The organism is Paenibacillus silagei, from assembly GCF_017874735.1.
Lineage (GTDB): Bacteria > Bacillota > Bacilli > Paenibacillales > Paenibacillaceae > Paenibacillus_AQ > Paenibacillus_AQ silagei.
The window spans coordinates 57,672-288,357 of the sequence record NZ_JAGGLV010000008.1; the positions used below are offsets into that span (position 1 = coordinate 57,672).

The 230,686-nt window shown below is 51.4% G+C and carries 205 protein-coding genes, 2 pseudogenes and 3 riboswitches (2 of these 210 only partly in view); of the genes and pseudogenes, 120 read left to right on the forward strand and 87 right to left on the reverse strand.

All coding sequences use genetic code 11. From position 1 onward, the window contains the following. The 4 genes from J2Z70_RS13650 to J2Z70_RS13665 form a co-directional block, all read left to right on the forward strand. Positions 1-85: the 3' end of a transporter substrate-binding domain-containing protein gene (locus J2Z70_RS13650; protein WP_209873716.1), read on the forward strand. The gene continues 740 nt to the left of window position 1, outside the view; only the last 85 of its 825 coding nucleotides appear in the window; the start codon falls outside the window, past its left edge; the stop codon is at positions 83-85. A 136-nt stretch (positions 86-221) separates the two neighbouring features. Then, entirely contained in the window at positions 222-881 is a 660-nt protein-coding gene (locus J2Z70_RS13655; RefSeq protein ID WP_036726482.1) for an amino acid ABC transporter permease, read from the forward strand. Further along, entirely contained in the window at positions 868-1,590 is a 723-nt protein-coding gene (locus J2Z70_RS13660; protein WP_209873719.1) for an amino acid ABC transporter ATP-binding protein, read from the forward strand. The genes J2Z70_RS13655 and J2Z70_RS13660 overlap by 14 nt, the downstream gene beginning before the upstream one ends. A 109-nt stretch (positions 1,591-1,699) precedes the next feature. Further along, positions 1,700-3,226 (forward strand): Ppx/GppA phosphatase family protein, encoded by a 1,527-nt coding sequence (locus J2Z70_RS13665; protein WP_209873721.1) that lies wholly within the window; start codon positions 1,700-1,702, stop codon positions 3,224-3,226. Here the strand turns inward: J2Z70_RS13665 and ppk1 are convergent. Then, a complete protein-coding gene (gene ppk1 / locus J2Z70_RS13670; RefSeq protein WP_209873724.1) occupies positions 3,174-5,294 on the reverse strand; it encodes a polyphosphate kinase 1 in 2,121 nt (706 codons plus the stop codon). The two genes, J2Z70_RS13665 and ppk1, sit on opposite strands and share 53 nt — an antisense overlap. A gap of 299 nt (positions 5,295-5,593) precedes the next feature. On the opposite strand from ppk1, the gene J2Z70_RS13675 reads away from it, so the two are divergent. Next, positions 5,594-6,277, forward strand: a complete 684-nt coding sequence (locus J2Z70_RS13675) for a 3D domain-containing protein (RefSeq protein ID WP_209873728.1) — start codon at positions 5,594-5,596, stop codon at positions 6,275-6,277. Positions 6,278-6,391: 114 nt separating this feature from the next. Here J2Z70_RS13675 and J2Z70_RS13680 read toward each other — a convergent pair whose 3' ends face one another. Continuing rightward, complete coding sequence (locus J2Z70_RS13680) at positions 6,392-7,294, reverse strand: polysaccharide deacetylase family protein (RefSeq protein WP_209873730.1); 903 nt, start codon at positions 7,292-7,294, stop codon at positions 6,392-6,394. A gap of 174 nt (positions 7,295-7,468) precedes the next feature. Between J2Z70_RS13680 and J2Z70_RS13685 the strand changes: the two genes are divergently transcribed. The 8 genes from J2Z70_RS13685 (at position 7,469) to J2Z70_RS13720 (ending at position 14,007) form a co-directional block, all read left to right on the forward strand. Next, on the forward strand, positions 7,469-8,509 hold the full coding sequence (locus tag J2Z70_RS13685) for an NADH:flavin oxidoreductase/NADH oxidase (RefSeq protein WP_209873733.1): 1,041 nt from the start codon (positions 7,469-7,471) through the stop codon (positions 8,507-8,509). Positions 8,510-8,595: 86 nt separating this feature from the next. Further along, positions 8,596-9,300, forward strand: a complete 705-nt coding sequence (locus tag J2Z70_RS13690; protein WP_209873736.1) for a dihydroorotate dehydrogenase electron transfer subunit — start codon at positions 8,596-8,598, stop codon at positions 9,298-9,300. Further along, entirely contained in the window at positions 9,293-10,237 is a 945-nt protein-coding gene (locus tag J2Z70_RS13695; RefSeq protein WP_036726497.1) for a dihydroorotate dehydrogenase, read from the forward strand. The genes J2Z70_RS13690 and J2Z70_RS13695 overlap by 8 nt, the downstream gene beginning before the upstream one ends. A gap of 87 nt (positions 10,238-10,324) precedes the next feature. Next, positions 10,325-10,675, forward strand: coding sequence for a prenylated flavin chaperone LpdD (gene lpdD, locus J2Z70_RS13700; RefSeq protein WP_245368216.1), 351 nt, complete (start codon positions 10,325-10,327; stop codon positions 10,673-10,675). Positions 10,676-10,743: 68 nt separating this feature from the next. After that, positions 10,744-11,412 carry a PspA/IM30 family protein gene (locus J2Z70_RS13705; RefSeq protein ID WP_036695416.1) on the forward strand — a complete coding sequence of 223 codons (669 nt, stop codon included), beginning with the start codon at positions 10,744-10,746 and terminating at the stop codon, positions 11,410-11,412. Positions 11,413-11,538: 126 nt separating this feature from the next. Further along, positions 11,539-11,949 carry a DUF350 domain-containing protein gene (locus J2Z70_RS13710; RefSeq protein ID WP_036726501.1) on the forward strand — a complete coding sequence of 137 codons (411 nt, stop codon included), beginning with the start codon at positions 11,539-11,541 and terminating at the stop codon, positions 11,947-11,949. A gap of 40 nt (positions 11,950-11,989) precedes the next feature. Next, positions 11,990-12,496: a DUF4178 domain-containing protein gene (locus J2Z70_RS13715; protein WP_209873742.1), complete on the forward strand. Its 507-nt coding sequence runs from the start codon at positions 11,990-11,992 to the stop codon at positions 12,494-12,496. A 182-nt stretch (positions 12,497-12,678) separates the two neighbouring features. Next, positions 12,679-14,007: a molybdopterin molybdotransferase MoeA gene (locus tag J2Z70_RS13720; RefSeq protein ID WP_245368217.1), complete on the forward strand. Its 1,329-nt coding sequence runs from the start codon at positions 12,679-12,681 to the stop codon at positions 14,005-14,007. A 987-nt stretch (positions 14,008-14,994) separates the two neighbouring features. Here J2Z70_RS13720 and map read toward each other — a convergent pair. From map to xerS, 4 genes are all read right to left on the reverse strand, one after another. Next, positions 14,995-15,744: a type I methionyl aminopeptidase gene (map, locus tag J2Z70_RS13725; protein WP_209873748.1), complete on the reverse strand. Its 750-nt coding sequence runs from the start codon at positions 15,742-15,744 to the stop codon at positions 14,995-14,997. A gap of 43 nt (positions 15,745-15,787) precedes the next feature. Then, positions 15,788-16,414, reverse strand: coding sequence for a TetR/AcrR family transcriptional regulator (locus J2Z70_RS13730; RefSeq protein WP_209873750.1), 627 nt, complete (start codon positions 16,412-16,414; stop codon positions 15,788-15,790). 240 nt (positions 16,415-16,654) lie between these two features. Further along, positions 16,655-17,524: a pentapeptide repeat-containing protein gene (locus tag J2Z70_RS13735; protein WP_209873753.1), complete on the reverse strand. Its 870-nt coding sequence runs from the start codon at positions 17,522-17,524 to the stop codon at positions 16,655-16,657. Between the two features lie 48 nt (positions 17,525-17,572). After that, entirely contained in the window at positions 17,573-18,667 is a 1,095-nt protein-coding gene (gene xerS / locus J2Z70_RS13740) for a tyrosine recombinase XerS (protein WP_036726635.1), read from the reverse strand. A 135-nt stretch (positions 18,668-18,802) separates the two neighbouring features. On the opposite strand from xerS, the gene J2Z70_RS13745 reads away from it, so the two are divergent. From J2Z70_RS13745 to J2Z70_RS13765, 5 genes are all read left to right on the forward strand, one after another. Further along, positions 18,803-19,312, forward strand: a complete 510-nt coding sequence (locus tag J2Z70_RS13745; protein WP_209873756.1) for a GNAT family N-acetyltransferase — start codon at positions 18,803-18,805, stop codon at positions 19,310-19,312. An 84-nt stretch (positions 19,313-19,396) separates the two neighbouring features. After that, positions 19,397-20,404, forward strand: a complete 1,008-nt coding sequence (locus tag J2Z70_RS13750; protein WP_209873759.1) for a hypothetical protein — start codon at positions 19,397-19,399, stop codon at positions 20,402-20,404. 190 nt (positions 20,405-20,594) lie between these two features. Further along, positions 20,595-21,218 (forward strand): TetR/AcrR family transcriptional regulator, encoded by a 624-nt coding sequence (locus tag J2Z70_RS13755; protein ID WP_209873762.1) that lies wholly within the window; start codon positions 20,595-20,597, stop codon positions 21,216-21,218. A 10-nt stretch (positions 21,219-21,228) separates the two neighbouring features. Further along, positions 21,229-22,128 (forward strand): hypothetical protein, encoded by a 900-nt coding sequence (locus J2Z70_RS13760; RefSeq protein ID WP_209873763.1) that lies wholly within the window; start codon positions 21,229-21,231, stop codon positions 22,126-22,128. A gap of 12 nt (positions 22,129-22,140) precedes the next feature. After that, positions 22,141-22,629, forward strand: a complete 489-nt coding sequence (locus J2Z70_RS13765) for a flavodoxin domain-containing protein (RefSeq protein ID WP_209873765.1) — start codon at positions 22,141-22,143, stop codon at positions 22,627-22,629. A gap of 602 nt (positions 22,630-23,231) precedes the next feature. Here the strand turns inward: J2Z70_RS13765 and J2Z70_RS13770 are convergent. Beyond that, the gene (locus J2Z70_RS13770; RefSeq protein WP_209873768.1) at positions 23,232-24,185 is read right to left on the reverse strand and encodes a Gfo/Idh/MocA family protein; all 954 of its coding nucleotides are present in this window, start codon (positions 24,183-24,185) and stop codon (positions 23,232-23,234) included. Positions 24,186-24,286: 101 nt separating this feature from the next. Here J2Z70_RS13770 and J2Z70_RS13775 point away from each other — a divergent pair, with 101 nt between their 5' ends. The 8 genes from J2Z70_RS13775 (at position 24,287) to J2Z70_RS13810 (ending at position 33,380) form a co-directional block, all read left to right on the forward strand. Then, positions 24,287-25,258: a helix-turn-helix transcriptional regulator gene (locus J2Z70_RS13775; RefSeq protein ID WP_209873770.1), complete on the forward strand. Its 972-nt coding sequence runs from the start codon at positions 24,287-24,289 to the stop codon at positions 25,256-25,258. A 243-nt stretch (positions 25,259-25,501) separates the two neighbouring features. Then, positions 25,502-27,292, forward strand: coding sequence for a cache domain-containing sensor histidine kinase (locus tag J2Z70_RS13780; RefSeq protein WP_209873772.1), 1,791 nt, complete (start codon positions 25,502-25,504; stop codon positions 27,290-27,292). Next, positions 27,285-28,052, forward strand: a complete 768-nt coding sequence (locus J2Z70_RS13785) for a response regulator transcription factor (protein ID WP_209873775.1) — start codon at positions 27,285-27,287, stop codon at positions 28,050-28,052. Before J2Z70_RS13780 ends, J2Z70_RS13785 begins: the two co-directional genes overlap by 8 nt. A gap of 130 nt (positions 28,053-28,182) precedes the next feature. Next, the gene (locus tag J2Z70_RS13790) at positions 28,183-29,472 is read left to right on the forward strand and encodes an ABC transporter substrate-binding protein (protein WP_209873778.1); all 1,290 of its coding nucleotides are present in this window, start codon (positions 28,183-28,185) and stop codon (positions 29,470-29,472) included. Positions 29,473-29,558: 86 nt separating this feature from the next. After that, on the forward strand, positions 29,559-30,251 hold the full coding sequence (locus tag J2Z70_RS13795) for a hypothetical protein (RefSeq protein ID WP_209873781.1): 693 nt from the start codon (positions 29,559-29,561) through the stop codon (positions 30,249-30,251). 19 nt (positions 30,252-30,270) lie between these two features. After that, positions 30,271-31,185: a carbohydrate ABC transporter permease gene (locus tag J2Z70_RS13800; RefSeq protein WP_036726527.1), complete on the forward strand. Its 915-nt coding sequence runs from the start codon at positions 30,271-30,273 to the stop codon at positions 31,183-31,185. Further along, the gene (locus tag J2Z70_RS13805) at positions 31,169-32,017 is read left to right on the forward strand and encodes a carbohydrate ABC transporter permease (protein ID WP_209873783.1); all 849 of its coding nucleotides are present in this window, start codon (positions 31,169-31,171) and stop codon (positions 32,015-32,017) included. The genes J2Z70_RS13800 and J2Z70_RS13805 overlap by 17 nt, the downstream gene beginning before the upstream one ends. Positions 32,018-32,039: 22 nt before the next feature. Continuing rightward, positions 32,040-33,380: an FAD-dependent oxidoreductase gene (locus J2Z70_RS13810; protein ID WP_209873786.1), complete on the forward strand. Its 1,341-nt coding sequence runs from the start codon at positions 32,040-32,042 to the stop codon at positions 33,378-33,380. 720 nt (positions 33,381-34,100) lie between these two features. Here J2Z70_RS13810 and J2Z70_RS13815 read toward each other — a convergent pair. After that, on the reverse strand, positions 34,101-35,342 hold the full coding sequence (locus J2Z70_RS13815; RefSeq protein WP_209873789.1) for an MDR family MFS transporter: 1,242 nt from the start codon (positions 35,340-35,342) through the stop codon (positions 34,101-34,103). Positions 35,343-35,486: 144 nt separating this feature from the next. Here J2Z70_RS13815 and J2Z70_RS13820 point away from each other — a divergent pair, with 144 nt between their 5' ends. Beyond that, the gene (locus J2Z70_RS13820; protein WP_209873791.1) at positions 35,487-37,271 is read left to right on the forward strand and encodes an ABC transporter substrate-binding protein; all 1,785 of its coding nucleotides are present in this window, start codon (positions 35,487-35,489) and stop codon (positions 37,269-37,271) included. Between the two features lie 81 nt (positions 37,272-37,352). On the opposite strand, the gene J2Z70_RS13825 is transcribed toward J2Z70_RS13820, so the two are convergent. Beyond that, entirely contained in the window at positions 37,353-37,526 is a 174-nt protein-coding gene (locus tag J2Z70_RS13825) for a hypothetical protein (protein WP_209873793.1), read from the reverse strand. A 122-nt stretch (positions 37,527-37,648) separates the two neighbouring features. Between J2Z70_RS13825 and J2Z70_RS13830 the strand changes: the two genes are divergently transcribed. From J2Z70_RS13830 to J2Z70_RS13845, 4 genes are all read left to right on the forward strand, one after another. After that, positions 37,649-38,002, forward strand: coding sequence for a hypothetical protein (locus tag J2Z70_RS13830; RefSeq protein ID WP_209873795.1), 354 nt, complete (start codon positions 37,649-37,651; stop codon positions 38,000-38,002). Between the two features lie 82 nt (positions 38,003-38,084). After that, the gene (locus J2Z70_RS13835; protein WP_209873797.1) at positions 38,085-38,582 is read left to right on the forward strand and encodes an AAA family ATPase; all 498 of its coding nucleotides are present in this window, start codon (positions 38,085-38,087) and stop codon (positions 38,580-38,582) included. A gap of 252 nt (positions 38,583-38,834) precedes the next feature. Continuing rightward, a complete protein-coding gene (locus J2Z70_RS13840; protein ID WP_245368218.1) occupies positions 38,835-40,055 on the forward strand; it encodes an aminotransferase class I/II-fold pyridoxal phosphate-dependent enzyme in 1,221 nt (406 codons plus the stop codon). Between the two features lie 112 nt (positions 40,056-40,167). After that, on the forward strand, positions 40,168-40,524 hold the full coding sequence (locus J2Z70_RS13845) for a hypothetical protein (protein ID WP_209873806.1): 357 nt from the start codon (positions 40,168-40,170) through the stop codon (positions 40,522-40,524). A gap of 82 nt (positions 40,525-40,606) precedes the next feature. Here the strand turns inward: J2Z70_RS13845 and J2Z70_RS13850 are convergent, their stop codons facing one another. After that, positions 40,607-41,557, reverse strand: coding sequence for an alpha/beta hydrolase (locus tag J2Z70_RS13850; protein WP_209873808.1), 951 nt, complete (start codon positions 41,555-41,557; stop codon positions 40,607-40,609). A gap of 136 nt (positions 41,558-41,693) precedes the next feature. Between J2Z70_RS13850 and J2Z70_RS13855 the strand changes: the two genes are divergently transcribed. Further along, on the forward strand, positions 41,694-42,230 hold the full coding sequence (locus tag J2Z70_RS13855) for an RNA polymerase sigma factor (RefSeq protein ID WP_209873810.1): 537 nt from the start codon (positions 41,694-41,696) through the stop codon (positions 42,228-42,230). Beyond that, positions 42,227-43,603 (forward strand): DUF4179 domain-containing protein, encoded by a 1,377-nt coding sequence (locus tag J2Z70_RS13860; protein WP_209873812.1) that lies wholly within the window; start codon positions 42,227-42,229, stop codon positions 43,601-43,603. The genes J2Z70_RS13855 and J2Z70_RS13860 overlap by 4 nt, the downstream gene beginning before the upstream one ends. A gap of 505 nt (positions 43,604-44,108) precedes the next feature. On the opposite strand, the gene J2Z70_RS13865 is transcribed toward J2Z70_RS13860, so the two are convergent. Continuing rightward, positions 44,109-45,383: an APC family permease gene (locus J2Z70_RS13865; RefSeq protein ID WP_209873815.1), complete on the reverse strand. Its 1,275-nt coding sequence runs from the start codon at positions 45,381-45,383 to the stop codon at positions 44,109-44,111. A 120-nt stretch (positions 45,384-45,503) separates the two neighbouring features. On the opposite strand from J2Z70_RS13865, the gene J2Z70_RS13870 reads away from it, so the two are divergent. Beyond that, complete coding sequence (locus J2Z70_RS13870) at positions 45,504-46,415, forward strand: LysR family transcriptional regulator (protein WP_036726540.1); 912 nt, start codon at positions 45,504-45,506, stop codon at positions 46,413-46,415. Positions 46,416-46,450: 35 nt separating this feature from the next. Then, positions 46,451-47,380, forward strand: coding sequence for a tyrosine-type recombinase/integrase (locus J2Z70_RS13875; RefSeq protein WP_209873818.1), 930 nt, complete (start codon positions 46,451-46,453; stop codon positions 47,378-47,380). A 267-nt stretch (positions 47,381-47,647) separates the two neighbouring features. Here J2Z70_RS13875 and J2Z70_RS13880 read toward each other — a convergent pair whose 3' ends face one another. After that, the gene (locus J2Z70_RS13880; RefSeq protein WP_036726543.1) at positions 47,648-48,571 is read right to left on the reverse strand and encodes an L-lactate dehydrogenase; all 924 of its coding nucleotides are present in this window, start codon (positions 48,569-48,571) and stop codon (positions 47,648-47,650) included. 199 nt (positions 48,572-48,770) lie between these two features. On the opposite strand from J2Z70_RS13880, the gene bcaP reads away from it, so the two are divergent. The 17 genes from bcaP (at position 48,771) to murB (ending at position 67,258) form a co-directional block, all read left to right on the forward strand. Then, positions 48,771-50,156 (forward strand): branched-chain amino acid transporter BcaP, encoded by a 1,386-nt coding sequence (bcaP, locus tag J2Z70_RS13885; protein WP_036726545.1) that lies wholly within the window; start codon positions 48,771-48,773, stop codon positions 50,154-50,156. Positions 50,157-50,241: 85 nt separating this feature from the next. Beyond that, positions 50,242-51,489 (forward strand): WD40/YVTN/BNR-like repeat-containing protein, encoded by a 1,248-nt coding sequence (locus tag J2Z70_RS13890; protein WP_036726547.1) that lies wholly within the window; start codon positions 50,242-50,244, stop codon positions 51,487-51,489. A gap of 227 nt (positions 51,490-51,716) precedes the next feature. Then, on the forward strand, positions 51,717-51,893 hold the full coding sequence (locus J2Z70_RS13895; RefSeq protein WP_179090460.1) for a hypothetical protein: 177 nt from the start codon (positions 51,717-51,719) through the stop codon (positions 51,891-51,893). 174 nt (positions 51,894-52,067) lie between these two features. After that, positions 52,068-52,466 (forward strand): DUF2500 domain-containing protein, encoded by a 399-nt coding sequence (locus tag J2Z70_RS13900; protein ID WP_076079279.1) that lies wholly within the window; start codon positions 52,068-52,070, stop codon positions 52,464-52,466. Positions 52,467-52,704: 238 nt separating this feature from the next. After that, a complete protein-coding gene (locus J2Z70_RS13905; protein ID WP_036726550.1) occupies positions 52,705-53,127 on the forward strand; it encodes a cell wall hydrolase in 423 nt (140 codons plus the stop codon). Between the two features lie 201 nt (positions 53,128-53,328). Further along, on the forward strand, positions 53,329-53,721 hold the full coding sequence (gene gerQ, locus J2Z70_RS13910; RefSeq protein WP_245368238.1) for a spore coat protein GerQ: 393 nt from the start codon (positions 53,329-53,331) through the stop codon (positions 53,719-53,721). Positions 53,722-54,037: 316 nt separating this feature from the next. Next, positions 54,038-55,354 carry a hemolysin family protein gene (locus J2Z70_RS13915; RefSeq protein WP_036726551.1) on the forward strand — a complete coding sequence of 439 codons (1,317 nt, stop codon included), beginning with the start codon at positions 54,038-54,040 and terminating at the stop codon, positions 55,352-55,354. A gap of 158 nt (positions 55,355-55,512) precedes the next feature. After that, positions 55,513-57,432, forward strand: coding sequence for a sensor histidine kinase (locus J2Z70_RS13920; protein ID WP_209873820.1), 1,920 nt, complete (start codon positions 55,513-55,515; stop codon positions 57,430-57,432). A 93-nt stretch (positions 57,433-57,525) separates the two neighbouring features. Further along, on the forward strand, positions 57,526-58,290 hold the full coding sequence (locus J2Z70_RS13925; RefSeq protein WP_209873822.1) for a DsbA family protein: 765 nt from the start codon (positions 57,526-57,528) through the stop codon (positions 58,288-58,290). Beyond that, positions 58,287-58,721, forward strand: coding sequence for a disulfide oxidoreductase (locus J2Z70_RS13930; protein ID WP_209873824.1), 435 nt, complete (start codon positions 58,287-58,289; stop codon positions 58,719-58,721). The genes J2Z70_RS13925 and J2Z70_RS13930 overlap by 4 nt, the downstream gene beginning before the upstream one ends. A 226-nt stretch (positions 58,722-58,947) precedes the next feature. Further along, a riboswitch (cyclic di-AMP (ydaO/yuaA leader) is annotated at positions 58,948-59,107 on the forward strand. Positions 59,108-59,235: 128 nt separating this feature from the next. Further along, on the forward strand, positions 59,236-61,053 hold the full coding sequence (locus J2Z70_RS13935) for an APC family permease (RefSeq protein WP_209873826.1): 1,818 nt from the start codon (positions 59,236-59,238) through the stop codon (positions 61,051-61,053). Positions 61,054-61,227: 174 nt separating this feature from the next. After that, positions 61,228-62,265, forward strand: coding sequence for an ABC transporter substrate-binding protein (locus J2Z70_RS13940; protein WP_209873828.1), 1,038 nt, complete (start codon positions 61,228-61,230; stop codon positions 62,263-62,265). 151 nt (positions 62,266-62,416) lie between these two features. Continuing rightward, on the forward strand, positions 62,417-63,478 hold the full coding sequence (locus J2Z70_RS13945; RefSeq protein ID WP_209873831.1) for a FecCD family ABC transporter permease: 1,062 nt from the start codon (positions 62,417-62,419) through the stop codon (positions 63,476-63,478). Continuing rightward, complete coding sequence (locus tag J2Z70_RS13950) at positions 63,475-64,509, forward strand: FecCD family ABC transporter permease (protein ID WP_209873834.1); 1,035 nt, start codon at positions 63,475-63,477, stop codon at positions 64,507-64,509. Before J2Z70_RS13945 ends, J2Z70_RS13950 begins: the two co-directional genes overlap by 4 nt. Positions 64,510-64,550: 41 nt before the next feature. After that, on the forward strand, positions 64,551-65,357 hold the full coding sequence (locus J2Z70_RS13955; RefSeq protein ID WP_036726562.1) for an ABC transporter ATP-binding protein: 807 nt from the start codon (positions 64,551-64,553) through the stop codon (positions 65,355-65,357). A 9-nt stretch (positions 65,358-65,366) separates the two neighbouring features. Next, positions 65,367-66,176 (forward strand): (2Fe-2S)-binding protein, encoded by an 810-nt coding sequence (locus tag J2Z70_RS13960; RefSeq protein ID WP_209873837.1) that lies wholly within the window; start codon positions 65,367-65,369, stop codon positions 66,174-66,176. A 167-nt stretch (positions 66,177-66,343) separates the two neighbouring features. Continuing rightward, entirely contained in the window at positions 66,344-67,258 is a 915-nt protein-coding gene (gene murB, locus J2Z70_RS13965) for a UDP-N-acetylmuramate dehydrogenase (RefSeq protein ID WP_209873839.1), read from the forward strand. A gap of 96 nt (positions 67,259-67,354) precedes the next feature. Here murB and ymzB read toward each other — a convergent pair whose 3' ends face one another. Then, positions 67,355-67,690 carry a protein YmzB gene (ymzB, locus tag J2Z70_RS13970; protein ID WP_209873842.1) on the reverse strand — a complete coding sequence of 112 codons (336 nt, stop codon included), beginning with the start codon at positions 67,688-67,690 and terminating at the stop codon, positions 67,355-67,357. Between the two features lie 175 nt (positions 67,691-67,865). Between ymzB and J2Z70_RS13975 the strand changes: the two genes are divergently transcribed. The 9 genes from J2Z70_RS13975 to J2Z70_RS14015 all read left to right on the forward strand — a co-directional run bounded on the left by J2Z70_RS13975 (position 67,866) and on the right by J2Z70_RS14015 (position 75,403). Beyond that, complete coding sequence (locus J2Z70_RS13975) at positions 67,866-68,606, forward strand: ZIP family metal transporter (protein ID WP_209873845.1); 741 nt, start codon at positions 67,866-67,868, stop codon at positions 68,604-68,606. Between the two features lie 72 nt (positions 68,607-68,678). After that, positions 68,679-68,722, forward strand: a riboswitch (PreQ1 riboswitch). 83 nt (positions 68,723-68,805) lie between these two features. Beyond that, positions 68,806-69,306 (forward strand): preQ(1) synthase, encoded by a 501-nt coding sequence (gene queF, locus J2Z70_RS13980; protein WP_209873850.1) that lies wholly within the window; start codon positions 68,806-68,808, stop codon positions 69,304-69,306. A 45-nt stretch (positions 69,307-69,351) separates the two neighbouring features. Then, positions 69,352-70,017 (forward strand): 7-cyano-7-deazaguanine synthase QueC, encoded by a 666-nt coding sequence (gene queC / locus J2Z70_RS13985; RefSeq protein WP_209873853.1) that lies wholly within the window; start codon positions 69,352-69,354, stop codon positions 70,015-70,017. Further along, complete coding sequence (locus J2Z70_RS13990) at positions 70,017-70,499, forward strand: 6-pyruvoyl trahydropterin synthase family protein (RefSeq protein WP_209873856.1); 483 nt, start codon at positions 70,017-70,019, stop codon at positions 70,497-70,499. Before queC ends, J2Z70_RS13990 begins: the two co-directional genes overlap by 1 nt. Further along, positions 70,492-71,214, forward strand: a complete 723-nt coding sequence (gene queE / locus J2Z70_RS13995) for a 7-carboxy-7-deazaguanine synthase QueE (protein ID WP_209874194.1) — start codon at positions 70,492-70,494, stop codon at positions 71,212-71,214. The genes J2Z70_RS13990 and queE overlap by 8 nt, the downstream gene beginning before the upstream one ends. Positions 71,215-71,383: 169 nt before the next feature. Next, the gene (locus J2Z70_RS14000) at positions 71,384-72,202 is read left to right on the forward strand and encodes a VanW family protein (RefSeq protein ID WP_209873860.1); all 819 of its coding nucleotides are present in this window, start codon (positions 71,384-71,386) and stop codon (positions 72,200-72,202) included. Positions 72,203-72,275: 73 nt separating this feature from the next. Then, the gene (locus J2Z70_RS14005) at positions 72,276-73,412 is read left to right on the forward strand and encodes a zinc-dependent alcohol dehydrogenase (RefSeq protein ID WP_036726578.1); all 1,137 of its coding nucleotides are present in this window, start codon (positions 72,276-72,278) and stop codon (positions 73,410-73,412) included. Between the two features lie 166 nt (positions 73,413-73,578). After that, entirely contained in the window at positions 73,579-74,493 is a 915-nt protein-coding gene (locus J2Z70_RS14010; protein ID WP_209873862.1) for a DMT family transporter, read from the forward strand. A 73-nt stretch (positions 74,494-74,566) separates the two neighbouring features. Then, a complete protein-coding gene (locus J2Z70_RS14015) occupies positions 74,567-75,403 on the forward strand; it encodes a class I SAM-dependent methyltransferase (RefSeq protein WP_209873865.1) in 837 nt (278 codons plus the stop codon). Positions 75,404-75,440: 37 nt separating this feature from the next. Here the strand turns inward: J2Z70_RS14015 and J2Z70_RS14020 are convergent, their stop codons facing one another. Then, positions 75,441-76,358, reverse strand: a complete 918-nt coding sequence (locus J2Z70_RS14020) for a LysR family transcriptional regulator (RefSeq protein WP_209873867.1) — start codon at positions 76,356-76,358, stop codon at positions 75,441-75,443. 259 nt (positions 76,359-76,617) lie between these two features. Between J2Z70_RS14020 and J2Z70_RS14025 the strand changes: the two genes are divergently transcribed. From J2Z70_RS14025 to J2Z70_RS14050, 6 genes are all read left to right on the forward strand, one after another. Then, the gene (locus J2Z70_RS14025) at positions 76,618-77,565 is read left to right on the forward strand and encodes a phosphate ABC transporter substrate-binding protein PstS family protein (protein WP_209873870.1); all 948 of its coding nucleotides are present in this window, start codon (positions 76,618-76,620) and stop codon (positions 77,563-77,565) included. A 97-nt stretch (positions 77,566-77,662) separates the two neighbouring features. Next, the gene (pstC, locus tag J2Z70_RS14030; protein WP_209873872.1) at positions 77,663-78,565 is read left to right on the forward strand and encodes a phosphate ABC transporter permease subunit PstC; all 903 of its coding nucleotides are present in this window, start codon (positions 77,663-77,665) and stop codon (positions 78,563-78,565) included. Continuing rightward, on the forward strand, positions 78,562-79,458 hold the full coding sequence (gene pstA, locus J2Z70_RS14035; protein ID WP_036726586.1) for a phosphate ABC transporter permease PstA: 897 nt from the start codon (positions 78,562-78,564) through the stop codon (positions 79,456-79,458). The genes pstC and pstA overlap by 4 nt, the downstream gene beginning before the upstream one ends. Before the next feature lie 97 nt (positions 79,459-79,555). Further along, positions 79,556-80,332 carry a phosphate ABC transporter ATP-binding protein PstB gene (gene pstB, locus J2Z70_RS14040; protein WP_036695365.1) on the forward strand — a complete coding sequence of 259 codons (777 nt, stop codon included), beginning with the start codon at positions 79,556-79,558 and terminating at the stop codon, positions 80,330-80,332. 318 nt (positions 80,333-80,650) lie between these two features. After that, a complete protein-coding gene (locus J2Z70_RS14045; protein ID WP_209873874.1) occupies positions 80,651-81,379 on the forward strand; it encodes an MBL fold metallo-hydrolase in 729 nt (242 codons plus the stop codon). Beyond that, positions 81,372-81,956 carry a TetR/AcrR family transcriptional regulator gene (locus J2Z70_RS14050; RefSeq protein ID WP_209873878.1) on the forward strand — a complete coding sequence of 195 codons (585 nt, stop codon included), beginning with the start codon at positions 81,372-81,374 and terminating at the stop codon, positions 81,954-81,956. The genes J2Z70_RS14045 and J2Z70_RS14050 overlap by 8 nt, the downstream gene beginning before the upstream one ends. Positions 81,957-81,994: 38 nt before the next feature. Here J2Z70_RS14050 and J2Z70_RS14055 read toward each other — a convergent pair whose 3' ends face one another. Continuing rightward, complete coding sequence (locus J2Z70_RS14055; protein WP_209873881.1) at positions 81,995-82,654, reverse strand: helix-turn-helix transcriptional regulator; 660 nt, start codon at positions 82,652-82,654, stop codon at positions 81,995-81,997. A gap of 168 nt (positions 82,655-82,822) precedes the next feature. On the opposite strand from J2Z70_RS14055, the gene J2Z70_RS14060 reads away from it, so the two are divergent. The 5 genes from J2Z70_RS14060 (at position 82,823) to J2Z70_RS14080 (ending at position 85,996) form a co-directional block, all read left to right on the forward strand. After that, positions 82,823-84,229, forward strand: coding sequence for an MFS transporter (locus tag J2Z70_RS14060; RefSeq protein WP_209873884.1), 1,407 nt, complete (start codon positions 82,823-82,825; stop codon positions 84,227-84,229). Then, the gene (locus tag J2Z70_RS33995) at positions 84,186-84,518 is read left to right on the forward strand and encodes a winged helix-turn-helix transcriptional regulator (RefSeq protein ID WP_081751207.1); all 333 of its coding nucleotides are present in this window, start codon (positions 84,186-84,188) and stop codon (positions 84,516-84,518) included. The genes J2Z70_RS14060 and J2Z70_RS33995 overlap by 44 nt, the downstream gene beginning before the upstream one ends. Before the next feature lie 26 nt (positions 84,519-84,544). Further along, positions 84,545-84,904, forward strand: a complete 360-nt coding sequence (locus tag J2Z70_RS14070) for a HesB/IscA family protein (RefSeq protein WP_209873887.1) — start codon at positions 84,545-84,547, stop codon at positions 84,902-84,904. Positions 84,905-84,930: 26 nt separating this feature from the next. After that, a complete protein-coding gene (locus tag J2Z70_RS14075; protein ID WP_143803904.1) occupies positions 84,931-85,215 on the forward strand; it encodes a hypothetical protein in 285 nt (94 codons plus the stop codon). An 88-nt stretch (positions 85,216-85,303) separates the two neighbouring features. Further along, the gene (locus tag J2Z70_RS14080; protein ID WP_235191919.1) at positions 85,304-85,996 is read left to right on the forward strand and encodes an AlkZ-related protein; all 693 of its coding nucleotides are present in this window, start codon (positions 85,304-85,306) and stop codon (positions 85,994-85,996) included. Between the two features lie 159 nt (positions 85,997-86,155). Here J2Z70_RS14080 and J2Z70_RS14085 read toward each other — a convergent pair whose 3' ends face one another. From J2Z70_RS14085 to J2Z70_RS14095, 3 genes are all read right to left on the reverse strand, one after another. Further along, positions 86,156-86,332 (reverse strand): hypothetical protein, encoded by a 177-nt coding sequence (locus J2Z70_RS14085; protein ID WP_155991496.1) that lies wholly within the window; start codon positions 86,330-86,332, stop codon positions 86,156-86,158. A gap of 240 nt (positions 86,333-86,572) precedes the next feature. Next, positions 86,573-87,802: an aminopeptidase gene (locus J2Z70_RS14090; RefSeq protein ID WP_209873890.1), complete on the reverse strand. Its 1,230-nt coding sequence runs from the start codon at positions 87,800-87,802 to the stop codon at positions 86,573-86,575. 52 nt (positions 87,803-87,854) lie between these two features. After that, positions 87,855-89,099 (reverse strand): aminopeptidase, encoded by a 1,245-nt coding sequence (locus J2Z70_RS14095; RefSeq protein WP_209873893.1) that lies wholly within the window; start codon positions 89,097-89,099, stop codon positions 87,855-87,857. Between the two features lie 162 nt (positions 89,100-89,261). Between J2Z70_RS14095 and J2Z70_RS14100 the strand changes: the two genes are divergently transcribed. Continuing rightward, entirely contained in the window at positions 89,262-89,543 is a 282-nt protein-coding gene (locus tag J2Z70_RS14100; protein WP_209873897.1) for a hypothetical protein, read from the forward strand. Between the two features lie 223 nt (positions 89,544-89,766). On the opposite strand, the gene J2Z70_RS14105 is transcribed toward J2Z70_RS14100, so the two are convergent. Then, positions 89,767-91,119 (reverse strand): TrkH family potassium uptake protein, encoded by a 1,353-nt coding sequence (locus J2Z70_RS14105; RefSeq protein WP_209873900.1) that lies wholly within the window; start codon positions 91,117-91,119, stop codon positions 89,767-89,769. A 148-nt stretch (positions 91,120-91,267) separates the two neighbouring features. Between J2Z70_RS14105 and J2Z70_RS14110 the strand changes: the two genes are divergently transcribed. Next, the gene (locus J2Z70_RS14110) at positions 91,268-91,627 is read left to right on the forward strand and encodes a VOC family protein (RefSeq protein ID WP_209873903.1); all 360 of its coding nucleotides are present in this window, start codon (positions 91,268-91,270) and stop codon (positions 91,625-91,627) included. Positions 91,628-91,705: 78 nt separating this feature from the next. Continuing rightward, entirely contained in the window at positions 91,706-92,212 is a 507-nt protein-coding gene (locus J2Z70_RS14115) for a GNAT family N-acetyltransferase (protein WP_209873906.1), read from the forward strand. 368 nt (positions 92,213-92,580) lie between these two features. Here J2Z70_RS14115 and J2Z70_RS14120 read toward each other — a convergent pair whose 3' ends face one another. After that, a complete protein-coding gene (locus J2Z70_RS14120; RefSeq protein WP_036726611.1) occupies positions 92,581-93,903 on the reverse strand; it encodes a hemolysin family protein in 1,323 nt (440 codons plus the stop codon). A 115-nt stretch (positions 93,904-94,018) separates the two neighbouring features. Here J2Z70_RS14120 and J2Z70_RS14125 point away from each other — a divergent pair, with 115 nt between their 5' ends. From J2Z70_RS14125 to J2Z70_RS14210, 18 genes are all read left to right on the forward strand, one after another. After that, complete coding sequence (locus J2Z70_RS14125; protein ID WP_209873909.1) at positions 94,019-94,786, forward strand: DUF1836 domain-containing protein; 768 nt, start codon at positions 94,019-94,021, stop codon at positions 94,784-94,786. 82 nt (positions 94,787-94,868) lie between these two features. Next, complete coding sequence (locus tag J2Z70_RS14130) at positions 94,869-96,086, forward strand: MFS transporter (RefSeq protein ID WP_036726620.1); 1,218 nt, start codon at positions 94,869-94,871, stop codon at positions 96,084-96,086. Positions 96,087-96,273: 187 nt separating this feature from the next. Beyond that, the gene (locus J2Z70_RS14135; RefSeq protein WP_209873912.1) at positions 96,274-97,617 is read left to right on the forward strand and encodes an ABC transporter substrate-binding protein; all 1,344 of its coding nucleotides are present in this window, start codon (positions 96,274-96,276) and stop codon (positions 97,615-97,617) included. Between the two features lie 61 nt (positions 97,618-97,678). Further along, a complete protein-coding gene (locus J2Z70_RS14140; RefSeq protein ID WP_245368239.1) occupies positions 97,679-98,587 on the forward strand; it encodes a carbohydrate ABC transporter permease in 909 nt (302 codons plus the stop codon). 4 nt (positions 98,588-98,591) lie between these two features. Further along, positions 98,592-99,440, forward strand: a complete 849-nt coding sequence (locus tag J2Z70_RS14145) for a carbohydrate ABC transporter permease (protein ID WP_209873914.1) — start codon at positions 98,592-98,594, stop codon at positions 99,438-99,440. A 30-nt stretch (positions 99,441-99,470) separates the two neighbouring features. Then, a complete protein-coding gene (locus J2Z70_RS14150; protein ID WP_209873917.1) occupies positions 99,471-101,285 on the forward strand; it encodes a sensor histidine kinase in 1,815 nt (604 codons plus the stop codon). Further along, the gene (locus J2Z70_RS14155) at positions 101,282-102,901 is read left to right on the forward strand and encodes a response regulator (protein ID WP_209873920.1); all 1,620 of its coding nucleotides are present in this window, start codon (positions 101,282-101,284) and stop codon (positions 102,899-102,901) included. Before J2Z70_RS14150 ends, J2Z70_RS14155 begins: the two co-directional genes overlap by 4 nt. Before the next feature lie 716 nt (positions 102,902-103,617). Beyond that, positions 103,618-105,420, forward strand: coding sequence for a TerB N-terminal domain-containing protein (locus tag J2Z70_RS14160; protein WP_209873923.1), 1,803 nt, complete (start codon positions 103,618-103,620; stop codon positions 105,418-105,420). 10 nt (positions 105,421-105,430) lie between these two features. Next, positions 105,431-106,750: an ATP-binding protein gene (locus J2Z70_RS14165; RefSeq protein WP_209873926.1), complete on the forward strand. Its 1,320-nt coding sequence runs from the start codon at positions 105,431-105,433 to the stop codon at positions 106,748-106,750. Continuing rightward, positions 106,747-108,948, forward strand: a complete 2,202-nt coding sequence (locus J2Z70_RS14170) for a DEAD/DEAH box helicase (RefSeq protein ID WP_209873928.1) — start codon at positions 106,747-106,749, stop codon at positions 108,946-108,948. Before J2Z70_RS14165 ends, J2Z70_RS14170 begins: the two co-directional genes overlap by 4 nt. Positions 108,949-108,984: 36 nt before the next feature. Next, entirely contained in the window at positions 108,985-109,311 is a 327-nt protein-coding gene (locus tag J2Z70_RS14175; protein ID WP_209873930.1) for an antibiotic biosynthesis monooxygenase family protein, read from the forward strand. A gap of 255 nt (positions 109,312-109,566) precedes the next feature. Further along, positions 109,567-110,208, forward strand: a complete 642-nt coding sequence (locus tag J2Z70_RS14180; RefSeq protein WP_245368220.1) for a hypothetical protein — start codon at positions 109,567-109,569, stop codon at positions 110,206-110,208. Between the two features lie 120 nt (positions 110,209-110,328). Then, the gene (locus J2Z70_RS14185; protein ID WP_036726670.1) at positions 110,329-110,790 is read left to right on the forward strand and encodes a GNAT family N-acetyltransferase; all 462 of its coding nucleotides are present in this window, start codon (positions 110,329-110,331) and stop codon (positions 110,788-110,790) included. Positions 110,791-110,883: 93 nt separating this feature from the next. Next, positions 110,884-112,260 carry an extracellular solute-binding protein gene (locus J2Z70_RS14190; RefSeq protein WP_209873932.1) on the forward strand — a complete coding sequence of 459 codons (1,377 nt, stop codon included), beginning with the start codon at positions 110,884-110,886 and terminating at the stop codon, positions 112,258-112,260. Between the two features lie 220 nt (positions 112,261-112,480). Then, a complete protein-coding gene (locus tag J2Z70_RS14195) occupies positions 112,481-113,371 on the forward strand; it encodes a carbohydrate ABC transporter permease (RefSeq protein WP_036726672.1) in 891 nt (296 codons plus the stop codon). Positions 113,372-113,389: 18 nt separating this feature from the next. Then, positions 113,390-114,214, forward strand: coding sequence for a carbohydrate ABC transporter permease (locus J2Z70_RS14200; RefSeq protein ID WP_209873933.1), 825 nt, complete (start codon positions 113,390-113,392; stop codon positions 114,212-114,214). Positions 114,215-114,304: 90 nt separating this feature from the next. Continuing rightward, complete coding sequence (locus J2Z70_RS14205) at positions 114,305-116,092, forward strand: cache domain-containing sensor histidine kinase (RefSeq protein WP_209873934.1); 1,788 nt, start codon at positions 114,305-114,307, stop codon at positions 116,090-116,092. Then, positions 116,089-117,291 (forward strand): response regulator, encoded by a 1,203-nt coding sequence (locus J2Z70_RS14210; protein WP_209873936.1) that lies wholly within the window; start codon positions 116,089-116,091, stop codon positions 117,289-117,291. Before J2Z70_RS14205 ends, J2Z70_RS14210 begins: the two co-directional genes overlap by 4 nt. Here the strand turns inward: J2Z70_RS14210 and J2Z70_RS14215 are convergent. The 4 genes from J2Z70_RS14215 to J2Z70_RS14230 form a co-directional block, all read right to left on the reverse strand. Further along, positions 117,269-117,865 carry a DUF2441 domain-containing protein gene (locus J2Z70_RS14215; protein WP_209873938.1) on the reverse strand — a complete coding sequence of 199 codons (597 nt, stop codon included), beginning with the start codon at positions 117,863-117,865 and terminating at the stop codon, positions 117,269-117,271. The genes J2Z70_RS14210 and J2Z70_RS14215 overlap by 23 nt on opposite strands. Positions 117,866-118,262: 397 nt before the next feature. Further along, the gene (locus J2Z70_RS14220) at positions 118,263-119,036 is read right to left on the reverse strand and encodes a GNAT family N-acetyltransferase (RefSeq protein ID WP_209873940.1); all 774 of its coding nucleotides are present in this window, start codon (positions 119,034-119,036) and stop codon (positions 118,263-118,265) included. 6 nt (positions 119,037-119,042) lie between these two features. Then, entirely contained in the window at positions 119,043-119,849 is an 807-nt protein-coding gene (gene murI, locus J2Z70_RS14225; protein ID WP_209873942.1) for a glutamate racemase, read from the reverse strand. Between the two features lie 147 nt (positions 119,850-119,996). Then, a complete protein-coding gene (locus J2Z70_RS14230; protein WP_200869561.1) occupies positions 119,997-120,167 on the reverse strand; it encodes a hypothetical protein in 171 nt (56 codons plus the stop codon). A 96-nt stretch (positions 120,168-120,263) separates the two neighbouring features. On the opposite strand from J2Z70_RS14230, the gene J2Z70_RS14235 reads away from it, so the two are divergent. Beyond that, positions 120,264-120,791, forward strand: coding sequence for a GrpB family protein (locus tag J2Z70_RS14235; protein ID WP_209873944.1), 528 nt, complete (start codon positions 120,264-120,266; stop codon positions 120,789-120,791). Positions 120,792-120,799: 8 nt separating this feature from the next. Here J2Z70_RS14235 and J2Z70_RS14240 read toward each other — a convergent pair whose 3' ends face one another. Both J2Z70_RS14240 and J2Z70_RS33660 read right to left on the reverse strand, forming a co-directional pair. Continuing rightward, positions 120,800-121,960 carry a C45 family autoproteolytic acyltransferase/hydrolase gene (locus tag J2Z70_RS14240; protein ID WP_209873947.1) on the reverse strand — a complete coding sequence of 387 codons (1,161 nt, stop codon included), beginning with the start codon at positions 121,958-121,960 and terminating at the stop codon, positions 120,800-120,802. A gap of 307 nt (positions 121,961-122,267) precedes the next feature. Then, positions 122,268-122,390, reverse strand: coding sequence for a hypothetical protein (locus tag J2Z70_RS33660; protein WP_268748454.1), 123 nt, complete (start codon positions 122,388-122,390; stop codon positions 122,268-122,270). Between the two features lie 211 nt (positions 122,391-122,601). Between J2Z70_RS33660 and J2Z70_RS14245 the strand changes: the two genes are divergently transcribed. The 5 genes from J2Z70_RS14245 (at position 122,602) to J2Z70_RS14265 (ending at position 128,076) form a co-directional block, all read left to right on the forward strand. After that, positions 122,602-125,148 (forward strand): diguanylate cyclase domain-containing protein, encoded by a 2,547-nt coding sequence (locus J2Z70_RS14245; RefSeq protein ID WP_209873950.1) that lies wholly within the window; start codon positions 122,602-122,604, stop codon positions 125,146-125,148. Positions 125,149-125,418: 270 nt separating this feature from the next. Then, on the forward strand, positions 125,419-126,099 hold the full coding sequence (locus J2Z70_RS14250) for a succinylglutamate desuccinylase/aspartoacylase family protein (RefSeq protein WP_209873953.1): 681 nt from the start codon (positions 125,419-125,421) through the stop codon (positions 126,097-126,099). A gap of 99 nt (positions 126,100-126,198) precedes the next feature. After that, a complete protein-coding gene (locus J2Z70_RS14255) occupies positions 126,199-126,579 on the forward strand; it encodes a GntR family transcriptional regulator (protein ID WP_209873956.1) in 381 nt (126 codons plus the stop codon). Further along, a complete protein-coding gene (locus tag J2Z70_RS14260; RefSeq protein ID WP_209873959.1) occupies positions 126,576-127,445 on the forward strand; it encodes an ABC transporter ATP-binding protein in 870 nt (289 codons plus the stop codon). Before J2Z70_RS14255 ends, J2Z70_RS14260 begins: the two co-directional genes overlap by 4 nt. Next, positions 127,438-128,076, forward strand: coding sequence for an ABC-2 transporter permease (locus J2Z70_RS14265; protein WP_209873962.1), 639 nt, complete (start codon positions 127,438-127,440; stop codon positions 128,074-128,076). Before J2Z70_RS14260 ends, J2Z70_RS14265 begins: the two co-directional genes overlap by 8 nt. Positions 128,077-128,173: 97 nt before the next feature. On the opposite strand, the gene J2Z70_RS14270 is transcribed toward J2Z70_RS14265, so the two are convergent. Then, positions 128,174-128,536 carry a ribosomal protein bL12 gene (locus tag J2Z70_RS14270; protein WP_245368221.1) on the reverse strand — a complete coding sequence of 121 codons (363 nt, stop codon included), beginning with the start codon at positions 128,534-128,536 and terminating at the stop codon, positions 128,174-128,176. Positions 128,537-128,709: 173 nt separating this feature from the next. On the opposite strand from J2Z70_RS14270, the gene J2Z70_RS14275 reads away from it, so the two are divergent. Beyond that, positions 128,710-129,663 (forward strand): NADP-dependent oxidoreductase, encoded by a 954-nt coding sequence (locus tag J2Z70_RS14275; protein ID WP_209873965.1) that lies wholly within the window; start codon positions 128,710-128,712, stop codon positions 129,661-129,663. Here J2Z70_RS14275 and J2Z70_RS33275 read toward each other — a convergent pair. Continuing rightward, positions 129,660-130,262 carry a TetR/AcrR family transcriptional regulator gene (locus tag J2Z70_RS33275; RefSeq protein WP_209873968.1) on the reverse strand — a complete coding sequence of 201 codons (603 nt, stop codon included), beginning with the start codon at positions 130,260-130,262 and terminating at the stop codon, positions 129,660-129,662. The two genes, J2Z70_RS14275 and J2Z70_RS33275, sit on opposite strands and share 4 nt — an antisense overlap. 159 nt (positions 130,263-130,421) lie before the next feature. Between J2Z70_RS33275 and J2Z70_RS14285 the strand changes: the two genes are divergently transcribed. Next, positions 130,422-130,613 (forward strand): hypothetical protein, encoded by a 192-nt coding sequence (locus J2Z70_RS14285; protein ID WP_209873970.1) that lies wholly within the window; start codon positions 130,422-130,424, stop codon positions 130,611-130,613. A gap of 291 nt (positions 130,614-130,904) precedes the next feature. Continuing rightward, a complete protein-coding gene (locus J2Z70_RS14290) occupies positions 130,905-131,462 on the forward strand; it encodes a GNAT family N-acetyltransferase (protein WP_209873973.1) in 558 nt (185 codons plus the stop codon). Between the two features lie 24 nt (positions 131,463-131,486). On the opposite strand, the gene J2Z70_RS14295 is transcribed toward J2Z70_RS14290, so the two are convergent. Continuing rightward, entirely contained in the window at positions 131,487-132,266 is a 780-nt protein-coding gene (locus J2Z70_RS14295) for a helix-turn-helix domain-containing protein (RefSeq protein WP_209873975.1), read from the reverse strand. Between the two features lie 135 nt (positions 132,267-132,401). Between J2Z70_RS14295 and J2Z70_RS14300 the strand changes: the two genes are divergently transcribed. Together J2Z70_RS14300 and J2Z70_RS14305 are read left to right on the forward strand one after the other, a co-directional pair. Beyond that, entirely contained in the window at positions 132,402-134,189 is a 1,788-nt protein-coding gene (locus J2Z70_RS14300; protein ID WP_209873977.1) for a glycoside hydrolase family 2 protein, read from the forward strand. A 125-nt stretch (positions 134,190-134,314) separates the two neighbouring features. Next, positions 134,315-134,788, forward strand: a complete 474-nt coding sequence (locus J2Z70_RS14305; protein ID WP_209873978.1) for a C40 family peptidase — start codon at positions 134,315-134,317, stop codon at positions 134,786-134,788. 102 nt (positions 134,789-134,890) lie between these two features. Here J2Z70_RS14305 and J2Z70_RS14310 read toward each other — a convergent pair whose 3' ends face one another. Continuing rightward, positions 134,891-135,721 carry a MerR family transcriptional regulator gene (locus tag J2Z70_RS14310; protein WP_209873981.1) on the reverse strand — a complete coding sequence of 277 codons (831 nt, stop codon included), beginning with the start codon at positions 135,719-135,721 and terminating at the stop codon, positions 134,891-134,893. 109 nt (positions 135,722-135,830) lie between these two features. Here J2Z70_RS14310 and J2Z70_RS14315 point away from each other — a divergent pair, with 109 nt between their 5' ends. The 11 genes from J2Z70_RS14315 (at position 135,831) to cntE (ending at position 148,782) form a co-directional block, all read left to right on the forward strand. Continuing rightward, a complete protein-coding gene (locus J2Z70_RS14315) occupies positions 135,831-137,573 on the forward strand; it encodes an ABC transporter ATP-binding protein (protein ID WP_209873985.1) in 1,743 nt (580 codons plus the stop codon). Then, positions 137,560-139,377 (forward strand): ABC transporter ATP-binding protein, encoded by a 1,818-nt coding sequence (locus J2Z70_RS14320; RefSeq protein WP_209873988.1) that lies wholly within the window; start codon positions 137,560-137,562, stop codon positions 139,375-139,377. Before J2Z70_RS14315 ends, J2Z70_RS14320 begins: the two co-directional genes overlap by 14 nt. Before the next feature lie 170 nt (positions 139,378-139,547). After that, on the forward strand, positions 139,548-140,381 hold the full coding sequence (locus J2Z70_RS14325; RefSeq protein WP_209873990.1) for a histidine racemase CntK family protein: 834 nt from the start codon (positions 139,548-139,550) through the stop codon (positions 140,379-140,381). Between the two features lie 30 nt (positions 140,382-140,411). Further along, positions 140,412-141,206, forward strand: coding sequence for an SAM-dependent methyltransferase (locus J2Z70_RS14330; RefSeq protein WP_209874205.1), 795 nt, complete (start codon positions 140,412-140,414; stop codon positions 141,204-141,206). A gap of 15 nt (positions 141,207-141,221) precedes the next feature. Beyond that, positions 141,222-142,520 (forward strand): opine metallophore biosynthesis dehydrogenase, encoded by a 1,299-nt coding sequence (locus J2Z70_RS14335; protein ID WP_209873993.1) that lies wholly within the window; start codon positions 141,222-141,224, stop codon positions 142,518-142,520. A gap of 28 nt (positions 142,521-142,548) precedes the next feature. Continuing rightward, a complete protein-coding gene (gene cntA / locus J2Z70_RS14340; protein WP_209873996.1) occupies positions 142,549-144,150 on the forward strand; it encodes a staphylopine-dependent metal ABC transporter substrate-binding lipoprotein in 1,602 nt (533 codons plus the stop codon). 25 nt (positions 144,151-144,175) lie between these two features. Further along, positions 144,176-145,108, forward strand: coding sequence for a nickel/cobalt ABC transporter permease (gene opp1B / locus J2Z70_RS14345; protein ID WP_209873999.1), 933 nt, complete (start codon positions 144,176-144,178; stop codon positions 145,106-145,108). Then, positions 145,109-146,002 (forward strand): staphylopine uptake ABC transporter permease subunit CntC, encoded by an 894-nt coding sequence (cntC, locus tag J2Z70_RS14350; protein ID WP_209874002.1) that lies wholly within the window; start codon positions 145,109-145,111, stop codon positions 146,000-146,002. Between the two features lie 2 nt (positions 146,003-146,004). Further along, positions 146,005-146,829: a staphylopine uptake ABC transporter ATP-binding protein CntF gene (cntF, locus tag J2Z70_RS14355; RefSeq protein WP_209874210.1), complete on the forward strand. Its 825-nt coding sequence runs from the start codon at positions 146,005-146,007 to the stop codon at positions 146,827-146,829. Beyond that, positions 146,816-147,616, forward strand: a complete 801-nt coding sequence (locus J2Z70_RS14360) for an ABC transporter ATP-binding protein (RefSeq protein WP_209874004.1) — start codon at positions 146,816-146,818, stop codon at positions 147,614-147,616. Before cntF ends, J2Z70_RS14360 begins: the two co-directional genes overlap by 14 nt. Continuing rightward, positions 147,613-148,782, forward strand: coding sequence for a staphylopine family metallophore export MFS transporter CntE (gene cntE, locus J2Z70_RS14365; protein ID WP_209874007.1), 1,170 nt, complete (start codon positions 147,613-147,615; stop codon positions 148,780-148,782). Before J2Z70_RS14360 ends, cntE begins: the two co-directional genes overlap by 4 nt. 3 nt (positions 148,783-148,785) lie before the next feature. Here cntE and J2Z70_RS14370 read toward each other — a convergent pair. The 25 genes and pseudogenes from J2Z70_RS14370 to arsC form a co-directional block, all read right to left on the reverse strand. Then, positions 148,786-149,263, reverse strand: a pseudogene (locus J2Z70_RS14370) (putative sulfate exporter family transporter); the annotation flags it as partial. A gap of 517 nt (positions 149,264-149,780) precedes the next feature. Continuing rightward, a complete protein-coding gene (locus tag J2Z70_RS14375; protein ID WP_209874011.1) occupies positions 149,781-150,293 on the reverse strand; it encodes a hypothetical protein in 513 nt (170 codons plus the stop codon). 309 nt (positions 150,294-150,602) lie between these two features. Continuing rightward, positions 150,603-152,081, reverse strand: coding sequence for a hypothetical protein (locus tag J2Z70_RS14380; RefSeq protein ID WP_209874014.1), 1,479 nt, complete (start codon positions 152,079-152,081; stop codon positions 150,603-150,605). Position 152,082: 1 nt separating this feature from the next. After that, positions 152,083-152,934, reverse strand: a complete 852-nt coding sequence (locus tag J2Z70_RS14385) for a hypothetical protein (RefSeq protein ID WP_209874017.1) — start codon at positions 152,932-152,934, stop codon at positions 152,083-152,085. Positions 152,935-153,091: 157 nt separating this feature from the next. Further along, on the reverse strand, positions 153,092-153,229 hold the full coding sequence (locus J2Z70_RS14390; RefSeq protein ID WP_209874020.1) for a histidine kinase dimerization/phospho-acceptor domain-containing protein: 138 nt from the start codon (positions 153,227-153,229) through the stop codon (positions 153,092-153,094). A 520-nt stretch (positions 153,230-153,749) separates the two neighbouring features. Continuing rightward, a pseudogene (locus J2Z70_RS14395) lies at positions 153,750-154,373 on the reverse strand (reverse transcriptase domain-containing protein); the annotation flags it as partial. Positions 154,374-154,816: 443 nt separating this feature from the next. Continuing rightward, positions 154,817-155,869 carry a hypothetical protein gene (locus tag J2Z70_RS14400; RefSeq protein ID WP_209874023.1) on the reverse strand — a complete coding sequence of 351 codons (1,053 nt, stop codon included), beginning with the start codon at positions 155,867-155,869 and terminating at the stop codon, positions 154,817-154,819. Positions 155,870-155,899: 30 nt separating this feature from the next. Further along, positions 155,900-157,165, reverse strand: a complete 1,266-nt coding sequence (locus tag J2Z70_RS14405; protein WP_209874026.1) for a type III PLP-dependent enzyme domain-containing protein — start codon at positions 157,163-157,165, stop codon at positions 155,900-155,902. Between the two features lie 2 nt (positions 157,166-157,167). Beyond that, a complete protein-coding gene (locus tag J2Z70_RS14410; protein WP_209874029.1) occupies positions 157,168-158,454 on the reverse strand; it encodes an ATP-grasp domain-containing protein in 1,287 nt (428 codons plus the stop codon). Beyond that, the gene (locus tag J2Z70_RS14415) at positions 158,451-159,320 is read right to left on the reverse strand and encodes a sugar phosphate isomerase/epimerase family protein (RefSeq protein WP_209874213.1); all 870 of its coding nucleotides are present in this window, start codon (positions 159,318-159,320) and stop codon (positions 158,451-158,453) included. The genes J2Z70_RS14410 and J2Z70_RS14415 overlap by 4 nt, the downstream gene beginning before the upstream one ends. Next, complete coding sequence (locus tag J2Z70_RS14420) at positions 159,310-160,302, reverse strand: EF-hand domain-containing protein (RefSeq protein WP_209874032.1); 993 nt, start codon at positions 160,300-160,302, stop codon at positions 159,310-159,312. The genes J2Z70_RS14415 and J2Z70_RS14420 overlap by 11 nt, the downstream gene beginning before the upstream one ends. Positions 160,303-160,306: 4 nt before the next feature. Continuing rightward, positions 160,307-161,449 (reverse strand): phenylacetate--CoA ligase family protein, encoded by a 1,143-nt coding sequence (locus J2Z70_RS14425; protein ID WP_209874035.1) that lies wholly within the window; start codon positions 161,447-161,449, stop codon positions 160,307-160,309. Further along, the gene (locus tag J2Z70_RS14430; RefSeq protein WP_209874037.1) at positions 161,446-161,703 is read right to left on the reverse strand and encodes an acyl carrier protein; all 258 of its coding nucleotides are present in this window, start codon (positions 161,701-161,703) and stop codon (positions 161,446-161,448) included. Before J2Z70_RS14430 ends, J2Z70_RS14425 begins: the two co-directional genes overlap by 4 nt. Further along, positions 161,687-163,231: a class I adenylate-forming enzyme family protein gene (locus J2Z70_RS14435; protein WP_209874040.1), complete on the reverse strand. Its 1,545-nt coding sequence runs from the start codon at positions 163,229-163,231 to the stop codon at positions 161,687-161,689. The genes J2Z70_RS14430 and J2Z70_RS14435 overlap by 17 nt, the downstream gene beginning before the upstream one ends. Continuing rightward, complete coding sequence (locus J2Z70_RS14440) at positions 163,228-165,024, reverse strand: ABC transporter ATP-binding protein (RefSeq protein ID WP_209874043.1); 1,797 nt, start codon at positions 165,022-165,024, stop codon at positions 163,228-163,230. The genes J2Z70_RS14435 and J2Z70_RS14440 overlap by 4 nt, the downstream gene beginning before the upstream one ends. Further along, positions 165,011-166,384 carry a glycosyltransferase family 4 protein gene (locus tag J2Z70_RS14445; RefSeq protein ID WP_209874046.1) on the reverse strand — a complete coding sequence of 458 codons (1,374 nt, stop codon included), beginning with the start codon at positions 166,382-166,384 and terminating at the stop codon, positions 165,011-165,013. The genes J2Z70_RS14440 and J2Z70_RS14445 overlap by 14 nt, the downstream gene beginning before the upstream one ends. Further along, positions 166,347-167,294 (reverse strand): DUF6005 family protein, encoded by a 948-nt coding sequence (locus tag J2Z70_RS14450; protein WP_209874049.1) that lies wholly within the window; start codon positions 167,292-167,294, stop codon positions 166,347-166,349. Before J2Z70_RS14450 ends, J2Z70_RS14445 begins: the two co-directional genes overlap by 38 nt. Position 167,295: 1 nt before the next feature. Beyond that, positions 167,296-167,568: an acyl carrier protein gene (locus J2Z70_RS14455; RefSeq protein WP_209874052.1), complete on the reverse strand. Its 273-nt coding sequence runs from the start codon at positions 167,566-167,568 to the stop codon at positions 167,296-167,298. A gap of 26 nt (positions 167,569-167,594) precedes the next feature. Next, positions 167,595-167,876, reverse strand: a complete 282-nt coding sequence (locus J2Z70_RS14460) for a phosphopantetheine-binding protein (RefSeq protein WP_209874055.1) — start codon at positions 167,874-167,876, stop codon at positions 167,595-167,597. After that, positions 167,869-169,017 (reverse strand): AMP-binding protein, encoded by a 1,149-nt coding sequence (locus tag J2Z70_RS14465; RefSeq protein ID WP_209874058.1) that lies wholly within the window; start codon positions 169,015-169,017, stop codon positions 167,869-167,871. The genes J2Z70_RS14460 and J2Z70_RS14465 overlap by 8 nt, the downstream gene beginning before the upstream one ends. A 2,052-nt stretch (positions 169,018-171,069) precedes the next feature. After that, a complete protein-coding gene (locus J2Z70_RS14470) occupies positions 171,070-172,557 on the reverse strand; it encodes a TOTE conflict system archaeo-eukaryotic primase domain-containing protein (RefSeq protein WP_209874062.1) in 1,488 nt (495 codons plus the stop codon). Positions 172,558-173,720: 1,163 nt separating this feature from the next. Further along, entirely contained in the window at positions 173,721-173,987 is a 267-nt protein-coding gene (locus J2Z70_RS14475) for a hypothetical protein (protein WP_209874065.1), read from the reverse strand. Positions 173,988-174,054: 67 nt separating this feature from the next. Further along, positions 174,055-179,355: a sugar-binding protein gene (locus J2Z70_RS33280; protein ID WP_245368225.1), complete on the reverse strand. Its 5,301-nt coding sequence runs from the start codon at positions 179,353-179,355 to the stop codon at positions 174,055-174,057. Positions 179,356-179,656: 301 nt separating this feature from the next. Continuing rightward, positions 179,657-181,633, reverse strand: coding sequence for a sigma-70 family RNA polymerase sigma factor (locus J2Z70_RS14485; protein WP_209874068.1), 1,977 nt, complete (start codon positions 181,631-181,633; stop codon positions 179,657-179,659). Positions 181,634-181,934: 301 nt separating this feature from the next. Further along, a complete protein-coding gene (arsC, locus tag J2Z70_RS14490; RefSeq protein ID WP_076075075.1) occupies positions 181,935-182,354 on the reverse strand; it encodes an arsenate reductase (thioredoxin) in 420 nt (139 codons plus the stop codon). A 638-nt stretch (positions 182,355-182,992) separates the two neighbouring features. Continuing rightward, a riboswitch (cyclic di-AMP (ydaO/yuaA leader) is annotated at positions 182,993-183,156 on the forward strand. A 205-nt stretch (positions 183,157-183,361) separates the two neighbouring features. Here arsC and J2Z70_RS14495 point away from each other — a divergent pair. Beyond that, positions 183,362-183,829, forward strand: a complete 468-nt coding sequence (locus J2Z70_RS14495) for a hypothetical protein (RefSeq protein WP_209874071.1) — start codon at positions 183,362-183,364, stop codon at positions 183,827-183,829. A gap of 16 nt (positions 183,830-183,845) precedes the next feature. Here the strand turns inward: J2Z70_RS14495 and J2Z70_RS14500 are convergent, their stop codons facing one another. From J2Z70_RS14500 to J2Z70_RS14505, 3 genes are read right to left on the reverse strand one after another with little or no spacing between them, the layout of a single operon-like run. Beyond that, the gene (locus tag J2Z70_RS14500) at positions 183,846-184,211 is read right to left on the reverse strand and encodes a 3'-5' exonuclease (protein ID WP_342593016.1); all 366 of its coding nucleotides are present in this window, start codon (positions 184,209-184,211) and stop codon (positions 183,846-183,848) included. A gap of 23 nt (positions 184,212-184,234) precedes the next feature. Continuing rightward, positions 184,235-184,384, reverse strand: coding sequence for an exonuclease domain-containing protein (locus J2Z70_RS33880; RefSeq protein ID WP_342593017.1), 150 nt, complete (start codon positions 184,382-184,384; stop codon positions 184,235-184,237). Continuing rightward, positions 184,381-184,929 carry a TetR/AcrR family transcriptional regulator C-terminal domain-containing protein gene (locus tag J2Z70_RS14505; protein WP_209874074.1) on the reverse strand — a complete coding sequence of 183 codons (549 nt, stop codon included), beginning with the start codon at positions 184,927-184,929 and terminating at the stop codon, positions 184,381-184,383. Before J2Z70_RS14505 ends, J2Z70_RS33880 begins: the two co-directional genes overlap by 4 nt. A gap of 159 nt (positions 184,930-185,088) precedes the next feature. Between J2Z70_RS14505 and J2Z70_RS14510 the strand changes: the two genes are divergently transcribed. Together J2Z70_RS14510 and J2Z70_RS14515 are read left to right on the forward strand one after the other, a co-directional pair. Further along, entirely contained in the window at positions 185,089-186,063 is a 975-nt protein-coding gene (locus J2Z70_RS14510; protein WP_245368226.1) for an NAD(P)H-dependent flavin oxidoreductase, read from the forward strand. Between the two features lie 135 nt (positions 186,064-186,198). After that, on the forward strand, positions 186,199-186,942 hold the full coding sequence (locus J2Z70_RS14515) for a suppressor of fused domain protein (RefSeq protein WP_209874076.1): 744 nt from the start codon (positions 186,199-186,201) through the stop codon (positions 186,940-186,942). Positions 186,943-187,070: 128 nt separating this feature from the next. Here J2Z70_RS14515 and J2Z70_RS14520 read toward each other — a convergent pair whose 3' ends face one another. The 20 genes from J2Z70_RS14520 to J2Z70_RS14615 all read right to left on the reverse strand — a co-directional run bounded on the left by J2Z70_RS14520 (position 187,071) and on the right by J2Z70_RS14615 (position 210,288). Further along, positions 187,071-188,420 carry an FAD-dependent oxidoreductase gene (locus J2Z70_RS14520; RefSeq protein WP_245368227.1) on the reverse strand — a complete coding sequence of 450 codons (1,350 nt, stop codon included), beginning with the start codon at positions 188,418-188,420 and terminating at the stop codon, positions 187,071-187,073. Positions 188,421-188,461: 41 nt separating this feature from the next. Then, entirely contained in the window at positions 188,462-190,090 is a 1,629-nt protein-coding gene (locus J2Z70_RS14525) for a response regulator (RefSeq protein ID WP_209874079.1), read from the reverse strand. Beyond that, complete coding sequence (locus tag J2Z70_RS14530; protein WP_209874082.1) at positions 190,071-191,924, reverse strand: sensor histidine kinase; 1,854 nt, start codon at positions 191,922-191,924, stop codon at positions 190,071-190,073. Before J2Z70_RS14530 ends, J2Z70_RS14525 begins: the two co-directional genes overlap by 20 nt. Before the next feature lie 60 nt (positions 191,925-191,984). Beyond that, on the reverse strand, positions 191,985-193,478 hold the full coding sequence (locus J2Z70_RS14535) for an extracellular solute-binding protein (protein ID WP_209874085.1): 1,494 nt from the start codon (positions 193,476-193,478) through the stop codon (positions 191,985-191,987). Between the two features lie 38 nt (positions 193,479-193,516). Beyond that, on the reverse strand, positions 193,517-194,398 hold the full coding sequence (locus J2Z70_RS14540; protein WP_209874088.1) for a carbohydrate ABC transporter permease: 882 nt from the start codon (positions 194,396-194,398) through the stop codon (positions 193,517-193,519). A 13-nt stretch (positions 194,399-194,411) separates the two neighbouring features. After that, complete coding sequence (locus J2Z70_RS14545) at positions 194,412-195,377, reverse strand: ABC transporter permease (RefSeq protein ID WP_209874091.1); 966 nt, start codon at positions 195,375-195,377, stop codon at positions 194,412-194,414. Between the two features lie 199 nt (positions 195,378-195,576). Beyond that, positions 195,577-197,421 carry a hypothetical protein gene (locus J2Z70_RS14550; protein ID WP_209874093.1) on the reverse strand — a complete coding sequence of 615 codons (1,845 nt, stop codon included), beginning with the start codon at positions 197,419-197,421 and terminating at the stop codon, positions 195,577-195,579. 38 nt (positions 197,422-197,459) lie between these two features. Next, positions 197,460-198,359 (reverse strand): carbohydrate ABC transporter permease, encoded by a 900-nt coding sequence (locus tag J2Z70_RS14555; protein ID WP_209874096.1) that lies wholly within the window; start codon positions 198,357-198,359, stop codon positions 197,460-197,462. A gap of 15 nt (positions 198,360-198,374) precedes the next feature. Further along, complete coding sequence (locus tag J2Z70_RS14560; RefSeq protein ID WP_209874099.1) at positions 198,375-199,304, reverse strand: ABC transporter permease; 930 nt, start codon at positions 199,302-199,304, stop codon at positions 198,375-198,377. A 2-nt stretch (positions 199,305-199,306) separates the two neighbouring features. Further along, positions 199,307-200,941 (reverse strand): type 2 periplasmic-binding domain-containing protein, encoded by a 1,635-nt coding sequence (locus J2Z70_RS14565; protein WP_209874102.1) that lies wholly within the window; start codon positions 200,939-200,941, stop codon positions 199,307-199,309. A 156-nt stretch (positions 200,942-201,097) separates the two neighbouring features. After that, positions 201,098-203,410, reverse strand: a complete 2,313-nt coding sequence (locus J2Z70_RS14570; protein WP_209874105.1) for a helix-turn-helix domain-containing protein — start codon at positions 203,408-203,410, stop codon at positions 201,098-201,100. A gap of 227 nt (positions 203,411-203,637) precedes the next feature. Continuing rightward, positions 203,638-204,075 (reverse strand): hypothetical protein, encoded by a 438-nt coding sequence (locus J2Z70_RS14575; RefSeq protein WP_209874108.1) that lies wholly within the window; start codon positions 204,073-204,075, stop codon positions 203,638-203,640. 57 nt (positions 204,076-204,132) lie between these two features. Further along, positions 204,133-204,720, reverse strand: coding sequence for a DUF3238 domain-containing protein (locus J2Z70_RS14580; RefSeq protein ID WP_209874111.1), 588 nt, complete (start codon positions 204,718-204,720; stop codon positions 204,133-204,135). Between the two features lie 314 nt (positions 204,721-205,034). Beyond that, positions 205,035-205,505 carry a DinB family protein gene (locus J2Z70_RS14585; RefSeq protein ID WP_209874114.1) on the reverse strand — a complete coding sequence of 157 codons (471 nt, stop codon included), beginning with the start codon at positions 205,503-205,505 and terminating at the stop codon, positions 205,035-205,037. Positions 205,506-205,633: 128 nt separating this feature from the next. Next, on the reverse strand, positions 205,634-206,587 hold the full coding sequence (locus tag J2Z70_RS14590) for a proline dehydrogenase family protein (RefSeq protein ID WP_209874117.1): 954 nt from the start codon (positions 206,585-206,587) through the stop codon (positions 205,634-205,636). 75 nt (positions 206,588-206,662) lie between these two features. After that, positions 206,663-206,794, reverse strand: a complete 132-nt coding sequence (locus J2Z70_RS14595; RefSeq protein ID WP_209874225.1) for a helix-turn-helix domain-containing protein — start codon at positions 206,792-206,794, stop codon at positions 206,663-206,665. 87 nt (positions 206,795-206,881) lie between these two features. Continuing rightward, a complete protein-coding gene (locus J2Z70_RS14600; RefSeq protein WP_209874120.1) occupies positions 206,882-207,337 on the reverse strand; it encodes a GNAT family N-acetyltransferase in 456 nt (151 codons plus the stop codon). Positions 207,338-207,484: 147 nt separating this feature from the next. After that, positions 207,485-208,633: a galactonate dehydratase gene (gene dgoD / locus J2Z70_RS14605; protein WP_209874123.1), complete on the reverse strand. Its 1,149-nt coding sequence runs from the start codon at positions 208,631-208,633 to the stop codon at positions 207,485-207,487. Continuing rightward, positions 208,630-209,301, reverse strand: coding sequence for a bifunctional 4-hydroxy-2-oxoglutarate aldolase/2-dehydro-3-deoxy-phosphogluconate aldolase (locus J2Z70_RS14610; RefSeq protein ID WP_209874126.1), 672 nt, complete (start codon positions 209,299-209,301; stop codon positions 208,630-208,632). Before J2Z70_RS14610 ends, dgoD begins: the two co-directional genes overlap by 4 nt. A 30-nt stretch (positions 209,302-209,331) precedes the next feature. Next, the gene (locus J2Z70_RS14615) at positions 209,332-210,288 is read right to left on the reverse strand and encodes a sugar kinase (protein ID WP_209874129.1); all 957 of its coding nucleotides are present in this window, start codon (positions 210,286-210,288) and stop codon (positions 209,332-209,334) included. 260 nt (positions 210,289-210,548) lie between these two features. Here J2Z70_RS14615 and J2Z70_RS14620 point away from each other — a divergent pair, with 260 nt between their 5' ends. Further along, the gene (locus tag J2Z70_RS14620; protein ID WP_209874132.1) at positions 210,549-211,178 is read left to right on the forward strand and encodes a FadR/GntR family transcriptional regulator; all 630 of its coding nucleotides are present in this window, start codon (positions 210,549-210,551) and stop codon (positions 211,176-211,178) included. A gap of 154 nt (positions 211,179-211,332) precedes the next feature. Here the strand turns inward: J2Z70_RS14620 and J2Z70_RS14625 are convergent, their stop codons facing one another. The 8 genes from J2Z70_RS14625 to J2Z70_RS14675 form a co-directional block, all read right to left on the reverse strand. Next, positions 211,333-212,754: a glycoside hydrolase family 32 protein gene (locus J2Z70_RS14625; RefSeq protein WP_209874135.1), complete on the reverse strand. Its 1,422-nt coding sequence runs from the start codon at positions 212,752-212,754 to the stop codon at positions 211,333-211,335. 111 nt (positions 212,755-212,865) lie between these two features. After that, positions 212,866-218,616, reverse strand: coding sequence for an S-layer homology domain-containing protein (locus tag J2Z70_RS33285; RefSeq protein ID WP_245368228.1), 5,751 nt, complete (start codon positions 218,614-218,616; stop codon positions 212,866-212,868). Positions 218,617-218,810: 194 nt separating this feature from the next. After that, positions 218,811-221,090 (reverse strand): GH32 C-terminal domain-containing protein, encoded by a 2,280-nt coding sequence (locus tag J2Z70_RS14650; protein ID WP_209874138.1) that lies wholly within the window; start codon positions 221,088-221,090, stop codon positions 218,811-218,813. Next, on the reverse strand, positions 221,087-223,558 hold the full coding sequence (locus J2Z70_RS14655) for a PfkB family carbohydrate kinase (RefSeq protein WP_209874141.1): 2,472 nt from the start codon (positions 223,556-223,558) through the stop codon (positions 221,087-221,089). The genes J2Z70_RS14650 and J2Z70_RS14655 overlap by 4 nt, the downstream gene beginning before the upstream one ends. 25 nt (positions 223,559-223,583) lie before the next feature. Next, positions 223,584-225,209 carry an ABC transporter substrate-binding protein gene (locus J2Z70_RS14660; RefSeq protein WP_209874144.1) on the reverse strand — a complete coding sequence of 542 codons (1,626 nt, stop codon included), beginning with the start codon at positions 225,207-225,209 and terminating at the stop codon, positions 223,584-223,586. Between the two features lie 111 nt (positions 225,210-225,320). Continuing rightward, positions 225,321-226,217 (reverse strand): carbohydrate ABC transporter permease, encoded by an 897-nt coding sequence (locus tag J2Z70_RS14665; RefSeq protein WP_209874147.1) that lies wholly within the window; start codon positions 226,215-226,217, stop codon positions 225,321-225,323. Positions 226,218-226,230: 13 nt separating this feature from the next. Beyond that, positions 226,231-227,148, reverse strand: coding sequence for an ABC transporter permease (locus J2Z70_RS14670; RefSeq protein WP_209874230.1), 918 nt, complete (start codon positions 227,146-227,148; stop codon positions 226,231-226,233). 224 nt (positions 227,149-227,372) lie between these two features. After that, the gene (locus J2Z70_RS14675; protein WP_209874150.1) at positions 227,373-228,341 is read right to left on the reverse strand and encodes a LacI family DNA-binding transcriptional regulator; all 969 of its coding nucleotides are present in this window, start codon (positions 228,339-228,341) and stop codon (positions 227,373-227,375) included. Positions 228,342-228,863: 522 nt separating this feature from the next. Between J2Z70_RS14675 and J2Z70_RS14680 the strand changes: the two genes are divergently transcribed. Further along, on the forward strand, positions 228,864-230,468 hold the full coding sequence (locus J2Z70_RS14680) for a M4 family metallopeptidase (RefSeq protein WP_209874153.1): 1,605 nt from the start codon (positions 228,864-228,866) through the stop codon (positions 230,466-230,468). A gap of 116 nt (positions 230,469-230,584) precedes the next feature. On the opposite strand, the gene J2Z70_RS14685 is transcribed toward J2Z70_RS14680, so the two are convergent. Then, positions 230,585-230,686, reverse strand: partial view of a hypothetical protein gene (locus tag J2Z70_RS14685; RefSeq protein WP_209874156.1) — the 3' portion only. Its footprint extends 48 nt past the window's final position; 102 of the gene's 150 nt are visible here — the last part of the coding sequence; its start codon lies beyond the right edge, outside the window; the stop codon is at positions 230,585-230,587.

A 230,686-nucleotide genomic window follows, 5' to 3' on the forward strand; every position in this document is an offset into this window, starting at 1 on the left:
GAATAAGACACTCGGACGGCTGAACTCCGAAGGCAAGATTGATGAATTTGTAGCGGCAGCAAGCGAGCTTGCTGAGAGCAAATAACACGCGAAAGCCGCATATACGGTTAGCGGAGATCAAGATAGGCCCGCAGCTGGCTGCGGGATTATGCTCTACCATGCAGAAAATGGCGGTGATCCGCCGTTTTCTATTTTTTTGAGAAGAGGAGGGTTTGAGGGCAATGAATGTATTCGATATGGCTTATGAGTACCGCAATTTATTCTTATCCGGTCTGCAGTACACACTGCTGCTTGCGGTGCTGGGGGTATTCTTCGGTTTCGTACTAGGCATCCTGGTTTCGCTCCTGCGGATGTCCAAATGGAGAATTCTGCGCTTTATCGCCACCGCATGGGTGGAATTCTTACGCGGGACGCCGATGCTGGTGCAATTGTTTCTGATTCACTACGGCCTGCCGGAGTTTGGGATTTCGCTGTCCCCGATTCAGTCGGGTGCGATCACACTTACGATTAACAGCTCGGCATATTTGGCTGAGATTTTCCGTGCCGGAATTCAAGGGGTGGACCGCGGCCAGATGGAGGCGGCTCGTTCACTCGGAATGAAGCAGGGCATGACCATGCGTTACATCATTTTGCCGCAGGCATTGAAGAACGTATTGCCTGCCATCGGCAACGAATTCATTACAATTATTAAGGAGTCCTCTATCGTATCGATGATTGGTGTAGCGGATCTGCTGTTCCAAGCCAGAACAATAACCACCATTACTTATGAAGGACTTAGTCCGCTGCTTGTGATTGCGGTCATGTATTTCGTACTAACATTCACACTATCCAAGCTGCTGGGTATATTGGAACGGAGGCTGAACACGGATGATCGAGGTTAAGAACCTGCGGAAGAGCTTTGGGAAGCTGGAGATCCTGAAGGGCATTGATCTGAATATTCACAAGGGGGAGGTCGTTGTTGTCATCGGTCCCAGCGGATCGGGTAAAAGCACCTTTCTGCGCTGCCTGAACCTGCTGGAGCAGCCCACAGGCGGGGAGATCAGCTTCGAGGGTCAATCCATTACCGCGAAGGGCCATGACATCAACGTGACCCGCGAGAAAATGGGGATGGTGTTCCAGCAATTCAACCTGTTCCCGCACAAATCCGTGCTGCAGAACATTATGCTCGCTCCGCTCAAGGTGAAGAAACAGCAGGCCGCTGAGGCCGAGAAGTACGCGATGGAGCTGCTGCGGACTGTAGGCCTTGAAGACAAGCGCGATGCTTATCCGGCGCAGCTCTCCGGCGGACAGAAGCAGCGGATCGCAATCGCCCGGGCGCTGGCTATGCAGCCGCATGTCATGCTGTTCGACGAGCCAACCTCGGCGCTGGACCCGGAGATGGTCGGTGAAGTGCTGGAGGTTATGAAGCAGCTGGCGGTGAACGGCATGACCATGGTGATTGTGACGCACGAGATGGGCTTCGCCCGTGAAGTAGGGGACCGAATCCTGTTCATGGACGGCGGAGTGATTGTGGAGCAGGGGACACCGGCAGAGGTGTTCGGTCATCCCAAGCATGCCCGCACGCGCGATTTTCTCAGCAAGGTATTATAGAAGGCTGGCTAAATAACCCCACCATATGGGGTTATTTTATTTTGGCGGAGTGCACAATGGGTGATATAGTATACAAATGATCAATCTACTTGAAAAGGAGTACATACAGATGAGAGATGATCTTTGCCGGATCGGCATTATTGATATTGGTTCCAACTCTATACGACTTGTAATTTATGACACGACGCAGGCAGGCGGCTACAAAATCATCAAGGAATGTAAGTACTCTGCCCGTTTGAGCGAGAAGATTACGAAGGAGGGCAGGCTGGAGAAGAAGGATATGGATACGATCATACCTGTTCTTCAGCAGTTCAAGGAGATCTGTGATGATTTTGAAGTAGAGAGAATCCGCGCAGGCGCCACCGCCGCCATTCGAAATGCAGCGAACTCAGCGGAGATCATCAGCTATCTGTCAGAGGCTTCGTCGATTCCGATTGAGGTGGTCAGCGGATATCAGGAGGCATATTTCGGCTTCCTTGGGGTGATTAATGCTTTTGACGTCCAGGATGGCTTCGTGATTGATATCGGCGGGGGCAGTACCGAGGTTACCTTATTCCGCGGACGGCGTTATCAGCAGAGTATCTCGTTCCCGTTCGGTGCGGTCAACACCAATCAGATGTTCAGCCAGGGCGGCAACTGGAATGCGGATCAGCTCCGCAAGCTGCAATTATACGTAACCGGCAGGCTGGTGGAGCATGACTGGCTATCGACGGGCACTGGACTTCCGCTATACGGACTGGGAGGAACGCTTCGCTCACTGGCTAAGCTCGATCAGAGGAACCGCGATTATTCGCTGCCTAATTCCCATGGTTACGTACTGGAGAACGAGACGATCGAACGGTTCATGGAGGTTCTGCCCGCTACCCCGTTTGAGAAGCGCAAGGATCTGGACGGGCTGTCCAAAAGCCGGGCGGATATCATCGTGTCCGGGCTGATTATTTTCCATACCGTCTATCATTACATTGGAGCCAGCCGGGCGCTGATCAGCGGCGAAGGCCTGCGTGAGGGCATGCTGCATGATCTGCTGGAGCCGGAGCAACCGGTGCGTGACAGCGCGCTGGAGTACAGTCTGGATACGATTATCCGCTTCGATATCCGTACCTCCAAGCGGCATCTCGACCATATCAACAAGCTGGCGCTGAGCCTGCTGGGGGCCTTTGATCGGGAAGGGGACCGGGAGGAGCAGGAGATGCTGGTCTATGTGGCGATTATGCTGCACCGGACAGGCTCCAACATTAACTATTATCAGTCCAAGCGGCACACTCACTACTGGCTGATGAATTCACCCATCCGGGGACTGACGCACCGCCAGCTGATTCTTAGCGCGTACATCGCTTCCTACAGCACAAAAAGCCGGAAGCAGAAACTGTCCCTGATGCATAAGGACATTTTGCTGCCTTCCGACGAGGAATGGATTCATAAGCTGGGTACATTAGTGCAGTTAAGCATTGCGCTGGACAGCACCGAGATCGGCATTGTCAGCGGGCTGAAGTCCCGTCTGCATAATCATACGCTGGATCTGGAGCTTCAGGGCGGACAGGTGCTTATCGGCCTGGAGGACATTGAGAATGCACTCAAAGCCTTCAGGAATGCTTGGTCGGTGAAGGTAAAGCTCGGCTTCCCTTCCAGCGGGTAACATCCATAGCGGCGAACTGGCTCCGGAGCGGGGCCTTTTTGTCGTCGATCCGTTCATAGTATCCGTTGGGCTGAAGGAAGCTGGATTTGACATTGTCCATCAGCGACAGCTCCAGAATCTTGACAATCTGACCGCGGATACTGCTATCCTTCACCGGACACATCAGCTCGATCCGCCGGGTCAGGTTGCGTGTCATCCAGTCGGCACTGGACAGGTAGACCTCGGGATCGCCGCCGTTCTCGAAGTAATAGATGCGTGAATGCTCCAGGAAGCGGTCCACAATGCTGCGTACCGTAATGCGCTCACTGAGGCCTTCAATTCCCGGACGCAGACAGCAGACTCCCCGGACGATCAGGTCGATAGACACTCCCGCCTGGGCCGCGCTGTACAGATAATCAATAACCTCCTGGTTCGACAGAGAGTTCATCTTGGCGATAATCCGTGCAGGCCGGCCTGCGGCGGCATGCTCGGCCTCACGCAGAATCAGCTTCTGGAGCGACAGACTCATATTGGTCGGTGCTACGATGAAGGAGTTCCAGTTGTAGTTGGCGGAGTAGCCTGTCATCTGATTGAACAGCTCTGACGCATCCAGGCCAATCTCATGATTGGCGGTGAACAGGCTAAGGTCGGTATAGGCCTTGGCCGTGCTGTCATTGTAGTTGCCTGTCCCCACGTGAACATAACGGCGCAGCTCTGAGCCTTCCTGGCGGACGATCAGCGTCACCTTGGCATGGGTCTTGAGGCCGACGAGACCGTAGACCACGTGGCAGCCGGACTGCTCCAGCTTACGCGCCCAGGCGATGTTGCGTTCCTCATCGAAGCGGGCCTTGAGCTCCACGACCACCGTAACCTGCTTGCCGGATTCGGCTGCGTTGGCGAGGGCAGTAATCAGCGGCGAATTGCCGCTGACCCGGTACAGCGTCATTTTGATCGCCATCACTTGCTCATCCTCGGAGGCTTGGATAATGAAATCCGTCATCGCATCGAAGGATTCGTACGGATGATAGACCAACACATCACGGGTGCTCAGCACCTCGAAGAAATCCTCATTCTCCTCGAATTCTGCCGGATACATCGGCTCGACAGGCGGGTTGAGCAGATAGCTGAAGCCCTTCAGACTGCTGGTGAAGCTGCGCAGGAAGCCGAGATCAAGCGGACCTTCAATTTCGAAGAGGAAGTCCTCCAGCTCGAATTCAGCCTGAAGCTGCTCCAGTGCATAGGGATGGATGCCTTTCTGGACCTCCAGACGGGCAGGCACACCACGGCGGCGTTTGCGGAGCTCCTTCTCAATCTCCTCCAGCAGATCCTCCGCACCTTCTTCATCTATCGTCAGGTCGGAGTTGCGGGTCAGGCGGAATTCGCTGACAGCTACCGGATCATAACCGCTGAATAAGGTCTGAATATGATGGCGGATCACATCTTCAATGAATACGAATTGCCGTTTTTTGCTGTTCGAGCGGTGAGGCAAGGGAATGCAGCGCGGCAGATTGGACGGAATCTGCAGAATGGCGAAGTAAGGCTCATCCTCCTGGCTGTCCTTGCGTGTCAGCACGACAGCCAGATAGATGAATTGGCTGTGAACCAGCGGGAACGGACGGCTCTGGTCCACGGCCATCGGAGTCAGCACAGGGAAAATAATATCACGGTAGTATTCCTCAACCGACAGCTCCTGTGCCGGTGTCAAGTCTTCATAATCAACGAACACAATGCCCTCTTTGTGCAGGCTGCGTGAAATATCCTTAAAGGTGCGGTACTGGTCGGCGACGATTTTGGTCACCCGTTTGCTGAGGCGTTTATAGAGGCCGGAGGGCGTGTAGCCGGTAAAATCTTTTTTGGTATATCCCGCCCGGATCTGATCCTGGATGCCCGCTACCCGGACACTGATGAACTCATCCAGGTTACTGGACACAATGGCCAGGAATTTGGCCCGCTCAATCAGCGGGTTCTCCGGGTCCTGTGCCTCGCCGAGCACCCGGCGGTTGAACTCGATCCAGCTGAGGTCACGGTTAAGATAGGCTGCTGCGGGACTGATATTGTTGATTTTTTTCTCATCTGTATTCACGTTCATGGACCCTCCAAGTTGCTTCAATGTCTAGTTAAGATATCGTATTCTTTCATTCTACTATTTGCTTAAGCGAGAAATGTTAAAACTGTGTAAAATTTTTGCGAATATTCAGGAAACATGGCATAATTCTGCAGAGTCTCTTCATAATGATTAAGAATATGTAATATTTGCATCCTTGATAACGCTTTATTAGGGCTAATTATTTCCAATATCCACAAAAACATAGCCAATGGTTACAAAGTTGTGATATATTCATTACTGTTAGTTTACAAACCGCGCGTCACCATTGAAGGAGGCAATTCATGAAACTCAAGATCAGAGCCATCACCGCCCTGGCGGCCGTACTGGGACTCGGCACCTTGCTTCACGCAGCTCCCGTTCAAGCCGACAGCGTACATATCGCTGGAGAGACTACAACCTATTATACTCTATCCAATCATTATGGCATAAGTGTAGAAGAGCTTATGAATGCGAACCCGCAGATTTCAGCGCTAAATATTTATCCCGGGCTGAAATTCACCATTCCGGGTGATGTTCAAGCCAAGACTGTGGCAGCAGCCAATACTGCAGCAGCTTCAGTAGAAGCTGTGGACGCTGCAGAAGTTCAAGCCTTTAGTGTGCAGCCGGCAACCAACACTGTTCAAGCCTGGGGCAAAGAATTTAATTATGCCAAAGTGCTGCAGGTCAAGGCTTCCGCCTATTCCTCAGCAGCCAGCGAGAATGGCAAGTGGGGCGCAGTCGATTATTTCGGCAATACGCTGAAGCTCGGAACCATCGCCGTTGACCCGAGCGTGATTCCGCTGGGAACGAAGGTGCTCGTAACCGGGTATACCCATCCGGGCCTTCCGAAGCAAGCTTTCGTAGCTACAGCCACGGATATGGGGAGCGCGATCAAGGGCAACCGGATCGATATCTTTATTCCGGGCAGCCAGAGCTTTGTAGCCGATTTCGGTTATCAGTATGTACATTTATATATTATTGAATGAACCGATAATGATAAGTTGCACCACTGCAAGCATAACAGGTATTAATGAAAAGGAAACAAAACCAGGCAGCTTCGCCGGTTTTGTTTCCTTTTTTGTTACCCTGCTATCAAGCGGTTATTTGCTTTTGCTGACCTGTAGCATCTGGGGAACGGTTACGAAGCTGTATCCGCGCTGGCGCAGATTGCTGATAATCTCGGGCAAGGCCTGCAATGTTCCCTGAAGATTACTGCCCCTGCCGCCGCCCCCGTGCTGAAGGATGATAGCCCCTCTGCCGGCCCGGGAGAGGATGTTATGCTTGACCTGATTTTTGGACAGTCCTCTCCAGTCGAGCGAGTCGACGTTCCAGTTCACCAGCTTATAGCCATGCGCTTTCGCCCATTTAAGCTGCGGCTCGTTGATGTCTCCATACGGCGGGCGGATCAGCTTTGGTTTGTATCCGGCCAGCAGCTGCAGAATATTCTCCGTCCGGATAATCTGGATGCGGAAGGCATTCAGACTCAGCTTGCTGAACTGGGGGTGATTATAGGAGTGATTGCCGATAGTATGGCCTTCGCGGATCATCCGGGCTACCAGGGCGGGATGCTTCTCCGCACGGCTGCCGACCACGAAAAATGTAGCTTTGACTTTATATTTGCGCAGCACATCCAGGAGCTGCGGGGTGAAGCGCGGATCAGGCACATCATCGAAGGTGAGAGCAATCATTTTGCGGCGGGGACCCTGGGTCTTGAGGGTCTCCGGGTATTTGCGCAGCAACTGGCTGAGGGAGAGGCCTTTGCTTTTTTTATGGCGCCTTACTGAAGATTGGGAAGCCGCTGATCCTGCCGGTACCGCCGTTTCCTCTTCAATAGAAGCTTGTGGCCGGGAAGATGGCAGGATCTCTTGTGCTAGCACTGGCGCAGGACTATCTGCCGCTGCAGCAGAGACAGACACAAGCTCCGCAGCCGGTGCAGGAGCAGACAGGGCCAGGGCAATGACGGTTATTAGCAGCACAATGCGGCGGAATATTACCAGTTTCATCGGAATGATGCCTCCTCCAACCACGGGTCCGGTTATTTTAGAATATAAGGGTTGTTATTTCCAAGCAGCCTTGAAATTATGCCGTACAGGCAGCAGAGCATTCAAAGATTTATCACATCCGCAAATCGTTGTATACTGAAATGGATCATAGATACGGGAAGGATGGAGACAAGAATGACCGATTTGTTCACACCTTATGAACTGAAGGCTCTGACCCTGAAGAACCGCGTGGTCATGCCTCCAATGTGCCAGTATGCGGTTGAGAAGCAGGACGGTATTCCGACGGATTGGCATCATGTGCATTATGTCAGCCGGGCTGTCGGCGGGAGCGGCTTCATTATTGTAGAGATGAGCGGAGTTCACCCCGATGGACGGATCACGAACCGGGACACCGGGATCTGGGAGGACGGACAGATTCCGGCGTTCAAGCGTCTGACGGATGCCGTTCATGCCCATGGAGCTAAGGTTGCCATCCAGCTCGGCCATGCCGGCCGCAAGGCGGTCGATGCCGCTCCGCCGGTTGCACCTTCGGCCATCCCGTTCGATGATACCTATGCTATGCCCAAGGCGCTTAGCCGTGAAGAGATTGCGGAGCTGATTATCGCCTTCCGGGAAGCGGCGCGGCGCGCGGTTGAAGCGGGATTCGATACCGTTGAGCTGCATGGAGCCCATGGATACCTCATTCACCAGTTCCATTCCCCGCTCTCCAATGTCCGGGATGATGAGTATGGCCAAGACCCCATCCTGTTCGGTGAACAGGTGGTAGAGGCGGTGCGTGAGGTACTGCCGGCTGAGATGCCGCTAATCATGCGGGTGTCCGCCAAGGAATACGTCGAGGGCGGTTATGATGAAGCTTATGCGCTGGAATTCTGCCGCCGCTACAAGGATGCAGGCGTAGACCTGTTCCATGTATCCTCGGGCGGGGAAGGGCCGATTGGCTCGAATGGAGGCCCTAATGCGGGACCGGCTTACCAGGTGGGGCTTGCCGAATACATACGCAGCGGATTACAGGTTCCTGTTATCGCTGTAGGGCGTCTGGAGTCATATGCAGAAGCGCAGGCAGTGATTACGGAGGCGAAGGCAGAGCTGGTGGCTGTAGGCAGAGGCATGCTCAGCGATCCGTATTGGGTACATCATGCTGCTGAGGCGCTGGGCGGAATTGATCCGTCCGAGCTGCCCGCACCTTATGTGCGCGGAATCTGGAACAAGAAATAGAGGGCATCATTTGTGAATAATGTCACAGATTTTAAGTTCCTTCTCAGGCATGGTTAATAAGATTAAATTTGAAGGAGCTTGATAACGTGGCGACGGTGATTAGTAATGAGCGGCTGGCTGAAGGAGTGTACCACCTGGTAGTTGAAGGAGGAAACAGCGGGGAGATGGGTCAGTTCTACATGCTGCGGGCATGGGGAGCCTATCCGCTGCTGTCCAGACCGCTTAGCATACATCAGGTGAATGATAACGGTGTTGAATTCTTATATCACGTAGTGGGTGAAGGAACAGAGATCCTTGCCGGACTGAATCCGGGCGATCCGCTGGAGCTGGAGGGACCGTTCGGCACAGGCTTCCCGCAGGTGGAAGGCAGGGTAGCTTTAGTGGGCGGGGGGATCGGAATTGCTCCGCTTTATTATTGTGCGCAGAAGCTTCCAGAGAGCGATATCTATCTCGGCTTCAGCCGCGAGCCGTTCCGTACAGAAGCCTTCCGTCCTCTGGCTGCTGAGCTGACCGTCGATGTAGGCGGACTGATTCTGGACAGCGTGGATTTCTCGGCGTATGACCATATCTTCGTCTGCGGCCCGCATCCGATGCTGAAGGCTGCACAGCTCAAGGGCAGCGCACTAGATCCTGCGGGTAAGCGCCCTGACGTCTATCTGTCACTGGAGAACCGGATGGCCTGCGGCATCGGCGCTTGTCTGGTCTGCAGCGTCTCCTGCAAGGACGGGCAACGCAAAGCCTGCGCAGACGGTCCTGTTTTCCTGGCTGAGGAGGTATTATTTCATGATTAATACAACTATTGATACAACTGCAACGATTGCCGGTGTGTCCTTTAAGAACCCGATTGTAATGGCTTCGGGTACCTTCGGCTTCGGCCGTGAGTATGGCCGGTTATATGATGTGTCCCTGCTGGGGGGAATCTCCGGCAAGGGGCTTACGCTTCATGCCAAAGCCGGTAATCCCGGAATCCGCGTCTATGAGACCCCTTCCGGGATGCTGAACAGCGTAGGGCTTGAGAATCCGGGAGTAGAGGCCTTTCTGGCCAAAGAGCTGCCATATTGGGAGACGCTGGATACCGCACGTATCGTGAATCTGGGCGGTAACACGCTGGCGGATTACGTGCTGGGTGCTGAGCTGATCCAGCGGGATGCGGATGCCCGTCTTCTGGCCGGGACGCAGGCCGTGGATATGATTGAGCTGAATATCTCCTGCCCGAACGTGAAGGAGGGCGGGATTGCTTTTGGCGTGAAGACTCCGGCAGCCCAGGAAGTGGTTCGTGCGGTACGGGCGGCTACAAGTCTGCCGCTGGCCGTGAAGCTGTCGCCCAATGCCGAGGATATTGCGGAGATGGCTGTGATGTGTGAAGCAGAGGGGGCGGACGCCGTCTCTCTGATTAACACGATCTCCGGGATGAAGATCGACGTCCGCCGCCGCCGCAGTGTGTTCAATAACCTCTATGCGGGACTATCCGGACCAGCGGTTAAGCCGGTGGCTCTGCGTATGGTGCATCAGGTAGCCCGCCGGGTAACCATTCCGGTAATCGGCATGGGCGGCATCACTTCAGCCACGGATATTATTGAATTTATTATGGCGGGAGCGACTGTAATACAGGTTGGAACCTACAATTTCATGAATTTGCGGGCGGGCAGCACACTTGTAGAAGAATTGCAGCAGTTTATGAAGGAAGAGAATATTTCCTCACTGGATGAGATCCGTGGTATTGTATAGGCAGCAAGCCGGTTTGCAATGATCTTTTTGCCGCAGAATGAGAGATCTCTACAGCCTATGGTTAATATAAAGGGAGGGGAGTTCTGCTTGACAACGTATCTGGTGCATCCTGACGATATTGTCCTGTCCGAGACCGAGGTGGGCCGTGATCTGCTGCTGCTGATTACCGGGGGAGTGCGCCATATCGGTGCAGCAAGCACGGCGTACATGGACGGAGAATTCGCACGGGTGATGACCTCTGCCGTTCCCCATCATAAGGAGCATACGATCAGTGAAGCCATTGCGCTGAAGGCTGCTGCCGCATTGAACCGGACAGTCACAGTTGTGATGGGCATCCACTATGACGATCTGAGCAAAGAGGGCATCCTTGCGGTCGTAAATATTGTGAATGATAAGGTGGAGCAATATTTAGTACAGAAGGCCGGAACAAATTTTTGAAACGATCCCCATCTCCCTGCGTAAAAGATACCATTGAACAACTAACTTTTATTTTGGAGGAATGAACGATGTCTATATTTAAAAGATTGCGTGATCTGACCATGTCCAATGTGAATGCGATTATCGATAAAGCTGAAGATCCGGTTAAAATGACCGACCAGTACATTCGTGACATGACGGAGGATCTGGAGGATGCTGAGAAAGCGGTAGCTGCCCAGATCGCTATTGAGAAGAAATTCAAACAGTTGTACGAAGAGCAGGAAGCGCTCGTGAACAAGCGTAATCAACAAGCTCATGCAGCCGCTCAAGCCGGTAACGCCGATCTGGCCCGCCGTGCTCTTGAAGAGAAGAAATCGGCAGAAGCCAAGCTTGTAGAGTACAAGGCCAGCTTCGACCAGAACAAGGCTTCCGCCGACAACCTGCGCGGCAAGCTTGATGAAATGCGCAAACAGCTTACCCAGATGAAGAACAAGCGGGAGACACTCGTTGCCCGTTACAACGCTGCGAAGGCACAGACCGAAATCAACAAAGCGATGAGCGGCTTCAGCTCAGACTCTGCTTCTGCCGGACTCAAACGGATGGAAGACAAGATGCTGCAGGCCGAAGCACAGGCAGAAGCCAGCAACGAGATGAGCTCGGGCAACAAGTCGCTCGATGATGAGTTCGAGAAGCTGGGCAAAGACCAGGCGGTTGAAGATGAGCTGGCTGCGCTGATGAAGCAATACGAGAAACAATAACATATTGGCATAAGCCGGACTTTAGGCTGATGGCCACAGGCGAAGGGGAGACAGAACCAGCGGTTTCTCCTTCGCTTTATGTTTGTCTTACCTGTTATGAAATATGAACAAGCGGGGGCTGGAGTAATGGATTTCGATACCCTGGTGTCCATGGTAGTATGGACGGTCAGCGGCGCAGTACTGCTGTGTGTGCTGATGCTCGTGGATTCGCTGTTTACCCGTTATAATGATATGGAAGAGCTGAAGGCAGGGAATATGGCCGTGACTACCCGGCTGGTGTTGAAGCTGCTGTCACAAGGCTACATTTTATCGGCATCCATTGCTGCGGCGAACCGGCTCGGGACCGCCCTTATCGTCTCGATTGTCTCTTTTATCCTGTTATTCGTGCTGGAGAAGACGGTAGAGCAGCTCCTCAGCCGGTGGGGGAACCTTGAACTGGATCATGGCACTCAGCTTGGCAAGGTCGGCTACGGCCTGATGGCAGGCTCGCTGCATGTGACGGGGGCATTGATTATAGCGGCCTTTATTCGCGGATAAGAAGAAGGATTAGCGTACCAATTGTAGGAGGATGATGGCTTTGGGTCTTTGGAAAAGAATCGGCAATCTGTTCTCGAAGCCGGAGGCGCCTAAAGCGCCCGCAAGCATGCTGACCCTGTCTCCCGGAGATATCTGTGAGGTCTCCCTGGTCACCTATGAAGTGACGGGCCGGACGAAGACGAGTGGCCGTAATGCAGTTGTACTGACGCTGCGTGACGGGAGCCGGATCGCCTATCTGTATATGGAAGAGCGGGAAGAGCTGCAATACAGATTGTATCACCCGATAGACGGGCGTCTGGACAGTCCTTCCGAGGTCCCGGCTACCCTGGAGCTGGATGACCGGACCTTCTATCTGGAGGAAGAATATGAAGGATATGCCGCTGTTACCGGGCAGACGCCTTATATGAACGGCGGGGAGCAGCATGTCTGGCAATACCAGGCGGATGATTCGCGGCTGCTGCGTGTGGAATGGCAGAATGGACGGTTCATGCTCTATGAGGGTGAAAGCGTCCTTTCGGCTGATGTCAGAGTGATTCGCGCGTCTTAAGCTTGAACTGGAGCTGGGGCGGCTGTGCTGCTGACTGCGTAATAGAATCGCAATGGACTAAGGGATGCATGCGCTTGTTACAGGCCTGTGCATCCCTTTTGCCATGCCTTCATGTTAGAATAGGGCGTAATTGGTTTAATGAGCAGCAATCTACCGGAGAAGCAGAAGGAGTGAATTCAACATTGACTAACCGAGAGCATCATAACAAGGAATATAACAACGAATACAGCAGGGATAATAACAAGGAATACAGCAGTGATAAATTTCAGCGGTCAGTGCTGCAGGTTGCAGAGGCGCAAGGCAGGCTGAAGCCTTATGCTGCGCTGCTTGCGCCGGAAGCTGTACCCCTGCATCTCAGCAGCGGGCGTTATCTGGCTGAGTCTGCACATGCACCACATCCCTTTCCGGCATTTGACCGCTCCAGTATGGACGGCTTCGCCGTGATTGCGGCAGATACTTTAGCGGCAGGAGACCCTGACACGGTGTGGCTTGAAGTCATCGATGTCATACCCTGCGGCGCAGTAGCCTCAAGGGAGATTACGGCTGGCACTGCTGCGCGCATTATGACGGGAGCGCAGATTCCTGGCGGCGCAGACACCGTAATTATGATGGAGGCTACGGAGAGCCGGATAGAGGGCGGAGTCACTTATGTCGGTATCTGCAAGCCGCAAGAGCGGGGTCAGCATATTACCCCTTGCGGGCTGGAGCTTAGAGCGGGTGATCCAGTGCTTCCTGAAGGGACTCTAATCGGCGCTGGCGAGATTGCTGTTCTGGCAGCGCTCGGGGTGCCGGAGGTTCCTGTACGCCGCAGACCCAAGGTGGCAGTCTTCGCTACCGGGACTGAGCTGCTGGAGGTGGACGAGCCGTTAGTGCCGGGCAAAATCCGCAACAGCAACTCACCCATGCTGGAGGCGCTAATCCGGGAAGCGGGCGGGGAGCCCGTGATGCTGGGTGCAATCATCGATGATCTGGAGCTTGCCCGCAGTAAGGTGCATATGGCACTGGAGAGCTACGATCTGGTGATTACTACCGGCGGCGTATCTGTCGGGGATTATGATATTATGGGTGATTTGGTCCGTGAGCAGAGCGGAGAGATGCTGTTCAATAAAATAGCCATGCGCCCTGGCAGCGTCACTACGGCAGCCGTTCGCGGCGGGAGCATCCTGCTCGCCTTATCCGGCAATCCGGGCGCCTGCTTCGTAGGATTCCAACTGTTTGCCCGTCCGGTCATCGGGCTGATGCAGGGTGCAGTACAGCCGTATCTGCCGGAGTGGACAGCGGTGCTGGGTGTAAATTATAAGCGGGCCAACAGCTTCACCCGCTATGTCCGCGCCCGTCTGGAGATCCGCGAAGCAGTTCTCTATGTTTATCCAGCCGCCGTGGACGAGTCATCCGTCACAGTTACGATCAAAGACAGCGACTGCCTGATCATCATCCCGCCGGACAGCGGACAATTATCTGCTGGTGACAAGGTAACCGTGCTGAAGCTGCCGGGTGAGATTAGAGGGTGAATTTTGACTAAATGAATTGGGGAGTATCAGAGCTTATGAAGTGAGTTCAGTTAGGAGGGAGATGAGGCTATGGATAAGCGGATGGACGAACGGATGGATGAATGAATGGATGAATGGATGGATGAATGGATGACTTGAGGACGTTCGCTTGAGGCGAGCTTTCAGGGATAGATGTATTCAGTACAATTAAAAACAGTAAAAATCAAGGATTTCCTCCTCTAATTGTAGTCTGTACAACTAAATTTGCCCGAATAGGCCAGAATCGAGGAATCAGGTTAGTTTAAATGCACGAAATACAACTAAACGGATTATCGGCGGGACATCAGGAAATTTAGTTGTACAAACTGCACTTAAGTATCGCCTTAACCTGAAGGAGCACGGCAAGTTCTCAGCATTTCTAGTAGCGACCGGCCAGCAAGCCGATAAGTCAAATGACTAACCAACTAAACCTTTATTATTAAGTTTCAACATATGAAAAATTCATAACAGAAACAAGCACAACCAAACAACAACCAAATAACAACCACCAAACAACAACCAAATAACAACCACCAAACAACACCAACAATAATTAATAAAAATGAATTGTTAGAAGAACAAGGTATATTGGGATATTGGACAGTAGGACCTCGGGATCACTCTATAACTCAACAGCTGGAATTAATGAAGTCAGAACTGGAGCTGGAATTGAAGAATGGAGCTCTGGCAACAGACAATTATCCAACAATATCATTTCATTTACAAAATATCATCATATGAAAAATTCACAATAGTAAGTTCAAAACACTAACCAGCAGCCAACAAGCAGTATCACCCAATCGCACGACAGCATCCATTGACGTAACCGCAAAATCCGGTCATAAAGGTAACAAATAAAACCCTCCAGTTCTTTAATAGGGGACAGTCCCTAACAGAAACGGGAGGGTTCTTAGGGTTCGAAAGGAAACAACAAAATCTAACCTATGTGTTAACGTTCTACTACAATTTTTACTGGGCTGTTAAAATCAGCGGTCCATCTGCAGTAATTGCAATGGTGTGCTCATACTGTGCGGACAGCTTGCCGTCAGCCGTTCTCGCGGTCCATTCATCATCGTCGATGGTGATTTGGTATGTGCCTTCGTTAATCATGGGCTCAATCGTAAATACCATGCCTTCTTTGAGACGAATGCCTTTGCCTGCGGTGCCGATGTGCACGTAGCTCGGTTCCTCATGCAGGCTTCGTCCGATGCCATGCGCCAGCAGATCGCGCACGACCGAATAACCGTGTGCTTCGGCATGCTGTTGTATGGCCGATGTGATGTCGCCCAGCCGTCCTCCCGGAACAGCCCGGGCGATGCCGAGATCGAGGCATTCCTTAGTCACCTGCATTAATCTTTGCGCCTCCGGCCCGATCTCACCGACAGCGTAGCTCATGCACGAATCTCCGAACCAACCCCCGTATTGCGCCACAATGTCCAGCTTCAATAAGTCGTCGTCCTTCACGACCCGCTTGCTGGATGGAATCCCGTGAGCTACCACATCGTTAATGGATATGCAAGTCTCGGCAGGGAATCCGTTGTAGCCTTTGGTAAACTGCTTGCCGCCGAGCTTGGTGATATGTTTGGCTACCAAATCATTAATTTCAAGCGTAGTGATCCCAGGTACAATGTGTTTGGAGACTTCACGGTAGCAGTCGGCCACAATTTGGCTGGCTTGCTTCATCTCTTCAATTTCTCTGGGGGATTTAAGAATAATCATGCTGTGTGTATCCGCTCCTTCATCCTTTAATAGTTTCAATCTTTTATAGTTTAAGAACCCTGACGATCTCCGGTGCCTCTTCATTCAGCTGTCCCCGCCGGAGGGACAATGCAGCACAGCCAACCAGGGCGGCTAACAGCATCTCTGTATGTTGTAATCCACACGGCGCATCGACTTCTGTCCCTCTAGGAGAAAGTGATTCCTCCGTAAGTCCAGTGCCAAGCACCATGGACAGCGGGGTAAGCACCTCCCGCCGGAACTCGGCAGTGAGCGGGGAAGAACGGGCTTCAGGCAGGGAAGGGAATCCCTCACCAGCCTGCTTACACAGCAGATAGATAGCGTGATCCTCCGCCCATAGCTGCAATAGCCGCACACCGGCGGCAGAACCCTCCAGCGGGATCTTTAGCGGTAGCCCGGGCTCTGCCATAGGCGGGAACTTCAGCCATTCCCCGGCCCGGTCGAGCGCATCCCATAACAAGTCGTGAAGCAAATCACCCTTATTGCTGTAATAATGATAGACCGTACCATAACCGAGACCGGCCTCCGCAGCCACATCCCGGATTTCTAATAAAGGCCCTTTATTCAAAAAAACATCCGCTGCTGCTTTTCGGATCTGCACCAGCCGCCGCAGCCGGATATCTTCGTTCTGTTCCTTCGTGCGGGGAGTCATCTTATCCGTTCACCTCATTTATTTTAGACCTGCTGTCATGTCAATATAAAACATCGGCAGGCGATTGGCAAGGGAAAATCGTTGAACCAACCATCTGGACGACACAAAAAAACCGGATAGAACATCATCCGGTTTCTTCTCCAAATATAAGAATGTATATGTTTCACGCTATAAATTATCCTTCTATTTCTCGCCGAAACGGTACCGTCCTTAAAAGGACGGCAAAGCCGTTTCCACTTATCAAGCCCAGTGCTCCGGATGCCTTAAGGATTCCGGCAGCTTAGTGGACGGGCTGCCTTGGGCGGCTTGCAGCTGCGCCTGAGTCAGGAAGAGGCTGCCCCGCAGATCGGCTCCGCGCAGATTCGTATCGCGGAAGTCCGCGCCAATCAGATCGGCGAACCGCAGGTCAGCGCCGCTGAGATCCGCAGCGATCAGATACGCGCCCCGTAAGCTGAGGCAGCGGAGGTCGGCCCCGCGCAGCTTGGCTCCAATCAGATCGGCCCCGCGCCCATAGTTCTTCTGGCGCTTCGGGGCCGGAGAGAGCTGCTTGCGGGCAGCGGTGCGCGCAAGCTCGCTGACACGCAGCAGCAGCTCGTTGACTTCAGCGCGGTGCAGGGGCACTTCGAGCTGAAGCAGCTTGTCCGGGCTGAGCAGGGTGAGGGCCTGCGTCTGCTCCAGCATTTTGATAAGCGAATCATGCAGGGTCTCGGCCCCGCGCAGTGTGAGTGCCTCGTGCAGATACCATAGAAGCTCATGCAACTGGCGCATTACGGGAAGAACCTCGAACATCTGTCCCGCAGTCTCTGGAGCCTGACGCCAGTCGCGTCCGCCATAGGTCAGATTGGAGATTTTCTGCCCGGCCCCGAAGCAGTCGTACACGGTGCAGCCCCGGAAGCCGCGTTCCCGTAGCTCAGTATGAATGCCGCAGAGGAAGTCTTCCCGCAGATTGGGACAGGGCTGTCCGGCAGGCTTGTCTATGGCGAAGTCTGAGGAAGCGGAGAAATGAAGCGCTGCGCAGCACAGCCCGAAGCAGTTCAGGCAATCCGATTGCAGCTCCGGCAGTCCGGGAATCGTAGTATGGGATTCAGGAAATGAATGATTGTCTAACAAACGTATTCCTCCAAAAAATAAATGAGATTAACATAGCGGTCATACAGCTTACTGCGGCGGTTCATTGTCCAGACGGCGTTCAATCGCCTCGGACATCGTTTTATCTGTGAGATGAGCATAGATCTCGGTAGTCTCCGTAGAAGCATGGCCCAATTGTTCCTTCGTCCGGTAGATATCATTCTGCAGGTAATAATCGGTGGCAAAAGAGTGCCGCAGCTTATGCACCGTCAGATAAGGCTTGCCGAACCGCTTGGCGTATTTGATGATCATCTCCTGGATCGCCCGTTTGGTCATCCGTTTGCCTTCTTTGCTGCCGTTGGGCAGGGCAATGAAGAGCGCTTTTTCCCGTTTCGGCGTCTTGTACCTGCTCTGGCGGAGGCTTAGATACAAGCTGAGATCATCCTTCGACTGTTCCCGGAAATAGACCGGGGTCTTGAAGGTCTCATCGTTATGACCCTTGCGGAAGACATAAATCAGCTTATTGTTGACATCCAGATCATCCACGTTCAGGTTAACCACCTCGGAGACGCGCAGGCCGGAATTCAGAATCAGACTGGCAATACAGGCATCCCGTTCACGGTTAAGCTGCCAAGAATAATAAGCCTGCTTATTGGCTTCCACAGCTGTGCCATATCCTTCATAGATGTAGCCAACGAACTCCAGCAGCTCCTCGTCCTCCAGAATTTTACCTTTGAGCTTGGCGGCGGTGTCCTTCGGTTTGTGAATGCGCTTGATCTCAACCTTGGCCATAATGTTACGCTTCAGCAGCGGGTAGAAGTTCTCATCCTCGGCAATCTGGCTTAAGTAATGGAACAGCGAGCGCAGCGCAGACAGCTTACGGGATACGGTCACCCGCGAATTGGCATTCTCAGCCCTGGTGGTCAAGTGCAGACGGTAGCCGACAATGCTGTCCATATGCAGGGTCTCCAGCTCAAGCAGTGTGATGTCAGCATTGCTGGCCGCTACAGAGAGACCTTCACCCCGCAGCCAGCCGAAAAAGGATTCATAGTCCCGGATATACTCCAGCAGCGTGGAGGGGGACAGATCCGGCCGTTTATAGTCGATAAACTGCTGGACAAACCAGGGCATTTGCGGCAGCCGCTGATCCAGGTTTGCCCGGTCGGTCGCTTTTTGAATACTGATGAGCTTCACCTTCTTTATAGTTTCCCCAAGGGGGAGGGCTGTCCTTCTATCTTACCATGTTTCTGGCAAACCTTGCTCCTGATGAGACAAAGTTATATGATGGGTAGTAAACAAAAACGGTTGAGGTGAACCTGAATGGAACTTGGAATCGAGCTGGTTCCTAAAGAGCAGAAGCAGATTATCAGCAGATTAATGCAGTTCTACTTGTATGACTTTACCCGCTATCTGGAGCTGCAGGTCGACCGTGAAGGATTGTTCCCGTCCTATCCGGGACTGGAGGCTTACTGGAACAGCGGTAAAAATAAATTCGCCTACCTGTTCACCGTAGATGGCAATGTCGCAGGCTTTGCCCTGATCGACCGTCTGCTGCGCGACCCGGAGGGCGAGTTCTATATGACGGAGTTTTTTGTAATGCAGCGCTACCGGCGCAGCGGCGTAGGAACCTGGGCCGCACACCGGCTGTTCGATATGTTCCCCGGCAACTGGAAGGTGTCACAGATTCGTGCCAACACTCCAGCGAGGGATTTTTGGCACCGGGTTATCGGAGCATACACCGGCGGTGATTTCCAGGAGCGGTTCAACTCCCGCCAAGGCAATCCGAGTCAATACTTCAGCACATTAAATACGAATAGGGTTAAGAAATAAATTTACCTATTCCTGGCAGGCTTCAGCGCAACTTTGGATCGTATCCAGCGTCTGGTAACTGAGGTGATTAGATTGTCCAAGCGAATGAGCTTATGGGGAGCGGGCTGTATAGCAGTTGCAATAGCAATCAGCACAGGCTGCAGCAATGCTGCGGATCAGGGGTCTTCGGGTGCAGAGCACACCGATCTGGCGTCAGCAACGCCCGCAGCTGCTACTGCAATAACTGCTCCTGCAACCGTGGTTCCGGCTCCGTCTGCAACAGCCGCGCCTGCTGTTAAATCCGTGTCGCTGATTCCCGAAGTACGGGAGTATACAGGAAGCGGCAGTGGCTACGAGCTGGATGGCGTCAATGTCCAAGCAGATTATTCCGCAGACCAGACCTTACCGCTCGGGGTATTTCTGCCGGAGACGATGATCCGTTTTGAACAGGATGGCAGAACGGCATGGGGGACAGCGGACAAGCATAATTATATTACGTTAATTAAGCTAAGCTCTGCGAAGGATGCAGCTGGAGGGAAGTTTGAGCCGGGCACGGACCGGAGGCTGCTGAAGTTCAAGGAATATGAAGGGAGCAGGATGGAGGAGGACCGGAGGGTTGAGGCATTTATTTTCACAGCCTATAACGATTCTTACCGGGCTGAGATCCATATTCAGGATGAGCAACGCGATAAGCTGCTTCCACTCTTCACATCCATGCTGAGTGGTATGGAATACCTGGAGAAGCAACCTCCGATTAAGCCGGGAGTGTTCTTCAAAGCCCCTGATGTAGGTACAAGTCCAGGCAACAAGCAAGCGCTCCAGGAGACACTGGACTGTATTGCAGCCTGGGCAGCTAAGGACAAAGAGAAATTTGCTGCAACGATGCAATCACCGCAGCTTAATGAAGCTCTGCAGTTCCTGCTGGATAAGAAGAATGTCTACCGCTTCAATAAACTGACCGTTGCCGGAATTCCTATCGAGGGAACCAAGCGGGCGGGCTTCTATGTGGAGTTTACCCAGATGACCTCTGAGGGCTATATTACTGAGGGCACTTACGAGATTTCATTGCTGCCGAATAAGCAGGGGGAGTGGAAGATCGCTAATATTGATTAGGCAGAGCATCTGCCGAAGCTCGAAAGCTTGAGACACCTGCGGTGTTTCAGGCTTTTTTTGCTGTAATGTATTAATAATCACAACCTTCCCAGGTCCCGGCGGCTATAATCTAAGTTGAACGATGTTCAAAAACATTACAGTGTTCAACGAAGCGGAACAGCAACACCCTGACAGAAGGAGTCTAACAATCATGGGCAAAGCAGAGAGACAAGAGCAGGAGCGCCAAGCGATGCGTAATCTGATTCTGACTACGGCTGGCGAGCTGCTGGCGGAGAAGGGGATCAGGCAGCTGTCGATTCGCAAAATCGCTGAACGGATGGAGTATTCGGCTGGCATTATTTATCACTATTTTCAGGGAAAAGAGGACATTGTGGAGCAGCTTCTTCAGCGGGGCTACCGGGAGCTAATGGGCGGACTAATTGCCGGATCAGAAGCTTCGCCGGATGAAACATCTCCAGAAGAGCGCTTGAGACGCACGCTGAGACAGTTCATTAAAATCACAACCGCAGAAGGCTCACAGTACCGGAGTATGATGCTGAATGATTCGCCGTCTGTGCTTAGCCACACCGGGGTGTTGCATCAGGGGGCTGCCCTGGAACGCAGCGGGATCGCGGGTCTCTGTGATACGCTCCGTCAATTCAGCGGGATGGCCTCCTGTGAGGAGAGGGAGCTTGAGCTCACCGCCCAGATCATCTGGAGCGCAGCATTCGGGCTGATTATGAGGCTGATGGTGGAGGGGAATCTGCCTGAGGGGCAGAAGGAGACTCTGATTAACCGGCACATAGAAGCCATGGTGCATATTGCACAAGGATAGGAGGATTAGAATGAGCCATAGACGAACCATTAGCTTTTTAACGTGGATGGTGATAGTGCTTGGTGTTGTTGCGTCAGGCATCGGGCTATTTTCAGGGGAAGGAGCTGAGAATGAAGGGAGCCATCCCATCTTCACCACCATCCGGGGAGAACAGATTGAATTGTACGGAAGCGGAATCTACAAGAATGATTCTTTGTCCGCAGCAGCACAGGCGATCGCTCAGGATGGCGTTACTTTAGTGTTGGGCATTCCTTTGCTGCTCGTATCCCTGCTGCTGAGTCTCAGAGGAACGATCCGGGGTCGGTTGCTGCTGGCCGGAGCGCTCGGATACTTCACCTATACCTATGCTTCATACAGTTTTCTGGCCATGTATAATGATCTGTTTCTGGTCTACGTCTTGCTGTTCTCGGGCAGCTTATTTGCATTTATTTTGGTCTTTCGCTCGGTGGAGCGGGAGGGGGTGTTGATGAAGACGAAGCTTCCGGGTAAAAGCATTGGCTTCATCCTGCTGCTGATCGCCTTCCTGATTATTATGCTATGGCTGGGCCGGATTGCCGGCGGCTGGCGGAATGGAACCGCACCTGCTCTGCTTGAGCATTACACCACGCTGGTGATTCAGGCACTGGATTTAGCTGTATTGCTTCCGCTCATGGTTCTGACAGGGGCATTGCTCGTCCGCAGGCAGTCTTATGGTTACCTTCTGGCTCCAGTCGTCCTGGTAAAAGCCGCCACCCTGCTGACCTCCATCTCCTCCATGATGATTGGGATGCTGAGGGCAGGAGTTCATGTCTCGATGGTAGAGTTGATCCTGTTCCCAATCTTCAATCTGGCAGTCATCTGGTGTCTCATTCTTTTACTGCGCAACGCGCAGGAACCCGCACCACCTGCAAGCCCATTACCTATAGAATAGAGGCGGACTTAAGTGAGCAACCGGATCTTGATCGTGTATGCAAGCAAATACGGATGTACGGAAAAAGCCGCTTTACTGCTGCAAGCCAGGCTGAACGCGGCCGAAGTGGTGAATCTGAGAACTGGCAAGTTGCCGGTTCTAACTGGCTATGACACAGTAATTCTAGGCGGCTCCATCTACTATGGCAGAATCCGGAAGGAGATGACTGCATTCACAGCCCAGCACAAGCAGGAGCTTTTAACCAAACGGCTGGGATTGTTCATCTGTGCAGGAATGACAGGGGAGAAGGGGGAGGAGGAACTGAAGCAGGCTTACCCTGAGATTATCTACAACAAGGCGCTTGCCAGGGAGATCATGGGCGATGAGATCTACCCGGACCGGATATCTGCGCTCGATAAGTGGATTATACGTATGGTAAAAGGCAAGGAGCACAAGACCGGAGGCGGGCTATCCATGGATAAGCTGGAGCGCTTCGCGCATACGATGTCGGCAGGCGAGTAGGGTAGGGGACGAGGGATAGTTGTAATGAGCAGGGACTTCAAAGCAACATAAAAATAATTATGTTAACTTTAACCATATCCGCTCACCCATTAACCGCCAAACGTCTAGCGCCAAATGTCGCATGATGATTTAACATAAATCTACCCCTATAATTATAATATTTCATTATATGAAAAATTCATAATAGTAAAACAAAATTACCTGCTCTCCTAATTACTACGCTCAAATCCGGCACATCACATTAACTTAGCAACTAACAAAAGGAAAAAGTGAGACCAACCCCCTGCCAAAACAGGTTCTCGCTGTCAACCCGGGCGAGGTTTCGCACCTGAATCCTGAAAATACATGGAAAAATGTATCTTGTATCAACGCTTTCCGATAGATTTCCTTAAGCAATTGGAAAAACAGCATCTACTGGAGGCAATTATGCTTATTTGCGGGCAAACAGCCTGAAGAAGTGCCATTTTTCCAATTGTTACCCCATCCTGGGCGATTCGATCTTCAGCAAGTGGAGAAAATCCAACTAAGTCCCTCTCCCAATACAACTTCCTGAGGGACTATTTGTTAAGCCTGTATAGGCCAGGCTTTGGCCGGCGGTATAATCACAAAGCTACTGTGCCTGCTGTAAGCTGATCCGTCAGCTTAGAGGCCATATCCACGGACTTCAGTGCAGATTGCAATGACAGTTGGGAGAGGGTCCCGTTCTGCAAAGAGAGCAGGGCATGCCGCAGGCTTTTCTCATAAGGATTGTTCGGGATTACCGGGATAGCTGTCTTGCCCTCAGAAGTATAGCTGGTCAGGCTGGCTTCAACCTCTCCGTTCGCAGCATTGGTCTCTTGGAATACCAGCTTGCCGCGCTCAAAATAAGCTTCGTAACCAACCGTGAACGGGTACGCTTCCGGCATCTGTGAAGAGACGGTTAATTGCGCACTAACACTGGCGTTAGCGAAAGAAGCATGAACCAGCGCCTGACCGTCCATACCTCCAGAGATCCCCCAGACGGAAGTGGGTACAGGGGTGTCCAGCAGCCACGCGATAGCATCCAGGTCATGAATCATCAGATTGGCAGCGATCGCGGACAGGCCCAGATCCCCCCACACCGGTGCGGTCTCCCTGCGGAAGCTGACATGCAGCAGTTGGCCGTAGGCGGATTCACGGGCGGATTGCTCCAGGTATTCATAGGCATAATCGAATTTGATGAATTGATTGACGAGGATTCTGCGGCCATACCGCTGTTCGGCATCCAGCAGTTCCCGTCCTTCTTCAGGCTCCAGAACAACCGGCGTCTCGCAAAAAACATGTTTTCCCCGTCGCAGCGCCTCAACCGCATAGGTCTTATGTAGCGCAGAAGGCAAACAGAGATCGATGACATCCACTCCGGGATCAGACAGTATGTCCTCGATGGACGTTGTAACCTCTACCCCCAGCTCTTCCTTCAGTTTCAGCAGCTTGTCCTCATTTCTCCCGAAGACCACGATCCGGTTCACGAACTCCATTTGCTTCAGAAGAGAGGCGTGATACGCCCCGAATCCAGTTCCCAATATACCAATATTCATTTGCAGCAGCTCCTTGATTTTGATACATTCATCTTAACGCAGTATTGTTGACAATAGAGTGGCAAGAATAGATGACGAATAATGAAGCTTGGAGGAGACGCATGCGGCTGCACCGTTTGATTGCTATACTTTTACTGCTTGAATCCCGGGGCCGGATGAAGGCGAACGAGCTGTCCATCGCCCTCGAAACGTCCGTCCGCTCCATTTACAGAGATATCGATGTGTTGGCGGAGTCTGGAATCCCGCTGGTCACCACCACCGGGCCGAACGGCGGGATTTCGCTCATGGAAGGCTATACGGTGAGTCTGCGGAGACTGCATGGGGAAGAGGTGGTCCAGCTATTTTTGACCGGGATGGGAATGCCGGCGGGCGGTTCAGGAGAGACCAGTCTGCTGCTCAAAAATGCGCTCCTGAAGCTGGAAGCAAGCTTGCCTGCTCCGTATCAAGAGGATATCCGTACCGCGCAGCGCCGGTTTCTGTTCGATGATACGCCGTGGTGGAGCGGTCAGGCAGCGGTGCCGTATCTTGAGACTCTGCGCACTGCAGTGTGGAGGGGGCGGAAGATTACGGCAGATTACCTTAAGGTGAATGGGGAGAGCTCGCTGCGGAAGCTGCAGCCTTATGGACTCATCGTGAAGCAGGGGGAATGGTATCTTGCCGCCTACTGCGAGAGCGCCGGGGATCTGCGGACATTCAAGTGCGAACGGTTCACAGCCGTTACTTTATTGGAGGAGACCTATGCCATCCCTGAGCAGTTCTCCCTCCAAGCATACTGGAGTCAAGCAGAGCAAGCCTTCGTTCAGACCAGCAGAGCGCGGGAGTTCTATCAGGTGGTCATCCGTACCCGTGTTAAGAATGAGCAGATGTTGCAGGGGCTGGAGGTCATGAATACCGGATCTGATGGAGATGCCTGGCTGTTTACTGTGAATATGTACGATTATAGCTCGGCCTGTGCGAGGGTGCTGCCGCTATTGGTTCATGCTGAAATTGTGGGGCCGCCAGAGCTGAGAGAGTATGTCAGCAATCAAGTGCGAATGTGGGATAAAATGTATAATTGCAGTAAGGAGACATAATAAATATTATGTTAACCTATCAAGCAATCGAAGAGTGAAAATAATAGACCCCAGACCTTGCTTTTCAGCAGGTTTGGGGTTTATTGACTTTGTTGAACCGTACCTTTTCCAAACATAAGAGGATAGAATTCAATTACGGAACATTATACGATAAACTGTATAGAGGTTTAGATGTCAGATAACTTGACAAAAGGAGGACATGAGATGCTGCGGAGGCTGATCCTACGGTTGAGAAGAAGTAAAATGCGTACCAGACTGCTGCTCTTGTTCACCATGCTGACACTGCTGCCGTTAAGTGTGCAGGGGATGGTGACGTACCGTCATTTCTCCTCCACCTTGAACGAGAAAACAAAGCAATATACGGTGGATGTCGCCGGACAGGCCAACGCCAATCTGGACAGGCTGCTTAAGGATCTGGAGCGGTTGTCGCTGATGCCTCTGTATGACGAGCAGGTGTTATCTATTCTGGCTAAATACGATGGTCCTATGGGCTCAGGCACATGGGCGCTGTCTGACGATTATCAGAAAATGAAGCTATATACCTCCGCACAGGCGTACGATCGTCCTGAAATCCGGGGGATCCATCTGCTGAGCAACAGCGGAACCCTGTTCTCCAACGTGGAGCCGCTGGCGGTCAACACCTCATGGGATGGCAGGCATGACGAATGGTTCAGCGCCCTCAAGCGGTCAGACGGCGAATGGATCCTTCTTCCTCCGCATCATCCCTCTTATTATGCCGGAACCGACCCCTCAGCCTATATTTCGGTAGCCAGGGTGATCAAGGAACCCAGAACGCTGAGGCGTCTGGGCTACATACTCATCGACGCTAAGCAGTCAGCCTTCGGCTCCGTCTTCTCGAAGCTGAAGATTGAAGAGTCTACGAACCTGATGATTATCGACGGAGAACAGAGGCTGCTGTATGAGCAAAAGCCGGATAACGGGCAGTCGGCCTACGGCGAGCTTATGGGCTCTGGGCGAATCAAGGACCTGCATGGCGGGGAGCGGGAGAGGCTGGGAGGCACGGATTATTTGTTTGTCAGCCATAAATCCCCGTATTCCGGCTTGACCGTCATCGGTCTGACCCCCATTGGAGTCATGCTGAAGGAATCACGTGCGATGATGATTTTTACTTTATGGCTTGCCCTCTTTTGCCTGGTGACAGTGCTGCTGCTCGCTTATGCGGTATCGTACCGGATCACCCTACCTCTGGTGGAGCTCAAGAGCAATATGTCCAGGGTGGAGCGGGGGGATTTCAACATGCGGGTCAGTCCGCTGGGGGGAGATGAATTCGGGCAGCTCGGGCGCGGATTTAATAAGATGATGGAGGAAATCAACCGCCTGTTTCATGAGGTACTCGTGATTGGACTCCGGGAAAAGGAGGCTGAGCTGTCTGCCCTGCAGAGCCAGATCAACCCGCATTTTATCTATAATACGCTGGAATCGATCAATATGATGGCCGTCCAGCGCAGGCATGATGAGGTATCCGATATGGTATCCGCACTGGGCAAGCTGCTTCGCTATACCATTGACAAGGCCGGCCGGCTCGTGTCGCTGGGAGAGGAAATCGCGTTCGTAGACTCTTACGTCCGTATCCAGCAAATTCGTTTCGGCGGGAAGCTGACGGTGCATAACGAGATTGAAGAGGATGTACAGTATTTACGCATTCCGAAGCTCACCATTCAGCCGCTGGTGGAGAATGCCATCGATCACGGGATCGCCGGGCGAGAAGAGGGGACGATCTGGGTGTCAGCGCTGCGTTTTGACAACGAGCTATTGATTACGGTCCGCGATGACGGGAACGGACTGGAGGAGGAGGAACTCACGGCGCTGAACCGGGAGATCGAACAAGATCCTTCCATGGATTCGCTCCGGCGCAGTGAGGAGGAGAGTCTGGGACTGCGCAATATTGGCCAGCGGATCAAGCTGCTGTACGGGGAAGGCGGGAGTCTCACGGTTGACGGAAGTCCGGGGCAAGGGCTGGCCGTGACCATTACGATAACGATACCGGAATCAGGGGGAGAAGAGGATGTATAAAGTGCTGCTCGTAGAGGACGAAATCGTGATTAGACAAGGGATGCGCGAGCTGATTAGCCGGTCGGCACCCTTTTTCGAGGTGACGGCTGAAATGCCGGGTGGACGGGAGGCGCTCCTGTACTTAAAGTCCGAGCTGCCGGATGTGATGATTACCGATATTCGTATGAAGGAAATGGACGGACTGGCGCTGGCCGAAAAGGTGAAGTCGATGTATCCCGGGCTGCTGGTCATTATTGTGAGCGGATACGGCGAATTTGAATATGCCCAAAAAGCCATTGAATACGGTGTCCTCCATTACCTGCTCAAGCCGGTCGAACGCCATGAGCTGGTTAGTGTGATGGAAAAAGCACGGCTGCTGCTCGATAACCGTCATGGCATATCTTCCCTGGAACAGACGACAGGCCCGCTGCGGGTGGAGAGCGGAGGAGATACACGCAAGATCATACGGGATGTTAAGGAATATATCAGACTGCATATTGACGGTGATCTGCGCCTGCAGACGGTAGCTTCCCATGTCAATCTGAACGCTACGTATCTGAGCCAGCTGTTCAAGGGGGAGGCGGGCTGCAATTATTCAGACTATGTAACCGATTCCCGGATGGAACGTGCGAAGTGGCTGCTCAGCCATACCCAGCTCAAAATTTATGATGTCGCCCGCCTATCCGGCCATCAAAGCCCGAAGCATTTCATGCTGGTATTCAAGCAGCAGACGGGGATGACGGGTGGAGAATACCGCAATCAATTTAATAGTCATGAATGAAATGTTAGTTATTCTAACGTAAAACATAAATATAACGAACCATTCCTGTATTTTGGATGATTTATACACCGAATACGTCTCCTTTATACTAAAAGAGTTATTAAAACTAACATATCAAAGGGGGATATTCATGAAAAAAGCAGGAGCAGTGCTTCTTTCAGCCATGCTGCTGGGCTTGACGGCAGGTTGTGCCAAGCCCGCAGCAAGCGGAAATGCCGAGAGTCCCGGGAAACAGGAAGATGTGGAGTTAAAGTTTCTAATGTGGGGCAATCAAGGGCATATGGATGTGTACAACAAGCTGATCAGCCAATTCGAAGCAGACAATCCAGGCATTAAGGTGACTATGGATTCGGTGCCATTCACGGATTATCAGCAGAAAATATCGGTGCTGGCCGCAGGGAAATCCCTTCCGGATATCGCCTGGGTATCGGAGCGGATGATCCCGCAGTTCAAGGCTAACGGGATTCTGGCGGATGTCTCCTCCTTCAAAGACGATGCTTCCTTTAACCTGGACGATTATATTCCGAGCACACTAGACTTGTTCCGGGACGGGGATCAATTGCTGGGCCTGCCGTTCTCAACACCGCCGGTGGTCATGTTCTACAACAAGACATTGTTCGACAAGGCGAACCTGACAGACCCGAATACGCTGGCCTCCGAAGGGAAATGGACCTGGAAGACCTTTGAGGAATCGGCCAAAGCAATTGCTGTCAAAGACGCTGGGGGCCGGGTATATGGCGCGAACTTCTTCCGTGACTGGAAGACCTGGGCGATTCTATCTTCGTACGCGTGGTCTTATGGAAGCGGCCCGTTCAATGAGGATCTGACCGCGTTCACCTGGAATGACCAGTACGGCGTGGAAACGATGGAGCTGCTGGAGCGGATGATGTATGAGGACGAATCCCACCCGAAAGCAGGCGAGCAGATCAGCTTCGACGCAGGGAATCTGGGCATGTTCTTCGACAACTACAGTTATGTCTCGAAAGCGCGTGACATTAAAGGGTTTGAATGGAGCATTGCTCCGATGCCGTCCGGCTCCGCTGGCAGTGTTCCGATGCTGGGCCAAGCAGGCTATACGCTGTTCAAGGACAGCAAGCATCCGGAGGAAGCCAAAAAGCTGCTCAAACTGTTCGCCAGCCAGTCAGGCATTGAGGCGACATCCACCTATTTCGTACCTCCGCGCACATCAGTGCTCAATTCTGATGCGTTCCTGAATCAGCCGAACAACCCGCCAGCTGAGCACATCGTGCAAGCGGTTATCGATGAAATGCCGAAGGCGCGCATCATTCCAGGCCACATCCGCTGGCAGGATATCGACAATGCGGTGCTGCAAGGCTTTGACCGCCTGTTCGGCAGGTCCGCGTCCGCCAAGGACAATATGGCGAAGATGCAGAGCGATGTCGAGGCTATTTTGAAATAAGACTCCGGGCAAGGGGCCGTCAACCGGCGTTCAGCAGAGTGCAGCGTCCGGCTTGACGGACCTCCCGAAATGGGGAGCGAAATACAATGGGTAAATTGCAGCAAAGATTGGAGCAAAGCGGCTTGTCCTTGATCATCAGCCTTCCTGCCAATGATGTAAGACTGGCAAAGGTAGCGCTTGAGGAAGGCGCTGATGCATTGAAGGTTCATTTTAATGTCGGCCACCGGGCCAGCGGTACGCATTTCGGTGCGCTTGACAGCTATGAAGACATTTTTAGCGAGATCCGCTCTACCTTTGACGGTCCCTTGGGGGTAGTTCCTTCAGGCAGCTTAGAAGGTGTGGCGGAAGAAGAGATTAGGCGGCTTGCTCCGCTCGGGTTCGATTTCTATTCGATCTATGCCCATCATCTGCCGTCCTTTATGCTGGAGGATCACGGCTTGGACCGGACCTTTGCCATTAATGACACCTATGATCTTAGTCAGGTTCAGGCAGGGGCGCAATTCGGGATCACGGCGCTTGAAGCTTCAATTGTGCCTGGCAGCGAATACGGTACGGCCCTCAGCTTCGCAGACCTGCTGAAATACCGGTATCTGGCCGACCATTCCGGTCTTCCCGTGCTGGTGCCTTCCCAGCGTAAGCTGGTTACAGGAGATGTACCGTCCTTGCAGCGCGCGGGAGTGAAGGCGATCATGTTAGGCGCGGTGGTGACGGGCAAGACAGAGGAGGAGCTGCGGCGTGCGGTTAGCTCGTTCCGTGGTGCAATAGACAAATTGAGCTAGGGGGGCGGTGAATTCCGGCATGAACAGAAAGGTCAAGAGACGAAACAAGGGTCCGCTTGCCCGCGAGGCACAGGTGACCGGATGGCTTTTTATATCGCCAATGCTGCTTGGTTTCACGTTATTATTGTTATTTCCAATGGGGAAAGCGCTCTATATGAGCTTAAATGACTGGCCGCTGCTTGGCGGGCACCGGTTTGTCGGTCTGGATAATTACAAGGATATTGCGGTGGACCCGCTGTTCTGGAAGGTCTTCGGCAACACGGCTTATTTCACGCTGGGTCTGGTGCCGTTTAACATTGTGCTGGCTCTGATGCTGGCGCTGCTGTTATCCCGAAGCTTGAAGGGCATCGGCATCTTCCGCACCGCGATCTTCGTTCCCGTGATGACTTCGCTGATTGTATGGTCCATCGTCTGGAAGTATATGTTCGCCACCGATTCCGGGCTGATCAATCAGCTGCTGATGTTGTTCAACATTAAAGGGGCCGCCTGGCTGTATGATGAGAGACTGGCGATGCCAGCCGTTATTGTGACAAGTGTACTGAAGAACGTGGGCCTAAATATGGTGTTATTTATCGCTGCGATCCAGCAGGTATCGCGTTCGTTATATGAGGCGGCTGAGCTGGACGGGGCAGGCAAGACCAAAACCTTTTTCAACGTGACCCTGCCTATGATTACGCCCACCGTATTTCTGACCGTGGTGATGACCGTAATCGGCTCGCTGAAGGTGTTCGGCCAGATCTATGTCATGACCCAGGGCGGACCGAGTAACAGCACCAAGGTGCTGGTCTATTACATCTGGGAAAAAGCGTTCAAGCTGTTTCAGATGGGCTACGCTTCGGCGCTGGCATTTGTGTTGTTCTTTGTCGTGTTGATCTTGACTCTGCTGCAGTGGCAGCTGCGAAAGAGGTGGGTATTCAATGAAGGCGACGCCTAACACCAGCAAAAGGCTGTCTGTAGCAGGAGTGTATGCTGCATTAACGGCGGTATCGCTGATTATGCTTGTTCCGTTTCTGTGGATGCTGTCCACCTCCTTCAAACGGCCGCAGGATATTTTCACCTACCCGCCGCAGCTGATTCCGCCGGTATTCCAGTTTCAGAATTATGTGGATGTCTTTACACTGATCCCGTTTCACCGCTTCTATTTTAATAGCGTCTATATCTCGTTTGTCGTCGTGGCGGGAACGGTGTTTTTCGCTTCGCTGGCCGGCTATGCTTTTGCCAAAATTCCCTTCACAGGCAGAAATGCTGTGTTTCTGGTGCTGCTCAGCGCCATGATGATCCCGCATGAAGTGACGGCGATCCCGATGTTCCTGTTCATGCGCGACCTGGGCTGGATCGACACGCATCTGCCGCTGATTCTGCTGCCGATCTTCGGCGCAAGCGGCGTGTTCGGGATCTTCGTGATGCGGCAATTCTTTATTACCGTACCCACTGAGCTTGAGGAGGCGGCGATGATCGACGGCTGCAGCCGGTTCCGCATTTACTGGACAATTATGCTGCCGATTGCCCGTCCCGGCATGGCGACACTGACGATCTTCACGTTCGTGTCCATCTGGAATGAGTTCTTCGACCCGCTTATTTTCATTAATACGCGTGAGCTGATGACCTTGCCGCTGGGATTATCGTTGTTTACAGATGAAGTGGGCACTTCCTGGCATTATCTGATGAGTGCCACCGTCATGGCTACCGTGCCGCTGCTGATCGTCTTTTTCCTGGCGCAGAAGCGGTTCATCGAGGGCGTAGCTATGACGGGGCTGAAGGAATAGCACACATAAAGGAGTGGATGATATGAATTCTGCAATAAAGGCAGATGTCGTTGTCGTGGGGGGAGGCCCTGCAGGAATCACGGCGGCCATTGCTGCCGGACGGCTGGGGGCGCAGACGGTGCTCGTTGAACGTTACGGATTCGTGGGCGGGATGTCTACCGCTGCTTTGGTCTATCCGTGGATGACCTTTCATACCGATAGCGGCGAGCAGGTGATCAAGGGCATCGCTCAGGAAATCGTAGACCGGCTGCAAGCAAACGGCGGTTCGCCGGGCCATCTCCGGGATACGGTAGGCTTCGTGCATACCTTGACGCCATACCATCCTGAGATTTATCAGGTGGTAGCTACGGATATGCTGCGCGAAGCTGGAGTGAAGCTGCTTCTGCACAGCTTTGTGGATGAGGTGATGGTCAGTGACGGCGTGATCGAACATGTGGTAGTGACTAATAAATCCGGGCGTACGCCTATCAAAGGGCGCATCTTCGTGGATTGCAGCGGAGATGCCGACGTAGCCAAGCTGTCCGGGGCCGAAACGCTGCAAGGCCGGGAGGGGGATAACCGTTCCCAGCCGATGACGATGAAGTTCAGAATGCGCGGCGTTGATCTGCACAAGGTCAAAGCGTATATGATCAGCCACCCCGAAGAGTTCTACAGCAAAACGCCGTTTGCCGAGCTGCCGGACCTGCCGCTCACCGGGGTAAGCGGATTCTACTCGCAATGGAAGCGAGCCGAGGTACCGATTAACCGTGACCAGGTGTTGTTCTTTGCCGGTCCGGCAGACGATGAGGTGCTGATCAACTGCACCCGTGTCCAGGGGCTGGATGCAACGAATGCAGAGGATCTGACCTTGGCGGAGCAGGAGGGCCGCAAGCAGGTGCTGCTCATGTCCGAGTTTCTGAAGCGCGACGTTCCAGGCTTCGAACGGGCCTCAATCTCAGCGGTTGCGCCGCAGATCGGCATCCGTGAATCGCGGCGGATAAAAGGCTATTACCAGCTGAGCAAGGAGGATGTCGTAGAAGGCCGCAAGTTCAGTGATGTCATTGCCCGCAGCGGCTACCCGATCGACATTCACGATCCGTCTGGCAAGGGGGTGACGGCTTCCTTCATCGCCGGAGACGGCGCGTACGATATTCCGTACGGCTGTCTGCTATCCGCCAATGTGCCCAATCTGCTGGCCGCAGGCCGATGCATCTCGACCTCGCACGAAGCGCTGGCCACCACCCGGCTGACGCCAAGCTGCATGGCCACGGGCCAGGCGGCCGGAACAGCTGCGGCGCTCGCGGCTGCCGCAGGGGTGAAGCCGCAGGCGCTCGATATCCTTCAGCTTCAGGAGCAGCTGAAGAAGGATGGGGTAGTTTTATAGAGCTGCGGAGCGGGAATGTAATCGGAAACCCGATTACATTAGGCACTGGGAGGGTCCCGTAGGCGGAATGTAATCGGAAACCCGATTACATTGGGCACTGGAAGGGCTCGTAGGCGGAATGTAGTCGAAAAACCGATTACATTGGGCACTGGGAGGGCTCGTAGGCGGAATGTAGTCGAAAAACCGATTACATTGGGCACTGGGAGGGTTCGTAGGCGGAATGTAATCGGAAAACCGATTACATTAGGCACTGGGAGGGTCCCGTAGGCGGAATGTAATCGGAAAACCGATTACATTGGGCACTGGGAGGGTCCCGTAGGCGGAATGTAATCGGAAAACCGATTACATTAGGCACTGGGAGGTAGCGTGGGCGCAATGTAGTCGAAAAACCGACTACATTGGGCACTGGGAGGGCTCGTAGGCGGAATGTAGTCGAAAAACCGATTACATTGGGCACTGGGATGGTTCGTAGGCGGAATGTAATCGGAAAACCGACCACATTGGGCACTGTAATGGTTCGTGGGCGGAATGTAGTCGGAAAACCGACCACATTGGGCTAGTGCAGCGGCGTTTAGTTGCAGTATAATTATTATTTACGACATAATAATTATTATGTTAACTTATTAACGATCACAAGAGTTAAAAACAATGATAAGTATATATTAATAAACCCCAAATCCGCTTTACGCAGGTCTGGGGTTTATTTTCGTCTCAAATAGCTCAAGCACCGAGCTTACGCTGCGCACTTACTTCAGCAAGCTCGCGGATGCGGAGTCTTTTATGCGCGGTAATCAGGAAAGGAAGGCCGAGCGCCGTGGTCAGCGCAAGCGGTACGAACACAGCGGGCCCGTTCAGAGCGCCGAACTGATCCAGCAGCAGTCCTCCGAGAATAGGTGCCATTACGCTGCCCAGATTATTGAAGCCGATCGTGCCGAAATAGGTGCCTTTCCACTCCGGCTTGGCAATCCGGTCGATCAGCATATCCATCATCGTGAAGAGCAGAACCTCCCCGACCGTGAACAGGACCACGCTGAACATCAGCAGGGGCACCCCCCCGGGCATCCCGAACAGCAGCAGACTAAGGGCTACGCAGACATTGCCCAGAATGAGCGGGATAATCGGCGCGAACTTGCTGGCTGTACGCACGATAGGATACTGTACGACCAGCACCGTGACTGCATTAAGCGACAGCATGTAAGAGAAGACTTGGCTGCCATTGCTGAAATGGGTGTTCATCGCCAGAAATTGCGCCAGTGTAGAGCTAAAGTGACCATACCCGAGGACGCAGAAGATGGTTCCCAGCAGAACAGGCAAAAATACCTTATCCCTTCCGGTGACCGCGAGCGCATCGAGCAGCTTCGGCGTCCGCACTTCTCCATGAACAGGCAGGCTGGCACGGTGCACCGAGAATTGCAGGAACAGAACAAGTCCATAGGCGATATAGACGATCCCTGCGATCACGAACGGGAAGGTGGACTTGGCGGAGCCGAGCTGGAGGCCGATAATCGGGCCGAAGACCACACCCAGATTCACCGCGGCATACCGCAGATTGAAGACCAGCAGCTTTTGCTCCGGCGGGGTGATATCTGACAATAATGCCCGTGAAGTTGGTTCAAATACGGCGCGGCACAGTCCGTTGAGCGTGTTCACCAAGAAAAACACCCATAAATGCTGCGCTGCGGCGAAGCCGAAGAATACGCAGGCCCAGCCGAACACGGAGACCAGCATGACGATCCGGCGCCCGATCACATCCGAGATATAACCGCCGTAGAAGCTGATCATTACCCCTGCCAGCGAGCTGACGGCCACCGTGAACCCGGTTTGGGTAGCGGAAGCTCCAAGCACCTGCGTGAGATAGATCGAGAGAAAAGGAATGCTCATTGAAGTAACCAGCCGGCCGAACATCGTGCCGATGATGATGGTCCAGGCCAGCGGGTGAATGTGGCGCAGATGTTGTTTCATTTGAATCCCTGTCTCCTAGTCAATGGTTTGAATTTGAAGCATGCTTCTTAGCGAATGATTATGTATAATTGTATAGAACAAAGGGGGAAATAAAAGTGTAAGAATTACATGTCACTTTTCACCTTTTAAAAGGAGCTTGAGAACATGGATACCAGCAGTACACATTATCTTTGTTTGACCGCAGCCCTGGCTCCGGCATATAACCTCCAGCAGCCGATTCCGGTGACGATTGAGCAGTTGACCGGTATCCTGTGCTGCACACCGCGCAATGTGAAGTTTATTCTGCGGAAGCTGGAGGAGCAGCAGCTGATTGCCTGGATACCCGGAAGAGGGAGAGGGATTCGCTCGCAGATGACTTTTTTGCGTCATATAGATGAGGTACTGGAGGAGAGATTTCAGGAGCTGGTCAGCAAAGGCCGGATTAAGCCTGCCATCGAATTGATTGGTCAATACCCGGTTAACGAGCCGCTCAAAGAACGCCTGCTGGCGGTTCTCGATAAGCAAATGGGCTTCTGGAGAGAACCCGGCTCCATATCCGGGCAGGAGGTGCTGCGAATCTCCCGTAACCGTGCGATGGAGAAGCTGGACCCGGCCACCGTATACACCGCTTTTGAGACCTATTTGCTGGGACACATTTGCAGTACCCTGATTACCTATGATGCACAGAACGGGATCTTCTTGCCGGGGCTGGCCCACACGTGGGAGGCTAACGAGAGCAATACAAGCTACCTGTTCTACCTGCGCAAGGGGGTGCGATTCCACCACGGCCGCATGATGACTTCAAGGGATGTAAAAGAAACCCTACAGCGTCTGATCGGACTTAGAAGTCCGGCGATCTGTCATTTTGAGGATATCATTCATGTGGAGCTGGAGGGGGACTACGTTATACGGTTCGATCTGGTGCAGCCTAATTTCTTCTTCCTGCATCTGTTCAGCTCGATCTATATGTCGATTGTTCCATACGATGTGGATTTCGCTGTGCATCCGGTCGGCACGGGGCCTTATCAGGTAGTGGATCTGAGTCAGGATGTGCTTGTACTCAGTGCCTACGATTTCTACTATGGAATACGCCCTTTGCTGGACCGGGTCGAGATCTGGTACCTGCCGCATTTGGCCTCGGGGGTACGGCAATATCAGCTGACGGGTGCCAGTACCAGTCTGAACAGCTTGCCGGCAGCGGAGGACGGGAGGAGTCACAATATCGATTATCCGGCTGTCGGGTGCAGATACATTCTGTTTAATTTTAGAAAAGAAGGCGTACACCATCATCCTGCAGTCCGGCAGGCCATGCGTATCATCTATAATCAGCTTGCCCTGATTCGTGAGCTGGGAGGCAACCGGATTATGCCGGCAGACAGCTTCCTTCCCTGGCAGAGCAGCAAGTATGAGTTCGCTGAGCCGCAATTGGAGGAAGCGCGGGCGCTGCTTGAGGAAGGCGGATACAGAGGAGAGGCAGTTAAGTTGGCCTACCGGGCCTGTAAAGAGGATCAGGATGAGGCGAATTGGCTTCAGGAGCGCAGCAGGAAAATTGGATTACAGCTTGAGCTGTATCCTTTAGGGGATTATGATCTGCCGGACTTGGTGAACCAAGCGGATCTTGTGATCTGCGAAGAAGTACTGGAGGATGACTGGCAGTGGGGGATGATTAATTATTTTCGTAATGAGTCGAATTATCTGCATCACCTGCTGCTGGACAGCCAGAAATCTGAGCTCACAGAGGTGCTGAAGCCTTTCGCCCGGCTGGCCGCCGGGGAGAGGGCAGAGATACTGGAGCTGGCCGAAGGCAAGCTGCGTGATAACGATTGGGTACTGTATGGCTGTCATATGAATAAAAAAGCGCAATTAAGTCAGAATCTGTTCGGACTGGAGCCCGGCTCCTTCGGATTTTTGGATATCTCCAAGCTGTGGGTGAAATCAGGGTTTGAGTAGGCACAAAGAAACGGTTGCTCTCCTGAAGGGGGGAGCAGGCCGTTTTTTTGTGCGTGATGCGGTTAGCGCTTAAGCCGTAGTTCAGACCGCTTGCTGCTGCTTGCCGTCACATTTCTTGCAGACCGTCAGCTTCTCACCCTCCGGGCCTTTGCCGAAATACAAAAGCTTAATCCGTGTGCTCCCGCAGATCGGACAGGTGCCCCTGGCCCGGGAGGGGGTACTGTAAAGTGCTTTACCGCGCTTATTCTTGGACATGTGAATTCCCACTTTCGTCTGTAATACTCTATCCTATGCCCGGGTGGCAGCGGCGATTCGACGGAGATGCATTTTTATTGCGGCATAAAGGAATCTAATGAATTGTTTGTTTACTCTATTGTATGAATCTGGTAAAGTGGTTTTATACTATAGAGCTTGGAGGAAACGTAGTGGTAAAAGCATTGAAATGGGTAGCCTACATAACTATTGCAGCAGCCTTCATTGGGGGGATCGTAGCAGGTAATATTTTTGCACCGGAGCCGGAATTTTCATTTGATGATAAGACATTTTCCTGGGGATTCATGGTAACATTCTGGGTTAGCGGCGCAGTCTCAAGCATCTTCATACTGGGATTCGCATCCTTGCTTCAGCATGTTGAGTACATGTCCGAAAGACTTTACAATTTGGAAGAGTTAACGCGGCGGCAGAAGGAACTAACCGAACGCGGATTAACCCAGTTCTCCCAATCTTCATAGACTAATAGGAAATGCCTTGCCTTGGACTAATCCATGCAGGGCATTTTTGCTATTTAGGAGCTGCTGGTCAAAGGAGGGCATTATGAAAAAGCTTGTAATCGTAAACGGAACCATGGGAGTCGGAAAAAGTACGATTGTCAGTAAGCTGTATAAAGAATTAGAACATTCCGTATGGCTTGATGGAGATTGGTGCTGGTTAATGAACCCCTGGGAGGTTACCGAAGAGAACAAAACGATGGTAATGAATAACATCCATTATATGCTCAATCAGTACCTTGAGAATTCCATGTTCAAGTATGTCTTCTTCTCTTGGGTGATTCATAAGGAAAGCATATTCGATGAAATTCTTGCAGGCTTAAAAGGAAATGAATATGAGCTAATAAAAGTTACGTTAATGTGCTCTGAGGAAGAATTGATAAAGCGTATGCGTCAGGATGAGAGGAGCGAGAGTGAAATTGAAAATAGCATTAACAGGTTAGAGAATTACAAAGAAATGAATACACAAAAGCTGAATACGAACGGCAAGGAGATTGATGTCATCATAAAAGAGTTCCTACATATGATTGCCGGCGGGAATTAAAAAAGATAGCGATGAAGGCGCATAATAACATCGAAAAAACAGCGTATAACATAAATTATACGCTGTTTCAGTTCAGATCCAATTTTATATCACTTCTCGCACTAGTTGTCACCTTAAATAGAGTGATTTTGGTAGAAAAATATAGAATTAATAAAAAAAATAACCATTCAGGAAGTCCGCCTGTTCTTTCTCCTCTTCAGACACTGGAGCCCGTGATATACTATTGAAAAAACATACGCTGGAGGGAGTCCATTGATTCATAGCAGCAAGCAGCATAAATGGAGATCAGACAAGCTGGCTCATCTGGGATCATCGATCTTCGCGGAGGTGGCTGCCTGGAAGTCCGAAGCCCGGCAATCGGGACTTAACATCATCGATCTTGGAATTGGCAGTCCGGACCGGGCTCCTCTTCCTGAGATTCGTCAGACGTTAAGTGATGCGGTGCTTCGGGAGAATAGCTATGCCTATCCGTCGTCCAAGGGAAGTGCGGCGTTCCGCAATCAGGCGGCGAGATGGATGCAGTGGCGTTTCGGCGCGGAGGTAGATCCGGAGGAGGAAATCGTGTCCCTGATGGGCTCGCAGGATGGGCTGGCGCATCTGGCCCTGGCCATCTGCAATCCCGGCGATCTGGCGATTGTACCTGACCCTGGTTATCCCATCTATTCAGGGGCGCTCGCAATAGCGGGTGTTAGAGCTTGGCCGTTGCCGCTATTGGAGGAGAATGCGTTCCGGCCTGATCTGGAGAGCATTCCCGATGAGGTATGGCGCGAAGCATCTTTTATCCTGCTTAGTTTTCCCGGCAACCCGATTTCGGTTACAGTCGATCTGGCTTACATGGAACGGCTCGTGGAGCTTGCCCGTAAGTGGGAGGTGCTGGTCGTGCATGATCTGGCGTATTCAGAGATGGGCTTCGATGGTTACCGGCCGTTCAGCATCCTCCAGGTACCGGGAGCGCGGGACACCGCCGTTGAATTTCATTCCTTCTCCAAAAGCTTCAACATGGCCGGATGCCGCATCGGCTTCATGACGGGTAATGCGCAGGCCGTCGGGGCGCTGCGGGAGCTGAAAAGCAATGTGGATTACGGCGTCTTCGAGCCGATTCAGGAAGCGGCGGTTGTCGCGCTGGAGCAGGCGATGGTCTCCGGGCCGGACCAAGGAGTGGCTGCGCTGTATGAGCGGCGGCGGAATCTTGTGGTAGAGGCGCTGCATCTTGAAGGGTGGGCGGTCCCCTCGCCGGAAGCTACTATGTTTATTTGGGCAAGGCTGCCGGATGCCTATGGGAGTAGGGGTGAAGCCGGAAGTTCGCGCCGCTTCGCGCATGACCTGCTGCTGAGAACCGGAGTAGCGGTCATTCCGGGAGATGCTTTTGGCAGCCAGGGGGAAGGGTATGTGCGAATTGCACTGGTAGAGGAGGAAGAACGTCTGCTGGAAGCCGCCAGGAGGATCGGGGAGTTTCTGCGTTCGGGCAGGTGAGGTTGAGAAGTGCTGTTGATTAACATAATCAATGTTATGTTAACCTATATAATTCGCTGATCTGAATTCGGGGTAATAAGGATCAACTACAGATTTTCAGGAGGTTGACCTTATGGGATTTAACATTGGAGGATTAGGCGATAAAATACAAGGAGTAGTCGGTTCCCTCAAAGAAGGCCGGGTAGGAGAGCTGCTTCAGAAATTGCCGCTGGACAAGCTGCCAGTGGAGCAACTGCTGCAGAAACTGCCGCTGGATCAACTCCTATCGAGTTCTTTTCTGCAAAAGTTCACTCCCTTCGAGTCCGTGAAGGATCTGCTGCAAAAAGGAGGATTCTCTGCCGGCTCGGCAGGGGAGATAAAGTCGCTCCCGCAGGATCAGCTCGATGAGCATGTATCGAAGACCACTTCCTTCGGTTCACTGAAGGATATGCTGATCAAAGCAGCGGAGTTCTATTCCCAGCGGAAATAGACGATACCGGCAAGCAAATATACACGAAAAGAAGCCCGCAGCGGAGTGATGTTCCGTTACGGGCTTTCATATGCCGCGGGAGTTAGTGCTTCAACCAAGCTGTTGCCAGCAGCAAAGCTCCTTGATTAGCCTTAGTGTCTGCCAGCGCGTTCAGCATCACGAAATCGTGGATAATGCCCTGGAAGCGCACAGCCGTAACGGGAACGCCTGCTTCGCGAAGCTTATTCGCATAAGCCTCCCCTTCATCACGAAGCACATCGGCTTCACCTGTGATAATCAAGGCTTCCGGCAGACCGCTCAGCTGGTCCAGACTAGCCCGCAGCGGAGAAGCTGTAATCTGTGCCCGCTTCTCAGAATCGGTGGTATATTGATCCCAGAACCATTTCATGCCTTCGCGCTGGAGGAAATAACCTTCCGCGAACTGATGATACGATTCGGTATCGAAGGAAGCATCTGTAACCGGATAGAAAAGCAATTGCTTAGAGATGGCCGGACCGCTGCGTTCTTTGGCCATCAGGGTGATGGCAGCAGTCATATTGCCGCCGACACTGTCTCCAGCGACACTCAGCCTGGATGCATCCAGCCCGTACGTGGAGCCTTCACTAGCTATCCATTCCAGGACTGCATAGATTTCTTCAATGGCCGTAGGATATTTGGCTTCCGGGGACAGGCTGTATTCCGGGAATACCACGGCAGCGCCCGTACCCACTGTCAGCTCGCGGATGAGCCGGTCATGCGTGTGGCTATTGCCGAATACCCAGCCTGCTCCATGAATGTAGAGAATGACCGGCAGGGAAGTGCCGGAGGTTCCTACCGGACGGACAATGCGGACCTTCACTTCACCGCCGGGGCCGCCGGTTACGGTCAGATCCTGAAGATCTGCCTCGGGTTTTTCGATATCGCCAGCCTGAACGGTGTTGACCGTTTCGCGGCCTTTTTCCGGACCCAGATCGGGCAGGAAGGGAGGCTTGGCATTATCATCGGCAAATTTCTGAGCTGCTGGTTCAAGAATCACTCTTTTATGATCAGACATAGGTTACAGTCTCCTTCTTCTAGCAGATTAGGTCAAGCTCTTCTCATCCATAACCGCCTGACAACTTTCTGAAACGTAAAGCGAACGGATCGCCCGGGTCAAAGCGTATATCAAGTAGAGAAAGGGGGAAGCGAGCGTGAAGGATTATCCCATCACAGAACAACAGGCCAAGGACATGTTTGAAGCACACTCCGCTTATATTTATGGCATAGCCCTTATGATGACCAAGCAGCGGGTGCTGGCCGATGATATTACCCAGGAGACTTTTTTGCGTGCTTTTGCAAAATATCATTTGTACGATCCCTCCAGACCGCTTCGGCCTTGGCTCTACCGGATTGCTGTCAATACATCCCGTAATCTGTTACGCAGGAAGACCTGGATACAACTACTGGCGGGCGTTCCTATAGAGGGAAAAGAGCACTCCGCCGAGAGCTTCGCTCTGCATAGTGAGAATCAGCTGGAATTATGGCAGGCGGTCAGCCATCTGTCCGCGAAGCTGCGCGAAGTGATCTCCCTGCACTATTATGCCGGATTATCGCTTCCCGAAACCGCAGAGGTATTAAGTATTCCGCTGGGAACCTGCAAATCCAGGCTTCATGCGGCACTGCGCAAGCTGAGAGAATGCGGCGAACTTGACCCCGGTGTGCTGATGATGAAGGAGGGGCTTAAATGACGACAGCGAAGGACAGGCTGGATGTTGAATCCGAAGCAGTAACCGCACAATTACAAAAGGAAGCTGAACACATGATACACATTATGCCTTCTTCCGTTCATTTTGATGAATTGTGGCAGCTACATACTGGAGGAGTAGGGAAAGCCCCAAGAGACAGACACCGGTTATCATCATACAAGAAGTGGATCATCAGCGTCACAGCTGCGCTGGCGGTTACAGCCGGATCAATTATTGGGATCGGATTCATCTCACCCCCGGTTGCTGAAGCGCTGCGTGTCATTCCGTTCTTTGATTATTTGTATGCTAAAGGTGGGGATCGAGAGGGATTGAAGCCCATTGAAGAGAAGCATCTCAGTAATCCGGCAGGTGCACTGATTACCGATAAAGGCATTACCTTCAATCTGGTAGAGGAATACTATGATGGTATTTCATTGGTGATTAATTATGAGGTGACCTACCCATCATCCTCAGCGCCTATTACCGGCAAGGAAGCGGCCGTCTTCTATAAGCTTAATTTCGAAGGGCATGATCCGCAAAGAATCTCGACCCATGATTTCACGATTACAGGAGATCATACCTTCGTAGGTACAACCCGTCTAAGCTTTGGGGACAAGGATCTGCCGGACCAGCTTAGACTGAATATGAGTATCGACTGCATAGGGACGACGAGGGGCAACTGGGATGTATCTGTCCTGCTGGATAGAGGGAAGAGTGCCGCACTAAGCACAACGGTCTATCCCAAGAATTTGGATTTCAGGTATGATAACTCACTATATACTGTAGACAAGCTAACATTGGGGCCTTTAACTTCGCAAGTTATTCTGATGAAAAGTTATCCTCATGATTGGCTTAATGTAATGCTTGAAGATGATATTGGAACCTTGTATACGAATAAAGGAGGAGATGGAGCTACTGATGAGTATTATTATTTCAACTTCTCACCGCTTACAGCGTTTAATCCCAAACCGGAATATATGACACTGATCGTCTATGAGACACTAGAAAATGCGCAGATTAAATCACATGAAGATCGTCAACGCTTAAGTGGTTCGCTCCCGCTAACTCTAAAGGGGAATGAGGGAGGAACGGTTACGGTTACGGCAGTTGATTTTGAGGAAAAGCAGACGGTTGTATTTTACGAGGTCAGTCAGGTGATGAGCCAGTTAACTGAGCTAACCTTACTGCAAGGACAAGGTGAGCCGATCACACAAACAGGACAGCGGGTTCGGATTAGCCGGGACAAACTGGCATTTAAACTGATTTTTCCGCCCGTGCAGCCTTCAGATCAGCTTGAGATTAGGGCCCGGTACTTCTCCTATCCAGAGGATATACAGCAATTCCGTCTGCGGATTCCGGTTCAGTGGACCAAATAGTTGCTTAACTACAACGCTTATAAAAGAAAGGCCGCGCCTGTCCTGTTATGGATGGCGTGGCCTGTTTGCGGTTGGGAGGAGTGACTTTGAATGATTCGTATGGTCATTTTGGTGCTTCATAAGTCTTGAAAAGGTAAAATATCTGTTCTGCTCGATAGCCTGGACCCAATGTATGCTAAAAACCGAATACAATGTACAGGCATGCAGGTACAAGGGCTGGATGCGCAGCCACAGGTGACCTTCTTTAAGGCACTTAAGAAATTAACGAAAAGAAAAGCAAAAAGAAGCGGAGGGGAAATTTGGAACTGGAGGAGCGATAGCGTCCGCCTTTGTATTTGGATTTCTACCGCGAAGAGCGGTTATAATCAGGAAATCCAAATACAACAGCGGCCGGAGGGCCAAATGTTCACCGCAGCGACGACCAAGCTTCGAGTCCAACTCTTAAGTATGTAGCCTCAATAGCACCTTCGAGTCCAACTCCAGGTGTGTAACAGTAAATCCCCCCTCACCGCTCACCCACACGCCTAGCCCCGGATCTCCAATAGTCCACCCCGGCAAACGCCGCCGTAATCAGCAGCGGGTAGAGAATCGCCCAGCCTGTGAACGGGAACACGGCAAGTGTGGCGGCGAAGGAAATGACGCTGATCGTTACGCCTGCACGGCTGCCGCGCAGAAGGCGGATTCCGGCGGCACAACCCCCAATATAGGTAAGAATGAAGGTAGCGTTGGGGAAGGTGATCAGTGTGGTTATCGAGAGCGCCCCGCTGCCGTAGAGCGATAATATCAAGGTGAAGCAGAGCGCCAGGAAGCCGATGGCCCCCGCAGGCGTCTGATAACGATTGGATAAAAGGCCCATCCAGCCCGGAGCATAACCTTGCCGGGACAAGGCATACGCCACGCGTGAAGCCGCGCCTGCATAGGCAATGATCGTCGCCGTGCAGATGAACAGCCCGGTGAGTCCGGCGATGAAGCCTCCCCATGCCCCCAGCGGCTGGCTGATGATCCATAGCAGGGAGCTATCTGCCCCGCCGTGCAGATAGCTCTGCGTACCTACGGTAGCAAGTGCCGAGAGGAAATACAGGACACCGACAATGATGGCCGCGATGGTCACACCCTTAACCGCAGCCCGCTCAGGTTCCTTGAACTCTTCCGACAGATGCGAGACTGCTTCCCAGCCGATGAAGCACCAGAAGAGGATCGCCGCCGCCTGCCCGACACTCATCCAGCCATGCGGCGCAAACGGAGTGAAGTGAGCACGCTCCATCCTTGGAAGCGCAGCGGCAAAAGAGAAGACCAGTACGGCAACAATAGCGATCACCACAGCAATTTGCACTTTACCGGCGACCTGCATGCCGATCCAGTTCGTAAGGAGTCCAATGACCAGCATCCCGGCGGCAAGGGCGATTCGGGCCGGATCGCCCCAGCCCATCGCTGCGGTCATGTATCCTGCACCGGTCAATGCGGCGACTGGCGCGCCGATCGGAACGGACAGCAGGAAGAACCAGCCGACAAGGGCCCCGGCCTTCGGCCCGAAGGCTAGAGTCACGAAGTGGGAGACGCCCCCGGCGTTAGGGAACTTGGCAGAGAGCAGGCCCATGGATAAGGCAAGCGGAAGAATGAGCAGGGTCATGAAGCCCCAGGCCAGCAGCGAAGCCGGGCCAGCCATCTCGGCTGCCAGTCCGGGGACAATTAATACCCCCGAACCGAGGACAGCCCCGATGTATAAGGCAACGGCCTGAGGCATGCCGATGGTACGTTGTAACGAGGTGTGTTTCTTCATATGTATAATCCCGCTTTCCTTGTATTTAGTTATAGAGTATCAGATAATAGATCCATTGGAAAAACGGAATTATCAAATAACATCCATTCAAAAAACCGATGGATCAAAGGAAGGTTCGCTATGGAATCGAAGCATCTGTTCACCTTTCTCGTTGTGGTAGAGACCGGCAGCTTCACCCGCGCTGCACAGAAGCTGGATTATGCCCAGTCCAGCATTACGGCACAGATTCAGGCTCTGGAAGCAGAGCTGGGGCAACCCCTGTTCGACCGGATCAGCAAAAAGATTATGCTTACCGATGCAGGCCGCCGCCTGCTGCCATATGCCCAGGAAATCTCCAAGATGCACACGATGGCTGAGAATGCCCTCCGGTCTGAGACCGAAATCGCCGGTTCGCTGCGGATCGGCGCACCGGAATCCCTGGCGGCCTTCCGGCTTCCCGGAATTATTAAGGATTTCCGCAGCCGTTATCCGCAGGTGCAGATTACCCTGAAGCCGGGGGCCTGCTGGGAGCTGACCGAATTCATCCGCTCCGGGGAGCTGGATCTGGCCTTCCTGCTGCAGCCGGAAACAGAGTATAAGGATATATACTGTGAGACGCTGATTCATGAAGCTATGGCTCTGGTGGCTCCGCTGGATCATCCGCTGCTGGAGCTTGCTGAAGTGGAGCCGCATCAGCTGAAGAACGTAACGATTCTGCATACCGAAGCGGGCTGCACCTACCGCACCTTGTTTGAACGTCATCTGAACAGCCACGGTGTCTTTCCTGATCCGAATCTGGAGTTCTGGAGCATTGAAGCGATCAAGCAGTGCGTGATGGCCGGACTCGGCCTCTCTTTTCTGCCGCAGATTACGGTGAAGCGCGAGCTGGCGGAAGGCAAGCTGGGCCGGCTGAACTGGAATGACCAGTCGCAGCGGGTGGCCACCCAGATCGCTTACCATAACAAGAAATGGAAGTCTCCTGCGCTCAGCGAATTCCTCAGAATGGTAGAGAAACATGCTGCCGGATGGAGGGAAGCTACTGCGGAGGAATGATATAATAGTTGTACTTAAGAGGGAGGGGACAGATCATGAATGAGCTGGAACGAACATACGAAGAAGAGCTGGAGGCCTTCCTGATCTGGATGAAGGATGCCGGTTATACAGCACATACCCAGAAATCCTACCTTGCGGATGTGCGGGAATTCCTGGACCATCTGAACGGCAAGGAGCTGGGAACGGTTAAGAAGCTGCATGTGGTGTCCTATCTGACCTCGGTCCGTGAGCGGGGAGTCAGCGATGCCACCCGTAACCGCAAGCATGCCTCGGTTAACTGTCTGTTCAAGGCACTGTCCGAGCTGGAGCTGTTATCTATTAACCCGGCGGCAGGGATCAAGAAATCCAAGACCGACAAAAACCGTGAGCCGGTCTATCTGGAGGAGAAAGAGCTGGAGCGGTTCCTCTCAGCGGTGGACGGCAAGTACAGAAGCCGCAATCTGGCGGTCTTCCTGCTTATGTCCTATATGGGGCTGCGGGTAGGGGAAGTACATACGCTGAATCTGAGTGATTATAATGTAGACCGACGCACTCTGCGGGTCTTCGGCAAAGGGCGCAAATGGCGGGGCATACCGGTTCCGGAGGGTGTAGCCCCGTATCTCGATCAGGCGATTGCGGACCGGCTGGTCCCTTGGCGCAGCAAAGAAGAGGCCATGTTCATCTCGCAGAAGGGCCGCAGATTGTCGATTCGGGGAATTCAGGGCATTGCTGCGGATACCTTCAGCCGCTTCCAGAGTGAGCGGCCCTCTTCCCAGCAGCGTGCCTATTCGAGCCATAAGCTGCGGCATTCGTTCGCTACTATGCTGCTGCGCAAGGGCGCGGATCTGCGGACGGTGCAGGAGCTGCTGGGTCACTCTTCCATTCAGACAACTACAGTCTATACCCATATCACGAGCCGGGAGAAGGAAGAGGCGATGTCCCGACTGCAAATCAGCAGCGCTGATAAGCTGAGCGGCAGCCTGTAATCGAACTGTCTAGCATTATTATCACTTGAACTATGAATTTTTGTTCATATCCTAACGCATAAATTACATGCAATGTGCATTTTAATGATGACAACTTGTCTATGAATTGCTACCATGAGAAAGGGAAAAACGGAGATGAGAAATCAACCGCATCATTCGCTTTAGTCGCTTAACGCGTCTTCGCGTCTTGTGAATGCTTGGATGCTTAGATTTCAAAAAAAGGCCGCCAATCCCTGCGGATTGGCGGCCGGCTCGTTCCGGCTGGAATTATAGCTCCAGCTTGGTAATTTCACTCTTGAGCTTGTCAGCGGACTGCTGGAATAAGCTCTGTTCTTCTTCGCTGAGCGGAAGATCAAGCACCTCACGCACACCGGAGCGGTCCACAACACACGGAGCGCCGAGGAACACATCGGAGACGCCGTTGTAGTTGTTCAGTAGTGTAGATACATTCAGAACGGAGCCTTCATTATTCAGGATGGACGCTACAATGCGGTCCAGTGCAAGCGCGATGGCGTAGGAGGTCGATCCCTTGGCATCGATAATCTCGTAAGCGGCATTCTTCGTATCCTCGAAGATTTCTTTGCGTTCGGCTTCATCGAAGCCCAGATCAATCCCGGCGACATTGGCGAGACTCCAGACCGGCAGCTCGGAATCGCCATGCTCCCCGATGATCTGTCCATGGATGCTGCGCGGGTCAATCTCCTTGTGCTTCCCGATCAGGTAACGGAAGCGGGCGCTGTCCAGTACCGTTCCTGAGCCGATAACCCGTCTGCGGTCGAAGCCGCTGATCTTCAGGGTGGCGTACGCCAGGATATCGACCGGATTGGTCGCAATCAGCAGGATCGCGTGCTGGTTGTATTTCGTGATTTTCTGGATGATATCTTTGAAGATCGAGATGTTCTTGCGGAGCAGGTCGATCCGGGTTTCACCAGGCTTCTGGGAGGCTCCGGCAGTGACGATAATAATGTCGGCTTCGCGGCAATCCTCATAGGTACCGGCCCAAAGCTTCACGCCTCCTACAAAAGGCATACCATGGTTCATATCCAGCGCTTCACCAAGCGCCTTCTGGTGGTTCACATCGATCAGTACAAGCTCGGGCATGCGCTTACGCAGCAGCAGCGTATAGGCTGTAGTGGTTCCGACTGCACCGGTACCGATGACTACAACACGATTGGGCTTAAATGGGGCCATGTTAAATCTCCTCCAGCATTTTTATTTTGGTAGTATAAGGAAGGCAGAGCCATTCCACTTGCTGTCCAATCTTATCCATCATAATCGCTAGGGATAGTGTTTTCAAGCTATCCGTTTTTCATCCATTACCCGTAATAGGGTAAGCTAACAACGATTTTTCTGTTATCCACTCAACCACTTGACAGGAGCGAACTGAAGTATGGATTTATTCCGCAAAAAACCGCTGGCCATTCCCCAGAATGCCGGAGCGGAGAAACTTAGCAAGACACTGGGCGCCTTAGATTTGACGATGCTTGGGGTAGGAGCCATTATCGGCACCGGGATCTTTGTTATGACGGGGGTGGCTGCTGCGGAGCATGCCGGCCCGGGACTGGTGCTGTCCTTCATCATCGCGGGGATTGCCTGTGTGCTATCCGCCTTGTGCTATTCCGAATTTGCTTCGACCCTGCCGGTATCCGGCAGCGCCTACGCCTATAGCTATGTCGCCTTCGGCGAATTGCTGGCCTGGGTGCTCGGCTGGGATCTTGTACTGGAATACGGGGTTGCTGCCGCAGCGGTAAGCAGCGGATGGTCCGGTTATTTCCAGGGTCTGCTGGAGGGCTTCGGGATACATTTGCCCACAGCTTTGTCTGGAGCGTATAATGCGGATAAGGGAACATTCATCAATCTGCCTGCCGTCATCATTATCCTGCTGATCTCCTATCTGCTGACACGGGGGGTCAAGGAGACCGCCCGCTTCAACGCAGTGATGGTCGCAATTAAGATCTCCGTGGTGCTGCTGTTCATCATCACCGGTATTTTCTATGTGAAGCCGGAGAACTGGACGCCCTTCCTGCCGTTCGGGATTCATGGCGTGATGAACGGCGCGGCCACTGTATTTTTTGCCTATATCGGCTTTGATGCCATTTCAACCGCGGCAGAAGAAGTGAAGCGTCCGCAGCGCGATCTTCCAATCGGGATTATCTCATCCCTTGCCATCTGTACAGTCTTATATATCGCCGTATCCTTGGTCCTGACGGGCATTGTGCCTTATCAGAGCCTGAATGTCAGCGATCCGGTATCCTTTGCGCTGCGGTTCGTGGGCCAGAATATGATTGCCGGACTGATCTCCATCGGGGCGATTGCCGGAATGACAACCGTTCTGCTGGTTATGCTGTTCGGCCAGACCCGCTTGCTGTTCGCTATCTCGCGTGACGGGCTGCTGCCGAAGAGCTTGTCCAAGGTTAGCGCCAAGACGCATACCCCGGTGCGCAGCACCTGGATGGTGGGCAGTCTGATCGCTGTGCTTACCGGCTTTGTACCTCTGGACAGGCTGGCGAATCTGACGAGTATCGGCACTTTATTTGCCTTCCTGGTTGTGTCTCTCGGGGTCATTATGCTCCGCCGGACGAAGACAGATCTCCGCAGAGGCTTCCGGGTTCCTTGGGTTCCGCTGGTTCCTCTCCTTAGTGCGGCAGCCTGCGGCTATTTAATGTATAATCTCGGCAGAGAGACCTGGATTGGCTTCATCATCTGGGTTGCGTTCGGACTGGTGATTTACTCATTGTACGGCTACAAACGCAGTAATCTGAATACGAAGAAATAGTCTTTTAAATACTCATTAATGTAGAAAAGGAGAGAGAGCATTGTCAGCCAAAGCTTCATGTTCCAAGGTTCTAAGAGTGGCGTTGATGCTTCTTATGACTCTGCTGATTCTCTCAGCTTGCTCGTCCGCCCCTCCGCCGGAGGCAACCCGGCCTCCTCAGCCGACTGAAGCGCCGGAAGAAGGGCAGATGATTACAGTCATTACCCCGGATAACAAGAATGTCGAACCCGAAAATGCAAAGAAATACCAGATTCAGACGCGGCTGACCGATTTCCGGCTGCTCAACCCCTCTGCAGGACTAGCCTGGGGGGTAACGCGCAATGAGCTTCGAATGTACATGACGCTGAATAACGGCAAGACCTGGGCGAATATCTCTCCAGCTACGAATGTACAATTTCTAAGCAATCCGGTCTACGGCAAAGAGATTTTCTTCACCGACCCCGAGCATGGCTGGATCATCCGCAGCTCGTTCGGCTCCACCGAGACCGTGGTGCTGCGTACCACAGACGGTGGACACAGCTGGCAGATCTCAGCGTTCCCCGATTCCAACAAGCTGTCCTCCATCTATTTCAGCTCCAGCCGCAGCGGCTGGCTGATGACCAAGTGGGATGCAAGTGCGACCAAAGAGAGCAAAGCCTTGTATGCTACTAAGGATGGCGGAGCCACCTGGAATCTGGTGATGCAGAATGAGCAGTATAATCCGAATCTGCCGACTAGTTCCATTCCGCATGCGGGGGTAACGACCGGGATGATCTTTGGGGACGAGAGCCGGGGGTTTGTTATGCTGCAGACCGGCGCTCTGCCCAAGATTTATATGACCAGGGACGGAGGAGCGACCTGGGTGTCGGGTTCGGAATTCCTGGTCAATGACAGCTTTGCCGGATGTGACCGGGTGGTTACCGGTGTTCCTGAATTCTTCGGGGAGAATGCGTCGGGGGGCTGGATGCCGGTCGGCTGTCAGAGGGAAAAGGAAGGCAGCATGACCTATAACGGCTATTTTACCGCCAATGGGGGAGAGAACTGGAAATTCACCACTTTCGGGCGGCCGGCGCTATCCGGCATGAACCGTAATGTGGCCCCCGACTTCCTGAATGCCATGACAGGCTGGTCGCTGGAAGGTAATCTGCTCTATAAGACGGTGGACCAGGGAGTGACCTGGACAGCCCTCCCGGCCAGCACGGTGCTGCAGTCCAAGCTCCTGGAGTATCCGGAGGTAGTGAAGCTGCAGTTCATTTCAAATGATGTCGGCTGGCTGCTGATCTCGAAGGAGGAGGACCGCAAGTCGATCCTGCTTCAGACCACTAACGGCGGCGAGAGCTGGCGTGTAATGTAATACTGTACAAGAGGGTGCCCGTTCTGACGGACATCCTCTTTTTTACATTAAATCCGCTTAAAGGCCTCTACAATATAAGGAAAAATCTTATTTAAAATTTTCTTTAAAAGTGTGAAAAAAATCACATGACAAACTTTGAATCCTGTGATATATTTAACACATAGAGAACAAGTTACTTTTTTCACAAACTTTCAAACAAACTTCCAACCCGAAGAGGAGAGATTACAATGACAACTTTTGAAACGGATTATATGACTAGAAACCTGATGCAATTGTGCTACAACTGCGATGACGCTCACTTGTGCCAGACTGAAGAACAATGCAAAGCCTGCTGGGCAGAGAACGGCATGATGCCGGAAGAAACGAACGAAACCAGACAACTGTTAGACCTCGTACATGCTTAATCTAACCGCCACTCGGGTATTATAGAAGGCCATTTGAGTTCCCGGCAGTACCGGAGCCTGAATGGTCTTTTTGCCGTTTCTACCGGTGCTGTCTTACAGACAAGAGGCATATATATGTAGAGAAGCCTATAGGGGCAGGTGTGCTAACTACTTGGGAATAAGGGGGAAGAGACAATGGGAACGGGGAGTGATCCATCCTGGCTGTTCGATTTTACAGGAACGGTATTGCCGGTCTTTCTCGCTCTGGTCGTGGGGATCATCGCTGTGTCTGCTGGCCGGGGATTGCTTCAGTGGAGCCGGAACAATAATGCCCCCCTGCAGTCCATTCCCGCCCGTATCGTGAGCAAGCGGACCGAAGTGCGCCAGCAGCAGTCCCAGGAGGATAGTCTCTCCAGCCGGACCAGCACCACCTACTATCTGACCTATGAAGCTGAGGATGGGGTGCGCAGGGAATTCAAGGTGGAGGGACAGGAATACGGGATGAGCGCTGAGGGGGATCAAGGCATACTGACGTATCAGGGGACACGGTATCATGGCTTTCAGCGGCGTCCTCACTACTCCACGGCGGAGTAGCTAAGATGGCAATGTATTATAGATGGTGATAGGACCCCCTGGTTCCCGCTGTGGAGCCAGGGGGTTTTTGCGTGTATCCGGCATAGAGACGGAAGAAGAGGAAGCAGGAAATTGGGCGCAGACTGTCACCTCCTGGGCGAATACACATACAATACAGCGAGCAGCAAAAGAACAACGGAGAATCACATAGTTTGCATAGCTTCACCCGTCCATGAAATGAATGTAAGGAGGAGAACGCGTGGCTGTCATCAAAACAAACTCGGAGGACGTAAGAGTGCTTGCACGGCTGATGCGGGCAGAGGCTGAAGAGGATGGAGAGTCAGGCATGCTGATGGTCGGCAATGTCGGCGTGAACCGGATTCTTGGCAATTGTCTGGATTTCAACAACATCCGCAGTGTGAACGACATGGTGTACCAGAGCCCCGGCGGCTTCGAAGCCCCGCAGAAGGGATACTTCTATCAACGGGCGCGGGAAGCCGATATCCGGCTGGCGAAACGTGCGATTGCCGGGGAGCGAACCTGGCCGGCCTCGAATGCGCTCTGGTTCTTCCGCCCTGTCGGCGACTGTCCGGCGACCTGGTACAATCAGCAGAATACCGGACGCTACAAGGCTCACTGCTTCTTCACTCCGACACAGGGAGATTGTCCGGCAGTATACTAGGCAAGACAAGGTATTTATTACACTTTAGGAGGTAATCCGTACATGATCGTTCAACCGTACCGCCCAGTTCCTTATATGATGGGCAGCAATCCAGCAGGCAGCATGAACAATATGAACAATATGAACAATATGAACAATATGAACAATATGAATAATATGGAGAACATGAATAACATGAACAACATGGGGCACATCGGGAATATGGGGAAAATGGGAAACATGGGGAACATGGGCACCATGGTCGCTATGCCGCCTCAGGTCAGCAGCGGCAGTCCCATGATGCCTGGCGGCACGGTGGTCTCCACAGCCGCACCTGTGTTTGAACAGTCCTATGTGGAGAACATATTCCGCCTGAACCTGGGCAAGGTGGGCACCTTCTATTTCACATATGAGAACAACAAGGACTGGAATGCCAAGGTCTATACCGGGGTGCTGGAAGCTGCGGGCCGTGACCACCTGATTATCAGCGACCGTGCTACCGGCCAGCGGGTAGTGCTGCTGATGGTTAACTTTGATTACGCTACTTTCGAAGAGCCGCTTGTCTATCAATATCCGGGCGTTGTCGGGAATCCGCTTGGAGTGCGCAACTGCTAATCCGCTTTTTTCGGCCATTTATCCATAGAATCATCCAAAAACGGCTGTCCGCCTTGGTTTGAGGCGGTCAGCCGTTACTTATGCTCCCGTACGTACATATGCTGTATTTTTCGAGGGGACACGCATGCTTGCTGTTTCACCTAATATATTTATATAATGAAAGTATTATTTATAATCCGTGATTTTGTATAGGAGATGAGGGCATTGGGGAATTGATACGCAAGGGTTCTTTTAGCGTAATCGAGTCTGACATTTTGAGCAAACGAAGGAGGTGGGCCTATCCAGCCGTACAGATTACGGTGGATAGGAGTATAAATTGAGCGACCCTTTACCCGGTATATTACATGTAGGACTTATTATTTTGCTTGTGCTGCTTAACGGTTTTTTCGTTTCGGTGGAGTACGCGATGGTGAAGGTGCGCAGCGGGCGCATTGAATCGCTGATTGAGGAAGGCAGCAAGAGAGCGCTGGCCGCAAGGAACATCGTCCATAATCTGGATGGCTTCCTGTCGGCCTGCCAGCTTGGGGTAACCCTTGCTTCACTTGCACTGGGCTGGCTCGGTGAACCGGCCGTGGCCACGATTGTGGGGCCGCTGGTCAGGGGTCTGGGCTTTGATGATACTACTGTATTTGTCATCTCCCTGATTATTGCCTTCATGTTCATCACGGTTCTCCATATCGTACTCGGCGAGCTTGCACCGAAGACCATTGCTGTGAATAAGGCTGAGGCAGTGCTTCTGTTAACTGCGGGACCGATGAACGTTTTCTACCGGATCATGTTTCCATTCATCTGGGTGGTTAACGGGCTGGCCCGGGGACTGCTGCGGATCTTCCGTCTGACACCGGCTTCCGAGCTGGCTACTGCGCATACGGAGGAAGAAATCCGCATCCTGATGCAGGAGAGTAACAAAAGCGGCTTGATCGACAACACAGAAATGACACTGGTGGATAATATTTTTGGATTTGCCGACACGATGGCCCGGGAGATTATGATTCCGCGTACCGAGATGATCTGTCTGAACACGCATCTGGAGACGGAGGAGAATCTGGAGATTGCCTTCGATGGAATGAGAACCCGGTATCCGGTCTGTGACGGAGACAAGGACCATATTCTTGGCTTCATTCATATTAAGGATATGATCCGGGAGAAGGCGCCGAGCTATAATGAATTGATCCGTCCGATATTGACGGTACCGGAATCGATTCAGATCAGCAGCCTCCTGAAGGTCATGCAGCGTGCCAAGACCCAGATCGCCATTCTTATTGATGAGTACGGCGGTACCTCGGGGATGGTTACACTGGAGGATATTATGGAAGAGATTGTCGGTGAGATTCAGGATGAGTTCGACGAGGAGCGGCCCGGCATTGAGCAGCTGGGAGAGGATGAGTTCTCCGTGGACGGACTGATGCTGATTGAAGAGATTAACGACAAGCTCGGAATCCATATGGAGACTGATGATTATGATACGATCGGCGGCTGGCTGTATTCCAAGCTAGAGGTTAATCCGCCGCAAAAAGGCCAGTCCATTGAGTTCGACAATCATTTATTCGTGGTCGAAGAAACCGATAATAAGCGGATTTCCCGGATCAAGCTGCTGAAGCTGCAGTTATTGACGGAAGAAGCCGGAGCATAAGCTGCTGCATACAATATAAGCATGGCGCTACTACAGCGCTGTGCTTTTTTGTTATAAGGATGAATTGTTCTGACCTATCTCCGATTCGGCCGGATTTAAGGCGGGTAAGGAAGTGTAAATACATGTAATCTATCCGATTCAAGAAAGGGGCGGGAGCGTTGAAGCATCCTTTTAACACTTACAATGATCTGCTTGTCCTCTTGTCGGTTGCGATAGCCTTTCTCTCCTGCTTCACGGCGCTCGATCTGACGGAACGTCTGCTTCGCGGCCAGCGGAGCTCCCGGTTCATCCTGCTCATCTCCCTGGTGCTTGGCACAGGCCTGTGGAGCATGCATTTCATCGGGATGCGTGCCATGGATATGGCCGTTCCGGTATCGTATAATCTGCCGCTACTGGCGTTCTCTCTAGTGATTCCCGTGGCAGCTTCTTATATGCTGTTAGCTATGCTGAATAACCCGCACACCCGCAGCAGGGTCTATCTGGCTCTGGGCGGCCTCTTGTTCAGCAGCGGCATCCTGATTATGCATTTCAGCGGCATTCTGTCGATGAGACTTACGGCAACGTATGAGCAAGGCGCTTTCTCAATTATAATGGCGGTATTGTTCGCCCTGATCGTTCCGGTGGTCACCGCTTCCTACGATCCGAAGTGGCTGGAGCAGGCCTACAATATGTTCAGCTTCAAAAAGCTGCTGCTTGTCCTGACCCTGACCGGCGCGTTCACAGGCATCCATTACGCTGCCATGGCGGGCGCTTCATTCTCTCCAGGAGAACCGTCCAGTGCAGCCGCGCACGTGCTCTATTTGCAGGATTCGATACTGGGAATGATCCTCTGCGGCTCCTTCCTGTTCATTGTGTCGATCGTCCTTGCTCTGTTGTACAGGGACCGGCAGCGGGTACTCCAGTCAGCCGCCTTCAATGAGCAGCGGTATACTGCGCTGTTCGAGCATAACCCTGATATGGTGATTTGCATTGATCCTGCCCGTAAGAAGATAATCAGTGCTAATCCTGCTCTGCGGGATATTACCGGATATAGCAGCGAAGAACTGGGGAATTATAAGGCGATACTATACAGCGAACGGGATGAAGCGGCCGTACGGGATGCCATAACGCGCGCTTCACGGGGGCAGTCCTCCAAGCTGGAGCTGAAGGTACGGAGCAAAGGCGGGGAGCAGCTGATCTGTAGTGTCACCGTCTTTCCTTTGCTGCATCATACGGAGCAGTGGGTCTATATTGTGGCCGAGGATGTGACTGCCCTGATGAAGTATCAGTATGAGCTGCTGGAGGCCAGGGATGCCGCGGAGAGTGCAGTGACGATGAAAAGCGAGTTCCTCGCCACCATGAGTCATGAGATCCGCACGCCGCTGAACGGCATTATCGGTGTCAACCAGCTGCTGTCCGAGGAGATCACCAATCCTGAGCATCTGGAGCTCCTACGGCTTCAGAGTACAAGCAGCCATGCTCTGCTGCATGTGATGAGCGATATTCTCGACATCTCCCGGCTGGAGGCGGATGCCCTCTCGCTGAACAAGGATTCTTTCGGGCTGAAGGCGCTGCTCCAGGGCTGTATGGACCTGTTCCTGGTGAGCACACAAGACAAGCCGTTATCACTGGAGCTTCTGATCGAGGAGGGGCTTCCCGACAAGTTCACCGGGGATGCTGCGCGTATCCGCCAGATTCTGATCAATCTGATCGGCAATGCGGTGAAATTCACGCCATCCGGCACGGTAACGGTTAAGGTGGAGTCCTATGGCGTCAGGGAGACCGCTCAGGCGCTGCAATTCATGGTGCGCGACACTGGCATCGGCATCTCACCGGATAAGCTGCAGCTGCTCTTCCAGTCCTTCTCCCAGGTGGACGGGTCGCATACCCGTAAGTACCCCGGCACGGGTCTGGGCCTTGCGATCTGCAAGAAGCTTGTAGACCTGATGCAAGGAGAGATCTGGGCAGAACCGGCAGAAGGGGGCGGCACACAATTCTTCTTCAGAATTAAGCTGCAGTCGCAGGAGCATTCCCCGGAGGTGTTTTTCGGCAAGGATACAGGGGAAGGGGAGTCAGCAGAGGAGAATGAAGCCGTATAAGACAGCGATTGCCAACAAGAGAGTTAACATTATATAATTTGAAAGTAACTATTCTTTTATCACGATAGTCCTGAGGACGGAAAGGAACTCTCTTTGAGCAAAACAAAAAAGAACAATGTCACGGCTCCCCAGATGAGCAAGCAGGAGAAGCGCAGGGCAGAGCAGGAGCAGCAGAAGCAGAAAACGAGAATTCTGATCGTGAGTACGGTGGCCATCGTCATTATTATTTTTGTAGGCTTATTCATGCTTGCTTCCAAGGATTCTTCGCCTGCAGGCTCAGACAGCAAACCGGTTGCCTTCAATTACAGTGAGATGATGCGGCTGGGCAAGGAGGATGCTCCGGTCAAAATTGTGGAATTCGGCGATTTCAAATGTCCGGCTTGCGCCCAGTTCACCGGTGTGATCAAGCCGCAGATCGTTCAGGGCTATGTCGATCAGAATAAAGCAGCCTTCTATTTCGTGAATCTGGCCTTCATCGGCAAGGATTCCAGAACGGCCTCCCTGGCAGCGCTATCGGTCTATCATCAGAACCAGGAAGCGTTCTGGAAGTATTTCGATGCGATCTATGCCAATCAGGGGAATGAAGAGAAGGAATGGGCTACACCTGACTTCCTGGTGAGTCTCGCCAAGCAGCTGGAGCTGCCGGTGGATTACGACCTGCTGCGCAAGGACATTGACGAGCGTACCTACGTAAGCGAGCTGGAGCGGGATATTCAGCTTGGCACCGATACGGGCGTAACGAATACGCCTTCCTTGTACGTGAACGGCATCAAGGTGAAGGAGCCTTTCAATATGGAGGCGATTGACGCCCAGATTCAGGCAGCAACAGCAGCAGCGGGAGCAGGGACCGCCCAATGACCGCCTTCTCTGCCTTCTGCCGGCGTAACTGTCTCTACTTGGCCTGGTTCGTCTGTGTGGTGGCTGTAGCAGGAAGCCTGTATCTCAGTGAGGTCCTAAATTACGAGCCCTGTAAGCTGTGCTGGTTCCAGCGGATCTTCATGTATCCGCAGCTGTTCCTGCTGGGGATCGCCACCTACCGGGCGGACAAGCGGATCATTCCATACGTGCTTCCCCTTAGTCTGATCGGCGGCAGCATCTCCATATATCATTATGCGGAGCAAAAAATTCCGGCGCTCAGCAAGGTGCTTCCCTGTACCATCGGCGTACCGTGCAACAAGGATTATCTGAACTGGTTCGGATTTATAACGATCCCTCTGCTTGCACTTATAGCCTTTGCCTTAATCTCCATTCTGCTCTGGACAGGACGCAAAGAGGAGCCTGCGGAGTAAGAAGCTGACGGGCAGAAGGAAGAGAAGAGAATACCCTTAATTTTAGTAAAAAATAATATGCAAAAACCCTGTAAAATCACGTGGTAAAGGGATAATGAAAGAGAATGAAAGATCAAGACATACCGGATGATGAATTTGGTTGTTTTGAGTGCTTTTCATTCTTTTTTCATTTGTTTCCACGCTTTACGGAAGACGTGTTGTAGCTTAATATTAGTCCTTGTGAGAAGTTGAATATGCGCTGAATTTTCTGGAAGGAAAAACGGGGGAACCACACTTTGGCTAAGGCCAAAAGGGGTGAATCGGAGCAGGCTACTTGACCTGTAACCGTAGGGCTACCACAGTCCGAATCCGCCAGCTAACCTCGTAAGCCACTAGTGGGATAATGACCATGCACACTAAGGCATGCGGATCATTTCCGTATGCTTATTTTGGTGCCTGCATTTATGAAATCCACTTATGAAAACAGCGCAGGGAAACCCGTTTCAACTTAACCAAGAGAGGAACTGTTACTACAATGGTAAGCAAGGTAAAACGACTATTGATCGGGCGTCCGATGAAGTCGAACGAACTCGATCATGAAAAGTTATCCAAGGTGAAAGCACTGGCTGTCCTGTCTTCTGATGCGCTCTCGTCTGTAGCCTACGGAACAGAACAAATTCTGATTGTACTGGTGGCCGCCGGGTTCACCGCTATCTGGTACTCCTTGCCAATTGCATTAGCCGTATTGGGCCTGCTGGCTATTCTGATTCTGTCCTACCGGCAGACGATCTTCGCTTACCCCCAAGGCGGGGGCGCGTATATTGTCGCCAAAAGCAATCTAGGGGTTCATACCGGCTTACTGGCCGGCGGCTCTCTGCTGGTGGATTACATTCTGACGGTGGCGGTAAGCGCCTCGGCGGGGACGGATGCAATCACTTCAGCTTTTCCAAGTCTGCATAATCATAGTGTTCTGATAGCGGTATCTGTTATCGTGCTCTTAACGATTGTTAACCTGCGGGGAGTGACCGAATCGGCCTCCTTCATTGCTATCCCGGTCTATCTGTTCGTTGTTTCCATCTTCGTGCTCATCATCTCGGGGGTCTTCAAATATATGACCGGCGGCGCCCATGCCCATGTTCCTGAGATCGGCTCGGCGGTATCGAACGTGAGTATGTTCCTGCTGCTGAAGGCCTTCAGCTCCGGCTGTTCGGCTCTGACCGGGGTAGAAGCGGTCTCCAATGCCATTCCTAACTTCAAAGCGCCCGCGGAGAAAAATGCAGCCAAAACGCTGATGCTCATGGGCCTCATTCTCGGGGTAATGTTCACAGGTATTACGCTGCTCGCTTACTGGTACGGTATCATGCCTGATGAGAAGGCCACCGTGGTCTCACAGATTACCGAATCTACCTTCGGCCGCGGCGGACTGTACTTCTTCATTCAGGGGATTACGGCGGTTATCCTGTTCCTGGCAGCCAATACGGCTTACTCGGCCTTCCCGCTGCTGGCGTTCATGTTCGCCAAAGACAAATATCTGCCCCATGCCTTCATGGTGCGCGGCGACCGGCTGGGCTTCTCCAACGGTATTATTTTCCTCGGTGTCATGTCGGCTGTGCTGGTGGCGGCGTTTCACGGGAATACGGAAGGACTCATTCCATTATATGCAGTAGGGGTATTCATTCCGTTCACGCTGTCGCAGCTGGGCATGATGGTCCAATGGTACAGAACGAAGCCGAAAGGCTGGCAGAGCAAGTTCGCCGTCAATACGGTGGGGATGCTCACTACATTAACGATCACCCTGATTTTCATAATCACTAAATTCTCCAGCGTGTGGATGGCCTTCATCTTCCTGCCGGCTGTTATCATCGTGTTCCACCGGATTCACCGCCATTATATGAATATTGCCGATCAGCTGCGGATCTGTCCGGCTACCGATAAGCCTTGTATCAAAGGAAGCACCGTAGTCGTTCCGGTCGCCGGTGTGACTCGTGCTGTACTGCATTCGATCAGCTATGCGAAGTCATTGACAGATAATGTGGTCGCTGTATATGTAGGCTTCGATGAAGAAGAGATTCACAAAATGGAGCAGAAGTGGGAGGAGTGGAACCCCGGCGTACGCCTGATCGTCCTGCGCTCCCGCTACCGCAGCATTATCCGCCCGCTGGTGAAGTTCATCGATACAGTAGAGTGGAAGACCTCTTCAACGGATCATATTACCGTCCTGATTCCGCAATTCGTGACCAAGCACTGGTGGCAGGCGGTGCTGCATAATCAGACCAGCTTGTTCATCCGCTCTTATCTGATGAATCAGAAGGACATTGTCATCGCCACGGTTCCTTTCCATCTGCATAAATAATATAGAAGAGTATATGAAGACGGCTGTTTCTGCTTAATGCGGAGGCGGCCGTTTTTACGTTATTATAAGTTATTGGTTGACATAGAGAATGAGAATCAATATCATCAGTATAGACAAGATGAAGGTAAAAGAGCTTTTGCCAATCATGAGGGTAACATACAGGAGGGGTATTCAATGTTTTCGTTCAACCTGCAAGGATCAAGAAGCGGGAAGCTGGCGGTGGCCGGACTTGTGACTACAACACTGCTGCTGTCCGCTTGCGGAAATAATAGTAGCAACGCAGGCAGTAACGGTGGAGCAGGCACCGCACCTGCGGCAACCGCAGAAGCGACTGCGGAGGCCACTGCGGTACCTGCAGCAACTGCTGCACCCGCTGTGGAGAAGACCGTAACGGATGCAATGGGACATCAGGTGACCGTTCCCGCTAATCCGCAGCGTGTAATTGCTTCTTATCTGGAGGATTATCTGGTAGCACTCGGCGTGACTCCGGTTGCCCAGTGGTCTACGAAGAATGGTACTCAGGCTTACCTGGCCGCTGAGCTTAAGGACGTTCCGCCGATCAGCTATGACCTGCCGCTTGAAGCCGTCACCAGCTTCACGCCGGATTTTCACATCGTCCAGTCGGAGGGCTCGGTTCAGAATGGTCTTTATGACCAGCTGAATAAGATTGCACCAACCTATGTACTCGGCGATGAGGTCAGCAGTGACTGGCGCGCAGCCTTGCTCAAGATCGGTGAGCTGCTCAATAAGACACCGGAAGCGGAGAAGGCTATTGCAGACTATGACCAGAAAGCGGCTTCAGCCAAAGCGGCTGTCTCAGCGGCAATCGGCGATGATTCAGTAGCGGTTCTGTGGCTGGTATCAAAGAATTTCTTCATTGTAGATGAGACCCGCAGCAGCGGTGCGGTATTGTATGGCGATCTTGGAGTGAAGCTCCCGAATCTCGTGACCGACATTCCTGCAGAATCCAGAGCACCGTGGAACCCGATTTCACTGGAGAAATTATCTGAGCTGACTGCAGAGCATATCATTCTGGTGAATAGTGACAAGGCAAGCGGAGCTGAGATTACAGAAGGTGCAGTCTGGAAGGGAATTCCGGCCGTTAAGGCAGGGAATGTTCATGAATTCGGCAAAGATACCAGCTGGCTGTATAGCGGCCCTATAGCCAATTCCAAGACCATCGATGATATTCTGAGCAGTTTTGTGAAATAGGTCTTTACCGGCCGGAGAATTGTGCAGGCTTTTATATCCTCAGGATATAGAAGCCTGCCTCTTTTTTAAGTTGAACAATATTCATATCTTTGCGATAATGAGAATCATAATCATCTATATTTCCCTAATAATCCTGATAAGGAGACGGCATATGGCTTCATCCACAGATTCTGCTCTACAAGCTCCTTCTGTTGAAGGGAACACATCTGTCCGGTCGCGGCCGCTTGCCGCTGCTGTTATTCTGGTGCTGGGAATAGCAGCGATTGTCTTCGGCCTGATGGTATCCGTATCGGTTGGTGCGGCGGATATCCGGCTGGCTACCGTATGGGAGGCGGTGTTCCGGTTCAATCCGGAGCTGCCCCAGCATCAGGTCATCCGGGAGCTGCGGATTCCCCGGGCTGCCGCAGGAGCGCTGGTCGGCGCATGTTTTGCCGTTGCCGGTGCGATTATGCAGGGGATGACCCGCAACCCGCTGGCGGATTCCGGACTGCTTGGTCTTAATGCAGGTGCGGGCGTTGGACTGGCCCTGGCTTTTGCCTTCGCGCCAACACTATCCTTCTCGTACATCATGCTGTACTGCTTTCTTGGAGCGGCTGTAGCCTCACTGCTGGTATTCGGGATCGGATCGCTCTCCCATAGCGGACTGACCCCGCTTCGGCTGACCCTCGCCGGTGCGGCAGTAAGCGCCATGCTGCTGGCGGTCAGCCAGGGCATTGCTATCCTGTTCAGCCTCTCCCAGGATATCGCCTTTTGGATGGCTGGGGGGATTGGCGGAGCGAGCTGGAAGCAGCTGCAGGTAATATCTCCTTGGGTCGCGGCGGCCCTGATCGGTGCGCTGATGTTGTCGCGTTCGATTACGCTACTGAGCCTGGGCAGGGATGTTGCAGCAGGTCTCGGACAGCGCACCGGTCTGGTACAGACTGCAGGGATGATTATTGTCGTCATCCTCGCCGGAGCGGCAGTCTCCACGGTGGGGCCGATCGCTTTTGTCGGATTAATGATTCCGCATATTACGCGTTACCTCGTTGGGGTTGACTACCGCTGGATTATTCCCTGCTCCGCAGTCCTTGGAAGCATTCTGGTCCTGGTGGCCGATATTGCGGCCAGGATGATTAATGCGCCATACGAAACACCAATAGGTGCCTTAATTGCAGTATTCGGCGTACCGTTCTTCATCTATCTGGCCAGTAAACGCAAGGGGGAGCTGAAATGAACCGTTCCACCTCATTCCCCCCGGCCAAGCCGCGCCGTTCCAGAGAGGCTGGTATTCTGACACTGCTTGCTGTGCTTATCGTCATTCTGTTTCTGGTCAGTATGAATACCGGCTTAATGCGTCTGTCACCGCTCGAAGTTCTACATACCCTATCCGGCAACGGCACCAAGCAGCAGCAGCTGATTCTGTTTGATTTCCGGCTGCCGCGCATCGTGATCTCCTTGCTGATTGGTGCAGGCTTCGCGGTAGCCGGAGTGATTCTGCAAGGCTTGTCGCGTAATGCTCTCGCTGAGCCTTCCACCCTGGGGATCAATGCCGGAGCCGGATTCGCTGTACTGATCTTTATCTCCTTTGTACCGGCTACTACAGCAGCTCCGATCCTCGTGCTTCCGCTACTGGCGCTTGCAGGAGCCTCGCTTACTGCAACACTGATCTACTTCCTGTCTTACAGGAGGGAGGATGGGCTCTCGCCGACACGGCTGATCCTGATCGGGATTGCTGTGGGTGCCGGGATATACGCTTTTCAGCTTATTTTGTCATTAAGACTCGACCCGCAGAATTATCAGTTCGTAGCCATCTGGCTAGCCGGCAAAATCTGGGGCGGAGACTGGCGGTTTGTGCTGGCCCTGCTGCCCTGGATATTGATCCTGCTGCCCTTCGCATTCTACAAAGCCCGGGTGCTCAACGTACTGAATCTGGGCGATGAGCTCTCCAAGGGACTGGGCCTGCCGCTCGAACGGGAACGGCGGTGGCTGCTGGCTGTGGCTGTTGCGCTGGCAGGAGCCTGTGTATCGGTAAGCGGCAGCATTGGTTTTGTCGGGCTAATTGCGCCGCACCTGGCCCGCAGGCTGGTCGGCCCGCGCCATCAGATCCTGCTGCCTGCGGCTGCCCTGATCGGAGCCCTGCTGCTGCTTACGGCAGATACGATCGGTCGCTGGATCCTGCAGCCTGCGGAGGTACCAACTGGTATCGTAGTAGCGATTATTGGAGCACCGTACTTTTTATATCTTTTGGCCACATCGAAAGCGTAGTACAGGGATGTATATATTAAAAAATCTAAGGAGTGTTTATCATGTCGGAACGTTTAAATACAGAGCAGCTGAGCATCGGATATGCGGAGACTATGATTGTAAAGGGGCTGAATCTATCGCTTCCGACAGGGAAGATTACAGCGCTTGTCGGGGCGAACGGCTCGGGGAAGTCCACGATTCTGAAGACAATGGCCCGGATCATGAAGCCGAAGAGCGGCAATGTAATGCTTGACGGGAAGTCCATTCACAATCTCTCCACCAAAGAGGTGGCCCGCCAGCTGGCGATTCTGCCGCAGAATCCTACTGCCCCGGACGGATTAACGGTATCTGAGCTGGTAGGATATGGACGGTATCCGCATCAGAAGGGCTTCGGCAGCCTGACGCCTGAAGACCGCAGCATTATTGCCGAGGCGATTGAATTGACCGGCATGAATGAATTCCGTGACCGGCCGATTGACCGTCTCTCCGGCGGACAACGGCAGCGGGCCTGGATCGCCATGGCGCTGGCCCAGCAGACGGATATTCTGTTCCTTGACGAGCCGACGACCTTCCTGGATATGGCCCATCAGCTGGAGGTGCTTCAGCTGCTGCAGAAGCTCAATGAGCAGGAAGGCCGGACAATTATTATGGTTGTCCATGATTTGAACCATGCCTCCCGTTACGCGCAGCATATGGTAGCGATCAAATCCGGTAATGTGATCAGCGAAGGCGCTCCGAATGAGGTAATGACACCGGCGGTGCTGCGCGAGGTATTCGGCATTGAGGCGGATATTGTACCTGATCCGCGTACAGGTGTGCCGCTCTGTCTGCCTTACGAGCTGGCTGCGTACAAAGTTGCCGGGCTGTAGGAGAGGAACATGAATGAATTTCTGAGGCAAGAATATAAGTCTAAATTTGACCTCCATCTTGAGGTGCCCGACGGAGCCGTGTATTCCTTCGCTGCTGCTGAGCTGGCAGAGGAGGGCGGGATGAGGGCCTTCATGGAGGCTTACCGGCCGCTGATGAAGGCGCTTGACGATAAAGCGGCCGGTGCGTACTTCGGCGGTTATCTGAGCATTATGGCACTCGCGGTCCAGTATTCCGTGACCGGCTTCTTGTGCGTACCGGACTTCAGCTTACGGAACCTTCAACTGCATCTTGTTCCGGCAGATGGCTACTGCAGAATTGCCTTCTCGCTTCGTGAATGGGGGATGGTACAAGCTCCGGCAGATGAGCCGGGCCGGAAGGCTTGGCGCAATGCGGCGTTAACCAGCTTCTACCAGAACACAGCCGGGCCGCTGATCCGGATGGCTTCACAGGTGAGCGGACTTTCGCCCGGGGAGATCTGGGGACAGCTGCCGACCAAATTCAACTATTATGCGGAAGCCTTTGCTGCTGAACTGACAGATCCGCTCCTGCTTCGCCGGCTGGAGGAGGATTACGCGTATCTGAAGGATGAGCTGCCCGCTGCCGTATTCGGGATGCCGCGGAATCCGTTCCAGGTGAAGGTCCGGAGAATTGAATCGCTCACGGACCCGCAGCAGACGGTTCAGCTGCGTAACCGCTGCTGTATGTATTACCGGACTGAGGGCGGACGACTGTGTTATACCTGCCCCCGGATGAAGGAAGAGGAGCGGTCCGCACGGCGGGAGGAATTCCGTGCCGAGCGCGCAGCGGCTGGCGAATAGGGTATAATTGGGAATTTCGAAACATAATAATGCTGTATGCAGCTTCTTAACAGGCTCCTGTCATTGACAAGGGAGCCTGTTCGTTGTTAAAGTTGTGGTTGCTGAAGCCGTAATTAACCGGCAGCGAGCACGACATTATCTTGTTTATAGAGTTAGGAGCATGAAGAATGAATATTGACAACATATATGAGGATTTGCAGCCGCTTGTTACAGCAGGCTCACTGAAACGCCGGGAGAGCCTTAAGAATCTGGTCTATACCCGCATGGGCGGCGAAGCAGATATTTTGGCTGCTCCTGTTACATATGAAGAGATCCAGAGCATCTATGCTTATGCCCAGGATCATCAGATCCCGCTTACGATTCTCGGCAACGGCTCCAATGTGATTATCCGGGACGGAGGCATCCGCGGCATCGTGCTCCAGACCTCGGATCTGTCCGGGATAGGCATCCGTGACGGGCTGCTCTATGCGCAGTGCGGGGCGAAGATTATCGATGTCTCGGGCTATGCGCTGGAGCAGAAGCTGACCGGTCTGGAATTCGCCTGCGGCATCCCCGGCACGGTAGGCGGGGCGCTATATATGAATGCTGGAGCCTACGGCGGGGAAGTGAAGGATGTGCTGCACAGTGCGCTCGTGATCGATCAGAACGGGCAACTCCTTACCCTGCACAGCGATCAGCTGCAATGGGGATACCGCAGCAGCATCTTCGCCACTGGACAATATATTGTGCTGGAGGCGAGATTCAAGCTTCTGCCAGGCGATCCAGCCGCGATTAAGGCGTCCATGGATGAGTTAACCTATCTGCGGGAATCGAAGCAACCGCTGGAGTATCCGTCCTGCGGCAGTGTATTCAAGCGGCCGCCGGGCCGGTTCGCGGGGCAGCTGATTCAGGAGAGCGGACTCCAGGGGACGCGCATCGGAGGCGCAGAGGTCTCACGCAAGCATGCGGGCTTCATTATCAACGCCGACAATGCAACGGCCAGCGATTATATCGGATTGATCCAGCATGTACGCTCAGCGGTGAAGCACAAGTTCGATGTGGAGCTGGAGACGGAAGTGGAGATTATCGGGGAAGAATTGTAGGCGATAGTTGTGGAAACAGAGGGTGCAGTCCTAAGCCGGAATGTTGGCTTAGGACTGCACCCTCCTTAGATTCTTACGGCCGGAGCCGCCGGATAATCAGCTTACAGCCAGTGAATATTTCGCCCGGCTCGTTTGCAGATCCACCTTGGCTTCGGACAATTCATGAAGCTGCAGCCCGCTTACTGCCAGCTCATATCCCGGCTGCGGCAGGGGCACCAGCTCTCCATCTGCATTCAGGGTACTGCCTGTCCCGCGCAGAATGACCGCACTGTCCAGATAATCATCGATGACATCGTCAGCGTTCCGGTAGTCAACGGTCTCCAGCTTGAAATGGACGGTGTCCAGGTCATCCAGCTCCCGTTTTTCAATGACCAGTGTTATACCCTTGCGGGCTTCCAGCCAATCTATAAGCTTCTGTACGTTTGCTTCCATCGTATGATCCCATCCTTCGGTTAATAGAGATTGTTAATTCTAAGTTACCCCTTTCCATGCAAATGAATCCGTGCAAATTAGTTGAACTATGCAAGGTGTTTGCCGTTCTTCATTCGTGTGTAAACTATTCTTATGCATTGTAATAATGCCAATATCTTATAAGAAGGTGAAGCGGATGGGAAACGCATTGTTATGGGGCGCAGTCTCCGGCTCGGCGGTCTTGATTGGCGCACTCTTGGCCTTATTCCTGCGGATTCCGAATAAGCTGATCGGCTTCATTATGGCGTTCGGGACCGGTGTCCTGATCGGCGCAGCGGCATATGAATTGCTAGAGGATTCGGCCAGTGACGGCGGACTGGCCCCGACGATTATCGGGTTCACCGCTGGAGCACTGGTGTTCACGGTGTTCGACTGGCTGATCTCGCGTAAAGGCGGAGCCGGACGCAAGCGCTCAGCCAGAGCCTCTTCAGGGAAGAGCGATGCCAAGGGCGGAGGGCTGGCTATTTTTGCCGGAACGGTACTGGATGCGATTCCTGAATCGATCATGATTGGCGCAAGTCTCATTGCGGGTCAAGGCGTTAGCGTACTGCTGGTCATTGCCATCTTCATCAGCAATATTCCCGAAGGCTTGTCCAGCACGGCTGGACTGAAGCAGGACGGCTATGGCAAAAGCAAGATTATGCTGCTCTGGCTCGGCGTACTCGCTATCTCCACACTGGCCTCAGGGGCGGGATATGAGTTCATGGATCACGCAAGCGGGTATACGGAAGCGCTGATTGCCTCTTTTGCCGGGGGAGGGATTATTGCTATGGTGTCCTCCAGCATGATGCCCGAAGCCTACGAAGAAGGGGGGCCGCTCACGGGGTTCATCGCTGCGATGGGACTGCTGTGCTCGCTGATTCTGGATCAGCTGTGAGGGTTGTCAAGCCTGCTGCAATCATGGTATAGTTCAAGACGCACCAAGATAAAGAAGGAATCTGCGCCGCGCGCAGGAGAGGTTCGCGAACTCCCTCTATAAAAAACTAAGCTATTTTTAGTAGAGCCAGGTTTTCGAAATCTCGTTCTTCTTTCCAGTTCAGGCCAGGGGCCTAGGGAAAAGAGAGGGGTTTTTTGTCATGTCAGAAGGCAGAATGCAAAAGGAAATGCAGGAGGTTACCCTGCTGGGCAACCAAGGCACGCAGTACAAGTTCGGCTATGATCCGGGGATTCTGGAGGCGTTCGATAACAAGCATCCCGGCCGCGATTATTTCGTCAAATTCAACTGTCCCGAGTTCACCAGCCTGTGTCCCGTGACCGGTCAGCCGGATTTCGGGGTGATGTATATCTCGTACATTCCTGATATCCGAATGGTGGAATCGAAGTCACTGAAGCTCTATCTGTTCAGCTTCCGCAATCATGGGGATTTCCATGAGGACTGTGTCAACATTATTATGAATGATCTGATCTCGCTGATGGAGCCGCGTTATATCGAAGTGTGGGGCAAATTCACGCCGCGCGGCGGCATTTCCATCGATCCTTACTGCAACTGGGGGCGTCCGGGAACCAAATATGAGGCGATGGCCGAGCACCGGCTGATGAATCATGATCTGTATCCCGAGAAAGTGGACAACCGTTAATCCGCAGAAGCCAGCTTCACAGAGCAATCAGGAGGAGAGATCATTATGGTAAATAGAAAAGCATTAGTCGTCTTCAGCGGCGGCCAAGACAGCACTACCTGCCTGGCGTGGGCATTGCAGGAATTCCAGGAGGTTCAGGTGGTCACGTTCAATTATAATCAGCGCCATGCGGCCGAGATTGAAGTCGCCAAGGCGATAGCCGCAAGGTTCGGCGTGAAGCAGCATATTCTGGACCTGGGGCTGCTGAACCAGCTTGCTCCGAACGCCTTGACGCGTGAAGATATTGACATTACCGCAGGCGAGGGTGAAGAGCTGCCCAGCACGTTCGTGGATGGACGTAATCTGCTGTTCCTGTCCTTCGCGGCCATTCTGGCGAAGCAGCTTGGCTACTCCAACATTATCACCGGGGTCTGCCAGACGGACTTCAGCGGATACCCGGACTGCCGCGATGTGTTCGTGAAGTCGCTGAATGTCACGCTTAATCTGTCGATGGATGTGGAGTTCGTCATTCATACCCCGCTGATGTGGCTGGACAAAAAGCAAACCTGGAAGCTGGCAGACGAGCTGGGCCAGTTCGATTATGTGCGGGAGCAGACCCTGACCTGCTATAACGGAATCATCGGCAGCGGCTGCGGCACCTGTCCGGCATGTCTCCTGCGTAAGCGGGGTCTGGAGCAATATGAGGCAGAGCGTCAGGAGGCGGGAGTATAATGCGGGGCGAAGTAGCCGTCTGCAAAATTTTCACCTTCGACGCTGCCCATCAGCTCATCGGACACAAGGGGAAATGCAGTAATCTGCACGGGCATACCTACAGGCTGGAGGTAGTGCTGAAGGGTGTGCCGTCCGCGTTAGAAGGACAGTCGGATGAAGGGTTCGTCATCGATTTCAGCGATATTAAAGCGGCTGTGCAGGAGGCGGTAGTTGGGCGGCTGGATCATGCTTTTCTGGCGATGGGCAATGAGCCTGTGCTGGAGACGCTGAAGGCGACCGGCTCCAAGGTAGCGATGCTCTCCTTCCGCACCACAGCAGAGAATCTGTCTGCCTACATTGCCTATGAGCTGAAGCAAGCGGCGTTGCCGGTGTATTCGGTCAAGCTATGGGAAACTCCGACCTCCTGGGCTGAGGTGCTGGCAGCAGATATCCCCGAGGAGGGACCGGCTTACCGGCTGTATGGAGGCTGCGATGATGAGTAGAATCCCGGTTATTGAAATGTTCGGCCCGACAATCCAGGGGGAAGGGGCGGTCATCGGGGTCAAAACGATGTTCGTCCGCACCTACGGCTGCGACTACCGCTGCGGCTGGTGCGATTCCGCCTTCACCTGGGACGGCTCGGCCAAGGATAAAGTAACAATGCTTACGCCGCAGGAGATTCTCGCCGGGCTGCTGGAGCTGGCCGGGGAGAATTTCAATTGTGTCACCATCTCCGGGGGTAACCCGGCGCTGATCGGGGAGGCGATGGGAGAATTCATCTCCCTCCTCCACGAGCGGGGCATCCAGGCGGCGATTGAGACGCAGGGCAGCCGTTGGCAGGAGTGGTTCCATGAGGTGGATGTGCTGACGATCAGCCCGAAGCCGCCCAGCTCCGGGATGCAGACAGACTGGGATAAGCTGGATGAGATTATGCATAGAGTCGCTGATAACGGCAAGGCTGCGCATAGCCTGAAGGTGGTTGTTTTTAACCAGGAGGATTATGAATATGCCCGCAAGGTCCATTTCAGGTACCCTGAGGTCCCGCTATTCCTGCAGCCGGGCAACGATAACGTCACCGAGGAAGGTGACATCTCAGGCCGTCTGCTGGGGCGGCTGGAATGGCTGTTCGAGCGGGTGATTGCCGATCCGCAAATGAACCGTGCACGGGTGCTGCCGCAATTACATGCATTAATCTGGCATAATAAGCGGGGGAAATAACCGCGCTCGCTGCCGGGATGAAGCTGAATAGAGTTACTGAAGGCCGGGCTTCCGCTATAGGGGAGTTCCGGTCTTTTGCTGTAATAGAAATGGGACAGAATTGTAGCCTCCGGCCGGTTCAGTTGTACTATAATTGAACAATGATGTGGGAGAGGGAGGAAATCATTCCATGAATTCGGTAATCAGCAACATGAAGCCCATCCGGCGTTCCAAGCTTCGACTATTTGCAGGGAAGCGGTATTTCACCTGGAAAAGATACTGGAAATGGATCACAGCCAGCGGACGCCTGGCTGCAGAACAGTGCAGTGAAGCTCTGCCGTACGAAGCGGCCAGCCATGCTACCCCGCTGCTGCGCAAATTGCGCAATGTGGATATGCAGCTTCAGCACAACAAAATTGTGAACCTGAGGCTCGCGGTGGCGAAGCTGGACGGGCTTGTCATTCAACCGGGCGAGAGCTTCTCCTATTGGCGCAGGATCGGCAAACCCACACGGAGAAAAGGCTACCTGGACGGAATGGTGCTCCATTATGGCGGGTTCCGGTCCGGCACAGGCGGCGGGCTCTGCCAATTGTCCAATCTGATCTACTGGATGACACTGCATACCCCGCTGACCGTTACCGAACGGCACCGGCACAGCTATGATGTCTTTCCCGATGAGCAGCGGACCCAGCCCTTTGGCAGCGGGGCTACCTGTGCCTATAATTATCTGGATCTCCAGCTGCGCAATGATACAGAGCATGCTTATCAGCTTAAGCTGCACCTGGATGAGACCCATCTGCACGGGGAATGGCGCTGTAACGGGCAGCAGCTCTACCATTACGAAGTGTATGAAGATGGGCACCGCATCAGCCTGGAGCCGTGGGGCGGATATATCCGGCGCAACGCGATCCGGCGCAGAGTGCTGACGCATAGCGGAGAGCTTGCCGGAGACGAAGCCGTGGCCGAGAACCACGCGCTGATGATGTATTCTCCGCTGCTGCACGGATAAATCCGGACGATTTGGGGCTATAACATAAGATAGTGTAACAAGCAGCCCCATTTCAGAAGGAGTGACCTATACCATGAAGGCAGTGACTTATCAGGGAAAGAAGAAAGTTGAAGTGAAGGAGGTCGCCGATGCGCGGCTGGAGAAGAAGGATGACATCCTCGTCCGCATAACCACAACCGCTATTTGCGGATCTGACCTGCATATCTATAACGGAGAAATACCGGGAATGCATGATGACTACATTATCGGACATGAGCCGATGGGGATTGTGGAAGAGGTGGGCCCGGAGGTTACCAGGGTCAAGAAGGGCGACCGGGTCATTGTCCCGTTCAATGTAGCATGCGGGCAATGCTTCTTCTGCCAGCATGAGATGGAGAGCCAATGTGACCATGCGAATGAAGCGAAGGATACCGGTGGCTACCTGGGCTATTCGGATTCATACGGCGGATTCGCCGGAGGGCAGGCGGAGCTGCTCCGGGTGCCTTACGGCAACTTCGGGCCGTTTGTCGTCCCGGAGGACGCTGAGATGGAAGACGAGAAGCTGCTGTTCCTCTCGGATATCGTTCCGACCGCCTGGTGGGGCGTCGAGAATGCCGGTGTGAAGCCCGGTGATACCGTCATTGTGCTTGGCTGTGGCCCGGTAGGCCTGCTGACACAGAAGTTCGCCTGGATGAAAGGCGCATCCCGTGTCATCGCGGTGGACTATATCGATTACCGGCTCCAGCATGCGAAGCTGACGAATCAAGTGGAGACGGTGAATTTTGAGCAGACCAAGGATGTAGAGCTGAATCTCAAGGAGATTACACGCGGCGGAGCGGATGTGGTGATCGACTGCGTGGGATTGGATGCCAAGAAGACGGTTGTAGAGAAGGTGGAGACAGCCTTGATGCTGCAGGGCGGTTCGCTGGGGGCTTTCCGTATCGCCTCCGAGGTGGTCCGCAAGTTCGGCACCATTCAGTTAATCGGTGTCTATGGCCTGAATTACAATATGTTCCCGCTGGGCCATCTATTCGAACGCAATATCACGCTGAAGATGGGCCAAGCTCCTGTGATCCATTATATGCCTGAGCTCTACAAGATGATTAAGGAGAACAAGTTCGATCCCACAGATATTATCACCCACCGGCTGCCGATCAGCCGCGCAGAACATGGCTACAAGGTATTTCAGGAGAAGGAAGAGGACTGTATCAAGGTAGTGCTTAAGCCGTAACAGGGGAGAGTAGCCTCTGTCAGCTGAGCTTCTATAAGGCATGGAACCCCTCAGAGGCGGTTCTGTGCCTTTGTTTTGCGTTGAATATGAAAAAATGCTGCTTTTTTCGCCGATTTACGTTAAATTAACATAATGAGTCTTACATCCTATGAAGGGGCGTTCTGTCATGCGTACCAATAAACCGCCCGTTGCCGTGCCTCTCCTGATGGTAATCGGAATTGTGGCCATCTCGTTTTCTTCCATCTTTATTAAATGGTCCTCCGCGCCCGTATCGGTCCAAGGGATGTACCGCCTGCTGTTCACCTCGCTGCTGATGCTGCCGTTCGCCCGTCCCTATAGCGGGGCACTCTTTCAGCTGCGGCGGAAGGACTGGCTGCTGCTGGGCGTGTCCGGGGTCATGCTTGCCTTGCATTTTCTGTTGTGGATGGGTTCGCTGAATTATACCTCGGTGGCCAGCTCGACGATGATTATGGCGCTGGAGCCGTTATTCATTATGGTCGGTGCGTACATACTGTATAAAGAGCGTAACTCGATCTTTGCTATCCTGGGGATGGCGATTGCTATCTTCGGCGTTACTTTTATCGGCTGGGGAGACATTGGCTTGTCTGCTGAGAATCTGAAGGGCGACATGCTGTCGGTTGGCGGAACCGTAGCGGTAGCCGCACATATGCTGCTTGGACAAAAGCTGGTGGCGCGTATGCCGTCCTATCTGTACAGCCTGATTGTATTTATCGCTGCGGCCGCCGTATTTGCCGTCTACAATCTCGTGACCGGCACACCGTTCTTCGATTATCCGGCCCGGGAATGGGGCATCTTCGTTCTGCTGGCGGTGGTACCCACCGTCTTCGGCCATATCCTGTTCAACTGGCTGCTGCAATATACATCGGCGACTACCGTCTCCATGAATATCCTGGGAGAGCCTGTCGGCGCGAGCATTCTAGCGTTCCTGCTGCTGGGTGAGCAGCTCAGCGGCCTGCAGTGGGCGGGCGGCGTGCTGGTCATGGCCGGGCTGGGTGTCTATCTGTATGCCGGGCGAAGGAAAGCTATGAAGCTCCGGCAGTCTCTGCCGAACGCTTCCTAGCTATTCGCCGACAGACCCGTGAGGCAAACTTGATTACATTTTATAGAACATAGATAAAGGGGTAACGAAAGCAATGAATGAACCTAATCAGAATGAACCGGATGGCTTCAATAAGGAGGGGGCACCCACAAGCGAGGAGCTGTGGAATGAGGATACCTATGCGGCCTGGACCCGCCGGTTCGGAACCCCTGCGGAGGCTGCGGAGAAGCTGTCGAAGGACCCTGCGGGGAAGCTGTATCCGCTGAATACCTATCTCGGTGAAGTGAAGGGCCGGAGGATCATGAACCTGATGGGCTCTAACGGCATGAAGGCGGTGGCACTGGGGCTGCTGGGGGCTGAGGTGACTGTCGCGGATTTCTCGGAGGCCAATGCCCGTTATGCCGGTGAACTCGCGCAGGCGGCCGGAGTGCAGCTTGACTATATCGTGTCGGATGTCCTGGAGCTGCCGGAAGCGCATCTTAACGGCTCTTATGATACGGTTTTTGCCGAAATGGGGATTGTTCACTATTTTACGGATTTGACTCCGTTCATGGCTACGGCCTACCGCTTGCTGGCACCGGGCGGAACGTTCGTACTGCGGGATTTCCATCCGGTAACGACCAAGCTGATCTCCTCCAAGGGGTCGACGGCCAAGGTGCGTAAGCATAAGGTGAGCGGGGATTATTTCGATACGGCGCTTGAAGAGAAGCAGGTGTCCTATTCCAAATACATGCCTTCTTCAGGAGGAGCACCGGAGGCGGACAAGCCGAATGTCGTCTACTGGCGGCGCTGGACGCTGGGCGAGCTGGTTACTGCTGCCGCAGCCAGCGGACTGGTTATAAGAGAGCTGGTGGAGGAGCCTAATCTGTCGTCGGATGTGTACGATAAGGGAATTCCCAAGACCTTCACCCTGGTTGCTGTTAAAAGATAATAAGGTTCACCACCACACGGTATCCCCGTTAGCGCAGTTACACAGGCGCTCCGGGGATACCGTTTATTTGTGCAGAACCCGCTGCCATCCCGGCAAAAGCCTGCTGGAGCGGAGACAGTGTATAATCCTTGCGCCAAGCCAGCACAAAAGACCCGTCAGCCGGGAGCATTCCCGGCAGCTTGGCATAGGCCAGACGGCCTGCTGCTACTTCACCCTCAATCCCGGAGCGGGAGAACACGCCCACCATTCTCCCTGTGTAGAGCATCCCCTTGACGGCCTCCGGCGAGCCCAGTACCGCATGGTTCCAGACCCTTACGTTATTAAGCTGTGCCCACTGGTCGGAGATTCCGCGCAGGAAGGAGGCGGCTTCATGCTGCACCCAAGGCTCGCGGGCTACGGCTTGGGCGGTCAGCTCCTGCTCCCCCGCAAAGGGATGCTCCGGCGCAAAGACCAGCACCGTCTCCTCTTCAGCAATCACCTGCGTATGGAAGGTATCGTCTTGGCCCTCTGCACTGTGCAGCACGGCGAGCTGAATCTCCCGGCTGCGCAGACGTTCCCGGATGGCATCATCTGGCAGTACGGATAAGTAGACATCGATCCCGTCATATTGCTGTGTGAATTGGGACAGCAGTTTGGGCACAAGATAACTGGCAGGGATATCGCTGGCGGTAAGCTCCAGATTCCCCGAGGCGAGCGAGGTGAACTGTTTGACCGTCCGCTCGGCCTCGGCGCTCAGCGAGACAATACGGACCGCATACTGATACAAGGCGCGTCCGGCATCCGTCAGCAGGACGCGGCCGCTCCGGTACTGGAAGAGGGAAGCGCCAAGCTCACTCTCCAGACTTTTCATATGGAAGGAGACGGTAGGCTGCTTAAGGTTCATCTCGGCGGCGACATCCGTTACTTTTTTATATTTTTCGATGAGAACTAGGATTTGCAGCTTTACAAGGTTCATGAAGATTCCTCCGGGATGGGGCAGAAAGACCCCTATTGTTGTATCGATATAGAATTTATCTATTCAAATATACAATTTATATTATAACTTTTATCCTTCGGTTTACAAACTCAGTACTTTTATCTAACGAACGGGCCCTAGAATAAGAAGAGTCAGAAGAGACGCTGATAGACACACAATAATGCTTCCCGAGTGAGTTTTGTACGAAGCAGATGGAACGCAGCAGACACTCACAAAACCTTTAGGAGGAAAACAAACAATGCAATTCAAAAAATCGTGGATCATGGCTTTGACTCTTACAAGCGTACTGGCACTTTCAGCATGCGGCAACAACGGGGGAAATAAGGCTACAACCAATAACGGAGGGAATACACCGGCTGCTACAAACACAGAATCCAGCAGCGGTGCGAAGCTAAGCGGTTCGGTCCTGGCGTCAGGCTCCACAGCACTTCAGCCGCTTGTAGAGCAGGTAGCTGAGAAATTCATGGATGCGAATGCTGGCGTGGACATTCAGGTTCAGGGCGGCGGCAGCGGAACAGGCTTGACTCAGGTCTCTGAGAAGCAAGTCGATATCGGGAACTCGGATGTATTCGCTGAAGAGAAGCTGAAGGATGCTGCGAAGGCGGCTGAGCTGGTGGATCATCAGGTGGCGGTTGTAGCGATTGCAGCAGTAAGCAACCCGGCAGCAGGCGTAGACAGCTTGACCAAGCAGCAGCTGGTAGATATTTTCACAGGTAAAATCACGAACTGGAAAGAAGTTGGCGGTGCAGACCAGGCCATCCAGATCATCAACCGTCCGGCAAGCTCAGGTACCCGTGCTACCTTCGAGAGCTTCGCTCTTGGCACCAAGACAGAGGACCTGAAGGGCTCGATCCAAGAGGATTCCTCCGGTACAGTTAAGAAAATGATCGGCGAAACACCGGGGGCTATCGGTTATCTGGCCCTGTCCTACCTCGATGATTCCGTGAAAACATTAAACTATGACGGCGTTGAGCCTTCAGTAGACAACGTAGTGGCCGGTAAATATCCTGTATGGGCTTACGAGCACATGTACACTAACGGTGAACCTAATGAGACTGTAAAAGCGTTCCTGGATTACTTCCTGACGGATGAAGTACAGACTGGCGACGTGGTCGAGCTTGGCTACATCCCGGCTTCCAAAATGCAGGTATCGCGTGATGTTGCAGGTACTGTAACACCTAAATAACCTTCAACGGTTCACAGTTAGGATTGGATTTCAACTTTAATGTGATTAGAGGCGGATAAACTCTGCCTCTCTTTTCACTTTAGAAAGAGGGAGCATCTTGAGGGGACAACCAACAAATAAGCGGCTGGAAAAACATCATATAGAAAACTTAATCGGACGTATTTATATGTCCTTTTGCGTGCTGCTGCTCATTGTCATCATTATATCCATGGTCTATTTCGTAGCCTCCAAAGGCGTGGCCAATTTCTTGAGCGGTGAGGTCAAGGTCTCTGAATTCCTGTTCGGCACGAAGTGGTCGCCTGAAGCAGACACACCTTCGTACGGAGCCTTCCCGTTCATCTCGGGTTCCTTCCTGGTCACGCTGCTGGCTGCGCTTATCGCAAGTCCGCTCAGTATCTGCGCTGCGCTCTTCATGACGGAGATTGTGCCGGGCTGGGGTAAAAAGCTGCTGCAGCCGGTCATCGAGCTGCTGTCAGGCATTCCATCCGTTGTCTACGGCTTCGTAGGCTTAAGCGTCATTGTTCCATTTCTGCGGGATACGCTGCCCGGACAGGGCATCGGGGTGGCTGCAGGCGCGCTAGTGCTGTCGGTCATGATTCTGCCGACGATTACCAGCGTGGCTGCAGACGCGCTTGCATCATTGCCGCAAAACTTGAAAGAATCATCCTTTGCGCTCGGTGCCACACGCTGGCAGACGATCTCCCGGGTTATTCTCCCGACGACCTTCCCGGCGATTATGACGGGTGTAGTGCTTGGCATGGCCCGCGCCTTCGGCGAGGCTCTTGCTGTGCAGATGGTTATCGGTAACGCGCCGTTCGTGCCTCACTCCCTGTTCGAGTCCGCGTCCACCCTTACCAGTGTAATTACGCTGGGCATGGGGAATACCACGATGGGTTCACCGCAGAACAATGCGCTGTGGAGTATGGCGCTGGTGCTGATGCTGATGACCTTCGTATTCGTCCTGCTGGTGAGAATGCTCGAAAGGAGAAATAAAATTTGAAGCCGAGAACTGCGAATAAAATAGCCACTGTCGTTATCGTTACCTTTGCATTGCTGATCGTAGCCATCCTGGTTAGCTTACTCGGATATATCCTGATCCGCGGTTTCAATCATATTAGCTGGGACTTCCTGACCTCCGCGCCGCAAAAGATCCGCGCAGGCGGAGGCGTCGGGCCGCAGCTGTTCAACTCATTGTTCCTGCTGGTGCTGACCTTGATCATCACCGTGCCGCTGGGGCTGGGTGCCGGAATCTTCATGGCAGAGTATGCCCGCCCCGGCAAGCTGACCAACTTCATCCGTCTGGTCGTGGAGGTATTGTCGTCCTTCCCGTCGATTATCGTGGGTCTGTTCGGTCTCTTGCTGATCGTCAACACCTTCAATCTCGGGTTCTCCCTGATCTCGGGTGCGCTCGCGTTAACCTTCTTCAACCTTCCGCTGATGGTGCGTATTACGGAGCAAGCCTTCCGCACGGTGCCCAAGCAGCAGAAGGAGGCAGGCTTCGCGCTCGGATTGTCCAAGTGGAAGATCGTTACCTCGGTCTTGCTGCCGGTAGCGTTGCCGACTATTATTACCGGCACGATTTTGTCGGCCGGCCGTGTGTTCGGTGAAGCAGCCGCGCTGATGTTCACGGCAGGGATGAGCAGCCCGCGCCTGGACTTCAGCAACTGGAATCCGCTTAGCCCGTCTTCACCGCTCAATCCTTTCCGTCCCGCAGAGACGCTGGCGGTGCACATCTGGAAGGTCAACAGTGAGGGCCTGGCCCCGGATGCACTTCAGATCGCAGCGGGTGCTTCAGCCGTCCTGGTGCTGACCGTATTAATCTTCAATCTGGCTGCCCGTTACTTCGGCAGATTCATCTACCGCAAGCTTACTGCATCCAAGAGAATGAGCTAGGCTTGTTACACACAGGGAGGGCACAGGCTTCCGAAGCGAGTTTTGCGCAGAAGAGTCAGAACGTGTAAGCTATCAGAACTTTTAGGAGGAGTAAGGGATGGGAATAGCAGAGCCAGTCGTACGCGAATCATTTCAAACGGAGGATCTGAGTATTTATTATGGGACGTATGAGGCGGTGAAGGGGATTAGCCTTCCTTTTGCCCAGAATACGGTTACCGCATTGATCGGCCCGTCGGGCTGCGGGAAATCAACCTTTCTCCGTTCACTGAACCGGATGAATGACGATATCTCCGGCTCTACGACCAAGGGCAGCATCTGGATTGACGGTGTGGATATCAATGCTACAGGCACGGATGTAATTAAGCTGCGGCAAAAGATCGGCATGGTCTGGCAGAAGCCCAATCCGTTCTACAAATCGATCTACGACAATATCGCCTTCGGCCCGAAATATCACGGCATCAAGGGCAAGCAGGCGCTGGATGAAATCGTCGAGAGCAGCCTGCGCCGCGCCGCCCTGTGGGACGAGGTCAAAGACCGCTTGAAGGATTCTGCTCTGGCATTGTCCGGCGGACAGCAGCAGCGTCTGTGTATCGCCCGGGCGCTGTCGGTCAACCCGCAGATCCTGCTGCTTGATGAGCCGGCTTCGGCCCTTGACCCGGTATCAACCGGTAAGGTGGAGGAGCTGATCAAGGAGCTGAAGGAAGAGCTGCGCATCGTCATCGTCACCCACAACATGCAGCAGGCCGCACGGATCTCGGATTACACCGCCTACTTCTATCTTGGCTCCCTGGTGGAATACGACAAGACCGAGAAGGTCTTCACGAACCCTGAAAACCAGATGACCCAGGAATATATCATGGGCCGGTTTGGCTGATCGGGAGACAAGTACAGACGGGCATAGACAAAATCGATACCACTAGTAACACGGATCTTTCAGGACACCATCCATTACGGGTGGTGTTTTTTGATTGCGTAGGAAACCGAGAATGTAGGCGAAAAACAGAACACAATGTGCAGGACTGAGGATGCGCGGGCTCATGTAGGCGAAAAACCGAACACAATGTTCCTTTTAGTATGTTCTCACCGTCTTTGCCTAAGCCGTTCACTTGCGGATGAGTAAATATCTCTTGCAAAACTAATATCATTAGTTTATATTTTAACTAATGATATTAGTTTTGGGGAGGGTTTTACGATGAGAGTAACAAGAGAAGGCCATTTGCATCAGCTTACGTGGCTGCCGCGTATTTTTCCAGTGAATTGCTATTTAATCGAGGAAGAACAGGAGCTTACACTTATTGACGCGGGAATGTCCTTCAGTTTGAAAGGCATTCTAAGCCAGACCGCCAAGCTAGGTAAGCCGCTGACCCGCATCATCTTGACTCATGGCCACATGGATCATGTCGGGGCGCTTGATGCCTTGAAGAAGGAGGTGCCGGAGGCTAAGGTCTATATCTCGGAGCGGGATGCTGCATTGTTGGCTGGTGACCGCTCGCTCAGAGCCGATGAGCTGCAGACTCCTATTAAGGGCAGTGTACCCGCCAAAATAGTGACCCGGCCCGACATTCTGCTGCATGACGGCGACAGCATCGGCTCGCTGACAGCGTTCAGCACTCCCGGACATACGCCGGGATCGATGTCTTTCCAGGACCGGCGCAGTGGAGCGCTGATCGTTGGTGATGCGTTCCAGACCTTCCGGGCCACGGCGGTGTCCGGCAAGAAGGTCGCCTGGTTTCCTTTTCCGGCTATGGCGACTTGGAGCCCCGAACAGGCCTTGGTCAGTGCCTACAGGCTGATTGATCTTGCCCCTTCTGTACTGGCGGTAGGACATGGTGATCTGCTTATAGCTCCGGTAGAGGCGATGAAGCGGGCGGCTGCGGAGGCCGAAGGGCAAGTAAAGGGAGGAGAGAGGGTACATGGCTAGAGCAGGTCTGGACACGCACACGCTGGTATTGGCTGCCGCAGAGCTGGCGGATGAATACGGGATGGAAGCAGTGACGCTGGCTGCACTTGCCGCGAAGCTGGGTGTCCGTTCCCCGTCACTCTATAATCACATCAACGGGCTTGCGGGGCTGCGTACACTGATGGCGGTATATGGCCTGGAGCAGCTGTATGAGGTCATATCGGAGGCAACGGAGGGGCTAAGCGGAGAGGCTGCAGTACATGCCATGAGTCAGGCATACATCGGATTCACCAGAGCGCACCCGGGGCTGTACCAGACGACGCTAAAAGCACCCGAACAAGGAGACACCGCTCTGGAAGCGGCGGGAGGGAAGATCCTGTCGCTCATCATCCAGGTGATATCCGCATTCGGCTTGGATGAGGAAGGCAATCTGCATGCCGTCCGTGGACTGCGGAGTATACTGCACGGATTCTCCACCTTGGAGCACCAGGGCGGATTTGGAATGCCGCTGGACCTGAATGTCACTCTCACCCGGCTGATTAACACCTATATTGCGGGAATCCGCTGTATGGGATCGGACGCAGACAGCCTGAAATAACAACAAAGAGCAATCTCCAAGTGAGGTTGCTCTTGTTGTCACGGCTTATGTTGCCTAACGGTGTAGATACAGTTTCTGCCTCCCTGTAAAATGTACTCCCCCCGTTCAATATGAACATCATCGCCCAGAACTGTTTTAAATAAATGCAACTCATTCTTGCATAACCCGGTACATACAGCCGCCGCTTCACAGATCGGGCAATGTTTTTCGATGAATAAAAGACTGCCATCCTCCTGCTCCTTAACCTCGGCCATATAACCTTCATTCGTTCGAATCTCGGCCAGCTTCTCCAATTTCTCTCTAACATCCGATGCAGCGCCAAGATGCTGAAGATATTGTGCCTGCATTTTTTTATTTCGAACATCCAGCAGCTTGTCCAGCCCTTCATTGCCAAATGCCTCTTTCATCGAATTAATGAGACTGATGGATAAATCCGAATATCCGGTTGGAAAAAAACGATTAGCCGCGGGAGTTAATATCCACAGCTTGGTGGGGCGGCCCATGGGACGTGCCTCTTCCACATTCGTAACCAATCCTTCTTCCTTCAGTGCATTCAAATGTTGGCGAATAGCCATTCCAGACAGCGAAAATTGAGAGGAGAGAGTCATAACATCCATGCCCCCACGCTCCTTTAACAGATCAATGATCGCTCTTCGGGTACTGGTGGAGACATCCTTTTTGATTTCATTCCGGCTCATGGTGCTCCTCCTTTTTGCAGCTACTAAAGCCATATCACTCCCTACATTTTAAATAAAAATGTTGACAAAGTCAAAGCCGGACTGTAGCTTAGACATTATAAACAAAAATGTTTACTAAGTATCCGGATACGATGTATACATACCAAACTTTCTTGGAGGTCACCATTCATGTCGTCTAATCATCAAAGTATTTTCAGTCCGCGTTACTTTGCACTATCCATAGGAATTATCCTGTCAGTGATGGCCGTTGGATTCGAAGGTCTGTCCGTAACCACCATTGCTCCCTCGATTGCTGGAGACTTGAACGGTCTTAGCCTGTTCGGGTGGATATTCAGTACGTATCTGCTTGCACAGATTATCGGAACGCTGGTCGTCGGTCGGATCATAGATAAAAGAGGCCCTGCTGCACCCTTCACTTATGCGCTGCTGTTGTTTATCGCAGGACTGGTCGCTGCTGCAACAGCAGGCGATATGTATATCATGATTGGATCACGGGCCCTGCAAGGTTTGGGTGCCGGAGCTATGATGACTTGTGTGTATACGGCCATTTCCTTAAGTTACCCGGATGAGTTACGTGCCAAAATACTTGGAGCCTTTGGTACAGCCTATGTTCTTCCGTCCATGCTCGGTCCATATGTAGCAGGCCTTATAGCAGATCAGTGGTCCTGGCGGTTTGTTTTCTGGGGGATCTTACCTGTTCTAGTTGTTTCAGCAGTGCTTAGTTTACCTGCTTTCAGGAAATTGAAAGTGAAGCAGACGGGAGGGGACAGCGGATCTTCATCTACTTGGATGACGTTACTCTTAACGATGGGTACAGGCCTTTTCCTGATTGGTCTAAGTATGCTTCCGAGTATGATGGGATTTGTCTTCGCCCTGATTGGTCTCGTCGGTATGATATTACCGCTCCGTCGATTGCTGCCGAAGGGAACGCTTACGCTGCGAAGAGGGATGCCGGCGATTCTCGCAACACGCGGGCTGTTCTTCGCTGCCTATGCCAGCACACAGAATTTCCTGGTATTGGCTCTAATTGATGTGAAAGGAATTACACCTTCTCAGGCGGGTTTAATCGTAGCGAGTGCTGCACTAAGCTGGTGTATCATTGCGTATGTGCAAGGACGTTGGGATGCGGCAGATCAGGGCCGTGGACGTCATATGAGAATTATTCTGGGGGTATTTCTGCTTGCTATAGGGATTGCCATCGTCTTTTGGATACCGGTTGTTTCTATTGCCGTTGCAGTTATGGGTCAGATCATCGCCGGGGTCGGCATTGGATTGGCGCATCCGGTTAGCGGTGTTGTAGCCTTTTCCCAAACAGGGGAAGGCGGCGCGGGCCAAACCTCGGCAAATCTGCAATTTGCGGATTCTTTTACACCCGGTGTAGTGATCGGGATTGGGGGTTCCATCCTTGTCGTGTGTCAGGCTGCTGGAATGTCACTGCAAACCAGCTTAATTGTAGCCATGGGCTTCCATCTCTTGTTGATCGTCATAAGTATCATTGCCAGCACCCGGATCTCACCGCAATCCATCAAGAATGCTGATCCTAAGAAAGAGGGTGTACCGGTCATTGTCCAATGAGGATAGGGAGAAGCTTCTTATAGCCTATGACATCATCGGGTCTAAATGGACGATCCATATCTTATTCACTCTTTCTTACGGTCCGAAGAAGTTTAGCGAAATGACCCGGAGTATTCCTTCCATTACGCAAAGAATCCTTTCCCAGCGTTTAAAGGAGCTTCAACATCATAATCTGGTCAAGAGAACCAGTCCCCAGCGTCCTACACGAACCATGTATGAACTTACACCAAAAGGAGTAGCTCTCGCTACGTTCATACCTTGTCTAATGGACTGGGGGACCCAAAACTAAATTAAGCTTGTATAGGAGGAATGAAAATGAACATTGATGTCAGTGAGATCGCAGCAGAGAAAATCGCCGAAATCTTATTAACCGCTGAGACAAGGCACTCTTTTCTTAGAGTAGGTGTTGAAGAAGGGGGATGCAGAGGATTGTCTTATACCCTTGTCTTGGATGAGCAGCAAACAGAGGAGGATGTGGTGTTCAATAAAGATAAATTTCGTCTATTAGTTCACACGAAGAGTATTCCATATATCGATGGTCTCGAAATTGACTATGAACAAAGCGGAATGATAGGCGGATTCACCATGAATAACCCTAATGCCAAAGCCTCATGTGGATGCGGGGCCAGTTTTCGAATGGCTAACTATCGGGGGGAAGTTAAAAAATGTGATTAACCTGCAGGAAAGGAAGGAGAGAAGAAATGATATCATTTGAGGTATCTGAACAAGCGATTGATTCTTTTAAGGATGAATGGGGTTTGGCAGAGGCCCAACATGTAAGGATTTATGCAAAATATGCGGGTGGAGGCTCAGATGCTTTTACAATTGGCATCAATGCAAGTGCTACACCGATTGATCCGGCAGTGGTTCAATCTATCGGAGGCTTTCATTTCTTTGTCGAGAAATCAGATGCCTGGATTTTACAGGATGAGCATTTTCAGATTGGCTGTAATGAAAATGGTATATTTTTAAACAAAATCTCCTAATGAGCATATGCAGGAAGTGAATTTGCTCATTTATAGTGATAAGCTTAATTTGGTGTACAAGCCAGATTGATTTAGGAGGCTGAATGACGTGGGCGAAGCAGGTAAGCAAGAGAATGTAACCACCTTTGAAGAGATGGCTGAGGTAGTCGCCCGACTGGGGATTGTGCCGCTGGCACCCCTGATCCCGGAGCATCCGTCTGTGAACGGGCTGACGCTGGCGGAGAATTGGCATACGGATACAGAGCTGGACCCCTGGCGCTGGCGGGTCAGATTTCCCGGAGAAGGCTTAGCCGGCTACGGAAAATTCATCAAGAAAAAAGCCGTGCTCGTATCCCGCGAGTGGCTTCCGGCTTACTTGGCAGCGTCCGGGCCTCGGAAGTCTCTGGAAGAGCGGTATCAGAGCGGCCTGGCCACGAGAGAAGCACTGACTCTGCTGGAGATTATCCGGGCGAATGAGGGAATAGAGACACGCCAGCTGCGCTCTATGGCGGATATGAAGGCCAAGGAGAAGAAAACGGCTTTTGACAATGCAGTAACGGAGCTGCAAGGGTCTCTGGATATCGTAATCTCCGGCGTGAAGCAACGGGTGAATGCGGACGGAGAGCCGAATGGCTGGAACAGCACCTCTTTTGAAACCTCGGGGCACTGGATGCATGAAGCGGGCATTCTGCCCTTTGAGGGATCGAGAGAAGAGGCGATAGCCTGGTTGCGTTCACGTATGGAAGCGGCGTGGGCACCGGAGGCGGTTGCCTGGATCAACAAGGCGCTGGGCTGGAAGTAGACAAAGAACGGTAGTCCTTCATATGAAGAGGGCTGCCGTTTTTGGCGTTTTGACATGGGATACAAATAAAAACGGCTAATCTCATTCCCGCAGGAGACTGGCCGTAAGCGCTTACGAATATGTGATTGTACTGCGTATCTTGTGTATATTGAAGCAGCCTTACAGCATGGGGCCAAGGTAGGCAACCAGGAAGTACAGGAATCCGAACAGCAGCATGATGTAGGCGGTGTACTTGATGGCGTCGGAGGCAACGATACTTAAGTCTTTGGGAGCCTGGACTTCCAGACGTTCTGTTTCCATAGAATCCGTGTTGTCATGAGTGAAAGTTTCTTTCATCTGAATTCCCTCCTTAGATTATTCATGGACTAAAACATTCCTCTTTTGGAACTGTAAACACTATCTATAATTGTATTGTGACATATTTGTGAACTAATTTCAACAATATTGTGAAAATTCTTTGACTGAATGTTCACATTTGGGCTGTTTGGGTTGCTTTTACCTCAGTTCAACACAAAGACCCCGCCATATTCCTCAAGAGGGATTAGCGGGGTCTCATTCATAGTATAAATATTAAGCTTAGGCCCAATCTCCATTACGGAAGATCGGGTCGGTGGAGCCGTCATCGGCAATTCCGTCGATATTCATCTCCGGGGAGCCCATCATGAAGTCTACATGAGTGAGACTTTGGTTCATGCCCTTGTCTACAAGCTGTTCCTTGCTCATATTAATGCCGTCCTGCAGGGTGAAGGCGTAGGAAGCGCCAAGTGCCAGATGGCAGGAAGCATTCTCGTCATACAGGGTAGTGTAATAGAGGATGCCGCTCTCCGAGATCGGGGAGTGGAAAGGCACAAGCGCCACTTCGCCGAAGTAGGCGGCACCTTCATCCATGGCCAGCAGGGAAGCGAGGGCTTCCTGGCCCACTTCAGCGGTAAAGTCTGTAACTTTACCATTCTCCAGGGTCAGACTGAAGCGGTCGATGATGTTGCCCCCATAGCTGAGCGGCTTCGTGCTGCGGACCGTGCCGTTCGCACCCGTCTTCAGCGGAGCGGTGAAAACTTCCTCGGTCGGAATGTTCGCCAGGAAGGACATTCCGCGGCTGTTCACCGCACCCGCCTGACACCAGATATGTCCTTCAGGCAATTCGATCGTCAGATCGGTGCCCGGAGCCGTGTAGTGCAGCTTGCGGTATTTCTTCGCGTTCAGCAGCTCACAGCGCTGCTTCAAGCCGGCCAGATGGACACTCCAGGCCTGCACCGGATTCTCCTGGTCTGCGCGCACGGCCTTGAAGATGGCGTCCCAGAGCAGTTCAATCTGCTGCTCAGGTGCAGCGTCCGGGAACACCTTCGCGGCCCAAGAGGCGGATGGGAAGGCGAGGCCGGTCCAGCTGACCTGGTTAGCCATCAGCATCTCGCGGTAAGGAGCCATAGCTTGACCGGCGGTCTTCTGATGGTCCGCAATGCGGCTTGCATCTACTCCGTTCAGCAAGTCCGGATTCGCGGAGATGACTGTCAGGAATGCCGCTCCGCCCCGTGCCAGATCCTCCAGCTCATCAGCCTGCCACTTCGGCGGCTCCAGGAAGCTCTCGGACGGTGCGAGATCATAACGGGTACGGGTGACGAATTCATCGGAATAGTTAACCTTGACGAGCTTCGCACCTGCTTCATAGGCCTGGCGTACAATCAGGCGGACCAGTGCAGCCGATACGATATCCGCATTCACGACAAGGGTCTGGCCGGGTTGAATATTAACGCCGATCTTTACAGCGAGCAGTGCGTAATTCTCCAGCTTTTGGTTGAAATCCAGCAATAGCTTCAGCTCCATTCATTATCTAATGAAATGCAATAGCTTATAAAGGGGGTTAGAAGGCCCAGTTGCCCTTCTGGAAGACCGGCTCACGCGTACCGTCAGCGGTAATTCCGTAGATATCCATCTCGGCCGAGCCGATCATGAAGTCAACGTGAGTCACACTGTTATTGAGGCCGCGGGCGGTCAGTTCATCCTGGTTCATTTCTTTGCCGCCTTCCAGACAGAAGGCATAGGCAGTGCCAATAGCCAGATGGTTGGAGGCATTCTCGTCGAACAAGGTATTGAAGTAGAGAATCCCTGATTCCGAGATCGGCGACTGATGCGGCACAAGTGCAACTTCCCCCAGATACTTGGCGCCTTCATCCAGGCTGATCAGATATTCGAGGGCTTCCTGGCCCTGCTCAGCGCTCACATTGGTAATCCGGCCCTGTTCAAAAGTGATCGAGAAGCCGTCAATTACATTCCCGCCGTAGCTGAGCGGCTTCGTGCTGCGGACCGTACCGTTCACGCCTGTTTTCAGCGGAGCTGTGAACACTTCTTCCGTTGGCATGTTGGCGACAAAAGAATGACCTTTGGCATTGATGCTGTCCCCTTGCGCCCATAAATGGCCTTCAGGCAGCTCAATGCTAAGGTCAGTTCCGGGTGCTATGTAGTGCAGACTCGCGTACTTCTTCGCGTTAAGAACATTGGCCTTCGACTCCAGCGTGTCCAGATGCTCCTGCCAGGCGGCAACAGGGTCCTCACGGTCCAGACGGACGGTATGGAAGATAGCCTCCCACAGCTTGTCTACACGTTGGTCAGCAGGAACGTCAGGGAACACCTTGTCTGCCCAAGGCTGGGACGGGATCGCTACAATGCTCCAGCTGACTTTGTCGGACATCTGCAATTCACGGTATTTCGTAAGCGCTGCGCCCCGTGTCTTCTGGAAGCTCGCAATCCGCTCAGGATCAATGCCTTTGAGGGCATCCGGGTTCTCGGCAATGACCGACAGGAAGGCGGCACCGTTCTCTGCAAGCTCGGTCATTTCACCGGCAAACCAGGTTGGGGCCTTGGTGAATACTTCGGGTGCGGCATGCTCGAACTGCTGGCGGGTAATGAACTCGTCACTCCAGTTCACCTTCACCTGGCTGGCGCCAATGGCATAAGCCTTGGCCGTAATCAGGCGGACGAACTCAGCCGCAGTGATCGGAGCGTTCACAACCAGGATTTGTCCCGGCTGAACATTCACACCGATTTGTACTGCTAAATCAGCGTATTTACTTAGCTTGTCCTGAAGCTCTGTTTCAGTCATTGACATTTCCTCCATTACCATAATTTTTAGCTCTGTATAAGCATTGTACTAAATTATTAACCGCCGGATGAAAAAAGTCAATTACAGCGCAAAAGGAAAGAGAAATGCTGACATATCAATGTTATACTGGATATTGTGGGTATGATCAGATGAAAGGAAGGAAAGAGGATGAACCTGGAAATCACCAAAGCAGAAATGAAACGCGTAGAGGATAGAAGTTTTGTGGGGAGAACGGTATTTACATTAGAGAATCACCGTTCCCCTTATGAGATTACTTTCTACAGTTCCCGTGGAACCGAATGGGATTACAGCCTAAGCTTCGCCGGGGAGCCGGGGAGTGAGGAGCAGTTCCTGGAAGTCGATGCGCTGCTGGAGAATGACGATGATCTGTACAATCAGCTGCTGGATGCAGCGCTGGATGCCCAGGAGATCCCGGAAGAGGAAGCTTAAGCTTCTTTTCGGATATAACAATGCGACCCCGTCCCGTCTGATTGCCTTGGACGAGCAGGGTCGCATTTTTAATTGTAGAGGAGATTATGATTTTCTTCTGTTACGTATAAGTGGCGTGCAGGCGTGTTGCTCGAATGTATGCGGAAAACAGCATACATTTGCTGGCGCGCAGGTAATCTCATTCACCCGTAAGTGTGATTTTGTTCTTGATAGTCGCCGACCCTTAACCGATGGTGATATTGCCTTCCGGGTAACGGTATAACTCCTTGCTGTTCTTAGGCTTGAGGGCATAGGCCAGGGTAAGCGGTCCGGTCCGGCCGACGAACATAAGAATGATCACCAGCACCTTGCCGATCGTGGTCAGCTCTGTGGTAAGTCCCATGGTGATGCCTGAGGTACCGAAGGCGGACACCGCCTCGAACAAGACGCTCAGGAAATCGGCGCTCTCCGTTACGGACAGCAGCATGGTGGAGATGACCACCAGCATTAGTGACAGTAATGTCATGGTTATGGCTCTGTAGACATTCTCCTTCGAGATCCGGTGGCGGAACATGACGATATCCTCTTTGCCCCGCAGCTTGGCGTAGGCGGTACTGGCCAGAATGGCAAAGGTGGTAATCTTGATTCCGCCGCCCGTAGAGCCGGGAGCCGCCCCGATGAACATCAGCAGAATCATCAGGAATTGGGTGGATTCCCGCAGCAGCGGAATCTCAATGGTGGTTACCCCGCCGGAACGGGGTGTAATAGCTTGCAGGAAGGAGGCCAAAATCTTGCCTCCGGCATGCAGCGGCTTCAGTGTAGCGTTCAGCTCCAGCCAGAAGAAGACAATGGCTCCGACAAGAATCAGCACGGCTGAAGTCGCCAGCACGACCTTCGAGTGCAGCATCAGCCGCTTGCGCCTCCGATAATCGATCACATCAGATAAGACGATGAAGCCGATTCCGCCCAGGAAGATCAGCAGCATGGAGGTAATATTCACGACGGGATCTTCTACATACCGGGTTAAGCCGCTGAATGGTCCGTGAATATCGCCGAACAAGTCAAAGCCCGCATTGTTGAAGATCGAGATGCTATGGAATAATCCATAATAGGCTGCCTTGCCTATCGGCATATCTACTACAAATCTGGCAGCCAGCAGAATGGCACCAGTCAATTGAATGACCAGGGAGTAGATCAGAACCCGGCGGATCAGCTTCACGATCCCCTGCATGGAATTCTGGTTCATGGATTCCTGCAGCAAGAGGCGTTCCTTCAATGAGATCCGTTTGTTCAGGACCAGAGTGATCAGCGTCGCCATCGTAACGAAGCCGAGACCGCCGAACTGGAACAGCACCAGCAGTACGATCTGTCCGAAGGTCGATAGCTGTGTCCCCGTGTCGACAACGGCAAGGCCGGTTACGCAGGTCGCCGAGGTTGCCATGAACAGCGCATCAATGAATGAGATTCTTGCGCCCGTAGAAGCAGCGGGCAGCGATAACAGTAGGGTTCCGGCAGCGATCAGGATCACGAAGCCGAGGGATAGTATTTTGGGCGGCGTTAGCTTCAAATGCCCAAAGAAAAGGTTAGCCAAGTTCATTCTCCTGACAATAGGGATAGGATCTGACAAGATTATAGCATAACTTATATTCTCATCCCTAAACAGGCAGGAAATTGACATATTTTATCGAAATCATTAAAGGCTGTAGGATTCAATAACTTGCACTCTATGAGGAGGCTATACTGCTGTGACAAGTCCGATACGCAATCAGATTGGTGCTGTCTTCATCCCGGTTAGTGATATCGAAAGGTCCAAGAACTGGTATTGCAGTCTGCTCGGACTGCCGCTTGAAGGCGAAGTATTATTCGGGCATCTGTATGAGGTGCCGATGCAGGGGCCGGGGATTGTACTGGACAGCAAAATATTCACAGCCGAAGCCGTGCTGAAGGTGCCGTCCTTCCATCTGCTTACCGACGATATTGATGCCGCTTATGATTACGTCAAAGCCAGCGGAGCTGAGATCCTTACCGATATTGAGAATGACCACTGGTTTAACTTCAAGGACCCGGACGGAAACGTGTTAATGATCTGCCGCTCCGTCACTTAGTTAATCGGGTTAATTATATTTGTTAATCACGTTAATTATACAAGGATAATATTCGCTCTTTACTGCAGGAGGAAGGAAATGAACGTAACACTAAGGGAATTGCTCCCGGGGGATGCAGCGGCGCTGTTGAACCTCCAACATCGTCTAGACCGGGAAACCTCCTTTATGCTGCTGGCCCCGGGCGAGAGAAAGAGCGGCATTTCCCAGGTGGAAGAGATGATTAGAGGCTTACACCAAGCAGAGAACTCGCTTATTCTGGGAGCTGAAGCAGACGGTGAGCTTGCAGGATACCTGTCAGTCGAAGGAGGGAGCTTCAGCCGCAATAGACACAGTGCTTATATTGTTACCGGCATCCTGAAGCAGTACCAGGGCAGGGGCATCGGGAGCGCATTGTTCAAAGAAATGGACCAGTGGGCCAGGGATTGCGGCCTGGTACGTCTGGAGCTTACGGTGATGCAGCATAATGAACAGGCGGTTGCGCTGTATAAGAGGCAGGGCTTTGAAGTCGAGGGCTTGAAGCCAAAATCGCTGCTGGTGGATGGACAATGGGTGGACGAATATTATATGGGTAAAGTATATAGTTAATCGCATTAACTATTTAGCTGCTTGGATTCGTACATTAGCGAGTGTAATAAACCAACAAACTTTCAGAGCTCACCCCATCATATAGAACAAAGTCATCCTAACGGATCCATAGGATTACCTGCGTGGTAGCCCAATGTATGTTGTTTTTCACATACATTGGGCCCATACGCCTGCGGGTAGCCGAATGTATGTTGTTTTTCACATACATTGAGTCCATACGTCTGCGTGGTAGCCGAATGTATGTTGTTTTTCACATACATTGTGTCCATATGCCGCTGTGCCAGCCGATTGCATTCAAGTACAAGAGCAAAGGCGCTCCCCAGTAACTCAAGGGGAGCGCCTTACTTGTTGCAGCATATCTATAAGACTTACTCGTGGTGTGCATCTGATTCTTCGGTGACCGGAAGATCGATCAGGATCTCCACCTTGCGGATACGGTGGCGGTTCATCTCGCGGACCGTCAGGGTGACATGCTCGTAGGTGAGGCTTTTGCCGACAGCCGGCTCTTCCATATGGCTGTACAGCCATCCGCCGATTGTGGTGACTTCTTCATCATGGAAATCAAGTCCGGTAAGATCCTTGACCTCCAGCAGGGAGACATTGCCGTCGAACAGATAATGAGTGTCGCTCAGCTTCTCCACATTTCTGCGCTCATCCTCGTCGAACTCATCGCGGATCTCACCGACGATCTCCTCCAGAATATCCTCAATCGTAATCAGACCGGAGGTGCCGCCGTATTCATCCAGCAGCAGAGCGATATGCACGCGCTCCTTCTGCATACGGGTCAGGAGGGTCTTTACTGGCGTAACCTCCGATACTGTCACCAGAGGCAGGATCAGGCTTTTGAAATCGAAATCAGGATTATTGTCGTATTGCAGGTAGAGCTGTTTGGTATTAATCATGCCAATGATATTGTCTTTGCTGCCGTCAGCTACAGGGAAGCGGGTATACTGCTCCTTGCGGATAATTTCAAAATTCTCCTGCAGCGAATGATCGGTGAACAGGCATACCATATCTGTCCGGGGAACCATAATTTCCTTGGCGAGCATCTCATCAAAGGTGAAAATCCGGTTAACATAACCATATTCCGCTTTGTTGATTTTGCCGCTCTCATAGCTCTCGGACAAGATCAGGCGAATCTCGTCTTCACTGTGCGCGTCGCCGTGTTCACTGGCAGGCTTCATGCCGAACATACGGACGAGCAGGTTGGCGGAACCGTTCATGAACCAAATCAAAGGGTACAATATTCTGTAGAACCAAATAATCAGCGGTGCGGTAATCTGACCAATTTTCTCCGGAATATTAATAGCGGCGGTCTTCGGTGCAAGCTCTCCGACCACGACGTGGAGGAAGGTGGCGATAATGAAGGCCAAAGCAAAAGCAATGGGCTTACTAACGTTGTGACTCACACCAGCCAGATCAAACAGTGGAATGAGCAGCTGCTCAAAGGCAGGCTCTGCCAATGCCCCGATCCCGAGTGCAGTAATCGTGATACCGAGCTGACAGGCGGACAGATATCCGTCCAGGTTAGCGGCTACCCGCTGTACTGCCAGTGCGTTCTTCTTGCCGTCCAGCACCATTTGGCTGACCTGGCTGCCCCGTAATCTCACTACTGCAAACTCCGTCGCTACAAAAAATGCGGTTAAAATAATCAAAATTGCCACGAGCGTCAAACTAAGTCCTATACCCATATAATCTTTACCATCCCTTTCGTCCCTAAAATAGGTTATACTCATATTATGAGTTCTTATGAACCTATTGTACGAACTTTTCAGTGAAATATCAAATGGTGGAGGGTTGCCAGCTATGGAAGCTTTTACACTTAGCCGGATAGAGATGTCCGGACTATTACTGTCTCTAGGGCCCAACTCGGAGCGGAAGCCGCTCCATATTCTGCAGGAAGCCTGGACCAAGTTCCACCGCGACGAGGTGCGGGAGGGGACAAGCCTGCCCGCTTTTCTGTCTACGGATATCCCCCCGATTCTGCAAAAGCTGATCAAAGGCGGCGGCGTCAAAGGGCTGTCCCTGGGTGAAATTGCTTCGCTTGGCGGTCTGATTGAGTATTCCACTTTATCCGTCTCTGCTATGCAGAATTGGGTGAAGCGCGATTTCAAGGAATATCTCGGGTCCCCGCGTGAAGGGAAGAAGTACTCCATTAATCAGGCGGCCATTCTATTTATAATAGATGATCTGAAGGCGGCGCTTGATTTCGAGAGCATCAGGCAGCTCTTTCGTATGCTGTTCCTGGCGCCTGATCGCGATGACGATGATCTGGTAGAGCCGGCACAGCTGTATCACGGGTATGCTGAGCTGTTCGAGGAGATCAAGACCCGTTCCCCGATGCCGGCTGAGGGGCAGGCTCTGACCGGAAATCCCAAGGAATACCTGTGGAAATCGGACAGCGCAATCAAGTCGGCCATGGACAAAATGATGAAGCGGCTCAGCCACCTGAGCAGAGGGCAGCGGGATGCGGTGCAGAATATGCTGCTGATCGCTGCGATTTCGGTGCAGACCTGTTATTTTCAGGCGATGGCCCGGCAATATTTCAATGCCGTGTTATTCCTTGATTTTTGAATCATCCGCTTCTAGAATGTGTAAGTGATACTAGTCAGGAACTATTGGATTAGCGGGAATCAGGGGAGAGGGGCCTTAAGTCATGTGGAATCAAATGTCGCTGCTGCAGAATCCGAAGCAGCGGAAGCTGCTCTTCAGTGCAGGTCTAAGCTGGATGTTCGACGCGATGGATGTAGGGATGATCTCGTTCGTCGTGGCTGCACTAGCCAAGGAATGGTCGCTGGGGCCGGAAAAGATCGGCTATTTAACCAGCATTAACTCGGTAGGGATGGCGGTCGGTGCAGCCGCAGCCGGAATTATGGCGGACCGCTTCGGCCGCAAATCGGTGCTGCTCTGGACGCTGCTGATCTTCTCGATTGCAAGCGGACTGTCGGCCTTCGCCGCAGGTTATGCCGTATTATGTGTGCTGCGCTTCATTGCCGGCTTCGGGCTGGGCGGAGAGCTGCCGGTGGCTTCTACGCTGGTATCCGAGAGCATGCCGGTTAAGGAAAGAGGCCGTGCTGTTGTGCTGCTGGAGAGCTTCTGGGCGGTGGGCTGGATTCTGTCGGCGCTGATTGCTTACTTCGTCATTCCGGATTACGGCTGGCGGATCGCCTTCGCCATTGGTGCGGTACCGGCGCTATATGCGCTCTATCTGCGCAGGGCGATCGATGACTCCCCGAAGTTCGCGGAGATCAAGAAAGCACCTCCAGTGCCTTTGAAGAAGCGTATAGCGGCAGTCTGGTCAGCAGAACACCGCCGTTCGACCATCATGCTGTGGATTCTGTGGTTCACCGTGGTGTTCTCTTATTATGGAATGTTTCTGTGGCTGCCGACGGTGATGGTGCTGAAGGGCTTCAGTCTGGTCAAAAGCTTCGAGTATGTGCTGATCATGACACTCGCCCAGTTGCCGGGGTACTTCACCGCCGCCTATTTCATCGAGAAATACGGCCGCAAGTTCGTACTGGTCATCTACCTGCTGCTGACAGCCGTCAGTGCTGCCTGGTTCGGGAATTCAACGACCGAAGGCATGCTGATGGCTGCCGGAATCTGCCTGTCGTTCTTCAACCTGGGAGCGTGGGGCGGGATGTACGCGTACACACCTGAGTTGTATCCGACTAAGATCCGTTCTACAGGTGCCGGACTCGCCACCTCCTTTGGACGGATTGGAGGCATTATTGCCCCAACGCTGGTCGGCCTGTTGGTTGGCAAGGCGGTCGGGATCGGCTCCATCTTCATGATCTTCTTCGTCACGATTGTAATCGGCGCTCTGGCGGTGCTGTTCCTGGGGAAGGAAACGAAGGGACTGGAGCTTGAGTAGACTGCTTACGGAATAGATTTATACTTAACAGAACTAACCAGGACTAACAGGCCAGCCGGAATCTTCCGGCTGGCTTTTGTCTTACTTATTTGATATAACCCCTTACTTTTCTGGATTTACCCTATGCAGGGCGTTCCGTATAATCATTAATGTAACCGCTTACTTAACAAATTTGAGGAGGCAACAGATGACAATCAAGGGGACCAAAGGACTTGCACTGCTTCTAAGCTCAATACTGCTGATGACTACGGCTGCATGCTCATCCGGCGGATCGAATGCACCGGACGGTGCCAAGGCTTCTTCCAAGACAGAGGGTTCGGCACCTGCAATTGAGCTGCGTATGACCTGGTGGGGCTCGCAGACACGCCACGATCTGACCACCAAGATGATCAAGCGCTTCGAGGAGAAGAATCCGGGCATCACGATTAAGCCGGAATATTCCGGCTGGGACGGCTATTTCGATAAGCTGTCTACTCAGGTAGCGGGCTCGAATGCTCCGGATATTATTCAGATGGACTATGCGTTCTTGTCCGATTACGCCAAGCGCGGTACCTTGCTAGATCTGACGCCTTATACCCAGGATGGAACACTGCGGACGGAGGACCATGACAGCAGCATGCTCTCGGCAGGAAGCATTGACGGCAAATTGTACGCCGTTACGCTTGGAGTGAACGCTCCCGGCGTTGTCTATAATGCTTCCGTGCTTCAGGAGCTGGGAATTGCGGAGCCGCAGGAGTCGTGGACGTGGAAGGATTTTGCGGAGATGGCGAATGCAATTGCTAAGAAGAAGGGCGACGGCTACTATGGGACGCCGGATATTTCGGGCACTACGAACATCTTCGAGGTATTCGTGCGCCAGAACGGGAGCGGCCTGTTCGAAGGGAATAAGCTGGGTGTCTCCCGGGAGGTCATCGATGAATGGTTCAATTACTGGCAGGGGCTGCGGGACAGCGGCGGCGCTACAACGGCAGAGGTAACTGCTGCGATGACGAATGCTCTGGAGACCCGGCCGCTGTCCGTTGGCCAGTCTGCCCTTGATTTTGCCTGGTCCAACCAGCTGATTACCTATCAGAATGTGCTGAAGGATCAGAGCCAGAAGCTGAAGATGCAGGTGATTCCGCATATGGAAGGGGAGCAGAAGATCGGCGAATATCTGAAGCCCGGCCAGTTCATCTCCGGGAATGCCAAGACCAAGTATCCCAAGGAGGTAGCGAAGCTGATCGACTTCATGGTCAACGACCCGGAAGGCACTGCTATTCTGGGGGCTGAACGGGGAGTGCCGGTCAATTCCGCAGTGCGGGAGCAGCTGAAGCCGTCGCTTACCGCCGAGGAGCAGTTAATCTTTGATTTTATCGATGTGGTCTCCAAGCATTCCAGTGATATTGACCCGCCTTACCCGCAGGGCTTCTCGGAGATTGATAAGAACTTCAAGAGCGCCAGCGAGCAGATCTCCTTCGGTCAGGCCGGCATTCCGCAGGTAAGCGAGCAGTTCATCTCCGGTGCTAACGCCATACTGGACAAGGCTAAATAAATACAGAGGAGCGAGAGAGCCATTGAGTGCAGATCTGATGACAGTAGATAGACCAGCAGGCATGAAGCGGCGTAAAACAAAGCTGCGCTACAATCAGAACGGGATTGCCCTCCTGTTCCTGTCGCCCTGGCTGCTGGGGCTGGTGTGCCTGACCCTGGGGCCGATGGCGGCCTCACTCTATTTTTCTTTTACAGATTACAGTATTCTGGAGAGCTCCAGATGGATCGGACTGGATAATTTCACCACAATGCTCACCGCAGATCCGCTTTTTATCCAATCGCTTAAGGTGACGTTTATCTTCGTATTCGTATCGGTGCCGCTGAAGCTGATGTTTGCCCTGGCAGTCGCTCTGCTTCTTAACAAAGGAATACGGGGCCTCGGCATCTATCGGACGGTCTACTACATCCCTACGCTGCTTGGAGGCAGTGTCGCTATTGCGATGCTGTGGCGCAAGATGCTCGGCGGCGACGGGCTGCTGAATCAGCTGCTGGCCATGGTGGGGATACAGGCGCCTGACTGGGTATCGAATCCCAAATACTCGCTGTATTCGCTTATCCTGCTGTCGGTATGGCAATTCGGCTCGTCGATGATCATCTTCCTGTCCGGGCTGAAGCAGGTGCCGCCGGAATATTATGACGCCTCTTCGGTGGACGGTGCAGGCAAAGTGGGGCAATTCCTGCATATTACGCTGCCGGTGCTGTCACCGGTTATCTTTTTCAATGTCATCATGCAGACGATCACCGCCTTCCAGTCGTTCACCCAAGCCTTCATTATCAGTAACGGCAGCGGGGGACCGGTGAATTCCACCCTGATGTATTCCTTGTACCTCTATAAGAAGGGTTTCTCCTTCTTCCAGATGGGCTATGCCTCGGCGATGGCCTGGGTACTGGTGCTGCTGATTGGGCTATTCACACTCCTGCTATTCGGCAGCAGCAAGCTGTGGGTGCATTATGAAGATGGGGGGAAATAAAGCTATGGATACAGGCAGCGCTTCGAAAAGTGCCATCTGGCTCAAGCACTTCATCATCTGTCTGATCGCCTTTGTCATGCTGTACCCGGTGCTGTGGCTGGTAGGCAGCTCGTTCAAGCCGGCGAATATGATTTTCTCGGAAATCTGGTTCTGGCCCCGGCAGTGGAATTTCCATAATTATGTCAGCGGCTGGTTCGGCTTCCAGGGCAGCTCGTTCTCCCGGTTCCTGCAAAACTCGGCTCTGGTCTCTCTTGGGGCCGTGCTCGGTAATGTGATCACCTGCTCCATGGCGGCTTATGCGTTCGCGCGGCTGAATTTCCGGTTCAAGGCACTGGGCTTCGCGCTGATGCTGATGACGATTATGCTGCCGCTGCATGTGACCCTTATCCCGCGTTATATTCTCTTTAACAGCCTGGGATGGGTGAACACCTTCGCGCCGCTTATTCTGCCCAAGTGGATGGCGACGGACGGTTTCTTTATCTTCCTGACGGTACAGTTCATCCGCGGCTTGCCGAAGGAGCTGGACGAAGCGGCAACGATTGACGGCTGCGGCCCGGTGCAAATCTTCAGCCGGATTATTATTCCGCTGGCGCTGCCTGCGCTGATCACGACGATGATTTTCACCTTTATGTGGACCTGGGATGATTTCTTCAGCCAGCTCATCTTCCTTAGCGATATCGGGAAATACACCGTACCGCTCGGGCTGCGGCTGTTCCTGGACTCCAGCTCGCAGTCGGATTGGGGCCCGATGTTCGCCATGTCGGTGCTGTCGCTGGTGCCGTGCTTCATTCTCTTTATCACGCTGCAAAAGTATTTCGTGGAAGGAATTGCGACATCCGGCCTGAAAGGATAGAATCTTGGGAAAAGCATAGGGATGGGGCAGATGCAAAAAAGAATGCTCGGCACCTGGCTGCTGCGGATCAGGCGGAGCAAGCTCTCCACGCTGATGGCGGCCAGCATTATTACGTTCAATCTGATCTTTCTCGGGTTCATAGTCCTGCTGGCGTACCGGACCTTCTCGGACGTAACCTTCAGCGAGATCAGCACCACCAGGCTTGCCCTGCTGAATGAGAGCACGAAGCGCGGCTTCGACTTCATGACCAATGTGTCAGGCACCGCCTACTCTATTGCCGCGAACAAGAACGTTATTGAGGGGCTGGAGACTACGCCTGGCTCCAAGTATCAGATGATCTCCAGAAGGCGGGAGATTACGGAGATTCTCCAGCATTCGCTGGTGCTGAACGAAGGGGTAAGCTCGATTGAGATTTACAGTGATTTGTTCAGCGGGGTGCCCCAAAGCTCCACGGATCTTGTTTTTCCGGTCTCTTCGATTAGGAACGAGAGCTGGTATCCCCAGCTGAAGCAGGCGGATTCACTCTGGGTTCCTCTGGAGGGCAGCGGCGGCGAAGACGAGCCTTATCTGATCGGCCATATCCAGCATCTGTTCGGAAATGAAGGCAAAACGATCGGCTACCTCTATATCCGGCTGTCCGCAGACGATATCCTGAAGCAGTTCAAGGATATTCCGGCTGTGCTGGACGGCCAGATTCATCTGGTGGATACAAGCGGTAATCTTCTGCTGCTGGTGAACAAGGAGGAAGGCTCTGCCGGCAAAACTGTACTGGATGCGGATTGGCTCTACCAGCATACATATGAGGGCAATGAAGGCTATGAGCTGCTGAACAAGGACGGACAGTCCTATCTCGTCCTGTTCTCCAGACCGAGCACCATCTCCTGGCGGTTAGTCCAGGTCATCCCGACGCGTGAGCTGCTGCAGGAGGTTCGGAAGGCGGACAGGCAGGTGATCGGGATCGGACTGCTCTGCCTGCTCCTGTCGGCGCTGCTGGCGTACTTCTTCATCCGCAATATGATCCGTCCAGTACGCAGGCTGATTCAGGAGATGCGGAAGCTGGAGCGCGGAGATTTCCGGGCCAGTATGAGTGAGTCGCTGACAGAGGAATACACGCAGATGTCTTACGGCTTCAACCACATGGTGAACCGGCTGCAGGAGCTGGTGCAGAGTGAGCGGGAAGCAAGCGCCGCGAAGCGGGAGGCGCAGGCAGGGCTGCTGGAGGCCCAGATCAAGCCGCATTTCCTGTACAACACACTGGATATGATTCACTGGAAGGCAATGGATTACGACGCCCAGGATATCAGCTACATGATTACCCAGCTTGGCAAAATGCTGCGCATTGGCCTCAGCGGCGGCAGAATGCTCATTCGTCTGCGCGACGAGCTGGAGCATGCGCGGTGTTATGTCAGCATCCAGCAGGAACGGCTGCCGATTGCCATTGAGTATACGGAGTCGATTGCGGACCCGGCGGTCCGGAGTTATTTCATTCCGAAGGTCATTCTCCAGCCGCTGATTGAGAATTCAATTATTCATGGCAGCCGGGAGCCTGGCTCCGGCCCTTTGCAGATTCATCTGGAGGTCAGGGAGGTTAAGGAGCCGGGAAGCCAGCCTTACCTGCAAATCACGCTGCTGGATAACGGCCGGGGCTTGGCGGAAGGCTGGTCGATGGAGCAGGTGAGCGGCATCGGCACCCGGAATGTGATGAGCCGGATTCAGTTGTACTGCGGGGAACCGTACGGACTATACTTGGCCAACCGGCCGGAGAGAGGGGTTGCGGCTATGATTACGCTGCCAGTCATTGAGACGGAGGAGCAGCTGGAGCGGCTGCTGCGCGATCAGATATGAGCCGCTCTATACTGCTGGTGGATGACGACCCGCATATTCTGAAAGCCCTTACGAGGCATGTCGGCTGGGAGAATCTGGGCCTGACCCTGGCTGGAACAGCGGTCAACGGCCATGAAGCGCTGGAGCTGTTCCGCAGGCTCTCCCCCGATCTGGTGATGACCGATGTCTATATGCCGGGTATGGGCGGACTGGAGCTAACAGAGGCGCTAAGGGAGCTGGCACCGGAGCTGCCGGTTATTATCCTGAGCGGCTACGAGGAATTCGAGAATGCCCGGCAGGCGATGCGCTGGGGCGTCAGTCATTTCCTGCTGAAGCCGGCCCGGGTAGACGAGATCGAAGCAGTGCTTCGCGCTGTACTGCTGGATCTGGATGCCGGAGAGCAGAAGAAGCGGCTGGAGGAGCGTTATCAGCAGGAAATCGGCCGCACACTTCCTTTTCTGCGGGAACGCCTGCTTATGGAGCTGTTGACCACCCGCTACAGTGCGGAGGAATGCTCCGAGGAGCGGCTCGGATATCTCCAGATTACCCGTCCGCAGCGGCTGGCGGCGGCCAGCATCCAGCTGAACCGGCCTTCGCCGCTGCATAAGCTGAAGGAGCGCGAATGGCAGCTGCTGCGCTTCGGAGCGGGCAATATCTGCCGGGAGACACTCCAGCACAAGCTTGCCGGACATCCCTCTGTGCAAGGTCATGTGCTGGACTATTCCGACGATCTGCTGGTGGTGCTGCTGCTGGACCGTGAGGCGGGAGAGCCAATCCCGGTTCTGAAGGAAGTAGTGCAGGAGACGATGGATAAGATCCGGAATTACATTCAGCTTCAGACCTATGCCGGTATTGGTTCGGTCAAATCTGCCATCCATGAACTGATCGATTCTTATCTGGAGAGCAGAGAGGCGCTTGCTTCCGCGGAGTTTCAGGAGACCAGTCCCATCTACGCCTATGAGCCGTGCAAAAGCACCAACCCGTGGACGCTGGATGACTATTCCCGGCTGCTCCAAGAGTGGAATGAGGTGCTGCTGTGCAGGGATTCCTCAAAAGTATGGGAGACCTGGGAGATCATCTTCGGCAGGCTCCGGCAGGAGGACCAGAATAATATTCAGGACATACAGACGGTGTGTGTCGGGCTGTTCACTACGCTGATGTATTACTGGAATGCCTGCTGCCCGGGCCGCACTCCCCCTATGAGCATGTCCGAATTCCTGCAGGCGGTGACGGGATACTATACCTGGAGAAGTTTGACGGAGTGGATGGGGCAGATTATTCCGGCATTCCTGAACGCAGCGTTCACCGAGATGAATGTCAAGAAGAACCGTCTGGTGGAGAGCGTCAAAAGCTATGTGGAAGCCCACTATACCCAGGAGATCAGCTTCATGGGCCTCGCGCAGGAGCTGCATGTGCATCCGAAATATCTAAGCCAGCTGTTCAAACGGATCAGCGGTGAGAATTTCGTCAGCTATCTGAACCGGTACCGGGTGGACCGGGCCATCGAATTCCTGCAATCCGGCCAGCATATGGTGTATGAGATCAGTGAGATGGTCGGCTTCAACAACCCCGCCTATTTCAGTCAGGTGTTCAAGATGATTACCGGGCGCAGCCCGAGTGATTATTTGAAGGGGTGAGGGTGCTGGGGCTATTGCAGCCCGCAGGGTGAGTATAGTATATTCTTATGGAGACACAAACGAACGTTCTCATTGCCCGGCAGGTTACATCAAGTTGCGGTGCGGTGACAGACGCTCTCATCCAAGATCTTGAGGAGTCAGTCTCTCAAGGTCTTTTTATTGATTTATGGCGGGATGCTGGAGGGTGGGCGGATTCCTGCTGTGCGACTGTGCGACTGTGCGACTACATAGGTGGGCACCTCGGATATTTTCGCGGTTATGCGGACTGAGGATCCGTTATTTCTTCAAAAAGCTATTTCATGAGCCCCGAGCGGACTGAGATGCGCTTATTAGGGTTATTCGGCCCTGAAATGAGACATTATCGTTCAAATAAGGGATTCTGAGTCCGCTTGACCGTCAAATTTGCCTGATTTGTTCAGAATAACGGAATCTCAGTCCGGCAGAGATAACTAGGGGAGTAATAGTAGCAGGAAGTGGTAGGGATAGCGGTAAGTAGATGTGAGTTGCAGTAAGTAACAGTTAGTTGAAGTAAATAACAGTAAGTTTCAGTGAATAACAGTAAGATGCAGTGAATAGTAGCGAGAAAGAAGCAGGAAGTAGCAGTGAGAGTAGCTGCATTAACCGTACCTGCACATGACTGGAGCGGCTGCATCCGCTGCATAGGGTATATGATATAATGTGAGAATTACCAAGACATACGGGTGGGGCGATGAAGCATGGCTAAAGACAGGCAGGGGCTGCATTTCTCGGAGCTGGTCTGGGAGAGTACGGAGCAGAATGTGGCGATTCCGCCGCGCGGTACTGTAGATGAAGGCAGCCGGAAGCCTAAGTCAGAGCCGGTTAAGAAGACAACGTCCGGTTACGATACAGTCCAGCTCCAGCTCTGGGATATGGAAGAGAGTGTGGAGCCGGTAACCACTACAGAGAGCGAGTTCGTCCAGCGTGCACGTGAGCTTGTAGAACATAAGGAGCCTGCGGCGCTGTTCGTCCCGTTCAAAAGCTATTGGCCCACCTACGGGCATATGACCGGCGCGCAGAGCAGATGGTATTTCTTTTGGCGGGATGAAGTCCGGCAGGGGAGATACCCGAAGACCGATCTCTCATATATCTTCCTGCATATCTATGAGCTGATTAACGGTGTGGGCTGGGACGAGCCTCAGGAGGGCTACCGTCAGCTCAGTCTGCTGTGGGAGGCCTACCGTGATAGTTACAAACGCCTGGATCAGTACCTTGGCGGGTGGATTGCGGATTTCTCTTTTGTCCATAAGCTGGATATCCCCCTCTCGGAGATTGTGGCCCGTTCGCGCGGGCTGGCCGGGGATCTGGCTGAGCTTGAATTGGTCCGCTGCCTGTCGGCTGCTCCGGAGCAGCTTAGGATCGAGGTACTGAGTGTGATGTCGGACTATGATATCAGCAAGTCCAAATTCTATACCGGCGAGGGTAAAATCGCTGCGGATCGTTATATTCCCCAGGTTGTAGCCCTAATTGATGCTTATGTCGCGCGGAAGCATGGCTCGAATCTAATCACGATGTTCCCGCCCGCCCCGCCTGTCGTCCGTGAGCGTTATTTGTTCCGCAGCGCGGTATACGATATCTCCCTGTATGGCTATTCTGTTCTTGTACCTGTTATCCGGGTCAGCAAGTCCCCGCCGCTGCGCAGTCTGATTACCCGGCTGTTCCGGCTGACCGAGAATAAGCTGCGGGCGCTGATGGGATACCGGGGAAGACTAAAGGATGTCCGGGTTGATGCCGATATGGATGATCTCGTCACCCGGTTCCTGGAGCGTGAATTCCGCAAGGCGGAGCAGGAAGAGAAGGGACCGGCAGTGGTCATTGACCAGCAGAAGCTGGAGCAGTTGGCAAGCGACTCCGAGGTGGTGCGTTCCTTGCTTACGGTGGAAGACACCGGGGCGCCGGGTCATGAGGATGACGCGGAATGGATAATTGAGTCTGAAGGAGCACTTGGAGGAGCCGGATTGGCTGGTATTAGAAGTGATGCGGAAGTACATGGAATATCCGCATCAGCAGCTGTGAAAAGTGATGCAGGAGCACATGGAGGAGCCGAATCAGCGAGCGAGGAAAGTGTTGCGAATGCGGATGCAAGAGTTGCATCAGCTGTATCGGCAAATGAGGATAACTCTGCAAAAGCTGAAGAGCAGGTGGCCCGGATGACCAGTGGTGGGCGGTTAGGAGGCACGCGGGAAGAGCTCCCGGGTGATTCCCCGTCTGCCGGACAGAAGCTTACCGTTTCCCAGCCGCCAGCCTCAGATAGGGAAGCGGACCGCTGGACATTGTTCGCTTCGGAGCTGACTCTGCTGCAACGGGAGGCCGTGCTGGCCCTGGCAGAAGAGGACGGTCCTGCGAAGGTGCAGCGGCTGGCTGCAGGAGCAGGAACGATGGCAGAGCTGCTCTACGATGAGATTAATGAGCTGGCAATGGACAGTCTGGGAGACCTCATTATTGACGGGGAAGAGCTGACCGAAGAATGTCTATCCATGCTGGACTATATAAAGAGGTGAAATTCGTAAAATGAACCCACTCAAAATACCGAAGCGGATGACCACCGCGCTCGTCAATTCGCTGACAGCGGGAGTTGTACCGCGTATAGGTCTTGAACATATCGCCGTCGGCCGCCGGCCGGAGGTGGAGGCGATTCTCCGCGATATGGAGAATATCGCCGATGGCGGAGCTGCCTTCAAGCTGATTACAGGCAAATTCGGCAGCGGAAAAAGCTTCCTGCTCCAGATCATCCGCAACTATGCGATGGACCGCGACTTCGTGGTTGCCGATGCTGACCTGTCACCGGAGCGGCGGCTGGTTGGCACGAAGGGACAGGGGCTCGCCACCTACCGCGAGCTGATGAGCCATCTCTCGACCCGGACCCGCCCGGATGGAGGGGCGCTGGAGATTATGCTGCAGAAGTGGATCATGACGCTGCAGCAGGCGGTGATGCAGGAGAAAGGCTACGGCCCTGACGCGCCGGAACTGGGCGATGAGGTTGAGCAGCGCATCTATACGGTTGCTTCCGAGATGCGCGGGCTGGTGCATGGCTTCGACTTCGCTAAGGTGCTGGCCTCTTACTGGAACGGGCACAAGCTGGCCGATGACGGGCTGAAGCAGGATTCCCTGCGCTGGCTGCGGGGAGAGTTCCCGACCCGTACGGAAGCGCGGAAGGCGCTCGGCGTTGGTGTCATCATTGACGATGACAACTGGTACGACTACATGAAGCTGTGGGCGGAATTCACCGGAGCCATCGGCTATAAGGGCTTGCTGCTGTTTATCGATGAAGGGGTGAACCTCTACAAGATTACCAACAGTATCTCGCGGCAGAGCAATTATGAGAAGCTGCTGACCATGTTCAATGATACGATGCAAGGCAAAGCTGAGCGGCTGGGTATCTTCGTTGGCGGAACGCCGCAGTTCGTGGAGGACCACCGGCGCGGACTGTTCAGCTATGAGGCCTTGCGCTCCCGGCTGGTGGTCGGACGGTATGCAGGCAGCGGGCTGAACAATTACACAGGGCCGATTATTGCGCTGGACATGCTCTCCCACGAAGAAATTCTTATTCTGCTCCAGAAGCTGCGGGATATCCATGCGCTCCATTACGGATATGAAGCAAGACTGACACAGGAGCAGCTGGTGCATTTCATGGAAGAGGCGGTCAACCGGCTGGGAGCTGATGAACTGCTCACTGCACGCGAGGTGGTGCGCGACTTCATGGATCTGCTGCACACCCTGCACCAGCATCCGGAGCTTTCATTCGAGAAGCTGGTCGGAGAGCGGACTTCGCGGCCTGCCGAGACGGAACAGAATGAGCTGGACGGCTTCCTGGCGGAGTTCGACCTATGAACGATAACCCGTTCTACCGGCTGGCCCCGTTCATCAAGGAATTCATCTACAAGAACCGCTGGGATACGCTGCGCGAGGCGCAGGTCGATGCCTGCCGTGTGCTGTTTGACACGCCGCATCATCTGCTGATCGCTTCGGGGACGGCCTCAGGCAAGACCGAAGCGGCCTTCTTCCCGGCGCTAACGGAGCTGCACCAGCGTCCGTCTGCTTCTGTAGGCATTCTTTATATCGCGCCGCTGAAGGCGCTGATTAATGACCAGTTCACGCGGCTGAACGACCTGCTGCGTGAAGGGAATATTCCGGTCTGGCACTGGCATGGCGATGTGCCGCAGGCGGACAAGACCAAGCTGATGCAGAACCCTTCGGGAGTGCTGCAGATCACCCCTGAATCGCTGGAGGGCCTGCTGATGAACCGCCCGAATGCGATCCCGGCCCTGTTCCATGACCTGCGCTTCATCGTCATCGATGAAGTTCATGCCTTCATGGGCGCAGACCGCGGCATTCAGGTGCTGAGCCAACTCGCGAGGATCTCGCGGATGGCGGGCTGTCATCCGCGGCGGGTTGGCCTCTCTGCGACCTTAAGCGACTACGCATCCGTCACGGAGTGGCTGGCGGCGGGCACGCGCGAGAGCGTGGAGGTCAGCGCGCCGCAGGGCGGGCGCAAGCTGCGGCTGAGCGTGGAGCATTTCTCGTTCCCGGATGCGCGGGACGAGGTGCAGGCCGAACACCTGGAGCGGGCGCGACAGGCTTATTACGGGTTCATCTACGATCACACGCATATCAAGAAAGCGTTGATCTTCACGAACAGCCGCACCGATGCCGAAGAGGCCATTCTGGAGATGCGGCGCATTGCCGCTAAGCGCGGCGAGCGGGATGTCTTCCATGTGCATCATGGAAGCATCTCCGCGATGCTGCGCGAGGAGACCGAGGCCACGCTCCGTGAGGGCGCAGGGCCGGCTGTTGCTGCAGCGACGCTGACGCTGGAGCTGGGGATTGATCTGGGCGAGCTGGAGCGGGTACTCCAGCTCGGCGCGCCTTATAGCTGCGCGAGCTTCGTGCAGCGGCTGGGCCGCTCGGGCAGGCGCGGGGACGCCGCCTCCGAGATGATCTTCGTCACGCCCGAGGAGGAGGACGAGGAGGCGCAGCTCCCGGCGCGCATGCCGTGGACGCTGCTGCGGGCCATTGCCGTAATCGAGCTGTACGTGCGCGAGAAATGGGTGGAGCCGCTGGTCGTGCGCCAGCTGCCGGTCGGTCTCCTGTATCATCAGACGATGAGCATTCTGAAGAGCATGGGCGAAGCAGAGCCGGAGGACCTGAAGGAGGCTGTACTGAGCCTGCCGTCCTTCCGCAGCATTGATCCCGCTGATTATGATGACTTCATGGAGTACATGCTGGGCATGGGCCATATCGAGAAGATGGATGAGGGAAGCCTGCTGATTGGGATGGCAGGCGAGAAGATCGTTAACAACTTCCGCTTTTATGCGGTATTCAAAGACGATGAAGAGCATGTCGTCTATAACGGGACGGAGGAGATCGGGTCCATTACCACCGTACCGCCTCCAGGCTACTGCTTCACACTGGCAGGCAAGCTATGGAAGGTCGAGGAGGTGGACAACCGCCATAAGGCCGTCTATGTCAAAGGCTCACGCGGCAAAGTGGACACCTTATGGCTCGGTGCAGGCGGAGATGTCCATACCCGGATTATGACGAAGATCCGCGAAGTATTAGGATCTACGGCCCTGTACCCATACCTTGCACCAAGCGCGGCCGCCAGACTGGAACGGGCCCGCAGGCTCGCGAAGGAGAGCGGACTGCTGACGCGTTCCGTTCTGCCAGCCGGGGGAGACTCCATGTTCATCCTTCCGTGGGCTGGCAGCCGCCAGTTCCGCACGCTGGAGCGCCTGCTCAAGAACAATCTGAAGGAGCCGCTTGGCTTGCGCTCGGTCGTGCCGATGGAACCGTATTACATGGTAGTCGCCGGTAAAGTGGATGCAGAGAAGCTGGAGGATGAGATTATCGCTGAGACCGCTGCCGCTACGGATGCACTCACGCTCCTGAAGCCGGATGAAGCCCCTTACCTCGGCAAATACGATGAGTTCATCCCGCATGACCTGCTGCGCAAAGCCTTTTCGCTCGACGGTCTTGATGTGCCGGGTCTGGTCAGCGTGATCAAACAGTGGAAGCAGCCTACGGCATAATGGATATAGGGATAACCAAATAACGGAGGTGAAATCATGAGCGAGATTGCTAAAACACCACAAACACCTTATTACGCAGTGATTTTTACATCGGAACGAACTGATGCGGATACCAAATATGTGGAAATGGCGGATGAAATGGAGAAACTTGCATCCGTCCAACCTGGATTTCTCGGAGTAGAAAGTGCCAGAGAAGGTGTAGGTATTACTGTATCTTATTGGGATTCTCTCGAAGCTATACACAAATGGAAACAAAACGAACGACATTTAGTAGCCCAGCGCAAAGGGATATCTGATTGGTATCTCGCTTATAAAACAAGGGTTTGCAAGGTTGAAAGCGATTATGGATTTGAAAAGGCTTGAATAAGCGAGTATGGGACTACAACAAGAAGCAGCCGATCCTATAGTGACCGGCTGCTTCTTGTTATACGGCGGGAATTATAACTTTTGCACCATATAGCTGGGATTCATTCCACAATCAAGCGCGGAATCTCTGGCTTGCTTAAATAAACCAGCGGAGCTTCTCTCTTGAACTCTTTATAGAGAATTATTCGAAAAAGTAAGCTCAGACGAAGGGTTACTCTAGTTGTGCAATGAAAGAAGAAAGGGTGAGAATTCATGGAAGCAAATATGTTAGAGCGTTTACCAGATCCAACAATGTTACAAAAGCTAATGAAAATCCAAGCATCACTGAATATTATTCTTTGTCAGGAGGAATGGCTTCGTTACCATAGCTATGTTCAAGATTGGAATGAGGGTGTTGCTATGGCGAAAATAGATAATGGATCAGGGGATCATCTGTTTATTTTGTTTTCCCCTGAAGGCTCCATCATAAAAGGCTTCGATCATGAATCCGGATTAAGCCCATATGCGCAAGATGAACATAAAGTATGGCAAGGGATTTATGATGACGTCCCAATGGAACTATTATCTTTACTTGATGATGATGCAATTGAAAAAGACGATGTGACTTTTTGTATTTGGCGTAAGAACAGTGACATGAACTGGCACAAGGGAAATATTGAGATGCCAGAAGGAAAGAGTGAAGGTTCTGATTTTTTAATGGGCTGTATATTCCATATACCAGAGGATTTTGTGGAATTTGCAACAGATTATTTTGATTGTTCACTATCCTTAGAGGTTATTGCAGAAATCTACGATGATCTCCCCATTACGGAAGAGATGATCCATATCTTGAATCCCAGCTGTGACGTAAAGGAAGTTCTTCAAGAATTAGAGCTATTAGGCTTAAGATGTTGATGAAGAAATCTCGTGACAACAGCGGCCGGAAGTCCAAATGTTCACTGCAGTGACGACCAAGCTTAGAGTTCAATTCTTTAGTGCTTTTTATAAAAATATAAATAAACGAGGTGATTCCAAGTGAATTCACTTATAACGGTAAGGCTAGCGTCCATAACAGATGCTGAGGCGCTGTCGCGACTCAATCAAGAGTTCAACGGCGGCGTCCACAGACCCCCGGCCCAAATTATTGAACATCTGCATACTAACCGTAACGAGCTGATTGCCGTAGCCGAGTTGAACGGTAGCATCGTCGGTTTTGGCTGCGCCCAAAGCCTGTATTCCTTTTGCTATGAGGAGCCCTATGGAGAAATTACAGAACTCTATGTGCAAGATACCGCCCGAAGAAAGGGAGCTGCCAGAGCTATCATTACTTGTCTGGAAGACGAGCTTAGGTTGCGCGGAGTGAAACGGGTCAAGGTATTGACGGGTAGAAGGAACACTGCGGCTATTCAGACCTACGAAGATTGTGGCTATGTGAAAGACGATGAGCAGATGTTAGATAAAGAGCTGACGAACGAAGCCCGCCCAAGCATACCCTAGAAAAAACAAACCTCATTTCTGCAGTTCCCACCTTGCCCGGAAGCGCTCTACGCGATGATAATTAGCTTATCACGACAGAGGGGGCTTTAATGAATGGTCAACAGAAAAATGAAGCAAACCGCCACCGTCGCGTTCGCCGCGCTAATGGCAGTAAGCCTTGCCGCATGCGGGAACTCGAACAACAACGCCAATTCCAAGGCTAAGGACACCGCCGCACCGAACGCCGCCACAGGTAGCGGCAATGCCGCTGCTACAGACGCTCCGAGCGACAAGAAGGTAACCATTACCTTCCAGAACATCTACCCTGACCCTGCAACACCGTCTTACAAAATGATCCACGAGCTGACTGACCAGTACATGAAAGAGCATCCCAATGTAAAGATTGAGCTGGATACGCTGAACACGGATCAACAGAAGGTGAAGCTGAAAACGCAAGCAGCCTCCAAAGAAATACCTGATATTACGATGGTTAACCCTGCCGCTCAAATGAAGCCCTTTGTAGATGCAGGATTATTAGCCCCGCTGAATGATGTGCTCGATCAGAATGGACTGAAAGATACGTACCAAGCGGGTCTGCTCGACTATTACAGCTTCGATAACAATGTGTATGCGCTTCCTGACGGCAACAATATCGAAGTGGTCTACTACAACAAAGACTTGTTCGCCCAAGCCGGAATTGCAGCACCTCCAACCACGTTTGAAGAATTACTGAAGGACGTTAAGCTCTTAAAAGACAAAGGGATTACTCCACTGGCTATCGGTGAAAAGGATTCGTGGACCGGCTCGTTCCTGTTCATGAACATCCTGCTTCGTACAAACGGCGGTCCTGGCTTCCTGAAAGACGTAGTGGATGGCAAGAAAACATTTGAAGATCCTGCCTTTGTTGAAGCGGTAGACGCGTTCCAGCAACTGGTAGCAGCAGGCGCATTCCCTGACGGGGCAACTTCCATCGATGCAAATGCCGGCGGGAATATTTTCAGATCCGGTAAGGCAGCAATGTGGGTTATCGGTACTTGGGAGACGGGCGCTAATGATGCTTCTTCCGTAGCCGGTAAAGTGGGAGCCTTCCAATTTCCTACGGTTAACGGTAAAGGTGATCCGAACGAATTCATGCTTGCACCGGGCAGCGCATTTGCCGTGTCTGCAAACAGCGAGCATCTGAAGGAAACGAAGGATTTCCTGAACTTCTTCGCTTCTGAATATCCTAAAAAACAGTTCGAGCTGAAGAATGCTGTAGGTATCGGGCAAAAGGTAGACGGTGACCTGAAAGCTGCCGGTTACTCCGAGCTGGCTATCACTGTGGCTGGTCTGTTCAACCAAGTAAAAGGCGGCGATCTGTCCTTCGACAACACGATGAATCCAGCAACTTCACAAGTCCACCTCAGCAGCATTCAGAATCTGTTCGTTCAAAAGATGGATTCCAAGGCGGTAGCCAAAGAGCATCAGGCTGCATTTGAAGCCAATAAATAAGCCTAAGACTTCAGCGTTTCGTATAATCTAAGCTTCACTCAATTTACGCCATCTAACGCATTCCCTGCAATCGTATAGCCGTCCTGCTCGATGCGAAGCCAGCTGATTCAGGCTGCTTCGCATCGGGTTTATCATGTGCTTTTTAAAGTTAATAGCATTAATCATTAATGATATGAATCAGTAGATAAAGAAGAATCTGCTTGATTAGGAGGCGGGAAAGATGAAAGTCCTTAAGGTTCCGGCATACACAATCGCTGCCTTCATACTGCCATGTCTGTTGCTCTATGTGTGCCTGGTTTTCGTTCCCATACTGGTCTCATTATATACGGGCTTATTGAAGTGGGACGGTCTAACGACCTCTCAGTTCGTCGGCTTCGGCAACTTCAAGAATATGTTCTGGAATGACCCGGTGTTCTGGCCCTCCGTTCGGAGAACGCTGCTGTACGCCGTGGCTTCCATGCTGGAAATCCCGCTCTGTCTTGGGATGGCGATCCTGCTGAACCGCTATCTGCGCAGAGCCAACACGCTGGTGTCGATCTACTTCACGCCGGTTATCTTATCAGTCGTTATTATTGGACAACTCTGGAAGACCATCTATAACCCTACTTCGATGGGGGGCATGCTGAACGGTGTGCTGGTGTCCCTGGGGCTGGAGAGCTGGACGCATAACTGGCTGACCGAGCCTAACATCGCCATGTATTCTCTGTATCTGGTGTCCCTGTGGCAGTATTTCGGCTACCATCTGCTGATTCAGTATACCGGAGTGCAGAACATTCCCGACGAGCTGTACGAAGCGGCCAGAATTGACGGGGCTGACGGCTTCAAGGCGGATCGTTACATTACGCTTCCGCTGATCATTCCGATTTTCAAAATCTCGATCATCCTGGCGTTTATCGGGTCCCTGCAAGCCTTCGACCTGGTCATGGTCATGACTGGCGGAGGTCCTGCGCATGCAACGGATGTCATCTCCACCCATATGTATAACAGCTCCTTCTTGTCCTTCAAGTATGGCTACGGCAGCGCGATTGCGACCTTCCTCGTGGTGGTCTGTCTCATTTTTACCGGCATCATCAACATGATCTTCAACCGGCTTGAGCGAAAATTCGAATAGGAAAGGAGTGCGCGGATCATGCGTAAGCTTAAAAAAGGAATCGTGTATCTTCTTTTTGCCATTCCTGTCATTACCCAGCTCTACCCGCTGCTGTGGCTCCTGCTATACTCTCTGAAGACGAATGAGGAGATTCAGGACGGGAGCTTCTTTTCTTTTCCGCGAAAATTCCAGTGGCATAACTACTATGAGGCTTACACCTCGGGCAGTTATCTGAAGTACCTGTCGAACAGCGTGTTCGTTACCGCCCTTACGATGATTTGTGTCATTCTGCTGGCTTCGATGGCGGCCTATGCGATCTCCCGGTTCCGGTGGAAATACGGCAATGTCGTGATGACCATTTTCCTGATGGGGATGATGATTCCGATGCAGGCCACGCTGCTGCCGCTGATGATTATTTTCAAAAACATGCATATTCTCAACACCCACTGGTCGCTGATTCTGCCGTACATCGCGTTCTCGACTCCCATCGCCGTGTTCATCTTGAGCGGCTTCATGAGAGCTATTCCACATGAGATCGAAGAATCGGCGTTCATCGACGGGGCGAGCGTGTACCGGATCTTCCGCAGCATTATCCTGCCGGTGTCGATTCCGCCTGTCATGACCGTATGTATCTTAACCTTCATCAATATCTGGAACGAGTACATCCTGGCCGCTACGTTCATCTCGTCAGAGAGGCTCAAGACCCTTCCATTCGGGGTCTACACCTTCGTTAGCCAGTATTCGGTCAACTACGGGAATATCGGGGCCTTCCTGGTGATGGGCGCGCTGCCGGTAATTCTGATCTACTTCTTCCTGTCGAATCAGATTACTAAAGGGATGGTGGCCGGAGCGGTTAAGGGGTAGGGTAAGGCGTGCTGAATTCCCTCATTGCATAAAAATGGAAAAGTTTTATAATAGGAAACGGCAGAACAGGTGCGTAAAGGGGAGAGTCTTATGAAGCTCGGCTTTCATTCCATTCATCATCGGTTGTTCTTGCTGTTTCTTTTTTGCATGTCCAGTATTCTGCTTATTGTCAGCCTGCTGTACTATAACCGGACTACAGACCAATTGCATGAGAAGATCGGTGATTTGTCGCAAAAAAACGTCGCCCAGAGCGCAGGCTTATTCACGCTTCTCTATAAGGGGTATGACGCCTTGTCCAAATCGCTCAGCAATAACTTCGAGATGATCCGCTTGATTAATGAGAAGACGGACGGGCCGGCGGTGGCCTATATCAATGAGCAGACGGTGACGAATATCATCGGCTCGATTTTTTATTCGCGGGATGATCTGGTGGGTATTCATGTGATCACGGACCGCGGCAAGATCTACAACTATGGCAACTATATGAATGTGGTCGATCCGAATTATAGGAAGGAGGACTGGTACCGGCAGCTTCAGGCATCTTCGGGCAAAATGGTCTGGCTCGGGGTGTATCCGCACTCACTGATCGACCAGGTGGAGGACAGCCCTGTCTTCGCCTTCGGGCGGCAGCTCTATGATCTGAATGAGCACAAGCCGATCGGCATCGTGCTGTATGAGACGGACCCGCAGCCGGTGCTGGACGCGCTGGAGAATCTGAAGCTGGGCGCGCACAGCCAGGTCTACCTGATGTCCCCGGATGGACGGTTTGTCACCTCGGCCACAGATCCGCAGCCGGACACTGCCCGTCTGCCTAAGCTCCCCGCTTCGGAGCATGTGATGGTTCAGCAGGAGCGCGGCCAACTGGTTGTGGCGTCTAAGCTGTCTTTCTCGGGCTGGTGGGTGATGAGTATTACGCCGGACCAGGATCTGAATGTGGAACTGGTGGAGATGAAGCGTTATCTCTTGATCGTAATCTCGGCGCTCATTCTGGTCTCCACGCTGATTGCTTCGATCGTATCGCAGACCATCTCTTCGCCGCTGAAGAAGCTGATCCGCGAGATGCGCCAGGTAGAGGTGGGGAACTTCGGCGGCATGGTCAAGGTCTCTTCGTATCAGGAGATTAACATTCTGGTCGCTTCCTTCAACCGGATGGTCCGGCGGATCGAGGAGCTGATTGAGCGGGTCAAGCTGTCCTCGGTCAGCGAAAAGAATGCGGAGTTGCATGCCCTGCAGTCCCAGGTGAACCCGCATTTTCTCTACAATACGCTGGATATGATCTACTGGATGCTCGATGAGGAGGGCAATGAACAGCTTGGCGAGCTGGTGCTGTCGCTGTCCTCAATGTTCCGCTACAGCAGCCAGTGGGAAGACGGGGCTGAGGTGAGCCTGAGGGAGGAGCTGGAGCAGATCGGGCATTACCTGAAGATTATCTCGATCCGTCTGGAGGGCCGCCTCGTAATCGTGACGGATATCGATGAACGCTGGCTGAACATAAGGGTCCCGAAGATGACGGTGCAGCCGGTCATTGAGAATGCGGTCAAGCATGGACTGGAGCCGCTCTCGCGTCAGGGGATTCTTAAGGTATACACCCGGCAAGAGGACGACCACCTTGAGCTAATTGTGGAGGATAACGGGGACGGAATGAACGGGGAGCAGCTTGCAAGGCTACAGAAGTCGCTGAATGTGGATGGTCCGGATAGTTCGGGCTCCAGTGGCAGAGAAGGCGGCAAAAGCGGGATCGGACTCCAGAACCTGCACCGCCGCCTGCGGTTCATGTTCGGGGAGGGTTATGGTCTGCAGATTCAGAGCTTCCCCGGTGAGGGGACGCAGGTGGCGATAGTGCTGCCTATTCCAGTAGAAGGAGAGCTGCCGGGATGAATATTCTTATAGCCGATGATGAACGGGCCATCCGTGAAGGCATCAAGCGTACGATTAAGCAGATTAGTGCAGAGCATCAGGTGTTCGTGGCTGAGCGGGCGGAGGAAGCGGTGAAGATTCTGGAAGAGCAGCACATCCATATCGTGCTGACCGATATTCTGATGCCGGGCATGAACGGGCTGGAATTCATGAAAATCTCGAAGCGCCGGTATCCGTATGTGAAATGGATTGTCATCTCTGCCCACAGCGAATTCTCCTATGCCCAGGAGGCGGTCCGGCTGGGGGCACGGGACTATCTGCTCAAGCCGATCGGCAAGCATAAGCTGACCGAGCTGATCGACAGCCTGACCATCGAAATCCAGCAGGACAACCAGCTCTCGCGGCAAGGCGAGCGGCTGAAGGCCAGTCTGCGGTTCCTGCGCGAGGGGGTTTTTCAGCGGCTGGCCTCCGGGCTGGATATCGGGAATCTGGACATCGACGCGTTCATTGAAGATTATCATTCCTTCTATCTGGTGATGGTTCAGCTGGAGCCTGGGGATCAGAGCGCCCGGCTGGAGCATTTCATTGTCGAGAATGTTCTCTCCGAGCTGATTGAGCGGTATGGGCGGGGCTTCGTGGTCAGCTATGACCGCCAGCACCTGCTGGGCCTGATCTCACCGGGCGAGAGCGTCCGGGTAGAGCAGTTCCAGGAGGAGGTGAAGACGCATCTGACGCATTATTTGAAAATCCCTTTTCAGATGATCTATTCCGGGCGGAGCTGTGACTTCCATACGGTGCCGCAGATCGTGAAGCGGATGCGGGAGGCTTCGGACTTCCAGGGGCCGCCGCTTGAGCCGCTCAAGGGGAGTGGGGAGAAGGCGATTGAAGTGGCGCTGCACTACATTAAGGAGCATTTCTACGAGGAGCTGTCACTGGAGAGAATCGCTTCGGTGGTGTTCCTGAATCCGGCTTATTTCAGCCAGCTGTTCAAGCAGAAGACGGGGCAGGGGTACAAGGAATATGTCACCTCGCTGCGGCTGGAGCAGGCGAAGCTGCTACTACTGAATCCGGGGCTGAAGCTGGCCGATATCGCAGAGCGGGTAGGCTACCAGGACATGCGCCATTTTACCCAAATGTTCCGCAAGAAATACAACCTTACCCCCACAGAATACCGCCAGCAGGAGAGCATCAGCATTCTTAGGAGCAAGGGTACTCTGTGAGGATGTCTGCGACTTCGATTCTTCCGTTAATCAACAGCTCTGGGAGCGCATTATTATAATTACCTTTCCAGTAATCTCTGGCTTGTTCGATTTTACGGGAGAATGGGGCCCCGTCTTCCTTGGGCAATAGACTGCCATCACCTTCAAAAATAGCTCCAGTGACCTTAAGTTTCACGATCTGCAGCACTTTCCGGTGATACGAATCGAATATGCTTTTCCACATCAGGGCGTCTTCATAGCTCTTCGCTGCGTATAAGCAAGACAAACGTGAAGGATACTCAGGATGTTCCTGTAGCCTTACCATTTCAACGATCACCTCCCGAACCGCTCGGATGGTCTGCTCCGCATACTTAACTGCAACATCTGCATCCTCTTTATCCAATTTCAAACCGTCATCAGTATAATTGCCGTGCAGGATTTGAATAACGTCTTCCCCTTTGGAATTCAACTGTTCTTGCTCAAAAAAGTAGTGATACAAGGTGTTTTTCTGCTGGTTGTCAAAATGAATGATTTGATTCAGTGCCATCTTCTTCCGGGTTACAATGTGGTAAACGTATCTTTCGCTTGCTTGCATAGTCTGCCTCCTAGTTAAGCATCAGATTTAAACGTGTGAACATTACTTTTAACTCATCACTTGCTGAGGGTTGCGTCCTGATCAGGTGCAAGGGATAGGCTTAATTGCACTCTGTACAACTAAATCGCCGGATGTGCCGCTGAATCTCTGTTTAGCTGTATTTCGTACAACTAAAATGCTTCTGTATCCGTCTTTTCGCCCATTCCGGCAAATTTAGTTGTATGGAATACAGTTAAGAGAGGTATGCCTTCCTTTTCATAGTTTTTAGTTGCACCGAATACACTTATCTCTGAATATTCGCTATGAACGCAGCTTCATACCTTTATAAACTTAGTCATAACCCATACCCCATCGTAAAAAGATGGAGACGATTCCGCAGACCAGTCCGGCGGTCGCATCAATAATTAACCCAGTGCTCCAGCGTAACAGCGCGGGTAAGGCCAATGGATTCGGCGAGGCGGATGGAGGCGAGATTGTTCTCCAGCACCTGGTACCTGGGAATGTAGCCCCGTTTCAGGGTATGGAAGACTGCTGTACGGACTACACGCTGTGCCAATCCCCGCTGTCTGGCAGCTTCTATGGTACGCACACCGCCTATCTCCCAGATTCGCTCCTCATTGCGGTACACGATACATGTACTGAGTGGCGTACCCCCGTCAAATAACGTCACAGCGAACGCCCCGTCTTCAAAATACTGCGTGATCTCCTCTAGCGAATAATCATTCGCCATCCACAGCGGCAGCAGCCGTTCATCGATAGCTTCACTGACCGTGCAGGCCTCATCTGCGCTGAACCCCTGGCCTTCGGCCGAAGAATAAGAATAGAGACTACGGACCCGCCGCAGTGCGAAATACGGTTCCAGCGCCTGACGGTACGCATCCTCCTGAAGCTTGAAGACCAGGTTAGCGTCCCGCGGCAACCGCTTCAGCAGGGCAGGGAAGACCTCAGGACTGCTGTAGTCCATCAGCACAACGGTGTCAGCTTCCGGGTAGGTCCGGTGATCATAGCCGAAGGTGGCGGCAGGCATAAGCAGCAGCACGCTCCACTCCTCCTGCTGTTCAATCAGCACGCTGTCGATCTGAGCGTGATAAGCCGTCATCATTTTGAGCAGCGTAACATTCTTCAGCGGATTCCGGCGTAATTTCTCCATTATGGCTGTATAGTGACTCATGCGGGATCACTCCTTTTTGCTCAGATTAATAGATTGTTCAATGTCATCCAGACGCTTGAACAGGCGCTCATACTTGGATAACAATGCAGGATCGTCTACCTGTACACTGGACCTGTAAAAAAGGATATCACCCGTCCCCTCATTGATCCGTCCCCCTGCTTGAAGAACCTGCTTCAGGTGTCTGGCAGTTCCGAGACTGCCCGAGATGAAGTCGACCGTATCCGGGAATATCTTCCGCAGGCTTCCCTCGAAGTAGGGGAAATGGGTGCATCCGAGAACCACTGTGCTGTACCGCTTAAGGTCCAAGTGTGCCAGCTCACTTTTCAGATAGGGAATGATTCTCTCTTCGTCAAAATCAAAATGCTCCGCAAACTGAACCAGCCCGGGAAGCGGCAGACTATCTACAATCTCCCCGTGATCAATGCGGTGCACCAAATCATGATACTTCTTCTCCTGAAGCGTTAAGCGGGTGGCCAGTACCAACACCTTCTTCTGCTTGCCCTCCGATTGTTCAACCGCAGGCTTGACTGCCGGCTCGATCCCGAGAACCGGAAAGTCATACCGCTGCCGCAGCTCTTCGATCACGATGCTGGTGGCTGTGTTACAAGCGACAACCAACGCTTTGATATGCTGCTTGGCCATGAAATCCACCGCTTGCAGGATGTATTCCCTGACTTCGTTTTTCGTCTTCTCCCCATAGGGCACATGGTCTGTATCTGCATAGAAGAGGTAGTCCTCTTGCGGCAAGAGCTTAAGCGCCTGATGAAGCACGGTTAACCCGCCAATTCCGGAGTCAAAAAATCCAATTCGCATACGTCCACTCTTTCCGTCATTATTAAAAGGATTCTATTATTCTATCATTAGACTTATTGTAGAACTATAGCGCATGGATAAAAGACCAGACTTCCGCCTCTGTTGCCGGAGAGGGAAGCCTGGACAATAAGCATAGCAAAGCTGAAATCAGCTCTCGTTCTTGGTCACGCCGTTTAGACTCGGCACGACATCTGCTGCTTTATCAGGAGTCACCATCTGGGGGATTTCGCTGATGCTGGCGTGATTCTGCTGGTTGTTTTTTGAATCGGCGCGATTGTCTGCACGGTCATGCTTCGGGTCTGCACTATTCTTGGGCATACTGTTCACCTCCGTCTCTGCGGGTTAGTATGAGATAGAGGTTTGTATTTTATTCCAGTGGCGGGTACAGGTTATAGCCGAAGGAGGAGAGGGATTATGGCTGAGAAGACTAAGGTTGTAGAGGTGGTTCCGTATGATCCGGCCTGGAAGGCGGAATATAGCAGAATTGAGAAGCGGATGCTGGAGATCGCCGGAGATCTGATTATCGCAGCGGAGCATGTGGGCAGCACCTCGATTGAAGGACTGTGGGCCAAGCCTGTGATTGATATCGATCTGGTGATGGAGAGCTATGACCAGCTGCCGGAGATCATCCGCAGACTGCAGGAGTTCGGTTATGAGCATCAGGGAAATATGGGCATTGAGGGCCGGGAAGCCTTCAAGAGCAACCGGGATGAAGGATTCATGAAATACCATCTCTATGTATGTCCCAAGGATGGCAAGGGTTATGTGGAGCATATCCTCTTCCGTGATTATCTGCGCAGCCATCCCGCTGCCCGGGAGGAATATCAGGCGGTCAAGCAGCGGCTGGCTGAAGCGTACCGTTATGATATCGATGCGTATTGTGACGGGAAGACCGCGTTTGTGCAGTCTATTTTGCAGAGGGCGTCACAGCATCAAGAGTGAGAGGGAGCTTAGCTGGGACGGGTCCAGAATCCCTCAGCGGAACGCTTGTCCGGCAGCACTGCCTCGTATACACGCATTCCCGCCGGGTCAAGGAACCCGAATGTTCTCCAGCCGTTTAACTGCGGGGAACCGAAACAGATATGCAGCTCGCGGGCTGTGTTGTCACAGACCATGGACCATAAGGTGCCTAAGCCTTCGCTGTAATGGTGACAGCAGATCCCTTCGGGATATTCGCGTCCTGCGGCAGCTTTCATGGCTTCTACAGGATGGATAGCGGTGTTATCGTCCATAAGTGCTGCACGCAGCGCGTCATATCTTGTCCATGAGTTCTCCATGACTTGCTGATTGTGTAGCTGCATGGAGGGCAGGGTGTAATGGTTCGCCGAGAGCACAAGCTGGCTTACGCTTAAGCTGGCAGCAGTAGCAGGATGGTACTGGATCTCTTTCTCGGTACCAGCCGTCTCCACAAGGGCGATGTTCCCCTGGGCGTCAGAGATCAGGAAGTTTCTGTAGTCGGCCACCGGCATGCTGCGCATGAGCTGGACCGCTTCTTCCGCGGTAGTACATTGATCCAGCAAGGCCCGGACTACGCCTGGAAATATAAAGCCCTCCCCGGTCATCTCCGGCCGGACTCTCCCCGAGGTGGTGGTTACGGTAAGTCCTGCTTCATTCATCCCGTCATAACGCCCGAACAGCTGCAGCGCAAAGCCGGTATGCGCCGGTTTGCCCTTCACCCGGGTTGTGCTGAGCAGCAGCTGATTATACGGCTCATCCTCCCAGCCAAAATCATAATTACGCATATGACAGATATGTCCGCTCTGTTCCCCACTTGCTCCAGTTCGGTAGGCTGCCTGTGTGCAGTGGCCCGGTGCCTGAGAATAGGAATAATAGAATACGACATGGGCGGCCTCTACGCCGGTCTCATCGGCGAAGCCTTGAATTTCTTCATTCAAGCCGGGGCAGTAGCGCTCGAAGCTCTCCATGGCTTTGTCTGCAGCATAGGGAGTCAGCGGGGAGGCTCCCATGAAGGGGGAGGACAAGAAGGATAGCATGGCGGAGTTATTCTTATGATGGGCGCCCAAGGCGCGCCCGACCTCATAATGAGTGCCTTCGGTAACGAGATGTGTAAATTGTGCGGTCTTGCGCTGTAACAAGGGATTAGCATCCATGTGAATGTTCCTTCTCTCGGTTATTCTCTGCGCAGAGTAGGTTCATTATAACGGGCGTATAGATCAGGCGGCAAAGCCTGCTGCACCCCAAATCCCCGGATGCGCAGCCAAGCGGCGAAGCGCTGTTATGAATTAGTCACATTTTCACTGGAATAGAAGGAAATACTTGTATTATTGAGGTTTTTAAGGTAAATTATTGGTAAGACTTTCGGATTACAATTCTTCCGGAAGTGCAACCTAATACTTGGTATATGCAAGCCGAAAAGGAGCATTTCCCCCAAATGCTCCTTTTTGCGTGGGCAGGCTGTTAAGGTGCGAATGAAACGGTCTGAAGCACATAGCGGATGAGGAAGAAGGCAATGATCAGTATGGAGAAGGCACTTAGCAGAAAAGAAACAATCTCTCTACCTGAACGTTTGGTTCGCCGCATTACGGTCACCTCGGAGTATAGGAATGGATTAGCCGTCACAGGTTATGCTCTATCCATCCATATTATACATAATTATTCCAAGACTGTAATACAAGCCAAAACAGGCTGTGCAGACCAGACTTATGTTTGTTATTGCTGCCCAAAGTAAGTTAGAATGAACCTACGCCAAAACAGCTTAGAAATCATTTACTTCAATGGAGGCATTGCACCTATGTCAGATTTTAATACAGAACATGAGAATCAGCCGCTGAACCGGACCCTGTTAAATGAAGCCGGGCTGGACCCCAAGGAACCCGTGGATCTTAATAACTGCGAGAAGGAGCCCATCCATATTCCCGGACTTATTCAGCCGCATGGTGTATTGCTGGCCGTAACTCAGGACACAGCTCCTAGGATTGTCCAAGCCAGTCTGAATACGGGTAAGTTATTGGGAACAGCTGCAGAATCACTGTTAGGAACGCCTATGGCTGACCTGGTAGGCCCGGAGCAGCTGAAGATGCTGCTTGAACGCAGTGTGAATGCGAAAGAAACAGCAGATTTACAATATATAGTTATAACGATTAAAGTGGCAGATCAGCCGGAGGACTTCTTCTGCATCATTCACGAAAGTGAAGGTCTGATGATCGTTGAACTGGAGCCTGCCTCCATCGATCAGAGCGACAGCTCCAATGACTTCGACTGGATCCGCACGTTCTTCGGACGGCTGAAGCATACGGCGAACCGTCTCGAAGCCAGCCAGGCCGCCGCCGAGCAGGTGAAGGAGATGCTCGGTTATGACCGGGTCATGATCTACGAATTCGATGAACAGTGGAACGGCAAGGTGATTGCGGAAGCCAAGGAAGAAGGTCTGGAACCGTTCCTTGGCCATCATTATCCTGCGTCTGACATTCCGAAGCAGGCACGTGAGCTGTATCTGCGCAACTGGCTGCGGACAATCGTCGATGTGAACTATCTTCCGGTTCCGATCACCCCGGTGCTGCAGCCGCTTACCGGTAAGCCCTTGAACCTCAGCTTGTCCATCCTCCGTAGTGTGTCTCCGCTCCATATTGAGTATTTGCAGAATATGGGGGTAGGCGCAACGACCACCATCTCGCTGATCAATAATAACAAGCTCTGGGGACTGATCACCTGTCATCACTATTCTCCCAAGTATGTCCCGCACCGTATCCGTAATCTGTGTAATTTCCTGGGTGCCTTCTTCTCGAGTGAGCTGTACCAGCGTCAGCAGCTCGACAATTATCAGACGGAGCTGGAGCTGCGGACCAAGGCGATGAGGATTGTCGATATTTTCACAGGTAACGTCAGCTCTTCCCGGGTGATTGAACAGCTCGGCGATGAAGAGCAGACACTACTGGGGATGATGGAGGCTTCCGGCGCAGCCGTGTGTTATCAGGACAAGCTGATGCTGTTCGGAGTAGCACCCTCCCAGGAGCAGGTGCGGGAGCTTGCCGGCTGGCTGGCAGGGAAGTCGAAGGATTACACCTACTGCACCTCCAGGCTCAGTCTGGAATATGAATCAGCCAAAGCTTACAAGAATAAAGCCTCCGGTGTCATCTATCTCGCCCTGACTCCAGGACACCAGAATTACATGATCTGGTTCAGGCCTGAGGTGGTCGAAATTGTGGACTGGGCCGGAGATCCGGCTAAGGCCGTCATTCAGGAGAATGACGGACAGCGCCTGTCTCCCCGCAAGTCCTTTGAGAAATGGCGGCAGGTGGTTCAGTCCACCTCACTTCCGTGGAGAGAGCAGCATCTTAACATTCTGCCTCAGCTCAAATCTATTCTGCGCGGACAGACCGAGAACCAGCTGCGTCAGGCGGAAGAACAGGCCCTGCAGAATGCCCGCAGTCTGCGCCACAACGAGCAGCGGTATCTGCAGCTGATGGATCTGTCTCCGGTAGCCTTCTTCATGATTACCGATGATGTGATCGCCTACTGCAATAACCGTGCAGTGGAGCTGATAGGTGAAGAGAAAGGAAAATCCCTGATCGGGCAGCCGTTCCTGAACTATGTGCAGGAGTCTTACCGGCCAGCCCTGGAGCAGCACTTCACAGACCTGAGCCAGAATGTGACCCAGTTCGTATCTGATCAGGGACAGTTCGTGAGCAGCGACGGGCAACCGCTGGACGTAAGCCTGAGTCTGGCTTCGGTCATTCATGGCGGCAGACCATCCATTATGGCGGTGCTTAACACTGGAACCGGTACAGAGGCGAAGGGTGAAGCCTATATGGATGCGGCCAATCAGATGCAAAGCTATCTGACGACCGATTCACTAACCGATCTGCCGAACCGCCAGGCCCTTGTGCATGAGCTGGATCAGCGCTGGGAGGATACGCTGAATACCCGGGAACCCTTGCTGCTGCTGTCGATTGATATCGATGATTTCCATTCCTATAATGCGGTACACGGGCTGAAGGGCGGCGATCTTTGCATCCAGTCGGTAGCCGATGTACTGAATATCATCAGCATCACGCACGGCACCTTCGTGGCCCGCTTCAGCGGGGCGAACTTCATCCTCACGATGGCGGGTGCGTCCGCCTCCCAGGCGGAGCAATTAGCCGAGTCCGTCCGTCAAGGTGTCTCCGATCTGCAGATTCCCCGCGACCGCTTTGAAGAGGAAGGGGTGGTCACTGTAAGTATAGGCGGCCTGTTGAAGGTACCGGTTCCCTCTGACCGCCCGTCTGACTTCATTGCCAAGGCGGAGAAGGCTCTTTATGAGGCGAAGTTTGCCGGGAAGAACCAGGTCGTGTTTTATTAGTACCATCGTGTATCCAGAGAAGAAGCCGGATGAGTCCATATTGGACTTGTCCGGCTTTTTTAGATAGAGTTTATATGTTTTGGGGTCCCCGCAAAGTTTTTGAGTCATCACCTACGCTAAAGCTCCACTTTGTGGGGTTATTTTGCTGTCCTATTCGTCCAATCCCCCGCAGGTAATCCGCATACATTACAGAGTAACCGTTGGTGCTGTCCAGAATCTTGTATACCATCATCCACATGATCCGCATTATCCAGAGCGAGGTGAACCGCATTGTCTGTAGAGAAGCATACACTGGCGGCAGGAACGCCCTATGCCACACCTTATTATGTCATTAGCAGCGGCGTCCCCGGACCTGTATTCATGATCATCTCCGGTGTTCACGGCAATGAGCCGGCGAGCAGCCGTGCAGCGCAAGGCATCGCCAGCCGGCTCAGCCGGGGAGATCTGATGCTGCGCTCAGGGAAGCTGATTATCGTCCCGCTGGTGAACCAAATCGCACGGCGCAAGGGGATTCGCGGGAATCCTGACCTGAACCGTACCTTCCCGCGCGGACAAGGTGCCCCGGCCCGTCATCCGTTGTCGGCAGCCGTATGGCAGCTTGCCTTGCGCTACCGCCCTTCGTGGGTGCTGGATCTGCATGAGGCGAACGGGCTGTCCGAGCTGAATTCGAAGCGGGTCGGCCAGACCCTGATCATCAGCCCGGTCAGCCGGGCGCATGGACTGGCGAAGCAAATTGTGAAGCGGATGAATCAGACGATCACGAATAGAGCTTACCGCTTCAACATTCGGCATAGGGAGCGTGCAGGAACTTCCCGGATGGCCTTTCAGCGCCTGCTCGGTGCCCGGGCGGTGACCGTAGAGACCTGCTGGAGCCTGGACTATGCCTTAAGAGTAAGGCTGCAGAGTGAGATCGTCTACCACTTTCTGCGGTCTCAGGGGATGATCGGCTAATTAAGGGGATGACACAAGGGATTGACACAACTGAATATAGTGTATATATTACATATATACACTAGTTACAACAAACACAAAGGAAGCTGATGCTGCTGCATGAATATTGTGATATCAAGTACATCTGGCGAACCGATCTACGCCCAGATTGTGGGGCAGGTCCGCCAGATGATTCTCCAAGGCGAGCTACTCTCGGGTACGCCGCTGCCATCGATCCGCTTACTGGCAAAAGAGCTGCAGATTAGCGTCATTACCACAAAGCGGGCTTATGAGGAGCTGGAGCGGGAGGGGCTGATCAACTCGATTGTCGGCAAGGGATCTTTTGTCTCCGGGGCCGATCAGGAATATATCCGGGAACAGCGGCTGCGGATGGTGGAGGGCAAGCTGAAGGAGATTATTGACGAGAGCAGACAGCTGGGCATGGAATACGCTGAACTCGCGGAGATGCTGAAGCTGCTCTATGAGGAGGAACAGGAATGAGTACTGTAATTGAGCTGAACCATGTAACGAAGAGCTACGACCGTTTTGAGCTTAAGGATATTTCGCTACCCATCAAGGAGGGTTACATTACCGGGCTGATCGGCCCGAATGGCGCAGGTAAGACCTCAATGATCAAGATGATAATGGGCTTGATCTCGCAGGACCAAGGGGACATCCGGGTCTTCGGCCAGAACAACCATCATGAGCAGGCAGCGATTCGGGGGCGGATCGGCTACGTCTCGGATGAGAGCTTTTATTATGAGAATGTGACCGTGAAGCAGATGAAGAATATTATTGCTCCGTTCTATCCAGGCTGGGACAACGATACATATCTGAGATTTCAGGAGCAGTTCAAGCTGTCGCCGGGTAAGAGAATCAAGGATCTGTCGAAGGGGATGAAGATCAAATTCTCGCTCGCCGTAGCCTTGTCCCATGGGGCTGATCTGCTGATTATGGATGAGCCTACTTCGGGGCTTGATCCGATCTTCCGCCGGGAGATGCTGGAGCTGCTCAGTGAGCATATTCAGGATGAGAAGAAGTCGATTCTGTTCTCGACTCATAACACCACAGATCTGGACCGGATTGCCGACTATATTGTATTTATTAACGAGGGACGGATCATCTTCAATGAAATGAAGGAGAGTCTGAGCGAGCGCTATTTGCTGGTCAAAGGCGGGAAAGAACTGCTGGACCGGGATGTACGCCAGTGGTTCGTGGGGTTGCGGGAGAACGGGCTGGGATTCGAGGGCCTGATCAGCAACCGCGCGGAGGGTGAACGTTATTTCAGGGACACCGCAATCTGCGAGACACCTACGCTGGAAGAGATTATGTACTATACGGTAAAAGGGGACGAAGCCCATGCATAATTCCATTGCGTTAATCCGCAAAGACTTCATACTTACCCGGAAGTTCGCTTTGCTGCTGATTCCCTATTTTGTGCTTATGTTATATTCCAATGCACAAGCCTATACGGTATTCTCGTTGTTGCCGGCACTATTGTTGCTGATTAACGCCTGTACCATTGATATGCAGCATAACAACCAGAAGTTTCTGGCCACGCTACCCGTGCCAAGACAACAGCTGATTCAGGCCAAATATATGACGATCATTCCACTCTCGCTATTCAGTCTCATTTGTACCTTAATCATGTACTGGATTGCTGTGACGCTGGGCAAGCTGGACGATCCGCTGCGCTGGAGGGAGCTGGGACTGATTACGGCAGTTATCCCGCTGTTAGCCTCTTTCTATCTCCCGCTGTATTACTGGTTAGGGCAAAAAGGAATGCAGTTCGTCAATGTAGTTTTTATGATGGTCATTATGCTGAGTTTCACTACATTTGGAAGCTTGAACAAGGAATTTCCGGCTCTCGCTCAATGGGTTCAGAACGGTAAAATAGAAAATATGCTGCTCTTAGTCATCGGCGTGCTGGCATACCTGATCATTATTTATGCCTCCTATCTGATTTCGTCGCGAATTTATATGCACAAGGATATTTAGCTTCATTGCCGGTATGAGCTTCATGCCAAGAATGACCTCAGCTTCCACCATCCAGTGGCAGTCTGAGGTCATTCTTTATCATTCACACATGGTTCACTCAGCGGAAGTTCCCGCTCCGTTCCAGGTTCTCTACGAAGTCCTTGGCTTCCTTGAGGCCCAGATTCCGCGCTTCGCGCACGACCTTGATTGCCTGGATCTTCTTGCCCTCGGCTATCAGCAGGCGGATTCTCCGCTCGAGGTCCGGTGCCAGCTCCGGGTTCTGCACGAACATCGGCGCAGGAATATGGCTGGTTCGGCTGAAGGAGGGGTCAGCGGGCATTCCTCCGTAAGGATCTCTTTGATTGAGCCGGGACTCTAGCTCATTCACACGTCTCTTCAGACTGAACACACTCAGCATAAGCAATAGCGCCAGCACCAGAGCCAGAATGGCGATGAGATCGATCGTATCCATATATTCCATAGGCACAACTCCTTCCCTAATTATCTACTACCCGTAAGAAGAAAGAATGAACACTTCAGGCCTGATTGTTGATTGTATCCGCTTGGGCGGGACCCTACAATGAGTTACAGGAACAGTACACATCTTGCTTCAACGGTACGCGGATTCCCAATTCATCTGGAGGAGTGATCGCAGTGAACGAAGCTACACATATGAAGGCGATTCGGATACATCAATTTGGAGGGCTAGAAGAGTTAAGGTATGAGGATGCGCCTATTCCCGTTCCCGCAGCGGACGAGATTCTGATTAAGGTGGCAGGGACCGCATTCAATCAGGCAGATGTCAAAATCCGCAAGGGATACCTGCAAGCTATTTTCCCGCATGAATTTCCTTACATTCCTAACTTTGAGGTGTCGGGTACGGTGGAGGCAGCCGGAGCAGAGGTTACGGACTTTCAGCCGGGCGACAGAGTCTATGCTGCGCTCGATATGTCCCGGGACGGCGCTGCCGCAGAGTATGTGGTCACCAAAGCGCGGTATGCTGCGCTGGCGCCAGTCTCCCTGGAGCTATCCGATGCAGCTGCGCTGCCGATTGGTGTCTTAACCGCATGGCAGGGGTTATTTGATCATGGTAACCTGCCGCAGGGTGGGCGTGTGCTGATTGCCGGAGCCGCTGGCGGGGTAGGCATCTATGCGGTGCAATTCGCCAAGCAGCATGGAGCGTATGTTATAGGGACTTCCTCAGCGGCCAGTATGCCGATGCTTCAGGAGCTGGGGATTGACGAGATTATTGATTACACCAAGGAGAGCGTCACGGACAAGCTGAAGGACAAGGTGGATCTGATCCTCAATCTGTCCCCTGAGAGCACTGAGGTACTCAACACATGGCTGCCGCTGCTAAAAGAGGGAGGAGCGCTGATCTCGGCAGTGAATCCTGCGGACGAAGCGCTGGCAGCGCAGCTTGGAGTTAAGGCACACCGGCTGTTTGCACAAGAGGATCGTACGCTGCTGACGCGGGTTGCAGAGCTGGTGGATGCGGGCAAGCTGAAGCTCTGGATTACTGAGCGTCTGCCGCTGGCCGAGCTGGCTGCCTCCCATGCCATGAGCGAGGCCGGTAAGCTCCGTGGTAAGGTACTGATTACAATTTAAGCCTTCGCGATCAGAGTCGACTGCATGAATAAGACCTCATTATAGATCACCGCCAGCTCCTCCGGAGTATAAGGCATCCCGCTGTGCAGCCATTCTTCCGTAATTCCGAGGAAAATAGACGCCGAATGCGCAGCGAGATACTCTGGAGGAACCGCCGGGTGTTCGGCAAATACGCCATTCATCTCCAGCTTCCGGTAGAAGCTGCGTTTGACAACCTCCTTGAATTGCCCCGGAAATACCGCGTCCCCTTTAGCCCCGAGAAATAACCGGAGCCGCTCGCCGTGCTGCTGCAGATACTCAAGAATATGCACCAGAGGCGGATAGGGTATGCCCTTCAGATAATGCTCCGACATCTCTTCGCGTACGATTTTGACAACCATCACCTGCTCCAGACCTGTCAGTATTTCCCGCTGCAGCTGCTCCAGCAGATCGTATTTATCTGTAAAATGCAGATAGAACGTTCCCCTGTTAATATGTGTTCTAAGCGCCAGCTGGCGTACGCTCACCTTGTGAAATCCTTCCTGCTCCATGAGCTGGAGGAAGTTATCCTCGATCAAAGCCCGGGTTCCCGCTGACATCATTTCATGTATTTCCGCCACGCTGCGCCCACCTCTTCTGTTACATGCTGAATATCAAACACTATCTTTTAAAAATAGGATATTTTCAAATGAAATTCAAATGTTAGCTATGCCAAAGTCTTTCTGTTTACCATAAATGAGATTAAATGGTGTATAATTAAAGGAAAGGGAGGCGATTTTATGTCTGATTTCTTCAATCCGGGACCTCATGCGAATTCGACTGATCCCGGCGGGCACAAAGCCAATCATGACGTTAATGAACAAAAGCTTCATAACGAAGGGCCTCAGGGATTATGGCGGCAGATCTCTGATCTGTTAATTGCCGTAGGTGTTATTGCTTTGATTATTGTTGTATTCATGTGGATTTTTTAACCGAATAGTTTGAACTCATGTTTTTTTCTGCTATAGGACTGCCGTGAATCCAGAGAATGTTTGGCCCTCCGGCCGCTGTCCAATTTGGATTTCCTGATTATAACCGCTCCTCGCGGTAGAAATCCAAATACAGCCTATGCTTACGATGCGAGCTTTCCTGCGGAAAGCTTTCAGGCGGACGCTACGCTCCTACAGTTCCAAAATTCTCCTCCGCCACTTTTCCCCTTCAGTCTATTTTCAAGTTCAACCTAAAATAACAACTCCAAATGAAATGATAGGGAGAGGGTCTAAATGATATATCACCGGGCCGAGCGGGCGATTGAGACAGAACGGTTACTGCTGCGTTTATTCAAGCCAACGGATGCTACAGATGTCAGCTATCATTGTAACAATTACAATATATACAAGAGTACTTTGACCCTTCCGTACCCGTATCCAATAGAGTGTGCGGTGGACTGGATCGCGAATCATGAACAGAACTTTGACCTGGACAAGATGTATGACTTCGCAATCACTGACAAGGCAGACGGCCGGTTATATGGAGCGGTTGGGTTATCTAATCATCCGTCCCATCATAACGGTGAAATCGGGTATTGGATTGGCGAAGCCCATTGGGGGCACGGTTACGGAACCGAGGCTGCCAGGGCGGTTATTGAATTTGCTTTTGCAGAGAAGAAGTGTCACAAGGTCTATGCACGGCATTTCGCCTCCAACCCGGCCTCAGGCAGAATTATGCAAAAATGCGGAATGACCTATGAAGGCACTCTGAAAGATCAAGTACATAAGAATAATTCCTACGAGGATTTGGTGTATTACGGAATCATTAATCCCGCTCATCTAAGCCAATAACCCCGAGCCACTCTTCCTTCGCCATCAGCCCTGCCCTCGATATTCACTCGGGGTTTGGCCGGTGAACTTCTTGAACTGCCGCATGAAATGGACATCGTTCTCATAACCGCAATGAGCAGAGATCTGGCTGACGGTATAGGTGGTGCTCTTCAGTAAATAGGACGCATGGCCCACGCGGTTAAGGATGATGTCGCTGACGGCCGGAATGCCGAAGATTTGCTTATAGATCTGCTGAAAATAGGACGGGCTCATGTTCATCCGCTCCGCAAGCTGTTCGACAGAGTACCAGGTGGAGGGGGAACTGAGCACTTCATTTCTCAGGTTCAGGAAGGAATCATAGTATTTGCTGACCGGCTGGCTAGACTCCACATAATGCCGCATATCGCTAAGCTTCATGAACAGGCAACGAATAATGGAGTCGATAATCTCCTGGCGGAAGCTGCCGTTCTGCAGATTCTCCCAGTGCAGCTCATTCACTTTTCTAGTGATATAGAGCGGGTCATGGGCCTTCATTAAGGTGTCCAGCGGCAGCTTCAAGCGTTCAAACCAAGCATTCGCCCCCTCCAGCTCGAAGTGAAACCAGTCATGCACCAGCGGCAGCTCTGCGTCTCTGTAGAAGTAGTGGCTGTTTCTGTTATAGATGATGTAAGTATTCGGTTCAGCGTAGACGCTCCGCGTCTGAAGCCTCAGCTCCATCTTGCTCCGAAAGAATACAAAGACGTAATCGCCGGAGCCTTCCGGGCGGTCAATCGTCATGCCCTCTGGATGAATAACATTCGAACCGCACCGCTTTAGGGTGATCATACACAATTCCACCTTTTTGGAGGATAGATCAGTCAATCAATAGAATAATTCATTTTCTTTCCCGGGACAAGGGAGTACTCTGTGATAGTGAATATGGAGAATACTTCAGTAATGAGAAAGAGGGTTAATTCTAATATGACTGGAACAACGACGAAAGCAGCTACGAAATTCTATACCCCGAACTACCCGAGACCCCAATTTGTCCGCAGCCAGTGGCTGGATCTGAACGGAGAATGGGACTTTAGCTTCGATGATGATCACGCAGGCATTGCGGCGCGCTGGATGGATCATTTTCCGGCCACACATACCATTAACGTTCCATTCACCTACGAGACAGCGGCCAGCGGCATCGGTGAGGAGACCTGCCACCCACGGATCTGGTACCGCAAGCAACTCGTCCTGTCCCCGTTAGAAGGGAAGCGGACGGTGCTGCATTTTGAAGGCGTGGATTATAAGGCGGTCTGCTGGGTAAACGGCGGCTATGCCGGAGAGCATGAGGGGGCGTATGCGCGGTTCTCCTTCGATATTACCGATCAGCTCAGGCAGGATGGCGTGAACGAGATTGTGCTGATGGTGGCCGACAGCGACAGCTGTCTCCAGCCCCGGGGCAAGCAGCGCTGGGCGGGCCGGAACCACGACTCATTCTATGTGCAGACCACCGGCATCTGGAAAAGCGTCTGGCTGGAGCATGTCCACGCTACCCGGCTGGATTCTGTGAAAATGACGCCCGACATTAACCGCCAAATGCTCCGCTTGGACTACAGCCTGCAAGGCTTGAATGAAGCACAGGATCTCCGGCTGGAGACGGAAATTACGTTTCAAGGGGAAAGAGTGAATAAGCTTAGCCTGCCGGTAGATAGAGCTTCGATGACCGTGGAGGTCAGCATGATGGGCGGCATTAACGGGCCTTGGCTGCAGAACCTGTGGTCTCCGGGGAACCCGAATCTTTTTGACATCGAGTTCGTGCTGTATGCGGGTGAACAGGAGATAGACCGGGTCGGCTCGTATTTCGGTATGCGCAATATCTCGATCAAGGGCGGCCAGATCCTGCTGAACAACCTCCCGCTGTATCAAAGACTGATCCTGGACCAGGGCTACTGGACCGATAGTCATCTGACCCCGCCGTCAGAAGAAGCGCTGATTCAAGATATTGAAGCGATTCTGGAGATGGGCTACAATGGGCTGCGCAAGCATATGAAGGTGGAGGACGCCCGGTTCCTGTACTGGTGTGACGTCAAAGGGGTATTGGTCTGGTCGGAGATGGCTGCCGCTTATGAATATAACGACGAGGCGCTGGAGCGGTTCACTGGCGAATGGCTGGAGGTCGTGCGGCAGCAGTATAATCATCCGTGCATCATCACCTGGGTGCCTTTTAACGAATCGTGGGGAGTGCAGAATATCCTTCATGACGTCCGGCAGCAGACATTCACGGAGGGTATCTATTATTTGACCAAATCTATCGATCCTTACCGTCCGGTGATTACGAATGACGGCTGGGAGCATACGGTATCTGACATTCTGACCCTGCATGATTATGTCGAGCGGGGCGAAGCGCTATATGAAACTTACAAAGATAAAGATTCTATCACGGGCAGCAGCGGTACGTATAACGAGTGGAAGTTTGCTTTTGCAGAAGGTTACAAGTATAAGGGGCAGCCTATCATCATCAGCGAGTATGGAGGCATTGCCTTCAAAAGCGAACACGGCTGGGGCTATGGCCATCAGGTGGATAGCGAGGAAGCTTTTCTGGAGCGGTTCGGCAGCTTGACCCGGGCGATTCAGGCCATTCCATTCATCTCCGGGTACTGTTATACCCAGGTTACCGACGTTCAGGATGAGGTCAACGGGTTAATGACTGCGGATCGCGAGCCAAAGGTGCCGCTTGTACGGATTAGGGAGATTAACCTGGGCCGTGGGATGTAAACTCTTTCAAAAAATCATAGAAGGGGTTGACGAAAGGAGAATATTAAACTATCATTCATAATAGTTACAAAAAATTAATATTTGTCAGGCAGCATTAGCCGGCAAGAAAGGAGACTGAGTTCTTTTTGAAGAAAGGAATCGTATGGCTACTGAGTATTGTGCTATTGCTATCGTTTGGATCTGAAAGAGCATCTGCGGATGACAGCTCCAGACTTGATCAAGAGGTTAATGATGTGATGGGAACTCCATATAAATGGGGAGGAACCAAGGCATCTGAAGGGTTTGACTGTTCCGGATTTATCATATACATATTTGGCAAGTTCAACTTAGATCTTCCGAGAACATCCAAGTCGCAGGCAAGTGCAGGCGAATATGTAGCCAAGTCCGATTTACGTCCGGGAGATCTTGTCTTTTTCGAAACCGGGGGCAACGGCATCTCGCATGCAGGCATTTATGTGGGCGACAACAAATTTGCACATTCCTCAAGCAATAAGGGCGTTACGATCACCAGCCTGTCATCAGGTTACTATAAAGAACGCTATGTTACCGCCAGAAGAACCATTTCTGAGAGCACTTATCAGAAGATGACTGGCAATTAATTCGATCACTAATCCTTATACTATAAACAAACGGCGACGTTGCCCTGGATCTACCGGGGCGGGTCGCCGTTTTTACTATATACAAGTACAGTGTATATATGTTCACGACTTGGCAGGCTCCTCGATATGCACCATCACCCGCACCAGATAGTCTTCAGGATGCTTCATCACAACTTCATCTTGCAGGAATTCCTCGTAAGCATCTCCCTTAACGACATAATGATGCTTCTCCATGTACTCAAAAATCTGCGGATAAATCCTCTCGGTATCCTCATAATCAGCCCTGGTATAAGACACCAGATAGTAGCCTTCCGGCATATATTCTTGTTCGTGATGCTGTGTAGTGAGGAAGCTGAACATATAGGAGATCATATCCCCGTCCCGCCTAAGCAGGTCCTCCTTACCGATAATGGCACCGGCCGGATATCCGGCCGGTGCATTCTCCTTCTGCAGACGTTCCTGGAAATCATCCCACAGTTCCTCGTTTAATTCCCGCCTAGATTCGTGAACCCGGTAGCTCCGCAGGAGCGGCTTCCGTTCCTGGTGGATCACAACCCTACGGCTGGTGTCCACATTCAGAGAGTGCTCTATATTATCCGCACGTTGAGTGATCATCTGCCGGGCCAGGGTGAGCTTCGCAATCTGCAGCTGCACGACCTCCTCCTGCTTCCGCAGAAGCGCAAGGGTGCTGACGGGAGAACGACGTTCCAGATACTCCCGGATGTCCTCCAGCGACATACCCAGCTCCTTGAAAATATAAATTACGCCAATCGTATCGAACTGGCTGCGGGTGTAATACCGGTAGCCGTTGGCGGCTACGAAGGCGGGCTTGAATAAGCCGATCTGATCATAGAAAATGAGCGTTTTGCGCGGAACACGGGACAGCTTGGAAAAAGCGCTAATCGACATCAAATCATTCTTAAGCTTAGGCATCTTGATCTCCTTCTAAATAACGGGTTGACTGTATAGTCACTATACAGTTTATAATAACCTCTATTCTTACGGTTAATCAACTTGTTCACAACAAAGAAGGAGAATGCTTATGATCAGGAAGTTACTGCAAAGTGTGCGGGAGTATAAGAAGGATACATGGCTGACTCCCTTATTTTTGCTTGGAGAGGTTGCCATGGAGGTGCTGATTCCCTTGCTCATGGCTGAATTAATTGACCAGGGAATTACCGGGGGACAGATGAACCAGATTGTGAAGTATGGCCTGATTCTCATCCTGTTCGCGCTGGTATCCCTTGTATTCGGCGCACTTGCCGGTAAACACTCAGCCACCGCGATGTCCGGCTTCGGTCGGAACTTGCGTGAAGACCTGTTCCGTCATGTGCAGCGGCTGTCTTTTTCCAATATGGATAAATTCTCGACCTCAGGGATCGTTACCCGGCTGACTACAGATATCACACATGTGCAGAATGCATTTCTGATGATTATTCGGATTGCATTCCGCAGCCCGGTAATGATTATATTTGCCACGATTATGACCTACCGGGTCAGTCCAACTATCGCTACCTGGTTCGTCGTCGTTGTTCCGGTGCTTGCGGCAGGGATGATGCTGATTCTGAAATTTGCCTTCCCGGTCTTTGAACGGGCCTTCGACAGCTATGATTCGCTCAATAAGGTCGTTCAGGAGAATGTCCGCGGCATCCGGGTGGTCAAGTCTTATGTGCGGGAGGAGCATGAGATCTCCAAGTTCCATGAAGTGTCGCTGAGGATCTTCGCACAGATGGCCAAAGCTGAACGCATCTTGGCCTTTGAGCTGCCGCTTATGCAAGTGATTCTATATGCTGTGATGCTGATTATCTCCTGGGTAGGAGCCAAGCTTGTGGTGGGCGGCAATATGACAACCGGAGAACTGACCAGTGTGTTCGCCTATTCCATGCAAATTCTGATGAGCCTGATGACGCTGGGAATCGTGATCGTGATGGTGGCGATTGCCCGCGCATCCGCCGGACGTATCGATGACCTGCTAGATGAAGAGCCGGACATCACAAGTCCGGGTTCCCCGGTAACTGAACTGCATACAGGCGAGGTGGAGTTCCGCAACGTGTCCTTCCGTTACTCCAGTAAGGCCAAGAAGGATGCATTATCCGGGATCAACCTGCATATTCACTCGGGACAGACGATTGGCATGATCGGCGGGTCGGGTAGTGCCAAGTCCACATTGGTGCAGCTCATTCCACGTCTCTATGATGTTAACGAAGGTGAAGTGCTCGTTAGCGGAACGAATGTGAAGGACTATGATCTGCATGTGCTGCGGAGTCAGGTTGCTATGGTGCTGCAGAAAAATGTACTGTTCGGCGGCTCCATCAAGGACAATCTGCGCTGGGGGAACGAAGCGGCTACCGACGAAGAACTGATTAACGCCTGCAAGGCTGCACATGCCCATGAGTTTATCACATCCTTCCCTGACGGATATGATACCCGGCTGGATCAAGGGGGGACGAATGTTTCCGGCGGGCAGAAGCAGCGGTTATGTATTGCCAGAGCTCTACTGAAGAACCCCAAAATCCTGATTCTGGATGATTCGACCAGTGCAGTGGATACACGTACAGATGCACTAATCCGGACCGTATTCAAGGAGAGTATTCCGGATACGACCAAGATCATTATTGCCCAGCGGATCGCGTCTGTGGAAGATGCAGATCAGATTATTGTGCTGGATGACGGGGAGCTGGCGGATATCGGGACGCATCAGGAGCTTTTGAGCCGGAGTACGATTTATCAGGAAGCTTACAACACACAGACGAAGGGAGAGGAAGAACAGCATGAACAACATTAATTATGGCAGAACGATTATGCGGCTCCTGGCCTACTTCAAGCTCTTCAAGTTCAGAACCTCACTGGCCCTTCTGCTGGTGCTGGTAAGTTCTGCGGTATCTGTGGCTTCCGCTACGTTCCTGAGACTGCTCATCGATGACTTCATCACGCCGTTGCTGGGCGATCAGCATCCGGTATTCGACGCCTTGTTCCAGGCACTAGCCATTCTAGCTGTCATTTATGCCACCGGTGTCCTCAGCACATTTATCTCCAAGCGGCTGATGATTACGGTCTCACAGCTCATTATGAAAAGAATCCGTGACCATCTGTTCGCTCATATGCAGAAGCTGCCGGTTAAGTACTTCGACCGCAAGGAGCACGGTGACATCATGAGTCACTACACCAATGACGTAGATACACTGAATATGATGCTCACAGACGGATTGCCGCAATTGCTGTCCACGGTGGTGACGGTCATAGTGGTGCTGGGTACGATGCTGTATCTGGATGTCCCGCTGACGATTGTAGTGGTATTAGGCGCATTGGTGATGCTATGGATTACCAAGAAGGTTGGGGGGAAGGCGACACACCACTTTTTCCGGCAGCAGGAATCTATTGGCGCACTGGACGGATATATTGAAGAGATGATTCACGGGCAAAAGGTCGTGCAGGTATTCGGCCGTGAGCAACATTCCATCGAACAGTTCGCGCACTTGAACCATGAACTATTCGAGAACTCCACGACAGCCAACAAATATTCCAATATTCTGATGCCGGTGAATGCCAATCTGGCTACCCTAATCTATGTGCTGGTGGCAATAGCGGGCGGGGCCATGTCGATCTCCGGCTGGAATGAAGGCTTGACGCTGGGAAGTATTGCGGCGTTCCTGAGCCTGTCCCGTAACTTCACGATGCCGATTGCTGAAATTTCCTCCCAGATCAATATGTTCGTGGTGGCGCTTGCGGGCGCACAGCGGATCTTCAATCTGATGGATGAGCGGCCGGAAGAAGACGAGGGACGCGTAACCCTGGAGCAAGACCCGCAGGGCTCTGGGTGGGCATGGCGGCTGGAGAACGGCTCTACCGTAAGGCTTGCCGGGAAGGTGGAGTTCAAGGATGTGTGCTTCTCGTATGACGGGAAGAAGCAGGTGCTGCAGGGGATTACCTTATATGCGAAGCCTGGGCAAAAGCTTGCTTTTGTAGGCGCTACAGGTGCCGGAAAAACGACCGTAGCCAACCTGCTGAACCGTTTCTACGATATCACAGAAGGCGAAATTATCTATGACGGTATCAACATACAGCGTATCCGCAAAGCGGACCTGCGCCGGTCGCTCGGTATTGTTCTGCAAGACACGCATCTGTTCTCCGGTACGGTGGCTGATAATATCCGTTATGGACGGCTGGACGCCACTGACGAGGAGGTGATGCAGGCCGCCAAGCTGTCTTATGCAGCAAGCTTCATTGAACGTTTGCCGGACGGATACCAGACTCAGCTGGACGGGAACGGGAATGGACTGTCACAAGGCCAAAGCCAGCTGTTGGCGATTGCCAGGTCAGCTATTGCCAATCCGCCGGTGATGATTCTCGATGAAGCAACCTCATCCATCGATACCCGGACGGAAGCCCTGGTACAGAAGGGGATGGATAATCTAATGGATCACAGAACCGTGTTCGTCATCGCCCACCGCCTGTCCACCGTAAGGAATTCCGATGCCATCATGGTGATGGACAAGGGCCGGATCAAGGAACGCGGGGATCACCGGCAGTTGATCTCAGAGAAGGGGATATACTATCAGCTATATACTGGAGCTTTTGAATGGGAATGAGTTCGGGGCGTTCTGACAGAGGAGTCTGCCGATGGCAGGCTCTTTTTGCTGCTTCTAGCTTTTCTCGGAGTCTGATCAAATATATATTGACCTGACTGGGAGGGTTGGTTATAATTTACACTGATAATCGTAATCATTACTAATAACTCAAAACCGCAAGGGTGTGAGCGATGCGCAGGGAAATTTCATTTGTTAAAGTAAGTCCTACTCAAAACATGACGATCCTGGTTAAGAGCAACCATGATGAAGGCGAATACGCTCCGATCGCGGTAAGAATGATGTCTTACGACAACGTATATGCTGAACAGGTCGGGTTCATTCAGGAAAAAGCCCGTCCGGATGCAGATGCTGCTCTCCAAATGGCCGGCGGCGAGTTCTGCGGAAATGCCTGCATGGCCTTAGCGGTACTGATGGCGAACCAGCAGGACCTTCATCCCTCCGGCAGCCAATCTATCATACTGGAGGCATCAGGTACAGATCAATTGATTGATTGCGTGGTGACGAGAACCGAAGAGAGTTATCTGTGTCAGGCCAGGATGCCCCTCCCGCTGAAGCTGGAAACCAAGATCTTCAGGTATAGCGGCAATGAATATATGGTGGGTCTCATCCAGTACTCTGATTTCCTTCATGTGGTAGTCGAGGTCAGGCAGTTTACAAATCCGGTCAAAAAAATAGCTCATAGCTTAGCCAAGCTGCTTGAAATTACCTCCGACAATCAGCTGATCGGGATTCTGCTGTTCAAGCCAAGTTCAAACGAGCTTTTGCCGCTTATTTATATTCCTGCGCTGGACAGTATGGTATGGGAGAGAGGCTGCGGATCAGGGTCAGCTTCCCTTGGTGCCTATATGGCTTGGAAGAACAAGGCATCCTTCGAAGGTGCCATTCAGCAGCCTGGAGGCATCATCGGAGTATTGGCCCACTTGGAGCAAGAGGAGCTGGTCAGCTTAAGCATTTCAGGCCATGTCAACATCGTGGCAGAAGGTACAGCCTATATCGATCTGTAATCATTGCCGAGGAGAAGGAGAGGTTTGGAGATGCTTCTAACTACACTCTATGGATTTGCAGCTAGGTTCCGGAGAATTGCTGACGCCTATGATGGTACTGCCGCTGAAAGTCAGGAGCTTACAGAGCTCATAGACGAATACACCAGATTCATTATGAACCCTCACCACCAGGAAATCTGGACAGAGATAGAACAACAAGATGCTAGAGAGGTGATGCGGCTTACAGCAGAATTAAGAGAAGTATCGGCACGGTGTGTTGCCATTATGGAGAAGTACCGTGCTCTGCACTTCCTGAACGGCGGGGAAGAGCGAAATGGATATTTCACTAATATTGAATCCGGCATTGAGCGTGAATTCGGCAGCTTTCAGGTGAATACTGCTTCCAAGGTAGTGATGGTCGGCTCGGGTGCCTTCCCGATGACACCCATGCTGATAGGCAGGAGGACAAATGCTGAAGTGCTGGGAATCGATATTGATGAAGAAGCCGTGCAACTGAGCAATGAAGTGTTGAGGAAAATAGGGAGCCGTTCGCCAATACGTCTTTTAACAGGGGATATTGTTCAATTCAAGGCTGAGATGAAGCAAGCGACACATATCATATTCAGCTCCACTGTCGCAGGGAAGTACGGCCTGCTGGACCGGCTGTACGCATTAACCAGCGGGCAAGTGGTCGTAGCTATGAGGTACGGGAATCACCTGAAATCGCTGTTTAATTACCCGATGGAAGCAGTGGATGAGACCAAGTGGACGCTGTCCGAACAAATTCTATGTTCTGATCAGGTCTTTGATGTCGCGCTATATTGCAAGGCTCAGCCAAAATTGTAAGAGAGGAGGCTTTATGTGGACGAATTCAGACGTGTATTACTGCTCGGGACCGGACCGGTGACCGTTCAGCTGGCGGTCTTATTCAAGAATCATTTCGGATCCTATCTTGGCATTGCCGGGAGAATCTCCCGCAGGTCGGAGTTAATGATGGCTGCGCTTCACGCAGACGGGAACCGGTTGTACACTACCGTACAGAATGATTCACATCGCAGATTGGCAGGTGAATGCCGTGCAGATGAGGTATTTCAGGGCTATAGAGCAGTAACGGGGACATGGGATACCCTCATTGTATCCGTCACCGCCGATGCTTATCTGGAGGTACTGCGCAGCCTGGATACACAACTGCTCACGCATGTGAGATGCGTCATTCTGGTGTCTCCGACGCTGGGGTCTAACCGTCTGGTTCACCATTACATACAGGAGACGGGCTCTAAGGCCGAAATTATAAGCTGTTCCACTTATCTGGGTGATACACGCTGGATTGACGGTATGCCCTCCAACAATGCGATAACTACCGGGGTTAAGACAAAAGTTTTCATCGGATCATCACAGCCCGCGTCCCATCATCTTCACCCGCTGAAGCAGCTCTACGACAGTCTGGGAATTATGCTGGTTGCCATGGGTTCTCCGCTGGAAGCGGAGAGCAGGAACATCTCCTTATTCGTGCATCCGCCGCTCTTCATGAATTCGTTCTCGCTCAAGGCCATATTTGACGAAGATCACAGCCGGAAGTATGTGTACAAGTTATTCCCGGAGGGGCCAATTACTCCCCAGTTAATTCACGAAATGGTGGAGTGCTGGAGAGAGCTGTCGGCGTTGCTGGAGGCTCTCGACCTGCAAAGTGTAAATCTGCTGAAGTTCATGACGGTTGACAATTACCCCGTCAGAGCGGAAAGCCTGCCGCAGCATATAATTGAGTGCTTCGACTCGCTGGAGCCCATTCACCAGGAATATCTCGTATATGTCCGTTACGCCTCGCTCCTGATTGACCCGTTCTCGGAGCCGGACCTTGAGGGCAGATACTATGATTTCTCCGCAGTTCCTATTCAATCTGTATTCAGGAACAGGGAGGGAGTATGGGATATCCCGAGGATGCCCAAGGAGGATTACTACCGCATTAAGATCATTCAGGGAATCGCGGGTCATATGAAGGTAAGTTGTCCCACGATTGACACATTCATTGATCGGTATGAGCAACAATTGAAGCGTGCAGCCAAGGCGCTCAAGGGGCAGCCCGTTTCCGAAGCGTTTCATGTCCGGTCCTTTGCCGGCGATATTGAGCGGATCTGCAGCAATGTAAAAAAACTATACTAATCTAATCATTCAACTTGGAGGCGTTCAGATGAGAAAGAAATCTACTATATTTGTGGCGGCAGTGACATTAGTGATGCTGCTGGCCGGATGCGGCGCGGCAGAGAACAGGCAGGCGGAAGCGGGTAAGCCCGGCCAGGAACTGGTATACGCCACGGTGAAGGATATCAACGATATGAATCCGCATTTGTATCCCGGCTCGATGCCGGCTCAAGGAATGGTCTACGAATCCCTGGTTGAGAATACAGCAGATGGCATTCAGCCACTGCTCGCAGAATCCTGGGAGATCTCCCCGGACGGAACCGTCTATACGTTCCATCTGAGACAGGGTGTTACTTTCCATGATGGGGAAGCATTTAATGCCGAAGCGGTGAAGCAGAATATAGATGCGGTGCAGCATAATAGCGCTAAGCACACCTGGATCCGTTTATCTTCCAAAATCAAGGGGACGAAGGTGACCGGCGAGCATACCTTTAAGCTGATCTTGTCAGAGCCATATTACCCGGCATTGCTTGAGCTTTCGATGACAAGACCGTATGTCTTCCTGTCCCCGAAGGACTTCCAGAATGGAGAAACCAAGGATGGAGTGAAAGGCTACCATGGAACGGGCCCTTACCGGCTTACTGAACATTTGACAGACCAATCTGCGGTGTTTGAAGCGAATGCCAAGTATTGGAATGGTACACCTTTCATCTCCAAAATCACGGTCAAGGTGCTGCCGACCGGGGAAACGACCTTCCTGGCCCTGCAAAAAGGTGAAGTCAACTTTGTGTTCACTGATGACCGCGGGACGGATAGTATCGATACGGAGGCTATGGACCGGTTGGCCGAATCTGGAGCCTATCAGGTAGTGAGAAGTGAGCCGATGAATACGAAAATGATCGTGGCCAACAGCGGAAAAGCAGATAGTCCCGTGCAGGATAAAGCCGTCCGCGAAGCGGTCTGGCATGCCATCGACCGGGATACCATCGCCAGTCAAATTTTCAGCGGCAAGGAGACTCCCGCCGGGACCTTATTCTCTTCCAATGTGAACTATGCGGATATCGGACTGAAGCCGCGTGCCTATGATCTGCAGAAGGCAGAACGTCTCCTGGAAGAAGCCGGCTGGACCCGCTCCGGCGAAGAGACCCGCATGAAAGAAGGTAAACCTCTGACCATGACACTATTTTATGATGCTGCTTCGTTATCCCAGAAGACAGAGGCCGAGCTAATCCAGAATACCGTCAAAGGCATAGGCATGAAGCTGGAGCTGTTAGGTGAGGACTCCTCCTCCATTGCAAGCCGCAGAGCAGCGGGGGACTACGACCTCCTGTTCAACCAGACCTGGGGGCTTGCTTATGACCCGCAAAGCACAGTCTCTGCATTCACTTCAGAAACGGCATATTACCATGCCATCAAAGGCATCAGCCGGGCCGAACAGCTCAAGGATGAAATCGAAGAAGTCATGGTAACCACAGATGAGGAGAAGCGCAAAGCTCTGTATGCAGATATTTTGACAACGGTTCATGAGGAGGCCATATTCATTCCGTTAACGAACGGCAATCTTACGGTAGTTGCTCCCGGCAATCTTCAGGGCATCGGCTTCAAGCAGACGCAATTTGAGCTTCCCTTCGAGCGTATGAGCTTCAAATAAGCCGGGGGCGGAAAGGAAGGTCTGTATGAATGGATATATTATCAAAAGGACACTGCTGGCCGCGCCGCTGCTGATCATCATTTCGTTCCTGACCTTTGCGCTGAACCATTTGTCACCGCTAAATCCGGCTGAGGTCGTTCTGCGCGCTCAGGGGGTACCGCAGATCACTCAGGCGTTAATTGCAGAAACTGAAGCAGCACTGGGTATGGACCGGCCGTTTCTAATCCGTTATGCGGATTGGCTGGCTTCCTGCCTGCGGTTGGATTTCGGTGATTCCTATATCACAGGGACTCCGGTGTGGTCTTTGCTCGGCCCGGCTCTGCTTAATACGCTGAAGCTGACGATGGTATCCGTTATTGCTATCCTGGCATTATCTGTTGGTCTGGGAATTCTCTGTGCGCTGAAAGAAGGCCGGCTGCTGGACCGCTCGGTCCGCGGTGTCTCCTTCTTCCTGACATCTATGCCGTCCGCCTGGCTCGCAGCCATGATGATCTGGTATTTCTCCGTCAAGCTGGACTGGCTTCCGACCAGCGGGATGGATTCATCTGCCGGCTATATCCTGCCCGTAACGGTGCTGACCGTCAGTTATGCGGGAATCTACTTCCGTATCATCCGCAGCTCCATGCTTAGCCAGCTATATGAGGATTATACGCTATATGCAAGAGCCTGCGGCTTACCTGAGCGGAAGATTACACTGCGCATGCTTAAGAACTCCATGCAGGTTGCGGTATCGGTGTTCTGCATGGCGGTTCCTGTTATTCTGGGCAGCACTGTTGTAGTGGAGAGTATCTTTGCCTGGCCGGGACTTGGGGCCTTAACGGTGAACTCCATACTGGGGCGGGATTTCCCGGTTATTCAGGCCTATGTTCTGGTGCTCGCGGCGTCTTTCGTGGTGTTCAACACCTTGTCAGATCTCATTAATGCAGCGCTGAATCCCAGGCTGAGGAAGGAGTTCTAAATGACTATCCATCGCAAAATGTGGAGCGACAAGCTGACCGCCATATCACTGACGGTCATTGCTATGGTTGCATTCCTCGGCATTTGCGCGCCTTGGTTTGCTCCTCACAGCCCGGAGCAGGTCCATATGGAGCTGCGCTACGCGTCCCCGTCCTGGCAGTACCTGCTGGGCAATGATCATCTCGGACGCTGTGTCCTGTCCCGATTAATCTATGGCATTCGTCCCAGCGTACTCTGGGTTTTGGCTGCGCTTCTGGTCTCGCTGTCCTTCGGGGGGATTCTCGGAATTCTGGCTGGTTACTTCCGGGGGAAGACGGATCAGATGATCATGAGAGTCTGCGACATCATGCTCTCCTTTCCCGGATACGTCATGTCACTGGCTGTAGTCGGTATATTGGGACCGGGAATCCAGAATATTCTGATTGCCTTCGTGATCATGAAATGGGCCTGGTTTGCCCGCGTTATCCGTACCTCCGTAATGCAGTTTGCAGAAGCTGATTATGTCAGATTTGCTAAGGCGATAGGGGTGGGCAACGCTGTGATTATTTGGAAGCACATCCTGCCTGTAGCGCTGCCGGATATCGCAGTGATCTCCAGCAGCGCTTTTGGAACCATGATCCTGCAGATTTCCGGGTTATCCTTTCTCGGTCTGGGCATTCAGGCTCCGCACGCAGAGTGGGGGATGATGCTGAATGAAGCAAGAGGGGTGATGTTCTCCCGGCCGGAGCTGATGCTGGCCCCGGGACTGGCGATCGTAATCGTAGTTTCGGCAGTTAATTTCTGCTCCGATGCCCTGCAAGCGGCACTCGACCCTAAGCTGCAAAAGAACACCCGCAAACCACTACGTGGCCAGGGGCTGTTCCCGGCCAAACCAAAAGGAGAAGAGGTGGCATAACAATAGCGAACATACTGGATGTTTCGAATTTGCGGATATGGGACCATACGACGGGCAAGGTAGTTGTCTATAACAGCTCCTTTCAGGTAAGTCAAGGGCGCTGTCTGGCTATTGTCGGAGAGAGCGGCAGCGGCAAGTCTGTCACCTGCCGGGCGATTATGAGATTGAATACCTTCAAGATGAGGCAGTCAGGGAATATACGGCTGAATGGGGTTGATCTCGCAGAGCTGTCTGAGGCGGATATGCGCAGGCACAGGGGAAGGCACCTGTGCCTGATTATGCAGAACGGCATGCGGGCGTTCGATCCTTCAAGCCCGGTCGGAAGCCATTTCAGAGATACGCTCTGGCAGCATTATGGCTGGAGCCGGAGTCAGATCACGTCCAGAATGGCCAAGGCCATGGGGAGCGTCAGGCTGCAAGATCCGGTTGCGCTAATGAACAAATACCCGCATCAGCTATCTGGAGGGATGCTGCAGCGGATGATGATTGCGCTGGCGATTGTTCTGGAGCCCACACTGATTATTGCCGATGAGCCTACCTCGGCGCTGGACACACTGTCACAGTATGAAGTGATGGAACAATTGATAGCCCTGCGGGCGGAAACAGGCTGCGCTATGATCTTTGTCTCCCATGATCTGAGTCTTGTGCAGCGGATCGCTGACGATATCGTGGTGATGAGAGACGGCGAAATTCTGGAGCATGGAACGACGGCTGATATCTTCTCGGGAACTAGGCATGAGTATACAAGACATCTTCTGGAAGCGAAGCAGAGGCTGAACCGGAATTTCAGTAACAGGATGGGAGGACTTCAGCATGTTGACCGTTGATCAGGTGGAGAAATCCTACGGGGGTGCGGGAAGGTTATCCCGCAGAGGCAAGAAGGTATTACAGAATATAAGCTTTGTCGTGGAGGAAGATGAGGTGCTCGGCATTATCGGGGAGAGCGGCAGCGGCAAATCAACCCTGGGCCGTCTGCTGCTTGGCATCGAGAAGCCGGATAAGGGAACCCTTCATTTTGATGACAGAGATATCGCAGCGCGGGCAGGCCGAAGGAGAATCAGTGCAGTATTTCAGGACTATACTTCTTCCATTCATCCCTACTATACGGTAGAGAAAGCACTGGCCGAGCCGCTTAAGCTGTACGGCTGGAAGGATGGGGACATCGGGCTGAGAATAGACTTCCTGCTGCGCCAGGTTGGACTGGATTCCTCTTACCGCAGCAAGTATCCGCATGAATTATCCGGGGGAGAAGCGCAGAGGGTGTGTATTGCCAGAGCCATTTCCACAGAACCGAAGTGCATTGTGCTGGATGAAGCTGTCAGTTCGCTTGACGCCTCCGTCCAATTCCAGGTGCTGGAGCTGCTGAAGGAATTGAAGGCATCCTATGGCATAAGCTACATCTTCATCACTCACGATATCCAGGCAGCTGTCTATTTGTGTGACCGCTTGATGTTTATCCGCAGCGGACAGATTGAAGAGATTGTGTCAGCCCGGCAGTTAACCGAAGTCCGCTCGGAATACGCCGCAGCGATGCTGGACATGGCTTTAAGACTGGCCGGGCAGGGTGAAGCATCTAGTGCCGGCGGGGAACAACGGAAGGAGAGAATATGGTGAAGGGAGCCTTGGCTTGTCCCTTTCTTCGTTTATATACATTAACACTCTTGTATTTCAGTGCGAACTCCATTCTGAACGTAATCATTCCCTTAAAAGGAGAATCCCTGGGAGCCAGCAATTCGGCCATTGGTATCGTGATGGGAGCATATTTGTTTACCACTATGTTCCTACGTCCCTGGGCGGGCCAGGTCATTCATCAGTGGGGACCTTTTAAAGTCCTCCGTGTCATTCTTGTGGTTAATGCAATAGCCTTATCTTTGTATACCTTTACCGGATTAGGTGGCTTTTTCCTCGCCCGGATGCTGCAGGGGGTATGCACAGCTTTTTTCTCAATGTCTCTGCAGCTAGGGATCATTGATGCTTTGCCGGAGAAGGACCGCTCACAAGGCATTTCTATGTATTCGCTTTGTGCATCGATGCCCGGTGTGATAGGCCCTTTACTCGCGGTGAACATCTGGGAAGCGGGGGAGATGAGCACATTCACAGCGGTGCTGATTGGAATAGCAGTACTCACAGGAGTTGTAGGATTCAGCGCAACGATGAAGACGGGAGCAGATCACCGGCCCATTGTTCAGAAATCCGGTATGTGGGGATCATTTGGCCAGCTTGTGACCAATCCGGATTTATTCCGTTGCAGTGTGCTGATGCTGGCGGCATCGATTGTATTTGGCGCAGTAACCACCTTCATCCCTTTGTATGCGGCTGAGATTGATCATGGCAGTGCGGCCGTGTATTTAATGCTGCAGGCAGCCATGATTGTCGCCGCACGATTTTTTTTGCGCAAAAGAATCCCTTCAGACGGGCAATGGCACCCTGCATTTGTAACATGGATTATGACGGCGCTCACGGTGGCGTCCTTATGCACTGGATTGTCTTCGATCAGCGGATTTGCCGTATTTTATTGCGGCGCCTTATTCATGGGATTAGCCCAGGCGTTGCTGTACCCTACCTTAACAAGCTACTTGACATTTGTACTCCCGGAGCTTAACCGTAACGTGTTGATCGGCTTGTTTATTGCAATGGCGGATCTCGGCGTATCGCTTGGCGGAGTACTAATGGGACCGGTTGCGGATTGGTTATCCTATGCTTGGATGTACTATGTCTGTGCAGTATTAGGCGGTTTGTTATTGATATTTGTATATTGCAAGAGGGCTCAAGAGAGCTAATGATTAATCTAATCTCCAAATCTTCACCAGCAGGAAGCCTAACCCGGATAGCAGGACAGAGCCGATCAAGCCGGCTCCAAATGCCCCCAGGCCCAGGCGTCTAAAAGCAGCCATATCCACATTCAAGCCGAGTCCGGCCATCGCCATGGCAATGAGGAAATAAGCGGCTAATACAAGCTTATCCGTGATTGCTTCAGGGATGATCTGAAGGGTGTTGACGGTACTCATCAGCAGGAAGACCAGGATTCAATTGGCGTTCTTTGCGGTTGGCCCAGACTCCGATAATCACAGCGATCGGCACCAGCATGGTGACACGGGTTAATTTGACGTTAACAGCCAGGTCAACCGCCTGCTTGCCTGCCGGGCGGGTTGCTGCTATCACATGAGCAATTTCATGGAGCGTGCCACCTGAGAAGATGCCGTGCGGTAGCCCAGCGGAGTCAGGGTAAGGACGGGATGCCAAGATTAAATCAAGTAATGTACATAAATTAACTCCAGGATTGGTATGATTCACTTTTCAATACTACTTCTTCACAAAACCCGTATTTTGTACATATGTATAAGACGATCTTCGATCCTTGTTATAGGCCTACATGTCTGTGTTGTTTGTTTGATTGACACAAAGTCCCCTTATTAACTCTTTCCAAGGGAAAATCTTTGGAGTTTGGTACTACATAATCTAATTACCTCTGTGATATCGAGATTACCGAGCTCTTGCATCAACATTTTGTGCTGAAGGGCGTGTGCTTTTAAAGTTCTCGTACTGAATTCTTGAATACGCTTGTCAGCTTCATATAACCTCCACAACTCACTTAATTGCATAACAAAACCTCCCATTAGAAGCGATTAAATCTAGTTTGCTTCTAAGGAGAAGTTTTAATAATCAGCTGGTGCGTGTTGAACTAGCATTTCCCGTTAGCGCAATGACTTGGAAATACCAATTGAGTAGCGTTCCCACCTTCGCGAACCTTCATGGGCTTTAATCTTCTCTTTCTCGACTAATCCACAATTACTAAGTTTTCATAATTTGAGCCATCGCCGATGTTATCAGCGGACAACCATTCAAAATAGCTTAATCCTAGTTTCTTTGCGATAAAATAAGCTGGCGGCTCTTCACCAACATATTTCACTAAATCAAAAGCTTTTTCCACGTCTTCAATTGAATTACCCTGCTTCATAATTAATTCTCTAAGTAGAACCATATCGAGCTCATCTTTCTGAATAATTAGTTCATCAGTCCAATCGCATTTATATGTAGATATGATTTCATCCTTCTCAAAAATGGATAGTTCCCATCCGTGATCTTCCATATATGAATAATGAACTAATAAGCCTGGATTTAATGATACAATCGATTTACGGATACCAAATGCCGGTCCCTTAACAATAAAAGTCACCCAACCATTAGACTCAGGGAAAACAAATCCTTTATTGTTTGAAGCTCTAATTAATTCAACGACTTTTTGCTGATCGCTTGTCTGCAAATGATAACTTGCACTAAATTCGCTCATCATTCAGCTCCTATTGAGTTTTTTTATAGCGTACCACCACGTTCTCTTTTAATCAAAACATTGGAAATAGCCATTATGTAGAGTATTCGCGAAATCATTATGCTATCCTGCCCGTCAGCTTAATGAAACACTGGAAGTCTAATACTTTATTTTCTTTTGACAGTTTGCTGTTTCATTAGCCATTCCCCATGGTTGGTGTTTGCAGAGAATGGGAGAATATGCATCTTATTTATGTTTCAAATGTTAAAAGAGACGACACATTGTGCCGCCTCCATTACATATGTTCACTTTGCTGTCTGTATACAACGGTTATCCCATAAAAAACTCAAACAAATCTTCATCAGTCCGCAAAATTCTGGACTCCTCCACACCCAGCTCCACTGCCAAATCCACGGAAGCAGCGGCCAGTACTGCCGAATTCGCCTTCACATCGAAGGCTGCATCAATAAGTGAATGATAACGGCTGTAAGTCTGGTTAATCCGGGTAATGATCTCTTGATATGCCTGATCGACTTTTGCCAGTAAGGAATCTGTGTAAGCATCAAGCATACACTTTAATTCCTGCTCCCTTGCCTCAAGCTTCCCCTTGGCGAAACCCCACACCAGGTTAGCTGTTACTGTTCCGACAATGGAACCCAGCACCGGAACCGGAATCAGCATCTGGCCGATGGCTCCCCCTGTTGCCGCAATGCCCGCTTCGATACAGAGTACCTGACCTTGTGTAACAAATTCGTCCATGGAGATTTGCTCCTGCTCTAGATCAGCCATCAAGGAAGACAATCCCATCATGGCACTCGCGACTGCTCCGGCGAATGGAGCAGAGAGTGACGTCAGATTGGTCAGTGCATAAATCGTTCCGGCCGTAACGCCTGCCTTCGCTCCATCAAGCCCGATCTCCTGCCAATCCTCATGTTCAAACTCGTGAAGCTTCTTCCCCTCCTTCACCTTACGGTAAATGGCGGTAACTGCGGATAAGGAAGCGGAAACAGCAGCAGCCGTACCCGCTGCTTTGACTCCTTCCCTGATGGAAGGCGACTTTTGCGCTTCAATCTGCTTCACTTTTTCTTTCCCGTCCTGACGGATGTCTTTTTGGATACGCCGATTCTCATCCACAAGCTGGTCCTGAACCTTGGTGACCGTCTCGCCTGCTTTACCCAGCTGGACTTCACTATATTCCGAGATAGAAGGCTTAACTACATTCTGGAAGCTCCGGCCGGTACGCTGTTCAAGCTCCTCCACCTTCTTAAGAATGGCCCGGACAGATTTCTCGTTTAAGCCTGCCGGCATACTGCCGGAGCGGATAGTCTGAATAATCTCGTATTGTTCCTTCGGAATCGAGTAGTCCATCGATAAATTTTCATATTTATCAAAATGCTCCAGCACATGCTTGAGTGTATTATTGGTACCGTTGATAAACTTCGACTGGACCTTAACACCTTTTAGAATAAAGTCCTCCGGCGCTGTTCTTCCAACCCCTTCAAAGGTAGCTACCTCCGGGTTTCCGTGCAATGCTGCCCGAGCATTGCGAACATGCACTTCCATTTGTTCCGCCACTTCTCCATGCTTCGTCTGCCCGGACCCCAAGATATTATCCGGCTTTGCAAGGAACTGGCGCATTTTTTGCATATGACCCAAGGCATTTTCAAAAAAAGACTCTTGTTGTCCCTGAGCTGCCAGCACATCCCTGACAGTCTGATCAATCTTACGTGCCGCAGCTTCCTGCTTCCAGTCATTAAATGCGCCAATACCGACAGCAGTTATCTGGTTCTTCCATACCTGTGAAGCCATCTTATTTGCCGACTTCCTTCATGAACAACGCTGACATGCTTTCTGTATTATTAATGATCGCCCGCAGGATATCCCGTTGGTCCTGGCTGAACTCGGTATAGGACCGGATCGATCTGGCAGTACCGGTAAAGGTCAGCAGACTCTGTTCCAGACCGATTGCCAGCTTCTGCGTGGATTCCTTCAAGTGTACAATCTCAGCATCAGTAGCCTCCAGCACCCTAGTGGCTTTAACAATCTCCACCCGCTCTTTATCCGCTTTGATCGCTGCATCCTTGTTCTTCTTGCTGGCAAGGAAACCGCCGGCTGCAAGACTCACAGCGCCAACGCCCCAGCCGACCGGTCCTGCCAAGGCAAGAAGGGCACTGCCGCCTGCCATACCACCGCCGCCCGCAGCAAGTGCACCGCCGCCCAACCAGGCTAGAGCCGCATTAGTTGCTGCTGCTCCCGTCAGTCCGGAGATAGCAGCGCCTGTTGAAGCTGTGCCGAAGGTAGTCGCAATTGCCATCGCTGCCGTCGGTGCTAGTGCAGCTGTTGCTACACCAGCTGCTACGCCTGCTGCCGCGCCGCCTCCGGCCAGCTTAATCATTGTTTTTTCATCATAGGAAATTTCACTCAACGCCTTAAAGCTGGCCAGATTAACACGAACCTGCTCAATGCTTTTGGCAAACTCCTTTGGCGTGTTGGCAAGTGTATTAATATAAGCCTCCACTTTTTTAATAACATCGGTGCCGTAAGTGCGAACATTATGTAGTTTGATTGCATTTCCTTTTACCTTTTCAGAAGAAACCTCATATTTGCGCAGTGCCGATTTCAGCTTCTCGATAGCTTCTTTCTTCAAAGAGCTGTTTAGCATGATAGATTACTCCTTTTTTATATTAATCTGGGTCTTTTTACATAGTAATATATTTCATCCTGATCGTCTGTCGTATATTGTCGGGAGAATATTATTATATTCATGGCGTTAAACCTATCTCTGTTTTCTTGCTAAATGCAAAAGAGACTCCAGCTCTTTATCTCGAAAGGTGTCCATGGATGATGGAAAGCGGCGTCTTTAATTCATGTGAAGCATCTTCAATAAACTGCTGCTGCCGGAACGCTTGCTTCAGGCTGTTCATCAGCTCGTTGAACATCAGCGACAGCTCGGTCATTTCATCATGCTGATTGGTAATCTGCCCCCTTTCCTTCACTCCGTTTTCTCTGTTCCGTTTCATCGTACTGATCATGGAATTGATGGGATTAAGCAATTAGAACGCAAACAGCCTCCCCCCGATCAGACTATCCAGCTTTTCTTTTGATTAGTATACGTAAATAATTGTTTAACAAACTGCTCTTAAACTATATTCATAAAAATAAAGCCGTCCTGAGATTTCAGGACGGCTTATGATGGCTGGGTTATTGTTCCAATTTTACTATCAGACAACTTCATAACTTTAATGTGTACTTCACATCTTTAATGTCACTGGACAACTAATATTAATGTCAAGTTACAAACATTAATGTATCTGAACAATAGATTTCATTATTTGAAGTAGATGACTTGTAATTAAACGATATATTTACAAATGAAAGTAGACCAGGAGCTTAAGATGAGAGATTAGTACCCAGGGACCAAAGTGTAAATTCCAGTTGCTTCTCTGATTGGTTAGGGGACTTTGTGTCGGTCAACATGTCTGTCACTTTCCGTGCCACTCTCGCTATGAGCATGTCATGGTTTATCCGGTCAAAGAATTTCTCCAGATCAAGGTCTACGACCCATCTGAGACCGCTTTGGATGTATCTTTGATCTTGTTTCACAGCGTCATGGGCACTCTTTCCTGGCCGAAAGCCGTAGATGTACCAGGAGAACCCCGCGTCAAAGATCGGGTTCATGACTTGTAGAAGTGCCTGCTGGAGAAATCGGTCCATTACGGTTGGGATGCCTAGCAGCTGTATACCGCCTCCGGGTTTGGGGATTTCCTCCCGTTTGACGGGTGCAGTTCTGTAAGTCCCCGCTAGAAGTTCGGCTTTCACCGTTTGCCAATATGTTTTCAAGTAAGCCTGTAAATTCGCTGCCGTTACATGGTCCACACTGGGCGCTCCTCCGTTTTGTACCACTCGTTTATACGCGAGCCGAAGGTTATCTCCTTCGAGCATTCGCTCCAGCAAGTGGCTCTCTGCTTCGCGAGAGGAAGGGACAATTTGTGCCGACGAAGAACTCGGCGCTTTCGGCTCTCCTGGCGGCTTCACCACTTCTCTTTGCTGGGAGCTCTCTTGCGAGATATTCGACTGTCTCTGCTCTTCATACGAACGCATCGGTTTCCGCTCTCCTTTCGGTTTAGCCCTTCCGTTAGCTGCTCTAACAGCTTTACGTACTATGGCCTCGGCTGACTCCTGCCGGTTCAGCGTAGCCTCTCGACTACGGTTACAAGTTTTTTCTTGCCTATCCGGCAGCTTCCTCAGATAAGAACGTCATCTTTCCGCCCGCGACCACTGGAGTTTACCGCGCCAGCCCCTGGTAGCTTTGGATTTCGTCATGATATGGTGACTCATCCGGCTGGCACAGCATCGAATCCAGTTCGTGTACTTTGGCCCGCGCTTTTGCCTCCGGCTTCCTTCAGATTCCACCTCACGATGGATAGCCTTACCCTTGGCTAGCGGTAGGCGCTCGCCAGCCCCGTTCGGGACTTTCACCCTAAAGATAACGCCCAATGCTGGGCGTACATATAATAAAAGGCAGCCAATTAGCGGCCTTTTTGCTAAGAGTTACTAACCTCAGCTGCTATCTTCATCGTCTTGACCATGTGATATTCTTTCTTCACAATCTCTTCGAGTTTTACGATCGCTTGATCACGAACACTATTAGATGCGATCATTTTAATAACTGTCGTTCTATAAATTTCCCATAAACGACTTAGGTCCATGCTTTGTTCTGCTAACTGCTTATAGAGATTTGTATGGGCCGATTGATCTTCTAGTAACTTAAAAAGCCTGTTATTCTTCTTATGATTCTGTGCAAAAGAACTGCTTCTCAAGGCAAATATGCTAGTTTCGTTTAAATTACCTACAAGTTCTTCGAATTCTTCTACATAATCGGTCAACGCTTTTAGTCCCAGCTGATAATGAAGACCATATTGCTCAAGAAAAACGACTTTATCCTCCAATAGATTGCTTCTGAGTTCTGAGATAAACGAGTCCTGTACTGAAAAATCATGGTTAAAATTCCTTATCGATCCTTCATGCACAGAAACCATTATGAATCTAACTTTTCTGCCGCTTGTAATTTGATATTGTGTAGATTCCACAATGACTTCAAGTGGAGTTTGATAATCGTGCATTCGCCCTGGGGATAAGCAATCTTCAATTACTGTGTATGCCTCCCCACTCGCACATTTTCCATGAATAAATGTCGGATGGATAAAATGTATTTTACCGGCTTCTCTTCCACTGGAATAAAAAAAGCGGTCCACATCGAGAAAGACATATTTCTTCTTGTCTAAAGCGCCTTGAATCATCTCATCCAGGAAAGGGATATCAGATTGCTCAAGAAGCTGATCCTCAAAGCGAAGATAATGATAGAGCTGTTCCGTGTCATATTGAACCTTCGGCAGCATTAATCCTTGATGAAGCAAGCTTTCAAAATTGTCTTCGGGGAATGTCTGGTTGATGAGTTTTTTCCAGTACTGCGTTTTAAAAGTCAGAGGCAGCTTCTCGAACGATGAATGATGACTAATGAGAATCGACATCAAGTTATTATTGACACAATCAAGCCATATGTCATTATAAGGAAAAATCCGATGGGTAGGTGTCACATGGTCAACTCCCTATGATGAACTCACTGATTAGGTTGATAGCCAGCTCACATCATTTAACGTACCGTCAGGGCGAAGAATAACTTCTTTTGGAAGAGCATGAGACAGAAAATGAACATTGCCGCAGGTTAAGCCATATGCCCCCATATGGGGAAACGCGATCCAATCCCCCGGCTCTAGAGGGGGTAGTATGACGCTGCCTTGCAGCACATCTGCGGGAGTGCACAATTTACCGCAAACATTGTAGGAGATCCGGCCTTCTCCTTCACCGGATTCGTATAGCTTGCGCTCCCCCGCCTTCCAAAGCTGAAGAGGCAGAGGCTGCTTGAAGCTTCGTCCCATCAGGCTGGAAAAAGCCTTATGGTGGGTTCCCCCATCGACAATGGCGAAGGCTTTGCCTCTGGAGAGCTTGGTGTACAGCACTCTGACCGCATAAATCCCCATAGTTGCGGCAATTCGTCGCCCTGATTCTACGAATACCATTTTGAGTTCCAGATCCCGGTTGCGCTCTAACTCCCCGGCAAGATACGCCCCGAAAGCTTCGACAGGAAACGGCTCATCGCCTTCAAACATGGGAACGCCGAAACCGCCGCCGAGCCCTAAGCATCGAAGCTGCAGGCCGAATTGGTTTCGCACCTGCCGGGTGAGACCGAACATCATCGGAACACTCTCCCGATAAAAGTCGAGGTGAAAATTTTGCGTGCCCTGGTACGTATGCAATCCGATCAGCTCTAGCCCTTCAAGGGTAATGGCGGTGTGCACCGCTTCATTAATTTCACTGTCGTCGATGCCAAACTGGGAGGCAAGTCCGACTGATGACATACGCGAGCCTTTGGCTCCAGTAGACAAATTGACCCTTAACATAACGGGAGCGGCCATACCAAGCGCAACCGCTTCATCGTGAATGACGAATAGCTCCGGGATGGACTCCGCATTAATCGCGTAGATCCCATGGCGAAGCACATGATGAATCTCGTCCGCGCTTTTGCCCGGTCCGGTAAACACGATGCTGTTCGGATGTACCCCGTTAGAGCGGGCAATCTCATATTCCCCAACCGATGCGACTTCGATCGGCGAACCCCAGCCGTTGATGAGACGGCATACCTCCGGATTGGGGTTGACTTTCATGGAATAATATAGCGTCACATCCTTGGGTAAAGCGTCTCGCAGCGAAAAATAATCGGAGGCCAGCTTGCCCTCGTCATATACATAAACGGGTGATCCAAACGGCTCGGCTGCTTTCAGCCAAAAGGGTTGGCCCACTTCCTGCTGATTAGACAGTCGTTGTGAACCCATAGTCATATGACAGCTCCCCTCCATTCCATGATTGCTTCCTCCAGCCCTTGACGGGCAAGCTTCTCAGCTTCATCGTCCACACCCCAGCTCAGAGTCGAGACCCGGCAAGGCCGGATACGGTCTGCCGATTCCCCATCACGGTGGAAACCATACACGAATGCCCCGCCTTGTCCGGCAGAGATCCTTATCGAGGTCACCTTTTCGGCAAATTCTGCAAATGTGGCTCCAGGGTGGAGCTTGAAATCATAGGATTGAGTCTCCATTCTAGGAAACCCGCGTTCGAGCAAGTGCTTGCGGATCTTCAGCAAATACGTGACCATGGTCAGACGGGCGTTGATCTCAATAACCGGTATTAAAGTTCCGTCTTCATCCAGTATGGAGTCTACCCCGATGAAACCCTCGTAGCCCCGGGAATGTAAAGATTTCCCTAGCTGTTGCAGCTGTTCGGTATAAGCTACGATCAAGGATTCAGGAAGGTCCGGGTGCAGCCGGCTCCCCCTGTAAACTCCTGCATCCGTAATCCTCTGCTCGGTCATAGCCAGGATCTCGCAATCGGTTCCCCCCAGCCAGAGCTGTGCCGTCAGATGGCGCTCGACCTGATGCCAGCGTTCCACCGTCACCACCGGTTGCCCGCCTCCCCGGGAGATCTGCCTCTGTAAATATCCGAGCAGCGTCTCCAAATCCGCGCCCCGATGGATATGGAACAGCGCTTTGCCGGAAGAACCGTAAGCGGTTTTTACAACCAGCCGGGCTCCAGGATGCCGTCCCTCCAACTCGGCGCAAGAACGGCGGATCGCGTCAAGCCCCTCGCATATCCTGCCGTCGCTGACTGGAAAGCCGATTTCTTCGCATAATTTACGCGTTGCGATCTTGCTGTTCAGTTCCACGGACAATTGGGCTGGCGGGCCGATCCAGCTCCCTCCGCTTTCCTTGAGAAACTGCTCCTCCTGCTCGTCCATCAAGTAAGGAACAGCAATCCGGTGGCGAAACTCACCGGTATATTCAGACCGTGTGCCAATCGCGATGGATGGCATGATTATCTTCTCTTCTTCCAAATAAGCTAGGAATTCAGGATCCGGAGCCTCTTTCAGGAGAACAAGATCATCCCGGTCAGCCAAATAAATCTGGTAGAGATCCATTTGCGATACGAGCCGGTCTCCGGACGCATTGCTAATTTGGGGTAAGCGAATCGCTTGCGCGGCTTTTCCTTGTTCCCAATTGATATTGGAGTACCAGAGCTTCGGTGCGCGCGTTCCGGTCAGATGCTCCACATAAGGTGCGTTATTCATGTTCCCGTCACCTCCACTTTCTCCGGCTTGAGACCGGACTCCAGCCCTTTAAGCCAGCCTAGCTCCGACTTTAAGATTTGAAAAGGGTTGGCTCCGAACCATTCCAGAGCTACCGGGGCCTGGGTAGGGTCCAGGATCAGGCGCTTCATGATGGCTTGGCAGTCCATTTCTCCATCGGCCAAGGCTACAATACCTCTGCGGCTGCCGCTCGGAGAATAGATATTGTCAGGAGAGAATACTTCGAGCCATTGCCGGGCTTCCACATTCTTCAGATGGATATTGACCATCCATGGCTTCAGGCGTTCGTAGGCGGCAAGGGGATCAGCGCCCGATTCCCACATGTGCAGAAAGTCCAAATTCAGCTTCAAGGCAGGGTGGCTGGTCTGCCTGAGCAGCTGAAGTGTGGAATCTAAGCCGTCGGCAGCGGTTCCCGGATGAGTCTCAACGACGGTATAGACCCCTTCCCTCTCTGCTACGGTGCAGAGGAATTTTAGACGTTCGGTGCAAAGCTCCCAGTCCTTCTCATCAAGAGATTGACTGCTCAGGCTTCCGGCGAAAATCCGCAGCTTATTGGTGTGGAACGCTTTGGCCGCCTGTACGGTGTCCTGCCATTCCTTAAGCAGAACGTCCATTGGGAGATTCCCCATGAGAGGGATATAATCGCTCAGCATGCTGATATCGAGCCCGTAGCTGAACATTTCGTCCAGCATACCTCCCAGCTCCTGTCCCCGTTGGCGAAGCAAAGCCTTGGCATGCACGCCCCACAGTTCTATACCATTGAAGCCCGTATCAAAAGCATAACGGAGCAGCTCCCGGAAGGATACCAGCTCGTGCCGAAAAGAAATCGTGCATAGATTATACTTCAGTCAGATCACCGCCTATTCCATTCATCCAGGCCAGGAATTGAAGCTCCGCATTCTGAATCTCCCGCAGCCTGGCAAGAGCTGAGCGCAGCAGCGCTTCGTCCCCGATGTTTTTGCGGTATTTCACAAGCAGGAAATTCAGTGTCGTCCATAACTTCACGATCCCGCTGATCCGGTTCGTCCCTTCCAGCGCCTGCCCCTTGTCCATCACGCCCAGCCCGGTAAAACTCTTCCATATGGAGGACCGGAGCTTGGTTATGGAAGCAATGCCGATCGAGTTCTGGCTCAACCAGTTCGACGTTTGTTCCGGGCTTAAAGCTAGAGATTCCTGCAAATCCCGGGCAAAGCTGTCCAATGCGGCGGTACCCGAACTGTATTGAGAACGGACATACATTTCGTAGTTTCGCTTGGCTGCATAGGCGAAGATATCATGCTTGCCGGGTGACTCGAAGACCTTCCCTTCTTGATCCGGCTGAAGCTCGTAGAAAATGATTTCCTCCTCTCCCGGCTCCGCCGATGCCCGCATAAGCTCTTCACCGGTCAGGAATCCGTTGAAATCGACAATGGGATCGAATACTCTGAAGGCGTTACGCACTTCATCGAAGCTATCTACGAGGATATAATGCTCGAATCCGCTCTCCGCCATGCCCAGCATATGGGGTGGGAAAAAATCCAGATCGGATGGGCGGCATTTCACTACCGCACGGTTCCCTGACTGAACAGACTGCTTTAGCGCCTCAGGTCCAGTTCCCTTGTAGACCAGATGGATGCCGTACAGAAAGGGCAAGCTTTTGTTCAATCGCACATGCTGGCTCGCCGTAATAATGCGCGACACATAATTGACATTCCAGTAATCCAGCAGGAACAGATCAGGGTTGGCCCCGGACCGGTATAAGTGGGTCAGGATGCAGGAAGCTGCACATTCCATCGCCGCCAGCTTCAACATTTCCGGCTTGGCAGCCGGCGTATCCGTATGAGACGTCATCTCTTCATTCTCCTTCTTCATTTGAGGAAATACGGCAGACAAAGGACGGTATTTTGCCGCTGACGGGATCGGCTTCGAGCCTTGAGACGGTTTCTATGGACAATTTCACCGGCTTGCCCGCCGCTTGGTGAAGAAAAGCGGATAGCTTGGTCTGTACGTCCCCGAACTCGCTTGGCGGGGCTTCAGTCGCCAGCCGGACGGAAAAAGAGGTGTACGTATTCTGTACGATCTGAAATTGACGGACTCCTCTGGCTGCAGCAAGCTCCCAAAAAAACTTGTCCAAATACCGGAAGACGGCGGAATGCACCTGCGCTCCCGGCAGCCGAATCTGGGATGTTCGAACGGGAAGCAGCCCAAGAAGGAGACGGCCGGTTTCAGGGTCCCTGCGAATACTTCCGATATCCCCTGTCCGGTAACGGACATAAGGCAGACTCCTCATGATCAGCGAGGTGACCAACACTTCGCCGAATTCCCCCTCCTCTACATGGAGTCCGGAGACCGAATCGATAATTTCCACATATACGGCGGACTCATCGATTTCCAGTTGGCCGCTCTGGCCTGCGAACGCGATACACCAGAACTCTTCCAGTCCGTAATAGTCTACGCATGGAACGCGGAACACCTCCTCGATCCGTTCTTTCTGGGAGCCATGCAGCGTTTCGCCCCAGTTCTGGGTAAACAGGAGGGAAGACGGCAACGAATATCCCTCGTCACGCATATATTCGGCCAACGCGCAGAGAGCGGAAGCTCTCCCCTGGATAAAATGAGGATCCTCCCTGATCATCAGCTCTGCATAATGTCTAAGAGACCTGGGCTCCGCCAGCAGACGGTTGCTCAGCAGCAGCATCCGGTGCCTGAGCGGAAGCCCCCACTTTTTTCTATGCTTATACAGGGTCAGGGAGAGCTTCCATATCTCCTCCGGGGTTTTCACGCAGCGCAGCGGCACTCCGGTAGTTCCCGAGGTGAACGATTCGATCACTCTTCCTGCATCGGGATGTTCGAAAAGGGCGCGGTTGCCTGCGATCAAGTGTTTGTCTGTAATCGGCAGCTGATGGAAATCAACGTCCGCATAAGGGTTATAAAACGGATAAGTCCGGCGCAATTCGTCGGCCAGCTCTTGCAATTGGCCCGGGGTGAACACTTTCATGAAGCCACCTTGCGTTCTACAAAATGCAATACGGCCTGGACGCTTCGGAACGATTCCGGGCGAATATCGTCCACATCCAGCTCAAAGCCGAATGTATCCTCCAGAGCCGCCAGAAGCTCCAGAATTTGAATGGAGTCGATTCCCAGATCATCTACCAAAGCATGGTCCAGCTCGACCTCGCTTGTTAGCCTCTTGGCTACAGCGGCTATCGTATCTCTCACCTTAAAGAATAGATCTTCATGCTCGGTGGACATGCTCTTCCTCCTTCACCATAGATTTCAGGGCTTTGCGGTCCAGCTTTCCGCTGGCTGTTCTGGGCAGAGCCGTAACGAAGCGGAATTCCCTGGGACGCAAGGCCGAGGATAGCCGCTTTACGCACCAGGCATGCAGCTCCGGGCTACTGACAGGCTCTGTGGAAGCTTCGGATACTACTACGGCAATCAGACGGTGTCCCCATTGAAGGTCTTCTATTGCCGATACAGCAGCGTCCGCCACCCCAGGCAAGCTTAATAGGACGCTTTCGACCGCTTCCGGGTATACCGTGTGTCCCCCGACAAGGAGAGCGTTATCGGTTCGCCCGGTCAAGTGCAAATATCCATCCCCGTCCAGATACCCGGTATCCCGGGTATGCAGGCCGAGGGGCCCTAGGATCTCGCGGGTGCGATCCGGATCGTCATAATAGCCGATCATCACATTCGGCCCGCGAACGACCACCTCTCCACTCTCCCCTGTTGCAGCTTCCCTTCCGTCCTGAACGATGGCCAGCTCGACGCCGTTAATGGGTATCCCGGCGGATTGCGGTTTCGTCCTCAACTGCGCGTAGGGCAAATACGAGACGCGCGGAGAGGCTTCGGTCAGTCCATACGAGGGCGTCAGCCGCACGTGAGGCAGACGGTCAGCCAGACGAAGGAGCATGACGGCAGGCATCGGGCCGCCGACAATGAGCATCTGCCGGAGCGTGAGCAGATCCTCCGCCGACCATTTGGCGGAATGGATTAGGGGCAGGATCGCAGACGGCACAGTGCATAAGAAGGTCACCTTGTTCGTACGGACGCACTGGATCATCTCGAAGGGATGCACGAAGCCCCCGCTTAGCACAAGATTGGCTCCGGAGGCCATGGCGGCAAACCATTCCCCAACAATGGTCGAGCAGTAACCCAGTGACTTCGAGAGCAGCACGATGTCCTTGTCGCACAGAGACGTGTAGTCCAGGATTGCGTCCACATTGGACAGCATGTTGTGGTCGCTCAGCATGATACCCTTCGGCTCTCCCGTCGAACCGGAGGAGAGGAATATCATACGCGCGGCCTCTGGCGGCGTGTATCGGCGTACCGGCCGCGGAGCAGCGCCGATTCCTGCAACCGGTCCGTTTGCCATACCTGTATACAGGCAGAATGGCAGCTCTTCCCCTTGCATGTTCCATTCCGTAAGGATTGGAAGCTTCTCTTCCGAGACGAACACAACTTCGGGTTCAAATTTGCGGATGAGGCGAAGCATGTCCTGTCCTGGCATGTAGCTGTGGATGGGGAGCGGAATGCCTCCCGCCAAAATGACGGCCCCGATGACAGCCAGACACTCCGGCGTCGGAGCCATCCAGACGGCCCCGATGAAATTCGGTCGCAGCTGCTCCTGCTTCAGCCGTTCAGCGAGCAGGTCCATGCGGTTTCCGAGTTCCGCATAACTTGTAGAGACGGACTCGCCGCTTCGTGCCGCGTAAGTGATTCCCCGGTCATGCCTTCGTGCACGTTGAAACAATTCCCTGAGTGTGCCTGTGCCATTCATACCGTAACCCCCTCTTTATGAGATGCCTGTCCGGCCACAGATGTATCGCGTTCGAAGGTCGATGCCATAGCATAATACTCAGGCGATTGCTTCATGAGCTCTTCGTGGTCGCCTTCCGCCACCAGACAACCGTTCTCCATCACCAGAATACGGTCCGCGTTCATAATGGTTTGCAGGCGATGGGTGGCTACCAGAACCGTCTTGCCCGCCATGGTGTGGCGTATGGAATCCATGAGTTCACTCTCCGTAAGCTGGTCCAAGGCGGAGGTCGGTTCGTCCAGGATAAGAATATCGGGATTATGCAAGAGGGCACGCGCAATAGCCAGCCTCTGCCGCTGTCCGCCAGACAGCTGGAAGCCTTTATGGTCAATCTTCGTGTGGAGTCCTTCAGGCAGTTGATCCAGCAGAGAGCCGAGCCGCGCATTCAGGGCTGCTTGCAGGATCATCTCCTCCGCAGCGTCCAGCTTCCCGACAGCAATATTTTCCATAAGGGTACCCCGGAACAAGTAAGGCTCCTGGAACACGATGCCAACCTTGCGGCTGATCGCGCTGCGGGTCATCTCCTCCAGATTCTGTCCGCCGATGCGAATTTCACCTTCGAGAATGGGCATCATCCCGATAAGCGCACGGAAAAGGGTGGATTTCCCTGCCCCGCTTCGTCCGACGAAAGCATATACCTTGCCCGGAGACAGCGACAGGGATAGATCCTTCAAGATTTCCGTTCCACCGTACCCGACGCGCAGACTGCACACCTCGATATCGGACGGCGTTGCTTCAAGCTGAGGCTCCTTTGCAGGCGAAGCCTGCTTCCTCTCATTTTCCGAATAGAGATCGATCGGGGTCTGGATGAATTGCTCGATTCTGCCCATTGCAACTTCCGCGCCTTGAAGCTCTCTGAAAAAGTTGTTAATCTGCTGTACCGGATTCAGAGCGTTCTGCAGATAGGTTACGGAAGCAACCATCATGCCAACGGTCATAACTTGGTCAAGCACCTGGTAGCTGCCGATCCAATAGATGGCAGCCAGAATCAGGCTAATCACGAAACCACTGATTTGAAACGACATAACGGCATACAGCGTTTCCCGGGTGCTGGCCTTCACCAGCCCCTTGTACATCGTTTCATTCCGCTTCCGTTCCCATCCCTCTAGTCCTAAAGCCCGGATTTCCTGCGAGCTCTCGATCGCTTCATAGAGATAGGCTCCTATCTCTTCATTGTGGGTTCGAACGTCGGACGAATAACGCACCACAGCGTTGCGGAACAGCCCTGGCACCCATAAGAGGAAGGGGATACTAAGCGTCGCAATGATGCCAAGCCGCCAGTCCATATAGAACAGGGTTCCGAGGGAGATCAGCATCATAAACAGCTGTGAGGTAATCTCGACCAGAATGTGATTGAGGAAATTACCCATCGTAGCTGTATCCATCCCGAGCAAGGCCGTGAATTTCCCGGGTCCTTGCTTCTGAATTTCCGGAATGGGAATCTGCCTGACATGCTTCAACAGCTCGTCCCGGATATCCAGCATATTACAGATGCCCAGATAGCGGAACAGACCTACCCGGATAAACAGGAACACGATGGAGAGAACACCGATTCCCAAGGAAAGGCTAAGCAGCGGGACAATCAGGTCACGGTTTCCTTCAATCAGCACGTGGTCGATCAGATAGGCGAAGATTAAGGGCTGAAGCATGACGAGTCCCAATTGCAGGAACGTACAAGCATAAGCGATCAAGGTTAAATTCCATTTGATCTTCACGTAGGGAGCAAGACGTCGGAAGAGTTTAAACGTGTGCATGATGGTTCCTCCCGGCAAAATGTTGAATTAGCGGCTTCACCCTGCGCATCCATTCCTCCGTGTCACCAGGCGGCTGCCAATCCAGAACCGACAACGGCGATTCACTCAAGCAGCCTGTCGCTTCCAATAAGCTGCAATGATAGATTTCGTTCAGTGTTCTCATAGAAGCTTCCAGCAGGGCGGTCTCCTCCCCCTCACCCGCTATCTGTCCAAGGGGAACATTCAGGAGCCTCTGGATCTGCGGCATGATGGTTCGATAGTCGTACATTAGAGCATTGCGCCGCGCGCCTTGCGAGAGATTGCCGTGAAGCTTCTCATCCAGCAGAACCCCGGTGCAGCTGCGAACCAGCCCGTCCAGATCGATCTTCGGCTGTTCACCGGACCAGTCTACCTGGACGAAGGAACCGTCCCCGCCGTCAACAAGCAGCTCCCGGAAACCGTCCCAGCTGGTGCAGACCACAGGAAGGCCGTAGGCTTTCGCTTCCAGAAGGTTGAAGCCAAACGTCTCTCCCGGATCGGTGGAGAGGTTGACCAGCAGGCTGGATTCCCGGAACAGGCGGTCTTTCTCACTCCCATGGACGGGACCTGTAAACTCCACGGCTTGCTCCAGCCTATATTCCGCTACGATGGCTTTAAGCCGTTCTTGATACTGGTCCGCTTCCTGCACAGACCCCGTATATTCTCCGGCAATCGTCAATACCGTGTCCGGGATACGCTGCTTGATTTCCGCCATAGCCGCTAAGAGCACATGAATGTTCTTTACCTCTTCCAGCCGGCCGATGGATAACAGATGTTTACCGGCAAGCGGCTGAACCGGCTCCGCAGCCAGCAAGGTGTCGATGCATAACGGGATCTTATGGGCATGCGCATACCGGGGGGAGATATTCACCAGCGCCTGTCTGCAAGATTCCGTACTGGCAAGCAGCACATCCTGTTCTGTAATCCAAGGCGCACAGGACAGCCAGGTTGTCAGCCAACGGGCGGATGCGACGGAATGGGCGATAACCATGAAGCGAAGCGGAAGCTTGGCGAAGCTCCGGACCAGCATCAGGAAAGGCATGAAATAAGGAGCGTTCACATAAAGCGTATCGATTCCGTATTCCTCGCATAAGCGGGCTAGCCGCTCCGATGCTTGCGGAAGCGAAGACATCGGCTGCTTGGAGAACTGGCGAAGCGAACCCCCGAAGATCTTGGCAAAGCGCACCGGCGGAATGCGGACCAGCTCCGTATATTCAGCCAGATACCCTGTCCATTGGTCATCAATCACCCGTTCGTTCAACCGGGGGGAATGGCCATCGAAGCAGCCCACCCTAGGTCTGCACTCAGCATGTAAATCGAGGTTTCCAGCGGTGATAGACATCGATCAATTCCTCCTTCAGCTGTTGCTCCGTCCTGTGCAGCTGCTCCACCTTATCCACCAGCAGTCCGATTTCTCCGGTTCGTCCCGGCATGGACGTACGGATCACCAGGTAAGCGAGCGTACTCCACATTCTTATGAAGCCTTCCAGCTGCTCCTGATACAGCTCCGTACCTTGATTAAGCGCTTCCGAAAAATATTGATACAGCAGCCCGTAGCTGTATTTGCGTTTGGCGAGGATGCCTAGCTGGGATACAGCATCCTTCAAGGCCCCGGGTGGATACATATCGGGCGACTCCACCGTCTGCATAATCCTCCGCCTCACCGTGCTGGTTAGCGATCGTTCACCCGGATCGGTCTCGATCGTATCCTCGAAGATTCTCGCCACCTCGTGAGCGTCCGGCGCATGGAGCCATTCGGGATGAAGCAGCAGTCCCCCGCCCAACTCATTGCTCAGAAAAGCATCGTGTACATGGCTCGCGGCCACTAACCCTTCCCACTCAAAATAGCGGTCGTATACCACGAATTGATCGCCCCGCGTTCCGTGTACGATGACAAAATGGGGCTGATGCATGGTTTGAAACGTTCTTTTTTGATAGGGCATATGAAACAGGTCGAGCTGTACCAAAACAGGAAGCTCCGGATAACGCCGCAGGACCTCCAGGAACTTCTTCAGGTTGACGAGCTTTTCGGCCCCGTAATCATACCACTCCACGGCCCCTTCCCCGTACAGACGGGTGAACAGCCGCAAATATTCCGACGGGGTGATGTCCGCTGAGAAATAGGTCAGCTTGCCGTCCTCCGTAACGCTGAATGGCGCGTCCCAAGCACCGATATAGAGCGGACGTTCATCCCACCCGGCTTGCTCCAAGCCATAACCGAGTCCGTTCAGAAAGCAATGGGCTTGTTTCACATCAAACCTCGGTTTGAACGGCCCGTTTGGCCAAGATGCGCTGTGAGATCAAGCGCGCGGTGGCGAAGTTCTCCTGCAGAAGCTCGTCGTCCTCGTAAAAAATCTCGTACTGCTGTTCAATCTGCATCATCAGGTTGACCAGCAGCACCGAATCCACGCCTGCATCCTCCAATGGGGAGTCCCCATTCAATTCCTCCGCCAGCTCCGGTCTGGAGGTCAAATCGGCCACCCGGTCAATCACGAATTGTATGATATCCTGTTCATTCACGTTCATCATCATATCCATCCTTTTCTATGATCTTAAGATTTGGTTTCCACTTGGGCGATGGGCTCCCCCTTAAGGGCATGGATGAAATCGACTAAAGAACCGACCGTTTGGAAGACGGCAGGATCCAAATCCTCCTCGGGAACAGTTACGCTGAACACTTCCTCGATGTAGACCACCAATTGGAGTACCATGATCGAATCTACGTTTAAATCTTCGTACAGCCGGTCTTCCTCTTTAATGACGTCCGGGAGAGCGAGCTCCAATTGTTCGGACATGACCTGCCTCAATTGAGCTATCGTTTGTTCCTTATCCATGAATACCATACTCCTCTTCTACCAATTGTTTTCGCATAACCTTCCCTGTACTCGTCTTCGGAATGTCCTCCGTAAAAGCAATAAAGCCCGGAACTTTATAAGCAGGCAGAAACCGCGCGCACCACCTCTTCACCTCCTCCTGAGACAGCGCATCGCCCTTCCGGACGATTCGGGCTTTGACAGCTTCCCCCCAAACGGGATGCGGAGCCTTGTGCACGACAGCTTCCTGAACGCCGTCCAGCCTTCGGATGACATCCTCCACCTCGGAGGGAGCTACCTTCAGTCCTGACACATTAATCAGATCATCCATCCGGCACTGGACATGAAGCCTGCCGCCCGACCAATAGCCCAAATCTCCGGTATGAATCCGGCGTCCGCCAGTAGTAATGATAATTTCATCCGGCTGCTCCGGGGTTCCGGGCCTTTCAATTGCCATATGCTCCAGCAAAATCCCGGCATCCGTAGAACCGGAGGGCCGGTCGCCAAGCGAGATGCAGCCCGCCTCAGAGCACCCGTATTGCTGGATCACCTCCACCCCTGCACCCCCAAGCCTGTTCAGCAGTTCTGCTGACATCGGAGAACCAGAGGATACCAGCTTTCTAAGAAGCACCTTCTCTCTCATCAGGCTGAGCAGAATTTGAAAGAGGAAGGGCACCGCATATACCACATGGCGATCATGCTGCTGCATGAGATGCAGGGCGAACTTGGGGTTCTTGTCCGTCACGATAACCGGCTCTACACCGCGCTTAAGTGCGGAAAGCGTGCCTGTGATGAATCCGAAGGAATGGGATACGGGCACCAGAATGATCGGTGTATCCTCCCCGCTGCAGGGCAGCAGCTTGTTGTAGGCCTCGATTTCCATTTGCACATGAGACCAAGACCGTTCCACTAACTTGGGAGCGCCGGTCGTGCCTGAGCTGAATTGAAGCAAGGACGGCTCCCCGTTAATCCGATCCAGGCGTGAGTGCAGAGGGTGAAAGACGGTGCTGCCTCCTGCGTCGGTCAGCAGACCCGTACAGCCTGCGTCATCGGCTTGACTGAGAGCGGTTTCAATCGGGGTGTCGCCGTTGATCAGAAGCACCGAACCCTCATTCCTAATCATCAGCTCCGTGGCGGCCAGAATATTCGCCGGTTCCTTCATGCATACAGCTGTCCGCCGTTTCTTCCAAGCAGAGGAACCCAATAATGCGTATATCGCGTGTATTCGACGTTCCAGTTCATGCTGGTCATAATGTTCTTTATTAACAATGAACATGGGGTCTCCTTTCCCATGAGATTTTTTTACTTCTTTGAGTATTTTCGCCACATAACGACGTTTTCCTTCTCTTTTAGTGAATAGTGCTTTCTTGTCATTGCAGCCGCATCTCAATTGCCTTCATCTTTATTTCAAAATTGTACGTTATTCCGTTCCCTTTCCATCATAACGAAAAGCACCCCATATAGTTTTCATCATTATAAACACCAGGTGTTTATCCAATGTCGACTATAAGGGGTGCACTTCAATGTAGAAGGGGTTCGTTTTTTTACTGATAAATGGGTTTCACAATAGCTTGTTAAAGAGAATAGAGGGTTAAGCATAATTCGTCAACGTCTTCTTTGCTTATTCCTGCAGCTTGCTTTACTTAGAGCACTAGTGATTTACATTTTCCCTCCGGACGGTCATAATTGTCGGTCTACCATTATGGATTCTATTTCATTAGCCTTAAAAGCCCAAGAATTAACATTAAAAACGATGAAAATTCTGCAGTCTCCAGGCCGCAGCGGTACGCCCTGGCATAAAGTGACATCCAAATTATCCTAAAAAATACTTTATTGTAAATTTGGTGAAGTATAGCAAAATCAGATACAACCAACAAGGGCTAATAATACAAACATTTAACTTTGATTGTTTCTTATACGCTGATTTATAGTGCTTTTATATACATTATTAGCATGTAGTAATTAAATCATTACTTGTGATTAGAATATGTTGCAATCGGTATACCAAAAGGTCAGTATTATGGGGTCATGTAGTTACAAACTGAGCAACCAAATGTGAGAGGCAGAGTAGTTTGTTTCGAATAATCGTAGAGCATTGGGGACACCTACGGTCGGATCAGTTTGTTTCGACTTCGCATTTTCCGGGAGTAGCCTGGTGCGGAGATGAAACCAGATGGTAAAGTGTATGGAAAAAATGAAGTGATAGTTAACAGAGACATCTCCTGCAGTTTACCACCGGCGAACACATCATCTATCATGGGCCCTTCTTCACTACCCAGTTTTGAAGCTGGCTAATCCTCCACTATTCTCAGTATCAGCAGCTTCCTTAACCTTAGGTACAGGCGGATATGGTATATCCTGAGCTAATTGGGTGATGTGTCTTGCAGTTTTTTTGGAATTCGGATATACGGCTGTTTGGGTGATCCTGAAGTATAATGTATACTGCTTCCGTCAGCCTCCGATACGTCCGGCGACGTGGCAGTAAATGACCTGCATGAAGCCGCCGGCTTAACCAACCATCCTGCCGAAAACACTCTCACCAATAACTGCCTTAGGCCTAAGATATTAGAGAGCAGTATAACACTAGTTGTACCTCAGAAGACATCTCGCCTTTAGTGTCAAAGTGCCGCTGCAGAGCCAGACGGAATTTTGGCTGTGCAGACTGGTGATCCACAGATTTCGGTACGCAGGATAACGATAAGATAGTGTTTACCCTCTATAGCAGCTTCCTCATGCCGCGATCTAGGACCAATTAAATTGATAGCATTTAGTTATAATATGCATATTTAGGTCCGCTACAACATTTCAAAAACACTTTAATTCTTTATGGGACTCGTTGATTTAACTAATAACACCAATAATCCATAACGTTATCGTAATGTTATGGGTTATTGGTTAAACTATACCCTTTTTATCACGTTATCTATAAAGGTGAAGGTCAAAACTACTTAATAGATTAAACACTACCTCTCCCTTAACCCCATCGTGCAGTAATAAAATATCAACCCATCACTGGTATCCATACACATCATAAAACAATTAAACATAACGTTAAAATACATATGCACAATATGGCATATAATAGATTTTGTTTTTGTATATTAAATTATTTTAAGAAAAAGAGAGAAGACTGCCAAACGGCCTCGATATTTACTGACTTATTGAAAAATTATCGAAATTTTACTGCGTTAAGACATTTCTTCTACATACCGTATTACCTTTTTAAATTTTGAAAAACTAAACTACCTCCAAGATCCAAGATTTTCTTATTTTTTGTGAATATTGAATACTGCCTACGGGGTAATATTTGTCTTAATATATCATCACTATAGAAAAACCTAAGGCATTCCTCAAAAGCTAAATTCTGCAGAACATCACATTTTCGATTATCCAATATAGGTAATTCACTTTCAATTAACTGATCAATTAATAAACGATAAATATTGGGCAATTTTTTAAAGGTCCCTTTTTGCTTTTGGTCACGTCTTAACACTTCGATCATACCGATATCCTCTAATTTTTTTACTAAACGTATGGTTGTTCGAATGCTGATGCGTGCTGCTAACGCCATCTGTTCGTAAGTCATGTAAAAATTTCCATTCTCTTCAGCAGCCCAACGTTTCGAATGTATTAGGATTGAATACATAAGTATTTTTAAATTTTTTTCTATACAATTTTTAATTATTGCATCAATCTCTGGTGTACTCACTACTAGTTCCTTCTCATTTTTGAAAAGGGATAAGTTATTGGAGTAAACAAAATCAGTTACATTACTAGCATCTTTAAGGCACTCATCCCAACTTGTTTTATAAAATTGCTCATTCTGAATTTCTAGCCAGTTCATTATCTCTATCTTCGCCTCATCAGGTCTAACTCCGTTATGATTCATTAATCTAGCCAACAACATAAATGAATTGTGGCGTTGACCCGATCCGGACATTCCGTTCTGATACAGATTAGAAGCATGAGCAAATGTAAATTCATTAGGCTTATCAATTATTTGATAATCAGTATTTGCATGACCTTTTGCTCGAGTTCCACTAGATAAATCAAAATTTATTTTATTTTTAAGTTCGTCCGGATAATACTCATTTAAAACATTTAGAATGTTCTCTGCTTTAGATTTCCTTATAGAAGTTAGGTATTCGGTAGATTCGTTTTTATTAAACACTCGCATCCCTTCTTCTACACAGCAGAACCCGCAAAATTCTTTTGTTATTTGATGTACTCCAAGTGGGATTTTAACTCCTAGTGAATTGGAAGGCCTGTACTCAACTTGCCCCTGTTCTGTTCGTCCAGTAGGTATTTCTGCGCAAAATAATATAAAGTGAAAAAATCGAAGTGCCAGTGTATTGCTAATTGCCTTATCTAAAAAAATCTCAATGTGGTAACCTTTCTTTCCACTAAAAGAAACCACATATTCTCCAAAGCCTTTACAAAAAAGAGCATTCGTAATTTTATAGGCCATCCACTTTGCATACTCTATATTTTCACAATCGATATCAAAGCAAATAAATTTTGTTCTGTATCTGTCTGAAAATGTACCAATCGTCTGACCGCCTAAAAGGTGTTTGCTCAATTGAAAGCGACCAAGAGTTATATCTGGTTGGTTATGTACATATTCACCATTTTTAAGCTGAATAAGAAATTTCTTATTCTGAATCAAATAAAGATCAAAAATTTTGTCAATTACTATCTGCATCAGGTCCGTCCTCCTTAATGTACATTTTTGAGATGTGAAGTGAATATAGAAGAAAGCCCCTGAATGACAGGGGCGAAGAACGATGAATTAAAAAGGTTATTAACTACGGCAATGCTCACAAACTATAGAACCACTACGAATGTGCGATGATATCCATACTCGACCATGTCGCATATTACGAAAATGACCTCGGACAGAATGTGCGGATCTATCGTGCTCTCTTACGCGTGTGGAACGAGGGAAATAACATATCTTCAAGTGAAGACCTCCTTTTTTAAAAACTCAGAGAGGTCAGTATTGCTATAAACCAAAAATCCTTTCTATCAGGGCTATATATTAATGGCTAAAGTTCATTCGAAATGAAGTACAGAAACAATTCTAAGTAATGTCTAAAAATCGAAAAAACTTGACAATAGACAATATTTTTTGATATATTGGTTCCTGTAAACATTTATAGTTATGTAGGTGAATGAAATTAGTGAATTCTGATGCTACCAACATCAGAAAACCATTGAGCACCCAATTAGCAATATGTCTCTCCTGTTATGTTACTTAGTAACTTTTGTTTCTAAGAACAATTATACCAGGTTTATTTCTATTTGTCAAGTTAATGATAGAATAGATTTTGAGACATACAAAAAGAACCACACAGTGTGGTTCTTTTTGTATGTCTCTTTTGCTTGGTTTCCATATGCCTCGGACGAATCCCAACAGAACGAGCGGTTCCATCCATACGCCAAACAAAACAGGTGGTTTGCCATCAGCCGCATATCTGACATCAGCGTGGCGGCCCTGATTGCTTTCGTATCAAGCCAGGTGGGATGTTCCCATCCGAAGGATAACCTGAATGCTTCCGAGTAAAGCAGGGAAAGTCACTGCTAAAGGCGATATCCCAATCACTGGGCTTCTCACACGCAGGGTTGCTACAGGCCGAAAACGAGGAATATAAAAAAAGGCGCGTATGCTACTTCTTTAATTTCTGGTAAATGTGATACCTTGAGTTGTTAATCCAGCGAAATACCCATCTTTTTGGCAATGCTTCTGATCAATGGTTCTCCTACTGAGGCCATATGATCGCGTATCGTTTGAACATTATTTTCACCTAGGTTAACACTCATATAAATCGGAACCATAAATTTATTGAAGATTGCTGTTGCCTCACCTTAGTGTGCCGGTTTAGGCGGCACAAGAGATGGTTCTGCGTCAATCTCATCAACCAGAAGAATACCTGGAACGATACCAAGCTTATCACAGAAATCCACTAACTCAGAAACTGTTAAAAGTATAAAGTTTCTGATTTTTGTCGCTGCAATTTCAAATTCACTAGCAGTCTCAAACCGATCACGGTAATGTTCAAAAGGCACCCCTTTAGCGCTTAGAGCTTTCCGGATGGCTTGGATACCTAGAACTATAGGCCCCGTAAGGTCCATTGCTAAAAAGAGACCCTTCCGGCTGGATCTTGCCCAGCCGGAAGGGTCCGCATGTTTCTTTACGCTTTTACTTAGCGAGATATTCGATGAACTTTATAAAGATAGTAGCTACTTCAGCGCGGGTGGCATTGGCTTGGGGGGCAAAGAAGTTGCCTGGCTTGCCTGATACAATTCCGATGCCCTGCTGTGCCTGAACGGCCTTCAACGCCCATGAGCTGATCTGACTCTCGTCCGCGAAGGACTTAGATTGATTTTCAGGTATCTCATAGCCCTTGTACTTCATGTAATTGTACAGCATCACCAGCATCTGCTCGCGTGTAACCGGTGAATTGGGTTCAAACAGGTCTGCGTTTATCCCGTTGACGATGCCACTTTCGGCTGCCCACTCGACTGCCGCCGTGTACCACTGCCCATCCGCAACATCGCGAAAACGGGAATTCGTGTAGCCGGAGCGGTTGACGTTCTCAAGATTGGCCAGTACCTGCACGTACATCGCACGCGTCATTGAGGTGCCCGGTGAGAACGTCGTGGACGTCGTGCCGTTGAAAAGACCGTATGTGTAGGCGGAGTTTACGTAGCTGTAGAACCAGTCGTCCATGTTGACATCCCTGAAAGGATTGCCAGACACCACGAGGAAGCCCAGAGGGGTGTCGTCATCGAACACAAATTCCGTACGCTCATGGATGTTCAGTGACATGCCTTTGTCTAAGCCGGCACTCGCGCCGCCGCGTAGTGTCACTTCGGCACTCTTGCCCGCCGGTATGGTCACCTTACCTTTTGAGTCTATAATCGTGCCTTCGGGTACCTTAATCTTCGTTCCGCCCTTGGTCGTAATCTCGCCGCCGCCGGGCAGGATGGTGTTGCCGTTCTTGTCCGTGACCGCGGGCTTATCCTTCGGTGTGTTCACTGTGTAGGTCGGCTTCAACGATCCAGTGACTATCCCGGTGCTGGTATTGCCGGTATTGCCACCAGAAGCACCGGGTACGCTCGTTTTTCTCTGCGCGAACATCCAATCAAAGACGTCAGTGTAGTCATTGTTCCAAGTCGGCAACTTAGAGGACTGCGCCGTAGGCTTAAGGCTCCACTCCTTGTTGGAACCTACATTGGACAATGTATCCGTGTACCCTGAAATATTGTTCCACAGAACTGAAGCTTCCATCTCATGGCCGGAAGGAATCCAATTGGTTCCATTAACAGGTGCTTCCGCCTTTGTCCATTGGTCATAAGGCCAAACGAATATTTCATTTCTGTCGATGAACGTGTGCCTAGCGTTTTCCAATAGGGGCATTATATTCGCTATATAAGTTTCCGCCCCTGTTTTTATTGTTGAAGAATCAGTTGTGTTAACGAACGACCAGTATGCAAAGTTTTTAAGAGTTTCGGCTTGTTTCGCGTTGATTGATGGTGGAAAAGACATAGGCGCCGCGGCTGCGAGCAAATCGGGATATGTCGTCAAGAAAGTATTCGTATAAGCGGATCCCATAGAGAAGCCTGCCATGTAGATACGGTTAGGGTCAACAAGTCCCTTACTTACCAGATCATCGATATAAGCCTTTAAGGTAGCGGGTGTTGCCTGAACGTTGTTTTGAGCCCGCAAAGCGATGATATGACTAGCGTATTTAGAGTTCTTCTCCATTTTTTTCATAAGCGCGGTGGCTCCGTTGGCGGACCTGATGGGCGCAAAGGTATCCCTGTCCTGTGTACCGCCGCGGGTAGAACCGTGAGCATAGATGTAAAGGGGAAGCCCTTTTACCGGAGCGCCGTTGCCGTCCTTATGGATATAGAGTCCATACTGCATCGCTTCCGCTTTATCAATTTTGGGACCCACTTCAAATTTGTCAATGATTTCATTGACGGTACCTGACTGTGCGAAAGCCGACTTAACAATGGCAGCCTTGCCATCAAGCTTGATATCGCCACTAGATACAATGTTGTAATTCTGGACGGTGGATTTGGATGCTTCCAAAGTGGACTGTCCGCCGGTTAATGTCCAAAATTCCAATTCTACAACGATGTAGCGGCCTTTAGTAAGTCCAGCTTGATAATCAGGGGAGTTCTGGTTCACACCCTTATACCCTCTGGGTCTAGGTTCGTCATTGACGTATACTCTATTGATGGTGCGTGTACCTTGATATGCCAGGCTACCGTCGAACAAAGTATTCCTCGCCGATACTGTAAACAGGTTTGAACTAAGGCCGGCACCCACAGCTTCATTTCCCGCACCCAGATCAATGATGACGGCTGTGGTAAATTCTCCGGTGGCAAAGTTATCGTTGTATACGATAAAGTTAAGTAACGTTGCGGCCGGATCGGGTTTGAATGTAACATGGATTACCTTGTCATCGGTGTTCACATTATTCAAGGTATAGGTATTGTTTGCAATCTCTACAGACTCTCCATTTACAGTTACGGTATCCACGACATAACCGCCGATCGGAGTGAATGTAAAGGATTGGCTTCCGCCGTCAGCTACCCGAATCAAGCCGGATGGCGAGATGGTGCCGTTTAATCCTGCCGTGGTGTTAACGGGGTGTCTGGTTACCGTGGAGCTCCCAAGCAGCAGCAAGCTATTCTTGAAGCTGTCAGAACTGCCATAACCCGCGTCGGGCTTACCTAAAGCGGATACAACCTCATAACGGTCATTGCCTGCACCAGTTGAGTTATTGATGTACACATCAAACGTAATTGGGGAATTGCTTGTGAATTCAATGGTTCTTCTAGGTATCTTCACTTCCGCGATATACCCGGTATCCGTTCGTGTAACTGAACCGTCGCGGCCCTCCGCGGCTTGACCTGAGAAAATACCGCTTGCGCCAATACGCCACTGGTTTGAGCCACTTCTTCCGTCACCGACATAAAATTCCACACTGTCGGTCATGTACTCAGTTCCAGGCGTGTGACCGGTGCACACATTCGGGTCTGTAACCACAACGCGTGCATACAGGAAGTCTTCGTCCCAAAATACTTTGGCTTTGCCGGTGGCCTTGGGGCCTATCTTCTGGTCTGGTGCGCTACTGTTGTTGATGTCAAACGCCGCAGCTTGTTCCCACAGTTTGTCGTTAGTGCTGAGTACAGGTGAACCGTATCCGGCAACAGGCCGATGGTTTGCTGTGGTCTGCGCGAACATCCAATCAAAGACGTCAGTGTAATCATTGTTCCAAGCCGGCGAGTTAGAGGACTGCGCTGTTGGCGCTATGCTCCAAGTCCCCATCGTTATGTCATTGTAAAGAACAGCCGCTTCAACTTCATGCGCCACCGAATCACTCAGGGCAGGTGAATGGTTCGGATTCGGTTTCTGATTCGGCTGATCAAATTGATTGTAAGGCCATACAAGAGCCTCATTGCTCTCAAAGCGCGAAGCTTTCGCGTTGATCATTTTTGGCATATTGGTGTTTATGAAGTTAGCGAGGTTAGTCTGGTATACTCCAACGTTATACTCATTGATAAACATCCAATAGGCCAGGTTGGTGTGAACGTAGTTGGCGTTCGCGTTCGGTGAGCCGCTTACCGGAGACATAGGTGCGGCGGACGCGAAGAAGCCGGGATAAGCGTTAATTAAGCTGTTCGTATACTGACCGCCCCATGAGAAGCCCGCCGCGTAAATACGGTTAGGGTCCACTGCACCGCTGGCAACCAGGTCGTCTATAACCTTCTTAACATTGGCTGTGGAGGGAGTACTCGTGCCATTATAGGAAATATTCAGGATATGGCTGGCGTATTTCTCGGGGGACTTTTCCATTTTCTTCATCAGAGCGACCGAGCCGTTCGCGGATTTCATCGCCGCTTTTGGGTCAGTCGCAGCGCTTGTGCCGCCGCGTCCCCTGCCGTGGGTATAGACATACAGCGGCAAGCCCCGCGACACTTCGCCGTTTCCATCCTTGTGAAGGTAGAGCGCGCGATTGACCGAATTGCCCGTAGGTGCTGTAAATTGGTCAAGGATCGGATTCACAACTTTTTCCTGTTCAAAAACCGCGTAGTTAAGCGGATCCCCTTCTGTCAGTGGGATCTCGCCGTTTTGGACGACGCGGTAAACCTGTTTTGTTGAGTTCATGTTGCCATCCAGTGTTACATTGCCGCCGCTCTCTGAATAAAACTCAAACTCAACTACGATGTAACGGCCGCGTTCCAGTCCCTCCTGATAATCCGGTGAACGGCTTACCGTCCCCAGATAGCCGCGTACCTTCGGTTCGTCATTGGCGTATACCCTAGTGATCTTGCGCGTCCCTTCAAAGGTTACCGAGTCGCCGTTCAGGGTCGTGTTCCTGGCCGAGACGGTAAACAAGTCCGGATTAAGCTTGGAGCCTTCCGCCGACTTCCCTTCGCCTAAGTCAATGATAACAGCCGTCGTGTACTCGCCACGGGCGAAGTTATCATTCCATACGATAAAGGGGAGCACCTCCGCGGCCGAATCATTTTTGAATGTCACTTGAAGGGTATGGTTAGCGGCAACATTTGAGAAGGTATAAGTGCCATCATCGGATAGAGCTGCGTCCTCTCCGTCTACCTTTACGGTGTCTACAGTTTTGCCATAATCGGGGGTAACCGTAAAGGTTGTGTCTGAGCCGCTGGCTATTCTCAGAACATTGCCGGGTGCGTTCGGCGTTATTCGGCCGCCCGATTCCGCCGTGGCGGTGATTGAGAATCTGTCATCCGCTCCACTAGCGGCAATGAGATTCAGGCTGTTTGTAAAAGAAGCAGCATTGTTGTAAGCCGCGTCCGGAGTTCCGAAACTGGAAACGACTTCATAGCGGTCACCGCCCTTTTCCGATGAGTTATTGATATATACTTCAAAGGTAAACGGGCCTGCCTGCAAGTTCAAGGTTCTTTTAGGGATTCTCATCTCCACGATATATCCTGTGTCCGTGATCTCAGTCCACGCAGCTCTGCCCGGAGCGTTTTGCCCTGAGAACACGCCCGTTGCGCTGATGCGCCATTGATTCGCGCCTTGGGTTCCAGCGCCGGCATAAAACTCCAGACCGTCGTACTGATAATCATTGCCGGGTCCCTGATATAGATTGCTGTCCTCCACGACTACGCGGGCATACAGATAGTCTTGGTCCCAAAGAATCCTGGCTGTGCCTGTGGAATGGGGCCTGGGGTCGCCGGGCACAGTGCTTTTGTTGATGAGATGCTCCATTGTCAGGGCCCACAGGGGATCGTTTGACCCGAGTTCGGGAGTGCCAAAAATGGCGGTAGGCGTTTCATTTGTCTGCAAGCTTGTAAGATCTGTAGAACTGCTGTCGCTATTAAGTGCTTCTGTATATTCATTGTTGTCAGTGGCGGCGGCAAAGCTGGCAGGCATTAGTGACGCCACCATTAGCAAGCAACATAGGAACACGAGCATTTTGCCAAATCGTTTTGACATCATTGACAATCCTCCTTTTTCGATCCGTGCACCCACGGCTTACCCATATCGTAAACACCAAGGCTTCAACAGCTTACTTCATCGCAGCGGATATAACAGCGCTTTCATATTTTCTCCTCCATAAATTTGTTGTTATTTCACCCTATGTAGAATTTCACAATTTATTCAAGTATCAAGTTTGATTAGATATTCACCAAATCTGCAATAGTACTGTGTTCTTGTCCATTAAAACAGAAAACCCACGCTGGGCGCGGGTTCTAATAGGGCTATTTTCTTGTCCACTGACAAAAGATGTTTGTGTTTGTCAGTAAAAAGTATTTTCGTATAATTTCCCCGTATGCGCATCAAGCACTTCGGGCGTCCGCTCGTACTCGCTACCAATCATTCGATATACTAGTTCGTACAGGGCCTCTTCCGCCCTAGCATTGTGCATCCGTTCCCATTGCAGACGCAGCTTGGCCTGTGCCATCCATCGGAGGATGGCTGTCTGGGAATCAAATGAAGGCACGGTCTCCAGCTTCTTTAACTGTTCTGGCCTTATGGAGGGGGACATCAAGCTTTTGACCCTCCCATTAGAGCGGTCAACAGCTAGTTGATAGCATTCATCCCTGACAGATACGTCTTGAACATATACACCAAAGCGAATAATTTCCAAACGATCTTCGTCGTCGGTCTCTTCAGTTAGAAGCTTGAGATACGGCAACATTTCGGCTGCTAGTCCTCGGACATAGTCCATAGCTACTTCTATACATGCGTCCCGATCCCAGGTTAATGGAGCTAGTTGATCTGGTTTAACATGCGAAACAAAGTCAATCAGTTGTCCGGTTTGGCTGTCTACTCGCGCCTTAACCGCTCCCTCCATCTGATCAGCCCAATAGGCCTTCCAAGACCGGTCATTTTTGGCTGGACGCTCTTCATTCTGTTGCTTCCACACCATCAACTTGGTGTTCGAGCCAATATTGTCGTCTTGTACTAACTGAAATTGTTCCTTGTCTACGCCAATCCACTCTTCTAGGCTTCGTGCGGGCGGGAACTCACCTGGCCACTCGTCCAGAGTTCTTGGGTCAGAAGGGACAGCTTCTGCCCTATAGGCTGTCGGAACTTCCTCCTGTGATGATGCAGTATAGATTAGTCCTCTACTTCGGGGGGCGTAAACAAGATGGACCTGATCGTCACCATCCGTGTACACGGCTTTGTCCAATACGCAATATTCCACATGTAGCAAAAAATTCTCCTTTATACACGCCATCTGTTCCTCTTCTGGTGTGATCATGTTTGGGAGTGCTGGCCCTGGAACGGTTCCGTAGTACCTAAATCCGACCACGCGACCGCTGGGGTGAACCATAATGAGGCATCCCGTCTCAGGAAGCGGCAGCCCCATCGCCTTCTGCTGTCGTGTGTACCCAAACATCCCTTCCATCCACTCCATCTCACAATACGGAAAATTACGCAGTGCGCCGGGATAATGATCTTCCAGGAATTGCTCTGCCTGCTGTTTGAGCTCCTCCTCAGATAGCCGTGTCTCGTTGTCCAATGAGGCCCAGGAAATGGCATAGTCTAGCAAGTTGCCGTCCCTGGAGAGCGTAGCAGAAACGGCGTCATCACTCCCCGTTTTAACCCATAAGAATCCCGCTTCTCCCTTCCCTGTTCCCCTCATGGTGTTCTCTTGATAGTCATTGACGATCAGATCATAATCCGGTGAAACGGCAAACTGGTGCTCTGCCTGTTGTCTTAACTGCAGGCGTAATGTATCCAGGTCTCGTTCGGGAAAATCTTGAGCCATTTCGTTGCGCAAATGCTCCAGCCCCTTCCGTAATTGTGTTTTTACAGTACCTAATGGCATATCCAGGAGATGGGCGATTTGCTGCTGGGTCAAGTCCTTCTTATATTTTAAGAACAGGAGCTGACGCAGCTTCGGATTCAGACTGGCCAATGCACGCTCCAGATCCAGGGTTTGATCGATATCATTAACGACCAATGGCTCTTGCGTCTGCGGGTCTTCGCTCAGGTGCACACGCTTGGATTTCTTCAAATGATTGAGCGCCCGGTTCACCACGATTCTGGTAAGCCAGCTCTCAAACGCTTCGGCTTGCTGCAGCATATGCAGTGACTCATAAGCCTTAACCAGGGCATCCTGAACGATATCCTCCGCATCTTTGGACTCCCGTACATAATGGCGAGCCACTCGGTGCAGCTTATCCGTTCGATCCTTTATAAGAGAAACGAAGGCATCGTGATCTCCGTTTTGTGCGGCGTTGATTTGTTGCTGTGCATCGATCATTGTCGTTCACCTCCTGTTATATAGACAGCTAACTCGGGGGTTTGGATTTAATGAATGTAACATTATTCTGGAACTGACCGATCAAGTGACCACCCGCATGCGGCAAGCATGGGTGCCAAAGAGGAGTCACTCTTGGCGTGTTCCTGCTGAAGCTCCTTCATCCACTGAAGCAGTTCTTCCAGCCCGGTACGGATATTGGAGAACACACAGTCCTTTGTTAGACCACCACATATACATGCTGGGATTCGGGCAGTATTGAACTTCGCTTTATGTGGCAAGCTCGTTTCACCCACTATCGTGACTATTCACCCGTTTCAGCAAATTGTTTGATGCGCTCTCCCACTTGATCACGAACCTGCTGGAAGACTGCCCACTTCTCTTCATCTGTTCCTTGCGCTTTTGCCGGATCGTCGAATCCCCAATGCTCACGTTTCACCTGAGGCGGGGTAATGGGACACTTATCTGCTGCATCTCCACATAAAGTAATGACGAGATCAGAGCTGTTCAGCAGCTGCGGATCAATGATATCTGATGTTTGACCTGAGATATCTATACCTACTTCACTCATCGCTTGAACGGCTTTCGGATTCAACCCATGAGCCTCAATGCCTGCACTATACACATTCCATTCATTGCTCAAATATTTCTTGGCCCAGCCTTCGGCCATCTGACTCCGGCAGGAGTTTCCTGTACACAAAAAGTAAATGGTTTTCTTATCCATGAGTCGCATTCTCCTTTGATTTTAAAATAAGGTCAATATTATATATAAACTCATTTTTTCTCGGAATAAAAGGTAAACCTACAAGTTCAAAGTGTTAGTATGTCCAAGTATCGGTAAGCACAACGCCCCTGGCATTTGCTCCCATAAAGCTTTATGTAGGCGTCCATTTTGCTCTCATGAGGATCTTATCCCAATCCGATGTTTCTTGCCATGCAGCTTACGGCAAATGGTATTTGATAACAGAACTGATGTTCTCAGTTGATTATACCAGAACATTTATTCTCAATCCATTCCAATATTGGATTCATAATGGCGGCACTCCATACAAGCAAATAATTAATCGGGCTCTCCCACATGTTCACCTGTAAAGGCAGACAATGAACTTCCTAATTTCTCTGCAACCAGTCTCAATCTCTCCGATTCTCTTTTTTATAATCATGATTAAAGAAGCATTAAGATTCATTTAGCCCCATTTAGGTTGCATTAAAAAGTTAATAAATACGCGATAACTTTAGAAAATTGGGGCTGAATGCGAGATTACAAGGGATTTTCTTCATTTTTATATCCTATAGAGTCTTATTTAGTCTCCTAGAGAACTTTCAGCATTTTACAAACAGTGATGCTCAGCGTAAGATTCCTTTTAACAAATGCTGAATTCCCGTCAGGCGGGAAGCGGGGGAACCAAATGGCTGTGACCAGCCGAAATGGGGTGAATCCAAAGAAGATTGAACTCTTCACTGGTAGGACGACTCTCACCGTCCGAATCCGTCAGCTAACCTCGTAAGCACTGGAGAGAGCCTGCATTAACCATGCTTTTTTGCTGCGATCCCGCAAAACCTTTCCATTACACTTATCCATCGTACAGAAAACCAAATATTCCGTTTGGCTTGAGCATGCTGCTGTATGTGAGAATGAAACTGAACTGACAGCCTATGTAGCCACAGCTGAGCAGACCCATAATCTGCAGCGTTATATGAAATCTATAGACAACCTAGGAGGCATTATTCATGATTAACGCCAGACTGTCACGAATCGAGTTGTTCGCATTTAGCTGCCGCCCTTCCTTCATGCATATTTCAGAGCCTTACGGATGCTGGTATGGGGTGTTGAAGTTAACCTTCGGAGGACAGATCAGCTATGGGAATTGCATTCTTTGTGCGGGTGACAATGCGGTGGATTTAATCAAATGGGGCTCTTTTCTGAAAGAGATATGTCATTGTACTGTAGAAGAAGCCACAGAATACGTCCGGATGCACGGACAAGAATGGGCTCCCAATCAACTTAACATGATCAAGACTGCACTCGATAGTATGTTCATTCAAAATGACCAAATCCGAATGAAGGTAGGAGCCGGATCGGAGCGGTATCGCCATCAAAGGACAGAGCAAAGAATCCATTCAATTAATACGGCGAAGAGTCATCTGAATCCAACCATTTTATTTGCAGAATCGGTATCCTATTATTCACTGCTATAGACATGATCAATTTAAATTATCGAAACTCCAGTTGATTAAAAATCTTAACGAAGATTTTCGCAATGTTCTTGGCATCATCGATACCTCTATGGTGAGTACCTTCAAGCGGCAATTCAAGCATAGTCAAGGCTCTCTCCATGCCTACGCCCCGCTCCCTGCCAATCATCCTCCCGTGCTGATGCTTGAGACTGATATGGTTATCCGTCCATTCACTTGCGATTTGATGTAGTGAACAATCCTTCTGCAGCTGGTTTTTATCATAAAACCCCCAAGAGCAAAGGACATGAGGTTCATTGCCTATCCACTCTTGGAATTGACGGATTGCCTGGGGAAAATACATTGCAGTATCCACATCCGCCTGAGAGATGGAGGTAAGCTGCATACAAAAATCAGAAAGCTGCGGGCTTAATGCAGGCTTGACAAAAAAATTTGGAACTCGCTCACAGTCTTGAGCCTTTCATTGAGTTTTACGGCTCCGATCTCGATAATTTCGTTTTGTCTTTTGCGGTCATTTTCCCAACAAGTGGCTTCCAGATCAAAAATGATGTAGTTCATACATGCTCCTTTTCTCTATAACCATTCAGTTCATCCTGCAACATTTGCGGCATGGCCCGGAGTGTTCGGTCATTCTGCTCTTCAGGAGTAACGTGCGGTTCACTGAGCAGCCAATGTCTGGTCATATTGGAACAGGCATAAGCATGGTAGTTCAAGGAAAATTGCAGATCTTTCATTACAGGAGCTTGCACTCCTTGTGACAGTGAAACCAGCAACAAATTTGCCGGGTAAATCTGTGAATGCTCCAATAGGGAATTTTGTCCACTGTCAGTCAGGACTTTTTTATAAAATGCTCTTTTCTCATTAAGCTTTTGAAAGAAAAGTGAGGTGATTTTGCTCCATGATTCGTTTGCGTTTTCCGCCATCACTTTGTTCAAATCCGAGGAGTAAATCCAATTGACCAATTCATATTTATCATGGAAGTGATAGTAGAATGTCTGGCGGGGAACGCGGCAGTGATTTGCCAGCATGGTTACCGTGATTTTCTTAAAAGGCACGTGATTTAATAGCTCAAATATGGCTTCTGCAAACATGGTCTTCGTCATATCTTTTGTGGGCATCGTCTATTTCACCTTCCATTCCTATTATGACAAAATGATGAGCAACGGCAAAAAAATTGTCATTTGCCTTCAAGTGTCTATATTCTATAAGACTTAGTTAATTATACAATGCTAATGCATTTAAGTTAATTAACGGGGTGAATGATGATGAAAACAGAAAATCGTGTTACAGAGATGCTTGGAATACAATACCCGATTGTGCAGGCCGCCATGTCCTGGTTGACCGATGCTAAGCTTGTCGCAGCCTTATCCAATGCGGGAGGCATGGGAGTATTGGGGCCTCATGCGGGTTATCAGACGCGGCCCTCCGGTCCGGACGAAGTGGGTCAAAGGATTCGCAATGAAATTCGTAAGATTAAATTATTGACGGAAAAACCGTTCGCGGTAAATCTGTATCTACCTCCGGATGGCCAATCCGATCCATATTCCAAAGCTACATTTGAGGCTGCTGTCGCGGAAGGCGTACGGTATTTTGTGACCGTTGGTTCTCTGAATAGAGCTATGGTCAAAGAAATCAAGGATAACGATAGCATGTGGATTCATCGTGAGCTTACTCCTTCCCCGGAAGCAGCGAAAATGGCTGAGCAGCATGGCGCAGATATACTCATTGCCACAGGGTATGATGAAGGCGGAACCATTCCCCAGAACAAAATAGGCACTTTCTCGATTGTTCCCGCGATCGCGGATGCGGTAAGTATCCCGGTTATGGCAACAGGCGGCATCAATGATATTCGCGGAGTGAGAGCGGCTTTTGCACTTGGAGCTGAAGCGGTATATTTGGGAACACGGTTTATCGCCTCTGAAGAATGCCCTGCTGCTGAGGCAACGAAACAGGATATCATTCAATCCAAAGGTTCAGATCTGATTATGGTATCATCGTATTCACGCTCCACTCCGCATCAATTTGCCCGTGAGTTGGAGGCTATGTACCGCAATGGGGAATCATCTGAAAATATCGAAAAGAGGATCAGTGAAAACGGAGGTGTGTCTAATAGCATGCTGCATGGGAAGCTGGATGAGGGGCCCATCACCATCAATACCGCGATCGATCTGATCACTGAAGTGAAGAGCTGTAAAGCAATCATTCATGAATTGATGGCTGACTTTATGAAGGATTAACTTGATTGGTTGATACAGGACCATTTTGCACGGATATCCAATGGAATTCGAATCGATAGACCCATCGCTCCGGGACTATGCCTTTTGTTATACTTTCAAGTGTAATTATACACCCACACAGAGGAGCGCAAAGACATGAACTTTTTCAAAAAACTGTTTGGCGGCAAGGAAATGGGCAAATCGGAAGACGGTACCACCATTTATGGTTATGACGCTTCGGATGAGCAGCAGGTTACGCCTCCCGCCAATATTTTGTACATGGAAGATTTAAATGAACATTTCAATCGGGTCTTTCCAAACCGGGAAACCGGCGTGTTCCACGAACTGATTTCAGACGTCGTACATATTGATGTGAATATTATGGAAGCTACACCTGATGATCCATACCGGGTGCTGTACACCAATGGGATGAGCGATCTGCCGCTGACACTCCCACAGGAGATCCGTGAAGAGTATAAGCATCTGGAACGCGCGGAGCTGATGATGTTTTTGCCGGCGGACTGGCCGCTTACGCAGGAGGATTTCGAAGCAGAGGAGAACTACTGGCCGATCCGGCTGATGAAGATGCTTGCCCGATTCCCGCATATGTATCAGACGTGGCTTGGATACGGACATACGATCCCCAACACGGAAGATTACGAGCCTTACGCGGATAACACGGAGCTGTCCGGTGTGATCCTGTATGCTCTGCCGGAAGAGGTTAGCACCGTCCATACGAAAGATGGCAATCAGGTTCAGGTTTATTTCCTGGTACCGCTGTACCGGGAGGAAATGGAGTTCAAGCTGGAGTCCGGCATGGACGAACTGATGGCCAGGCTGTTCGAGCTTCCAGAGGATTTCCTCGTTCTGAATCCGAATAGACACAACGCGTGTAAATAACCGCCCGGATTAACGGGCTTGAAATAGCTTGAAAAGGCTGAGCCTAAGTCAAGAATATGACTTTGGGCTCAGCCTTTTGATACTAGTTGGCTTTCTTTCACTGTTGACTGTAATATAGTTCGACCTTCCTAGTACCGCTCATTGATCTGCTCCCCTAACCATGCGCCTTGGCGGACAAGTCTGCGCTGCAGGTCCGTGATGTCGATACTGCGCGTTTCCCGCGTGCCCTTCTCGGCCAGAATAGCCGCGGCCGTACCGGAGGCTTCGCCCATGGCAAAGCAATTCGGCATGACCCGGGTGGAGCCTTGGGCCGCTCTATCGGTTGATATCGCTCTACCGGCTACGATTACGTTCTGAATACCGGCCGGAAGCAAGGCGCGATAAGGGATGCCGTGGGACTCTCCCGGCGATAGACGTACCATCGTCATGCCACTCGTAGGCTTTGCCATATGAATATCAATAAAGTAGGCATTTCGGGCAATGTCGTCCGGGAACGAACGGCACGCCAGAAAATCGTCGGCAGTGACGATGTAATCGCCGATGATCCGGCGGGTCTCCCGAATGCCGATCTGTTCGCCCGTCAACGTCAGGAAAGCGTTTTCGAATCCGGGAATCGCTTCCCTCAGCCAACCGGTAATGTGTTCAACAAGCGCGCGGCCCTCGATCGCTCCGCGAGTCAGATCATCCGTATTGGAGCCGTCAATCCCGAATACATGTCCGAAATTGAAGCCAGCCGTATGATTGTTTATCCAGGAAATACCAGCCCAATCTCGCGCGACGCGCAACCGGCCTTCGAGCTTCGCCTTGTTGATCGCATGCTTCAGATCATGACTGTGCGTCTCCACACTTGAGAGAAATTTGTTCCGGTCCAGGTTATTCAGGACAAAGCACATTGTCCCCGGCTGCAGCTCTCCATCATCCCCGCCTTTGGCGAACTGCCCGCCCGCAAGATAGGTGAGATCCGCATCGCTGGTTGCATCAATGTAAATCTTCCCCTTCACCGCCTGGGTTCCGGTCTTGTTGTAAATGATCGCCGCTTCAAGGAAGCCATCCTGTTGAAGAACTTGACCGACGAACGTATGATACAGCACTTTAACGCCAGCCTCCATCATCTTCTCGTCCAATATGCGCTTTAGAATTTCCGCATCAATCGGCACCCAATCCAGCCGGTCCTTCCATGCTTCCTGAAACGTCTCCTCCATCCTGCTCTTCATAGCAAGCAGAATTTCCAGCCCAATCCCGCGGATGACCGGCTTGATCTGATCGGTATACGGGCAAAATGCAGGAACCTGAGAGACCGTCGCCATGCCGCCCAGGTATCCTCTTTGCTCTATCAGCAATACGGATGCCCCGTTCCTTGCTGCTGCGAGCGCTGCTGCTACTCCTGACGGTCCTCCTCCGGCAACGACAACATCCACTTCCGTGTAGACAGGAATATCACGCTCGGGTATTTTAACGGTTAGTGCCATATCGGTCATTCTGACCACCTCCACCTGATTTCTTCCATTGTAGTTTTAACTTACATCAACCGCGGTGAGACTGAACGCTCTTGTTTCTTTAATTCACTCGGGGCTACACCCCAATATTTACGAAACACTCTGGCAAAATAGCTGACATCACGATATCCTGCCGCTTCTGCTGCATCATACACTTTAACGCCGCTGTATAAGAGCTCTTTGGCATGCTCCATACTCCGCTTCAGGAGATATTCCGAAATGGATTTCCCTTCCTCCCGCTTAAAGAGCCGGCTAAGGTAAGAGGGATTGACATATAATCTTTCGGCCAGCGTGTGCAAGGTCAGTTCTTCTTTCCCCAGCATTTCCTCCACGGCCTCGATCATTTGTTTAACGAGCCGATGGCTGGAATGCTTTCGCTCCCGTTCCCGGTATTGGGTAATGCGGCTGGCCACTCTTTTGGACCATTCCACGATTTGCTCTTTGGATAGCAGGGATTCAAAGGACAGAAGCATCGAATAATCCTCCTGCAGCACCTCCTGCATCGACCAGCCCCGCGATTGAATCATACGTGTAAATAAGCTGCTCAAATACAGCAAATGCTCGTATACCTTTTGGGTTGAGACCGCTTGGGAGTATACGTCCTTGAAGTAGCAGTCTATCAGTTCAGCAACCGTTGCCGCGTGATCCGTATGAACCGCGATCTCCAGCTGCTTTTCGAACTCAGCGTCATAGTGAAACGGCTGCTCCATGTTGGTTACGTCCAGGTAAGGAACGAACACCTCATTTCCGTAAATGGCCCGCTCCTGCAGCGCACGGCGTGCCTGCCCGTAGGACAGCGAAACATGATCCCATGAGCCTGGGGTCCCTAGTCCGGCGCTGGCGGTAAGCTTCAGACACTCTTTAACAATGTTGAAGAGACGGGGAACGTGAACATTGATCCGCTGGATGATATCTGGAGCCGATTCTTCCGGTTTTCCTAAAAAGAGCAGCACGGTTGCTCCGTCCGCATCATTAAAGACCCGGCAGTCTTCATGCTGTAAACATTCAGCCGCTATGCATTCCAGCGAAAACTGCAGCAACGCCTGATCCGAAGACGTAAACCGTTCTCCTTGCTCGTGAATCGGATCGATTTCACATACGGCTACAGCAAACCAGGTATAGTGGGCAAGCTCCAAATTCAGCTCCTCCATATGCTTCTTGAGCTCCCAGTCCGCATACCGGCCCTGTATCCAGTTTCTATAAAAATCATCCTGGAGCTGAGGCAGGCGATCCTGCCATTTTCGCTCCAGCTCAATCATGCTGTGCTTTTCCATCAGTTCCTCTCGTATCTCTTCCGCAGCCGCAAGAATAGCCTTCAAAATTTCATCGTCTCCGGCCGGCTTCAGCAAGTACTTCATGACGCCAAGCCCCACAGCAGCCTGCGCATACGGGAAATCGTCATGGCCGCTTAAAATCACGATTTTCATGTTCGGTTCCTGCTGCAGCACCGTTTTCGCCAAGGTCAACCCGTCCATCTCCGGCATCTCGATATCGAGCAGCATGATATCCGGCTTCCTGCGCCCGATCATGGACAGCGCTTCTAAGCCGTTCTCGGCAAGCGCCACTACTTCGATGCCATGCTCATTCCACGGTATATTATTGGCCAGGCTATTCAATATTCGAATTTCATCTTCAACAATCATGAGATTCATGTTCCGGTTCCCCTCTCTCCTCCCGGCAGCGCTCTGCCGGCAAATCGATGATCGCCGTCGTTCCGTTCCCTTCCCCGCTGACGATCTTCAATTCCGCCGTCTCCCCATAGTAAATGGTGATTCGAGCCTGGACATTGAGCAGCGCAAAAAACTCGGAGTTCTTTTCAGGGGGGGCCGTGTAATCCCCGAACCTGATTCTTGCCAGGGCCTGTTGAATCCGCATAAGCCTTGGCCCTGGAATCCCTCTTCCATTATCGGTTACCTGGATGATCAGCCGGTCATTAGAGACATCGGTGCGAATGCTCAATGCTCCGCCTCTTTTTCGTTTCTCCAATCCATGCAATATGGCATTCTCAACCAGCGGTTGAAGCAGCAGCTTCAGAATATGCAAATGCTGGCTATCCTCAGAAGCGCAGTACTCCACCGTAAACCGCTCGGCAAAACGGATTTGCTGAATCCGAACATAGTATTGAAGGTGCTTGAATGTTTCCTCCACCGTAAACGACTCCTGCCCTTTGCTCAAACTCAGCCTGAAGAAGTTCGACAAGTTAAGCACCATCGTACTGATCTCTTCCGCTTCATAATTTTTGGCCGTCCAATAAATCGAATCCAGCGTGTTGTACAAGAAGTGGGGATTGATCTGAGCCTGCAGAAATTTGAGCTCCGTCTTGGTCATTCTGAGCTGTTGCTCATAGATGTCCTTGATCAGATGACGCTGCTGACTCGCCGTTTCGTTGAAAGCCTCCGTTAAATACCCCAACTCGTCCTGCCGCCCGTTCTCCAGCCTGATATTCAGATTGCCTTTACGCAGCTGCCGCATGCCGGACACAAGTCTTGATATCGGAGAAGCAATTCCGCTGTAGATAAACCAGGCAATCCAGACGGCAAGCAGGACACTGAGTGCAATAATGCAGTACGCAAAAATTTGCAGCGGCCTCGACTTATCATAAATCTCACGCTCGGGCTGGATCAGCAGCAGCGACCATCCGCTTCGGGGAGAAGTCACCCGCAGAATCAAATTTTTCTCATCCGTTTCCGGGGTTTCCCGGACAAACACACTGCCTGGCTGGACGTCCCTCCATTCGAAAGACAATGTTTCTGCAGGAGCACTCGATACGATTAACCGCTCCCGGGCATCAAACAGATAGACCTTGGAGCTGCTGTTCGCCAGCAAATGGGACAACGAGCGGAGCAGCTGATTTTTCGAAATCGACAGCATGAGGACATTTTCGCCTTGTTCGCCGCGATAGAAATCCATAAGTCTCATCATAATAAGCTGATTCCGGTTATAGATAGGATCCGGGATTCCGGACAAATTTTCTTCATGGCGTTCTGACAAGTAGTATATGCTTGCGCCATTTGCTTTCAGAGCCTCACCGTACCATGGCTCAGGGCCTTGGGATTCACGGTGCAGCAGCCCGAGCTTTGTTGTGATCAGCGAGTTGGAGGGACGATGATAAATCATGGTGTCGCTTAAATATTCATTGACCATAGTTATATTCGTAAGCTCTTTCATGACACGCGTGAAGTCCATAATTGCCCCGGAGGTCAGGGTCTTCTCCTGATGAGACAGCAGGGCGGATAAATTGGTATCAGTTGCGATCAAGGTGGACAGATTGTGGATGCTTTTTAAGGTCAGGTCAACAAACTCCAACGCGGAGTTCATGGCACTGAGTGTGCGCTCGCCAAGCTCCTGCTCCAAAATCCGCTGAGACTTTACATTGGCAAACATACTGAACGCCACCAGCGGCAGCAGGATAAGAAGAAAATAACAGGTAAGCCTAAACTGAATCGACTGCTTCAAGACGTTGCGGAATTGCGTCAGCCACTTCATACGATTCCCCCACGATTCTGCATGCCTTCATTATAGCTTAGACCCTGTTATCCGTCCTGTTCATTGCCCGTTGACTTCCTTCGTCATTTCCTCGCCGCCGTTTTTCTTCCAGTCTTCAACAAATTGATCAAAGCTGTCTACCGGCTGCTGGCCTATGATGATTTTCGTGAATGCTTCGACCTCCATTTTGGACAGCTTAGGCCCGTATTTACCCATTCCTGGCGTCGGTACGCCCAGATATTGATTACGGATGGCAACCTCGTTAATCTTGTCGACAATCTCATTCAGCTTAAACTCCATACCGAGCGAGTCCAGACGCTCTCTGGATACTTCAGAATTGAACGGTACAATCGCTTCGCCGAGCGTTAGCCGGTAAATATGCTTGTTGTGCTCATCAAAGTTCGTAACCACCTTCCCGTCCTCCATATTCCATACCTCGCCCTCAAATCCGAGCATGAGTGTGCGGTATCCGTCTCCGATCATGAAATCAAGCATCTTAATAACAGCCTCCGGATGTTTGCTCGTAACCGGAATCACATTAAACCCGGCAACATAGCTGTTGCCCCAGGTTCCCTGCTTCCCGTCAGGTCCGGTTGGATATTCGAGGGGAATCCACTCTGCATTGGGATCATTCTTCTGGTTGGTCAAGATGGGGCCGCGGGTATCATACCAGTTCCCGGAGAACAGGCCCACTTTGCCGCTGGCGACTTTCTCGTCAACATTAGCCATCTTATTTAGAGCCCACTCGGGATCAATCAGCTTTTCCTTATAGAGATCGGCAAGATAGCTTAGTGCTTCCTTCATTTCCGGCAGTGTGCTGGAATTCACCAATTGCCCGTCCCGTTCAGTCCATTGGCCCCGCTGAATTCCCCATGCCCCGATAAACGGAGCTACTCTGCCGAGGTTTTCCTGCAGGATCAGGCCAAACGTATCATCTTTGCCGTTTCCGTCGGGATCATCCTGCGCAAAAGCGCGAATCACCTGTTTGTATTCTTCCAGCGTTGTCGGTGGTTTGAGCCCCAGACGGTCCAGCCAATCCTTGCGTGCAAACATGATTTCATTGCCCGGGATCGGGTTCAAGCTGGGAATCCCATAGATCTTTCCGTCCACGGTGACGACCTTCCAGGCTTCCTCCGGGATACTTTTCTTCAGATTCGGTCCGTATTCGTCGATTAAATCATTCAGAGGGGTAAGGGCCTTCTGCCGGACATAGCTTTCGAACCAATTGGCGTCATAGGACAGGAGCATATCCGGCAGATCATCGGAGGCCATAATCACGTTCAGGGCATCCCCGTAACCGTCCGCAGGAGGCGTGAGCAGCTTGATGTCCAAGCTCGTGTTCTCGCGGATGTAATCAATGTAAGGATTATTGTTCTCGTCCATTCCCGGCGGGAACTTCCGTCCGGCATTGCTTAATACGATATCAATGGCCTGGCGTTCTTCCTTCCCTTCGGCTCCTTCCTTCTTCGTGCCGGATGAACATGCGGACACCAGCAGCATGGAGGTCACCGCCAGAATGGATACGGATCTTTTTACCAAGATTGAGACTTTCATGTGACAATCCCCTCTCTTTTCTCATGTTACATGCAGTTCTAGCCTTTTACGGATCCAAGCATAATCCCTTTGACAAAATGCTTCTGCAGAAACGGATACACGAGCAGGATCGGAACTGTGCTGGCAATAAGCGCCGCAGCCTTCAAGGACTCCAAGGCCAGCAGGGTGCTGTCGATATTAGCGGAGTACCCGTTGTTATTGCTGATGTTCGATTGATTGAACATGATCAGCTCACGCAGATACACCTGCAGCGGGAAGAGATTACGGTCCGTCACATACAGGACGGTGTCAAAGAAGGCGTTCCAATGTCCAACCGCATGGAACAAGGTTATCGTTGCAATGACCGGCATGGATAACGGAACAACGATCCGGACGAGCGTTCCGATATTGGAGGAGCCGTCAATCTTGGCTGATTCCTCCAATTCGGGCGGCACGCCTTGAAAGAAATTTCTCATAATAATAACATTGAACGCGCTAACCGCTCCAGGAATAATATAGACCCAGAAGGAATTCAGCAGCCCGGTCGCTTTCACAACCAGAAAGGTCGGAATCATGCCCCCGTTAAACAGCATCGTGAACACTATCAGGAACATGATGGCTGATCGTCCTTTAATATAAGCCTTGGACAGCGGATAGGCCAGCATACAAGTGATCACCACATTCAACAGCGTGCCGATGACCGTGCGCAGCAAACTGACCTTGAAGGCGTTCACAAAGGCATGCTCGCGCAGTACCTTCACATACGCTTCGAAACTGAAATCCACCGGCCATAACGTCACCCTGCCGGATGTTATCGCCTGATGACTGCTGAAAGACTGGGCCACGACATGCAGGAAAGGCAGAAGCGCAAGCAGAGCAATGAAACCTAGGATCAGGTAATTAAGCCTCGATGCCAAACGTTCCCCCCTAGTAAGTCTCATAGATTCACCCCCTCTACCATAAGCTGTCCTGGCCAAGCTTTCTGGCGGCTTTGTTGGCGAGGACGACCAGTATCAGACTGATGACCGATTTGAACAACCCGACAGCGGTAGTAAAGCTGAATTGGCCCTGCGTGATTCCGGTCCGGTAGACATAAGTCTCGATAACATCGGCCACATTGTATACCAGTGGATTGTAGAGCACAAAGATCTGTTCGAAGCCGACATCCAGAACGCTCCCGAGGCGCAGTACGAACAGGATCACGATGGTCCCGATGAGCGATGGCAGGGTAACGTGGAGCAGCTGCTTCCATTTGCCCGCGCCGTCTACGACAGCGGCCTCGTAGATCTGCGGATCGATCGATGCCAGCGCAGCCAGATAGATGATGGCCCCCCATCCCGCTTCTTTCCAGATATCGCTGACCACCAGCACCGTTCTGAACCATTCCTGACTGCCCAGGAAGAAGATCGGCTCCAAACCGAGCATGCCCAGAAACTGATTGACGATGCCTGTTGCCGGGGACAGTACGTTGATCAGAATGCCTCCGATGATGACCCAGGACAGAAAATGCGGTAAATAGACAAGCGTCTGGACCCCGCGCTTATACAGCATGTGCCGGACTTCATTCAGCATCAGGGCCAGGATGATCGGACCCGGAAACCCCCAGATCAGCTTGTATAAACTGATCAGCAGCGTATTTTTGAATACCGTGTAAAACTCGCTGTCCGTAAACATATTTTTAAAATGCGTAAGTCCCACCCATTCACTGCCGCGGATGCCGGCAAAGGCGCTAAAATCCTGAAAGGCAACGACGATGCCCCCCATTGGCACATATTTAAAAATGATAAAATACGCGAGTCCCGGCAGCATAATCAGATATAAGTCCCAGTACTTTTTCAGGGATTGAAACCGCTCCCACTTTTCCGTACGAAGGGGATGGTTCTCGGGCTGCCGATCCGCCGCTGCCAAATCTGAATCCATAGGATACCTCCTTTATCCTTAGTCATAATGTCTTATCCGTTGTGACATTCTCATTGTACCTGCCGTCCGGCATTGGCTTTAAGGGCATTTACATGACCTTTTAGGTGAATTTCTTGACCACTTGGGTTTGAAACAACTTTAAAAGGCTGAGCCCAAGTCAAGAATATGACTTTGGATTCAGCCTTTTTATGAGTTCGGTTTATGCTCCCCTTTCCGTCCCCGGCTCCCCTTCCGTCCACAATTTAAGCCGAAGACTCAAGGTTGGACCGGGCGACCGGATCACTGCCAGACGGTATTCCCCGTTCCGGTTGCCGTAGTGCGCTTCCTCTATCCCGAAGAAGCAGCCGGTTGCACCAACTGTATAGCGGAAGGGGCCCAACGCGACATTTACGGCGTGCGGCTCCGCCGTTATCGCGCTCCATTCCTGTCCATTACCACAGAACAGGGGCACCCGGTAAAGAATTGGCCCCGACTCCTGCATCGCAAGCTCGGTAACAATCTCCAAGCCATCATCCGTCAAAACGTATCTTTCCGTCACTTGTCCGTCTTCCGGCAGTCCCTGACCGTGATAGGTGATTCTGAACTCCACGCGGCCGCTGTCTTGCCGGAGAACATGAAGCTCATGCTCCAGCCCGCCGCTCAAATCTGCCAGATATACCGCTGTTCCATCCTGCCGCTCCCAGCCCGGACCAATCGCAGCGTTCAGGGACCGGCCCCCTCCGGGCAACCGGTATTCAGGCGCGGCACACAGCGGGCTGGACAATGCCAGTTCTGCGGGAACACCCTGACGGTGATATCTTCCAAGTCCCGTGGAGTCATAGCGGTGATCGGCGGCAGTATCCAGTTGCACAGATTGGCCTCCGGCAGAGGCAAACACTTGGTGGAAGTGCTCCGAGGTCGCCAGCACATATCCCCCGCTTTCGGCCGGACAAGGCTCTTCGGCAATATCATCCTCCGCGAACAAATAGGCCATATAAGCGAAGCTGCCTAACGTAATCATATACTTGTCATAATACGCGTAGGATTCCGTCCCGTAACCGGACCGGATGCCGTAGTAATTCTTGACATGGCGCGGCGGCTTAATATCTCGGACGAAGCGCAGGATAGCCTGCACCGACAGTCTGGCGCTTCGTTTGAAGGCGCCGGCCAGCTTGAGCCTGCCCTGCCGCCGATACCGCGCGGCTTCAAATTCCGCGCACGCCGCCGCCAGCGCTTCATTGAACTGGAACTGGCTGCTGCGCCCTCCATAGGGAAACTGACCGGCGGCGGATTGCATGAACAAGGTCATCATTCCGCCGGCCGCCAGCTTGTCGTTCAAGTCTTCATGAAACGCTCCCCGGTACCCGGCCGCGAGCATCAGCTGGATGTGACAGCGTGCCGCCAGATCGTACAGCAGCGGACAGCCCGGGTCCATATACATTCCGTTCCCGTCGAATTTCCGCAGCTGCACCGGCCAATGCTCGGCCAAATAACCGGCGGCGCTTGCCATTCCCTCCGTTTCGCGCAAATATTCGCCTGCCATGTTATAGATGTTGATATTGTGCAGCCGTTCAGGGCCGGAAACGGAAGCCAGTGTATACACATAATTGACCGCAGGCTCAATGCGGGCTAATTCATTTTTCCATTTCACTGATTGCTCAGCGGAAACGTGCGGCTTCATCGCCTTATAGGCCAGCAGCAGCTCCTTGGTACTGAAATCGGCCATCTGATTGCCCGTCGTTCGCGGCAGCTCCCGGCAGCCCGTTTCCATCATGCGCTCCCATAGCGGAAAAAGTTCAAGCTTGCGTCCGCCCGCCATCAACCCTGCCAGAACAGAGACCACGCGGCAGTAGGTCTGGAGATCCTCAGGACACCCTTGCGGGTCCGTCCCCCAGCTCTGATCTGCCTGCTCCAGCCCGTATTCCTGAATCGACCATTCCATCAGATCAAGATAGATATCCTTGGAGAACCCGGTTGGCTTGAAGCCCGCCGGCCGCTCCAGCGCGTCGATATAGGCATACAGACCTGCGCCGGACAGCGGCCGCAAATCACTTAATGGACTCATTTCCTATGGCTCAACTCCTTGCTGTTTCTTTGGGAGGCCTAGCCTTTCAGCGAACCGATCATCACGCCTTTGACAAAATATTTCTGAATGAACGGGTACACGCATAAAATAGGAACCGTTGCCACGACAATCAGGGAGTATTTCAGGACGGCCGCCGCCTGTGCTTTGGCCACCTGCAGCTCAGGGTCCATAATCATGCTGACATCCACCTGGTTCATGATCAGAATCTCCCGCAAAATAATTTGCAGCGGGTACAGCGTGCGGTCATTCAGATACATGAGAGCATTGAAATAGGCGTTCCAGTGGCCCACCGCTGAGAACAGCGTGATGACCGCGATGACGGCTTTGGACAGCGGCAGGACGAAGGAGAAGAAAAAGCGTGCATCGCTGCAGCCGTCGATGCTGGTTGCTTCGATCAGCTCTCCCGGAATGGAAGACTGGATAAAGGTTCGCGCGATAATCATGTTGTACACGGAAAGCGCGCCCGGAAGCACCATCACCCACATGGTGTTGATCAGATGGAGGTCTTTCATTAATATATAGAACGGAATCAGACCGCCGCTGAAAAACATCGTGAACGTGAACAGAAACATAAAGCCACCCCGGCCCTTCAGCCCCGGTCTGGACAGCGCGTAGGCGCAGGTCATCACGACAGTAACATTCACCAGTGTTCCTAGAGCGGTATACAGAAACGTGTTGCCGTAAGCTCTGACGATATCTTTGTTTTTGAATACAGCTTCATAACCTTCCAGACTGAAATCCACAGGCCAGAGCAGAACCTGGCCCGACGATACGGCATTGCCGGAAGAGAAGGAAGCCGAGAGCACGTAAATCAGCGGATAGGACACAGCGATTAAAATAAAAGTCAAGATAAAGCCGGAAATGATGTAGTACACTTTATCCGCAGCCGGATGCGTTGAAAATTTGGTCTGGCTCATTGCCGGTCTCCCTCCTTACCACAGGCTGGTATCGCTGAATTTCTTGGCGGCGTAGTTCACCATGATCAGCAGCACAAAATTGATGAGTGAATTAAACAACCCAATCGCAGTCGCAAACGAGAAATCGCCCGAGCCGATTGTCAATCCTACCTTATAGACATAAGTGGAGATAACTTCGCTTTTCGAAATATTCAATTCATTCTGCATGAGGAACACCTTCTCAAATCCAACTTCCATGATATTTCCGACCGCAAGAATCAGCATGATGGTAGCCGTAGGTAAAATGGACGGAAAATCGATATGCCGCACCCGCTGCAGACGCGAAGCGCCGTCGATTTGAGCGGCCTCGTGCAAATGCTCGTCAACGGAAGACAAGGCGGCGATGTAAATGATGCTGCTCCAGCCGATGCCCTGCCATATGCCGGACCAGACGTACAAGTGCTGGAACGCGCCCGGATTGGCAAAGGCGTCCGCCAGTAATTCTCCGCTAAAGAACGTATACAGCGCTCCAAAAGCACCTGTGCGCGGATTGAATAGCTGAACCAGCATCCCGACGATGACAACCGTTGAAATAAAATGCGGCATATAAGAAACGGATTGTACGATTTTTTTGAATTTCTGCCCCGTAAACGAATTAAGCACCAGGGCGAACAGAATCGGCAACGGAAAGGAAATCAGCAAGCTGTACATGGACAGGCTAATTGTGTTCCAAATGAGGCTTGTAAATTGGTAGGAATCGAAGAACCGCCTGAAATTGTCCAATCCGATCCATTCGCTGCCCCAGATGCCCAGATTGAAATTGTAGTTTTTGAAGGCGATCTGAACGCCTGCCATCGGCACATAAGCAAAAATGATGATGTACACGGTGGCCGGTATGAGGAACAGGTACAGCTGCCAGCCCGGCAATACTTCTCTTTTCAGCCATTTGAGTGCAGGTCCCCGCATGGCTACTTCGACCGGTCATAGGCGGCTTGAGTGACTTCCAAATACTGCTCAATGCCCATTTTATTCAGCTCGGCAATATAATCGTCCCACTGGGACAGCGGACGGTTGCCAGTAATAAAGGCTACGGCGCTTTCATTCACGTAGTTATCGATTGCCGTTTTGCTGTTGGCGATTTGCTTCAGCTCTTCCGGCATATAGCTCAGCTTGACGATGACTTCTTCCGGAAAAGCCGGTACATACCCTTCTTCAAATGCAGGTCTCCAGTTGGGCAGTGCATCGTCTGCACCCTTCTTAAGATTGGATACTGTTTTCCCCAGCTCCAGCGAACGGTAACCGGGATTGGCATCGTTCCAGTGTTTATTTTGCGGGTTGTTCCAAATGGACGGATTCAGTTCAGCCACGGCTGCAGGCACTCCTTCCAATTCTTCAAACGGGCCGACATACCCGGCGACAACGGCTGGATCATCGCTCCAGTCGACGCCCTTCTCGCCGTAACGGCTGACGATAGACAGCTCAGGGTCTAGCATATAATCGCCGACCTTGAAGGCAAGCTCCGGATCCTTCGCGTCCTTGGTGATGAACCACAGCTGGGTTGGCAGCGAGGGACTGTACGGAGTCGCTGCCAGGCCGGAAGGACCTTTGACCGGGGGCAGCAGCGTCATTTTGTTATCCAGCTCCGGACCGAATGTACTGTAGCTGCCGGCCGTAACCACGCCAGCCATGCCGCCTGGCACGTTGATCAGCGCCTTCATCTGAGTTTCATCCTGGGTGAAGGACAAGGGCGAGAACAGGCCCTCTTTCACCAGCTTGTTCATATACTCCAGCCCTTCCTTCCATTCCGGCTGAGTGAACGCCGGGAAGATCCGGCCATCCTTCACATTCAAGTAGCTCTTGCCCGGATCGGCGTAAATAAAGGCATTCATCAGATAAACGCGCGGGTTCTGCGACCAGCCGTTCAGCGATCCGACAAAACCGACCTCGTCCTTCTTGCCGTTTCCGTTCGGGTCCTGCTCTACTAACGCTTTCAGAACATTATACAGATCATCTGTCGTTTTCGGCATTTCCAGCTTCAGCTTCTCCAGCCATTCACTGTTGATCCAGGCCCGGTTGGAGCCTTCATTCCATTTTAGCGGGGCGTATCTGGGCAGTGCGTATACCTTGCCATCAGGCAGCTTCATCGAGCTGCGGACGAATTCTTTATCTGGTATTTTATTGAAATTGACAGCAAGCTCCGGATTATTCAAATAATCGTCCTGGGAAATGAACACGCCCTTGGCAGCATAATCGAAGACCGTCGATTCATTCAAATAAATGTTGACGACATCCGGCAGTTCCGCTCCTGAGGAGACCATTAATGAAAGCTTGGTTAATGCTTCGTCCGCTTGGCTGGGCAGCTCCAGAAACTTCAGATCAACGTTCATCACCTCTTCCACAAGCTTCGTATAATGGTTCGTTTCATAGTCCTCTACATTCGGATTAGCCTGAACAGCAACTGTAATAACAGGACGTCCTCCCGCTCCGCTCTCGTTCGCCTGTGGTTTGTCTTGCGAGCAAGCCGAGAGCAGCGCTCCCAGCATAGGAAGAACTAGCAAACCTGCCGCTAGTGCCTTCCGTTCTTTACTGAACTGTTGGGTCAAATGGTATTCCTCCCTTTTGTGGCCGTGTGATCCACAATTATTTGTAATCGCTTACAGTTTGATTGTATTCGTCCTGTCTCCACCGTGAAAACCGTTACTTCTCCTATACACTGTCACCGGGTTAGATCAGAGGGGCTGGCAATTCTCCACCCATTGTCAGTCGGTAAGATTGCTCTGGTTTTCCCGCCAAACGGTCGGCGTTACACCATGCTTTTTAGAGAAAGCCCGATAGAATGTATTTTCGCTGCCAAAGCCGCACAGCTTCCAAATCCGGTTGTTGGCATAATCAGTGGTTAAAAGTAGTAGCTCCGCGTTCAGCAGCCGGATTTCTTCTATATATTTGCCCAAGCTTTTACCGGTCTGCTCCTTAACAAAGGAAAAGACATATTTCTCGGAAATCAGCAGCTCGCTGGCGATCCCGCCGGCAGAAAGGCCGGCATCTCCGTAATGCGCCCCGATATAATTTAAAATGTCAGACTTCAGTCTGTTGTTGTTGCTCTTCTTGTTGCCTATGACAATGTCGCATAAATCGAACGCGGTCCTCCGCAGGCGGTCCGCCAGCCGGATCATATCCTGCGACTGGTCGTAAGCCGGAATCGTCAGCGCTTGTCCACCCGGACTGCTCTTGTCTCCGCCGATCACCTTATGGGCGCTGAACACGGTCTGCCGTACAGAGAAAAAGATCTGCAGCTGCTCCTGCTCCGTTAGGGAGTAGTCAGCCAGAAGTCCAAGACAATCCTCCAAAATTTGCGATACCAGGCTGGTCTCGCCAGCGATCAGGGCGTCGTGCAGCTTCAGCAGCACGGCATTGTCGAAAGATGGACGAGTATCGGACTCATCCGAAGGAAGTTCAAATAAATACACTCCGCTGGCTACCTCGTTCTCATTAATACCCAGGGCGTATTTTGCTTGTTGATAAGCTGCCTTGGCCTGCTCCGGACCGGACATGATTTCGCTAACGCCGATGCTTACGGTCACTGCCAGCGGTGATTCGGCATTCAGCGACCGGATTAGCTCTGATAAGCGGACTTTGATATCCGAACGCCCTGCCGCATTGTCCTCCGGATCAAAAAACAGGATAAAAACCGTTTCGCTCGCATGAAAATTGAGTGCAAGCGGACGATGGCGCATGACGGCGTTAAACCGTTCCTCCAGCTCCAGTCCAATATTGTGCTGCACAGCCTTGAGTTCTGCGTACGGGCCGTCCACCTTGTACATGGCTTTCACCACACAAAACCGCTCGAAGGCGGAGCCGAAATAGCTTTCCGCTTCCTCCTTTTCCCGCTCCGTAAAGGCACCCAAGATGAGCATATGCTTGGCAATGGAATATTTAATGGAATCATGCAATGCTTCGATCCGTCCCTGCTGCTGCTCGCTCCGCGTATGAATCTCAGTAAAGGCGTTGTCTAGGTACTTGAATTCATTGCGGAGCGTAAAGCTCTGTTGGGTCGACTTCGCCGCCGTCTCTACCAGCTTCTTCAAAGCGTTCGTCTCCCTCATCGAAAAAAGGAAGGCCAGAAGCACGGTAAGTGCCATGCCCGCCACGACATAGAGTACTACAAGTTCGAGCAGGGAATTAACATTCTCCTCGAAGGCTCCCGCCGGGATGCCGACTACGACCTGAAGTCCCAGCCGTTCGCTTGAACGCGTAAGCAAGATATACTTTCCGCCCGAAACCTCAATTTCGGCAAGCGACTCCGCTCTTTCCAGCGGATCACCGGTTTCGTAATTATGGGAGAATAAAATACGGCCTTCGCTGCCCACAATGTAGACGAAATGGTCATCCGTCTGATTCTCATACAGCAGCTTGCCCACCAGATCCTCACGGTCCATGTCGATGGCCAGGACGCTTTTTTGTTCAATGGCATTGAAATAGGAATTGTTAATGACAGCCGTAATGCCGTCGAACGGCTTGCGGCTATAGTAGGAAGAGAATACCTCCTTGGCCGGAAATAGCTTCATAGTATAGTTCTCGCCGAACAGCCGCTCCTGCCACTCTTCTACTGATAGGTTTCCGTACCGGTAGTAACGGGCATAGACATCTTCATAGTCGTCAGATGAGATATAGTTGGAGATAAATACCGGATTGTCCTTGAAACGGATATATACATTGGAATACATATCCTGGGTCAGCGCCAGGCTTTTTAGTTTGCTCTGTAACACTTTGATGTCCATGTAGTATCCGCTGGATGGAACACCCTCCAGAAAAAACAAATGCATGAACGATTCCTCCTGGAGCAGCAGGCTGGTAATAGTTTGGGCCCGCAGCACCTGCTGCTCCATGGATTCCACGCCGTCCAGCAGCTTGGATTCGCTTTTATCCAGTGTCAGCTGCTTAGCCAGTGTATAGGATTTGAAATACAGCGGAATGATCATAAGCACGAGAATGACCAGTATCAGTCCGTATTTTATAAAGCGTTTGCCGAAAATCAACAAGGACGTATGTCTCTTTATAAACTGAGTTATCATGATGTGCCCCCCTGTAATCGCTTACAATAAAGGTAAAGGAGAACGTATCAAAGTGAAACCTCCAATTTCTGATATGCTCTGTCATGGAGTACGATAAGCCACTCTCATCCTCCCGATACCCCCTATCGTAAAGCAGTTATAAAAATAGGCCAACCAGAAATCTCTGGCTGACCTAAGAATACGAGACCTGCTAAATTAAATTTTTAAAATATCACTATTATAACCATTCAATGTTGTATCACATTCAATGCTTTTCGGAATCCGAGTAAAAGTCCAGCTACCATGGGAGTAGATAGTGGGAGGAAAAGAATTGCATAAACAGGACCCCATTGCAAATAACCTTCAATGTTTACGGTCTCATACCCTCTTGTTTCACCACTAACAATAATCGCACCTGCTGTACCCATTATTAACACGTTTATAAGAGCAATAATCGTACATAACATTATAAATTTGGCGCCTTTAAATTGGATACGGTGGAATTGAAAACCGGATATCGCAAAAGACAAAGATAATGGAACACATAACGTTAAGAAAAACCATAACCAGCCATCACTTCCTGCTCCTCCTGCAATACCGTTTCCGAAAATAGCTATAAGGAAACCAATAACCAGGCTGGCACAGAAACCATATAATAATCCTACAATCAGTGTTTTAATCCGCATCACTATTCTCCTTAAAAATGTATTTGAATTTTAGGGTATTTTCAAATTAGCTTTATTTTACCATATAAAAGCTGTTGCATTTACATTGATCTCCATTGGAGGAGCAAGGCTATAGTGTGTCTGCTTATTGAATAAGTGTAGTGCTACCGGCGTTGCGTTATCAACTCGCTTCCAAATCCCATGGCATGGAAATCCATCATGTTTACCAGTTACTGTGACGGTCCCGTCTTTTTTAACTTTTACATTGTATTCCCAATCAATATCAGGTGCAAAATTAACAAGCGGATTGGCAGCCGCGCCTCGCAAGTAGATATTTGCTTCAGTTGCACTTATAGTATAAGAATGACTCATGTCATTCGAATGTGTCTGCCCACTGGTATACTTAACGACTTGACCTGTGGCTGATAATACTTCTTTTGACCGGGTTGGTCCGACATCTTTAAAAACCTTCACCGTGTTAGCCCCAAAATCAACGGCAATATGATGACACATTTTGAACTTGGAATTATCATCTAAGGTGAAGTAGTTAAATCCACGGTTATTCCCTTCGAAATAAAGAGTGGTAACCCCATTAGCGCCGTACCCGTACAAATACCAGGCGTCATCAATAAATGCAGTGGTTCGAACCTCAACAATGTTTGCCATCAAAATCATCCTCCAGATGATATTTTGAAGATGAATGATGGGACGAATCTCATAAGGGCCGTCCCTGCCTGTATGAGACTTACTCACTCTTCCTCATCTATAAGGTAAAATAGCAGGCATAATTAACAACCCTTTATAAAATGGCAGGCGTTTTTAATCATACTTTAAGAGGTGAACGGGGAGTAAAATTGGATCAAAGCTCATGATGTCTCCAGTTGATTTAATACATGAAAAAAAGCGGGCAACGCCATTTATCACGGCGTTGTCCGCTTTCTTTATCCTTAGCTCGAGTGCTGAGTATCTCCATGAAATAACTAAAGCTTAGCGAGGTTCATTTTCGGCGGGATATATCCGAGCTGCCTGCCCATTTTTACAATTTGTCCTCTATGATGAAATTCGTGGGTGATGGTGTGCGTAAATAACCATAATTCGGTTAACTCAACACTGTCACTCTGCCAGGGTGCTGATTTGGTAGGGTCCCATTTGATTTTAAAGTCAGTTAGAAATTCATAAACCAGTTCATCCGTGTTCTTAAACAATTCACGCATTTGCTCTATATTGTCAATAGACTCCACCCTTAGTTTGGGAAGTGATTTACCAAGGGCGCGAATCCCTAACCATACCCGATAACAATCGGCTACATGAGCATGCAGACTGCGAATAGAAGCTCCGCCAAAGGCTTCTATTTCTTTCACATAATCTGCCGGGGACATCGTTTCGCAATAACGAAATAATGACTCCCTTGTGCGTTGGATCATTTCATACTGACCTTTGAATACATCCATCTTCTCGCTCTCCTTTTGATTCTACTCACACAACGAACCTCCTGAATAGAGACTTTAGATATCTATAATAACTATTATACTTCGTTACGTCAAGGAGTTACGTTGCGAAGCCCTTCTCAGTAGTTTGTTCAAACATATGCCTCCACAGGATCAACGCGCCGCGATTCGGCCATATTCGCAACTGCCCGGTACAGATTCGGCGGATATTCAGCGATCCGGTGGCATAAGTACAAGTACCACTCATGGCCGTAGGTTAAATATATCTGTACCGGATAACCGGCTGATTTCAGCCTGCTGCCAAGCTCCGGCCGGATGCCGTACAGCATCTCCAGCTTCGCGCCATGCTCCGTCAATAGACCCCGCTGTATCGCTTCCTCTATGATGCGCTCATCATGCGTAGCAACTGAAACCCGGTGTCCGTCTCCGAGCGCCTGCCTCACTAGCTGCAGATATCGCTCATTCAGCGATTCGGATCGGGATATCGCGACTTCAGCCGACTCCTGATAGGCGCCTTTCACGATTCGTATCCGGCCTGGCGAAGCGGACAGCGCGGCCAAATCATCCGGCGTCCGATATAAATGCGCCTGCAGTGTAATGCCGATATTCGGATACCTGGACGCGGCCCGCTTGTATACCTCAAGGATCTGCTCTGTCTTAGCGGACTCTTCCATGCTGATGAACAGCTCTAATTCCGTTCCCAGCGCCCGTTCCGTTAATTTGACTAAGTTCATATAAGCAAGCTCGGGTTCCGGCAATAGTCCTATATGCGACAAATCGAAGGATACGCGGGCGGATGTCCCCTGCCCACCGAGATCATCGATTAGCGCTGTTAATTCCAGAGTGGCCGTCTCGCATTCCTCTGTATTTACCGTATTCTCGCCAATGTCATAGCCTTTGGCAGTAAGCCTCTGCCCCGCTTCAAGCCCGTCTTTACGGGAGTCGCCTGTTACATGTAAAGCAGCCTTTTTCAGAAGCTCGTATAGCAATGGCGATTGCTCCACATAAGCCTTGATATCCATTCGTCTGGCGACCGACTTTAATGCGTCTGCCGCTTGCTGTTCCCAGTCTTTGTTATCATGCATATTACGTTTCCCCCTTCTGCAAGTAGTTCAAGTGTACTTGCACAGAAGGATGTAATCTTGTAAAAAATTGCTCTTCTAAATCGACATCGCATATTGCCTGGGCGTTGCCCCTACAATTTTCGAGAAAGCCTTGGTAAAATGGCTTTGGTCATAATAACCTGCCTCTGCCGCGATATCAACGATAGGACGTTGCTTCGCCAGCTGGATTTTGGTAGGCTAGATCGTCCGCCGTACAGTGCTTCCCCTCCAGAAAGGGAAGCGCTTCATCCCGGTAAAACGTAACTTCAGGCATGACTACAGTTCCTTCGTCATAAATTTACTATTCGGATCCGGGATATAATCTGCAAATGGCTCACAATACCTGAAGCCGAAATCTTCATACAGCTTGCGTGCGGGGATGAATGAATCCATGGAGCCAGTCTCCAGACTGATCCGTTTGTACCCGCGGCTTATGGCTTCTTCAATAATATGAGCAAGAATTTTTCTGGCTACACCTTTGCGCAAATGCCTTTTAGCGGTCCGCATCGATTTGAGCTCAGCATGTTCTTTGTCCAATTCCTTGATCGCCCCGCAGCCCAGAAGCTCTTCATCCTCCCAAGCGCACCAGAAGGTAATTTCCGGCTGCTTCAACCCGTCCAGATTAAGGGCATGAATGCTCTCTGGCGGAGAGTCCTCTGCCATTCCTTGCAGATGTTCTGCAATTAATCCAATCACCTGTGCTCCACTTAAATCATCTACAAGAATCTTCACTGCAACCACTCCTAGTTAATATTAAGTATGAATTATACCTGTTAATCTTCTGTATTTCATATTACTCTCATGGCAGGTTTTCTGACAACATCTAAAATAAAAAAGCCGCTAAATAAGCGGCTTCAATGGGACTATATATGCTCAACCTTACCACTCCGCAATGCTGCCGTCGCGGTGCCGCCATACCGGATTTCTCCAGCGGTGGCCGTCCTCCGCCATTTTCCGCACATACTCCTCGTTCACAGTAATGCCAAGGCCCGGTCCGGAAGGAATGTGGACATGCCCGTCACTGTAGGCAAAGACGGACGGATCAGTGATATAATCCAGCAGGTCATTTCCCTGATTATAATGGATGCCCAGGCTTTGTTCTTGAATGACTGCATTGTAAGACGTTGCATCCACCTGAAGACAGGCGGCCAGGGCGATCGGCCCAAGCGGGCAATGCGGAGCGACTGCGACATCGAATGCCTCTGCCATGGCAAATATTTTCTTGCATTCCGTGATCCCTCCTGCATGGGACAGGTCGGGCTGAATAATGTCAACCACCCCGTCCTTCAGCAGATTTTTGAATTCCCAGCGCGAGTACATACGCTCACCCGTGGCGATCGGAGTGCTGGTATGATGTGCGATCTCCCGCAGAACTTCGTTGTTCTCCGGCAGCACCGGCTCTTCTATGAACATCAGGCGGTAGGGGTCCAGCTCTCTGGCCAGTCCGCGTGCCATTGGTTTGTGAAGCCGTCCGTGAAAATCAACAGCAATCCCGAATTCCGGCCCGCAGGCCTCCCTAATGGCGGCGACCCGCTCCACGATAGCATAAATCTTGTCATGGGTATCAATGAACTGCATCTCTTCCGAGGCATTCATCTTAATCGCCGTGAACCCGGCAGCCTTCTTCTCCAGCGCCGCCTTGACAACATCGATGGGGCGGTCTCCGCCTACCCAGGAGTACACCCGCATCGAATTGCGGCAAGCGCCGCCCAGCAGCTGGTATACAGGCGCATTGTAGATTTTCCCCTTAATATCCCATAACGCCTGATCGATCCCCGCTATCGCACTCATCAGAATAGCCCCGCCGCGATAGAATCCTCCCCGGTACATAAGCTGCCATAGATCTTCAATCCGCTGGGGGTCCTGCCCAATCACATAATCCATCAGCTCTTCCACTGCGGCCTGCACCGTATGCGCCTTGCCTTCGACCACTGGCTCCCCCCAGCCGGATATCCCTTCATCGGTTTCAATCTTCAGAAACAGCCAGCGGGGAGGAACGATAAAGGTCTCGAATCCGGTTATTTTCATGGTTTTTTTGCTCCTTTGGTGTTGTTCATTCTGGCCTTGCGGACTTCCTCGGCGAATTGGCGGGCCGTCTCTGTGATCTTCCCATAATCCTCCTGCTCCACCGCTTCCCGGTCAACGAGAGCGCTTCCAAGACCGACGGCAACGGCTCCGGCGGCAATGAAGGCTCCTGCATTCGCAAGGGTCACGCCTCCTGTCGGCATCATCTGGATGTGGCCAAGGGGCCCCTGCAGTTCCTTGATGTAGGAGGCACCGAGTGAACCGCCCGGGAATACCTTAAGCAGGTCTGCACCCGCTTCATGTCCTCTGACCACTTCGGTCGGTGTCATTACACCTGGAATCGAGATTCGCCCGTGCTGTAAGGTCAGTTCTACAATCGCCTCATTCAGATTGGGGGAGAAAATAAAATCGGCTCCAGCCGCGATTGCCTGCTCGGCCTGCGCCAGCTTCAGTACGGTACCCGCGCCCACCAGCAGGCGATCTCCGTATTTCGCCTTCATGTCCGCGATCAGTCGGTATACTTCCGGGCTATCGGCTGTAATCTCCAGCGCTCCGACCCCGCCGTCTGCCAGTGCCGCAGCAATGTGCTCCACCCGTTCAGGTGCTGGCCTGCGAATAACGGCAACCAGCCCGGAGGTTATCAGCTGCTCAATCTGTCTATCTTTGTCCATGTCCTTCCTCCTCCTCGGGAATGCCCTCACTTACCGGATAATATCCTCCATGCCGGTTCCCCCGGCCAAGAGAAGTTCCACATCCCCCCTGGCCGGGAGACCTTCAACGTCGCCGCTTACCCCGACAACAATGGAACCGACAGCATTGCCGCGCCGCACAGCAGAAGGCAGCTCCTCTCCCTGGAGCAAACCGCTTATAAAGCCTGCGGCAAAACCGTCTCCGGCACCCATCGGATCAATGAGTCTCTTCACGGGAAACCCGGGGTCAGTTCCAGAGATTCGTCCGTTACTGTAATAAGCCCCGTCCGCGCCGAGCTTGATAACGGCAGCGCCGGCACCGGCTTTCTGCAACCGGTCTGCGATCTCTGTAGGGTCACTACATCCTGTCAGGAACTGTCCCTCTTCCATACCGGGGAGCACGTAGTCGGCAAGAGCCGCGATTTCGTTAAGAACACGATAAGCCTCTTCTCTGTTCCACAGCTTCCAGCGGATATTGGGATCAAATACAATGGTTGTACCGTGTTTTTTGGCCGCTTCGAGGGCCCGAAAGGTTAATCTCCTGCACTCATGGCTAAGCGCCGGAGTAATACCCGTAACATGCAGGATGCGGGCACCTCCAACATAAGCCTCATTAAGCTCCTCCGCTTGCATCAGGCTGGCCGCCGATTGTTTGCGGTAGTAGTACACCTGTATTTGGTCCGGGGATATTTGTTCTTTGAAGAACACTCCCGTCGGCGCTTCATCTGTAACCCTGACTTCGGAAGTATCAACGCCATGTCCTCTGACGAACTGCCTGATATACCGTCCAAATGGATCATTTCCGAGCTTGCTGAACCAGCCTGTGGTATGCCCCATTCGGGCAAGTCCAATGGCCACATTGGTCTCAGCTCCTGCAACATGCTTGTGAAAACCATTCACATACTCCAGGGGAACCATCCGGTCCGGTGCCAGTAGTACCATGGTTTCCCCAAAGGTTACGACCTCCATTGCCCCTCCTCCTTCTGCTGTTTCACTAATTGAGTCCCCTCGTAATGATCGTATCTTTAACATGATATTTCGATATAGATATGATCTTTACGGTATGATCATATTATCTTGCTCTTCGCTAGTCAATACTAAATCAATACTCAGACGTATCTGTTTATTGTCACGAAGCGCTTATGCTAGAATGAATGTATTCTAAATCAAAGGGACGGCTAACCATGAAACAGAATAAACAAACCGCGTTTCAAGCTACAATAGAGCTTATGAAGCAGAAAATTATAGGTGGGGAATGGGCTCCGGGAGACCGGCTCCCTACTCTTCAGCAGCTGGCTGTTGATTTCTCTGTTAGTGTCACTACAGTACGTGAGGCGCTGCGGATATTAGAGAGTCAGGGGAATGTCAGCATTGAGCACGGGCGCGGGATGTATGTGCGGAATGATCCGCTGCTGCTGGATGATCCGGCGGTCGCTTTAGAGGAATTAGACAACATTTCGATCGTGGATCTGCTGGAAGCTAGACTGCTCATTGAGCCTGAACTTGCCGCTTTAGCCGCGCAGCGGGCCGATGAGGATCAGATCCGCCGGCTGCGGGTACTGGCAGATCGTATGGTGCAGCAAATGGAGGAAGGCGGCTCCTTCTTCGAGACCGACCTTGCCTTCCATCAGTTAATCGCCGAAGGGGCAGCCAATCCTGTGGTGGCGCGGATGCTCCATTCGATTCTTCCCTTGCTGGCCGAAGGACGCAAGCAGACCAATACGCTGCCCAATATGCGGACCAAGGCTTCCAATTACCATGTTCTGATCGCCATTGCCATTGAGGAGCGGCAAAGCGAAACAGCACGGCAGCTAATGGAAAGCCATATTCAGAGTATGCTGACTACCCTTAAGCAGTAGTTATCAAAGTAAATAAGAAGCAGTATGTCCCGTTCCCCTAAAAGAAAAAGACCTGTGCGGGGCACGGGTCTTTTTCGTCTTTACTAACACAGTTCAATCACTAACAGGTTGTGTCTAGTAGTTGGTTCTGTTCAAATGCTGACTCCACCTTGAATTATACAGTTTCGATCTTGAGCCGGCTAAACTCCACTGTGCCCTGGCTAACGAAAACGGCAAGTTTACCATGTTGAATATCGTACATTCTGGCACTCAGCGCCACTTCCCCACCGACATAAATCTCGCAAATTGTACGATCGATAAACACCTTCAGCTCATACTCCTGATCCGGCATCAGCTTGAGTGGACGTTCCAGTTCCACATCGTAAGGAAAGGTTTTGCCCCCCTCCTCCGTTTGCATTATCGGTCCACGAAAGGTAATCCGGCTTCGTTCGGGTTCCAGCGTGATATAGTAGGCAATATCCAGACCCTTATCTGCCCTTAGCATGATCCCCAGACCCTGAGTCGTCTCCGAGAAACGAACGGTTGCAGAAATTTTGCACAAGTCAGGCAGCTCCTCCTGTGAGATACAACCTGCAAAGGCATACGGAGATTCGCAGAGCAGCACATCGTCCGTGATCGACCAATCTCCGATGATTCCCTCAAACTTCGCAGGTACCTGTTCAGCAAAAGCAGAGTTAACCGTTTCCGGAACCTTCACGCTTAATGTCCCGTCCGGACGTTGAATAATTTCATGCACAACCATATTGCCGCCCCAATCCCAGGTGTCGTAATCTTTGCCTGGAGCTTTGGGCGGGTTCCAGCCGAACAGGTCGTCATCCTTCGTTGGATTCCAGCCGAATAGATAACGCTTCTGCCCATCCGATACCGACTTGGCCGCATAATAAGCCCGTCCATCAAATGCTTCTTCCTGCGGTGTAATCCACGGTCCATTCAAGGAACGGCTCATTCGGTAAAAGGTGCCAAAACGCCCTGTATACGAAGAGTAGATCAGGTACCACCAGTCTCCCATCCGGAACAGGTCAGGGCATTCATGCGCTCCCACATGCAGCTTCGGTGCATAGAGCGGTTCCCGGTACTCCCAATGCTTGAGATCTTTGGACGACAGCAGACCGGTACAGCCTTTACGGTTAGTCGGTCCTTTGGCCAGAGCGGCGATCAGCATCCAATATTGCCCTTCTTCTTCATTCCAGAACACAAAGGGATCACGCCAGTCCGCCAGCTCATAAATTTCGCCGTCCGGACCAAAAGTGTCTTCAGGAATCGGCTCCCATGTTCGCAGATCCTTGCTGATGGCATGGCAGGCAAACTGTTTTCCATCAGGAAAAATACAGTAAAACATATGATAGATATCTTCCACTTTGAGAATATGACCGGTCCCGCCTTCGATTTTGCAGGCTCCTTCTTCCCGGTAATTCACGAAATCTTTCGTGCCAAGAAGATGCCAGCCCTGATCAAAACCTTCGCGATAATTGTCTCTCCACCCGTGCAGATAAAACAGTTTAAACTCTCCATCTTCATAGTAAGGAATTACATCCCCCATCCAAGCGTTGTCTGGACGATAAAAAAATTCTTTCATTAATAATTCCTCCCTCTTCCTTAAGTATGATGATACTCGGTATAAAGCAGAGAAAGCCGGAGTCATGGCGAAGGCGGACATCACCTTGCTTCCCCGGCTTTCCCTTAACCGTTATTTATTGGCTTGATCCAGCAGCAGCGAGATGATTTGCGCGCTTTCCGCACGATTTACGGTTTCATGTGGCATGAATAACTGGTTACCGCGCCCGGTAACTAATCCGAGCTCCTGTAAGGCAGCCACTGCATCTACAGCCCATGCACTAATCGTACCGGCATCTTTGAAATTACTCCTTTGACCGAAGACAGGATTCTGTCCTGTATGGAACAGATACGCCTTGTTGATCATGGATGCCATTTCTTCACGGCTTATCGTTTCCTCAGGTGCAAAGGTGTCTGTGCTTCTTCCCGTTACAATTCCCGCTTCGTATGCTGCGGCAACGGAGGAAGCATACCATTTCGTATATTCCACATCCTTGAATACAGTGGAGTTCTTCCCTGTTATTCCAAGTGCACGGGTAATCAAGGAAGCAAACTCAGCTCTGCTAACCTTTTGTCTGGGTGCAAATGCAGTTTCACTCACGCCCAGGACAATTTGCTTCGCTGCCATCCTTTTGATAACATCATGGGCCCAATAAGAGGCATTCACATCTTCAAAAGATTTATCATAAGTAAGGACGGCAAACTTGCTGAAATGACTCATCTTTGCCGTCCATTTATCATCCGAAAAGCTGCCGCCCATATACTCCAGTCTGCCGTCATCTGAGATGTAATAAATGCCCGTTAAATCCTGGCGGGAATTCCCCTGTGCGCCTAATCTGATGGTGATGGGTTTGGAGAACTTCTCAAGCGTCAGCTTCGTTCCATCCGGCTTTACAATAGACAATTTGAATTCGTAGATCTCTCCAGCCGCTGAAATGGCTGCCTGATTTCTTAGTCCAACTTGCCCCACCAGCTCTTTGCTCTGCTCCGGGGTTAATGTTTCCATTTCAAAAGAGATCTTCGCCTGCCCAAGCTCACTGCCCGTAACCAATGACTGTAAATCCTTCAATACTTCTGCGGGAGCTTCAATCTCCACATCTGCATGCTTGATCTTCAGCGCATTCTTACCGTCATTAGCTGGCAGAGTCGCAGGGAATAATACCTGCCGCTCGCCTTTTCCCAACTCGAATAACAGGCTGTTCTGACTCTTCGGCTTGCTCACTGGAGTGGCAGATTGAGCAGGGGAGCTGGTTGGATCGCTCAGACCGCTTGGACCAGTTGGGTCAGGCGGACCGGCTGGTTCACTTGACTGGGCTGGATCTGGCGGATCAGTTGGATCAGTCGGGTTATTCGGCTTCCCCGGATGCTGCACCTTAACCGGTACATTGAAATCATCGACATTAATATGTCCGAACCCGCCTGTGGATTGGTCAACCACCTTAATATAGAGCTCCTCGCCGATATACTGCGAAGCATCCCAGATCTTCCGCTGATACTCCTCATAGTTGGTCGCAGTCTCTTTGAACAGCTCTTTGCCGTCCGATGCCCGGACCAGCGCAACATACAGCTTATCGATATCACGCCCGCCGCTGACCAGGAAGTTGAGCTTGCCGTTCCCGCCAAGGACGAAATTCTGCGATTTCAGCGTGCCCGTCAAGCTGTCACCGCCGGCTGCCTCGTTGAAGCCCCACAAATGATATCCGCCCGGAATTTTATGCGACGGATTGAAGTAGATCGTGTCCCAGAAGAACTTGGCATCGGTCACATGGACATCCTGGAAGGCATCTCCTTCCGTAATCCAGCCTGTTAAGTCTCCAGTAGCAAAATCGTGGTTAGGCAGATCCGTAATATCTGTGTATACAGAGTTGTCCCAGTTGTCAGGCACATCAACCGGAGCAGCCGGTTTACCCGTCAAAGCATTCATATTCCATACTTCCATCGACTTGACTGTAATATCGTTGTCGGCCCAAACCTGCAAGCCCAAGGAGTCGTATCGGCCTACATAGACACGGGTTGTCAGTTTTTTCTTATAATTAGCAAAGGCCTCGACAACAGAGCGGTCCAGGAAAATATGCAGCTTCAGGTTCTCTCCGTCCAGATCCACGGCCCCGCCTTGAATGCCGTCCACGCGCACATCCGGATCAATACTGCTCTTGGTCCGGTCCACATTGAAGGTCCCGTTCGCCTTATCATAGTAAATCAGCGTTTCTTCCTGGCCGTTATCGGAGCGACGCACTTTGAGACCGAATTTCTGGGCTTCACCCGGATCAATTTCCATCACAATCTCCAGCATGTCGCCTTTGACACTCCCGATCAATTGATTGGCGGCAGCCAAATTCTCGTCCGTGAAATCAACCACCTTAGCTCCCCGGAGACTCTGCAATTCTTCAATGGGCTCAATGCGAAGTTCATCGTGCTCATCCAGGCTCAGGGAAACGGGCAGTGCCAGATTATGAGCCCATCCAGCCTGATATTCAGCCTGCGGCGTTCTTACATTCTGCACCATGGAGTATACGACCGTTCTGCCGTCAGGTGTAACCATCCCGCTCTCTGCGGTCAAATATCCATCTCCCACGTCCATTTTGGAAGGCGCATCCTGATCAGGTATAAACTTGAAATTATCTCTATCCCAGGTTCCAATCCAGTAAAAGACCTCAACATCTCTTTGCACATCGTCAGCTGGGGGAACCTGTTCCGGCTTCTCATGGGGATTAACCATAAAGATGTATTTTTGTTGTCCTGCACTATCCTCACCCAGCGGCAATAATACCGGCAGTTCCCATACCGTACCGAGCTCCGGATAAAGATTTCTGTTACTAACGTATAAAGGCCCCTTATACTCCCAGTTGTACATATCATCAGACACATACACCAGAGCTGTACCGCTGCTGAAGTCTTGAAGACCGGATGTCACCAGCTGATACCACTTGTCGGTCTCTTGGTCGTACCATACAAAAGGATCGCGGAACTCATTATGGATGCCGTTGCCGTTCTGCTCCGTTACCGGCTCAGGATATTTCACCCATTGCTCCAGACTAGGGTCGGACAGATCAGCGGGAGTCGCCAGGCCCGTTCTTTGATTTGGTGACAAAGAGTCATTGCCGGCAGTATAGAACAGAACAGGATTGCCGTCACGGTCATACGCTGCGCTGCCTGACCACGCACCGTCAGGATCAAGAGTGCCCGCTTCAGGCGCAAGTGCAGGTCTCACATTTTCCCAATGGACCATATCGTCACTCACCCAATGTCCCCAGTGGATTTGATGCCAGAATGGACCTTGCGGGTTATGCTGATAGAATAAATGATACTGGCCGTTATAATAAATCGGTGCATGCGCTTCATTCATCCAGTTTTGCGGAGGCATCGCATGGTACTGCGGACGGTGCTGATCACCGTCAAACACACTGGGATCCTCATCAATATCACCATTTGGAATTTTTGGAACCGCGCCGTCGTGAAGCGCCTTCACATTCTCATACTCAGCAAGGATCTCTTGATCCGTGAGCGCTTTGTTCTGCAGCTTCACTTCATCGATAAGTCCGCTGAACATATTGTAGGAGAACAATCCCGCAAACTCTGCAGATTTATTGTTTTTTCCGATAATCAGCTTTTCCGTAGAAGGGGTTATCGGAACGTTGACAGGAGTTGCCGCAGAAGCCACTTCTTGACCATTTAGATATAATTTAATGATTCCGTCCGTTTTGTCGAACGTAGCTGCTACGTAATTCCATTTATACTTTTCGAGTGGATGGTCTTTGACCCATACCTGAATCCACTGTCCGCCAATGCCGACCTGCATTGACCATGTGCCGTGCCGGTACATCCCCAAAGCGAACCCTTCGGTCTTATCCTGATCAGACTGGTTCACGATGGCAGACAGCTTGTTTCCGTCTCCCCATTCGTAGCTGCGCGGAGCGACCCAAGCCTCAATCGTTAACGCATCACTTACTGGAACGGCATCCTTCGCGTTGACCTCGATATCATTTGAGTATCCATCGAACAGCAAGGCGCCGCCTTTGACTCCGCGAGGAGTCCATCTTGGATCTTTGGAGTCCATATATCTGGCGTTATTAAATACGTAGTTTACATCATGATCAAGATTGCTTACTTCCTCATGTGCCTTTTTTCCTGCGCCTTCATCCAGGTTCATGTAGAAAATGGTTCCCGTACTATTCGCTTGAAAAGCGTCAACGGAGATGCGGGCTTGATCAGATTGATCTATAACTTTGATATACAGACTCTTGTTGTAGTGCTTCTGCATTTTCCAGGAAATTTTCTCATTCGCACTGACTACAGCAGTTTTCTCAAGCAACGCATTAGTGCTGGCATCATATAATGCGACATAGGCCTCCTGAGGATTAACGATATCTACAACAGTGAAGTTTATTGTCCCGGTCCCTCGAAGTGTAAAGATATTGGAGGTAATCGAACCCTGTCCTTCCAAAGTGGACTTGGCATAATAGTTACCTTCTTTACCAGCTTGGGCATCATTGTCCACTTGAAAAGCTTTGCCCTGAGCGGTCCAGCTCTCTAAATTCCCGGTTTCAAATCCGGGATTCTGGATTTCGGCCGGCATAATGTTATCTGCCATAACACCTTCTTCGGGTACGAGTTCATTGAAGGTGTGGAAGGCGTCCGCAAAGATTACTCCCCAATCCGCGTGACCATTATCGACGATCTCCACATACAGCTTCTTCCCGATATACTTGGAGAGATCGGCTTTATACTGCTCCATATTCGCAAGTCTCAGGCCCTGTGCCGGATCGGGAAACCCGGATTCGTTAAATTCGGTGTTGCCATATCTGGCAAGCAGTTCTCCTGTGTCTGCATTAATGACGTTCACATACACTTGATCCGTATGCTTGCCTCCGCCCAGTCTGAAGGTAATCCAGCCTGTTCCGCCCAGCTCGAAGGTGCTGGACCGAAGCTTACCTGTTGCGCTCTCGTTATACTTCAATCCATTTAAATGATAAGTGCCTTCCTGGTTATACGGGATTTGTTCAACCCAATAGGTGGTTTCGTCTGACACGCTGTTCGGTCCAAACGCTTCGCCTTCGACAACTGTCCAGCCTGTTAAGTTCCCGGTTTCAAAGCCGGGATTCTCAATTTGATAGCGTTGGAAATCCGGCTTGATATCCGTGGCGGTAATTCCTTCCGCAGGCTCGGACTCATGGTACATGAAGAAGGCGTCTGCAAATACCACTCCCCAATCCGAGGTGGCATTATCAACGATTTCCACATACAGCTTTTTGCCCAAATATTCGGAAATATCCGCCTTATATTGCTCCATATTGGCAAGCCGCAGACCTTGTGCAGGGTTCGGGAAGCCGACATCGGCAAAAGCGCTATTGCCATACCTCGCAATCACTTGTCCCGATTCAGCCTCCACGACATTGATATAAGCCTTGTTTGGATTTTTGGCACCGCCAAGCTTGAAGCTGATCCATCCGCTGCCGCCGAGCTCGAAGATGCTGGAACGAAGCACACCGGTCGCAGCTTCGTCATGCTTCCAGCCGTTTAGATGATAAGCCCCTTCCTGATTGTACGGGATTTGTTCCGCCCACCAGGTGGATTCACCCGATACACTGTCCTGGCCGAACGCTTGGCCTCTGACAACGGTCCAGCCTGATATATCCCCGGTTTCAAATCCCGGATTCTGGATTTGATAGACTGTATCCGTAACTGACAACCCCTCGTCAGCCTGGGTAATTGAATAGACCGCATCCGTAACCGACAATCCTGCGTCAGCCTTAGAGGTGAATGTCTCCCGAGTGCCTACTCCAGCTCCGGCTGCAGCCGAGATTCCGGGAGCTACAAGCTGAAGAACCATCACCCCTGCAACCATTCTGGAGATCCATGCTTTGTTTCTTTTGGCTTCTTTCATCAACGAGCCTCCTTCATCATTTCTTATTCATGAAATCATTCATACGTATTTTTGAAATGACTCTCCGGATACAAGGATGCATAGTCATGAAGTAAGAGAGACGTGAATGAAGCGGTTTCATATCGAGGGAGCAAAGTGGCTTAAGTGTTTGTTGCATTATCCATGGTATAGTAAGGAGCGCCTAGGCGCTCCCATTACCATATAGACTGCATATCCCATATTTCCATGGACTTAACCAGCGGTTCCCCATCGCCCCAGATCTCAAGTCCCAGAGCATCCTTGCGGCTCGGATACACCCGGGTGGTCAGACTTTTCAATCCGTTGGCATATGCTTCGACCATAGAGCGGTCCAAATAGATGTGCAGCTTCAGATTCTCTCCTAACAATTCCAGCTTGCCTCCTTGAATCCCGCTACACTTTTCACCCGGGTGCAGTGTCGTTTTCGTGCGGTCCACAAGGAACTTAGCTTCATTACAGTCATAAACCAGCAGTGTCTCTTCTTCCCCATCCGGTGTACACCGGACTTTGATTCCGAGTTGTCCGGCATTGCCCGGCTCCAGTTCCAGCTGAATCTCAAGCATGTCGCCTTGTACATCCCCCAGTAGCAGATTAGCTTCAGCCAACGACTTGTCTTGGAGGGATAGCCGCTTGGTGCCCCGCAGCGACTCCAGTTCCTGAATCGGTTCTATTCCCAATCGCCCGTCATCTCTTAAATACACGCTTAACGGCAAACCTCCGTTATGAGCCCAGCCCGATTTGTATTCCATCTCTGACGTACGGTCCCCTTGGGCAATTGTGAACACAATATTTCTGCCCGTTTTCGGATCAACCATGCCGCTCGGACCGGTAAAATGGAAATCACCGACATCTATCAGTTGCGGTTCTTCTTGATCCGGAATAAATGACAGCTCATCCTTCTCGAGCTGCCCGATCCAATAGAATACCTCAACATCGGCACCCTTTCCTACAGGACTAACCAGCAGAAGATGCTTGCTGTCCCCTTTGTTGTCAGTGCCTAAGGGAAGAAGTACAGGCAATTCCCAGATGGGGCCAAGATAAGGGAACTTCTGAATATCCGCCTGATAGAAAGGACCTTTATACGTCCAATTCAGCATATCCTGCGAGGCAAATGCTAATGCTGCCCCGCCTTCGCCCTCAATTCCCGATCCTACCAGGGCATACCAGCCGTCCTCATCCTTCCACACGAACGGGTCCCGGAAATCTCCGAATGCACCCATCCCCTTCTGCTGCACGATGAGCGGCTCCGGGTGTTTAATCCATGTAATGAGATCCGGGTCTCCGTCCTGCGGATAAGTGCTACGGGCAAGTGCGACGCTCTGATTCGGTGAAGCACTATCATTGCCTGCTGTAAAGAACAGAACCGGCAGCCCCTCTGCATCATAAGCCGCACTTCCCGACCAGATCCCATCCGGGGCGAGCTGATCCCTCTCAGGCGCCAGCGCTACAGGGAGATCACGCCAATGCACCAGATCTTCACTCACCCAATGTCCCCAGTGGATATGATGAAAGTACGGTCCTTGCGGATTGTGCTGATAGAACAAATGATATTGCCCGTCAAAATATATTGGCGCATGAGGCTCGTTCATCCAATGTGCCGGCGGGCTGACATGATACTGCGGCCTGTGCCGGTCCGTAAGCAGAGGTATACGATCCAGCTTAATGTCGTCATAATTCAACTTCGGCCGGACGCCTCCATGTGCGGAATCCAACACTTCCTGATAAAAAGCTGCTGCTTCCTCGTTACTCAGGGCACGGTTATAAATCTTCATCTCATCCATGATCCCGCTGAACATATGAAGGCTGAACACTTCGGCAAGCCTGCTGCCGTGATTATTCCTGCCGATGAACAAATCCGTGTCCATCGCCTCCGCTATGCGGGAACCGCGGGGCACAGCAGCCGATGTGATTTCGGTGCCGTTCAGCAGCAGCTTGATTTCACCCGCTTCTCCATCGAATACGGCGTTCACATAAGACCACTCATTCTTGGGAAGTTCATAACCGTCCGGCGCCCAGATTTCCTTCCATTCTCCTCCCTCAAGCCCGATTTGGAAGGACCAGGAGCCATGACGGAACATGCCGAGCAGATATCCCTGCCTAGTCTTGTTATTGTAGCGGTTCACTATGGCAGCCAGTTTGCCTTCATGTCCCCACTCATAGGTGCGCGGGGCAATCCATACTCCAATGCTGAGAGCCGATAGAAATTCCGACTCTCCGTTATGCTCTTCTCCGTGGACAGAATGAGCAATATACGTTGAGTAACCATCGAAGAGGAGAGCACTTCCTGCTACTCCCTGTCTCCACGGCGGAGTACAAGGGTCGGTAAACTCCGCATTATTGAATACATAATGAATCTCATCTACCGTCTTAGTGACGCTCTCCATAGCGCTTGCTCCGCTTCCTTCATCGAAAGCCCAATGCATCATTAGTCCCCGGTCACCTTCATGGCCGCTCATTCGTCATTCCTCCCTTGAGACTGCCTTGTACTAACACTTGGAATCTGAATGGACTTCAGCGTATGGATTTGAAGCGAGTTCAGAACAGCCTGTCCTGATTGTGTGCTTACCTGGATATTCTCAATCGGAGCATCCGGGAAAATCTGATCGGTTAGCACAACCAGACCATTAGCTGCATAAACTTCAACTGCATTGCGATCCAGCCAAATGTGCAGCTTAAGCTTGCCGTTCGCAGCGGCCAGCCTGGCACCGTGACGGCTTGCGAACGCCGGGTGGAAATCCGTCAGACCACTTTTTGAACGGTCCGTGAACAGCCATTCCTGAGCAGGGTCATATCCGATAATAATTTCGCTCTGCTGTCCGACAGATTGCAGATGGATATATACCGCGTCCCCGGATAGGATATCAATCTCTCCTTCAATTTCTAAAAGATCACTATTCATCTGCTGTCTAAAAGGAGTCGCCGGCGTAATTGTGATATCGTTCCAGCTCATAGATTCATTCCGCAGCTGCTCTATTTCCCGGACAGGCATTTGGCTCAGCACGACACTTCCGTCCTTACTGGTCAGGGACATGGCACGGGGCAAAGTCATCGCACCTCTCCAGGAGCCGGTAGGCGTCTCGTTGGCATATTTCCAGTTGCTCATCCATCCGATGATTACGCGGCGTCCGTCCTGCTCCGGAATATCGGACCAGGTAACTCCCGCATAATTATCTCTTCCATAGTCAAGCCACAGTATATGATCCGCAGGATTGTCATTGATGAACGTCTTTCCATCGAACTCTCCAATAAAATATTGTGTGCGCGATCCCTCCGGACAATTGGGATGATCTCCGATGCTGATGATCAGCACCCATTTCGAACGCCCGGTGTCATCCACCGGCAGTTGAAACAGATCAGGGCATTCCCAGACGCCGTCATGTGACCCTTCTTCTCTACCGAATTCACCGGTCAGCGACCATTCACGCAGATTCTCGGATGCGTAGAACCGGGCATGATCTCCAGCGACAATCACCATAATCCACCGTTCACTTTCCGCATGCCAGAACACCTTGGGGTCCCGGAAGTCTATCAGTTCTTCCTCGGCCAGTACCGGATTTCCGTTATATTTATGCCAGTTCATGCCCTTATCGCTGCTGTACGCCAGGCTCTGCCGCTGGCGCGGCTGCCCTGTATCCGGATGGTGATCGGCATGCGTAAAGATCGCGACAAGTCCATCCGAATCTTCAAATAAGCCGCTGCTGTTATTCCAATCCACTACACAGCATCCCGAAAAGATTGCTCCGTGCTCATCCGGAAATAGAGCAATAGGCGCGTGCTCCCATTGAATCAGGTCTTCACTGACAGCATGGCCCCAGTGCATTGGTCCCCATTTATTACCGTAAGGATGATGCTGATAGAATAGATGATAGCTTCCCTCATAATAGACTAATCCGTTCGGGTCATTGGCCCAGCTGGAGGGTGGTGAAAAGTGAAACCCTGGTCTGAACTGCTTATCATTATTGTGGTTCCCAGACTCTATCATCTGGTTAATCTCTTCTGTCGTCGGCATAGAACCAAGAGCCCCCTTTCGTGTGGTTACTAACGCTCCGCCGGCATTGGCAAAAATCAGCATACTGGTAATTTGCTGGTTGGTCAGCTCCTGCAGGGAACTTCCGCTTTCTAAAAGCTTGTATAACAAACAGCCTAGAAAAGCATCGCCTGCTCCTGTCGTGTCGATTGCTTTGACCTTAAAGCCCGGCACATATCCATCCTGACCAGCCAACCGGTAATAGCAGCCTTTTTCCGCTACAGTGACGACGAGGAGTCCGATGTCATATTGCTGCTGGAGTTCTTGTACGCCTTTTTCAAGATCGCTGCTGCCAGTAACAAAAGCTAGCTCTTCTTCCGAGATTTTCAACACATCGGCAAAATTCATCCCCCAGAGAATATTCTGTCTGGCCTCCTCCTTACTCTCCCATAACGCAAACCGGATGTTAGGAGCAAACGACATTAGAACCCCTGCTTCCTTCGCTCTGCGGACTGCCGTCCGGGTTGCCGTGCGGGCAGGCTCATGGGTCATGGACAGCGAGCCGAAATGCAGCACCTGACAAGCTTCAATCTGCCCCAGCGGAACATCCTGCGCGTGTAAGAAGGTATCTGCCCCCGGCTTCCGGATGAAGCTGAAAGAGCGGTCCCCCTGGTCATCCAGGTGAACAAAGGCCAATGTTGTACTCGCTTCATTGGTAACCGACACTCCTGTTACATCTACCCCGTTGTTATGCAGTGCATTTTGCAGCAATGAACCGAAGGGGTCTTCCCCAACTTTGCTGATCAGTGCTGATCTGGCACCCAGACGTGAGAGTGCTGCGGCTACGTTTGCCGGAGCCCCCCCTGGATTGCATTCAAACAGCCCGTTACCTCCTGCTGTCTGGCCTGCCGGTGTAAAGTCTATCAACACTTCTCCTATTGCGATGACATCAAGCACAGTTTCTCCCCCACCTAACTTCTATTTATTTTTTCAGATTTGCATTATATCGATCCAACCCTTTTTGATAGATCTCCATCAGTTCATTCAGGCCCATCTTGTCCAGTGTTTTAATGTAGTTGTCCCAAGCCTTATCTGCGCCGCCCTCTACAATGAATCTTCCTCTTTGGGTATTTACATATTTAATCAGCTCTGGCTCGATCTTGTTGATGGTGTCCAGTTCCTCCGGCTCGAAGAAGATACTCGGATAGTTTTCCTTTTCCATATATGGATTGTAATATTGCTCGAGATCTTTAGCGCGCTGCTGAGCCCGGGGTTCCATGTCCACCACTTTACCGAAGTCATTGATAGTAATGACACCAGGTGCGCCCGATCCCGGAGCAACCTTCTGGCGGAATTCACCTGCTGAGGCTCCTTCAGGAAGCGGTAAATTCACCAGTTTTCCGTTTTCATCCTTCTTGTACACGACATCCAGCGGTCCCCAGTGGATTTGAGCAGCCATGTAAGGCTCATACTGCTGGTCAATCCAGCGCATGGTGATTTCCGGATTGCTGTCCGCTTTGGTTATGGCAAAAGACCCTCGGCCTGGACCTCCGCCATTCGCGCGTCCAATCGTTTGCTCTCCATTCGCGCCTTTGAGCGGAGATAAGAGTACATAATCCTTGGCACGTTCGGTTCCGACAACTTCTTCGACTTCCCACCAGATATAAGATCCCAGTGTCTCATCTGTCGTTTTGCCTTTGGCCAGATACTGTGCAGCATCCTGAGTGAAGGATTCCGGATCAATTAGGCCCTGCTTATACCATTTTTCATGGAAATAATTCAGGGCTTCCTTATATTCAGGCTGAGTTGCGGTGAAAATGACTTTTCCATCACGGACGACACGGTGCTCCAGATTATCCGGGAGACCAAAGGCCCCGAATAGTCCGGCAATATCCATGCACCACTGCATATGCATGAAGCTTAACGGGATTTCATCCTGCTTGCCGTTGCCGTTCGGATCTTTTGTTTTGAAGGCAAGCAGCGCTTCCGTGTATTCATCCAGCGTTTCCGGTACTTTTAGGCCCAGCTTATCCAGCCAGCTTTTATTAATGACGTGGAAGAAAGGGTTGGTTCCAAGATTGTTTTCTTCCCAGGACGGCAGCCCGTAGATATGCCCATCCGGCGCTGTGATCGATGATTTGATATCAGGACGGCGATCCAGAAGCGCTTTCAGGTTAGGCGCATACTGATCAATTAAATCCTCCAGCGGAATAAGTGTTCCATCTTTACCGTAATTGATCAGCTCGTAGTCCGTGAATCCGGCGGCATAGAAGGCATCCGGCAAATCGCCACTTGCAAGCAGCAGGTTTTTCTTTTCTGTATAATCGGTATCCGGGATGTTCTCCCAATCTATCTTCACATTGGTTTCCTGCTCCAGCCGCTTGAAGATTTCCATCTCTGAGAACTCTGGTGCCAGGGCCGCCTTCGGGGCTACCATTCTTAACGACACGGGTTTGTTTACAACAGGAAGACCAGTTGCATTGAAATTGTCTTTCTGATTGGAATTCTCCGCCTGATTGTTTGTCCCGTTACCGTTACCCGAACATCCGCTCAGCGCAAACGCTCCGGCCAATACCAGAATCCCCGCATTTTTAAATAAAGAACTCATTTTCGATAACCTCCCTTTTATTCATTCCGCCTGCTAATTACTCCTGTATTGGTTTCACCTATTGCTCTGAATATGCGGTGCATCCCCCCTTTCAAGTACCGCGTCAGAGTACTATCCTTTGATGGAGCCGATCATTACGCCTTTAACAAAGTACTTCTGGAGGAAAGGATACAAAATCAGCAGCGGAAGACTGGATACCATGATGACCCCGTATTTGATCAGCTCTGTCACACGCATCTTGGCGGCATAGGATTCCACATCGATCATCATGCCGGAGTTGACCTGATTCTGGACAAGGATGTTGCGCAGCACTAATTGCAGCGGATACTTGCTCTCATCGTTCAGATAGATCAAGGCATCGAAGAAACCGTTCCAGAAGCCGACCACATGGTAGAGCACCATTACTGCCAGGATGGACTTGGACAACGGCAGAACGATACTCCAGAAGAATCTGGTGTTGGAACACCCGTCAATGGAAGCCGCTTCCCACATTTCGTCTGGTATGGATGACTGGAAAAAGGTTCTTACAATAATGACGTTAAAAACACCGCCTGCCCCGGGAATGACCAGCGCCCACATCGTATTCAGCAGGTGCAGATCCTTAATCAGCAGATAAGTGGGAATCAGCCCGCCGCTGAAAAACATGGTCACCAGCAAAAACCACATAATCACAGACTTCCCGGCCAGATCCTTCCGGGCTAACGGATAGGCTGCAAATACCGTCACGGCTACTCCAATTAATGTTCCCAGCGTTGCATAAAGAATGGAGTTGCCATATCCGATCCAAATGGAGGAGTCACTGAATATCCGTTCATAACCGTCCAGTGTGAAGCCTTTCGGGAATAGCCAGACCTCACCGGAGTAAATGTAATTGGGGTCACTGAATGAGGCAACCAGTACAAAATACAATGGATACAGTACTAGCAGCATAATAATGGTCAACAGAATGTAGTTGATGATGTCAAACCATACATCCCCTCTGCTCTTTCGCTTCACTAATTGATTCATCATCATTTCCTCCTTACCACAGACTGGTCTCTGTCATCTTTTTAGCGATCCGGTTAACGGTGAAGATCAGGATAATATTAATAAGGGAGTTGAACAGGCCGACTGCCGTAGAAAAACTGTATTGGGCCTTCTGAATCCCCATCTCATATACATAGGTAGGGATAATATTGGAGGTGGCGTAGTTTAGATCACTCTGCATCAAAAACGCCTTTTCAAAACCGATACTCATAATGTTGCCCAATGCGAGAATCAGCAGGATAACGATCGTCGGCAGGATGCTGGGAATATCTACATACCAGACACGCTTCCATTTGCTCGCTCCATCCATAATGGCCGCTTCATGCAGCTCGGGATTGACTCCCGCAAGTGCAGCAAGATAGATAATTGTGGCGAAGCCTGTTTCCTGCCAGATTCCTGATAAAATATACAAGGGACGGAACCAACCCTCATCAGCCATGAAGAGAATAGGCTGTCCGCCAAACGAGGTAATCATATGATTCACGATTCCGCTGTTTGGAGACAAAAAAACATTGAGCATGCCAACGAGTACTACAGTAGAGATAAAGTGAGGCGCGTAAATCACGGTCTGTACAAATTTCTTATAGGACTTGCCCAGCATCTGATTCAGCATAATTGCGATGATGATTGGAGCCGGGAAGCCAAATAACAGTGAAAGAAAACTGAGTGAGAGCGTGTTTGTGATAATGGTCCAGAAGTTATAGGAATCAAAGAAATCTACAAAGTGCTGAAATCCTACCCATTCACTTCCCCAGATCCCCTGGCTGGGTGAGAAATCCTTAAATGCAATTTGCACCCCATACATCGGATAGTACTTAAATACGAGGTAAAGAATAATGATTGGCAGTAAAAACAGGTACAGTTCGTAATCGCGTTTGAACCTGCTCCATGGTTTGCGTTTTGGTTGGATCATGGAATGATCCACACGGTTGGTTGTTGAATTCACGCATATTCTCCCTTTCGTGTGCAAATAATTTTTTTGAAACGTTTCCAATTTAAATTTAGAAAAACTCAGTCGGTAGATCTCTATCAAGTACTTCATAAAAATCAATATTGAAACGTTTCCAATTTAGAGTGAAAAACATCAGTTCATAGAGTGCATCCACAGAATAAGCTGAAGTTTTTCGATTAAAGGGATCATGTCGTTTCACCTTGTTTGAATTTAACAGGGATACGATACACTTGTTTATCTAAGGGAATGCCTTCAATCTTGTTATAGAGCAGTCTAATTGTCATACGTGCCATCTCTTCTACCGGTTGCCTGATTGTAGATAGAATAGGATGAAAATAAGGGTTATCCTGAATACCGTCATAACCGATGACCTTCACATCCTCTGGTATACGAATACCCTTCCTGCGTGCTTTGTCAATATAGCTGGCAGCCAGCATATCGGTAATGGCAAAAATTCCATCTACATCGCCATGCTCGTTGAGGAACTCGTGAATATAGGCATTGTCATCTACTATTGGATCCGGCTTCTCATAGATCACATAATCGATACCCAAAGCCTCCGCTTCATGGATAAATCCTTGCCTGCGGTTCATGGTTTCGCTGAAAACGGAAGTAACACTCCCCATAAAAGCCGGTTTCCTGGCTCCTGCTCTCACCAGCTCCCTTAAAGCAAGACGTCCTCCCTCAAAATTATCTGAGGTCACACAGGTAATCTTCTTGTTAAAGTGCCTGTCGATGCTTACAATCGGAATGTTGTTGCTCACATTATTCTCGATATCGTTATAAGTTATGCCCACAATCCCCGCCACTTTGTTCTGCCGGAGCATTTCCAGATAGTACAGCTCCTTCTCAGGCTTACCTCCGCTATTACATAACATAAGCTTAAAGCCTTCCCGATCCAGCTCATCCTCAATGTAATAAGCCAATTCAGAAAAGAATGGATTCCAGATGCTCGGAAGCAGTAGAGCTACCATCTTGGATTTCTGCATCTTGAAATTCCGGGCCACTTCATTAGGGAAGTAATTCAGTTCTTGTATCGCTTCCTCCACTTTTTTGCGTGTCTTGGGTTTAACAGCGCCAGAGTTGTTAATGACTCTGGATACGGTTCCTACAGCAACGCCTGCTAAGTTTGCAACATCTTTAATACTTGTCATATAACACCTCCGAACTCTCTCTGGAAAATATGATATCACCAAAATGGAAACGTTTCAATATTTATTTTGGAAACGTTTCAAAAGGAGGGCGAGTCACGAGTGCAGACACACATCGGGGCTGTCTTGCTCCCAGGAATAATGCTGTAGACTGTCAAGCTTCAGTTCTTTTGAAGCCGCCATGTTCAATTTCAATGTTGCATAATGATTGTTTACTAATTTTATCGCATTAATTGTGATTCTGATCATAGTTACTATTCAAAAACCTAAATATACTGAAAACACTATAATTACATTTTTATCATTTATATCCAATTTGGAGATCTGTGAACAAGGATGTAGTTGTAAATTTCATGAAAGGGGTCTTGCCCTCTCCACACTTCCCTCCGTACATTAAGGTTGTTCGCCGCCTTAGTCCTTGCACCCCAGATCGCAGCTTGAGTAAGTACACAGGCTTGATAAAGGATGATTATAAGAACCCGGCACAACTTAAAACCAACCAATTTGATCGGAGGAGTATTCATTATGAAAAAGATTGTAGCTTCACTTCTTGCAGGTGTGGTAGCACTTGGGTCCTTTGCCTCGGTGGGCACTGCGGCTGAAAACAATGAGGAGAATAATCCTGTAGAGCTCTTCTCAGGCTCTTCCCCTATTTCAATTACGGGCCAAGCCTGGAAAGCCCCGGCAGGCTCCGCTTCTGAGGACAAAGTATGGGGATATCTTGAAAATGTTAAAGGGAACCTGCATCTTTCGGCTAAGGAGGATGTCCGTGAGAAATTCAAAATTACAGAGCAAAAAACAAACAGCAAGACCGGCAGCCAGCATTACCGGTTAAGCCAGTATATCTCGGGGATACCGGTATATGGAGCCGATCAGACTCTGCATATCGACAAAGCCGGCAACGTTACCTCCCTGCTGGGAAGTGTAGTTGAAGATGTATACCAGACCATTCCGCAGCCGCTGATTCAACTCCAAACCATATCCGGAGCAGATGCCATCCTGGCAGCCGGTCAGGATGCCACGCTGGAACATGGACCACTTGGTGAGCCCCAAGTTACTCCTACAGCGGATTTGTATTATTTTATCGTGGACGGAGAACCTAAATTAGCTTACAAAACGGAAGTGAACGTGCTGGAACCCGAGCCTTTGCGGATACGGTACTTCATTTCTGCGGAGAATGGCAGCGTACTGTTCAAATATAATATCTTAGAGAACCTGACGGGCACGGGCACTGGAGTGTTTGGAGATACCAAAACGTTCGAGACACGCCTCTCGGGTTCAACCTACCAGCTCTATGACAGCACCCGCGGCAAGGGCATTGTGACTTATACCGCCAAGAACAAGACCTCTCTTCCGGGGACGCTTTTAACCAGCACTAACAATGTCTGGACCGACAAAGCCGCGGTTGATGCCCACACCTATGCTGAGAGAACCTATGATTATTATCTCCAGCATTTCGGCCGCAACAGCCTGGACAACAACGGACTGCAGATCCGTTCGACCGTTCATTACTACACTTCCTATAACAATGCATTTTGGAATGGCGCGCAAATTGTTTATGGTGATGGGGATGGATCTACCTTTACACTGCTGTCCGGTGATTTGGACGTGGTAGGCCATGAGCTGACGCACGGTGTGACTGAGAAAACATCCAATCTTGAATACTACGGAGAACCGGGGGCACTTAATGAGTCCTTCTCCGACATCATCGGAAATTCAATTGAAGGTGCGAACTGGCTGATCGGTGATAAAATATATACACCGGGTGTAGCGGGTGACGCACTCCGCTCACTTGCTAATCCGCCATTGTACGGCCAGCCTGACAAATACAGCGACCGTTATACCGGTACCAGTGACGAAGGCGGTGTGCATACGAACAGCGGCATTAATAACAAAGCTTTCTATCTCGCTGCTCAAGGCGGTACGTTTAACGGTGTAACGGTCACTGGTATTGGCCGTGAGGATGCTGTTCAAATCTATTACAATGCACTTGTATATTATCTTACTACCTCCTCCAACTTCTCTGCTGCACGCACAGCCATCATTCAATCGGCTACTGAATTGTTTGGCGCAGGCTCGGCTCAAGTAACTGCTGTAACCAAAGCTTACAACGCGGTAGGCGTCTACTAAAACAGAATAACAGGCCAATGATCCTGAGGATCATTGGCCTGTATGATGTAAATCAACATCAGTCAATTCTCTTGCTTTTTTTGGGGGGAATCAATCCATTAAGAATCTCAGACAAATCAGTGGCCCATGCCGTGGCTATTGGTTGTCACTTTTGTGGTCTGAAGTGTAGTGATTTCCTCGGCGCTTGCGGCAGTCAAAATGGTTAATGAGCTAATCAG

Coding starts and splice junctions, on each gene's coding strand:
- queF (WP_209873850.1), top strand. CDS start 68,806: ATGTCAGAAGGCAGAATGCAAAAGGAAATGCAGGAGGTTACCCTGCTG.
- J2Z70_RS14455 (WP_209874052.1), bottom strand. CDS start 167,568: ATGAACGTGAATGAACAGGATATCATACAATTCGTGATTGACCGGGTG.
- J2Z70_RS14485 (WP_209874068.1), bottom strand. CDS start 181,633: ATGATCGATGCACAGCAACAAATCAACGCCGCACAAAACGGAGATCAC.
- J2Z70_RS14570 (WP_209874105.1), bottom strand. CDS start 203,410: ATGATAACTCAGTTTATAAAGAGACATACGTCCTTGTTGATTTTCGGC.
- J2Z70_RS13750 (WP_209873759.1), top strand. CDS start 19,397: ATGAGCTTATGGGGAGCGGGCTGTATAGCAGTTGCAATAGCAATCAGC.
- J2Z70_RS13935 (WP_209873826.1), top strand. CDS start 59,236: ATGGTAAGCAAGGTAAAACGACTATTGATCGGGCGTCCGATGAAGTCG.
- J2Z70_RS14015 (WP_209873865.1), top strand. CDS start 74,567: ATGAATGAACCTAATCAGAATGAACCGGATGGCTTCAATAAGGAGGGG.
- J2Z70_RS14165 (WP_209873926.1), top strand. CDS start 105,431: ATGAACCCACTCAAAATACCGAAGCGGATGACCACCGCGCTCGTCAAT.
- J2Z70_RS13800 (WP_036726527.1), top strand. CDS start 30,271: ATGAACAGAAAGGTCAAGAGACGAAACAAGGGTCCGCTTGCCCGCGAG.
- J2Z70_RS14045 (WP_209873874.1), top strand. CDS start 80,651: ATGAGAGTAACAAGAGAAGGCCATTTGCATCAGCTTACGTGGCTGCCG.
- J2Z70_RS14550 (WP_209874093.1), bottom strand. CDS start 197,421: ATGAGTCCATTAAGTGATTTGCGGCCGCTGTCCGGCGCAGGTCTGTAT.
- J2Z70_RS14430 (WP_209874037.1), bottom strand. CDS start 161,703: ATGTCCACCGAGCATGAAGATCTATTCTTTAAGGTGAGAGATACGATA.
- J2Z70_RS14545 (WP_209874091.1), bottom strand. CDS start 195,377: ATGGATTCAGATTTGGCAGCGGCGGATCGGCAGCCCGAGAACCATCCC.
- J2Z70_RS14195 (WP_036726672.1), top strand. CDS start 112,481: ATGAAAGTCCTTAAGGTTCCGGCATACACAATCGCTGCCTTCATACTG.
- ppk1 (WP_209873724.1), bottom strand. CDS start 5,294: ATGAACGTGAATACAGATGAGAAAAAAATCAACAATATCAGTCCCGCA.
- J2Z70_RS13745 (WP_209873756.1), top strand. CDS start 18,803: ATGGAACTTGGAATCGAGCTGGTTCCTAAAGAGCAGAAGCAGATTATC.
- J2Z70_RS13990 (WP_209873856.1), top strand. CDS start 70,017: ATGCGGGGCGAAGTAGCCGTCTGCAAAATTTTCACCTTCGACGCTGCC.
- J2Z70_RS13930 (WP_209873824.1), top strand. CDS start 58,287: ATGACCGCCTTCTCTGCCTTCTGCCGGCGTAACTGTCTCTACTTGGCC.
- J2Z70_RS14115 (WP_209873906.1), top strand. CDS start 91,706: ATGAACGTAACACTAAGGGAATTGCTCCCGGGGGATGCAGCGGCGCTG.
- J2Z70_RS14680 (WP_209874153.1), top strand. CDS start 228,864: ATGAAAAAGATTGTAGCTTCACTTCTTGCAGGTGTGGTAGCACTTGGG.
- J2Z70_RS14310 (WP_209873981.1), bottom strand. CDS start 135,721: ATGCCTAAGCTTAAGAATGATTTGATGTCGATTAGCGCTTTTTCCAAG.
- J2Z70_RS14505 (WP_209874074.1), bottom strand. CDS start 184,929: ATGACGAAGACCATGTTTGCAGAAGCCATATTTGAGCTATTAAATCAC.
- J2Z70_RS33660 (WP_268748454.1), bottom strand. CDS start 122,390: ATGCGGCGAACCAAACGTTCAGGTAGAGAGATTGTTTCTTTTCTGCTA.
- J2Z70_RS14530 (WP_209874082.1), bottom strand. CDS start 191,924: ATGAAGTGGCTGACGCAATTCCGCAACGTCTTGAAGCAGTCGATTCAG.
- J2Z70_RS14070 (WP_209873887.1), top strand. CDS start 84,545: ATGAACATTGATGTCAGTGAGATCGCAGCAGAGAAAATCGCCGAAATC.
- J2Z70_RS14170 (WP_209873928.1), top strand. CDS start 106,747: ATGAACGATAACCCGTTCTACCGGCTGGCCCCGTTCATCAAGGAATTC.
- J2Z70_RS13775 (WP_209873770.1), top strand. CDS start 24,287: ATGCGGCTGCACCGTTTGATTGCTATACTTTTACTGCTTGAATCCCGG.
- J2Z70_RS14405 (WP_209874026.1), bottom strand. CDS start 157,165: ATGGGTTCACAACGACTGTCTAATCAGCAGGAAGTGGGCCAACCCTTT.
- J2Z70_RS14240 (WP_209873947.1), bottom strand. CDS start 121,960: ATGGATGCTAATCCCTTGTTACAGCGCAAGACCGCACAATTTACACAT.
- J2Z70_RS13710 (WP_036726501.1), top strand. CDS start 11,539: ATGGATTTCGATACCCTGGTGTCCATGGTAGTATGGACGGTCAGCGGC.
- J2Z70_RS13870 (WP_036726540.1), top strand. CDS start 45,504: ATGGAATCGAAGCATCTGTTCACCTTTCTCGTTGTGGTAGAGACCGGC.
- J2Z70_RS14245 (WP_209873950.1), top strand. CDS start 122,602: ATGTCAGATTTTAATACAGAACATGAGAATCAGCCGCTGAACCGGACC.
- J2Z70_RS13865 (WP_209873815.1), bottom strand. CDS start 45,383: ATGAAGAAACACACCTCGTTACAACGTACCATCGGCATGCCTCAGGCC.
- J2Z70_RS13900 (WP_076079279.1), top strand. CDS start 52,068: ATGGGAACGGGGAGTGATCCATCCTGGCTGTTCGATTTTACAGGAACG.
- J2Z70_RS14435 (WP_209874040.1), bottom strand. CDS start 163,231: ATGAATGGCACAGGCACACTCAGGGAATTGTTTCAACGTGCACGAAGG.
- J2Z70_RS14675 (WP_209874150.1), bottom strand. CDS start 228,341: ATGACAAGTATTAAAGATGTTGCAAACTTAGCAGGCGTTGCTGTAGGA.
- J2Z70_RS14050 (WP_209873878.1), top strand. CDS start 81,372: ATGGCTAGAGCAGGTCTGGACACGCACACGCTGGTATTGGCTGCCGCA.
- J2Z70_RS14010 (WP_209873862.1), top strand. CDS start 73,579: ATGCGTACCAATAAACCGCCCGTTGCCGTGCCTCTCCTGATGGTAATC.
- J2Z70_RS14215 (WP_209873938.1), bottom strand. CDS start 117,865: ATGCAAGCAAGCGAAAGATACGTTTACCACATTGTAACCCGGAAGAAG.
- J2Z70_RS14540 (WP_209874088.1), bottom strand. CDS start 194,398: ATGAGACTTACTAGGGGGGAACGTTTGGCATCGAGGCTTAATTACCTG.
- arsC (WP_076075075.1), bottom strand. CDS start 182,354: ATGGATAAGAAAACCATTTACTTTTTGTGTACAGGAAACTCCTGCCGG.
- J2Z70_RS14650 (WP_209874138.1), bottom strand. CDS start 221,090: ATGAGCGGCCATGAAGGTGACCGGGGACTAATGATGCATTGGGCTTTC.
- J2Z70_RS14220 (WP_209873940.1), bottom strand. CDS start 119,036: ATGAGTCACTATACAGCCATAATGGAGAAATTACGCCGGAATCCGCTG.
- J2Z70_RS14200 (WP_209873933.1), top strand. CDS start 113,390: ATGCGTAAGCTTAAAAAAGGAATCGTGTATCTTCTTTTTGCCATTCCT.
- J2Z70_RS14535 (WP_209874085.1), bottom strand. CDS start 193,478: ATGAAAGTCTCAATCTTGGTAAAAAGATCCGTATCCATTCTGGCGGTG.
- J2Z70_RS14465 (WP_209874058.1), bottom strand. CDS start 169,017: ATGAAGGAACCGGCGAATATTCTGGCCGCCACGGAGCTGATGATTAGG.
- gerQ (WP_245368238.1), top strand. CDS start 53,329: ATGGGGAAAATGGGAAACATGGGGAACATGGGCACCATGGTCGCTATG.
- J2Z70_RS14670 (WP_209874230.1), bottom strand. CDS start 227,148: ATGATCCAACCAAAACGCAAACCATGGAGCAGGTTCAAACGCGATTAC.
- J2Z70_RS14375 (WP_209874011.1), bottom strand. CDS start 150,293: ATGAGCGAATTTAGTGCAAGTTATCATTTGCAGACAAGCGATCAGCAA.
- J2Z70_RS14560 (WP_209874099.1), bottom strand. CDS start 199,304: ATGCGGGGACCTGCACTCAAATGGCTGAAAAGAGAAGTATTGCCGGGC.
- J2Z70_RS13785 (WP_209873775.1), top strand. CDS start 27,285: ATGTATAAAGTGCTGCTCGTAGAGGACGAAATCGTGATTAGACAAGGG.
- opp1B (WP_209873999.1), top strand. CDS start 144,176: ATGAATGGATATATTATCAAAAGGACACTGCTGGCCGCGCCGCTGCTG.
- J2Z70_RS14230 (WP_200869561.1), bottom strand. CDS start 120,167: ATGCCCAAGAATAGTGCAGACCCGAAGCATGACCGTGCAGACAATCGC.
- J2Z70_RS13760 (WP_209873763.1), top strand. CDS start 21,229: ATGAGCCATAGACGAACCATTAGCTTTTTAACGTGGATGGTGATAGTG.
- J2Z70_RS14140 (WP_245368239.1), top strand. CDS start 97,679: ATGAAGCGGCGTAAAACAAAGCTGCGCTACAATCAGAACGGGATTGCC.
- J2Z70_RS14055 (WP_209873881.1), bottom strand. CDS start 82,654: ATGAGCCGGAATGAAATCAAAAAGGATGTCTCCACCAGTACCCGAAGA.
- J2Z70_RS14125 (WP_209873909.1), top strand. CDS start 94,019: ATGGAAGCTTTTACACTTAGCCGGATAGAGATGTCCGGACTATTACTG.
- ymzB (WP_209873842.1), bottom strand. CDS start 67,690: ATGGAAGCAAACGTACAGAAGCTTATAGATTGGCTGGAAGCCCGCAAG.
- J2Z70_RS13695 (WP_036726497.1), top strand. CDS start 9,293: ATGATTAATACAACTATTGATACAACTGCAACGATTGCCGGTGTGTCC.
- queE (WP_209874194.1), top strand. CDS start 70,492: ATGAGTAGAATCCCGGTTATTGAAATGTTCGGCCCGACAATCCAGGGG.
- J2Z70_RS14625 (WP_209874135.1), bottom strand. CDS start 212,754: ATGAAAGAATTTTTTTATCGTCCAGACAACGCTTGGATGGGGGATGTA.
- J2Z70_RS13880 (WP_036726543.1), bottom strand. CDS start 48,571: ATGGCCCCATTTAAGCCCAATCGTGTTGTAGTCATCGGTACCGGTGCA.
- J2Z70_RS14210 (WP_209873936.1), top strand. CDS start 116,089: ATGAATATTCTTATAGCCGATGATGAACGGGCCATCCGTGAAGGCATC.
- J2Z70_RS14145 (WP_209873914.1), top strand. CDS start 98,592: ATGGATACAGGCAGCGCTTCGAAAAGTGCCATCTGGCTCAAGCACTTC.
- J2Z70_RS14155 (WP_209873920.1), top strand. CDS start 101,282: ATGAGCCGCTCTATACTGCTGGTGGATGACGACCCGCATATTCTGAAA.
- J2Z70_RS14325 (WP_209873990.1), top strand. CDS start 139,548: ATGCGCAGGGAAATTTCATTTGTTAAAGTAAGTCCTACTCAAAACATG.
- J2Z70_RS14425 (WP_209874035.1), bottom strand. CDS start 161,449: ATGAAAGTGTTCACCCCGGGCCAATTGCAAGAGCTGGCCGACGAATTG.
- J2Z70_RS14160 (WP_209873923.1), top strand. CDS start 103,618: ATGGCTAAAGACAGGCAGGGGCTGCATTTCTCGGAGCTGGTCTGGGAG.
- J2Z70_RS14315 (WP_209873985.1), top strand. CDS start 135,831: ATGATCAGGAAGTTACTGCAAAGTGTGCGGGAGTATAAGAAGGATACA.
- J2Z70_RS13830 (WP_209873795.1), top strand. CDS start 37,649: ATGAATCTGGTAAAGTGGTTTTATACTATAGAGCTTGGAGGAAACGTA.
- J2Z70_RS14085 (WP_155991496.1), bottom strand. CDS start 86,332: ATGAAAGAAACTTTCACTCATGACAACACGGATTCTATGGAAACAGAA.
- J2Z70_RS13655 (WP_036726482.1), top strand. CDS start 222: ATGAATGTATTCGATATGGCTTATGAGTACCGCAATTTATTCTTATCC.
- J2Z70_RS14495 (WP_209874071.1), top strand. CDS start 183,362: ATGATTAACGCCAGACTGTCACGAATCGAGTTGTTCGCATTTAGCTGC.
- J2Z70_RS14025 (WP_209873870.1), top strand. CDS start 76,618: ATGCAATTCAAAAAATCGTGGATCATGGCTTTGACTCTTACAAGCGTA.
- J2Z70_RS14470 (WP_209874062.1), bottom strand. CDS start 172,557: ATGCAGATAGTAATTGACAAAATTTTTGATCTTTATTTGATTCAGAAT.
- murI (WP_209873942.1), bottom strand. CDS start 119,849: ATGCGAATTGGATTTTTTGACTCCGGAATTGGCGGGTTAACCGTGCTT.
- J2Z70_RS14520 (WP_245368227.1), bottom strand. CDS start 188,420: ATGACCGATATGGCACTAACCGTTAAAATACCCGAGCGTGATATTCCT.
- J2Z70_RS13890 (WP_036726547.1), top strand. CDS start 50,242: ATGCTTCTTATGACTCTGCTGATTCTCTCAGCTTGCTCGTCCGCCCCT.
- J2Z70_RS14020 (WP_209873867.1), bottom strand. CDS start 76,358: ATGAACCTTGTAAAGCTGCAAATCCTAGTTCTCATCGAAAAATATAAA.
- J2Z70_RS13950 (WP_209873834.1), top strand. CDS start 63,475: ATGAACCGTTCCACCTCATTCCCCCCGGCCAAGCCGCGCCGTTCCAGA.
- J2Z70_RS14105 (WP_209873900.1), bottom strand. CDS start 91,119: ATGAACTTGGCTAACCTTTTCTTTGGGCATTTGAAGCTAACGCCGCCC.
- J2Z70_RS13665 (WP_209873721.1), top strand. CDS start 1,700: ATGAGAGATGATCTTTGCCGGATCGGCATTATTGATATTGGTTCCAAC.
- J2Z70_RS14555 (WP_209874096.1), bottom strand. CDS start 198,359: ATGAGCCAGACCAAATTTTCAACGCATCCGGCTGCGGATAAAGTGTAC.
- J2Z70_RS14255 (WP_209873956.1), top strand. CDS start 126,199: ATGAATATTGTGATATCAAGTACATCTGGCGAACCGATCTACGCCCAG.
- J2Z70_RS14500 (WP_342593016.1), bottom strand. CDS start 184,211: ATGCAGCTTACCTCCATCTCTCAGGCGGATGTGGATACTGCAATGTAT.
- J2Z70_RS14300 (WP_209873977.1), top strand. CDS start 132,402: ATGACTGGAACAACGACGAAAGCAGCTACGAAATTCTATACCCCGAAC.
- J2Z70_RS14615 (WP_209874129.1), bottom strand. CDS start 210,288: ATGGAGGTCGTAACCTTTGGGGAAACCATGGTACTACTGGCACCGGAC.
- J2Z70_RS14620 (WP_209874132.1), top strand. CDS start 210,549: ATGAAGCAGAAAATTATAGGTGGGGAATGGGCTCCGGGAGACCGGCTC.
- J2Z70_RS14205 (WP_209873934.1), top strand. CDS start 114,305: ATGAAGCTCGGCTTTCATTCCATTCATCATCGGTTGTTCTTGCTGTTT.
- J2Z70_RS13810 (WP_209873786.1), top strand. CDS start 32,040: ATGAATTCTGCAATAAAGGCAGATGTCGTTGTCGTGGGGGGAGGCCCT.
- J2Z70_RS14575 (WP_209874108.1), bottom strand. CDS start 204,075: ATGCGGATTAAAACACTGATTGTAGGATTATTATATGGTTTCTGTGCC.
- J2Z70_RS13685 (WP_209873733.1), top strand. CDS start 7,469: ATGACCGATTTGTTCACACCTTATGAACTGAAGGCTCTGACCCTGAAG.
- J2Z70_RS14135 (WP_209873912.1), top strand. CDS start 96,274: ATGACAATCAAGGGGACCAAAGGACTTGCACTGCTTCTAAGCTCAATA.
- J2Z70_RS14580 (WP_209874111.1), bottom strand. CDS start 204,720: ATGGCAAACATTGTTGAGGTTCGAACCACTGCATTTATTGATGACGCC.
- dgoD (WP_209874123.1), bottom strand. CDS start 208,633: ATGAAAATAACCGGATTCGAGACCTTTATCGTTCCTCCCCGCTGGCTG.
- bcaP (WP_036726545.1), top strand. CDS start 48,771: ATGGATTTATTCCGCAAAAAACCGCTGGCCATTCCCCAGAATGCCGGA.
- J2Z70_RS14440 (WP_209874043.1), bottom strand. CDS start 165,024: ATGCACACGTTTAAACTCTTCCGACGTCTTGCTCCCTACGTGAAGATC.
- J2Z70_RS14410 (WP_209874029.1), bottom strand. CDS start 158,454: ATGAATAACGCACCTTATGTGGAGCATCTGACCGGAACGCGCGCACCG.
- J2Z70_RS13675 (WP_209873728.1), top strand. CDS start 5,594: ATGAAACTCAAGATCAGAGCCATCACCGCCCTGGCGGCCGTACTGGGA.
- J2Z70_RS13825 (WP_209873793.1), bottom strand. CDS start 37,526: ATGTCCAAGAATAAGCGCGGTAAAGCACTTTACAGTACCCCCTCCCGG.
- J2Z70_RS13780 (WP_209873772.1), top strand. CDS start 25,502: ATGCGTACCAGACTGCTGCTCTTGTTCACCATGCTGACACTGCTGCCG.
- J2Z70_RS14590 (WP_209874117.1), bottom strand. CDS start 206,587: ATGCATGATAACAAAGACTGGGAACAGCAAGCGGCAGACGCATTAAAG.
- J2Z70_RS14665 (WP_209874147.1), bottom strand. CDS start 226,217: ATGAATCAATTAGTGAAGCGAAAGAGCAGAGGGGATGTATGGTTTGAC.
- J2Z70_RS14320 (WP_209873988.1), top strand. CDS start 137,560: ATGAACAACATTAATTATGGCAGAACGATTATGCGGCTCCTGGCCTAC.
- J2Z70_RS14360 (WP_209874004.1), top strand. CDS start 146,816: ATGTTGACCGTTGATCAGGTGGAGAAATCCTACGGGGGTGCGGGAAGG.
- J2Z70_RS14285 (WP_209873970.1), top strand. CDS start 130,422: ATGTCTGATTTCTTCAATCCGGGACCTCATGCGAATTCGACTGATCCC.
- J2Z70_RS13940 (WP_209873828.1), top strand. CDS start 61,228: ATGTTTTCGTTCAACCTGCAAGGATCAAGAAGCGGGAAGCTGGCGGTG.
- J2Z70_RS13820 (WP_209873791.1), top strand. CDS start 35,487: ATGGATACCAGCAGTACACATTATCTTTGTTTGACCGCAGCCCTGGCT.
- J2Z70_RS14460 (WP_209874055.1), bottom strand. CDS start 167,876: ATGGATAAGGAACAAACGATAGCTCAATTGAGGCAGGTCATGTCCGAA.
- J2Z70_RS13790 (WP_209873778.1), top strand. CDS start 28,183: ATGAAAAAAGCAGGAGCAGTGCTTCTTTCAGCCATGCTGCTGGGCTTG.
- J2Z70_RS14190 (WP_209873932.1), top strand. CDS start 110,884: ATGGTCAACAGAAAAATGAAGCAAACCGCCACCGTCGCGTTCGCCGCG.
- queC (WP_209873853.1), top strand. CDS start 69,352: ATGGTAAATAGAAAAGCATTAGTCGTCTTCAGCGGCGGCCAAGACAGC.
- J2Z70_RS13660 (WP_209873719.1), top strand. CDS start 868: ATGATCGAGGTTAAGAACCTGCGGAAGAGCTTTGGGAAGCTGGAGATC.
- J2Z70_RS13860 (WP_209873812.1), top strand. CDS start 42,227: ATGACGACAGCGAAGGACAGGCTGGATGTTGAATCCGAAGCAGTAACC.
- J2Z70_RS13795 (WP_209873781.1), top strand. CDS start 29,559: ATGGGTAAATTGCAGCAAAGATTGGAGCAAAGCGGCTTGTCCTTGATC.
- J2Z70_RS14475 (WP_209874065.1), bottom strand. CDS start 173,987: ATGGACCTTACGGGGCCTATAGTTCTAGGTATCCAAGCCATCCGGAAA.
- J2Z70_RS14390 (WP_209874020.1), bottom strand. CDS start 153,229: ATGACCGAGCTGTCGCTGATGTTCAACGAGCTGATGAACAGCCTGAAG.
- J2Z70_RS14120 (WP_036726611.1), bottom strand. CDS start 93,903: ATGGGTATAGGACTTAGTTTGACGCTCGTGGCAATTTTGATTATTTTA.
- J2Z70_RS14660 (WP_209874144.1), bottom strand. CDS start 225,209: ATGAGTTCTTTATTTAAAAATGCGGGGATTCTGGTATTGGCCGGAGCG.
- J2Z70_RS14260 (WP_209873959.1), top strand. CDS start 126,576: ATGAGTACTGTAATTGAGCTGAACCATGTAACGAAGAGCTACGACCGT.
- J2Z70_RS14075 (WP_143803904.1), top strand. CDS start 84,931: ATGATATCATTTGAGGTATCTGAACAAGCGATTGATTCTTTTAAGGAT.
- J2Z70_RS14585 (WP_209874114.1), bottom strand. CDS start 205,505: ATGGATGTATTCAAAGGTCAGTATGAAATGATCCAACGCACAAGGGAG.
- pstB (WP_036695365.1), top strand. CDS start 79,556: ATGGGAATAGCAGAGCCAGTCGTACGCGAATCATTTCAAACGGAGGAT.
- J2Z70_RS14385 (WP_209874017.1), bottom strand. CDS start 152,934: ATGCTAAACAGCTCTTTGAAGAAAGAAGCTATCGAGAAGCTGAAATCG.
- J2Z70_RS13705 (WP_036695416.1), top strand. CDS start 10,744: ATGTCTATATTTAAAAGATTGCGTGATCTGACCATGTCCAATGTGAAT.
- J2Z70_RS13875 (WP_209873818.1), top strand. CDS start 46,451: ATGAATGAGCTGGAACGAACATACGAAGAAGAGCTGGAGGCCTTCCTG.
- J2Z70_RS13835 (WP_209873797.1), top strand. CDS start 38,085: ATGAAAAAGCTTGTAATCGTAAACGGAACCATGGGAGTCGGAAAAAGT.
- map (WP_209873748.1), bottom strand. CDS start 15,744: ATGATTATTCTTAAATCCCCCAGAGAAATTGAAGAGATGAAGCAAGCC.
- J2Z70_RS14290 (WP_209873973.1), top strand. CDS start 130,905: ATGATATATCACCGGGCCGAGCGGGCGATTGAGACAGAACGGTTACTG.
- J2Z70_RS13770 (WP_209873768.1), bottom strand. CDS start 24,185: ATGAATATTGGTATATTGGGAACTGGATTCGGGGCGTATCACGCCTCT.
- J2Z70_RS14265 (WP_209873962.1), top strand. CDS start 127,438: ATGCATAATTCCATTGCGTTAATCCGCAAAGACTTCATACTTACCCGG.
- J2Z70_RS13955 (WP_036726562.1), top strand. CDS start 64,551: ATGTCGGAACGTTTAAATACAGAGCAGCTGAGCATCGGATATGCGGAG.
- J2Z70_RS33880 (WP_342593017.1), bottom strand. CDS start 184,384: ATGAACTACATCATTTTTGATCTGGAAGCCACTTGTTGGGAAAATGAC.
- J2Z70_RS14330 (WP_209874205.1), top strand. CDS start 140,412: ATGCTTCTAACTACACTCTATGGATTTGCAGCTAGGTTCCGGAGAATT.
- J2Z70_RS14150 (WP_209873917.1), top strand. CDS start 99,471: ATGCAAAAAAGAATGCTCGGCACCTGGCTGCTGCGGATCAGGCGGAGC.
- J2Z70_RS14235 (WP_209873944.1), top strand. CDS start 120,264: ATGGCTGAGAAGACTAAGGTTGTAGAGGTGGTTCCGTATGATCCGGCC.
- J2Z70_RS14420 (WP_209874032.1), bottom strand. CDS start 160,302: ATGACGTCTCATACGGATACGCCGGCTGCCAAGCCGGAAATGTTGAAG.
- J2Z70_RS14175 (WP_209873930.1), top strand. CDS start 108,985: ATGAGCGAGATTGCTAAAACACCACAAACACCTTATTACGCAGTGATT.
- J2Z70_RS13975 (WP_209873845.1), top strand. CDS start 67,866: ATGGGAAACGCATTGTTATGGGGCGCAGTCTCCGGCTCGGCGGTCTTG.
- J2Z70_RS33995 (WP_081751207.1), top strand. CDS start 84,186: ATGCTGATCCTAAGAAAGAGGGTGTACCGGTCATTGTCCAATGAGGAT.
- J2Z70_RS14610 (WP_209874126.1), bottom strand. CDS start 209,301: ATGGACAAAGATAGACAGATTGAGCAGCTGATAACCTCCGGGCTGGTT.
- J2Z70_RS13730 (WP_209873750.1), bottom strand. CDS start 16,414: ATGACTCCCCGCACGAAGGAACAGAACGAAGATATCCGGCTGCGGCGG.
- J2Z70_RS14000 (WP_209873860.1), top strand. CDS start 71,384: ATGAATTCGGTAATCAGCAACATGAAGCCCATCCGGCGTTCCAAGCTT.
- J2Z70_RS14525 (WP_209874079.1), bottom strand. CDS start 190,090: ATGAATCTCATGATTGTTGAAGATGAAATTCGAATATTGAATAGCCTG.
- J2Z70_RS14270 (WP_245368221.1), bottom strand. CDS start 128,536: ATGGAATATATGGATACGATCGATCTCATCGCCATTCTGGCTCTGGTG.
- J2Z70_RS33280 (WP_245368225.1), bottom strand. CDS start 179,355: ATGATGTCAAAACGATTTGGCAAAATGCTCGTGTTCCTATGTTGCTTG.
- cntC (WP_209874002.1), top strand. CDS start 145,109: ATGACTATCCATCGCAAAATGTGGAGCGACAAGCTGACCGCCATATCA.
- J2Z70_RS33285 (WP_245368228.1), bottom strand. CDS start 218,616: ATGAAAGAAGCCAAAAGAAACAAAGCATGGATCTCCAGAATGGTTGCA.
- J2Z70_RS14380 (WP_209874014.1), bottom strand. CDS start 152,081: ATGGCTTCACAGGTATGGAAGAACCAGATAACTGCTGTCGGTATTGGC.
- J2Z70_RS14295 (WP_209873975.1), bottom strand. CDS start 132,266: ATGATCACCCTAAAGCGGTGCGGTTCGAATGTTATTCATCCAGAGGGC.
- J2Z70_RS14515 (WP_209874076.1), top strand. CDS start 186,199: ATGAACTTTTTCAAAAAACTGTTTGGCGGCAAGGAAATGGGCAAATCG.
- J2Z70_RS13815 (WP_209873789.1), bottom strand. CDS start 35,342: ATGAAACAACATCTGCGCCACATTCACCCGCTGGCCTGGACCATCATC.
- J2Z70_RS14100 (WP_209873897.1), top strand. CDS start 89,262: ATGAACCTGGAAATCACCAAAGCAGAAATGAAACGCGTAGAGGATAGA.
- J2Z70_RS13945 (WP_209873831.1), top strand. CDS start 62,417: ATGGCTTCATCCACAGATTCTGCTCTACAAGCTCCTTCTGTTGAAGGG.
- J2Z70_RS13850 (WP_209873808.1), bottom strand. CDS start 41,557: ATGTCTGATCATAAAAGAGTGATTCTTGAACCAGCAGCTCAGAAATTT.
- J2Z70_RS13805 (WP_209873783.1), top strand. CDS start 31,169: ATGAAGGCGACGCCTAACACCAGCAAAAGGCTGTCTGTAGCAGGAGTG.
- J2Z70_RS14060 (WP_209873884.1), top strand. CDS start 82,823: ATGTCGTCTAATCATCAAAGTATTTTCAGTCCGCGTTACTTTGCACTA.
- J2Z70_RS14180 (WP_245368220.1), top strand. CDS start 109,567: ATGGAAGCAAATATGTTAGAGCGTTTACCAGATCCAACAATGTTACAA.
- J2Z70_RS14130 (WP_036726620.1), top strand. CDS start 94,869: ATGTGGAATCAAATGTCGCTGCTGCAGAATCCGAAGCAGCGGAAGCTG.
- J2Z70_RS13755 (WP_209873762.1), top strand. CDS start 20,595: ATGGGCAAAGCAGAGAGACAAGAGCAGGAGCGCCAAGCGATGCGTAAT.
- murB (WP_209873839.1), top strand. CDS start 66,344: ATGAATATTGACAACATATATGAGGATTTGCAGCCGCTTGTTACAGCA.
- J2Z70_RS13680 (WP_209873730.1), bottom strand. CDS start 7,294: ATGAAACTGGTAATATTCCGCCGCATTGTGCTGCTAATAACCGTCATT.
- J2Z70_RS14095 (WP_209873893.1), bottom strand. CDS start 89,099: ATGTCAATGACTGAAACAGAGCTTCAGGACAAGCTAAGTAAATACGCT.
- J2Z70_RS13845 (WP_209873806.1), top strand. CDS start 40,168: ATGGGATTTAACATTGGAGGATTAGGCGATAAAATACAAGGAGTAGTC.
- J2Z70_RS14510 (WP_245368226.1), top strand. CDS start 185,089: ATGATGAAAACAGAAAATCGTGTTACAGAGATGCTTGGAATACAATAC.
- J2Z70_RS14005 (WP_036726578.1), top strand. CDS start 72,276: ATGAAGGCAGTGACTTATCAGGGAAAGAAGAAAGTTGAAGTGAAGGAG.
- J2Z70_RS13960 (WP_209873837.1), top strand. CDS start 65,367: ATGAATGAATTTCTGAGGCAAGAATATAAGTCTAAATTTGACCTCCAT.
- J2Z70_RS13895 (WP_179090460.1), top strand. CDS start 51,717: ATGACAACTTTTGAAACGGATTATATGACTAGAAACCTGATGCAATTG.
- J2Z70_RS14445 (WP_209874046.1), bottom strand. CDS start 166,384: ATGTCTATCACCGCTGGAAACCTCGATTTACATGCTGAGTGCAGACCT.
- cntA (WP_209873996.1), top strand. CDS start 142,549: ATGAGAAAGAAATCTACTATATTTGTGGCGGCAGTGACATTAGTGATG.